The organism is Pseudomonas oryzae, assembly GCF_900104805.1.
Classification (GTDB): Bacteria; Pseudomonadota; Gammaproteobacteria; order Pseudomonadales; family Pseudomonadaceae; genus Geopseudomonas; species Geopseudomonas oryzae.
Genome location: NZ_LT629751.1, coordinates 1372911 through 1601294 on the forward strand (window position 1 = coordinate 1372911; position 228384 = coordinate 1601294).

The 228384-nt window shown below is 63.7% G+C and carries 194 protein-coding genes and 18 pseudogenes (1 of these 212 cut by a window edge); 99 read left to right on the plus strand and 113 right to left on the minus strand.

The features are described from left to right. Positions 1-146 precede the first annotated feature (146 nt). The 3 genes from BLT78_RS06225 (at position 147) to BLT78_RS06235 (ending at position 4230) form a co-directional block, all read left to right on the plus strand. Entirely contained in the window at positions 147-1205 is a 1059-nt protein-coding gene (locus BLT78_RS06225; RefSeq protein ID WP_090348157.1) for a DNA-binding protein, read from the plus strand. Between the two features lie 37 nt (positions 1206-1242). Continuing rightward, on the plus strand, positions 1243-3219 hold the full coding sequence (locus BLT78_RS06230) for a DEAD/DEAH box helicase (protein WP_090348159.1): 1977 nt from the start codon (positions 1243-1245) through the stop codon (positions 3217-3219). Between the two features lie 87 nt (positions 3220-3306). Then, positions 3307-4230 (plus strand): LysR family transcriptional regulator, encoded by a 924-nt coding sequence (locus BLT78_RS06235; RefSeq protein WP_090348161.1) that lies wholly within the window; start codon positions 3307-3309, stop codon positions 4228-4230. A gap of 108 nt (positions 4231-4338) precedes the next feature. On the opposite strand, the gene BLT78_RS06240 is transcribed toward BLT78_RS06235, so the two are convergent. The 3 genes from BLT78_RS06240 to norR all read right to left on the minus strand — a co-directional run bounded on the left by BLT78_RS06240 (position 4339) and on the right by norR (position 8798). Continuing rightward, a complete protein-coding gene (locus tag BLT78_RS06240) occupies positions 4339-6540 on the minus strand; it encodes a TonB-dependent receptor (protein WP_172830767.1) in 2202 nt (733 codons plus the stop codon). Positions 6541-6983: 443 nt separating this feature from the next. Further along, entirely contained in the window at positions 6984-7178 is a 195-nt protein-coding gene (locus tag BLT78_RS06245) for a hypothetical protein (protein ID WP_090348162.1), read from the minus strand. Between the two features lie 90 nt (positions 7179-7268). Continuing rightward, positions 7269-8798 carry a nitric oxide reductase transcriptional regulator NorR gene (norR, locus tag BLT78_RS06250; protein WP_090348164.1) on the minus strand — a complete coding sequence of 510 codons (1530 nt, stop codon included), beginning with the start codon at positions 8796-8798 and terminating at the stop codon, positions 7269-7271. Positions 8799-8935: 137 nt separating this feature from the next. Between norR and ytfE the strand changes: the two genes are divergently transcribed. Both ytfE and BLT78_RS06260 read left to right on the plus strand, forming a co-directional pair. Beyond that, complete coding sequence (gene ytfE / locus BLT78_RS06255; protein ID WP_090348166.1) at positions 8936-9613, plus strand: iron-sulfur cluster repair protein YtfE; 678 nt, start codon at positions 8936-8938, stop codon at positions 9611-9613. 117 nt (positions 9614-9730) lie between these two features. Continuing rightward, complete coding sequence (locus tag BLT78_RS06260; protein WP_090348167.1) at positions 9731-10657, plus strand: D-2-hydroxyacid dehydrogenase; 927 nt, start codon at positions 9731-9733, stop codon at positions 10655-10657. A 13-nt stretch (positions 10658-10670) separates the two neighbouring features. Here BLT78_RS06260 and BLT78_RS06265 read toward each other — a convergent pair whose 3' ends face one another. The 7 genes and pseudogenes from BLT78_RS06265 to BLT78_RS06295 form a co-directional block, all read right to left on the minus strand. After that, the gene (locus BLT78_RS06265) at positions 10671-10886 is read right to left on the minus strand and encodes a TOBE domain-containing protein (RefSeq protein ID WP_090215127.1); all 216 of its coding nucleotides are present in this window, start codon (positions 10884-10886) and stop codon (positions 10671-10673) included. Positions 10887-10929: 43 nt separating this feature from the next. After that, a pseudogene (gene ssuB / locus BLT78_RS06270) lies at positions 10930-11211 on the minus strand (aliphatic sulfonate ABC transporter ATP-binding protein); the annotation flags it as partial. Then, the gene (gene ssuC / locus BLT78_RS06275) at positions 11210-12001 is read right to left on the minus strand and encodes an aliphatic sulfonate ABC transporter permease SsuC (protein WP_090348168.1); all 792 of its coding nucleotides are present in this window, start codon (positions 11999-12001) and stop codon (positions 11210-11212) included. The gene ssuC and the pseudogene ssuB, both read right to left, overlap by 2 nt. A 104-nt stretch (positions 12002-12105) precedes the next feature. Next, a complete protein-coding gene (ssuD, locus tag BLT78_RS06280; RefSeq protein WP_090348169.1) occupies positions 12106-13254 on the minus strand; it encodes an FMNH2-dependent alkanesulfonate monooxygenase in 1149 nt (382 codons plus the stop codon). A 98-nt stretch (positions 13255-13352) separates the two neighbouring features. Further along, a complete protein-coding gene (locus BLT78_RS06285) occupies positions 13353-14315 on the minus strand; it encodes a sulfonate ABC transporter substrate-binding protein (protein ID WP_090348170.1) in 963 nt (320 codons plus the stop codon). Positions 14316-14465: 150 nt separating this feature from the next. Further along, positions 14466-15053, minus strand: coding sequence for an NADPH-dependent FMN reductase (ssuE, locus tag BLT78_RS06290; protein WP_090348171.1), 588 nt, complete (start codon positions 15051-15053; stop codon positions 14466-14468). A gap of 85 nt (positions 15054-15138) precedes the next feature. Further along, on the minus strand, positions 15139-15777 hold the full coding sequence (locus BLT78_RS06295; protein WP_090348172.1) for a peroxiredoxin: 639 nt from the start codon (positions 15775-15777) through the stop codon (positions 15139-15141). A 238-nt stretch (positions 15778-16015) separates the two neighbouring features. Here BLT78_RS06295 and BLT78_RS06300 point away from each other — a divergent pair, with 238 nt between their 5' ends. Continuing rightward, complete coding sequence (locus tag BLT78_RS06300; RefSeq protein ID WP_090348173.1) at positions 16016-17014, plus strand: sulfate ABC transporter substrate-binding protein; 999 nt, start codon at positions 16016-16018, stop codon at positions 17012-17014. Between the two features lie 245 nt (positions 17015-17259). Here the strand turns inward: BLT78_RS06300 and BLT78_RS06305 are convergent, their stop codons facing one another. From BLT78_RS06305 to BLT78_RS06315, 3 genes are all read right to left on the minus strand, one after another. Continuing rightward, positions 17260-18591, minus strand: coding sequence for an OprD family porin (locus BLT78_RS06305; RefSeq protein ID WP_090348174.1), 1332 nt, complete (start codon positions 18589-18591; stop codon positions 17260-17262). Between the two features lie 251 nt (positions 18592-18842). Further along, complete coding sequence (locus BLT78_RS06310) at positions 18843-19688, minus strand: sigma 54-interacting transcriptional regulator (RefSeq protein ID WP_157719493.1); 846 nt, start codon at positions 19686-19688, stop codon at positions 18843-18845. A gap of 77 nt (positions 19689-19765) precedes the next feature. Continuing rightward, positions 19766-20347 (minus strand): RBBP9/YdeN family alpha/beta hydrolase, encoded by a 582-nt coding sequence (locus BLT78_RS06315; protein WP_090348175.1) that lies wholly within the window; start codon positions 20345-20347, stop codon positions 19766-19768. A 260-nt stretch (positions 20348-20607) separates the two neighbouring features. On the opposite strand from BLT78_RS06315, the gene oscA reads away from it, so the two are divergent. The 6 genes from oscA to BLT78_RS06345 all read left to right on the plus strand — a co-directional run bounded on the left by oscA (position 20608) and on the right by BLT78_RS06345 (position 26941). Further along, a complete protein-coding gene (oscA, locus tag BLT78_RS06320) occupies positions 20608-20793 on the plus strand; it encodes a sulfur starvation response protein OscA (RefSeq protein WP_090348176.1) in 186 nt (61 codons plus the stop codon). Between the two features lie 204 nt (positions 20794-20997). Next, positions 20998-21993: a sulfate ABC transporter substrate-binding protein gene (locus BLT78_RS06325; RefSeq protein WP_090348177.1), complete on the plus strand. Its 996-nt coding sequence runs from the start codon at positions 20998-21000 to the stop codon at positions 21991-21993. Positions 21994-22095: 102 nt separating this feature from the next. After that, on the plus strand, positions 22096-22914 hold the full coding sequence (gene cysT / locus BLT78_RS06330) for a sulfate ABC transporter permease subunit CysT (protein WP_090348178.1): 819 nt from the start codon (positions 22096-22098) through the stop codon (positions 22912-22914). 10 nt (positions 22915-22924) lie between these two features. Then, positions 22925-23800: a sulfate ABC transporter permease subunit CysW gene (gene cysW / locus BLT78_RS06335; protein ID WP_090348179.1), complete on the plus strand. Its 876-nt coding sequence runs from the start codon at positions 22925-22927 to the stop codon at positions 23798-23800. 3 nt (positions 23801-23803) lie between these two features. Next, positions 23804-24793 carry a sulfate/molybdate ABC transporter ATP-binding protein gene (locus BLT78_RS06340; protein ID WP_090348180.1) on the plus strand — a complete coding sequence of 330 codons (990 nt, stop codon included), beginning with the start codon at positions 23804-23806 and terminating at the stop codon, positions 24791-24793. Between the two features lie 624 nt (positions 24794-25417). Beyond that, on the plus strand, positions 25418-26941 hold the full coding sequence (locus tag BLT78_RS06345; RefSeq protein WP_197673145.1) for a BCCT family transporter: 1524 nt from the start codon (positions 25418-25420) through the stop codon (positions 26939-26941). A gap of 88 nt (positions 26942-27029) precedes the next feature. On the opposite strand, the gene BLT78_RS06350 is transcribed toward BLT78_RS06345, so the two are convergent. Both BLT78_RS06350 and BLT78_RS06355 read right to left on the minus strand, forming a co-directional pair. Continuing rightward, complete coding sequence (locus BLT78_RS06350) at positions 27030-28259, minus strand: DUF3422 domain-containing protein (protein WP_090348181.1); 1230 nt, start codon at positions 28257-28259, stop codon at positions 27030-27032. A 450-nt stretch (positions 28260-28709) separates the two neighbouring features. Continuing rightward, positions 28710-29657, minus strand: coding sequence for a LysR family transcriptional regulator (locus tag BLT78_RS06355; RefSeq protein ID WP_331715148.1), 948 nt, complete (start codon positions 29655-29657; stop codon positions 28710-28712). Between the two features lie 99 nt (positions 29658-29756). On the opposite strand from BLT78_RS06355, the gene BLT78_RS06360 reads away from it, so the two are divergent. Next, positions 29757-31103: an amidohydrolase gene (locus BLT78_RS06360; RefSeq protein WP_090348183.1), complete on the plus strand. Its 1347-nt coding sequence runs from the start codon at positions 29757-29759 to the stop codon at positions 31101-31103. A 142-nt stretch (positions 31104-31245) separates the two neighbouring features. On the opposite strand, the gene BLT78_RS06365 is transcribed toward BLT78_RS06360, so the two are convergent. From BLT78_RS06365 to BLT78_RS06380, 4 genes are all read right to left on the minus strand, one after another. Continuing rightward, positions 31246-32640: an efflux transporter outer membrane subunit gene (locus BLT78_RS06365; RefSeq protein ID WP_090348184.1), complete on the minus strand. Its 1395-nt coding sequence runs from the start codon at positions 32638-32640 to the stop codon at positions 31246-31248. After that, on the minus strand, positions 32637-35825 hold the full coding sequence (locus tag BLT78_RS06370; RefSeq protein ID WP_090348185.1) for an efflux RND transporter permease subunit: 3189 nt from the start codon (positions 35823-35825) through the stop codon (positions 32637-32639). Before BLT78_RS06370 ends, BLT78_RS06365 begins: the two co-directional genes overlap by 4 nt. Positions 35826-35836: 11 nt before the next feature. Then, complete coding sequence (locus tag BLT78_RS06375; protein WP_090348186.1) at positions 35837-37075, minus strand: efflux RND transporter periplasmic adaptor subunit; 1239 nt, start codon at positions 37073-37075, stop codon at positions 35837-35839. A gap of 135 nt (positions 37076-37210) precedes the next feature. Further along, positions 37211-38125, minus strand: a complete 915-nt coding sequence (locus BLT78_RS06380; protein ID WP_090348187.1) for a LysR family transcriptional regulator — start codon at positions 38123-38125, stop codon at positions 37211-37213. A 170-nt stretch (positions 38126-38295) separates the two neighbouring features. Here BLT78_RS06380 and BLT78_RS06385 point away from each other — a divergent pair, with 170 nt between their 5' ends. Continuing rightward, positions 38296-39315 (plus strand): zinc-dependent alcohol dehydrogenase family protein, encoded by a 1020-nt coding sequence (locus BLT78_RS06385; protein ID WP_090348188.1) that lies wholly within the window; start codon positions 38296-38298, stop codon positions 39313-39315. 70 nt (positions 39316-39385) lie between these two features. On the opposite strand, the gene BLT78_RS06390 is transcribed toward BLT78_RS06385, so the two are convergent. Next, a complete protein-coding gene (locus BLT78_RS06390) occupies positions 39386-40681 on the minus strand; it encodes a tyrosine-type recombinase/integrase (protein ID WP_172830768.1) in 1296 nt (431 codons plus the stop codon). Between the two features lie 299 nt (positions 40682-40980). Here BLT78_RS06390 and BLT78_RS06395 point away from each other — a divergent pair, with 299 nt between their 5' ends. The 3 genes from BLT78_RS06395 to BLT78_RS06405 are packed head-to-tail and all read left to right on the plus strand — an operon-like array spanning position 40981 to position 44718. Then, the gene (locus BLT78_RS06395; protein ID WP_090348189.1) at positions 40981-42804 is read left to right on the plus strand and encodes a Mu transposase C-terminal domain-containing protein; all 1824 of its coding nucleotides are present in this window, start codon (positions 40981-40983) and stop codon (positions 42802-42804) included. Continuing rightward, complete coding sequence (locus tag BLT78_RS06400) at positions 42801-43661, plus strand: TniB family NTP-binding protein (RefSeq protein WP_090348190.1); 861 nt, start codon at positions 42801-42803, stop codon at positions 43659-43661. Before BLT78_RS06395 ends, BLT78_RS06400 begins: the two co-directional genes overlap by 4 nt. A gap of 16 nt (positions 43662-43677) precedes the next feature. After that, a complete protein-coding gene (locus tag BLT78_RS06405) occupies positions 43678-44718 on the plus strand; it encodes a TniQ family protein (RefSeq protein ID WP_090348191.1) in 1041 nt (346 codons plus the stop codon). Positions 44719-44892: 174 nt separating this feature from the next. Here BLT78_RS06405 and BLT78_RS06410 read toward each other — a convergent pair whose 3' ends face one another. After that, positions 44893-46158 (minus strand): site-specific integrase, encoded by a 1266-nt coding sequence (locus BLT78_RS06410; RefSeq protein WP_090348192.1) that lies wholly within the window; start codon positions 46156-46158, stop codon positions 44893-44895. A gap of 1046 nt (positions 46159-47204) precedes the next feature. On the opposite strand from BLT78_RS06410, the gene BLT78_RS06420 reads away from it, so the two are divergent. Both BLT78_RS06420 and BLT78_RS06425 read left to right on the plus strand, forming a co-directional pair. After that, entirely contained in the window at positions 47205-47477 is a 273-nt protein-coding gene (locus BLT78_RS06420; RefSeq protein ID WP_090348193.1) for an HU family DNA-binding protein, read from the plus strand. A gap of 56 nt (positions 47478-47533) precedes the next feature. Further along, positions 47534-48223 carry an NUDIX hydrolase gene (locus tag BLT78_RS06425; RefSeq protein ID WP_090348194.1) on the plus strand — a complete coding sequence of 230 codons (690 nt, stop codon included), beginning with the start codon at positions 47534-47536 and terminating at the stop codon, positions 48221-48223. A gap of 191 nt (positions 48224-48414) precedes the next feature. Here the strand turns inward: BLT78_RS06425 and BLT78_RS21575 are convergent, their stop codons facing one another. Beyond that, positions 48415-48657 (minus strand): hypothetical protein, encoded by a 243-nt coding sequence (locus BLT78_RS21575; protein ID WP_197673147.1) that lies wholly within the window; start codon positions 48655-48657, stop codon positions 48415-48417. Positions 48658-48920: 263 nt separating this feature from the next. On the opposite strand from BLT78_RS21575, the pseudogene BLT78_RS06435 reads away from it, so the two are divergent. Next, a pseudogene (locus BLT78_RS06435) lies at positions 48921-49344 on the plus strand (LexA family protein). Positions 49345-49364: 20 nt separating this feature from the next. On the opposite strand, the gene BLT78_RS06440 reads toward BLT78_RS06435, so the two are convergent. Continuing rightward, a complete protein-coding gene (locus BLT78_RS06440) occupies positions 49365-49679 on the minus strand; it encodes an HVO_A0114 family putative DNA-binding protein (RefSeq protein ID WP_197673148.1) in 315 nt (104 codons plus the stop codon). Positions 49680-49768: 89 nt separating this feature from the next. Between BLT78_RS06440 and BLT78_RS21660 the strand changes: the two are divergent. Both BLT78_RS21660 and BLT78_RS21665 read left to right on the plus strand, forming a co-directional pair. Further along, a pseudogene (locus BLT78_RS21660) lies at positions 49769-50172 on the plus strand (Y-family DNA polymerase); the annotation flags it as partial. A gap of 342 nt (positions 50173-50514) precedes the next feature. Continuing rightward, positions 50515-50760, plus strand: coding sequence for a DinB/UmuC family translesion DNA polymerase (locus BLT78_RS21665; RefSeq protein WP_231975781.1), 246 nt, complete (start codon positions 50515-50517; stop codon positions 50758-50760). A 117-nt stretch (positions 50761-50877) separates the two neighbouring features. Here BLT78_RS21665 and BLT78_RS06450 read toward each other — a convergent pair whose 3' ends face one another. Next, the gene (locus BLT78_RS06450) at positions 50878-52269 is read right to left on the minus strand and encodes a DEAD/DEAH box helicase (protein WP_090348195.1); all 1392 of its coding nucleotides are present in this window, start codon (positions 52267-52269) and stop codon (positions 50878-50880) included. Beyond that, on the minus strand, positions 52266-52856 hold the full coding sequence (locus BLT78_RS06455; RefSeq protein ID WP_090348196.1) for a hypothetical protein: 591 nt from the start codon (positions 52854-52856) through the stop codon (positions 52266-52268). The genes BLT78_RS06450 and BLT78_RS06455 overlap by 4 nt, the downstream gene beginning before the upstream one ends. A 102-nt stretch (positions 52857-52958) precedes the next feature. Here BLT78_RS06455 and BLT78_RS06460 point away from each other — a divergent pair, with 102 nt between their 5' ends. Next, positions 52959-53201: a helix-turn-helix domain-containing protein gene (locus BLT78_RS06460; protein ID WP_090348197.1), complete on the plus strand. Its 243-nt coding sequence runs from the start codon at positions 52959-52961 to the stop codon at positions 53199-53201. Here BLT78_RS06460 and BLT78_RS21860 read toward each other — a convergent pair. The 16 genes from BLT78_RS21860 to tnpB (BLT78_RS21965) form a co-directional block, all read right to left on the minus strand. Further along, complete coding sequence (locus BLT78_RS21860) at positions 53188-53547, minus strand: BPSL0761 family protein (RefSeq protein ID WP_331715149.1); 360 nt, start codon at positions 53545-53547, stop codon at positions 53188-53190. The genes BLT78_RS06460 and BLT78_RS21860 overlap by 14 nt on opposite strands. Positions 53548-53583: 36 nt before the next feature. Continuing rightward, positions 53584-53976: a globin gene (locus BLT78_RS06470; RefSeq protein ID WP_090348198.1), complete on the minus strand. Its 393-nt coding sequence runs from the start codon at positions 53974-53976 to the stop codon at positions 53584-53586. A 161-nt stretch (positions 53977-54137) separates the two neighbouring features. Further along, complete coding sequence (locus BLT78_RS21345) at positions 54138-54566, minus strand: roadblock/LC7 domain-containing protein (protein WP_157719495.1); 429 nt, start codon at positions 54564-54566, stop codon at positions 54138-54140. A 52-nt stretch (positions 54567-54618) separates the two neighbouring features. Then, positions 54619-55197, minus strand: coding sequence for a GTP-binding protein (locus BLT78_RS21350; RefSeq protein ID WP_157719496.1), 579 nt, complete (start codon positions 55195-55197; stop codon positions 54619-54621). Next, positions 55194-55877, minus strand: coding sequence for a hypothetical protein (locus BLT78_RS21355; protein ID WP_157719497.1), 684 nt, complete (start codon positions 55875-55877; stop codon positions 55194-55196). The genes BLT78_RS21350 and BLT78_RS21355 overlap by 4 nt, the downstream gene beginning before the upstream one ends. Then, entirely contained in the window at positions 55870-56247 is a 378-nt protein-coding gene (locus BLT78_RS06475; RefSeq protein WP_090348199.1) for a hypothetical protein, read from the minus strand. The genes BLT78_RS21355 and BLT78_RS06475 overlap by 8 nt, the downstream gene beginning before the upstream one ends. A gap of 239 nt (positions 56248-56486) precedes the next feature. Then, positions 56487-57803, minus strand: coding sequence for a phenylacetate--CoA ligase PaaK (paaK, locus tag BLT78_RS06480; RefSeq protein ID WP_090348200.1), 1317 nt, complete (start codon positions 57801-57803; stop codon positions 56487-56489). 296 nt (positions 57804-58099) lie between these two features. Next, positions 58100-58408, minus strand: a complete 309-nt coding sequence (locus BLT78_RS06485; protein WP_157719498.1) for an EthD family reductase — start codon at positions 58406-58408, stop codon at positions 58100-58102. Between the two features lie 13 nt (positions 58409-58421). Next, entirely contained in the window at positions 58422-59792 is a 1371-nt protein-coding gene (gene styE, locus BLT78_RS06490; protein ID WP_090348202.1) for a styrene transporter StyE, read from the minus strand. Positions 59793-59893: 101 nt separating this feature from the next. Further along, positions 59894-61384: a phenylacetaldehyde dehydrogenase StyD gene (styD, locus tag BLT78_RS06495; protein ID WP_090348203.1), complete on the minus strand. Its 1491-nt coding sequence runs from the start codon at positions 61382-61384 to the stop codon at positions 59894-59896. A 2-nt stretch (positions 61385-61386) separates the two neighbouring features. Further along, entirely contained in the window at positions 61387-61908 is a 522-nt protein-coding gene (gene styC, locus BLT78_RS06500; RefSeq protein WP_090348204.1) for a styrene-oxide isomerase StyC, read from the minus strand. Positions 61909-61989: 81 nt separating this feature from the next. Next, entirely contained in the window at positions 61990-62505 is a 516-nt protein-coding gene (gene styB / locus BLT78_RS06505) for a styrene monooxygenase NADH-dependent flavin reductase subunit StyB (RefSeq protein ID WP_090348205.1), read from the minus strand. Between the two features lie 56 nt (positions 62506-62561). Beyond that, positions 62562-63809, minus strand: coding sequence for a styrene monooxygenase subunit StyA (gene styA / locus BLT78_RS06510; protein ID WP_090348206.1), 1248 nt, complete (start codon positions 63807-63809; stop codon positions 62562-62564). Between the two features lie 203 nt (positions 63810-64012). Then, entirely contained in the window at positions 64013-64636 is a 624-nt protein-coding gene (gene styR / locus BLT78_RS06515) for a two-component system response regulator StyR (protein WP_090348207.1), read from the minus strand. Continuing rightward, positions 64633-67554, minus strand: a complete 2922-nt coding sequence (styS, locus tag BLT78_RS06520; RefSeq protein WP_090348208.1) for a two-component system sensor histidine kinase StyS — start codon at positions 67552-67554, stop codon at positions 64633-64635. The genes styR and styS overlap by 4 nt, the downstream gene beginning before the upstream one ends. Positions 67555-68055: 501 nt before the next feature. Beyond that, complete coding sequence (tnpB, locus tag BLT78_RS21965) at positions 68056-68346, minus strand: IS66 family insertion sequence element accessory protein TnpB (RefSeq protein ID WP_408003110.1); 291 nt, start codon at positions 68344-68346, stop codon at positions 68056-68058. Between tnpB (BLT78_RS21965) and BLT78_RS21670 the strand changes: the two are divergent. Then, positions 68308-68404: pseudogene (locus BLT78_RS21670) on the plus strand (IS5/IS1182 family transposase); the annotation flags it as partial. The gene tnpB (BLT78_RS21965) and the pseudogene BLT78_RS21670 overlap by 39 nt on opposite strands. Before the next feature lie 165 nt (positions 68405-68569). Here BLT78_RS21670 and BLT78_RS06530 read toward each other — a convergent pair. Beyond that, positions 68570-69469 (minus strand): LysR family transcriptional regulator, encoded by a 900-nt coding sequence (locus BLT78_RS06530; RefSeq protein WP_090348210.1) that lies wholly within the window; start codon positions 69467-69469, stop codon positions 68570-68572. Between the two features lie 153 nt (positions 69470-69622). Between BLT78_RS06530 and BLT78_RS06535 the strand changes: the two genes are divergently transcribed. From BLT78_RS06535 to BLT78_RS06545, 3 genes are all read left to right on the plus strand, one after another. Further along, entirely contained in the window at positions 69623-70327 is a 705-nt protein-coding gene (locus BLT78_RS06535; protein ID WP_090348211.1) for an SDR family NAD(P)-dependent oxidoreductase, read from the plus strand. 132 nt (positions 70328-70459) lie between these two features. Then, positions 70460-71347 carry an NAD-dependent epimerase/dehydratase family protein gene (locus BLT78_RS06540; protein WP_090348212.1) on the plus strand — a complete coding sequence of 296 codons (888 nt, stop codon included), beginning with the start codon at positions 70460-70462 and terminating at the stop codon, positions 71345-71347. 82 nt (positions 71348-71429) lie between these two features. After that, positions 71430-71783 (plus strand): putative quinol monooxygenase, encoded by a 354-nt coding sequence (locus tag BLT78_RS06545; protein ID WP_090348213.1) that lies wholly within the window; start codon positions 71430-71432, stop codon positions 71781-71783. Between the two features lie 329 nt (positions 71784-72112). On the opposite strand, the gene BLT78_RS06550 is transcribed toward BLT78_RS06545, so the two are convergent. Beyond that, the gene (locus BLT78_RS06550; protein WP_090348214.1) at positions 72113-73363 is read right to left on the minus strand and encodes an FAD-dependent monooxygenase; all 1251 of its coding nucleotides are present in this window, start codon (positions 73361-73363) and stop codon (positions 72113-72115) included. Positions 73364-73844: 481 nt separating this feature from the next. Between BLT78_RS06550 and BLT78_RS06555 the strand changes: the two are divergent. Then, positions 73845-74735: pseudogene (locus tag BLT78_RS06555) on the plus strand (IS5 family transposase). Between the two features lie 146 nt (positions 74736-74881). On the opposite strand, the pseudogene BLT78_RS21865 reads toward BLT78_RS06555, so the two are convergent. From BLT78_RS21865 to BLT78_RS06585, 6 genes and pseudogenes are all read right to left on the minus strand, one after another. Beyond that, positions 74882-75078 (minus strand): annotated as a pseudogene (locus BLT78_RS21865) (tautomerase family protein). Positions 75079-75303: 225 nt separating this feature from the next. Next, positions 75304-76224: a SphA family protein gene (locus BLT78_RS06565; protein WP_090348215.1), complete on the minus strand. Its 921-nt coding sequence runs from the start codon at positions 76222-76224 to the stop codon at positions 75304-75306. A 114-nt stretch (positions 76225-76338) separates the two neighbouring features. Next, positions 76339-77790 (minus strand): aldehyde dehydrogenase, encoded by a 1452-nt coding sequence (locus BLT78_RS06570; protein WP_090348216.1) that lies wholly within the window; start codon positions 77788-77790, stop codon positions 76339-76341. Positions 77791-77819: 29 nt separating this feature from the next. Then, complete coding sequence (locus BLT78_RS06575) at positions 77820-78965, minus strand: NAD(P)-dependent alcohol dehydrogenase (RefSeq protein ID WP_090348217.1); 1146 nt, start codon at positions 78963-78965, stop codon at positions 77820-77822. 201 nt (positions 78966-79166) lie between these two features. After that, complete coding sequence (gene salA, locus BLT78_RS06580) at positions 79167-80435, minus strand: salicylate 1-monooxygenase (protein WP_090348218.1); 1269 nt, start codon at positions 80433-80435, stop codon at positions 79167-79169. A 220-nt stretch (positions 80436-80655) separates the two neighbouring features. Beyond that, positions 80656-80853, minus strand: a complete 198-nt coding sequence (locus BLT78_RS06585; RefSeq protein WP_090348219.1) for a hypothetical protein — start codon at positions 80851-80853, stop codon at positions 80656-80658. Here BLT78_RS06585 and BLT78_RS21970 point away from each other — a divergent pair. The 5 pseudogenes from BLT78_RS21970 to BLT78_RS06600 all read left to right on the plus strand — a co-directional run. Then, a pseudogene (locus BLT78_RS21970) lies at positions 80852-80986 on the plus strand (IS5/IS1182 family transposase); the annotation flags it as partial. The gene BLT78_RS06585 and the pseudogene BLT78_RS21970 overlap by 2 nt on opposite strands. Positions 80987-80989: 3 nt before the next feature. Continuing rightward, positions 80990-81180 (plus strand): annotated as a pseudogene (locus BLT78_RS21675) (IS5/IS1182 family transposase); the annotation flags it as partial. 154 nt (positions 81181-81334) lie between these two features. After that, positions 81335-81394: pseudogene (locus BLT78_RS21975) on the plus strand (hypothetical protein); the annotation flags it as partial. Positions 81395-81408: 14 nt separating this feature from the next. After that, positions 81409-81907 (plus strand): annotated as a pseudogene (locus tag BLT78_RS06595) (IS21 family transposase); the annotation flags it as partial. After that, positions 81904-82298, plus strand: a pseudogene (locus tag BLT78_RS06600) (ATP-binding protein); the annotation flags it as partial. The pseudogenes BLT78_RS06595 and BLT78_RS06600, both read left to right, overlap by 4 nt. 32 nt (positions 82299-82330) lie before the next feature. Here the strand turns inward: BLT78_RS06600 and BLT78_RS06605 are convergent. The 3 genes from BLT78_RS06605 to BLT78_RS06615 are packed head-to-tail and all read right to left on the minus strand — an operon-like array spanning position 82331 to position 84473. Continuing rightward, positions 82331-83002, minus strand: coding sequence for an alpha/beta hydrolase (locus BLT78_RS06605; protein WP_090348220.1), 672 nt, complete (start codon positions 83000-83002; stop codon positions 82331-82333). A 2-nt stretch (positions 83003-83004) separates the two neighbouring features. Continuing rightward, positions 83005-83823 carry a dioxygenase family protein gene (locus tag BLT78_RS06610; RefSeq protein ID WP_090348221.1) on the minus strand — a complete coding sequence of 273 codons (819 nt, stop codon included), beginning with the start codon at positions 83821-83823 and terminating at the stop codon, positions 83005-83007. Between the two features lie 20 nt (positions 83824-83843). After that, on the minus strand, positions 83844-84473 hold the full coding sequence (locus tag BLT78_RS06615) for an NADPH-dependent F420 reductase (protein WP_090348222.1): 630 nt from the start codon (positions 84471-84473) through the stop codon (positions 83844-83846). Positions 84474-84579: 106 nt separating this feature from the next. Between BLT78_RS06615 and BLT78_RS06620 the strand changes: the two genes are divergently transcribed. Beyond that, positions 84580-85479 carry a LysR family transcriptional regulator gene (locus BLT78_RS06620; RefSeq protein ID WP_090348223.1) on the plus strand — a complete coding sequence of 300 codons (900 nt, stop codon included), beginning with the start codon at positions 84580-84582 and terminating at the stop codon, positions 85477-85479. 320 nt (positions 85480-85799) lie between these two features. On the opposite strand, the gene BLT78_RS06625 is transcribed toward BLT78_RS06620, so the two are convergent. The 10 genes from BLT78_RS06625 to BLT78_RS06670 form a co-directional block, all read right to left on the minus strand. After that, positions 85800-87251, minus strand: a complete 1452-nt coding sequence (locus tag BLT78_RS06625; protein WP_090348224.1) for an NAD(P)(+) transhydrogenase (Re/Si-specific) subunit beta — start codon at positions 87249-87251, stop codon at positions 85800-85802. Position 87252: 1 nt separating this feature from the next. Beyond that, complete coding sequence (locus BLT78_RS06630) at positions 87253-87573, minus strand: NAD(P) transhydrogenase subunit alpha (RefSeq protein ID WP_090348225.1); 321 nt, start codon at positions 87571-87573, stop codon at positions 87253-87255. Between the two features lie 11 nt (positions 87574-87584). Next, a complete protein-coding gene (locus BLT78_RS06635) occupies positions 87585-88757 on the minus strand; it encodes a Re/Si-specific NAD(P)(+) transhydrogenase subunit alpha (protein ID WP_090348226.1) in 1173 nt (390 codons plus the stop codon). Positions 88758-88874: 117 nt separating this feature from the next. Next, positions 88875-90530: an electron transfer flavoprotein-ubiquinone oxidoreductase gene (locus BLT78_RS06640; RefSeq protein ID WP_090348227.1), complete on the minus strand. Its 1656-nt coding sequence runs from the start codon at positions 90528-90530 to the stop codon at positions 88875-88877. 127 nt (positions 90531-90657) lie between these two features. After that, complete coding sequence (locus tag BLT78_RS06645; RefSeq protein ID WP_090348228.1) at positions 90658-91608, minus strand: electron transfer flavoprotein subunit alpha/FixB family protein; 951 nt, start codon at positions 91606-91608, stop codon at positions 90658-90660. Between the two features lies 1 nt (position 91609). Next, positions 91610-92359 carry an electron transfer flavoprotein subunit beta/FixA family protein gene (locus BLT78_RS06650; RefSeq protein WP_090348229.1) on the minus strand — a complete coding sequence of 250 codons (750 nt, stop codon included), beginning with the start codon at positions 92357-92359 and terminating at the stop codon, positions 91610-91612. A gap of 62 nt (positions 92360-92421) precedes the next feature. Then, positions 92422-93660, minus strand: a complete 1239-nt coding sequence (locus BLT78_RS06655) for a CaiB/BaiF CoA transferase family protein (RefSeq protein WP_090348230.1) — start codon at positions 93658-93660, stop codon at positions 92422-92424. A 28-nt stretch (positions 93661-93688) separates the two neighbouring features. Beyond that, the gene (locus BLT78_RS06660) at positions 93689-94891 is read right to left on the minus strand and encodes a 3-oxoadipyl-CoA thiolase (RefSeq protein ID WP_090348231.1); all 1203 of its coding nucleotides are present in this window, start codon (positions 94889-94891) and stop codon (positions 93689-93691) included. Positions 94892-94923: 32 nt separating this feature from the next. Then, positions 94924-96453 carry a 3-hydroxyacyl-CoA dehydrogenase gene (locus tag BLT78_RS06665; RefSeq protein WP_090348232.1) on the minus strand — a complete coding sequence of 510 codons (1530 nt, stop codon included), beginning with the start codon at positions 96451-96453 and terminating at the stop codon, positions 94924-94926. Positions 96454-96456: 3 nt separating this feature from the next. Continuing rightward, positions 96457-97242, minus strand: a complete 786-nt coding sequence (locus tag BLT78_RS06670; RefSeq protein WP_090348233.1) for an enoyl-CoA hydratase — start codon at positions 97240-97242, stop codon at positions 96457-96459. Positions 97243-97483: 241 nt separating this feature from the next. Between BLT78_RS06670 and BLT78_RS06675 the strand changes: the two genes are divergently transcribed. The 3 genes and pseudogenes from BLT78_RS06675 to BLT78_RS06685 all read left to right on the plus strand — a co-directional run bounded on the left by BLT78_RS06675 (position 97484) and on the right by BLT78_RS06685 (position 100974). Beyond that, the gene (locus BLT78_RS06675) at positions 97484-98350 is read left to right on the plus strand and encodes an IclR family transcriptional regulator (protein WP_090348234.1); all 867 of its coding nucleotides are present in this window, start codon (positions 97484-97486) and stop codon (positions 98348-98350) included. Between the two features lie 58 nt (positions 98351-98408). Then, the gene (locus tag BLT78_RS06680) at positions 98409-99563 is read left to right on the plus strand and encodes an acyl-CoA dehydrogenase family protein (protein ID WP_090348235.1); all 1155 of its coding nucleotides are present in this window, start codon (positions 98409-98411) and stop codon (positions 99561-99563) included. A gap of 134 nt (positions 99564-99697) precedes the next feature. Beyond that, positions 99698-100974 (plus strand): annotated as a pseudogene (locus BLT78_RS06685) (MFS transporter). Positions 100975-101249: 275 nt separating this feature from the next. Here the strand turns inward: BLT78_RS06685 and tnpB (BLT78_RS06690) are convergent. The 3 genes from tnpB (BLT78_RS06690) to BLT78_RS06700 form a co-directional block, all read right to left on the minus strand. After that, positions 101250-101471, minus strand: a complete 222-nt coding sequence (tnpB, locus tag BLT78_RS06690; protein WP_157719501.1) for an IS66 family insertion sequence element accessory protein TnpB — start codon at positions 101469-101471, stop codon at positions 101250-101252. Further along, positions 101458-101796, minus strand: a complete 339-nt coding sequence (locus BLT78_RS06695; protein ID WP_090348236.1) for a transposase — start codon at positions 101794-101796, stop codon at positions 101458-101460. The genes tnpB (BLT78_RS06690) and BLT78_RS06695 overlap by 14 nt, the downstream gene beginning before the upstream one ends. Before the next feature lie 263 nt (positions 101797-102059). Beyond that, complete coding sequence (locus BLT78_RS06700) at positions 102060-103922, minus strand: sigma-54-dependent Fis family transcriptional regulator (RefSeq protein ID WP_090348237.1); 1863 nt, start codon at positions 103920-103922, stop codon at positions 102060-102062. A 307-nt stretch (positions 103923-104229) separates the two neighbouring features. Between BLT78_RS06700 and BLT78_RS06705 the strand changes: the two genes are divergently transcribed. From BLT78_RS06705 to BLT78_RS06725, 5 genes are all read left to right on the plus strand, one after another. Beyond that, positions 104230-105030, plus strand: a complete 801-nt coding sequence (locus BLT78_RS06705; RefSeq protein ID WP_090348238.1) for an SDR family NAD(P)-dependent oxidoreductase — start codon at positions 104230-104232, stop codon at positions 105028-105030. Between the two features lie 180 nt (positions 105031-105210). Then, a complete protein-coding gene (locus BLT78_RS06710; RefSeq protein WP_090348239.1) occupies positions 105211-106881 on the plus strand; it encodes a flavin-containing monooxygenase in 1671 nt (556 codons plus the stop codon). Positions 106882-106984: 103 nt separating this feature from the next. After that, the gene (gene gabD / locus BLT78_RS06715) at positions 106985-108433 is read left to right on the plus strand and encodes an NADP-dependent succinate-semialdehyde dehydrogenase (protein WP_090348240.1); all 1449 of its coding nucleotides are present in this window, start codon (positions 106985-106987) and stop codon (positions 108431-108433) included. Positions 108434-108607: 174 nt separating this feature from the next. After that, the gene (locus BLT78_RS06720; RefSeq protein WP_090348241.1) at positions 108608-109927 is read left to right on the plus strand and encodes a carbohydrate porin; all 1320 of its coding nucleotides are present in this window, start codon (positions 108608-108610) and stop codon (positions 109925-109927) included. A 140-nt stretch (positions 109928-110067) separates the two neighbouring features. Then, on the plus strand, positions 110068-110781 hold the full coding sequence (locus BLT78_RS06725) for a dienelactone hydrolase family protein (protein ID WP_090348242.1): 714 nt from the start codon (positions 110068-110070) through the stop codon (positions 110779-110781). A 21-nt stretch (positions 110782-110802) separates the two neighbouring features. Here the strand turns inward: BLT78_RS06725 and BLT78_RS06730 are convergent. Beyond that, a pseudogene (locus tag BLT78_RS06730) lies at positions 110803-111550 on the minus strand (IS5 family transposase). 842 nt (positions 111551-112392) lie between these two features. Between BLT78_RS06730 and BLT78_RS06735 the strand changes: the two are divergent. Further along, the gene (locus tag BLT78_RS06735) at positions 112393-113451 is read left to right on the plus strand and encodes a 2,3-butanediol dehydrogenase (protein ID WP_197673165.1); all 1059 of its coding nucleotides are present in this window, start codon (positions 112393-112395) and stop codon (positions 113449-113451) included. 365 nt (positions 113452-113816) lie between these two features. On the opposite strand, the gene BLT78_RS06740 is transcribed toward BLT78_RS06735, so the two are convergent. The 3 genes from BLT78_RS06740 to BLT78_RS06750 all read right to left on the minus strand — a co-directional run bounded on the left by BLT78_RS06740 (position 113817) and on the right by BLT78_RS06750 (position 116934). Next, complete coding sequence (locus tag BLT78_RS06740; RefSeq protein ID WP_090348244.1) at positions 113817-115268, minus strand: aldehyde dehydrogenase; 1452 nt, start codon at positions 115266-115268, stop codon at positions 113817-113819. Positions 115269-115678: 410 nt separating this feature from the next. Beyond that, positions 115679-115876, minus strand: a complete 198-nt coding sequence (locus BLT78_RS06745) for a tautomerase family protein (RefSeq protein WP_090348245.1) — start codon at positions 115874-115876, stop codon at positions 115679-115681. A 110-nt stretch (positions 115877-115986) separates the two neighbouring features. Beyond that, positions 115987-116934, minus strand: a complete 948-nt coding sequence (locus BLT78_RS06750; protein WP_231975787.1) for an alpha/beta fold hydrolase — start codon at positions 116932-116934, stop codon at positions 115987-115989. A 151-nt stretch (positions 116935-117085) separates the two neighbouring features. Here BLT78_RS06750 and BLT78_RS06755 point away from each other — a divergent pair, with 151 nt between their 5' ends. After that, positions 117086-117976: a LysR family transcriptional regulator gene (locus BLT78_RS06755; protein ID WP_090348246.1), complete on the plus strand. Its 891-nt coding sequence runs from the start codon at positions 117086-117088 to the stop codon at positions 117974-117976. A 101-nt stretch (positions 117977-118077) separates the two neighbouring features. Here BLT78_RS06755 and BLT78_RS06760 read toward each other — a convergent pair whose 3' ends face one another. The 4 genes from BLT78_RS06760 to BLT78_RS06775 are packed head-to-tail and all read right to left on the minus strand — an operon-like array spanning position 118078 to position 121766. Next, positions 118078-119061: an LLM class flavin-dependent oxidoreductase gene (locus tag BLT78_RS06760; protein ID WP_090348247.1), complete on the minus strand. Its 984-nt coding sequence runs from the start codon at positions 119059-119061 to the stop codon at positions 118078-118080. Positions 119062-119114: 53 nt separating this feature from the next. Then, positions 119115-119924, minus strand: coding sequence for a sugar phosphate isomerase/epimerase family protein (locus BLT78_RS06765; RefSeq protein WP_090348248.1), 810 nt, complete (start codon positions 119922-119924; stop codon positions 119115-119117). A gap of 25 nt (positions 119925-119949) precedes the next feature. Then, complete coding sequence (locus BLT78_RS06770; protein ID WP_090348249.1) at positions 119950-120750, minus strand: sugar phosphate isomerase/epimerase family protein; 801 nt, start codon at positions 120748-120750, stop codon at positions 119950-119952. Further along, positions 120747-121766 carry an LLM class oxidoreductase gene (locus BLT78_RS06775; RefSeq protein WP_090348250.1) on the minus strand — a complete coding sequence of 340 codons (1020 nt, stop codon included), beginning with the start codon at positions 121764-121766 and terminating at the stop codon, positions 120747-120749. The genes BLT78_RS06770 and BLT78_RS06775 overlap by 4 nt, the downstream gene beginning before the upstream one ends. 135 nt (positions 121767-121901) lie before the next feature. Here BLT78_RS06775 and BLT78_RS06780 point away from each other — a divergent pair, with 135 nt between their 5' ends. Further along, positions 121902-122795, plus strand: coding sequence for a LysR family transcriptional regulator (locus BLT78_RS06780; RefSeq protein WP_090352176.1), 894 nt, complete (start codon positions 121902-121904; stop codon positions 122793-122795). 53 nt (positions 122796-122848) lie between these two features. Here BLT78_RS06780 and BLT78_RS06785 read toward each other — a convergent pair whose 3' ends face one another. From BLT78_RS06785 to nahR, 5 genes are all read right to left on the minus strand, one after another. After that, the gene (locus BLT78_RS06785) at positions 122849-124369 is read right to left on the minus strand and encodes an MFS transporter (RefSeq protein ID WP_090348251.1); all 1521 of its coding nucleotides are present in this window, start codon (positions 124367-124369) and stop codon (positions 122849-122851) included. 4 nt (positions 124370-124373) lie between these two features. Continuing rightward, complete coding sequence (locus tag BLT78_RS06790) at positions 124374-125549, minus strand: HlyD family secretion protein (protein ID WP_090348252.1); 1176 nt, start codon at positions 125547-125549, stop codon at positions 124374-124376. Between the two features lie 5 nt (positions 125550-125554). Beyond that, positions 125555-127054, minus strand: a complete 1500-nt coding sequence (locus BLT78_RS06795; protein WP_090348253.1) for an efflux transporter outer membrane subunit — start codon at positions 127052-127054, stop codon at positions 125555-125557. 76 nt (positions 127055-127130) lie between these two features. After that, positions 127131-127760: a TetR/AcrR family transcriptional regulator gene (locus BLT78_RS06800; RefSeq protein WP_090352178.1), complete on the minus strand. Its 630-nt coding sequence runs from the start codon at positions 127758-127760 to the stop codon at positions 127131-127133. A 342-nt stretch (positions 127761-128102) separates the two neighbouring features. Further along, a complete protein-coding gene (nahR, locus tag BLT78_RS06805) occupies positions 128103-129005 on the minus strand; it encodes an HTH-type transcriptional activator NahR (RefSeq protein WP_090348254.1) in 903 nt (300 codons plus the stop codon). Positions 129006-129158: 153 nt separating this feature from the next. Between nahR and salA (BLT78_RS06810) the strand changes: the two genes are divergently transcribed. The 14 genes and pseudogenes from salA (BLT78_RS06810) (at position 129159) to BLT78_RS06870 (ending at position 141964) form a co-directional block, all read left to right on the plus strand. Continuing rightward, complete coding sequence (gene salA / locus BLT78_RS06810; protein ID WP_090348255.1) at positions 129159-130451, plus strand: salicylate 1-monooxygenase; 1293 nt, start codon at positions 129159-129161, stop codon at positions 130449-130451. Between the two features lie 75 nt (positions 130452-130526). Then, a complete protein-coding gene (locus BLT78_RS06815) occupies positions 130527-131882 on the plus strand; it encodes an MFS transporter (protein ID WP_090348256.1) in 1356 nt (451 codons plus the stop codon). Between the two features lie 177 nt (positions 131883-132059). After that, positions 132060-133340: an OprD family porin gene (locus BLT78_RS06820; RefSeq protein ID WP_090348257.1), complete on the plus strand. Its 1281-nt coding sequence runs from the start codon at positions 132060-132062 to the stop codon at positions 133338-133340. A 147-nt stretch (positions 133341-133487) separates the two neighbouring features. Beyond that, positions 133488-134615 (plus strand): TRAP transporter substrate-binding protein, encoded by a 1128-nt coding sequence (locus BLT78_RS06825; protein ID WP_231975725.1) that lies wholly within the window; start codon positions 133488-133490, stop codon positions 134613-134615. Next, positions 134594-134759 (plus strand): annotated as a pseudogene (locus tag BLT78_RS21690) (formaldehyde dehydrogenase, glutathione-independent); the annotation flags it as partial. The gene BLT78_RS06825 and the pseudogene BLT78_RS21690, both read left to right, overlap by 22 nt. A 195-nt stretch (positions 134760-134954) precedes the next feature. Continuing rightward, positions 134955-135185: pseudogene (locus BLT78_RS06830) on the plus strand (salicylate 1-monooxygenase); the annotation flags it as partial. 231 nt (positions 135186-135416) lie between these two features. Continuing rightward, positions 135417-135512, plus strand: coding sequence for a hypothetical protein (locus BLT78_RS21695; RefSeq protein WP_231975789.1), 96 nt, complete (start codon positions 135417-135419; stop codon positions 135510-135512). Positions 135513-135661: 149 nt separating this feature from the next. Continuing rightward, positions 135662-136585 (plus strand): catechol 2,3-dioxygenase, encoded by a 924-nt coding sequence (locus BLT78_RS06840; RefSeq protein ID WP_090348258.1) that lies wholly within the window; start codon positions 135662-135664, stop codon positions 136583-136585. A 27-nt stretch (positions 136586-136612) separates the two neighbouring features. Further along, entirely contained in the window at positions 136613-138073 is a 1461-nt protein-coding gene (locus tag BLT78_RS06845; RefSeq protein WP_090348259.1) for a 2-hydroxymuconic semialdehyde dehydrogenase, read from the plus strand. 68 nt (positions 138074-138141) lie between these two features. Further along, on the plus strand, positions 138142-138924 hold the full coding sequence (gene dmpE / locus BLT78_RS06850) for a 2-oxopent-4-enoate hydratase (RefSeq protein ID WP_090348260.1): 783 nt from the start codon (positions 138142-138144) through the stop codon (positions 138922-138924). 14 nt (positions 138925-138938) lie between these two features. Next, a complete protein-coding gene (locus BLT78_RS06855) occupies positions 138939-139877 on the plus strand; it encodes an acetaldehyde dehydrogenase (acetylating) (protein ID WP_090348261.1) in 939 nt (312 codons plus the stop codon). Between the two features lie 11 nt (positions 139878-139888). Then, on the plus strand, positions 139889-140923 hold the full coding sequence (gene dmpG / locus BLT78_RS06860; protein ID WP_090348262.1) for a 4-hydroxy-2-oxovalerate aldolase: 1035 nt from the start codon (positions 139889-139891) through the stop codon (positions 140921-140923). After that, a complete protein-coding gene (gene dmpH, locus BLT78_RS06865; RefSeq protein ID WP_090348263.1) occupies positions 140923-141717 on the plus strand; it encodes a 2-oxo-3-hexenedioate decarboxylase in 795 nt (264 codons plus the stop codon). The genes dmpG (BLT78_RS06860) and dmpH overlap by 1 nt, the downstream gene beginning before the upstream one ends. 10 nt (positions 141718-141727) lie before the next feature. Beyond that, entirely contained in the window at positions 141728-141964 is a 237-nt protein-coding gene (locus BLT78_RS06870; RefSeq protein WP_269458072.1) for a 4-oxalocrotonate tautomerase, read from the plus strand. A 45-nt stretch (positions 141965-142009) separates the two neighbouring features. Here the strand turns inward: BLT78_RS06870 and BLT78_RS21805 are convergent. After that, positions 142010-142243, minus strand: a pseudogene (locus BLT78_RS21805) (SOS response-associated peptidase family protein); the annotation flags it as partial. Positions 142244-142380: 137 nt separating this feature from the next. Between BLT78_RS21805 and BLT78_RS06880 the strand changes: the two are divergent. Beyond that, positions 142381-143811: an IS1182 family transposase gene (locus BLT78_RS06880; RefSeq protein ID WP_090348265.1), complete on the plus strand. Its 1431-nt coding sequence runs from the start codon at positions 142381-142383 to the stop codon at positions 143809-143811. Positions 143812-144052: 241 nt separating this feature from the next. On the opposite strand, the gene BLT78_RS06885 is transcribed toward BLT78_RS06880, so the two are convergent. Further along, positions 144053-147862, minus strand: a complete 3810-nt coding sequence (locus BLT78_RS06885; protein ID WP_090348266.1) for an SIR2 family protein — start codon at positions 147860-147862, stop codon at positions 144053-144055. 278 nt (positions 147863-148140) lie between these two features. On the opposite strand from BLT78_RS06885, the gene BLT78_RS06890 reads away from it, so the two are divergent. Together BLT78_RS06890 and BLT78_RS06895 are read left to right on the plus strand one after the other, a co-directional pair. After that, positions 148141-149511 carry a transposase gene (locus BLT78_RS06890; RefSeq protein WP_090348267.1) on the plus strand — a complete coding sequence of 457 codons (1371 nt, stop codon included), beginning with the start codon at positions 148141-148143 and terminating at the stop codon, positions 149509-149511. Positions 149512-149868: 357 nt separating this feature from the next. Then, a complete protein-coding gene (locus BLT78_RS06895; RefSeq protein WP_090348268.1) occupies positions 149869-150141 on the plus strand; it encodes an HU family DNA-binding protein in 273 nt (90 codons plus the stop codon). 113 nt (positions 150142-150254) lie between these two features. On the opposite strand, the gene BLT78_RS06900 is transcribed toward BLT78_RS06895, so the two are convergent. From BLT78_RS06900 to BLT78_RS06955, 13 genes and pseudogenes are all read right to left on the minus strand, one after another. After that, positions 150255-150479 carry a 2-hydroxymuconate tautomerase gene (locus BLT78_RS06900; RefSeq protein WP_269458074.1) on the minus strand — a complete coding sequence of 75 codons (225 nt, stop codon included), beginning with the start codon at positions 150477-150479 and terminating at the stop codon, positions 150255-150257. Between the two features lie 128 nt (positions 150480-150607). Next, the gene (gene dmpG, locus BLT78_RS06905; protein WP_090348270.1) at positions 150608-151648 is read right to left on the minus strand and encodes a 4-hydroxy-2-oxovalerate aldolase; all 1041 of its coding nucleotides are present in this window, start codon (positions 151646-151648) and stop codon (positions 150608-150610) included. Positions 151649-151659: 11 nt separating this feature from the next. Next, the gene (locus BLT78_RS06910; RefSeq protein WP_090348271.1) at positions 151660-152583 is read right to left on the minus strand and encodes an acetaldehyde dehydrogenase (acetylating); all 924 of its coding nucleotides are present in this window, start codon (positions 152581-152583) and stop codon (positions 151660-151662) included. A 271-nt stretch (positions 152584-152854) separates the two neighbouring features. Continuing rightward, the gene (locus BLT78_RS06915) at positions 152855-153724 is read right to left on the minus strand and encodes an alpha/beta fold hydrolase (protein ID WP_090348272.1); all 870 of its coding nucleotides are present in this window, start codon (positions 153722-153724) and stop codon (positions 152855-152857) included. 2 nt (positions 153725-153726) lie between these two features. Then, positions 153727-153882, minus strand: a pseudogene (locus BLT78_RS21375) (aldehyde dehydrogenase family protein); the annotation flags it as partial. An 80-nt stretch (positions 153883-153962) separates the two neighbouring features. Further along, positions 153963-154886, minus strand: coding sequence for a catechol 2,3-dioxygenase (locus BLT78_RS06920; protein WP_090348273.1), 924 nt, complete (start codon positions 154884-154886; stop codon positions 153963-153965). 70 nt (positions 154887-154956) lie between these two features. Beyond that, on the minus strand, positions 154957-155271 hold the full coding sequence (locus tag BLT78_RS06925; RefSeq protein ID WP_090348274.1) for a 2Fe-2S iron-sulfur cluster-binding protein: 315 nt from the start codon (positions 155269-155271) through the stop codon (positions 154957-154959). A gap of 8 nt (positions 155272-155279) precedes the next feature. Next, complete coding sequence (locus tag BLT78_RS06930; protein WP_090348275.1) at positions 155280-156341, minus strand: NADH:ubiquinone reductase (Na(+)-transporting) subunit F; 1062 nt, start codon at positions 156339-156341, stop codon at positions 155280-155282. A gap of 10 nt (positions 156342-156351) precedes the next feature. Continuing rightward, positions 156352-156711 (minus strand): phenol hydroxylase subunit P4, encoded by a 360-nt coding sequence (locus tag BLT78_RS06935; RefSeq protein WP_090348276.1) that lies wholly within the window; start codon positions 156709-156711, stop codon positions 156352-156354. A gap of 91 nt (positions 156712-156802) precedes the next feature. Further along, positions 156803-158344: an aromatic/alkene/methane monooxygenase hydroxylase/oxygenase subunit alpha gene (locus BLT78_RS06940; protein WP_090348277.1), complete on the minus strand. Its 1542-nt coding sequence runs from the start codon at positions 158342-158344 to the stop codon at positions 156803-156805. 14 nt (positions 158345-158358) lie between these two features. Continuing rightward, entirely contained in the window at positions 158359-158628 is a 270-nt protein-coding gene (locus tag BLT78_RS06945) for an MmoB/DmpM family protein (RefSeq protein ID WP_090348278.1), read from the minus strand. A 16-nt stretch (positions 158629-158644) separates the two neighbouring features. Continuing rightward, entirely contained in the window at positions 158645-159631 is a 987-nt protein-coding gene (locus tag BLT78_RS06950) for an aromatic/alkene monooxygenase hydroxylase subunit beta (RefSeq protein WP_090348279.1), read from the minus strand. 49 nt (positions 159632-159680) lie between these two features. Next, positions 159681-159950, minus strand: coding sequence for a phenol hydroxylase subunit (locus tag BLT78_RS06955; protein ID WP_090348280.1), 270 nt, complete (start codon positions 159948-159950; stop codon positions 159681-159683). A gap of 461 nt (positions 159951-160411) precedes the next feature. Here BLT78_RS06955 and BLT78_RS06960 point away from each other — a divergent pair, with 461 nt between their 5' ends. From BLT78_RS06960 to BLT78_RS06985, 6 genes are all read left to right on the plus strand, one after another. Next, the gene (locus BLT78_RS06960) at positions 160412-162103 is read left to right on the plus strand and encodes a sigma-54-dependent Fis family transcriptional regulator (RefSeq protein ID WP_090348281.1); all 1692 of its coding nucleotides are present in this window, start codon (positions 160412-160414) and stop codon (positions 162101-162103) included. An 849-nt stretch (positions 162104-162952) separates the two neighbouring features. Then, positions 162953-163882 (plus strand): WD40/YVTN/BNR-like repeat-containing protein, encoded by a 930-nt coding sequence (locus tag BLT78_RS06965; RefSeq protein ID WP_197673149.1) that lies wholly within the window; start codon positions 162953-162955, stop codon positions 163880-163882. Positions 163883-163892: 10 nt separating this feature from the next. Next, positions 163893-166352: an efflux RND transporter permease subunit gene (locus BLT78_RS06970; RefSeq protein ID WP_090348282.1), complete on the plus strand. Its 2460-nt coding sequence runs from the start codon at positions 163893-163895 to the stop codon at positions 166350-166352. A gap of 43 nt (positions 166353-166395) precedes the next feature. Further along, the gene (locus BLT78_RS06975) at positions 166396-168279 is read left to right on the plus strand and encodes a DUF1302 family protein (protein WP_090348283.1); all 1884 of its coding nucleotides are present in this window, start codon (positions 166396-166398) and stop codon (positions 168277-168279) included. Positions 168280-168298: 19 nt separating this feature from the next. Continuing rightward, positions 168299-169615 carry a DUF1329 domain-containing protein gene (locus tag BLT78_RS06980; RefSeq protein ID WP_090348284.1) on the plus strand — a complete coding sequence of 439 codons (1317 nt, stop codon included), beginning with the start codon at positions 168299-168301 and terminating at the stop codon, positions 169613-169615. A 386-nt stretch (positions 169616-170001) separates the two neighbouring features. Then, positions 170002-170274 carry an HU family DNA-binding protein gene (locus BLT78_RS06985; protein WP_090348285.1) on the plus strand — a complete coding sequence of 91 codons (273 nt, stop codon included), beginning with the start codon at positions 170002-170004 and terminating at the stop codon, positions 170272-170274. 199 nt (positions 170275-170473) lie between these two features. Here BLT78_RS06985 and urtE read toward each other — a convergent pair whose 3' ends face one another. The 5 genes from urtE to urtA form a co-directional block, all read right to left on the minus strand. Beyond that, positions 170474-171172 carry an urea ABC transporter ATP-binding subunit UrtE gene (urtE, locus tag BLT78_RS06990; RefSeq protein WP_090348286.1) on the minus strand — a complete coding sequence of 233 codons (699 nt, stop codon included), beginning with the start codon at positions 171170-171172 and terminating at the stop codon, positions 170474-170476. An 84-nt stretch (positions 171173-171256) separates the two neighbouring features. Further along, positions 171257-172072, minus strand: coding sequence for an urea ABC transporter ATP-binding protein UrtD (urtD, locus tag BLT78_RS06995; RefSeq protein WP_231975727.1), 816 nt, complete (start codon positions 172070-172072; stop codon positions 171257-171259). Beyond that, complete coding sequence (urtC, locus tag BLT78_RS07000; RefSeq protein WP_231975729.1) at positions 172069-173175, minus strand: urea ABC transporter permease subunit UrtC; 1107 nt, start codon at positions 173173-173175, stop codon at positions 172069-172071. The genes urtD and urtC overlap by 4 nt, the downstream gene beginning before the upstream one ends. Continuing rightward, positions 173175-174743, minus strand: a complete 1569-nt coding sequence (urtB, locus tag BLT78_RS07005; protein WP_090348287.1) for an urea ABC transporter permease subunit UrtB — start codon at positions 174741-174743, stop codon at positions 173175-173177. The genes urtC and urtB overlap by 1 nt, the downstream gene beginning before the upstream one ends. Before the next feature lie 124 nt (positions 174744-174867). Then, on the minus strand, positions 174868-176136 hold the full coding sequence (urtA, locus tag BLT78_RS07010; protein ID WP_090348288.1) for an urea ABC transporter substrate-binding protein: 1269 nt from the start codon (positions 176134-176136) through the stop codon (positions 174868-174870). A gap of 283 nt (positions 176137-176419) precedes the next feature. Between urtA and BLT78_RS07015 the strand changes: the two genes are divergently transcribed. The 10 genes from BLT78_RS07015 to ureG all read left to right on the plus strand — a co-directional run bounded on the left by BLT78_RS07015 (position 176420) and on the right by ureG (position 185833). Beyond that, entirely contained in the window at positions 176420-179821 is a 3402-nt protein-coding gene (locus tag BLT78_RS07015) for a hybrid sensor histidine kinase/response regulator (RefSeq protein ID WP_231975734.1), read from the plus strand. Next, positions 179818-180489 (plus strand): response regulator transcription factor, encoded by a 672-nt coding sequence (locus BLT78_RS07020; RefSeq protein WP_090348290.1) that lies wholly within the window; start codon positions 179818-179820, stop codon positions 180487-180489. Before BLT78_RS07015 ends, BLT78_RS07020 begins: the two co-directional genes overlap by 4 nt. A gap of 26 nt (positions 180490-180515) precedes the next feature. Beyond that, entirely contained in the window at positions 180516-181355 is an 840-nt protein-coding gene (locus BLT78_RS07025) for an urease accessory protein UreD (protein ID WP_090352185.1), read from the plus strand. A 9-nt stretch (positions 181356-181364) separates the two neighbouring features. Further along, on the plus strand, positions 181365-181667 hold the full coding sequence (locus BLT78_RS07030; RefSeq protein WP_090348291.1) for an urease subunit gamma: 303 nt from the start codon (positions 181365-181367) through the stop codon (positions 181665-181667). 110 nt (positions 181668-181777) lie between these two features. Further along, the gene (locus tag BLT78_RS07035) at positions 181778-182095 is read left to right on the plus strand and encodes an urease subunit beta (RefSeq protein ID WP_090348292.1); all 318 of its coding nucleotides are present in this window, start codon (positions 181778-181780) and stop codon (positions 182093-182095) included. Further along, positions 182092-183795, plus strand: coding sequence for an urease subunit alpha (gene ureC, locus BLT78_RS07040; RefSeq protein ID WP_090348293.1), 1704 nt, complete (start codon positions 182092-182094; stop codon positions 183793-183795). Before BLT78_RS07035 ends, ureC begins: the two co-directional genes overlap by 4 nt. Positions 183796-183820: 25 nt before the next feature. Beyond that, positions 183821-184327, plus strand: coding sequence for an urease accessory protein UreE (ureE, locus tag BLT78_RS07045; protein ID WP_090352187.1), 507 nt, complete (start codon positions 183821-183823; stop codon positions 184325-184327). A 19-nt stretch (positions 184328-184346) separates the two neighbouring features. After that, a complete protein-coding gene (locus BLT78_RS07050; RefSeq protein ID WP_090348294.1) occupies positions 184347-184529 on the plus strand; it encodes a DUF6732 family protein in 183 nt (60 codons plus the stop codon). Then, complete coding sequence (locus BLT78_RS07055) at positions 184526-185200, plus strand: urease accessory protein UreF (protein WP_090348295.1); 675 nt, start codon at positions 184526-184528, stop codon at positions 185198-185200. Before BLT78_RS07050 ends, BLT78_RS07055 begins: the two co-directional genes overlap by 4 nt. Positions 185201-185209: 9 nt before the next feature. Further along, complete coding sequence (ureG, locus tag BLT78_RS07060; RefSeq protein ID WP_090348296.1) at positions 185210-185833, plus strand: urease accessory protein UreG; 624 nt, start codon at positions 185210-185212, stop codon at positions 185831-185833. Positions 185834-185901: 68 nt separating this feature from the next. On the opposite strand, the gene BLT78_RS07065 is transcribed toward ureG, so the two are convergent. Continuing rightward, complete coding sequence (locus BLT78_RS07065; RefSeq protein WP_172830823.1) at positions 185902-187197, minus strand: tyrosine-type recombinase/integrase; 1296 nt, start codon at positions 187195-187197, stop codon at positions 185902-185904. Positions 187198-187505: 308 nt separating this feature from the next. Here BLT78_RS07065 and BLT78_RS07070 point away from each other — a divergent pair. After that, a pseudogene (locus BLT78_RS07070) lies at positions 187506-187664 on the plus strand (IS5/IS1182 family transposase); the annotation flags it as partial. Between the two features lie 908 nt (positions 187665-188572). Here the strand turns inward: BLT78_RS07070 and BLT78_RS07075 are convergent. Further along, entirely contained in the window at positions 188573-189298 is a 726-nt protein-coding gene (locus tag BLT78_RS07075) for a transglutaminase-like cysteine peptidase (protein ID WP_157719503.1), read from the minus strand. A 181-nt stretch (positions 189299-189479) separates the two neighbouring features. On the opposite strand from BLT78_RS07075, the gene BLT78_RS07080 reads away from it, so the two are divergent. From BLT78_RS07080 to BLT78_RS07090, 3 genes are all read left to right on the plus strand, one after another. Continuing rightward, complete coding sequence (locus BLT78_RS07080) at positions 189480-189794, plus strand: hypothetical protein (RefSeq protein WP_090348299.1); 315 nt, start codon at positions 189480-189482, stop codon at positions 189792-189794. 204 nt (positions 189795-189998) lie between these two features. Then, on the plus strand, positions 189999-191180 hold the full coding sequence (locus BLT78_RS07085; protein WP_197673150.1) for a cation:proton antiporter: 1182 nt from the start codon (positions 189999-190001) through the stop codon (positions 191178-191180). 1 nt (position 191181) lies between these two features. Further along, the gene (locus tag BLT78_RS07090) at positions 191182-192330 is read left to right on the plus strand and encodes a YbdK family carboxylate-amine ligase (RefSeq protein WP_090348301.1); all 1149 of its coding nucleotides are present in this window, start codon (positions 191182-191184) and stop codon (positions 192328-192330) included. Here BLT78_RS07090 and BLT78_RS07095 read toward each other — a convergent pair. After that, the gene (locus BLT78_RS07095) at positions 192302-193381 is read right to left on the minus strand and encodes an FAD-dependent oxidoreductase (RefSeq protein ID WP_090348302.1); all 1080 of its coding nucleotides are present in this window, start codon (positions 193379-193381) and stop codon (positions 192302-192304) included. The genes BLT78_RS07090 and BLT78_RS07095 overlap by 29 nt on opposite strands. A 43-nt stretch (positions 193382-193424) precedes the next feature. Continuing rightward, positions 193425-194390 (minus strand): arsenosugar biosynthesis radical SAM (seleno)protein ArsS, encoded by a 966-nt coding sequence (gene arsS, locus BLT78_RS07100; RefSeq protein ID WP_090348303.1) that lies wholly within the window; start codon positions 194388-194390, stop codon positions 193425-193427. Positions 194391-194489: 99 nt separating this feature from the next. Between arsS and BLT78_RS07105 the strand changes: the two genes are divergently transcribed. From BLT78_RS07105 to phaR, 3 genes are all read left to right on the plus strand, one after another. Further along, positions 194490-195161 carry a DUF2064 domain-containing protein gene (locus BLT78_RS07105; RefSeq protein ID WP_090348304.1) on the plus strand — a complete coding sequence of 224 codons (672 nt, stop codon included), beginning with the start codon at positions 194490-194492 and terminating at the stop codon, positions 195159-195161. After that, a complete protein-coding gene (locus tag BLT78_RS07110) occupies positions 195158-195901 on the plus strand; it encodes a glycosyltransferase (protein WP_197673151.1) in 744 nt (247 codons plus the stop codon). Before BLT78_RS07105 ends, BLT78_RS07110 begins: the two co-directional genes overlap by 4 nt. Positions 195902-196066: 165 nt before the next feature. Then, positions 196067-196597, plus strand: a complete 531-nt coding sequence (gene phaR, locus BLT78_RS07115; protein WP_090348305.1) for a polyhydroxyalkanoate synthesis repressor PhaR — start codon at positions 196067-196069, stop codon at positions 196595-196597. 275 nt (positions 196598-196872) lie between these two features. Here phaR and phaP read toward each other — a convergent pair whose 3' ends face one another. After that, entirely contained in the window at positions 196873-197439 is a 567-nt protein-coding gene (gene phaP, locus BLT78_RS07120; RefSeq protein ID WP_090348306.1) for a TIGR01841 family phasin, read from the minus strand. Positions 197440-197906: 467 nt separating this feature from the next. Here phaP and phbB point away from each other — a divergent pair, with 467 nt between their 5' ends. The 5 genes from phbB to BLT78_RS07145 all read left to right on the plus strand — a co-directional run bounded on the left by phbB (position 197907) and on the right by BLT78_RS07145 (position 204708). Next, positions 197907-198656: an acetoacetyl-CoA reductase gene (phbB, locus tag BLT78_RS07125; RefSeq protein WP_090348307.1), complete on the plus strand. Its 750-nt coding sequence runs from the start codon at positions 197907-197909 to the stop codon at positions 198654-198656. An 86-nt stretch (positions 198657-198742) separates the two neighbouring features. Beyond that, complete coding sequence (locus BLT78_RS07130) at positions 198743-199921, plus strand: acetyl-CoA C-acetyltransferase (protein WP_090348308.1); 1179 nt, start codon at positions 198743-198745, stop codon at positions 199919-199921. 85 nt (positions 199922-200006) lie between these two features. Next, positions 200007-201713 (plus strand): class I poly(R)-hydroxyalkanoic acid synthase, encoded by a 1707-nt coding sequence (gene phaC, locus BLT78_RS07135; RefSeq protein ID WP_090348309.1) that lies wholly within the window; start codon positions 200007-200009, stop codon positions 201711-201713. A 390-nt stretch (positions 201714-202103) separates the two neighbouring features. After that, positions 202104-203810, plus strand: a complete 1707-nt coding sequence (phaC, locus tag BLT78_RS07140; RefSeq protein ID WP_090348310.1) for a class I poly(R)-hydroxyalkanoic acid synthase — start codon at positions 202104-202106, stop codon at positions 203808-203810. 64 nt (positions 203811-203874) lie between these two features. Continuing rightward, positions 203875-204708 carry a fumarylacetoacetate hydrolase family protein gene (locus BLT78_RS07145; RefSeq protein WP_090348311.1) on the plus strand — a complete coding sequence of 278 codons (834 nt, stop codon included), beginning with the start codon at positions 203875-203877 and terminating at the stop codon, positions 204706-204708. Between the two features lie 10 nt (positions 204709-204718). Here the strand turns inward: BLT78_RS07145 and BLT78_RS07150 are convergent, their stop codons facing one another. After that, positions 204719-205387, minus strand: coding sequence for a dienelactone hydrolase family protein (locus BLT78_RS07150; RefSeq protein WP_231975735.1), 669 nt, complete (start codon positions 205385-205387; stop codon positions 204719-204721). 206 nt (positions 205388-205593) lie between these two features. Here BLT78_RS07150 and BLT78_RS07155 point away from each other — a divergent pair, with 206 nt between their 5' ends. Beyond that, entirely contained in the window at positions 205594-206082 is a 489-nt protein-coding gene (locus BLT78_RS07155; RefSeq protein WP_172830770.1) for a CBS domain-containing protein, read from the plus strand. 40 nt (positions 206083-206122) lie between these two features. Here the strand turns inward: BLT78_RS07155 and BLT78_RS07160 are convergent, their stop codons facing one another. Genes BLT78_RS07160 through fdhF form a run of 3 tightly spaced genes read right to left on the minus strand, consistent with a single transcriptional unit; the run spans position 206123 to position 210154 of the window. Further along, the gene (locus BLT78_RS07160) at positions 206123-206962 is read right to left on the minus strand and encodes an iron-sulfur cluster-binding protein (protein WP_090348313.1); all 840 of its coding nucleotides are present in this window, start codon (positions 206960-206962) and stop codon (positions 206123-206125) included. Further along, the gene (locus BLT78_RS07165; RefSeq protein ID WP_090348314.1) at positions 206950-208002 is read right to left on the minus strand and encodes a 4Fe-4S dicluster domain-containing protein; all 1053 of its coding nucleotides are present in this window, start codon (positions 208000-208002) and stop codon (positions 206950-206952) included. Before BLT78_RS07165 ends, BLT78_RS07160 begins: the two co-directional genes overlap by 13 nt. Continuing rightward, on the minus strand, positions 207989-210154 hold the full coding sequence (gene fdhF / locus BLT78_RS07170) for a formate dehydrogenase subunit alpha (RefSeq protein WP_231975737.1): 2166 nt from the start codon (positions 210152-210154) through the stop codon (positions 207989-207991). Before fdhF ends, BLT78_RS07165 begins: the two co-directional genes overlap by 14 nt. A gap of 82 nt (positions 210155-210236) precedes the next feature. Between fdhF and fnr the strand changes: the two genes are divergently transcribed. From fnr to BLT78_RS07205, 7 genes are all read left to right on the plus strand, one after another. Next, entirely contained in the window at positions 210237-210998 is a 762-nt protein-coding gene (fnr, locus tag BLT78_RS07175; protein WP_090348316.1) for a fumarate/nitrate reduction transcriptional regulator Fnr, read from the plus strand. Between the two features lie 93 nt (positions 210999-211091). Beyond that, positions 211092-211631 carry an Hsp20/alpha crystallin family protein gene (locus BLT78_RS07180; protein WP_090348317.1) on the plus strand — a complete coding sequence of 180 codons (540 nt, stop codon included), beginning with the start codon at positions 211092-211094 and terminating at the stop codon, positions 211629-211631. 169 nt (positions 211632-211800) lie between these two features. Further along, complete coding sequence (locus BLT78_RS07185) at positions 211801-214221, plus strand: Lon protease family protein (RefSeq protein WP_197673152.1); 2421 nt, start codon at positions 211801-211803, stop codon at positions 214219-214221. A gap of 60 nt (positions 214222-214281) precedes the next feature. Next, positions 214282-215400, plus strand: coding sequence for a CapA family protein (locus BLT78_RS07190; RefSeq protein ID WP_090348319.1), 1119 nt, complete (start codon positions 214282-214284; stop codon positions 215398-215400). Beyond that, positions 215397-217115, plus strand: coding sequence for a DNA polymerase/3'-5' exonuclease PolX (gene polX / locus BLT78_RS07195; RefSeq protein WP_090348320.1), 1719 nt, complete (start codon positions 215397-215399; stop codon positions 217113-217115). Before BLT78_RS07190 ends, polX begins: the two co-directional genes overlap by 4 nt. Before the next feature lie 249 nt (positions 217116-217364). Next, positions 217365-219173, plus strand: a complete 1809-nt coding sequence (gene ftsH, locus BLT78_RS07200) for an ATP-dependent zinc metalloprotease FtsH (protein ID WP_090348321.1) — start codon at positions 217365-217367, stop codon at positions 219171-219173. Positions 219174-219361: 188 nt separating this feature from the next. Continuing rightward, positions 219362-221464: a putative bifunctional diguanylate cyclase/phosphodiesterase gene (locus BLT78_RS07205; RefSeq protein ID WP_090348322.1), complete on the plus strand. Its 2103-nt coding sequence runs from the start codon at positions 219362-219364 to the stop codon at positions 221462-221464. A gap of 24 nt (positions 221465-221488) precedes the next feature. Here BLT78_RS07205 and BLT78_RS07210 read toward each other — a convergent pair whose 3' ends face one another. The 5 genes from BLT78_RS07210 to BLT78_RS07230 form a co-directional block, all read right to left on the minus strand. Further along, positions 221489-221959 carry a potassium channel family protein gene (locus BLT78_RS07210; RefSeq protein WP_090348323.1) on the minus strand — a complete coding sequence of 157 codons (471 nt, stop codon included), beginning with the start codon at positions 221957-221959 and terminating at the stop codon, positions 221489-221491. Positions 221960-221968: 9 nt separating this feature from the next. Further along, positions 221969-223018, minus strand: coding sequence for a DUF2955 domain-containing protein (locus tag BLT78_RS07215; RefSeq protein ID WP_090348324.1), 1050 nt, complete (start codon positions 223016-223018; stop codon positions 221969-221971). Continuing rightward, positions 223008-224147, minus strand: coding sequence for an HlyD family secretion protein (locus BLT78_RS07220; protein WP_090348325.1), 1140 nt, complete (start codon positions 224145-224147; stop codon positions 223008-223010). Before BLT78_RS07220 ends, BLT78_RS07215 begins: the two co-directional genes overlap by 11 nt. Continuing rightward, complete coding sequence (locus BLT78_RS07225) at positions 224140-225669, minus strand: efflux transporter outer membrane subunit (RefSeq protein WP_090348326.1); 1530 nt, start codon at positions 225667-225669, stop codon at positions 224140-224142. The genes BLT78_RS07220 and BLT78_RS07225 overlap by 8 nt, the downstream gene beginning before the upstream one ends. A 169-nt stretch (positions 225670-225838) precedes the next feature. Next, the gene (locus BLT78_RS07230) at positions 225839-226423 is read right to left on the minus strand and encodes an NAD(P)H-dependent oxidoreductase (protein WP_090348327.1); all 585 of its coding nucleotides are present in this window, start codon (positions 226421-226423) and stop codon (positions 225839-225841) included. Between the two features lie 90 nt (positions 226424-226513). On the opposite strand from BLT78_RS07230, the gene BLT78_RS07235 reads away from it, so the two are divergent. After that, entirely contained in the window at positions 226514-226900 is a 387-nt protein-coding gene (locus tag BLT78_RS07235) for a MerR family transcriptional regulator (RefSeq protein ID WP_090348328.1), read from the plus strand. Here the strand turns inward: BLT78_RS07235 and BLT78_RS07240 are convergent. Beyond that, positions 226897-228384, minus strand: the 3' portion of a protein-coding gene (locus BLT78_RS07240) for a translocation/assembly module TamB domain-containing protein (protein ID WP_090348329.1). 2190 nt of this gene lie beyond the right edge of the window; only the last 1488 of its 3678 coding nucleotides appear in the window; its start codon lies beyond the right edge, outside the window; it ends in the stop codon at positions 226897-226899. The two genes, BLT78_RS07235 and BLT78_RS07240, sit on opposite strands and share 4 nt — an antisense overlap.

Consider the following 228384-nt stretch of genomic DNA (forward strand, 5'->3'; position numbering starts at 1 on the left):
CTTTCGGCGGACTGTTTGCGCCTTCCGATTGGATAATTCCTGATTATCTTATCAGAAGATCTGCGGATAAACGGCGTTCGTTAGCTGGATATTCAGTACGTAAATACATAGTATGTAAAACAGTACGAAATCGTCGGAGCACGACCATGGCCCGAGGCGGGATCAACAAGGCGCTGGTGCAGCAGGCACGCCGCGCGCTGCTGCAGCGCGGCGAGCACCCGAGCATCGATGCGGTACGTATCGAGCTGGGCAATACCGGCTCCAAGTCGACCATCCATCGCTATCTCAAGGAGCTGGAGGAGGCCGAAGCGGGGCAGGACAGCGCGCCCAAGGCGCTAAGCACCCGGCTGGCGGAGCTGGTCGGCGAGCTGGCGGCGCAGCTGGAGGAGGAGGCGCAGGCCGCGGTGGCCGCCGACCGCGAGGCCCTGGCGCAGGAGCGCATCGGCTATCTGCAGCGCCTGGAGCAGGCCGAGGCGCGTATCCGCCAGCTGGAAGGCGAGGGCGCCAGCCTGTCCGCAGCATTGCAGGAAACCCGCGACAGGCTGCATGCGGAACAGCAGCAGCTGCAGCAGGCGCGCATCGACGTCGCCCGCCTGCAACAGCTCGAGCTGGACCTCGGCCAGCGTCTGGTCGACCGCGACGCGCAGCTGCAGTCGCTGGAAGACAAGCACCGCCACGCCCGCGAGGCGCTTGAGCACTACCGCCAGGCCAGCCGGGAACAGCGCGAGCAGGAACAGCGCCGCCACGAGGCGCAGGTGCAGCAGCTGCAGATGGAGAACCGCCAGCTGCAGCAGAGCCTGATCGTCAGGCAGGACGAACTGACCCGCCTCAACCGCGACAACGAGCGGCTGGCCACCGAAGGCGGGCAACTGCGCCGGGAGCAGGTCGCGCAGCGCGAAGCCGTTGCCCGGCAGAGCGAGGAACTCGCCAGCCTGAACGGCCGTCTCAGCCTGGCGCTGTCGGCCCGCGAAGGGCTGCAGGCGCGCAGCGAGGCCCTGCAGGCGGAAGTGGAACGTCTGGCGCAGGCGCTGGCCGCGCAGGATCGGCAGACCGAGGCGCTGCAGGCCAGCCTGAGCGAGATGGCCGGGCATCTGAGCCGACTGCACCAGCCGCCGGCGCCGGAGGCCGCGGATCCGCCAGGCGAAGGCAGCGCAGCGCAAGCGGATGCCGCGGGCGAAAACGTCCCGGGAAACCCGATACCATGACGCCGCACCTCCCAATGGCCCGACCTGGAACAGTCGCATGCTGGCTGCGCTGAAACGCTACAAACTCCTGATCTCCGGCACTCTGGCGCGCTGCTTCCCGCGTACCACCGCCTACCTGCGCGCCGAAGGCGAGGCGGCGTTGCTGCATCGCACGCCCCGGGAGCGGTCGCAGGCGGAGCCATCGTGCCCGGCCAAGACCAGGAGCAAGCCGGCCAGCGCCGACAAGAAAGCCGCCAAGGCCAAGCCGGCCAACAGCACCAGGAAGACGGCCAGCTCACGCCGCCAATCCGGGCCGCGGGCCAGCGCCGGTATCTACGGCCCGGCACCGCTGGCGGTCGATGACGCGCAGGTCAGCGCCATGCGCGAGCGTGTCGCCCAGGCGGTGGCGGCCGGGGTGCTGCGCGCGCCCTCCGAGGAGCAGTGGGCGATGATCCTCGGCCGCCAGCCGGTCACGCGCATCTTCGCCGGCGCCGGCTCGGGCAAGTCGACCACCCTGGTGCTGCGCGTGGTGTTCATGCTCTGCCACCTGGGCATCCGCCCCGAGCGGCTGACGGTGATCTCCTTCACCAACGCCTCCTGCTCCGAGCTGCGCGAGCAGCTGAGCCGGGTGCTGGGCTTCTGGCAGTACCCCTTCGACGCCCGTCAGGCACGCGACTGCGTGCGCACCTTCCACTCGGCGATGGCCGCGCTGGCCCGCCAGCAGCTGGGCGATCCCGTGTGGTTCGAGCAGCTGGACGACAAGGGCGCCTCGGCCGACGAGCCGGACAACCCGCTGGGCGGCGGCCGTCTGCGCCTGGCCCAGCAGCGCCTGCTCAAGCAGGCCTACCAGCGTTGCTATGCCGAGGAGGCGGAGTTCGCCGGGCAGGTCCACACGATGCTCGGCCTGCCACCGCCGGGCGCCGGCAAGCGTGGCCGGGCGCCGCTGGAGGGCCTGCGCTTGGCCGGCGAGTTCGCCGCCGTGCCGCTGTTCGAGGCCTTCCATGCCCAGGCGGGGTTCATCGAGAGCATCGGCCTGCGCATCGACCAGCTGGAGCCGCAAGAGCTCGACTGCCCGCCGCGCGAGCGGCTGTTCGTCGCGGCGCTGGTGACCTTCTGGCGCCATTTCGACGCGGTGCTCAAGGAACAGGGCCTGCAGACCTTCAACGGTGCCTTCCAGCGCCTCACCCAGTTGCTGACCGAGGGCGACGAGCGGATCCCGAGCGAGCGCCTGGCCCCCTTCAGCCACCTGCTGATCGACGAGTTCCAGGACATTTCCCCGCAGATCGTCCAGTGGCTGCAGGCCGTCCACGCCAGCCTGGCGCGCCGCGGCGAGGCGGTCAGCCTGATGGCCATCGGCGACGACTGGCAGTCGATCTATGGCTGGCGGGGCAGCTCGCCCGAGCTGTTCATGGTTTTCGACCGCCACTTCCCGGGCAAGGGCCGGGCGAAACGCAGCGCGGTGCTGACCCTGGCCACCAACTATCGCAGCATCGAGCCGGTGATCCGTGCCGGCGAGGCGGTGCTGGCGGAAGTCGCGGTCAAGCAGACCAAGACCTGCCAGGCGGTCAAGGCCCCGCAGCCGGGCGATCATGGCGTGCGCCTGGTGACCGGCTTCGACCTCAAGAGCCAGCTGCCGGAGCTGCTCGCCGAGATTCGCGCGCAGTGCCAGCACGTCGCCGGCCGCCAGTCGAGCGAGCGCACGGCGGTGCTGGTGCTCAGCCGGCGCAACGAGGCCCTCAAGCAGATCCAGGGCGCGCTGGAGCGCAAGCTGCCGGTCAAGGCCATGACCATCCACCGCGCCAAGGGGCTGCAGGCCGAGGTGGCGATCATCGTCGACGACTGCGCCGCGCCCGAACCGCACCCGCTGCGCAACGCGCTGTACGCGCGCGCCGGCTGGTTCTGCAACAGCTACGACCAGGCCATGCAGGACGAGAGCCTGCGCCTGGCCTACGTGGCGATCACCCGCGGGGTGAGCCGGGTGCTGTGGTACACCCGCAAGGTCCAGGGCGCCACGCGTCTGCTGCCGCGGAGCTGACGGCGAGGCGCTTGCCGGCGGCGGCGTGCGCACCTAGAGTCGGTGGATCAGGAACCATCACCCCTTCGGTTCGGAGCCGACTGAACAATGAGCACGCGCCGCAGCGATCCCTTGGCCCAGGTCAGCGACTTCGATATCCGCCTGCTCAAGCTGTTCCGCAGTGTGGTCGAGTGCGGCGGCTTCTCGGCGGCGGAGGGTGTGCTGGGCATCGGTCGCTCGGCGATCAGCCAGCAGATGAGCGACCTCGAGCAGCGCCTCGGCCTGCGCCTGTGCCAGCGCGGGCGCGGCGGCTTCGCCCTGACAGAGGAGGGCCACGAGGTGTACCACGCCAGCCTGCGCCTGCTGGCCTCGCTGGAGAGCTTCCGCACCGAGGTCAACGGCCTGCACCGCCACCTGCGCGGCGAGCTGAACATCGGCCTCACTGACAACCTGGTCACCGTGCCGCACATGCGCGTGACCCACGCCCTGGCGCGCCTCAAGGAGCGCGGACCGGGAGTGCGCATCCAGATCCGTATGATCCCGCCGAGCGAGGTGGAGCAGGGCGTGCTCGACGGCCGCCTGCACGTCGGCGTGGTACCGCAGGCCGGCGCGCTGAGCGGGCTGGAGTACCACTTCCTCTACGAGGAGCGCTCGCAGCTGTACTGCGCGGTCGGTCATCCGCTGTACTACGCGGACGAAAACGAGCTGGACGACGAGCGCCTCAACGCCCAGGACGCCATCGCGCCGACCTTCCGCCTGCCGGCCGAGGCGCGCGCCCACTACCAGGCGCTGCGCTGCACGGCCAGCGCCTCCGACCGCGAGGGCATGGCCTTCCTGATCCTCACCGGCCGCTACATCGGCTACCTGCCCGACCACTACGCCCGCCAGTGGGTGCAGGAAGGGCGCCTGCGCGCGCTCAAGCCGGCCGCGCGCTGCTACGACATCAGCCTGGCCTGCGTGACCCGCAAGGGGCGCCGGCCGCATCTGGTGCTGGAGAGCTTTCTTCAGGCGCTGGGGGCGGGCGGCGCCTGAATGCGCTGACGGAAGAGGACAGGCTACGAGATAGCAATCGCAGCCGATGAAGGCCCCCGCTGATGAGCGGGGGCCTGCTCGGTAAAGCCGATAACAAGGAAGCTGGATTCAGAAGCGATAGTTCGCGCTCACCTCCAGGGTGCGAGGCGCGCCGGGGGTGATCAGGTCCACCGAGCCATGGGCGGAGGCGTAGTACTCCTTGTCGAAGACGTTCTTCAGGCGCAGGGCCGCATCCCATTGCGGCTCGGCGTAGAACAGCGCCGCGTCGTAGGTGGTGTAGCTGGGCATCACCACCTTGTTGTCCAGGGAGGTGAAGCGCTCGTCGACGTAGTTGGCGCCTGCGCCCACACGCCAGCCCGGGTTCAGCGAGCGCACCACCCAGAGGTTGGCGGTGTTGCGCGGGGTCAGGGTGGGGGTCTGGCCTTCGTTGGCTACGCCGTTGGTCTTGGCCGGGGACTCGGTGATCTCCGCGTCCAGGTAGGCGTAGCCGCCATAGACCTGCCACTTGTCGGTGAGCTGGCCGCTGAAGGTGGCTTCGAAGCCATCGGTGCGCTGCTCGCCGGCCAGCACCGTCAGGCTGGTCGCGGGATCGACGGCCTTTATGTTGGTGCGTTCGAGGCGGAATATCGCCGCGGTCACCGACAGGCGGCTGTCCAGCAGGTCCCACTTGGCGCCCAGCTCGTAGTTGGTGGTCTCTTCCGGCTCCAGATTTTCGATTGCCGGGCTGAGCTGGAACACTTCACCCGAGGGCTGGAAGCTGCGGCTGACCGAGACGTAGTAGGACTGCATCTGATCCGGCTGGAACACCAAACCGGCGCGCGGGCTCCAGGTCTTGTCGGTACGGTCGAGGTCGACGTTCTGCACACGCTGATCGTCGAATTCCTGGCCGTAGATGTCGTAGCGCACGCCGAGCAGCGCCTTCCACTGGGCACTCAGTTCGATCAGGTCCTGCACGTAGAAGCCGGCGGTTTCCTGATAGTTGTGGCCTTTGGCGCTCAGGGTGCTGGCGTGCTCGGGCACCGGCACCAGGGCATCGCGGTAGACCGGTACCTGGGCCACGTTGGCCTGGTTGAACACACGCTGGTACTTGTCCTGGTAACCCAGTTCCATGCCGTACAGCAGGTTGTGCTGCATGCCCGCCAGCTGGAGTTGCTGCTTCAGGTCGGTCTGGTTGAACACACCGTACTCATCGCGCGCCACGTTGCCACGGTTCAGCTTCACCAGCAGTTCGCCGTTGGCCGCGGTGACGAAGCGGTTCGCGCTGCTGTCGGCCAGGGTGTTGTTGCGGTCCAGATCGTAGTGGTAGTAGCGGGTAGTGTTGGTCAGGCTCAGATCATCGTTGATCCGGTAGTCCAGAGCGGCGGAGAGGGAGAAAACCTCGCTGCGAACGTAGTCCTGGTCCGCATCGCCGGAGCCGAAGCGCTTCTCGCGGTCGACATCGACCGGGCGATCGCCGAAGGCGGGGATGCCGAAATCGATCAGGCGCTTGTCGTAGAGGTAGGTGGCCCCGAGGTTCAGCTCCAGGTCGTCGGACAGGCGGAAGTAGGCGGAAGGTGCGATGGCCTTGCGGTCGACGTAGCCGTCGTCGCGGAAGGTGTCGCTGTCCTCGTGGGCGCCGGTGACGCGGAATGCCTTGTCGCCCTGCGGGTCGGCGCTACCGGCGTCGAACTGGGTGCGGCGCTTGCCTTCGCTGTCGAAGCTGACACCCACTTCCTGCCTGGGGTCGAAGCCGGGCTTCTTGCTCACGCTGTTGATCAGACCGCCGGAAGAGCCGCGGCCATAGAGCACGGCGGCCGGGCCTTTGATCACTTCGACCCGTTCGATGTTGGAGAGATCACGGAAATACAGGGCATCGTCGCGGATGCCGTCGATGAACTGGTCGCCAATGGCGCTGAAGCCGCGGATGGTGACCTGGTCGCGCTGACCGTCGCCGTTGGACAGGCCGACGCCGGGCACGTTCTTGAGCACGTCCTCCATGGACTGGGCGCCCTGATCCTTGATCACGCTCTCGGGCACCACGTTGACCGTCTGCGGGATGTCGCGCAATGGAGCGTCGATTTTCAGTGCGGCCTTGCTTTCGCTGGCCTTGTAGCTTTCCTGTTCATTCGCGCTGCTGATACTGGTGGCCGGAATTTCCAGAGCCGTCTGCGATTCGGCATGCAGTGCGGGGGCGACGAGCAAACCGAGCAGTGGCAGACAGGCGGGTTTGAGGCGGCGAAACGTCTCTCCGTGCTCCTTGGCATTGTTACGCGGCTTGCAAATGGCCAACCGGCTGGCCGAGATGCCGATCTGGCGGGTGGTGGTTCTCATGCGGGGTGACACTCCTTGGGGTTGTGACGGCAATCCGGCTTTTTCGAGGCGAGCGGAAGCAGGCCCCGATCGTGTATTCGGTGCTTCGGTTGCGATGGGGCTGTTCAATGGGTGGCGTCTGGAGATCGCCGCGCAGGGGGATCAGTGCTGTCGTGGCCTCGCATGCGCGAGCGAGGCAAATAGAAATTCAATTCCCTTGCTGTTGAGAATTGTTATCAATATGCAAGGGGAATGTAAAGTCCCAGTGCCCAAGATGGTCGACAGCTCACAACCGCAGGGCCGCGGGCAAGGGATGGCGCAGGTCGCGCCCAATCACGAAGGGGGCCTTGGTCTGTTGCGACGCCGGGCGGAGGAGAAGAGGGGAAGCGCACCTGAACGGCAGTCAGGTGGCGGAGGGAGGCACGCGAGACCCGCCAGAGGCGTCGCGCCTCGCGTGCAACGACTCAGGCGCCGAACTTGATGGTGCCGATGGCCACGGCGCCAACCAGATACCAGCCGACGGCCGAAGTCACGGCCAGGGCCATGCCGCCCAGCCAGATGCCCAGGGCGATCTCGTAGGCCAGCCGCCGTTCGCGGCGCGGGGCGGCCGCTCTTGGGCGATAGTCGTCGTAGTCGTCTTCGTCTCGAATTGCACGCATAGCTGTTCACTGCCGGGTGGTTCACGTTCGGGGGCGGACGGTAGACGGTTTCCGTCGGCCTGGCAATCGGTGCGGCCCGACGATGGCGGTTCAGATCAGCCCGAGGCGGCGCGCCAGCTTGCGCAGGTTGCTCGGGTCCATCTGCAGCTCGCGCGCCGCCGCCGCCCACTTGCGCCGGTGCCGGGCCAGGGCATCCTCGATCAGGCTGCGCTGGCAGCGCTCGACGGCCTGCTGCAGCGACTCGCGCACGGGCGCGGTCGCCATCGGCATGACCGCCCCGCTGGGTGGCGGAGCGCTGTCCAGGCCCAGCCAGGGCGCCTCGATGCTGAGCAGCGCGCTGCGCGAGCCGGCCTGGCTGAGCACCTTGAGCGCGGCGCGGCCGATCACGTGCTCCAGCTCGCGCACGTTGCCCGGCCAAGGGTAGGCGAGCAGCGCCCGCTCGGCATCCGGCGACAGGCGCAGGCAGCGCAGGCCCAGGCGCGTGCGGTTGAGTTCGAGGAAGTGGCCGGCCAGCACCAGCACGTCGCGGCCGCGCTCGCGCAGCGGCGGAATGTGCACCGGGTAGACCGACAGGCGGTGGTAGAGGTCGGCACGGAAGCGCCCCTCGCGGACTTCCTCCCACAGCTTGCGATTGGTGGCGGCGACCACCCGCACGTCGACATGCCGCGGCTGGTCGGTACCCAGGCGCTGGATCTCGCCGTTCTGCAGGGCGCGCAGCAGCTTGGCCTGGATCGACAGCGGCAGCTCGCCGATCTCGTCGAGGAACAGGGTGCCGCCGTTGGCCGCCTCGAAGCGCCCGGCGCGTTCCTGCGCGGCGCCGGAGAAGGCGCCCCTGGCGTGGCCGAACAGCTCGCTTTCCGCCAGGGTCTCCGGCAGCGCCGCACAGTTGACGTAGACCAGCGGCCGGCCGGCGCGCGGCGAATGGCCGTGCAGCCAGCGGGCGAACAGCTCCTTGCCGACGCCGGTCTCGCCCTGCAGCAGCACCGGCAGGTCGGAGTCGGCGACCACCGCCAGCTCGTCGAGCAACTGGCGCAGCGCCGGGCTCTCGCCGAGGATCATGCCGTCGCCCTCGGTCTCGCCGGCGCTGACCTCGCGGCGGGCCAGGCGCAGGCTGCGTACCTCGCCCTCCAGGCGGCAGATGCGCAGCGCCGCCTCGATCAGCAGGGCGTAGTGCTGCAGGCGCAACACCGCGCTGCGGTCGAAATTGCCGCGGCGCAGATCGTCGAGGGTCACCGCGCCCCACAGCTGGCCTTCCACGTACAGGCTCATGCCCATGCAGTCGTGGACCGGCAGCGGCTCCTCGGGGCAGTCCTCCAGCAAGCCGTCGTAGGGATCGGGCAGCTCGCTTTCGGCCGCGAAGCGCAGCGGCTCGCGCTGGGCAAGGATCTGCGCCAGGCGCGGGTGGCGGGCCAGGGCGAAGCTGCGGCCGAGCGCCTCGTGGGCCAGGCCCACGGCGGCCTGCGGGCGCAGGCTGTCGCCATCCAGGCGCAGCAGCACCACGGCGCTGCAGGCGAAGGCTTCGCGCAGGCAGACGACCAGGCGCTGCAGGCGCACGGCGGCGGGCAACTCGCCGGTGAGGTCGGCGAGCAGGGCATTCTGCAACGGGGTCAAATCTACCATTTCGGGTATCCAGTACCTTGAAAAGTCCGGGTAGATTGGACCTAGACGCCGCGCCAGGCCTTGATTGCCGTCAACCCGCACGCTGGCATGCGCCTTGCGATGCTCCGGTCAGCCCCATAGCCGACCTGGAGACATCCATGACCGACCAACTGCTCGACCACACCCTCGGCCACCTGGCCTGCGCCATCCCCGGCGCCACCCGGATATTCCATGACGTCCGCCTGGACTTCTGCTGCGGCGGGCAGAAGACCCTGCGCCAGGCCGCCCTGGAGCAAGGGCTGAACGCCGGCGAGATCGCCGAGCGGCTGCTGGCCCTCGCCCCGGACGACGCCGGCGAGGCCGACCTGCGCGCGCTGGATGATGATCAGCTGATCGCGCATATCCTGCAGCGCTTCCACGAGGTGCACCGCCAGCAGCTGCCCGAGCTGATCCGCCTGGCCGCGCGGGTCGAGCAGGTTCACGGCGAGCGGGCGGAATGCCCTGCGGGGCTCACCGAGCTGCTGCGCGACATGCAGCAGGAGCTGGAAAGCCACATGCAGAAGGAAGAGCAGATCCTCTTCCCGATGATCGTGCGCGGCGGCGGGCGAATGGCCGGCGCGCCGATCTCGGTGATGCGCTACGAGCACGACCAGCACGGCGAAACCCTCGGGCGCCTGGCCACGCTGACCGACGACATGCAGCCGCCGCCGGATGCCTGCAACACCTGGCGCGCCCTGTACCGCGGCCTCGACGAACTGCGCCGCGACCTGATGCAGCACATCCATCTGGAAAACAACCTGCTGTTCCCGCGGGCGCTGGGCGAGCGGGTGGGCTGACCCGCAACCGAACGGCGCCAGGGGTGGAGGGGGCAGGCCGGCGACGCTTCTGCCGTACTGCCGGGCCGCGTATAGTCCCGGCACCGCCACCCTTGCCGACCTACAGGACCACCTGCGATGGGCCCCGTGCTTCTCCTCGACTCCCGCAACCCCGAACTGCGCGCTGCTCTGGAAGCGCTGCTGCCCGAGCAGGAGCTGGTCGAACTGACCAGCGACGCCGCAGCCGCCCAGCGCTGCAGGATATGGCTGGGCGAGCCGGACCGCGTCGTCGACCTGCTGCGTCAGGGGCTGCGCCCGCAATGGCTGCAGTCGACCTGGGCGGGCTATGCGCCGCTGCTGGCGGCAGACCTGCCGCGCGACTACCGCCTCAGCCGCGCCGTCGGCGTGTTCGGCCAGCCCATCGCCGAATACCTGCTCGCCTACATGCTGGAGCGCGAGCAGCAGCTGCGGCGTCGCCGCGACAGCCAGGTCCGGCAAGAATGGGATGCGCGCATTCCCGGCAGCCTGTACGGACGCCAGGTGCTGATCGTCGGGGCCGGCGAGATCGGCCGGGAGGTGGCACGCCTGCTCGCGCCGTTCGGCATGCGCCTGAGCGGCATCGCCCATACCCCGCGACCGCTCGAGCATTTCGAGCGGGTGGTCGGCCTCGACAGCCTGCACGAGGCGGCTGCAACGGCCGACTACATCGTCAATATCCTGCCGGATACGCCGCAGACCGATGGCATCTACGATGCGGCGTTCTTCGCGGCGCTGCAGCCGACGGCAATGTTCTTCAATGTCGGACGCGGCAATGCGCTGGTGGACGACGCGCTGCTGCGCGCCCTGCGCGAGGGACGGCTGGCCAGCGCGGTGCTCGACGTGTTCCGCGAGGAACCGCTGCCCGCCGGCCATCCGTTCTGGAGCGCGCCCGGCCTGGTGGTGACCGGGCATATCGCCGGGCCGCTGGTGCCGGCCGCGCTCGCCCGGCTGTTCGTCGACAACCTGGAACGCTTCCGGGCCGGCGCGGCGCTACGCGGCGAGGTCGACTTCACCAGCCGCTACTGAGCCGCGCCACAGGTCACAGCTTGGCGATCGACACCTCGGTGGACTTGACGAAGGCGATCACCTCGCTGCCCACCGCCAGTTCCAGCTCCTTGACCGAACGGGTGGTGATCACCGAGGTGACGATGCCGGCGGCGGTCTGCACGTCGATTTCTGACAGCACGTCGCCCAGGACGATTTCCTTGATGGTGCCCTTGAACTGGTTGCGCACGTTGATGGCTTTGATGGTCATGGTCTTGCTCCTCGAGGGGTAGGGGTGATGCGGAATCGGTGGGTTACAGGGCCCAGCGCAGCTGCGTGGGCAGGGGCGATACGGGGGCGGCGGTTTCTTCCTGCGCCGGCAGGGCCAGCACGCGCTCGAGCACCCGGGCTTCCAGCGCGGCCAGTGCCGCCGAGGCGCGCGGGCGCGGGCGGGCCAGCGGAATCGGCAGGTCGAGGCCGATGCGTCCGTCCTCGATCAGGATCACCCGGTCGGCGACCGCCACCGCCTCGTTGACGTCGTGGGTCACCAGCAGCACGGTGAAGCCGTGCTGCTGCCAGAGGCGCTCGATCAGCTCATGCCGCACCTCCGTGCTGATAGGCCGGGTGCCAGCGCAGCCACAGGCGTTCGAGGCCGCGGGCGGCGACGTCGGCCAGCTTGCCGAGCACCGCGTAGAGCAGGATCGCCAGCACCACCACGTCGGTTTGCAGGAATTCGCGGGCGTTCATCGCCAGGTAGCCAATGCCGGCGTTGGCCGAGATGGTTTCCGCGACGATCAGCGTCAGCCACATGAAGCCGAGGGCGACGCGCACGCCGACCAGGATCGACGGCAGGGCGCCGGGCAGGATCACCTGGCGGAACAGGGCGAAGCCGGTGAGACCGTAGCTGCGCGCCATCTCCACCAGCCCGGCGTCGACGCTGCGGATGCCGTGGTAGGTGTTGAGGTAGATGGGGAACAGGGTGCCGAGGGCGACCAGGAAGATCTTCGCGCTCTCGTTGATGCCGAACCACAGGATCACCAGCGGGATCAGCGCCAGGTGCGGCACGTTGCGGATCATCTGCACCGAGCTGTCGAGCAGGCGTTCGCCCCAGGTCGACAGGCCGGTGACGAAGCCGAGCGCGAGGCCCAGGCCGCCGCCGATGGCGAAGCCGATACCGGCACGCCAGCCGCTGATCGCAAGGTGCTGCCAGAGTTCGCCGCTGGTCAGCAGCAGCCAGCCGGCGATGGCCACGGCGCTGGGCGCCGGCAGGATGCGGCTGGACAGCCAGCCGCTGCTGGCGGCCAGCTGCCAGACGCCGAGCAGCAGGACCGGCAGGGCCCAGGGCGCCAGGCGCAGGAGGAGTTTTTCGGTATTGCGCGTACTCATGATGGCAACTCGTGTAGGGGCGAATTCATTCGCCCTGGGTGCGTTGTGGTAGGCGAATGAATTCGCCCCTACGGCGCGCCCAAGGCGAGTGGGGGTTCGCGGCCTCAGCTCTGCGCGGCCGCCTTGGGCAGGATGTCGCTGGAGATCATCTCGCCGAACGGGCTGACGTAGCCGCGGCTCTCGGGACGCTGCGGCTGGGCGATGTCCAGGTGCGGGAACAGCAGCTCGGCGACCCGGTAGGACTCTTCCAGGTGCGGATAGCCGGAGAACACGAAGGTGTCGATGCCGAGGTCGGCGTACTCCTTGACCCGCGCCGCCACGGTCGGGCCGTCGCCGACCAGCGCGGTGCCGGCGCCGCCGCGCACCAGACCGACCCCGGCCCACAGGTTCGGCGCCACTTCCAGCCTGTCGCGCTTGCCGCCATGCAGGGCGGCCATGCGCTGCTGGCCGACCGAGTCGAAGCGCGCCAGCGAGGCCTGCGCCCTGGCGATGGTGTCGTCGTCGAGGTGGCTGATCAGCCGCTCGGCGGCGGCCCAGGCTTCGGCGTTGGTCTCGCGGACGATCACGTGCAGGCGGATGCCGAACTTCACCGTGCGGCCGTGTTTGGCGGCGCGGGCGCGCACGTCGGCGATCTTCTCGGCCACCGCCTGCGGCGGCTCGCCCCAGGTCAGGTACAGGTCGACCTGCTCGGCGGCCAGTTCGTGAGCGGCCGCCGAGGAGCCGCCGAAGTACAGCGGCGGATGCGGCTGCTGGATCGGCGGGTAGAGCAGCTTGGCGCCCTTGACCTGGATGTGCTTGCCGTCGAGATCGACGGTCTCGCCGCTCAGCACGCGTTTCCACACGCGGGTGAATTCGTCGGCGGCTTCATAGCGTTCGGCGTGGGTGAGGTGCAGGCCGTCTCCGGCCAGCTCGTCCGGATCGCCGCCGGTGACCAGGTTGAACAGCGCGCGGCCGCCCGACAGGCGGTCGAGGGTCGCCGCTTGGCGGGCGGCCACGGTCGGCGAGATGATCCCCGGGCGCAGGGCGACCAGGAACTTCAGGCGCTGGGTGGCCGGGATCAGCGAGGCGGCGACCAGCCAGGAGTCCTCGCAGGAGCGCCCGGTGGGGATCAGCACGCCGCCGTAGCCCAAGCGGTCGGCGGCCTGCGCCACCTGGGTCAGGTAGCCGTGGTCGACGGCGCGGGCGCCTTCGGCGGTGCCCAGGTAGTGGCCGTCGCCGTGGGTGGGGAGAAACCAGAAGATGTTCAGACTCATCGCAATCATCCTTCATGCGGGCGCGCGTGGGGGAGGGCTTGTCCGCGCGCGGTGATTCGGGGTGTCGAGCGGCCGCAGCGGGCCGCTCGCCGGGAACGTCAGTGCTGGGCGACCCTGGCTGGCGGGGTCCAGACCACGTCCTTGATGCTCAGGCGCCTGGGGATCAGCTTCAGGTCGGCGAAGGTGTCGGCGATCTTCTGCTGGGCGGCGACCACCTCGGGCGTCAGCGGCTGGGCGCCGTAGCCCTGGCGGGCGACTGCCTTGTGGGTGATGTCGGCCGGCAGACCGATCAAGGGGGCGACCTGGGCGGTGACCTTGGCCGGATCGGCCTTGGCCTGCTCGCCGATGGCGCGGATTTCCTCGATCAGCGCGCCGACCACCTGCGGGTGCTGCTTCGCGTAGCTGCCGCTGGCCAGGTAGAACTGGTGGTTGTCGACCAGTCCGCTGCCGTCGCGCAGGGGGCGCGCCGACAACTGCTGCTCGGCGGCGGCCTGGAAGGGGTCCCAGATCACCCAGGCATCGACGCTGCCGCGCTCGAAGGCGGCGCGGGCGTCGGCCGGCGGCAGGTATACCGGGGTGATGTCCTTGATGGACAGACCGACGTCCTCCAGGGCGCGCACCAGCAGGTAGTGCACGTTGGAGCCCTTGTTGAGGGCGACCTTCTTGCCCTTCAGCTCGGCCACGCTCTTGATGGTCGAGTCCTTGGGCACCAGGATCGCCTCGCCGGTCGGCGCCGGCGGCTCGTAGGCGACGTAGCGCAGGTCGGCACCGGCGGCCTGGGCGAACACCGGCGGGGTCTCGCCGGTCACGCCGAAGTCGACCGAGCCGACGTTGAGGCCTTCCAGCAGCTGCGGGCCGCCGGGGAACTCGGTCCACTGCACCTTGACGCCCTGTTCAGCGAGGCGCTGTTCCAGGGTGCCCTTGGCCTTGAGCAGGACCAGGGAGCCGTACTTCTGGTAGCCGATACGCAGGGTGTGCGTGTCGTCGGCGGCGAGGGCGGCGGAAGAGATCGCGGCGGCCAGCAGGGCGACCAGTCCGCGACGCAGGTAGGTAGTGCGCATGGCGCTCTCCTTGTATGCAAGTCGGTAGTGGTGGGTGCCTGCCGGTCCGTTGACGGACGAGTGAGGACTTTTACTGCCCCCTTCCCGTATGGGCGGGGCGGAAAAGAGAGGGGCTGCGCGGGAGCGCTCGCCCGGAGGGAAAGCGGTGGTTCAGACGCTCCAGCGGGCGTCGAGCAGCTGCTGTTCGAGCTGCCCTGGCTCCAGATGGCGCGGACGGCGTACCAGTGCCTGGTAGAACTGCTCCAGGGCGATTTCCAGGCGTTGCTCCAGCTCAGGAGCAAGCCACAGGCCATCGTCCTGATAGCGGGTCTGCGAGTCGTCGGCGAACACGCCCTGCAGCACTTCCTCGGCCTTCAGCGAGGCGAGTACCGGCTTGAGTGCGTAGTCCAGCGCCAGCAGGTGCGCCGGGCTGCCGGCGGTGGCCAGCGGCAGCACCACCTGGTGGGCCAGGGCACGCTCGGGCAGCAGGTCGAGCAGGGTCTTCAGCGCGCCGGAATAGGCGGCCTTGTACACCGGCGTGGCGATCAGCAGGCCGTCGGCCTGGCGCACGCGCTCGGCCAGTTCGATGACCTGCGGACTGTCGAAGCGCCCGTGGAGCAGGTCCTCGGCGGCGAAGTCGCGCACGCCGAAGCTGGCCACTTCCACGCCGCGCGCACTCAGCCAGCGCCGCGACCAGTCGAGCAGGCCGGCGGAGCGCGACTGCAGGGAAGGGCTGCCGGAAAGGGATACGACCAGCATCACTGTTTCCTTCTCGTATGAATAAAAAAGGGGCCTGTTCTGCCAAGCAGACCCCAAACCCCATGCGTGGCTTGAGGGTTGAAACTCAGCGGTTCGGCTGCGGCGTCAGGCGCAGGTAGGGCTTCACCGCGCGGTAGCCTTTCGGGAAGCGCTGCTGGATCTCCGCCTCGTCCTTGAGTGAGGGCACGATCACCACCTCGTCGCCGTCCTGCCAGTTGGCCGGGGTGGCGACCTTGTGGTGGTCGGTCAGTTGCAGCGAGTCGATCACCCGCAGGATCTCGTGGAAGTTGCGCCCGGTGCTCGCCGGGTAGGTGATGATCAGGCGCACCTTCTTGGCCGGGTCGATGATGAACAGCGAGCGCACGGTCAGGGTGTCGTTGGCGTTCGGGTGGATCAGGTCGTAGAGGTCGGACACCTTGCGGTCGGCGTCGGCGAGGATCGGGAAGTTGACCCGGGTGTCCTGGGTCTCCTCGATGTCCTCGATCCACTTCAGGTGCGAGTCCACCTGGTCGACCGACAGGGCGATGGCCTTGACGCCGCGCTGGGCGAATTCGTTCTTGAGCTTGGCGGTAAAGCCCAGTTCGGTGGTGCAAACCGGGGTGAAGTCGGCCGGGTGGGAGAACAGGATGCCCCAGCTGTCGCCGAGCCACTCGTGGAAACGGATGCGGCCGACGCTGGATTCCTGTTCGAAGTCGGGGGCGATGTCGCCGAGGCGGATGCTCATGATCATGCTCCTGGATGAGGGGATGTCCTTGGGTGGAAGCCACTATGCTCAGGATCGATCAGGTTTAAAACGAATAAATTTATATTTTCTAATTCCTTTTGGAGATATAAGGCTGGCTGCCAGATCCGGCCTTGTTTATGCATTTCAAGACTAATCAAGTAACCAAATATTCTTTTATGGAATAAATGGGCTTTTCTATAGTCCTGCTTTCCTCTGTCCAGATCCCAGGGATTGCCCGATGAAGCGACTGCTCACCTCTTCTCTGCTGGCCGCCAGCGTGGCGCTGGCCTCCGGCGCGGCTCAGGCCGCCAGCCTGCTCAACGTCTCCTACGACGTAATGCGCGACTTCTACAAGGAGTACAACGTCGCCTTCCAGAAACACTGGCAGGCCGAGGGCGGCAAGCCGCTGCAGATCCAGATGTCCCACGGCGGCTCCAGCAAGCAGGCGCGCGCGGTGATCGACGGCCTGCCGGCCGATGTGATCACCATGAACATGGCCACCGACATCAACGCCCTGCATGACCACGGCCAGCTGGTGCCGCAGGACTGGGCCGCACGCCTGCCCGACCACAGCGCACCCTTCACCTCGGCCACCGTGTTCATCGTGCGCAAGGGCAACCCCAAGGGCCTCAAGGACTGGCCGGACCTGCTCAAGGACGGCGTGCAGGTGGTGGTGCCCAACCCGAAGACCTCGGGCAACGGCCGCTACACCTACCTGTCGGCCTGGGGCTACGTGCTGAAAAACGGCGGCGACGAGGCCGCGGCGCGCGAGTTCGTCGGCAAGCTGTTCCGCCAGGCGCCGGTGCTGGATACCGGCGGCCGCGCGGCGACCACCACCTTCATGCAGAACCAGATCGGCGACGTGCTGGTGACCTTCGAGAACGAGGCGGAGATGATCGCCCGCGAGTTCGGCCGCGGCGAGTTTGAGGTGGTCTATCCGAGCGTGTCGGTGCAGGCCGAACCGCCGGTGGCGGTGGTCGACAAGGTGGTCGACAAGAAGGGTACCCGCGCCGAGGCCGAGGCCTACCTCAAGTACCTGTGGTCCGAGGAGGGCCAGCGCATCGCCGCCGCCAACTACCTGCGCCCGCGCAACCCGGCGATCCTCGAGGAGTTCGCCGACCGCTTCCCACGGGTCGAGCTGCTCGATGCGGTCAAGACCTTCGGCGAGTGGCCGCAGATCCAGAAGACCCACTTCAACGACGGTGGGGTGTTCGACCAGGCCTACGCCGCGCAGTAAGCCCAGCGCGCAACTGCAAAGTCCGGCGGGGCAACCCGGCCGGGCTTCTTGTCGTCTGGGCAGACCGCCAGGCTGCTCGGCGGCACGCCGTGATGGCGGTTCATCCCGGCAATAGGTCGTCACTCATCCTTGACGCGCCGGATGCCGGATGCCCGATGCCTGATGCGGAGTAGCACCGGCAAACGGCGAAAAGCCCGGCGGATCGTTCCGCCGGGCTGTGCCGGGTAACGGTTGCGGCTGCCGGCTTACAGCAGCGGCAGGGTGTAGCTGACGATCAGGCGGTTCTCGTCGAGGTCGGTGCTGTCATTGCCGCGCAGGCTGGCGTTGCGCCAGGAGAGGTTCAGGCCCTTGAGCGCGCCGTCCTGCAGCGTGTAGTCGAGGCGCAAGTCGCGTTCCCACTCCTTGTTCTCGCCATTGGCCGCGTCGATGTTGTCGCCGCTCAGGTAGACCACGCTGGCCTTCAGGCCCGGCGCGCCGAGCGTGGCGAAGTCGTAGCCGTAGCCGGCCAGCCAGGTACGCTCGCCGGCGTTCTGGAACTTGGCGATCTGGCGGTCGGTGATCAGGTAGCTGGAGGCGCCGTCGCCCTGGTTGAGGAAGGGGAAGTCGCTGTCGCCGTCGACCTGCTGGTAGCCCAGATCGAGGGCATGCGCGCCGAGGGTATAGGTGAACAGCGCGCTCCAGGTGCGGTTGTCGACCTCGCCGGCGTTGGTGTCTCCGGCCTTCCAGAAACCGTTGCTGCGATAGCCTTCGGCGCGGCCGGCGAAGCTGGCGTTGTTGCCGTCGGAGCTGCTGTCGAAGTAGCGCAGGTCGGTCTTCAGCGCACCGACCGGCAGCGCCCAGCTGTGCACCAGGCCGAGGAAGTGCTGCTCGTAGAAGTCCTCGAGGTTGCCGAAGTAGTACTGCGCAGTCAGATCCTTGGTCAGCTTGTAATCGCCGCCGGCGAAGTAGAACTTGTTGGTGTCGGCATCGCCACTCGCGCCGCCGATGCGCAGGCCGGTGCTGTCGGTAGAGCTGCGGCCCTTGGCGTGCTCCAGCTGGCCGGCGGTGAGGGTCAGGTCGTCGATCTCGCCGGAGGTGATCTGGCCGCCCTCGAACAGCTGCGGCAGCAGGCGACCGTCGTTGAAGGTCACCACCGGCAGCTTGGGCTGCAGGGTGCCGAGGCGCAGTTCGGTCCTGGAGACCTTGGCCTTGGCGGTCAGGCCGGCCTTGCTGTACTCGTCCACCGCGCTGCCGTCGCTCTCCAGCGGGAACAGATGACCGGGGGTGCGGTCGCGACCGGCCTTGTTATCACGGCCGCCGGAGTCCAGCCTGACGCCGAGCAGGCCGATGGCGTCCACGCCCAAGCCCACGGTGCCTTCGGTGTAGCCGGAGGCGTAGTTGAAGATGAAGCCCTGGCCCCACTCGCTGGCTTCGCTGTTGTCGTTGGTGGTGTTCTTGGCGTTGCGTTCGAAATAGAAGTTGCGCAGGCCGAGGGTGGCCTTGCCGTCTTCGATGAAACCTGCGGCGGACGCCTGCTGCACGGATGGCAGACCCACGATGCCCGCCACGATGGCCAGGGCCAGAGTGGACTTGTTCATTGCTCGATGCTCCAAAGCTTGAGTGCTGGATGAGCCGGCCGTGCGGGCGTTTCGTGGTCGAATGGGCAATCACGGGCCGACAGTCATGGAAAGTGACATGCGCATGTCGGTGTGGTGACGATATGTGAAAACGCATAACCCCAAAAAGAATATATTTTTATTTTGTTATTCTTATTTAGAATATAAAGGGCGGATCAATAAGCCGGGAAGCTGCGCCAGGGCAGGCCGCACGCCCGGCGGCGCCATTCGCGTCATGCGCCGCCCGCACCCGCCGGGGGCGCCAGCGGCAGGGCCAGATGCTCGGGCTCGATGTGCGCGGCGCACACCAGCAGGGCCTGCTGGATCACGCTCTCCAGCTCGCGGGTGTTGCCCGGCCAGGCGTAGGTCTCCAGCACCTGCTGGGCGGCGGGTGAGATCTCCGCACTCGGCAGGCCGAGACGCTGGACGTGCACGCCGAGGAAGTAGCCGGCCAGCGGCAGGATGTCCGCCGGCCTCTCGCGCAGCGGTGGCAGGAGCAACTGGCCCTGATCGAGGTAGTCGAACAGCCGCGCGTCGAACTTGCCCACCGCCACGGCACGCCGCAGTTCGATGCTGGTGGCGGCGACCAGGCGCACGTCCACCGGATTGGCCTCGCGCGCGCCGACGCGCAATACCTCGCGGGTCTCCAGGGCGCGCAGCAGCTTGTGTTGCAGCGCCAGGGTCAGGTCGCCGATCTCGTCCAGATACAGGGTGCCGCCATGGGCGGAGCCGAACCAGCCGGCGCGGCTGCTCGCCGAGCCGTTGGCGACCCCGGCAACGTGGCCGAACAGTTCGGCCTCGCCGTGCTGCGGGCTGAGACTGGCGCAGTTGAGGGCGACGAACAGCCCTGGCCGGCCACTGCTGCGGTGGATGTGGCGGGCCAGCAGCTCCTTGCCGGTGCCGGTCTCGCCGCGGATCAGCAGCGGCTGGTAGCCGGGCGCCAGGCGCTCGACCTCGTCGTGCAGTCGCTGCGAGCGCGGATCGACGAACACCAGGGCCTTGGCGCGGATGCTCAACGGGCTGCGCTCGGCGTCGGCGAAGGTCAGGATGGGCTGGTTGAGGGGGTTGTGCGGACTCATGGCAGGCTCCGGGCCGGAGCCATGCCCGGCCGTTCAGAAGGGGGCGATGTGCGCCGCGTGGCCGTTCATCTGCAGGCTCAGGCCAGGCGGCGAGCGTTCTGCTCGATCAGGTTCTGCAGGCGGTACAGGTAGGCGAACCCCTGTTCCCACTGGCAGTGACCGGACTTGACGTTGATGTGGCCGGCGCCGGGCAGCAGCACCGGTTCGGCGCCCCAGGCGCGGGCCAGCTCGAGGGCGCGGGCCGGCGAGGCGGCGGGGTCGTTGTCCGAACCGACCAACAGGCTCGGAAACGGCAGCAGTCGCTCGGGGATGGGCGCGAAGTTCCGCAGCGCCTCCGGGCAGTTGGGCCGCTCGACGTCCGCCGGCGCCACCAGCAGCGCGCCGCGCACCTTGGTCAGCAGCGCCGGCGCGGCCTGGCTGGCCCAGTGGGCGAGGGTGATGCAGCCCAGGCTGTGCGCCACCAGCACCAGACGGCCCGGCGCGGCGGCAATCTGCTGCTCGAGGCGGGCGACCCAGTCGGCGCGCCGCGGCTGCTGCCAGTCGTCCTGCTCGACCCGGCTGGCGTCGGGCAGCACGCGCTGCCAATGGCTCTGCCAGTGCTCGGCGGGCGAGCCCTGCCAGCCCGGCAGGATCAGGTAGTGAACGGCATGACGGCGCATCGGGCAGCCCTCGCAGGATGGTTGGACCCGTGCAGTCTAGGCAACGCTTGAATGCATGTTAAGGAATAAAAATTCATTTGCTTATTCCTTCTTTTGGTTTTTTCCGAGCGAGCTGCCGACTGCGACGCGGCGCCTCTTATATTTCTTAATGATCTAATAAAATTCTTAAACAATATTTTTAAGAATATTTCAGCTCTGCCTAAGATGCGCCCCAGCAGCCTCCTCGGACGAATGGAGGCCCAGACCGAAGGAGCATCAGCATGAGCGCCACCCTACGTAGCGTCGCCGGCCAGGACGAAGCCAGCCTGTTGCGCGAGATCCACAACGCCCTGCATGGCCTGCGTTTCGGCGCGGTGGAGATCACCGTGCACAACGGCCAGGTGGTCCAGATCGAGCGCAAGGAAAAGTTCCGCCTGCAACCCCCGGCCGGCAACAAGCCCGCCTGACCCCCTATCTCCCAGCCCGACTGGACCACCGGAGGGCGTGAGCATGAATCCTGACACCGACAAGAACATGAGCACGCACATGAGCACTCGAGCCTTCCGCCGCTGTTGCTGGCGAATGTGACGCCAAAAGTCGTTCCCGACCCCGTTTGCCACATTCCGCCCTTTCATCCGGCGTGCCCGTGACGCACGCCCGAGGAGCAACGCATGTCCATTCGCCGTTTCGCCCTGGCCGCCATCGCCGGCCTGTCTCTCAGCGCCGCCGTACAGGCGCAGACCCTGCTCAACGTGTCCTACGACCCGACCCGCGAGCTGTATCAGGAATACAACGCCGCCTTCAACCAGCACTGGCAGGCCCAGGGCCACGCGCCGGTGACCATCCAGCAGTCCCACGGCGGCTCGGGCAAGCAGGCCCGCGCGGTGATCGACGGCCTGCGCGCCGACGTGGTGACCCTGGCCCTGGCCGGCGACATCGACGAGCTGCACAAGCTCGGCAAGCTGATCCCCGAGGACTGGCAGAGCCGCCTGCCGCAGGCCAGCACCCCCTACACCTCGACCATCGTGTTCCTGGTGCGCAAGGGCAATCCCAAGCAGATCAGGGACTGGGACGACCTGGTCAAGCCGGGCGTCGAGGTGATCACCCCCAACCCGAAAACCTCCGGCGGCGCGCGCTGGAACTTCCTCGCCGCCTGGGCCTACGCCCAGCAGAAGTACGGCAGCGAGGCCAAGGCCCAGGCCTTCGTCGAGCAGCTGTACAAGAACGTCCCGGTGCTCGACACCGGCGCCCGCGGCTCGACCATCACCTTCGTCAACAACGACATCGGCGACGTGCTGCTGGCCTGGGAGAACGAGGCGTTCCTCGCGCTGAAGGAGGAGGGCGGCGAGAACTTCGAGATAGTCGCGCCGTCGCTGTCGATCCTCGCCGAGCCGCCGGTGGCGGTGGTCGACAAGAACGTCGACAAGAAGGGCACCCGCGAGCTGGCCACCGCCTACCTCGAGTACCTGTACAGCGAGGAGGGCCAGCGCATCGCCGCCAAGCACTTCTACCGCCCGCGCAACGAGAAGGTGGCCGCCGAGTTCGTCCGGCAGTTCCCGGCGCTGAAGCTGGTGACCATCGACAAGGACTTCGGTGGCTGGAAGGTCGCGCAGCCGAAGTTCTTCAACGATGGCGGGGTGTTCGACCAGATCTACAAGGCGCAGTGATCGCCATCCGCCGATCGAGCCCCTGTTGCCCGGCGGCACCGGGGGCTTTCGCCTGACCGCCAACCCGGAAGGCCTCCGGGCCAAGAAACTTGCGAGGAACCTATGTCCCGCCGCACTTCCCCCGTCATACCCGGCTTCGGGCTGACGCTGGGCTACACCCTGGTGTATCTCAGCCTCCTGGTGCTGATTCCCCTGGGTGCCATGTTCGTCCATGCGGCCCAGCTCACCTGGGAGCAGTTCTGGGCCATCGTCACCGCGCCGCGGGTGCTCGCTGCGCTCAAGCTGAGCTTCGGTGTGGCCCTGGCCGCCGCCTTGCTCAACGGCGTGATCGGTCTGCTGCTGGCCTGGGTGCTGGTGCGCTACCGCTTCCCCGGTCGCAAGATCATCGACGCGATGATCGACCTGCCGTTCGCCCTGCCCACCGCGGTGGCCGGCATCGCCCTGACCGCGCTCTACGCGCCCAAGGGGCTGATCGGCAGCCTGGCCGCCGAGATCGGCCTGAAGATCGCCTACACCCCGCTGGGCATCACCCTGGCGCTGACCTTCGTCACCCTGCCGTTCGTGGTGCGCACCCTGCAGCCGGTGCTGGAGGACATTCCGCGCGAGGTCGAGGAGGCCGCCGCCTGCCTCGGCGCCAAGCCGCTACAGGTGTTCCGCCACGTGCTGTTGCCGGCGCTGCTGCCGGCCTGGTTGACCGGCTTCGCCCTGGCCTTCGCCCGCGGCATCGGCGAGTACGGTTCGGTGATCTTCATCGCCGGCAACATGCCGATGAAGACCGAGATCCTGCCGCTGCTGATCATGGTCAAGCTCGACCAGTACGACTACACCGGCGCCACCGCCATCGGCGTGCTGATGCTGGTGGTGTCCTTCGTCCTGCTGCTGCTGATCAACCTGCTGCAGCGCCGCATCGAAACGCCGTGAGGAGGCTGCCATGTCATCCGTAACCGTCGCCTCCGGCGCCGCACAGGGCAACGCCGCCCGCCGCGGCCATGCGCTGGGCCGCTCCCTGCTGATCGCCGGCGCCTGGCTGGTGTTCGCCCTGTTCCTGCTGCTGCCGCTCTACGTGGTGCTCGGCGAGGCGCTCAAGCAGGGCCTGGGCACCTTCTTCACCGCGATCCTCGAGCCGGACGCCATCGCCGCGCTGAAGCTGACCCTGACCGCCGTCGGCATCGCCGTGCCGCTCAACCTGGTGTTCGGCGTGGCCGCCGCCTGGTGCGTGAGCAAGTACGAGTTCCGCGGCAAGAGCATCCTGGTCACCCTGATCGACCTGCCGTTCTCGGTGTCGCCGGTGATCGCCGGCCTGATCTACGTGCTGCTGTTCGGCGCCCAGGGCTTCTTTGGCCCGTGGCTGCAGGAGCGCGACATCCAGATCATCTTCGCCGTGCCCGGCATCGTGCTGGCCACCGTGTTCGTCACCGTGCCCTTCGTCGCCCGCGAGCTGATCCCGCTGATGCAGGAGCAGGGCACCCAGGAGGAGGAGGCCGCGCGCCTGCTCGGCGCCAACGGCTGGCAGATGTTCTGGCACGTCACCCTGCCCAACATCAAGTGGGGGCTGATCTACGGCGTGGTGCTGTGCAGCGCGCGGGCGATGGGCGAGTTCGGTGCGGTGTCGGTGGTGTCCGGGCATATCCGCGGCGTCACCAACACCCTGCCGCTGCACGTCGAGATCCTCTACAACGAGTACAACCACGTCGCTGCCTTCAGCGTCGCCAGCCTGCTGCTGGCCCTGGCGCTGTGCATCCTGCTGCTCAAGCAGTGGAGCGAAAGCCGTCTGACCCGCCTCAAGTCGAATGCTGCCGAGGAATAAGCCATGAGTATCGAGATCCGCAACGTCAGCAAGCGCTTCGGCGCCTTCCAGGCCCTCAACGACATCAACCTGGAGATCCACAGCGGCGAGCTGGTGGCGCTGCTCGGCCCGTCCGGCTGCGGCAAGACCACCCTGCTGCGCATCATCGCCGGCCTGGAGACCCCGGACGTGGGCAGCATCGCCTTCCACGGCGAGGACGTCTCCGGCCACGACGTGCGCGACCGCAACGTCGGCTTCGTGTTCCAGCACTACGCGCTGTTCCGCCACATGACGGTGTTCGACAACGTCGCCTTCGGCCTGCGCATGAAGCCCAAGCGCGAGCGGCCGAGCGAGACGCAGATCAGGGCCAAGGTCCACGAGCTGCTCGGCATGGTGCAGCTCGACTGGCTGGCCGACCGCTACCCGGAGCAGCTCTCCGGCGGCCAGCGCCAGCGCATCGCCCTGGCCCGCGCGCTGGCGGTGGAGCCGAAGATCCTCCTGCTCGACGAGCCGTTCGGTGCGCTGGACGCCAAGGTGCGCAAGGAGCTGCGCCGCTGGCTGGCGCGCCTGCACGAGGAGATCAACCTGACCTCGGTGTTCGTCACCCACGACCAGGAGGAGGCCATGGAGGTCGCCGACCGCATCGTGGTGATGAACAAGGGCGTGATCGAGCAGATCGGCGCGCCGGGCGAGGTCTACGAGCAGCCGGCCAGCGACTTCGTCTACCACTTCCTCGGCGACTCCAACCGCCTGCACCTGGGCGACGCGGGCCACATCCTGTTCCGCCCGCATGAAGTGTCGCTGTCGCGCGAGCCGCTGGCCGACCACCGGGGCGCCGAAGTGCGCGACATCCGCCCGCTCGGCGCCATCACCCGGGTGACCCTGCGGGTCGAGGGGCAGGGCGAGCCGATCGAGGCCGAGGTGGTGAAGAGCCACGCCAGCCTGGTCGGCCTGCAGCGTGGCGACCGCCTGTACTTCCGTCCGGGCACCGACGGTCTGCGCCCGGCGCCCTGACGCTCGCCCCCGTGGTCGGGCCGGGGCCTTGCGCAGCACCCTGGTCCGAGCGCGTGCGTCCCCGCCGGCGATCCCGCCCCCCGGCGGCCCGAGCGGCCGCCCACCATCCCGCCCCCGCCGGGCGCCGTCTCACGCTGCACGGCCGCCCCAGTACACCCGCCAGCCCCGTCGTCGGGGCTGAGACGCGAGGTGTCGCGATTCGGTAACGAGTCCCGCCCGCCAACCAAGTATCGTTCAAGCCCGTCGGGCAGGTGGCGCAGCCGCGCCGTGCCTGTCCGGCCGGATCGTCGCAAGCGCGCGGCCTGCCGGGCTCCGGTCACTTCCGATCGGCTCCCGGCGAGGTGCGGTCGCCGCTCGTTGCGCCTGTCGGGGCGAGCCTGTGGCGGCCGCAGCCGTTCGGTCATGCTCCGGGAGGGCAAGGCGATCCGCAGGGGAGACGGGCAGCCGCCGGCACAGGCATGACGCCGGTGAGCGAGCCCGGAGCGTGCAGGCACGCGACTCGCCTTGCGCTCCCCATGGATAAAGTGCGCGCCGCTTGCGTGGCCGCCATACAATTTGAACAACAGGGGCCCATGCATGAGAGATTTACCCATCCACCAGCAGCCGGCGGGCGGTGCAGCAGACATGTCAGACAGCAACATCCGGCTGATGGGGTTCAACGTCCATCGCGTGATCTTCCCTGTCTCGATGCTCATCGTGACGCTTCTGGTCGTGCTGGCACTGAGCAGTCCGGCGCTCTCCGGTCAGACGCTGGAAGGCATCAAGAGCTGGGTCCTGCAGAACATGGACTGGTTCATCATGATCATGGGCAACCTGGCCGTGCTGTTCTGCGTCGGCCTGGCCATTTCGCCGCTGGGGCGGATCCGCCTGGGCGGCAAGGATGCCAAGCCGGAATTCAGCACCCTGTCCTGGTTTTCGATGATGTTCGCCGCCGGTATGGGCGTCGGCCTGCTGTACTGGGGCGTGGCCGAACCGGTGGCGCAGTACACCGAGTGGTGGAAGACGCCGCTCAACGTGGCCAAGCACACCCCCGAGGCGGCCCATGCGGCCATGGGCGCCACCGTGTTCCACTGGGGCTTCCATCCCTGGGCCATCTACCTGGTCACCGCACTGGTGGTCGGTTTCTTCGCCTACAACAAGGGGCTGCCGTTCGCCCTCAGCTCCGGCCTGCAGCCGCTGATCGGCAAGGCGTCCAGAGGGGTGATCGGGCAGATGGTGGATGTGTTCACCGTGGTGCTGACGGTGTTCGGTCTGGCCGCCTCGCTGGGCCTGGGCGCCATGCAGGCCACCTCCGGGCTGGCCCATGTGATGGGCCAGCCCAACTCGTTCGGCTGGCAGCTGCTGTTCATCCTCGCGGTGACCGGGCTGGCGGGCTTCTCCCTGTGGCGCGGGCTGGATGCCGGGGTCAAGCTGCTCAGCAACCTCAACATGCTGCTCGCCCTGGCGCTGTTCGTGCTGGTGGTGGTCGGCGTCGGGGTGATGACCTTCGGTGCCGGGGTGCTGAGCACGACCCTCGACTACGCCGAGTACTTCCTGCCGCTGAGCAACTGGATCGACCGTCCCGACCAGGAATGGCTGCAGGGCTGGACGGTGTTCTACTGGGGCTGGTGGTGCTCCTGGGGGCCGCTGGTAGGCGTGTTCATCGCACGGGTCTCCCGTGGCCGGACTCTGCGCCAGATGGTGGCGATGGTGCTGTTGGCGCCGACCGTGGCGGCCGTTCTCTGGTTCACCGCCTTCGGTGGCGGGGCGATCGCCCAGGTGATCGCGGGGTCCAGCCCCCTGGCCCAGGGGCTGAACGACATCAACCTTGCCATCTTCCAGTTCCTCGAAGCCCTGCCGATGCCGGCGATCACCTCGGGGCTGGTGGTCGTGCTGCTGGTGATCTTCATGGTCACCTCGGTCGACTCCGGAACCCTGGTGGTGGACAACCTGGCCGCCGGTGGCGATCCGGATACCTCCCGCGTGCAGCGCGTGCTCTGGCTGGTGATGATCGCCCTGGTGACCATCACCCTGTTCGTGATCGGCGGTGACACCGCGCTGAAGAGCATCCAGGCTGGCACGGTCGTCATGGGGCTGCCGTTCATGGCGCTGATGCTGCTGCTGATGATCGGCTTCCTCAAGGGTGTGTGCCAGGAAGCGCGCAGCTGATTCCGTTGCCGGATCCGTGCTCTGGCCAAAGCGGGCAGCCCGCTTGGCCAGAGCAGGATCGGTCGATTCGCCCGGGGGTTGCCTCTCCTCAGTGACGCTTGGCTCTTCGGATGTTCAGGAGGATGCCACCCAGGATCAGCAGCGCGAGCGGGGCAAGGCCGATGATGGCGGTCTTCGCGGGTATTTCCACGCCGAGGCTGTACAGGCCGGCATACAGCAGCTTGAACAGGCTCAGCAGGTAGTAGCTGATGGCGATGATGGACAGGCCTTCCACCGCCTTCTGGATCTTGATCTGGGTATCGGCACGGGCGCTGAGGCTGCTGAGGATCTCCGCATTCTGCTCCTCCATCTCGACCTGCACACGGGCCTGCAGCAAGTCGCCGAGGTTGGCCACGCTCCGGCCAAGACGCTCCAGGCGCTGGTCGGTGGCGGCGCAGTAGCGCACCGTAGGCCGGAAACGCCGCTCGATGAACACCCCCAGGCGCTGGCAGTCGCCGGTGCGGGACTCGCGCAGCTCGTTGATCCGCTCGGAGACGATCTTCGCGTAGGCCTCGGTCGCGCTGAAGCGTTGGCGGGTACGCGCGGTCATGCGCACGATGTGCGCGGAGAGCGCGGAGATGTCGGCCGACAAGTCCTTGGCGCTGCTGCTGCCCTCGGCGTTGAGGTCCGATAGCCGAGTAAGCTCCCGCTCGTACTCTCTGAGCTCAAGGCTAACCTTCTGGGCCACCGGCAGGGCCAGGGAGGCCATCATCCGGTAGGTTTCGATCTCGAACAGGCGGCGGATCATGCGTCCCAGCCGATAAGCGTTGAGGCATCGGTTGACCAGCAGGAGGCGGTTGATACCGTCCTCGGCGAGACGGAAGTCCGACCAGACGACCGCATCGCCGCCACCTATGTCGGAGCCCGCCGGATCCTTGAAGCCATAGTGGGCGGTGTCGCCAGCCCAGTGCTCGTGCGCCACGACCAGCACCTGATCGGCGTTGATCAGCAGATGCCGGTAGTCGGCGATCAGCGTCTCGAGCGCCGGCGGTGGCGGCGGCCAGTTGGCATCGCCAGCCTGCCTCGGCACCATCAGTGTGAGCGTGAAGAACTCCGTGTGGCGCTCCCACTTGAGGGTGGAATCGCCAAGGCGCATCAGCGCCTGCGAGTCGTTGGTCGCCAGCATGGTGTCGGCGGCCAGATTCAGGCGCTGCACCAGTGCATCGCAGACATGCTCGGTATCGGCGAAGGCGTAGTGGTAGACGTGGGCCGGCTCGCGGAAGTAGATGGATGGCCGGGAATGCAGTTCGTTGTGCAGGGCTTGTCGAAGAGGATGCATGTGGGCTTGCTGCGCTGGAGGGTTGTTCGGGGGACGTCAGTTGCTCACCTACGGGTCACCTCCTGCCCACGCTGGCGGTGCCGCTGGACACGGCGTGAGGCTGATTGAATGGTGGTACGGCTTCTGGTCTTTTTTCAACGATCAAGAGCGTTTTTTTAGACTTTCTACTTTCAAGAAAGCGCGGCTCCCGGCGTGGAAGTTCGACCAGGCCGGGGGCATGCGCCAACTCCGAGGCATGACATGAAGCCCGGCGGGGCACCTCGTTGAAGGTGCCGTAGGCGTCGGGCTGGCAGCTGCTGTTCGTGCGGGTGGTGGTCGGCTTCCTCAAGGGCGTGTGCCAGGAAGCGCGCAGCTGATTCGGCTGGCCGATCCCCGACTCTGCTCCTGACGCGCCGGAGCCGGGGACCGGCACGCTTTGCCCAGCAGGGCATGCCCGCGGGCGAACCACGCTCAATCGCCGCCGGCCGGATCCTCCGCGCACTCCTTGAAGTACGCGTGCACGAAGCGGCGAAAGAGCGTCAGCGCCGGCGACTCGCTGCGACCGGCGAGACTGACCAGCGCATACTGCCCGGTGCGTTCGACATGTGGCTGCACCCGCAGCTCATGCAGCCGGCCATCCGCCAGATGTGCGCGGGCGCTGGCGAAGATGCCGAAGAAGACCGCATCCGTGGCCTCGACGACCTCGAGCACGCTGCTCACATCCTCGCAACTGATCGTCATCAAGCGCTCGGGATGGGCGTCGGTACCCAGCTCGGTGACCAGGTTGCGGGCGATTTCGTCGCTCAGCGGCATGGACGCCACGGGGTACGCGCGCAATGCCTGCAGATCGGCCTGGGCAGGTTCGCGCAAGGGATGCCCGGCGCGGCAGACGAAACCGCCGCGCAGCGGCGGCAGCAGCTCGACCTGCAGATCGTCCGAGACGGCCAGGGCCCGGTGGTCGATGACGATGATGTCCACCGCCTCCTCGCGCAGGGACTGCAGCAGCCGGTTCACCGCACCGCGGGCCACCTTGACCCTGACGCGCGGATGCGCGGTCGCCATGTGGCGCAGGAACGGCGTCATCAGGATCGCGGCCGGCGTCGGCCCCAGACCGAGGCTGAGGTCGCCGAGCTGGCCGCTTTCCAGCTGCCTGATGCCGCGCTGCAATTCGGCGGCCTCGAACAGCATCCGCCGGGCATGGTCGACCACCTGTCGGCCATGGGCAGTGAGGATGTTGCGCTTGCCCAGGCGGTCGATCAGGCGCACCCCCAGCTCCTGCTCCAGGGCCTGCAGGCTGCGACTCAGCGCCGGCTGGGTCAGGCAGAGCGCATCGGCTGCCTTGCGGAACGACTGATGCTCGGCGAGCGCCACCAGGTGGCGAAGGTGATTGAGGTTCAAAGGATTACACCATGTAATCAAAATAATGAAAATTTAACATTAGACGCATCGTAAAGCGCTTTGTATGGTTAATCCAGCTGGCCACCGGGCCAGCATGATCGAGTGCTTCGGAGCAGAAAAATGACAAGAAAAAATCTGCAGCTCGCCGCCATCGGGCTGGCAACGAGCAGCATGTGGTTGAGCCTTGCCGCACCCGCCCAGGCCATCGAGGCGAGTGTGCTGACCAGTATCCAGTCCCGTGTCGGCGCCATCGAAAGCAAGATGATCGGCTGGCAGCGCGACATCCACCAGCATCCGGAGCTGTCCAACCAGGAGCATCGCACCGCCAGGCTGGTCGCCGATCACCTGCGCAGCCTGGGTCTCAAGGTCAGCACCGGTGTCGGTGGCACCGGCGTGGTCGGCATCCTCGAAGGCGGCAGGCCGGGCAGGGTGGTTGCCTTGCGCGCGGACATGGACGCCCTGCCGATCAAGGAGCTGACCGACCTGCCGTTCGCCTCCAAGGCCAAGGGCATGCACATGGGCAAGGAGGTGGATGTCATGCACGCCTGCGGGCATGACGGGCACACCGCCATCCTGATGGCGACCGCCGAAGTGCTGGCGGGCATGCGCGAGCAGATTCCGGGCACCGTCAAGTTCATCTTCCAGCCCGCGGAGGAAGGTCACTCCGAGGAGCCGCACGACGAGCATGCGCACATCGGCGCACAGGCGATGATCGACGCCGGCGTGCTGGAGAACCCGAAGGTCGACGCCATCTTCGGCCTGCATCTGATTCCGGCCTTCCCGACCGGCACGGTCGCCTATCGCCCCGGCCCGATCCTGGCCTCCGGCGACGCCTTTGCCCTGAAGGTCACGGGCAAGCAGACCCACGGCGGTTTCCCGTGGAACGGCATCGACCCCATCGTGAGTTCCGCACAGATCATCATGGGCATGCAGACCATCGTCAGCCGCCAGCTCAACCTGTCGCGCGAGCCGGCGGTCATTTCGATCGGCTCGATCCACGGCGGCAACCGGGAAAACATCATCCCGGAAAGCGTCGAGATGCTCGGCACCGTTCGCACCTTCGATGACGGCATGCGCGACGAAACGCTCAAGCGCATGCAGGTCACCGCCGAGTCCATCGCCCAGGCCAGCGGCGCCAAGGCCGAGATCAAGTTCCTCAAGCCGGCCTATGCCACCACCGTCAACGATGCCAGCCTGACCGAGCGTATGGCCCCGACCCTGCGCCAGGTCACCGGCGGCCAGGCGGTGATCGCGCCCAAGCTCAGCGCCTCCGAAGACTTCTCGGCCTATCAGAAGCAGGTGCCGGGCCTGTTCTTCTTCCTCGGCTCGACCGACCCGAAGCAGGACCCGAAAACCGCCGCGCCCAACCATTCGCCCTATTTCAAGATCGATGAAGCCGCGCTGGCCGTCGGTGCGCGCAGCATGGTGGCGTTGGCGCTGGACTACCTGAACTCGCCCAATCCTTGAGGCGCGGACGCCTGACCGCGCGAGTCGTGGCAGGCGTTCTGCGGAGCGCTCAGGCGGTTGTTGTGGCGCAGGGCGGCCAGCAGGTGGCAGCGAGGCATGACATGAAGCCCGGCGGGCTCCCCCGACCGGGCTTTGTCGTTCATCAGCTACTCGGCTGCCAGCCCCCGCCAAGCGCCTTGTAGATACCGACGATGCCGCGATACAGCTCGACCTCGCCCTGGGCCTGGGCATCCTCGGCGGCCAGCCGTTCGCGCTCGGCGTCGAGCAGCACCAGGAAGTCCACCACACCCTCGCGGTAGCGGATCGCCGCCTGCTCGGCGGCGGCGCGGCTGGCCTCCGCCTGGCGTACCAGCGACAGCAGACGCTGCTGGCGCTTGCCGTAGTCGCTGAAGGCGTTCGCGGTTTCCTCGAGGGCCAGCAATACCTGCTGCTCGTACTGCGCCAGCGCGCCGTCGGCCTCGGCCTCGGCGCCGCGCAGACGGGCACGCACGCTGCCGAAGTCGAAGGCCGCCCAGCTGAGCGTCGGCGCCACGCCCCAGGCGCGCGCATCTGCGGCGCCCAGCTGCGAGCCGCGCCCGGCGGTGAAGCCGAGGAAGCCCGCCAGGCTCACCCGCGGGAACAGGTCGGCGGTGGCCACCCCGACATTGGCGGTGGCGGCCGCCAGCTGGCGTTCGGCCACGCGGATGTCGGGACGGCGGCGCAGCAGCTCGGCGGGATCGCCGATCGGCAGGGCCTTGGCGATCACCGGCAGCGGCTTGGGCGCCAGATCCACGTTCAACTGCTCCGGCCGCTGGCCGAGCAGGGTGGCGATGCGATGGCGGGCACGCGCGGCCTCGGCCTGCAGCTGCGGCAGGCTGGCCTCGGTGGCGGCCAGACGGGCGTCGCTGCGCAGCACGTCCAGTTCGCTGCCGACGCCGGCATCGCGCAGCTGCTCGATCAGGTCACGCGACTCCTGCTGATTGTGCAGGTTGGCGCGGGCGATGCGCTCGCGCAGCTGGGCGCCGCGCAGGTTGCCGTAGGCATCGACCAGCTCGGCGATCAGGCTGACCTGCAGCTGGTACAGCGCCGCCTCGGCGGCCTCGCTCTGCGCCGCGCTGGCCTCGATCTGCCGCTGGATGCGGCCGAACAGGTCGAGCTCCCAGGCCATGTCCAGGCCGAGGTCGTAGCGCTCGACCTGCACCCGCTGCTCGCCGAAGCCGGGCTGCTGGGACTTGCCGAAGTCGCCGCTGGCGCGGCTGGTGACGGTCGGCAGTCGGTCGTTGGCCGCATCGTCGCGCAGCGCGCGGGCCGCCTGGAAACGGGCGAAGGCCACGCGCAGTTCGCGGTTGCCGTCCAGCGCCTGCGCCACCAGCTGGCTCAGGGTCGGGTCGTCGAACTGCCGCCACCAGGTCGTCTCGAAACGACTGCGATCGTAGCCAGCGGCTTCCAGGCTGCCCAGCTGCGCCGGCGCGGGGGCCGGCGCCTGGTAGTCCGGGCCGACGGCGCAGGCGGAGAGGGCCAGGGCCAGCAGGGCCGGGGCGAATGCCTTGTGGATCATGCGTGAGCTTCCTTCAGTTGCGGTGCGCGGGCAGCCTTGCGCGCTTCGCGCCGCTCCACCACGCCGCGGATCAGCACGTAGAACACCGGGGTCAGCAAGAGGCCGAAGAAGGTCACCCCGATCATCCCGGAGAACACCGCCACGCCCATGGCATGGCGCATCTCGGCGCCGGCGCCGGAGGACAGCACCAGCGGCACCACGCCCATGATGAAGGCGATGGAGGTCATCAGGATCGGGCGCAGACGCAGGCGGCAGGCTTCCAGCACGGCGGCGACGCGATCCATGCCGGCCTCCTGCAGCTCCTTGGCGAACTCGACGATGAGGATGGCGTTCTTGCAGGCCAGGCCGACCAGCACGATCAGACCGATCTGGGTGAAGATGTTGTTGTCGCCGCCGCTCAGGATCACCCCGGCGATGGCCGAGACCAGCACGGTCGGCACGATCAGGATCACCGCCAGCGGCAGGCTCCAGCTCTCGTACTGGGCGGCCAGCACCAGGAAAGCCAGCAGCACGCAGAGCGGGAAGATGAACACCGCGGTGTTGCCGGCGAGGATCTGCTGGTAGGTCAGATCGGTCCACTCGTAGCTCATGCCGTTGGGCAGTTCGGCCGCGAGCAGCCGGGCGATGGCGGCCTCGGCCTGGCCCGAGCTGTAGCCGGGGGCGGCCGCGCCGTTGAGTTCGGCGGTGATGAAGCCGTTGTAGTGCATCACCCGGTCGGGGCCTGCGCTGTCTTGCACCTTGACGAAGGTGGACAGCGGGATCATCTCGCCACGGTCGTTGCGCACCTTGAGCTGGCCGATCTGCTCGGGCTCGAGGCGGAACTGCTGGTCGGCCTGGACGTTGACCTGGTAGGTGCGGCCGAAGCGGTTGAAGTCGTTGGCGTACAGCGAACCCAGGTACACCTGCAGGGTGTCGAAGATGTCGCTGATCGCCACGCCGTGGGTCTTGGCCTTCTCGCGGTCGATGGCGGCATCGACCTGCGGCACGTTGACCTGGTAGCTGGTGAACACCGACATCGGGTTCAGCTCCGGCAGCTGGCGCGCCTTGGCGATGATGTTCTGGGTCTGCCGGTACAGCTCCTCGTAACCGAGGCCGCCGCGATCCTCCAGCTGCAGGCGGAAGCCGCCGATGGTGCCGAGGCCCATCACCGGCGGCGGCGGGAAGATGGCGATGTAGGCGTCCTGGATACCGGCGAACTGCCTGTTCAGCTCGGCGGCGATGGCGCCGGCGGACATCGACGGATCCTTGCGCTCGTCGAACGGCTTGAGCGGGGTGAACACGATGCCGCTGTTCGGGCTGTTGGTGAAGCCGTTGATCGATAGGCCCGGGAAGGCCACGGTGTCCGCCACGCCGGGGTGCTGGCCGGCGATGTCCGACATGCGCTTGATCACCGCCTCGGTGCGGTCGAGGGTGGCGGCATCCGGCAGCTGGGCGAAGGCGATCAGGTACTGCTTGTCCTGCGGCGGCACGAAGCCGGTCGGAGTGCTCGAGAAGCCGAGGTAGCCGAGGCCGAGCAGGCCGCCGTAGATCAGCATGGCGATCGAGCTGCCGCGTAGCACGCGACGCACGCTGCCGACGTAGCCGTGACTGGCGCGCTCGAACAGACGGTTGAACGGGGCGAACAGCCAGCCGCCGAGCAGGCGGTCGAGCAGGCGCGAGAAGCGGTCCCTGGGCGTGTGGTGGTCCTTGAGCAGCACGGCGGCCAGGGCCGGGGAGAGGGTCAGCGAGTTGAATGCCGAGATCACCGTGGAGATGGCGATGGTCAGCGCGAACTGCTGGTAGAACTGCCCGGTCAGGCCGGAGATGAACGCGGTCGGCACGAACACCGCGCACAGCACCAGGGCGGTGGCGATGATCGGCCCGGTGACTTCCTTCATGGCCTGGCGGGTCGCCTCGACCGGCGACTTGCCCAGACCGATGTTGCGCTCGACGTTCTCCACCACGACGATGGCGTCGTCGACCACGATGCCGATGGCCAGCACCAGGCCGAACAGTGACAGGGCGTTGAGCGAGAAGCCCAGCAGGTGCATCACCGCGAAGGTGCCGATCAGCGACACCGGCACCGCCGCCAGCGGGATGATCGAGGCGCGCCAGGTCTGCAGGAACAGGATCACCACCAGCACCACCAGCACCACGGCTTCGAGCAGGGTGTGCACCACCGCCTCGATCGAGCCACGGACGAAGATGGTCGGGTCGTAGACGATCTGGTAGTCCACGCCCTGCGGGAAGTTCCGCTTCAGCTCGGCCATGCGCTGACGCACCGCGTCGGAGATCGCGATGGCATTGGAGCCGGGACGCTGGAACACCGGGATGGCCACCGCCGGCTGGTTGTTCAGCAGCGAGCGCAGGGCGTACTGGCTCGAACCCAGTTCGACGCGGGCGATGTCCTTCAGGCGGGTGATTTCGCCCTGCGCGCCGACATGCACGACGATGTTCTCGAACTCCTCCTCGCTGACCAGGCGGCCCTGCGCGTTGATCGACAGCTGGAAGCTGTTGCCGCCCGCCACCGGCGGGGCGCCGAGCGCGCCGGCCGCCACCTGGCGGTTCTGCTCGCGGATGGCGGCGACCACGTCGCTGGCGGTGAGGTTGCGCGAGGCGACCTTGTTCGGGTCGAGCCAGACGCGCAGCGAGTAGTCGCCCATGCCGAACAGCTGCACGTCGCCCACGCCGTCCAACCGCGCCAGCTCGTCCTTGACGTTGAGCGCGGCGTAGTTGGACAGGTAGAGCATGTCGTAGCGGTTATCCGGCGAGGTCAGGTGCACCACCATGGTCAGGTCGGGAGAGGCCTTGTCCACGGTCACGCCGAGGCGCTGCACTTCGGTCGGCAGGGTCGGCATGCTGCGGGTGACGCGGTTCTGCACCTGCACCTGGGCGTTGTCCAGGTCGGTGCCGAGGGCGAAGGTGACGGTCAGGCTGAGCTTGCCGTCGTTGGTCGACTGCGAGGACATGTAGAGCATGCCCTCGACGCCGACGATGGCCTGCTCCAGCGGCGCGGCCACGGTCTCGCCGATCACCTTGGGGTTGGCGCCGGGGAAGTTGGCGCGCACCACCACGGTGGGCGGCACCACTTCCGGGTACTCGCTGATCGGCAGCTGGAACAGCGAGATGCCGCCGCCGATGAGGATCAGCAGCGACAGCACCGCGGCGAAGATCGGCCGCTGGATGAAGAATTGCGAGAAGTTCATGGCGCTCTACCTCAGCTGCGCGGCACGCGGCTGCCGTTGTCGGTCTGTCTGGCGACTTGCGGGTGCCCGGCGCCGGCGGCCTGGCGCAGGCGATCCAGTTCGGCCAGGGTCTGCTCGTCGGCCATGGGCACGCTCTGCGGTTCGACCTGGGCGCCGGGGTGGGCGCGCTGCAGGCCGTTGACGACGATCTGCTCGCCCCTGGCCAGGCCCTGGCGGACCACGCGCAGCCCGTGCAGCTTCGGCCCCAGCTCGACGGCGCGGTATTCCACGGCGTTGCCTGCGCCGAGCACCAGGACGAACTTCTTGCCCAGATCGGTGCCGACCGCCTCGTCCTTGATCAGCGTGGCCGCGTAGCTGCTGCTGGCGACCAGTTTCAGGCGGGCGTACAGGCCGGGGGTGAAGCGGCCGTCACGGTTGTCGAACACGGCGCGGCCGCGGATGGTGCCGGTACGCGGGTTGACCTGGTTGTCGAGGAAGTCCAGACGGCCCGCGTGGGGATGGCCGCTCTCGCTGGACAGGCCGAGATACACCAGGTTGCCGCCGCGGGCATCGGTGCCGGCCTGGCGGGCCTGCTCGAGGTACTCGAGGTAGACGCGCTCGTCGGCATCGAAGTAGGCGTAGGCCCGATCGGTGGACACCAGCGAGGTCAGCAGCGTCTGCCCGCCACTGACCAGGTTGCCGGCGGTGACCTCGACGCGGCTGACGCGGCCGTCGATGGGTGCGGTCACCCGGGTGAAACCGAGGTCGAGCCGGGCCTTCTCCAGCTCGGCCTGGATCGCGGCGGCCGCCGCCTGCGCCTCGGTTGCCGCGCTTGCGCGAGCCTCGGCCTGCTCGGCGGAGATGGCGTTGCTCTGGCGCAGGCGCTCGCCGCGACGGGCCTCGCTGGCGGCGCGGGTCTGGTTGGCGCGCGCCTGCTGCAACTGGGCCTGCAGGCGCTTGACCTCGGCCTCGAACGGGCGCGGATCGATCTGGAACAGCAGGTCGCCTTTCTTCACCAGGCTGCCTTCGACGAAGGCCACGCGGTCGACATAGCCGGACACCCGCGGGCGGACCTCGACCGACTCCGGCGCCTCCAGGCGGCCGGTGAACTCGTGCCAGTCGTTGACCGGCTGTTCGATGACGGCGGCAACGCTGACCTGGGCCGGCGCCGCTGCCTGCTGATGATCCGCAGCCTTGCCGCAGGCGCCGAGCGCCAGCAGGGCGGCCAGGGCCAGAGGCCGGTGCAGGGTCAGGGGGATGGAATAGGCCATGGGGGACTCCGCCGCTCGCAATTGTGGATTGGGGCGAAGTCTGCGGCGTGGACTCCCCATCGACGAATCGAATGGGGCGAAAGCGATTATCAGCGGCAGTGATGATGGTGGGGCGGCGGGGCTCTGGGACGCGGCTTACAGGCTGTCGGGATCGCCACAGAACATCTGGATGCGCGAGCGCAGCCAGCGCTCGGCCGGGTCGTGGTCCTGGGCGGCGCGCCAGGCCATGTGCAGCTCGAAGGGGCCGCTGTCGAGCGGCAGCGGCTCGGCGCGCAGGCCGCCGGCGGCGGTCAGCGCGGCGGCGGTGTAGTCGGGCACGGTGGCGACGATGTCGGTGCCGGCGAGCAGCGCGGTCAGGCCGTTGAACTGCGGCACGGCGAGCACCACCCGGCGCTGGCGGCCGAGCTTGGCCAGTTCGTCGTCGATGTAGCCGCCCAGATCGCCGGCGAAGGACACCAGCGCATGCGGACGGGCACAGAACTCGTCGAGGCCGAGCGCCCCCGGCACGCTATCGGCGCGCAGCAGGCGCGGCCAGGTGCGGCGCAGCACCTTGCGCTTGGCATTGGCCGGCAGCTCCTCGGTGTAGGCGACGCCCACCGAGATCTCGCCGGAGGCCAGGTGGCCGGTTATCTGCAGGTAGTTGGTGCGGCGGATCACCAGCACCACGCCGGGCGCCTCGGCGCGCAGGCGCTTGATCAGCGGCGGCAGCAGGCCGAACTCGACGTCGTCCGACAGGCCGATGCGGAACACCGCGGTGCTGGTCGCCGGGTCGAAGTCGGCGGCGCGGCTGACTGCGGTGGAGATGGCGTCCAGCGCCGGGGTGAGCAGGGCGAAGATCTCCTGCGCCCGCGCGGTCGGCTCCATCTGCCGGCCGCTGCGCACGAACAGCGGGTCGTCGAACAGGCCGCGCAGGCGGGACAGCGAGGCGCTGATCGCCGGCTGGCCGAGGAACAGCTTTTCCGCCGCCCGGGTCACGCTGCGCTCGTGCATCAGCGTCTCGAAGACGATCAGCAGGTTGAGATCGACGCGGCGCAGGTCATTGCGATTCATGCTGAAACCATTCCTTGTGGGGCTGCATCAGGCTAATACCGCCCTCGCCAATATGCGAGCGGTGCGCTTCCATCAGTGCCGGACATGGTGACTATCGTCCGCATGCAGGTGGTATCGGCGGGCAAGCCCGGCTAAAGTCCCGGCCATGAGGGTTGCAGGCGAGGTAGGCGATGTCCCGCATCATCCGTTTTCACCAGTTCGGCGCAGCCGAGGTACTCAAGATCGAGGAGCGACCGTGCCCACGTCCGGCCGCCGGCGAGGTGCTGGTGCGTGTCGAGGCGATCGGCGTCAGCTGGTACGACGTGCTCTGGCGGCAGAACCTGGCCAGCACGCCGGCGCAACTGCCGGCCGGTCTCGGCCACGAGTTGGCCGGCGTGGTGCTGGAGGTGGGCGAGGGCGTCGACGACCTGGCGGTCGGCGACCGGGTCGCCAGCTTCCCCGCGCACAGCGCCAACCACTACCCGGGCTATGCCGATGAAGTGGTGCTGCCGCACCAGGCGCTGCACCGTTACCCGCCGCAGCTCAGCGCTCTGGAGGCCTGCGGCCACTACCTGCCGGCGCTGACCGGCTGGTTCGGCCTGGTCGAGCTGGCCGCCCTGGTGCCGGGCGAAAGCGTGCTGGTCACCGACGCCAGCCAGTGCTGGGGGCCGACCATCGTGCAACTGGCCAAGGCCCTCGGCGCCCGGGTGATCGCCGCCACCGAGCTGGGCGAGGACCGCGACTACCTGCGCGAGCTGGGCGCCGATCAGGTGATCCTCACCGAGGAACAGGATCTGGTCACCCGCATCAACCAGCTGACCGAGGGTCGCGGCGTCGAAGTGGTGATGGACGCCCTCGGCGGCCCGCAGATGAGCCTGCTCGGCGATGCCCTGGCGCCGCGTGGCCGCCTGGTGCTGTACGGCCTGCTGGGGGGCAACGAGACCCACTTTCCCGCCTGCGCCGCGTTCCAGAAGAACATCCGCTTCTTCGTCCACTGCATCGGCAACTTCACCGGCAAGGAGGAACTGGGCATCCCCCAGGACCGCGCCGCCGTGGCCCGCGCCCTGCAGGACATCGACCGGCTGACCGTCGCTGGCCAGCTGCGCCCGCAGATCAGCCGGGTGTTGCCCTTCGAGCAGGTCGTCGAGGCCCACCGCTTCATGGAAACCTGTCCGCCGCGCGGCCGGGTGGTGCTGCAGGTGGGGGCATGAGGCGCGACTGAGCGCGCTTCCATGCCGCACTGACCCCGGGCCAGGCAGCGCCGACCCGGCGCAACGGTCGTCAATCCTTGATGCGCAGGTTCTTCACCGAATGTGCGCGCTGCTCGTCCAGCGAGTTGTAGTAGGTGTTCTGCGTGGTGCTCAGGCTGTTGTGGCGCAGGTCGGCCTGCAGGTCCTTCATGTCGCGGTGCGGGGCATCGAAGGTGGCCGAGGTATGCCGCAGCCAGTGCAGCGAGGCCGAGCGCAGGTGGTCGACCTCGTCGTTGCTCCAGCCTTCGTCCACCATGCGCTCGAGCGCGCGATCGAACACCTGCTGCAGCAGCAGGCGCAGGTGGCGGTCGGACAGCCCGGCGCGGCCCTGGAGGGTGGCGAGCAGGGGATGGGTTTCCTGGGGCGAGGGCAGGGCAGGCAGGCCCAGATGGCGGCGATAGCGGGTCAGGTAGAGGTTGATGTAGTCGTCGCGCACACTGATCTTGGCCGCCTTATTGCCCTTGCCGACCACGTGGAACCACCAGTTGCCGGTGGTATCGCGGCGGAAGTCGCCCATGGTCGGCTCCCAGTTGTCGCGGCCGACCAGGTCGGACACCCGCAGGTACATGGCGAACAGGGTGGCGAGGATGAACAGCGTGCGCTCGTGAACCTCGGGCTCCTCGTCGGCCATGCGTTCGGCGGTCTCGATCACGTAGCCCCATTGCAGCTGGGTCAGCGAGCGGCCGGAGACGTCCAGGGTGTTGCGCTGCTTGTAGATGGATTTCTGCTTGACCGCACGGAACGGATTGACCTCGGTGAGGCCTTCGTCGATGGCGTGCTGGAAGAAGCTGCCGCAGACAGCAAACACCTGCGCCACCGAGCCCTGGGACATCCGGTAGGGACGGCTTTCCACATCGGGGGCTGCCGGTCCGGCCAGCGCGCGGTTGCGCTTGGGCAGGGTCATGCTGAAGGGCCGCCAGGCCTCGTTGACCGCGTAGGTGTCGGATTCGAGCTTCTTGCGGCCACCGATGCGCACGAAGCGCGAACGGACCATCGGGCCGACCCAGTCCTTGGGCGGGCGCAGGCAGAACTCCATGAAGGCCTCGGCGTCGCGGCGGCGCAGATCGAGCAGCGGCTTGCGGGCGATCAGCAAGGCCCACAGCAGCAGGCGCTCGACATGGGTGCGGTAGGAATTGAAGGTCGGCTCATTGCCGGCGTAGGACTTCAGGAAACCGCGAACCGCCTGGTAACCCTCGGCGGCCTGCAGTTCGCGCGGGAAACTGGCGAGGTAGTCGCGCACGATCGGCAGTTCCGCGCTGAGCTGCTGGAAGTTCAGCTCGAGAAAGCGGCTGTAGGTCTCGAACAACGGAAACGGGACGGTGGACATGCGGACCTTGTGGGCGGAAGACTGTGAGTTGATCGGTGCCGGAGCGCGCGTCGTCACCAGCGGTACGTTGAACCATTATATGCAATATCCGGGTCTGGCCGTTATCGGATATTGCATTCGTAGAGGGACGTTGTGGCGCCTGACAATAAAAAGCACTAATTTCTTTTGTGAAAAAACAATAACTTAGCGCATATCCAGTCTAAAAAGGATACTAAATTTGCGCAAATCCTACCTGCGGTCTACTTTTTAGACAGGCAGCGCGAAGGCTTGATTATGCAGCTTAAAATTGGAGCTGAGTTATGGTCAAGGAACTTGAGCCCGGAGAGGTGGTGGTCGCAAAGGGAAGGCTCGCCACGATCCAGCAAGTATTCAGCCCAAAAAACATAAGGGTCATAATCAATTCTTCTGGCGCTGCACTGATGGTTTCGCTGTGCGATATAGAGAGAATTGACAAAGATTATGTAAGTGGCGCCAAAGTGCAAGGTGAATTGAGTCTGGATGCCAATGACTATAGTCCTGAGCAGTTGTCGCTTTTTGCTGAGCGTTACGATGCAGTTAAAAGATGGCGGGGCGGAGAACTTTCAACTAGCGAAATCAGTGCTGCGCTGGGCATATCCAAAAGTTATTTTTTTCGATTAGCCAGGATGTTTGATGAGGACCTTGGCCCGCTATGCATGGCTCTCAGGCAGAGGGGGAGGAAGGCGGGCGTAACCAAGTTGGACGAAAACATCGAAGTAATAATTATCGATGCGATCAAAAAAAACTACAAATCAAGAGCTTCCAGTTACAGCAAGGTATGGTTAGAGGTTGATGTCACCTGCAAGGAAAAAGGTTTGCGTTCACCCTGCAAAGACACCGTTCTGCGACGCGTAAAGTCTATCCTCTCGGAGAAGGAACGAGCCAAGATTAAATATGGAAAAGATGCTGCTGCGCAAAAGTACTCGGCTCGTGCAGGCAAAAAGAACATCTTAAGACCTCTAGAATGGGTGCAGATGGATCACACTCTAGTAGACATAATACTTCTGGCGGATGATCGCATCAATGTCATTGGACGGCCTTGGTGGACAGTTGTAATAGATTTGAGAACAAGGGTTATCCTTGGGTACTACCTTAGCCTTCATGTGCCGTCTGCCATTTCGGTTGCAAGTGCCTTAAGTCACAGCATTTTACCAAAAACCGAGTTTGCTAAAAGATTGGGATTGGAACCAGAAGATTACCCTTTCCATGGCAAGCCTGATGTAGCGCATATGGATAACGCTGCTGAATTCACAAGCCCAAAGTTTAAATCCGGCTGCACGTCTTTTGGGATAGATCCGGTGTATAGACCGATTGGCAAGAAGCATTATGGCGGCCATGTCGAACGCCTGATCGGAACTATTATGACGACAAAAGTACATTTTTTGAAAGGTACTACAATGTCGAATGCTGTGGCGCGCAGAGGAATTGATAGTGAAAATGACGCTACTATGACTTTTTCAGATTTCGTTCGATGGTTTGCGCGAGAGGTTGTTGTCTATCACTCAACAGTGCATTCCGAACTAAAAATTAGCCCGAGACAAGCATGGAACGATTACTTTGCACCCAACGGCGGCGTTCCCTATCCGCCGAAAATCTCTAATCCAGATAAACTAAGGCTCTACTTTATGCCGGAGGAAACTCGAAAAATAAATCCCGAAGGCATCAATCTTCATGGCGAAACCTATTGGGATCCTGTGTTGGCACCATTTGTTGGTACGCCGAATGCTGTTGTGAAATACGACCCATTCAATCTGAACGAGATTTGGGTAAAGTTAAATGGAGAATTTTGCTCTATTCGCCTGTCTGACTTGACGCGTCATGCCTCAAGTTATGAAGAGTATAGAGCAAGCAAATTTCATCGACAGGCAATTCGGGCAGGATCAATTGATAATCCTGGAGGGCTTAAGGCGTACAGGGAAAAGCAAGAAATCGAAAAAGAAAGCGCCACTCTAACAAGAAATGAAAGGCGCCGACATGCGGCGGAAAACGCTTACCACGAAGCCTACCCGGCTTCAGTCAAAGACACTTCAGCGATAACTGCTGAGGCATCGAGACCTGACTATACGGTTCGTCCTAAAAAATTTGGTACGGAGGATCAGGAATGAGCTTCGAGCACGTCAGGCCAGATATGCGCAAGTATCTGTCTGCTGATATTGATACGCGCATCAGTGTCATGCACCAGGAGCTATGGGTTGACAACAATTCTAGCGAAGCTGTTTTTCGCATAATGAACAATATCGCGGATGTCCCAAATAGGATGAACGCCCCTGCGCTACTTGTGGTAGGGCCGGGCGGTTCTGGGAAGACTGCGATTATATCGAGGATCCCAAAGCGCGTAAAAAATAGCAACGGATTATTGATGATATCCATGGCTGAAACGCCCGAGATAAAAGTTAAAAAAAGCTTGAGGGTTGAGCTCGCGCTGGCCCTCGGCCTGCCTCTAAGTTCGAGCTCGAGATCGATATCCGGATCAGAAATACCCAACGAAATCAGAGAAGTTATTAAATTAAGAAAAATTTGGGGCGTGGTTGTCGACGAATTTCATGATGCGCTTTTGAGGCCCAAGCAGGAACAGCGTGTCAATATGTCGATACTCAAGAAATTGCTAGGAGCAGAATATGGATTGAAGTTATTCTGCTTTGGCACAGTGAGTGCACGGAATGCGCTGCAGTCCAACGATGAATTTAAAAGAAGATTCCATGAGGTTACGCTTGGAGATTGGACTGAGGACGAGGCATTCCGGGCATTTCTGTTAGAGGTTGAGGAGTCGCTTCCTTTGCAAAAACCCTCAAATCTGTATTCTGAGGAGATGGTGAAATCCATTTTGTCCATTGCATATGGGCGAATGGACAAGACGCTTGAGTTAATTCGTAGCGCTGCGTGTTACGCAGTTAAACTAGGGGCTGAGCAGATTAACTTAGAAATGTTGCACCGTGCTGCTAAGAATCCTTGGGGCTACTAAGGGCCTGGCCATTTCTATGATTAAGTTTCGCGGACTTCCTAGGCCAGTTTACGATGAAACATTTACATCTTGGATCTCAAGATGCGGGAATGCTAAGCATTCTAGATTGCCCAGCCTTTTGGATGTGCGGGTAAGCGAAAGTATTAGTGGCGGCCGTTTTTCCCATGAGGATCCTGACTTTGATTTTGAGTCCGCATATGTCTTGTCTGCAGTCAGGTTGATTGGTGTAGATTTAGCCAGAATTAAATGTGGATTCTCGCCAAACACAAAATGGGTTCTCCCATGGCACCAGAGAAAGCATTACTGTCCTGATTGTCTGATTGAAGATATCCGTGATGGAAGAAACCCATCTTGGAGAAAGTCATGGTGCTATGCATTCAGTAGTCACTGTCAATTCCATAAGAGGCAACTAGTAGAGTTTTCCGGCAAATTATCTGTTGATAAGGCATGGGATGCCTTTGTGGAATATGTAAACTTTAATAACACATCTTCAGAGACAAGCTCTAAGTGGGCCTCAGTTGCGCCGACAAAGCTTCGCTACTTGCTGCATCTTAAATCTCTTCGTCTCGCTGGGGTTGGTCCGTCATCATGCTGTAAAAAAGATAATATCTTGAGCACTTTTGATTGCTTTAAGATTCTGACTCAGATATTTCTTCAAGCGCGCACTACTCGAACCCCGCCAGGGGCTGCTAGGCATCTTTTCTTTAGTGGTCGGCTTACAATTAATAGATCAATTTTCGGTTATCCTGATGTGCTGGAGATTGGCGCATTAGAAACCAACGCTCACGAGCGCATGTGCGGAGTAATTTTGTCTGGATTTATATTATCATTCTACAGCAAGAAAGATCTAGAGCTTGCTGGAGGTATATATTCATATACTGGATATCATTTCCCGGAAGACAAGTATCGCTTGGGATTTCTGGCTTTTGATCTCGCCTCGCAGCAGGACTATTTGTATGTGAAGTCTTTGTTTGACAAAATTCCATCGTCGATTTTGAATGACATCAAGCGATTTATTGAGGGGATTGATGCAGCGAACTTGCGAAGGTTCTGCTAGATACTATCTGATCTCCTAAATGCACCATGACTTCCCAGGACTGCACACTTAGAGAAATGGGCAGTTTGATTGGGGCGGAAGCAATGTTCATAAACTGATCACAATCTGTACGTGCAAGGAGTTTGCTGCGCGACGAGTTTACTCTTCACGCAGCATTATTGCCTCTCACAGTCCTCATCTTTTAATAGGTAAATGTTTCGCCGAGTTGACACGTGGCTCGTCAGGAAAGTTGTAGTAAGTGCTCTGTGTAGTATTCATGCTGTTATGGCGCAAGTCAGCCTGTAGTTCCTTGACATCGCGATGTTGGGCATCGAATTTGGCCGATGTGTGGCGAAGCCAGTACAATGAAGCTGAGCGTAATTGGTCAACTTCGTCGTTGCTAAAACCCTCCTTGAGCATACGCGCCAATGAACGATTGAATACTTCCTGTAGTAGTCCTTGAATGGCGCGATCCGTGAGGCCGGAGCGGCCGGAGAGGGTGGTGAGCAAGGGATGCATCTCGTGGGGAGATGGTAGCGGCGGCAGGCCAAGATGACGGCGATAGCGAGTCAGATATGCTTCAACATACTCATCGCGCACGCTGATTTCCGTTGGCTTGTTACACTTGTCGAGCACATGAAACCACCAATTCCCAGAGGCATCATTACGGAAATCCCCCATGGTTGGCTGCCAGTTATCATGCCCGGCCAGGTCAGACACCCGTAAGTACATGCAGAATATGGTCGCCAGAATAAATAGCGTTCGTTCATGCTTAGGATTTTCGTCAGCCATCTGTTCAGCAGTCTTTAGTACGTAGCTCCATTGCAGTGGGGTAAGCGATCGGCCGGCAACATCCACGAAGGGTGTTTGTTTATAGACTTCCTTCTGTTTTATCTTGCGGAACGGATTAACGTCACAACTGCCCTTGTCTATAGCATTCTGGAAAAAGCTGCTGCACACGGCAAAAACTTGGGCCACTGAGGCTTTTGACATCTGATAGGGTCGACTATTCCGATCGGTGAAACTGATTAGCGATCGTTCACGCTTTGGAACGTTAATAGTGAACGGGCGCCAGTCGATGTTGAATATATATGCACCTTCCTTTCTGATGAAGCGTGTCATTTTAGTCGGACTGACCCAGTCCCGCGGTGGATTAAGGCAAAAATCCATGAACGACTCGGCGTCCTGGCGACGCATCTTAAACAGCGGTTTACGGGCGATTAGCAATGTCCACAGAAGCATCCGCTCAACTTGAGTGCGGTACGAGTTGAAGGTTGCTCCGTTGTTGGCGTAAAGTTTTAGGAAACTACGCACTGCCAAATATCCATCTACAGCTTTAAGATCGGCGGGGAAAGCTAGCACGTAATCGCGCACCAGCTTATGCTCTTTTACGAGCTCCTGGAAGTCCAGTTGTAGGAATTGCTTGTAAGTATTGAAAAGAGGGAGTGGATTATCTTTCATCTGGTGGCTCCCGAACAGTTGCCAGTGTTTCCCAATGGACTCAGTTCAATTTAACGGAACTTGACCACTATCTAGTTACCTATTAACACTACACATAGTAGATCAATTATAGGGCAGTGCTCTTCGAGGCTCTAATTGGAGCGGCGATAGACTACCGATGGCGGCGATTTCGACTCGCGACTCAGCTCCTGAAAAGCGGCCAGGCAGTCGTCAACTGCCTCGCGGAATGCGGCCTGCAGTTCATTCGACGTCTCGCCTTCGTAGCTGATCAGCGTGTGAATGAAGAGCATTTTGCCAAGCAGGCAGCTGTCCTCGGTGCTGACTTCGATAGAGCCGTAATACCCCCTGTATTGCAGAACATCGCTTACGGAGTCCCTTGGGCGTTCGGGGCGTTACTGGATCGCTCCTGCAATATAGGGTTTCGTTGCACGGCAGACTGATGGTGGCTTGCCGGCACTGTCGATATGGGGTTTCGCTACACACTCGTGGCGTGAGCAACCTCCGGCTCCCCTCTGTAATATGTGGTTCTGCTGCACGTCAGAGTGCCTCGCCGGTGATACAGGGTTTCCGCATGTTCACGGCCTAGGGTCATGCCGCCTATCCGGCAATTTGAGGTTTCGTTGCATGGTTCGTCATTTAGCCGTCGGGTCGTTCTGATCCAGCGGCGGCGCGATCATGCCTCCATATTGTCGAGCCCAAGCCCCCTCTCCCTGGCGGCGAACGGTGCAGCACTCCAATATATTGGCGGGCGCTGGCGACCTTTGGTCTGCCGGCGGCGTTCTGCGGCGGCGAACTCTATATGCGACGCGGCTTCCGGCAGCCTTCTGCGGTGGTCAGCTCCATATTGTCAAGCACAGGCGCCTTCATCGGCTTCGTTGCACGACCCGGCCGGACAAGTAGCTGGAAAGGGTGCCTCAGTTACTAAGTCAGGCCTCGCAGGCCGACACCAATGAGGTCGTGCCTGGGCCAGGCTCCAGCGGGTGACCAAGCCTGTGGTTGCCCGCACTGGTTATACTCGTGGGCCACCCTTCAACCTGGACCGAAGCATGAACAAATCCGAACTGATCGCCGCCATCGCTGCATCCGCTGACCTCCCGAAGACCACGGCGACCGCTGCCCTGGATGCTTTCACGGCCGCCATCACCAACGCCCTCCAGCAGGGGGAGAACGTCACACTGGTTGGCTTCGGCACCTTCGAGGTGAAGCAGCGTGCCGCGCGTGAGGGCCGCAACCCGCAGACCGGCGCCGCCCTTCAGATCGCTGCGGCCAAGCTGCCGGGCTTCAAGCCAGGCAAAAGCCTGAAAGACGCCCTCAACTGATCGAAGCGGGGCGCCCTGTTTCTTCTTGCTCATGTCGATCCAGGAGGGAGCGACCCATGCCGATCTTTCATCCCCAGCCCGATGACGAGGGCAAGCCTGTAGCCATCAAGTATCCGAGCACGCCGACGGGGATCGAGGCCTGGGCTGCCCCAGCCGCTATCGCCACGGTTGTGCCCGATGGCCCGGTGCCGACCGAGTTGAACGGCGTTGCCCTGACTCCCTGGGCGAACTACCCGCGCACCGATGAGGGTTGGGCTTACCTGGATGGGATCAATGAAGACCTCGACGAGCCGCCGATGGAGGCCTCCGGCAAGAAGCCGGCCGCCGGCGCCGTCATCCTGGAACCCGATGGGCGCGTCTGGGTGGTGCATCCGACCAACCAGTTCGGGGGCTACCAGGCCACCTTCCCGAAGGGCCGCGTCTATGCAGGCCTGAGCCTGCAAGGCGCGGAGCTCCGCGAGTGCTGGGAGGAAACCGGTCTCCAGGTGCGCATCACCGGATGGCTGGGAGACTTCGAGCGCACGACCACCCGCTCCCGGCTCTACCTGGCCAAACGTGTGGGCGGCACCCCTGCGGCGATGGGTTGGGAAAGCCAGGCCGTCAGTCTGGTGCCGCTGTCGAAGCTGGGTGCGATGTTGAATGGGGCGGCCGATAAGCCTGTGCTCGAGCGGCTGATGCAGGTCGTGGCCACGCGGCCGAAGCTCTGCCCGGAAGATGGCGAGGTGATCCGGCACAGCGGCAAGTGAGGATCTGGATGTGTTCGGCGTTGCGGTTGCCGCCGTGCGACGGTTTGGTATCAGAGAGAAGGCCTTTATCCCTGCCCGAAACGCGCGTCTGGAATCCGCCTCATGCGTCCAGCCCTTCCATTATTCAGCCAGAATAATTTCTGAAATCCCTTGGCCATCGGCATTGTTTCATCGCTGAACGCATCAGCAACCTAACGCATCACTACGGGCCACCGCCCGTGTATCGACTCGCATCCAAGCGGCGGCAATGAGGTCACCACGTAGATTCGTCGCTCATCACCGGCGGCCACCAGCAGCCCCTCGATGGCCTGGCCTTCCTCTAGGTCGAACCAGTGCGAAACTCCTGCCGGGTCCTTCTCCATGAACCGCTCTGCGGCGATCCGCACGTCCTGCGGGTGGAAGCGTGCCCACTTGCCCGCGCTGATCGAGTCCACCCGCGCCCATCCGGTGGCCGGCAGGTGGCCCTCCTGCTCCTTGCGCCGTCCTCAGGGCTGCCACTCCACAGAACCGTCAGCCTGCAGCACTGGCAGAGTGGCTTTCGGGTTGGGGAAGTAGACCTTCACCGGCTTGCCGCTCTCCGTATAGCGGCCTGCTACCTCGACACCTCCGCACATTTTGCACCTCCCATCGCAGCCTGGTTGCCGCATTGGCGGCACTGAAATACTGCATATAAACACAGCACTTAGAGCCTGCAATCATGAGTCTGACACTGCTTGGCCCGCTCCGCGCGTCCGTTCAGCAGGTGCCCCTGTTCTCGAATCCGGTCGCCGCCGGCTTCCCTTCGCCGGCCGAGGACCACATCGAAGCCACGCTGTCCCTGGACGAGCTGTGCATCCGCCACCCGGCCGCGACCTACCTGCTCCGCGCCGCCGGCGACAGCATGCAGGGCGCCGGGATCTTCGACGGCGACATGCTGGTGGTGGACCGCTCCATCGAACCGCGCCGGCATGATTGTGGTGGCCACCGTCCGCGGCGACTTCACCTGCAAGCGCTTGGAACGCGATGGCGATGACCCTGTCCTGCGCGCAGAGAACCCGCGCTACCCAGACATCCGTCTCGCCGCCAGCGAGGAGCTGGAGGTGTTCGGGGTGGTAGTGGCTGCGGTGAGGCGGTTTCTGTAGGCGCCTCACCGTCAGAATGCTCAGCTACTCACGGTGAAATCCAGATGAACGACGTCATATGGAAAAACCACCCCCTCTTCTCGGCGCTCTAGGATGCCGGCATTCAGCAGTGCATGGACATCGCCATGAACGGTCTTCAGATCCTTTCTGACCAAGCGCGAAATCGCACGCAGCGACATGGCTTCCTGCCCGGCTAGTGCGCGGAGCAGCTCCCAGCGGCGCGGCGACAGCACCTTCCAGAGAAGCTCCACGGAGGCGAACGAAATGAAGTCGCCCAGGTTCTCGCCGTGCAACGCTGCGCTCATCCGCGCCTTGGCATCGTCGACGTGAGACACCCCAATCTTTACTGTTCTCATCGTTACCCTCATCGCTCAACTCTTGGCAGTCATGTTGGCAAATTTGCCAACCACATGGGGTGTTGGTTATGAGGCCAACGACGGCTCTGTCGCCCACCTTCGCCCTGGTCGACTGCAACTTCTACGTCAGCTGCGAACGTCTGTTCCGGCCGGACCTGCGCGGCCTGCCGGTGGTGGTGCTCAGCAACAACGATGGCTGTGTAGTGAGCCGCAGCAACGAAGCCAAGGCACTGGGCATCGCCATGGGCCAACCCTACTTTCAGCTGCGCGACCTGGTGGAGCATCACGAGCTGATCGTCTTCAGCTCCAACTACGCCCTCTACGGCAACCTCTCGGCGCGGGTGATGTGCGTGCTCCGCGACCAGACCCCCGCATGGAGGTCTACAGCATCGACGAGGCCTTCCTAGATATCACCGGCCTGCAGGAGCCTCTGTCGGTCTACGGCCAGAGAGTGAAGTCCGAGGTACAGCGACTGACCGGCATCCCGGTGGGCGTCGGCATCGCGCCGACCAAGGCCCTCGCCAAGCTGGCTAACTGGTGTGCCAAGAAACACACTCGCAGCGGCGTGGTCGACCTCTCCGATCCGGCACGCCAGGAGAGACTGCTGCGCCTGGCCCCGGTCGGCGAGGTATGGGGGATCGGCCGCAAGCTGTCCGCCAAGCTCGAAGCCATGAACGTGAAAACCGCATGGGATCTCGCCCAGCAGGACCCTGCATTTATCCGGAAGGCCTTCAGCATCGTCGTCGAGAAAACCGTGCGCGAGCTGCGCGGCGAGAGCTGCCTTGCCCTGGGCGAGAGTGCCGAGCCGAAGAAGATGATCGCCTGCAGCCGCTCGTTCTCCGAGCGGATCACCGACCTCGAGGCGCTATGCGAGGCGGTGACTAGCTACACCAGCCGCGCAGCGGAGAAACTGCGTGCCCAGGGCGACTACTGCCGGCTGTTGCAGGTCTACATCCACACTGGGTTCTTCAACCCCAGCGAACCGAGGATAAGGTACAAAGTGGGCTGGGCGGGCTACACCAGGCATCACCTCCCTGGTGAGTTGCGCCGACTGAGCTAGTTACGCCGCATGACCTGAACATCGAGCATCTCACAGAATCATCTGTTTTGTTGGACGAGTCTGCTCAGGCAAATCTCGGCCAGCCTCACCCCACAGGGGCTGACAACTGTTCGACCTTCAGAAACAAGCCAACAGCAACTGCCGGTAGTGTTGCGAAAAGCTGATCTGATGGCTCGGCTCGGCAACAAAATCACCCAGCGAGTAGGCGCCCGCCGTACCAGCCCCAGGAGGCTGCCCAGCTTCACCACTACTGCGACCATCGGCCTCGCTGCCAGCGCCCATCCCATCAGCCATCGAGCCAGATGGGGCGGCTAGCATCTGCACCTGGCTCAGCACCGCCAGGTCATCCGGCAGATCATCGGCAATACGCTCGGCAAAGCTCCGCAGCGTGGGCTCTGCCAGCAGGAACAGCCAGGCTTGGTCATCGGGCTCGCCCATGCGCCGCAGTACCCGTCCCAGCACCTGTCGGTAGTGCAGCTCGGTACGGATGCGGCTGAGGTAGCAGCACAACTGCAGACGGGGGATGTCCGTACCTTCGCTGATCATCCCTACGGCAACGATCCAGCGACAGTCACTGTGCCTGAACGCATTGATCACCTGCTGGGCATCCGGAGTCCGGTTGGTCACGACCTGGCAACCTTCCCCCATGGCTTCCAGAACCTGGGCAATCTGCTGGGCGTGCTCGATATCGGTGGCGACTACCAGGCCGGCCGCATCCGGCTTGATCTGGCGAAGCTCATCCAGCTTGTCGCATCCCAGACCGAGCAGTTGATCGATCACCTCGTCATGGCGCAGCAGTTCTTCGTAGGTGACGGGGGACTCTCCCAATAGCTTAGCGATGCTGGGGAACAGCCTGACGGTACTCTCGGTCTCCAGCTCTTCCGTGAGCTTCACCTTCTGATTGTCGAGGAGAACGATGCGGGGCGAGCGGCACACCCCATCGGCTATGGCCTCCCTCAGGCCATAGCGGAAGTCACAGATCAGGTGCCCCTCGGGTGACGAGTAGCGGGCCAGGGCAATCGCTCGATCGTCCGAGCGCCATGGCGTTCCGGACAGCGCTAGGGTGAAGGTGGCACGATCCTGAATCCGTTGCAGGATCTGCTGCCCCCAGGCGTTGCTCAGCAACGGATCATGGCCGGCGCAGTGGTGGATCTCATCGAAGACGACGAATACGCGGTAGTCGTCGAGGAGCCGCCAGAATCCCTCGTCCCGGTAATCCATAGCCTGATAGGTGTACGCGGCCCCCACCGCGCCGAGCAGGCCGTCAAGACGCTTGCCGAGTACCGCCGCAAAGGTCGAGCGGAAGCCCTCGACGACCTGGCACGATGGCGCGAAGCAGAGCACCAGATCGACCCTGTCTTGCTCCAGCAGGCGGCAGGCCAGCTCTGCCGCCATGCGCGTCTTGCCGGCGGCCGGCGTTGCCTGGCAGAAGAAGTGCGACGTGGAAAGGAAGTGCTCCAGCGCCGTGTCGATGCAGCGGCGCTGCCAGTCTCGCAAGGAAGAGATCATCGCGCCGAGGCAAGCGTCTTGAGCGTCTTCTCGACGGCGCGGAGGTGGCCCAGCAGGCGCGAGCTGCGGTCTCTCGCCTCCAGGTACTCGTCTTCGACCTTGTCGCGGAGATGTGGCATTTCGTCGAGGAGCTGCTTGTATCGTTCCGCCTCGCCCATCGCAGACAGGAAGTCCAGCCTGATCTCCTTGAGGAGCGTTTCCAGATGCTGCTCCGCATCGGATGAAGGGTTGGGGTGCATGACGTCCTGTTTGGCTACTGGCGGCTCCTGCTCTGTCTCACACGCAGTCTTGAGGCTGTTCTCGAATCCACTGTCGACCAGCTCCAGTAGCAGATGCTTCGGGAATGGTTGCAGGTGGTAGACCTGCCCTCGAACGCGGCGCTCTTCATCCTGCACGAGCCAACCTACCCGTAGCATGCGGCGAATCTGGTCATACACGTATCGGCGCACATCACCGAGACGAAAGGTCATGCCTACCAGGCGCTTGGCATAGGCATCCCGCAGGTCACGGGTCGTGAACTGCGGGCGCCCCTCTTCCTGAAGCAGCTCATACAGCCGCCTGTCGAAGATGAACGAGGCAGATTTCATGCGGGCATCCGGTGGGTTATAGCGAAAAATGAGGATTATAGTCCGTGGCTTGTGCGTCCGCAAACGCAGGATAGTGCCGCCTCAAGTGGAGTTGAGGCGGTCATGGATCAGTTGGCGAAAGCGTTGGGGGTACGCATCCGGACGCAGAGAAAGGCCTGCGGGCTTTCTCAGGATGCACTCGCGCTGGCCTGCAGCATCGACCGCAGCTATTTGGGGCGCATCGAGCGTGGCGAGGTGAACATCACCGTCGAGAAGCTGTACCGCATCGCCAGCATGCTGAGCTGCGATCCAGCTTCCCTCCTGCCTCCTGAGACGGATTTACACAGCCCGACTAGTCGATGGTAGAGCTTAGGAACGGCTCCGTAAGGCTGTCCTCTCTCCGCTCTTCCACTTTCCCGGCAAGCAGCACTTCATTGGCAGTCGGGTAATGGCGCAACAGGCGACGTGCCTCATTGCGTACAGCCTCTGGCAGTGCCTGATCACGAGACAGGCTGACCAGAAATTCTCGGGTCTGAATGATTGCGCGGGTGCGCTCTGTCGGCATCGTCATACCTTTCTCCTTACACTCCGGCGCCACTATGTTGCCCAACCCGCCCGCACCCGTCAGCAGCTTGTAGATCATCGTGGCGAATACCCAGCTCTCGGCCACGTTGTTGAGCACTTCCAGCGACAGCTCTTCACGGTCAGTCATCGCATCGAGCACCATATTCGGGCACAGACTAACAGATCAGTAGTACGACTTGATCAGGTTGATGCCCTTGTCCAGCACCTCCCGCCAAGCTGCAATATCTTCACCGGTTACCTCTGTATCGTGTTGCTTGACGGCTAGCAGCAACGACTCCAGCCACAGGTCATAGAGTTCTGGGCGAATATCGAGATCTCTGCGGGAGTGGCTCTGTCCGAGGGCAAGAAGCTTGGTGTCGGGCATACCGCGGGCGTAGAGTACCAGATTGAGAATGCCGACGCGCAGCAGATGTTTCTGTACGGCCATGTCGGTTTTGACGAATTTATCGTGGATCTCAGGTGAGCTGGCTAGAAAATGCTGATAAAAAGTATCAAAGAAGCTTGAGCTGGCGCAGCAGCGTCCATAGCTTTGCATCACACGATTAATGGTGATCATGTTTTACCTTTTCAGTTGCGCGGGTTCGTTTTTGGAGCTAGAGCTTGTGTCTTGGCATGGTAAATGTCATGCCCGAGCGGTTAATTGCTCATCGTGCCGGCTTGTATGCGGCGAGCTCAGGCGTTCACATTTGATGGTGGGCTTTATGATATCCTGCGACATTAAGCTTTATTAACAATGAGGTTGTCAGGCGTGATGGTTGTCTTGATCTCATGAATCGTCGCCCTAACGCCGACCAGCACAACCCCCAAAGGCGCCGTCGCCCCAATCATCATAACTAACTGCGGGTGACTACCATGAAGGCGGACATTAACAACTTGCAATCTGCCAGCCTCAAATGTCTGCAGTTCAAGATTTTCTCCGGCAGAGGAAGGCCCGGCATTGTGCACAGCTTCCACTATTGCCTCTCCGATAGAGAAAAGCGAACCACTCAATGACGCCATTTTGCCTACCTGGCTTTCAGTCAGTCCCAGTGAGCAGATATTGAATCCATCCAATGTGGCCAGCACTACAAAACGTAGATTAGGTATACGCTTGGCCATTTTTTCGAGGTGCGGATGGAATTTTCTCCCAAGTGATAGGTGGTCCAACTAATAATCCTTTTTGTTGTTTGTCATTTCAATTGATATGCGGTGCGCGGGATTATAGTGGCCCAGTTTTGGTCGCTGGCGAGCTAAGCGCCATAGTGATCGTTTGAATGACGTCGGTCGGCTTTCTAGGGTCTGCAATCATTACGGGAGCAAAGTTGTTATATTTCGCGATGAGCTCCCGGAACGACTCTAGAACAGGCTCTGTGTGTTCGGGGTTGACTCGAGTCACTGCGATTGACAAGTTGGAGATGGCTCCGCGGCATGCCAATATCTCCAACCAGTCTCGGCACTCTGAGAGTCCGGTACTTCGCTCGCCAAACACCCATAGCACTACTGCCGAGCTGCGCGAAAGAAACAAATCCCAGATCGCTTCGAACCGATTCTGTCCAGGAATACCGATCAAAGAAACCCTTTTGCCTTCTGGGAAATGCCATTCGCCGTAGTCGAAGCCTACCGTAGTAGTATGCTTGCTCGGCACATCGGCAAGCATCTTGGTCGAGGCAACATCTGTGTTTACTACTGGAATATCTGAGACTGACCGTAGGGCGGTTGTTTTGCCAACGCCAAAAGGACCAGCGAACACGATCGAATGCTCGATCGGATTTCCGAGCACTATCTGAGGTTGGTTCATGTGAATTTCCGTATCATGCGTTTGAGAAGATATATAGGGTTATTGGGTTCCTTGTTTTCATGGTGGATCTCAGGCGGTATGCTGGTCGGTGGCAAATTTTTAATTGTCTCCTGTGGCATCTCTCGAACCTCTAGGATTCCGGCATTTTCAGCGTCTTTGAGCAGCTTTTCTAAACGCTCAGGATGCCCCACAAGCTGCCGTGCTGAGTCTAAGTCCATCCAGTTTTCAAGAAGCCTTGAGCAGGCCATGGTCAATTGCATGCAAGCTGTCGGCGAGAGCCCTTCAGAGTAGCTGGATATGTTTGGCCAGCGAGCTAATTTTATTCTTCGATTGATTGGTGGTCCGGTTCTTTCCTTTCTTAATAAGCATGAGTCAATCCATCTGAACAATAAAGCTGTATTGAGTGGAACCTTAAAGAAAGTCCAGCTTGGGTTGTGGTGGTGTGTGATTGAGGGTGCAAGAATGACTTTGTGGGTCGTTATATTCTCAACTTGTGTCAGTTCAAATTGATCCGGCAGGGTGCCATCGACAACCCACCAAGATGCATGATGCGGATCGTCACACCAAGTCCAGGATTCAGGTCTGGCGCTCAGTGCTGCCTTGAATACATGAACTAATCGTGAGTCGCGATGTGGTGACCACACGTTAAAGCGGTCAGGCTGTTTAGGTGTTTTATTCACGAGCTGTTTCTATGCTTGCAATCATCTTTGGTAGTGCGACCGAGATGAGCACGCCTAAGTTTACTTTCTTTGCGCTCATTACAATCCCTTGCAGTATGTCGTCACCATGGCGAACGACCATTGCCAAGTGGTCGTCCGCCAAGTCAATCAAGTAGTAGCGATTGAGTTCTGGAAATCCAGAGTCGGACAGAGTACCCGCAAGCGACCTTGTTACTTCAGTGAAAAGTGCTACGGCTGCAGGCTGCGGGCTGAGCTCCGCCAGTGCAAGGCCAGTCGAAAAGTCCCATATTGATGTAATGAGAAGGCTATCTTTTAGTACGCTCTTTAGCTCAATGATCGCAGCTTCTAATTTCTCGATGTTGATGTTCATGTTATTCCTTTCAAAGGATTTTTATTAAATAGTGGCAAAAAAATCACGTACCTTTTGAGGCAGGCGATCCCTGAAAAAGCCTGCCAAGCCAAGGTGGCGTGCGCGACGCAAGAAGCCAAAAAAACGCGAAAACATTTCATGCCGCACTTATCAAAAATGTTTTTCTCTATTCGTCTGGATGAATTTTGGATAATTCTATTAATGAGCGCTTGCCTGACTCTAAAAAACGATCTCTTACTTCAGGCTCGATTGCGCTTGTCATAGACGTGACAGGCTTTGCCCTCTGATCGCCTTAAGGAGTAGCTAGGGCGCAGCACGATATGTGCACTAATGCCAACAAACACCTTGATGTGCTTACCCAATTCGGTGCATATGGCCTGCTGCTGTTGCTTGCTTAGCTCTTCGTGTTCGCGCCTTAGCTCCACGTGGACTTCTATGCCGTCCAGGTTGCCGTTGCAAAACAGGTGGATCTCATAGTTCTCGGAAAACTGTTTGATCTTTAGTACTTGCTCCTCGATCTGGGTCGGAAAAACATTCACTCCGCGGATGATGAGCATGTCGTCGCTACGACCGGTAATTTTGTCTATGCGTCGCATCGGTCGCGCGGTTCCTGGTAGGAGGCGAGTCAGGTCGCGAGTACGGTAGCGGATCATTGGCAGTGCTTCCTTGGATAGTGAGGTGAAGACCAACTCGCCGTATTCGCCGTCGGGCAGCACTTTGCCAGTCGTGGGGTCGATGATCTCGGGGTAAAAATGGTCTTCCCAGATGGTCGGACCATCCTTGGTTTCAGCGCACTCCATGGCTACACCAGGCCCCATGATTTCCGACAAGCCATAGATGTCTAGTGCGGTGATCCCCATGCGCTCCTCAATGGCGCGGCGGAGCTCAGCTGTCCATGGCTCTGCGCCAAAGATACCCAAGCGCAAAGGTAGTTCTAGCGGGTCTATGCCTTGGCGTTCGAGCTCGTCAGCTATGTTCAGCATGTATGATGGGGTGACCATGATGATGTCAGGCTTGAAGTCGCGGATCAGTTGGACCTGCTTTTCAGTCTGACCACCGGACATGGGAATCACGGTACAGCCCAATCGCTCGGCGCCGTAGTGTGCACCCAAGCCACCGGTGAACAGGCCATAACCGTAGGAAACATGAACCTTGTCGCCCCTACGTCCGCCGGCAGCGCTAATGGAACGGGCCACCAGATTAGCCCATGTATCGATGTCTCTCTGGGTGTAACCGACCACGGTGGGTTTGCCGGTGGTGCCGCTGGAGGCATGCAGTCTCACGATCTCCTGCATAGGTACGGCGAACATGCCGTAGGGGTAGTTGTCGCGCAGGTCGGCTTTGGTGGTGAATGGGAACTTCGCCAGGTCCTCTAAAGACTTCAGGTCTTCGGGGTGCACGCCCAACTCATCGAATCGCTGGCGGTACAACGGCACGTTGTCATAGGCCTGCTTCAGGCTCCAGCGCATGCGGTTCAGTTGGTGCTGGCGCAACTGGTCGATGCTAGCGGTCGCCATTTGGTCAAAAAACGCCTCTGTAGAGGTGATCGCATTCATGGTTGCACTCGAATTGTTGTTGTGATGGCTGCCTACTGTTGGCAGGGCGAAGACCCCATTGCACTCTCGAATCAAGTTTTCTCTATTAATAGCGTGCTGTCATGGCCGGCGCGAACATACAAGGACGGCATGGAGAAGACTGCTGCTGCGTTATTCAAGATAACCCTGAACACTGGCAACTCAGCACATGTATCTTCTCCGCCCGTGGGTGCTCGTGCAGAATCTACTTATTTAACGAACTTCTGATCGGGGCCAGGCAGACCCTGTCCGCGAAGATCGAAAGCTCACTTCTTGGTTTAGCTTTGACAGGGCAACTCGTGAACTGCAAAAGCAATGAGATTTGCACCCAGGGGTGAATAGTTGGGGATGTCTTTCGCCAAAGCCAGTCCAGCATTGGATTGTAGCGCCGCCTGCATTGCCATCTGATCGGCAAACAGCGCCTCAAAGATCACAAACCAACTGCTAGCTGGATCGTCTATCCGGCCGTAGCTTGCCGCGACCAGCCCGGGTAGCGCTTTCAAGCTCGGCAGGTGGCGACTTTCGTAATAGTCTATGAATGCTTGGGGATCGTCCGGCTGAGGGTACATCACGACCAGCTTGTACATGGCAACCTCCGGGTCAGAAACGATGGGTGTAGGAGAAGACGAGATTATCCTGGGAGTGGCTATTACGGATTGGGGCCGGAGCGTTGGGCAGAGAGCGGTTATAGGTGGTCTTTTCGAAGGCATGGTCGTAGGCCACGTCGATGCTGCCGTACCCCAAGTCGTAAGATACCCCGGCCGAGGCGTGCCGGGTCGGAGTGACCGGCAAGGCGGCGAACAGGAGATTGTTATCGGCAACTTCTGAACCTTCCCGGTAACCGGCGCGTAGTGTCCAATTGCTGATCCGATAGCTGGTTCCTAGCGATACAATGGTTTGGTTGCGGTAGTTCTGTGGCAGCTTGAGATTGAGGTCTGCCCCGTTATCGCTGACGAAGGTCACGCTGATATCCTCCATCACGTCGCGCCAGAATACCTGGGAAATGTCGGCGGTAATTAGCCAGCGATCAGTGATCAAGTGGGCGATCCCTGCACTGAGCACTGCTGGCATCTGGATGTCGCGAACCTTGATCTTTCCTGCCAGTGGGATCTGACCAACGATTCCGTCCACTGCGGTCACGGTGGCGTCGCCTTCCAAGTCGTCCATCTGGCTGGCGAAGCTGTAGGCCAAGCCGACGTTGGTGGTAGGTGAAGCTTTCCACAAGAGCCCCAGGCGACCGCCATAGCCCCAGGCATCGGCACCACTGGCCAGGGGCTCGTCGCGACTGAAGCTGATGTGCGCACCGTCCAACGAGGGCAGCCCCCCCAGCACCGGCAGCAGGCTGCCGCTGACCCGGCCAGAGCCGATCAGCGAGCCGACCTGGTTGGCAGCGAACATCATGTCGAGGTTCATCCCCATCCACATGGCATCCAAGCTGCCGCCGACGGTGATTTTGTCGGTGACATCAAAACTGAGCGCCAGCGGGATGTTCAGCACCAATAGCCGGCTGCTGCTATCGAGCTTCGTGCGCGTGCCAGAGCTACCTTCGGAGAGGAAACTGTCATTTCCATACTCGGTGCCCAAGCCTCCTTGGGCGAACGCGCCGATGCCAAGCGCCCAACGTTCGTCTCGGTAGCTGTAGGCGATCTGGGGGGCGTAGTAGGGGCCACGGTTGTTGGATTTGTCGTGGCTTTTGGCAGTCTCACCGGTATCCAGGTTCCGGGTGCTGATGTCCGCCTTGATTAGGTCGAAGCCGGCGCTGAGCTGGCTACCCGGGGCGGCAAAGGACAGGGTGGCTGGGTTGCTCATGATGCCGGCGGTGCCAGTGTCGAACGCCATGGCAGTGCCGCCCATGGCACGGGATACGGGGCCGTAGCCTTCCAGACGGAGCACATCGGTGGCACCGGCCAGTTGACAGAGGGCGAGCAGCGGCAGGCAGCTCGCGACTTGAACAGGAAGAATGGCTTTCATTGTTTTTCTCGTCTGATTGTTTTTGTTCTTGGGGCGCTCACGCGCCAGACGTAACGCAAGGGTTGAGGCATGGGCCGCAGCAGTGCCGCGACCCGCACCGGTCAGTAGGCGATTACAAGCGAGCGGGTCTCCGTGTAGTGCTCGATAGCTGCCGCGCCATGCTCGCGGCCGAGGCCGGAGTCCTTGAAGCCACCGAACGGCAGGTTGGGATCGATCATGTTGTGGGTGTTGATCCACACCGTGCCGGCTTCCAGGTCGTCGCCAATACGCAGTGCGGCGGATAGGTCGTTGGTCCAGACGCTCGCGCCCAGGCCGTACACTGAACGGTTAGCCTCGCCGATGACCTCATCAATGTCGGAGAACGGCGTAGCCACGAGCACCGGGCCGAACACTTCCTGGGTTAGCAGGCGGATGTCATTCTTGGATCGATTAGCGAACACTGTCGGCTTGACGAAATAGCCCTGCGCTAGCGGTGCCTCCAGACCGCCACAGAGAAGCTCGGCACCGTCTTCCAGGCCACTGCGAATGTGCTTGAGAACATTCTCGTGATGCTTTTTCGAGACCATGGGCCCCATCTGCACACCTTCGTCCAGTCCAGAGCCGAGCACGATGCTTTCCCCTATACGTCCAAGACGTTCGAGCACATCGTCGTAGATGCTTGCATGCACGTAGAGGCGCGAGCCGGCAGTGCATACCTGACCGTGGTTGAAGAAGATCGCTGCGGCGGCGCCTTCGGCAGCCTTCTGCGGGTCGCAGTCGGGCAGGACGATCACCGGGCTCTTGCCACCCAGTTCCAGTGATACCGGCTTCAGGCTCTGGCCGCAGGCCGCGCCGATGATCCGCCCAACCTCAGTGGAACCGGTGAAAGCGACCTTGTTTACGCGCGGATGACGTACCAAGGCATCGCCCGCCGTCTCTCCGCGCCCGGTAATCACGTTCAGCGCGCCGGCGGGCAGCCCGGCCTCCAAGGCCAGTTCGCCCAGGCGCAGGGCGGTCAGCGGGGTTTCCTCGGCAGGTTTGAGTACCACGGTGTTGCCACAGGCCAGTGCCGGGGCGATCTTCCACACAGCCATCAGCAACGGGAAGTTCCAGGGAATGATCGCGCCGACCACCCCGACTGGAACGCGGCGGGTCGATGCCTGTACACGCACATCTGGCGGCAGTGGCAGGGAAACGTCCAGGGTATTGCCGCTGATCTTGGTTGCCCAGCCAGCCATGTAGCGCAACCATTGGGCGCTGGCACCGACCTCCAGAAGCCGCGAGTAGGCCAAGAGTTTGCCGTTGTTCAACGTCTCCAGCCGGGCTAACTCATCGGCATTGGCTTCAAGAAGATCGGCCAAGCGCAGCAGGATCGCTTCACGCCGGACTGGAGCCATTCGCCGCCAGGCTGCAGAGCGGAAGGTTTCGGCAGCGCTCTCCACTGCGAGGTTCACGTCATCAGCACTGGCGTCCGGCACGTTGGTCAGCGGATGCCCAGTGGCCGGGTTGAATACAGTCAGCGAGGCGCCGGAGCGGGCGTCTGTCCGGTTACCGTGGATGAGCATCTGGCTCGGCAGGGTGGTTTTAGGGCTTTGAGTCGCAATGCTAGTCATCGTCAGATTCCTTGTTGTTCCGTCATGGTGTGCCCGCTGGATTTGGCGGCGCTGGGTGATTTCAACGCCTGATAACCGATCACGGCCAAGGCGCCGAGCGCGAGAACACCGAACAGGTAGGCGGGGGCCAAGGCAAGGAAGCTGTAGATATCTCCGGGGCCGAACTGGTTGGCGCCAAAGGTCAGGCCGCGGTTGAGCGAAAAATTTGAAAAGAAGTAGAAGCCGACGTTGGACCAGCCATCCAGGATAATGATCCAGCCAAGCAAGCGACTGGTCTTTTCGGCGAGGCCGAGGCTAGGCAGGACGAAGGCAACGGCAATCACCATCATGCCGTTCAGTGCGGGGCCGGAGTGGGCGCGAGCCCAGCCCTCCGGCGTGCCTGGCACACTGAATTCGAGGATGTAGCCGGGGACTATTTCGAAACCGCCGACCAGGTGCATCCACAGGCCAACCCCAAACAGCAGGGTACAGAAGATCATCAGGATGCCGTGACCGGCCATCTTGCGTTCGAAGGCATTGAGCATGGTTATCTCCTTGTTCCCGCGAGGCAGCGGCAATGATGGCGCTGAACCGGGAGTTCTTGTTGTATGGGAGTTTTGCTGGGGTCAACCTAGCGGCACAGGGTTGCCGTGATAGCGACTGGCGAAGAACAACAGCGGCTTTGGTGACTGCAAACTTGGGCGGCCGCAGGCGGTAACCCGTGCGATGAACAGGGTGTGGTCGTGGACCGTCACGCTTTTCTCAACTTCGCACTCTAACCAAGCCAGCGCGCCCTGCAGGGTCGGCAACTCCTCCTGCACGACGAAAGCCGGGGGCTGGCACTCGTCTGGCACGCGCTTGCTGAAGTAAGCGGAGAATGCCTGCTGGTCCTCGCCGAGGATGCTGACGCCGTAGCGACCACTCTGGCTAATCAGGTCATGCATGCGCCCGGGCTTGAGCGACACCATAACGGTAGGCGGGTCCAGGCTTAAGGAGGTGAAACTGTTCACGGTCATGCCGTGCACCTTGCATTCTTCGGTCTCGGCACTGATCACGGCAATGCCGGTGGCGAAGAGGGCGACCGACTGCCGAAAGCAGGTCGGATCGACATAGACGGAAACCGCGAGCTCTTGAGTGTTCATGTCATTCACCTTCAATTCGGGGGGACGCTGGCCCCGCGGGCCAGCGGCAGGGCCGGTCAGGCGGCGACGTCGGGTGCAAATTTGTTGCACCAGTTGCCGATGCGTTCAGGACTCGAGAAGTAGTCCCACTGGCGCTCGGGGTAGTTGAAGTTGTCTGTGAACTCGTCAGCCATCTCACGGCTCTGGCTGAGCACCTGGAGGAACTGCACAAATGCTGGCGGCAGTTGCGACAGGGCTGTGAGAGTGAAATTTGTCCAGCGGGTAGCGCAGGTCACTCGATCCTGCCGGCGCCGCTCCAGGTGTTCACAGAAGCGCTGGTCGTAGACCGACTGAGCGACAATCTCCTCGCCAAGAACCCAGGCTGCATAGGAGGCCATGTTGGCACCCTGACCGAGGACCGGGTCAACGGTGGCCTGTACGTCGCCCAGGCCGATGATGGTGCGACCATTCCTTAGCTGGGCATGGCCATTGCGATATACCGGCACCACGCCGCCCTGGAGGATATCCAGCGAGCCGTTAGCGAGGTCGAACTCATCCGGGTCAATGCGCTCGGCGACAGACGGATGGTGTTTGCGGAGCTTATCCAGCAAGAGGGAGAGGAAAGCTTGGGGATCGTCGTCATATTTGGTGTTCGCGAGAATCTCCAAATCTCCGCCGATGTGGTTTTCCAGCACCAGCGCGGTGACCATACCGTTGAAAGACAGGGTGGGGATCTCGATCAGCTCGCCTTGACCGGGTGAGAAGGACATGGTCACGGCGCGGATCTGAGACTCCTTGATGCCCTTGAACAGGCCGACACAAAGGGCGCGCTGCGGCTTCTCGAATGGAGAGTTCTCGGGCTGCTTGTCGAACAGCTGGCCGAGGGCGAACTTGCCGGTGCAAACCACCAGAAGATCGTACTGCTCGGATAGTGCCTCGAGGTCATCAGCGGTGACCGTGTCGTAGCTGAACTTGCCGCCGCGAGCCTCGAGAGCACGCATCAGCATCGGCAGGTACATACGGTAATCTACTGCGCGGCTCGGCTCCTTGAGGTCGCCGTAGAACTGCATGGGCTGCGGGGTACCAACGTAGTAGTAGTGGCCGAAGTAGCCATATTGGTCGGACGGCCATTCGTTGACGCCCAAGGCCTCCTCGCGCTGGACGGTAACCGCGTGATGAGCAACGGTGTTGAGCAGGCGAAGGTCGCTGTAATCGTCCGGCTTCCGGTCGGTGTAGACAGTGACGTCGATGTCATGCTGGCGCAGGTAAAGGCCCAGATGCAGCCCGGCGGCTCCAGCACCCACGATACCGATACGCTTTTTCATGATGTACTCCTTATTTTTGTTGTTGATGACTGACAGCTCCAAGGTAATCAGTCACCCGCAACTAAGGAATAAACCATGGTTTAGATCGGGCTCAGGCGTAGTGAGTGGTTCGTAAATTATTGATTTTAAAGTGGTTATCGTAATTTTTTACCGGCCGGAAAAACACTCCCATGTGTTCCGGCTCGCATGAGGGGCAGGTCGTCTCATTTGATGCGGGCTGATTCGTAATGGTCAACCAGGCGAACCAGCTCGGCAAGCGAGCGTACGTTCAGCTTTTGCATAATGTTGTGCCGGTGGACCTTGGCGGTGACCTCGGCGATACCCAGCTCGCCAGCGATCTGCTTGTTCATCAGGCCCCGGACGGTCAGACGAAGCACTTGACGTTCGCGCTCAGTCAACGGGGCAAAACGGCTTTCCAGGCTGTTCCGCTCGGCACGTGCCTGGCGTCGCGCGATGTCTATCTGCAGGCCTTGGTTAATGGCGTCGAGCAGAGCCTTCTCCTCAAACGGCTTGGGCAGGAACTCGAAGGCGCCGGCCTTTATCGCCCGCACTGTCATGGGAATGTCGCCGTGTGCAGTGATAAAGACGATGGGAATGTCGTCGCTCATCGTGGCGAGTTGCTGCTGCAACTCCATTCCGGTCATTCCCGGCATGCGCATGTCTAGCACCAGGCAGCCAGGACCCTCTTGACGAGGGTGCTCGAGGAATGCCTGGGCGCTGTCAAATGTTCGCACTTCAAGCCCAGTCGAGCGCAGCAAGTTGCTGAGGGCTTCACGCATGGAGGGATCGTCGTCGACTACAAACACGGTAGGCTTGAGCGGCTTCATGGCTGAACTCCGCAGGCGGCCGGGAGCGAAATCTGGAACAAGCTGCCGGAACTGTTGCCGTCTGAGGGCAGCAGGCGCAGCTGCCCTCCATGCGCTTCGAGGATGGTCCGACAAATCGTCAGCCCCATTCCCAACCCCTGGCTCTTGGTGGTGTAGAAGGGCTCGAAGACGCGCTCACGTTGCGCCTCGGCGACCCCAATGCCGTTGTCGCCAACCAGCAAGAACAGATTGCTGCTGTCTGGGCATAGGCCGACTTTGAGGCTCAGCAATGGTGCTTCCGGGCGAGCAGTCTGGATCGCCTCGATGGCGTTGAGCAGGAGGTTGAGCACAACCTGCTGCAGTTGCACCCGGTCGGCCAGTACTGCAGGAAGTCCAGAAGGAAGTTCAGTCTCCAAAGCAATACCCTGCATCAGCAGGGTTTCTCGCACGTAGCCCAGCACGTCGCTTCCCAAAGCAGCCAGATCCAATGGTTCCTGGTGCACTTCGCCGCGGCGTAGAAATTTTCGAATCCGCAGCGCCACATCGGCTGCACGCTGGCTATCGCGAATGATGCCGCCAACGCAGGACACCGCTTCCTCGTGATTGGGTGGGACGCTCTCTAGCCAGCGCCTGCAGGCATGGCTGTTGGCAATGATGGCCGTGAGCGGCTGGTTGATCTCATGGGTTATGGAGGCGACCAACTCGCCCATGGCAGTCATGCGCATTACCCGCGCCAGTTCGCTACGTGCCTGCTCCAGGGAGTATTCTGCCCGCTTGCGCTCATCGATGTCCTCAACTACGCCAATCAGCAAAGGCGGTGTGTCGCCGCTTTCTGGTATCACTGAAACGCTGGAGCGCGTCCACAGGCTGCGCCCATTCTTATGCAGGAATCGCTTTTGGTGGTGATAGGTCTTCAGTCGGCCGTCGAGGAGTTGCTGCAGGCGCAGGCCAGTGATTTCGCGGTCATCGGGGTGGGTGATATCTAATACCTGGCGGCCGACCAACTCCTCCTGACTATAACCAAGCATGCGACAAAACGCCGGATTGGCGGAGACAAAATGCCACTCGAGGTCAACCACTGCGATGCCGACGGCGGAGTTCTCGTGGATCGCCCGCCAGCGCCGTTCGGATTTCCGCTCTGCCTCGAGGCTGCGCTGCAGGGCCTGGCGACTGGAGATGAGCTCGCGGATCAGCTCGACCAGGTCGGCGTTGTGGGTTTCCAGCTCCTGCTGAAGGGCAAGGCGGGCGCGACGGGTCATCACCAGGTTGCGCACCCGGCTGAGCAGTTCTGGAATGAAGAACGGCTTGGTCACATAGTCCTGCACCAGTTCGGCCAGCAGGGTCATGCGTAGCTCTTCGTCGGCACGAGCCGAGAGCACCAGCACCGGGATCTGCATCAGCCCGGGCTCCTCGCGCATCCGTCGCACCAGTTGCTCGCCGCTAAGCTCCGGCATCATCAGGTCGGTAATGACCAGGTCCGGCGGGGGTGTTTGCCGCATCAGCGCCAGCCCTTCTTGACCATCTGCTGCGCAGGTGACCTCAAATTCGCAAGCAAGCGAGCGGGCAATCAAATGACGCATTTCCGCGTGGTCTTCCACCAGCAGCACATGCGGCCTGTCGGCTTCTGCCTGGCTGTGGGGGTGTTGCGGTATTGGATTGCTGCCATGCGACGAGGACAGCGCCGGAGTCGGCGTCTTGGTAGAGGTAAGTTGCCGGCGAACTTGGGCTTGGCTGGGCGCATGCAGTGGCATCTCCAGCTGGAATAGTGCGCCGCCACCGGGGGCATCACTGACAGTAACGGTGCCTCCGTGTAGCTCGACGAATTCTCGGGCGATCGCCAGGCCCAGTCCGCTGCCGGTCCGAGGACCACCGTAATCCTCCAGTCCCTGCTGGAACCGATCGAAGATTCGCTCGCGCAGGTCGGCGCGAATACCCGGGCCGCTGTCGCGCACGCTGAGTAGCCAGCGATCCTTACCTGCGCGCTCCACGCTGCAACTGATGCGTCCTCCATCGGGCGTGGCGTGGAAGGCGTTTGCCAACAAATTGAACACCACTTGGCCAATCTTCTCGCCATCGACCTCCGCCTTCAGCGGCTCCTGGGTCAGCACGACGCAGGCGATACGTCGCTGCCGGGCGTGCGCCTCGAAATGAGAGACCACCTCCGAAAGTAGCGCAGTGACATCCAGCCGCTCGTAAGCAAGTTGCATCTTGCCCGCGTCGACTTTAGCCAAATCGAGTAGTTCGTTAACTAGGCGCAATAGAGTTACTGCGTTGCGTCGGACGCTGGCCAGATCGTTACGCTGGCGGCTGGACAGCTCATTGCTTGCCAGCATTTCGTCCACCGGACCGAGAATCAGCGACAGCGGCGTGCGAAGCTCGTGGCTCAGGTTGGAAAAGAAACGGTTTTTCTGTGCATCCAGCTCACGGATCTGCTCCACCAGGCGCTCTAGCTCGGTGTTCTTGCGGGCTATCTCCTGCTCATATTTCTTCTTGCTGGTGATGTTCCGCCCTTCGGCGAGTAGGAAAGCCACCTCGCCCGAACTGTCGCGGACCGGAGTTAGGGAATAATCGGTGATGATCGTGCGCTCGCCGCTGGCTTCGCCGTAGACTTCCAGATCGCAGCGAATGAACTCACCTGCGGCAGCACGCTCGACGAGTTGTCGCTGCAGGCTCTGGCTCTCCTGTGACAGAGCAAACCAGCGGGCCTCCCAAAAGGGAGTGCCACGAATGTCTTCGATGCGCAGCCCGGCACCTTCAAGAGCGGGGAGATTGATTTCGAGGATGGTGCCGTCGGGATCCAGCAGCCCGGCAAAGTGATACATCCGGTCAAGGATGATCCGGGCCATTTTCTCGCTCTGGCTCTGCGCATCGTCGTCCTGACTGAAGGTCACATTGCCGACACTCAAGGCCGTTTTGGGGGGTGATTTCATGTCAGTCATCAGTTCGATTTCTCTCGATTTTGTTGTTATATGGGGAGGCTAGCTAGGTTCTATGCTAGAAGTCCAGACAGCTGGAACCGGCCCGGGGTATGGAGGCACACATGGCAGGGCACTACGAACTCCCTTGAGGCTCCTCAGGAGCTGATCACGGATCTGGTTTCCTCTGACATAAGATGGGGCGGCCCAGCAGTGATGACCGACTGGAAGTCCGGGCCAGGGCCACCGGTGATCGTCTGCAAAATTTCGGCGGCGGGGGCTGGGCTCACCCACGTATCCATTGATGATGCATCCCGACGAGCCTTCACTCGCCTGCACTCGGACCAGTAGTGCTGAGGAGCTTGCCGGACTCTGCTTCAGGGCTTGCGCTACTACCTCGTGGGTATCCGTTTTCGGCAAGTAATGACAGATCATGGCGCCTGCCACCTTGCCAGAGCACTCCAGCGGAATATGCTGACGCTTGGGGCGGCAGGCATATCCACACGAAACCCTATACAGCACGCATCAAAGGTAAGTCAGAGCGCTGCACTCAGAAATAGCGAGTATCCGTTGGCGCAGGCCAGCTGCCGTTTGCCATGCGCAGTGCCGCCACCAGTTGGGCAGACTGGTCTCCCGCTGGATTGAGCAAAAGTCCGGCCAGACGCCGTTGATATCCCACTGCAGCAGCTTCGGGCGCGTGCCGGCGTAGTTGCGAAACAGGTAGATGCTGCCGTCGCAGGGCGATCGACCTAGCGCCTGCTGGATGCACAGGGATAGGCCATTGATGTCTCGAATGCCCAGGCACTTCTGGATCAGGTTCGCATCCCCGGAAAGCAAGGCCGACCTCACAAGCGCTGCCGATGGTTACTCGGCGTTCGGAGCGTTACTGGATCGCTCCTGCAATACAGGGTTTCGTTGCACGACAGGCTGACGGTAGCTTGCCGGCGCTATCGATATGGGGTTTCGCTGCACACTTGTGGCGCGAGCAACCTCCGGCTGCCCTCTGTAATATGTGGCCCTTGGGCAAGCAATTCGCTCTTTACCAGTCTTTGCTGAGCTCGATCAACTGGTCGACCACATAACGGACCTTGGGTCTCAGGTGCGAGGTCTTCGGCCATAGTGCGTAGATGTCCACCGGATCCGGTTCCAGTTCGGCCAGCACCTCCACCAGTCGTCCGTCAGTTATGTGCTGGCGGAACAGGTAGAGCGGCATCTGGCACAAGCCCAGACCGGCCAGGGTGGCGTCGATCATGGCGGCGCCATCGCTGAACTGGTGGGTGGAGGGCGGGGCAAAGCGGATGTTCTGGCCCTCGCTGCAAAGGCGCCAGGACAAGGGCAATCCACGCCTGAAGCCAACGATGCAGTCATGCCGCTCCAGGCTGTGTAGCCCGTCGGGATAGCCCTGTCTCGCAAGGTATTCGGGAGAGCCGCAGATGACCCAGCGCTGGCTTGCCAACTTGCGCGCCACCAGATTGCTCTGGTCGCCGATTTCCCCGAAGCGGATCATCAGGTCGACACCTTCCTCGATGGGATCGATCAGGTGATCGCTGAAGGAGAGGCTCAACTTCAGACGCGGAAACTGTTTGGCCAGTGACAGCAGCATCGGCATGATCACCTGCCGACCGAAGGCCACCGGCATGTCCACGCGCAAGCGGCCGGCTGGCTCGTTGGCCCTAGGGCCGAGGCTGTCTTCGGCGCCCTTGATTTCATCCAGTGCCGCCGCGCAGGCGGCGAAATAGGCCTCGCCGTCGGCGGAGAGGCGAATGCGCCGGGTCGTGCGGTGGAACAACTGGGTTCCCAGCCGTTCCTCCAGCCTGGAGATTGCCTTGCCCACCGCCGACTTGGAGACGCCAAGATGCTCTGCGGCCTCGGTGAAACTGGAGGAGCGGGCGGCGGTGACGAAGGTGATGACTCCGTTCAGCGATTCGATCTGCATCATTCGGCTTTCTTATGTTGACTTATTTTCTACTCAGTTAAGAGTTTTTGCCTGTTTATCTGAATCTTTGTCGACTATAGCATGATCCCCCATCTGGATTGGCGCCTTGGAACAAGGGCCACCATTCGATAGCCCCACCTACCACCGGAGTCATCAATGACCACTGCAGACAAGCAGAAGCACGCCCTGATCCTTGGCGCATCGCGAGGCCTCGGCCTCGGGCTGGTTCAGAAATACCTGGAGCAAGGCTGGAAAGTCTTGGCGACCGAGCGTGCTCCGGGGCCGGACACTCATCTGGGACAACTGGCCGAGAAATTCTCTCAGGCACTGCGTGTGGAGCAGCTCGACATCAATGACCAGAAGCAGATCGAACAGCTTGCCGAGAAGCTGAAAGGTGCCACTTTCGATCTGCTGTTTGTGGTCGCCGGTGTGAGCGACGATCCGCAGCAGCTGTCCAGCCAGATCAGCAACGACGAGTTTGCCCACCTGATGCTGACCAATGCCCTCAGCCCCATGCGAGCGCTCGAAGCCTTCAGTGCCAATGTTCCGGCCGAGGGGGTCGTGGCCGTCATGTCTTCCGCCCTGGGTAGCGTCAGCACCAACACTGAAGGTGGCTACGAGTCCTATCGGGCCAGCAAGGCCGCACTGAACTCGCTGCTGCGCAGTTTCAGCGCGCGCAAGAAGGATGAGCGGACCTACATTGCCATGATGCCGGGCTGGGTACGCACTGACATGGGAGGCCCAGACGCTCCCGTCGAGATCGAGGACAGCACCGATGGCATGGCCAAGGCCATTGCCGCACGCCAGGGTAACGCTGGCGTGTTCTTCATCGACTTCCAGGGCAACGAAATCGCCTGGTGATGGCTATGGTGGCGGGCATTTCCCGCCCGCCTCTGCAAGGACGTTGTCCGGAAACGATCCGCCAAGTATGCTCGCGTGCCTACTTGGCCCGGCATGAAGAAACGCGGTCTAAATGTCCGGCAGGGTGAATACATGAAGGTCTTTGTCACTGGCGTCACGGGCTACATCGGCGGTTCCGTTGCAATGCGACTGCTTGAGGCGGGACATTCGGTGCGTGGCCTGGCACGAAATGAGGGACAGTTCGACGCCCTGCGCGCCCTCGGTATCGAGCCCGTACATGGCAGTCTCGACGATACTCAACTGCTGATGCGTGAGGCGCGAGCCGCTGACGCCGTCATCAATGCAGCCAGCAGCGATCACCGTGGCGCGGTGGAGTCGCTGCTCGCGGCGCTCGCCGGGAGCAGCAAGGCGCTTCTGCACACCAGCGGCTCCAGCGTTGTGGGGGATGCGGCAGCAGGCACCCGGCTCAATGGCAAGGTCTACGACGAGCGTACGCCCCTTGATGTCATGCCGGAGAAGTCCGCACGCCACGCTCTGGATACTCTCGTCTGCCAAACCGAGGGCGTGCGGGGCATCGTACTGTGCAACAGCCTAATCTATGGCCGGGGCAGAGGCTTGCAGCGGGACAGCGTGCAGGTTCCGGCTCTGGTCAGCCAGGCGCAGGAAAGCGGTGTGGTCCGGACGGTCGGGCCGGGCCTCAATCGCTGGTCGACCATTCATGTCGAGGACATGAGCGACCTTTACCTGCTGACGCTTGAGCAGGCGAAGGGGAGGGGATTCTATTTCGTCGAGAACGGCGAATCGTCCTTTGCCGAGATAGCCCAGTCTATCGCCCGGCGCCTCGGCATTTCTCGTATCGAGCAATGGACCGAAGCGGAAGCGACCAGCTACTGGGGGCTCAACAAAGCGCGCTATTCGCTCGGCTCAAACAGCCGCGTGCACGCCACTCGTGCGCGCGAGGAAATGGGCTGGAAGCCCCGTCACCAGTCGGTCATCCAATGGATTGTAGAAAACCTCTGACCGGCGCCGCCTGAATCCCGTTTCAATAAATGCGCCGCGCCACGGGACCTGAATCATTCACCACGGACAACGAAGGCAAACTATGAGCGATGTAATCGTCAATATTTTCAATCTGAGCCTCGAGCCTCAAAACTTCCCGGCCTTTGAGTCGCTGGTCTCGGAGATCGTTGAAGCCACCCGCCAAGAACCTGGCACCTTGACCTACGAGTACAGCGTGAGTAGCGACCAGCGTTCGGTTCACATCATCGAACGCTATCACTCCGAAGGGTTGGTCTCGCATATCGACCAGACCTTCGCCCTTTTTTCAAAGCGCTTCCTTGACCTGGTTACGGTCACCGGCCTGGTTGTCTATGGCAACCCGGACGCCAAGGCACGTAAACGCCTAGATGAATTCGGTGCGATCTATATGACCCCGTTCGACGGCTTCACTCGCTGAGTGATGCGGGGCAGGGCGGACACTACCTGGCTTGTTGAAGCAGATTTTTTCTAGCCTCGATCAAGGCTCGTCACTGAGCATCAATCGGGGGCATTTGCAAAGCCGCAGGGTTGTTGCTGTGGGAGCCTCAATTCTGCGGGTTTGCTTCTCCTCCTCAAGGCCTCCAGCGCGAAACGTCAAGAGGGCTTAGACCATCAAGACCCAGGATGGTGAAGATTTCCACGACGCGCTTCCCGGTTGATCGCAATGCTGCTCCGCTTAGGTGAGCAGCATTGCACCACAGGTCTTCTACGGTAAATTACATCCAGATGTGACGTAGAAAGCCCGCATCACAACCAGGTTCCGCCCTGGCGTTCATCCGGCTCGTTGAGATCGCTAGCGTCGAAGCCGTGGATCCAATCGAGGTGATGCAGCATGGCATCATGTGAGGCAAGACGTGCATCGCGCCGATCCCTCTCTTCACCCGGTGGCAAGTGCAACATATCGCCAGTGGTCACGGACGCATACACAACCTTGCGCGCCCGGCCACGACGCAGTCGCTCGTAACGTTCAAAGGTTTCTGCAATCGACGCGGAACCCGCAGCGGCAATGCAGTCAGCAAGGACCACGGCATCCTCGATCGACTGGTTGGCACCCTGTCCATGGTGCGGTACTAGGGAATGTGCGGCATCACCGAGCAGCGTTACCCGACCTTTGCTCCAGCGGCCAAGGGTCATACGATAAACCATTCCCCACCGCTGATTGACTGTCTTCAATGTGTTCGAAGCGATCATCTCGACGAGAGCAGGATGCCAGTCCTTGAAGAGGCGTAGCTGTTCGCCGTCGTCTGTAGGCGCGGTCGACTGTTTTAGTGGCCAGGTCGTCGGAGTGCGTTCTACGAGAAAGAAATTGATGTCTCCTTTCCTGTCTCCGCCGATCGGGTAGTGAAGACAGTGGCCGGACTCACCCATCCAGAATTGAATGGCGGTCGGATCAGGCATGCTCGGTAGTTTATCGATTGGAACAATCCCACGAAAAGCTGTGTACCCCGCGTATATGTAATCCTCATAGCCGAGCATCAAATTCCGTACGGTGGAACGCACTCCGTCAGCACCGATTACTATATCAGCTTCCGCTTTGCTGCCATCCTTGAAATGTAGCACTACCTGTTCGCCAGTATCATCGATATTTACTAGGCGTTTATTCAGGTGGATGCGTTCCATACCCACCTTGGTGGAGAGAATCCTTTGCAACTCGGCCCGGTGGATGCCGAGATAGGGGCCGCCGAAAAGGTCTCGATACGCCTGCCCCCCGGCGTGCCTGCCGATTTCACGGCCAGTTTTTCCGTCCCGGTAGATCAAAGCAGAAATTTCAAACGCAGCCTCGTCGAACTCCTCGCCCAAACCCCAGTGGTTGTAATAAAAACGCGTGGCATTGGCGGATAATGCGACCGCGGCACCAACCTCACGCAATTCCTCCGCTTGCTCGTATATATCAACGTCGATACCGTGGTGGCGCATCGCAATCGCAAAGGTCAAGCCACCGATACCGCCGCCGACCACAGCAATGCGGCGTATTTTATTGGTTTCTTTTTCATTCATAATTATTATCTCTTTATTATTAGGGGTTGGCGAAAATTTAGATGGTGCGAATGGCCTCATGCTGAGGCATTTAACAAGGGGCGGTGAGTTGCAGCGTCTCATGCCGTGGCGTGAGAGCCCGCTCTGACCACACTCCTATTAATGATGCCTTGGGTTAAAAATAGAGAAGGCTGTTATATAAGTAAATAAGCGAAGTTGTATAACCTTCATCACCGGCATGAATATTGGGGGGGGTATGCAACTGCATGAGTCAAGGCCGATCTAAAACTGTCCCACCTGGCTAACCTTGCGGCCTTGTCGAGGCTGCTCATGTTGACCCAGGAGCAAGCAGTGGAGTTCAGGGTATTGGCCCGTTAGGGAGGGTCTGAAAAACACTTCCCAATCTGGTGAAATAGCCCAGCAGCCCCTCTGGAGCCCCTAGCTGTCCTTCGCCGATGCAGAGTACGCTGGCAAGCGCAAATAGACCCGCCGTGAGCGCTTCCTGATCCAGATGGATCAGGTCGTGCCGTGGCAGGCGTTGATGGCGCTGATCGAGTCGCACTACCCGAGAGGCGAAGGTGGGCGTCCGGCCTACCCGCTGGCTGCCATGCTGCGTGTGCACCTCATGCAGAAATGGTTCGGCTACTGCCGGCGATGGAGGAAGCCCGATATGAGGTGACGATCCTGCGCCATTTCGCCGGACTGCACCTGGATCGGATTCCGGACGAGACCACCATCCTCAATTTCCGCCGCCTGCTGGAGAAGCACGAACTGGCTAGCCAGATCCTGGAAGTCATCAGCGGCTACCTGGGGGAGCGCGGCCTGCTGTTGCGCCAGGACAGCATCGTCGACGCGATCATCATCCATGCGCCCAGTTCGACCAAGAACAAGGATGGCAAGCGTGATCTGGAGATGCACCAGAGCAAGAAGGGCAACCAGTACTACTTCGGCATGAAGGCACACACCGGCGTTGACGACGACTCGGGGCTGGTACACAGCGTGATCGGCACAGCAGCCAACGTCGCTGACGTCACTCAGGTCGACAAATTGCTGCACGGCGAAGAGTCGTATGTCTGCGCGGACGCCGGCTACACCGGGGTCGAAAAGCGCCCCGAGCATGAAGGCCGCGAGGTTATCTGGTCAGTTGCTGCTCGCCTACTTATAAGCTACTCGGCAAGCACAGCCTGCTCGGCCGCATGATTCGCCAGATCGAGAAGGCCAAGGCCCAGACGCGAGCCAAGGTTGAACATCCGTTCCGGGTGATCTCGGCTACACCAAGGTGCGTTTCCGTGGGTTGGCGAAGAACACGGCCCAACTGGTCACCCTGTTTGCCCTGTCGAACCTCTGGATGATGCGGAAACGACTGCTGATGGCAGGCGAGGTGCGTCCGTGATGTGGGCAGCAGCCCACATGGTGCCAGTGAAGGGCAAGGAATAGGGTCGGAAACGCTGAAATAGCCCGCGTTTGACATAAGAGAACTTCGTTTTTCGGCCTGCTGGGCAGAGCGAGGGCAAAGGTCAGGGCTATTTCAGACCTTCATTAGGTCTTCTTTGGATCTTCGCCGTACAGCTTGCCTGCACCGGCCCAATCCGATGGCGCCACGTCTTCAAATATTACGTAGATGTAGTGGCGTCGGTGCCGGTGTTTTTCACGATGCTTTGGGCGATTTCAGCCGCGACAGCTTCCTTCGCGGCGTGGTCTTTCCCTTCGAACCAACTGACTCGTACAGTAGGCATGGGGTGATCCTCTATTCACGTGGGGTAGAGCGCGATCTGGGCCGATCTTGCGGTCAGTCCGGGCTCTGCCACTCAGTGCAGCGGAGCAGCGAAGAGAGAATAGGAGAGATCTAGAAGGCGATAAACACGCTGCAAATCGCCGGCATGTAGAGGTTATTTCGTCAATCGGCGTGCATATACCGCTGTCATTAAAGGCCTATTGCTGGGCCCTTAATGCCTGCCGTGTTAAAGCGGAATGGTCAGCTTCAGCCAGTAGGCATCACCTTCCGCTCGGTTACGCACGGCCTTTTCCTGTTGCCATTTGGCAGTGACAAACCAGCCGCTGGCGTCGCTGTACTTGATCGAAGGGCCAATGGCGAATGCGCGGCCTTTGTTGTCGTCCACGGTGTCGCCGTTCTGGTTGTCATCGGTGACCTGGCGATAGATATAGCCGCCAACCCCCACCACCCAACCGTTACCAAAACCCCAACCGGTCGAGTAATCGGCATGGGCTTCCTGGCCTGAGCGGTAGTCGGTGTCCGGATTACGGAAGTTGAAGTCATACATCAACTTCACGTCCAGGTTGAGTCCGTCAGGGTCGACATAGGAAAGCGCCACAATCGGCTCTACCGCCCAATAATTGCGGCCGATATTGGCCAGATCACCGCGGTCATATCGACCGGTGGGGGCGAAAATATCCACCGCGTAGATGGCATGCAGCTTGTCGCTGTAGTGATAGCCGAGGGCCGGGCCGAAAATGATGTCGCCCATGCCTTTGCGACGCTGATGCTGGTCGTTGACCTCAACCTTGAGATCCACCAAGGGCACATTGAGGTGAAAGGCCAAATCGCCGTTCAGCACCTTTTGTTCGGTCACCCAGATTAGCCTTGGTGCCACCACTGCGGCATCCAGATCAAAGTGGGCGACGGCATCATGGCCTCTGTTGTCACGCAGGCTGTCGGCGCTGTAATGCTGGGCGAATACCTGGGCATAGAAACCGGGCGGCGGCATGGCGCCGGTCATGTAGTTTTCCGCACCCATGGGGTACGAGGAGCCGCCGCCTTCTGTGGCCTGGGCGACAGGCAGCACGATAGCGGCAACGGTGCCTGTCAGCAGGCGAGACAGGGGATAGGAACGGGCACGCAATACAGATGGACGAATGTTCATAGGCACCACTTTTTGTTGTAGTCGGTGACGTTTAAACGTCGCCGGTGCAATGCCGGCGCCCGGGGCAATCAGGCGTGGTTCCAGGCCGACAGAGCGTCGGCCTGGTGCGCAGGCTTAGAACGGGTACGGTTGGTCGGACGGCTCCACCGTGACCCACTTGACCTCGGTGAACTCCTCGATCACGGCGCTGCCGTCGAAACGGCCATAGCCGCTCTTCTTCATGCCGCCATAGGGCGCCTGGGGCTCGTTCTGCACGGTCGCACCGTTGATATGCACGCAGCCGGCATCCAGGCGTGCGGCCAGTTGCAGAGCCTTGGTGACGTCGGCACTGAAGATCGAGGAAGATAGGCCATAGGCTGTGTCATTGGCCACAGCCAGCGCCTCTTCGGCGTCTTTGACGCGCACGATGGTGGTCACCGGGCCAAAGGTTTCTTCGTCGTAAATGGCCATGCTGCGCGTCACGCGGTCGACCAGCGTCGGCGCCATCAACGCGCTCTCGGCCAAACCGCCGGCAACGATCTGGGCACCCTTGCCGATGGCGTCGTTTAGCAGTTGGTTGATCCGCTGTACCGAGCCTTGAGCGATCATCGGGCCAATCACGCAAGCTGGGGATTCGCTGGGCAGGTTGGTTTCCAGTGCGGCGACGCGCGCCGAGAATCGCGCCACGAAGTCATCAGCGACACGTTCGTCGACCACAAAACGCTCGGTCGACATGCAGATTTGCCCCTGATATAGAAACGCACCGAACACGGCCGCATTCACTGCGCCGTCGATATCGGCGTCGTCCAGAACGATAAAGGGCGCCTTGCCACCCAGCTCCAGCAGGCAGCGTTTGAGGTGGCTTGCACAGGTTTGCGCAATCATGCGGCCGACCTTGGTGGAGCCGGTGAAGTTGACCCGGCGCACGCTGTCATGAGCAACCAGCGCTTCGGTCACTGCAGCCGCATCGGCCGGTGCGCTGATCAGGAAATTCAGAGCGCCGGGCGGCAGACCGGCTTCGTAGAATGCCTCGGCCAACAACGCGTGAGTACGCGGGCTGTTTTCCGAGCCTTTGAAAATCACGGTATTGCCACAGGCCAACGGATAGGCGATGGCGCGGGCGCCGAGAATTACTGGGCCGTTCCACGGCACGATGCTGAGCACGGTGCCGACAGGTTGGCGCAAGGTCATCGACAACGCGCCGGGTTTGTCGGTAGGGATGGTTTCACCCTTGATCTGCGTGGTCATGGCCGCAGCCTCGCGCAGCAAGCCCGCAGATGCGCCGATGTTGAACTGTGCCCAGAGCTGGGATGCTCCAATTTCTTCAGCCATCACGCAGCAGAACTCAGCCATTTTCGCTTCCAACGCGTCAGCGGCGGCCAGCAGAATGCGACGGCGCTCTGTCGGCCCGGTGACTGACCAGGTGCGAAAGGCTTGTGCTGAAGACTCTGCAGCGCACAGGGCATCCTGCACACTGCATGCTGCACCCACGCTAACGGTCTTGCCGCTGACAGGGTCAATTCGTTGAAAAGTTTTGCCGTCGGAAGCATCACGTTTGTGGTTGTCGATGGTGATTTGAACGGTCATCGAATGTTCCTCGTATTGGAGCGCGTCGGTCAGGCTTGATCGAAAGAAGGCATCAGCAGGATCGGCTTGATCGTTATGCCGCTCTCGCTGTCAGCCATGGCCTGATTGATTTCGGCGAACTGGTAGAAGTGGCAGAGCTTGTCGAAGGGAAAGCGCCCTTGCAGGTAGAGGTCGACCAGCTTGGGAATAAAGGCGTTGGACACCACATCACCCTGGACGATGCCCATGATGCGTTTGCCCGGAATCATCACATCATTGATGTTGAACGACACTTCGGTACCCATCTTGGTCGCACCGACGATGCCGCAGGTACCCAGGATGGTGATCGAGTCGATGGCCTGACGTAGCACTTCGGCACGACCAGAACATTCGAGGCTGTAGTTGGCGCCGCCACCGGTAATGGCGTGAACCCGCTGCACCGGATCTTCTTCGCGGCTGTTGATGACGTGGGTCGCGCCCAGCTTTAGTGCCAGCTCCAGGCGGCTGGGAGTGACGTCGACAGCGATAATAGTGGTAGCGCCAGCAACCCTGGCCGCCATCACCGCTGCTAGGCCTACGGCGCCTGCACCAAAGGCCACAAAGCTTGAACCCGCTTCAACCTTGAGGGCGTTGAGCACCGAGCCTGCACCGGTCTGGATGCCGCAACCCAGTGGGCCAAGCAGCTCCAACGGCGCTTCTTTCGGCACCTTGACCACATTGCGCTCGTTGGCCATGGCGTAGGTGGAGAACGAGGATTGGCCGAAGAAGTGATCGTGGATCGGATGGTCGCCGCCGCAACTGCAACTGGACGTGCTGCCATCGATGCGACCGCCACCGAAGTTCAGCGGATGCATATGGGAACAGTGGGCGGGATGGCCGGTTTCGCAGGGCAAGCACAGCCCGCAGGACATATAGGTCATCACCACATGGTCGCCGGGTGCGACGGTGGTGACCGCCGAACCTACGGCTTCGACGACTCCAGAACCTTCATGGCCCAGGATTATGGGCAAAGGTGTCGGGAATAGCTGGTCGCGGACCACCATATCGGTATGGCACACTCCGGTAGCGACCACGCGCACGCGGACTTCGCTAGGGGCAGGGGCGCCCAGTGTGGCGTTTTCAATTTGCAGCGGTGCACCGGCTTCACGGAGAACTGCAACCTGAATTTGCAGAGGTTGAACGTTGGGCTGGGACATGTTTGTTCCTCAGATAATGGGCTCTTGCACGCTATGCGTTGCCTAGCTCAAGCCTGCAGCGCACGTGGTCGCTTGCTGCGCTGAGTGGCTTGCTCGCTGTGGGCAGGGCGCAGTTGAAAGTCGAAAGTCATCAATGGTTGAAGGGCAGGGACAGGGACAGGGTAGCCCTGCTTTGGCAGTACGGTTTACTCGGGGTGAGGCTTACCAGCCCAGTCGGGTTCGGGCTGCTTGCAGGTCTGCTTGCATATCGTGGTTCCACAGCCAGTCGAATCGAGCGGCCAGGGTTTGCCCCAGCAGGGTCTCGTCATCGGTGACCACGGGGTCTCGGAGCTCATAGAGTTCTCCGGCCTCCCATGAGGTGCGCTGTACGCGGCAGGCGCGGGGGCGGCGAATGGCGTCATAGGCGTTGAGCATCGTGGCAGGAGTAGAGCTGAGCACCTGCGGGTCGCTGAGCAGGCGCGCGAGTAGCCAGGCATCTTCAAGCCCCTGGCCAGCGCCGGCGCCTTGGTGCGGCAACATCGCGTGAGCAGCATCGCCAATCAGCGCCACATGGCCGTGCACGTAACCGGGAAGTTCTTCTAGGTCGTGTAGGGCCCAGAGGGTAGGGTTCGGGATGGACTCCAGTAGCACACGAGCGGCATCGCCCCAATCGGCAAAGGCTTCGAGCATTTCCGCTTGTGATGCATTGCGCACCCATGGCGAATCGCTAGGCCAAGCCGGCGTGCTGTGGCTGCGGTCGGAAACAAAGGCGACGACGTTGATAAGACGACCTTGTTTGACCGGGAAGGCCAGGATGTGGGCATCCAGCCCCAGGTACATCTGCGGCACGTTGACCAGGTGCTCATCCAGGCTGTGCTCGCGGTAGGCCGCGCGCAGCTGCTGGCTGTCGATCATGCCGCGGTAGGCGCAGGTACCGCTGAAGCGCGGCGAGGCCAGTGGCTGACCCAGGCCCTGGAGTACATGGTCGCGAATGGAGGATTTGATGCCATCGGCGGCGATCAGAATGTCGCACTGGTGGCTGCTGCCGTCGGCAAAGAAAACCTCTGCCTGATTGCCGTCCTGCTCAACACGAACGGCGCGTTTGCCGAACTGAGCAATGCCCTCGGGCAGTTGACTGGCCAGTACATCGAGGAAGTCGGCACGGTGTACCGAGGACTGGCCAACGCCTTGGGCAATACTGGCGCCGAGGTAGCTGGCGTCCTCGCCTTTGCGCCACTCGAACCAGATGTCTTGCCAGGGAGCAGGGGTGCGGTCGGCCACTCGTTGATAGGGTTCACCGATACCCAGGCCGCTGATGGCTTGAACGGCGTTGGCGCCGAAGGAAACACCGGCACCCACTTCACCGAAAGCCGGTGCGGCTTCGAACAGCTGAACCTGAAGGTGGGCATGACGGCAAAGATCTAGAGCCAGTGCAACGCCGGCGATACCGCCACCGACAATGCCAATACGCAAAGCAGAAGACAGGTGCATAGCAAGGAACTCATGGTTTTATTTTTTTAGTACCTTCAATATCTGGCTCGTTTGCAGGCAGCGTAAATACCGCAAAGCCAATATTGAATATGCTGTTTGTGAATATTGCTACGAGTGGTTCAGTCGCGCAGTTGGTGATTGTTGTGGCTGTGCAAGGCCAGTGAAAGGGGCCTGCGAACAGCCGCGAAAGCCCTTTGTTTGAGGGGCTCGTGGCCGAGTATCAGTGGTTTTTTTGCGCGCTCGATGCGGAGAACAACTCCAACATCAGTTGCTGAATCCAGCGGTTGGCTGGGTCCTTGTTGAATTTGGCGTGCCAGAACAGATTGATGGCAATTTCCGGCAGAGGCATAGGGAAGGTCTGAAAAACACTTCCCAATCTGGTGAAATAGCCCAGCCGCCCCTCTGGAGCCCCTTGCATGAAGCAGCTGTCCTTCGCCGGTGCCGAGTACGCTGGCAAGCGCAAACAGACCCGCCGTGAGCGCTTCCTGATCGAGATGGATCAGGTCGTGCCGTGGCAGGCGTTGATGGCGCTGATCGAGCCGCACTACCCGATTCGCCATATCGAGAAGGCCAAGGCCCAGATGCGAGCCAAGGTTGAACATCCGTTCCGGGTGATCTCGGCTACACCAAGGTGCGTTTCCGTGGGTTGGCGAAGAACACGGCCCAACTGGTCACCCTGTTTGCCCTGTCGAACCTCTGGATGATGCGAAAACGACTGCTGATGGCAGGCGAGGTGCGTCCGTGATGTGGGCAGCAGCCCACAGGGTGCCCGTGAAGGGCAAGGAATAGGGGTTGGAAGCGCTGAAATAGCCCGCGTTTGACATAAGAGACCTTCGTTTTTCGGCCTGCTGGGCAGAGCGAGGGCAAAAGGCAGGGCTATTTCAGACCTTCCTTAGGGGCGCAGCATTCGGCAGATCGCCACGACGCTGGGCGTGTCACGCAATACCGTCCGGCGCTAGCTCAAGGAGCCCTAGTTCCGCGTTGCTCAGCGCTGTTCGACAACATGAAGACGGTCGTCCCGGAGCGCGACGCCTATGGCGACGGTAGCCACCGCTTCCACCTCGGCCTGCTCCAGATGGCCGACGGTCTGGGCTTTCGCATCCGCCTGTGCTGCCCGTACCGGGCACGCACCAAGGGCAAGGTCGAGCGCTTCACCCCCCCACCTGCGTGAGAGCTTCTACAAAACCTTGCACAGCCGGGTTAACTCCGCGGGTCTGCTGGTGGCTTGCGGGACGGCCAATCGACTGGTTGGCGACTGACTGGTCGAAGTGGCCAATGTGCGTGTGCACGTTACGCTCGGTGAACGTCCGATTGACCGCTGGCGTTGGGAGCGGGGCCTGCTGCCATCCTTGCCGCAGGCCCCACGGCAGGAGTGGGTACCGTTGCTGGGCGACTGACCACGGCTCGTACCGCATGAGTCCTTGCAGCATCCTCTGTCGGTCTACGAGTCGATCCGGGAGGCCTGCGCATGAACCTGCAACACCAGCGCATCGCCGAACTGTGCCAGGCCCCCAATCTCGAGCGCATCGCCGATCACTACCCGGTGCTGGCCCAGCAGGCAGGGAGGAGTTCAGCTTCGGTGACTTCCTGGAGCAACTGCTGCGGACCGAGCAGAGCTTTCGCCAGCAACGCAGCCGCAAGCTGCTGACGCGAATGGCCTGTTTACCGGCGATCAAGATGCCGGAGGAGTACGACTTCGGCTTCAGTCCCGGCGTGCCCAAGACACTGCTGCATGAGTTGGCAGGGTTGGCGTTCGTCGAGCGTACCGAGAACATCGTGCGGATCGCCCCCTCGGGTGTCGCCAATGCGCATCTGGCCATTGCTCTGGGCTATAGGGCGACGCAGAGCGGCATCATGATCCGTTTATCGATCATGGTTCTCTCTCCTGCGGTGGATTAGTCAAGCTTCAGAAGTGGTCGCAACCACTGGGCGAAATCGCTGACTTCTTCACTGATGACTTCGTGGCCCATTTCATAAATGTGGGTCTGATGCGGGACCCCCAAGCGTTCCAGCCATGCATCTGCCTGCTCGGCCCAGCTCAGCGGGAGTTTGTCGTCATGCTTCCCGTGAGCAACGAAGGCGGACAAGGAGCGCAACGCTTCCCGAGGGGCAATGTGTGGCTCCAGCTCCGGCAGTATCCGACCGCTGAGCAAGCCGAAGCCCGCTACACAGTTGGGGGCGCTCAGTCCGACACTGGAGCTGAGGATGCCGCCCTGGCTGAAGCCGGCGATGACCGTCGGCATCTGGGGTTGCGACTGGATGAAGCTCAGTAACCGATTACGGCTTGCCTCCGCTTGATCTGCCTGGATTACCGGCCCTGTACTGGTGAAGTTGACCTGGAACCAGGCAAAGCCTTGCGGGGCGATCTGCAGTGGCGCACGCAGCAAAATTAGATCTAGTGCAGGTGGAAGGAAGCGTGCGAGCCCAGCAAGGTTGCTTTCGTTGCCGCCTACCCCGTGGAGCAGTAGCAGGCGCGCGCGAGGGACATCAGAATTGGTCGCGCGTCGGTAGTACAGGCCGGATTGCGGTTCATGCTGCAATTCAGAGAACGCGATGTTTTGAGTCATAGCTATATCGTCTCGTGTGTGAATGGCTGTTGGGACGGGGTGCTGAGCAGGTAGCTGTCCATCGCCAGCACGCCGTAGGCTACGCCCCCCTCTAGCACCTCCAGTTCATAGTCACTGCCGGCGGCACCAAGGGCTACGAACAGCGGTAGAAAGTGCTCGTCGCTAGGATGCGCTCGTTCGGCTTCCGGGGCGTTCTGCCGATAGTCGAGCAGTGTCTGCAGATCGCCCTTTCGCAATGCCTCGGCAGTCCAGTCGGCAAAGCGCGTCACATAGTCCGACGCAGGCCCGTGCTGGCCACGGAATTCGTAGAGATTGTGAGTCAGGCTTCCCGAGCAGATGATCAGTACACCGGCTTCCCGCAAGGGTTGCATGGCCTGTCCGAAGCGCCAGGCCCCTGCCGGGTCGAGCGGGAACGGAAGGGAAACCTGAACGACTGGAATATCAGCTGCTGGCACCAGGTGGAGCAGGGGAACCCAGGCCCCATGGTCGAGTCCCCGGCGGGGATCGGTGATTGCCGGGAAGCCTGCATCGCTCAGCAGTCCGCGGATCCGCTCCGCCAGATCCGGGTTTCCAGGCGCCGGATAGCTGAGCCTGTACAAGGCCTCCGGAAAACCGCCAAAGTCGTGAATGGTCTCCGGCGCGGCACTGCTGCTGATGCGCACACTGCCTCGGGTCATCCAGTGCGGGGATACCACCAGGATCGCCGTCGGACGCGACAAGTCGCGCCCCAGTTCGGCCAAGCGCGCTCCGGCAAGGCCGGGGTCAAGGGCGAAGGTCGGGGCGCCGTGGGAGACGAACAGTACGGGGTAAGCGTGATACATGCTGTTGGCTCCGGTTGCAGTTACTTGTGAATCCAGGTGGGAGCGATGGATGTGCCCATCCCAGCCCCATAACCCAGGTAGATGTTCAGGCCCGCGAGTGGCTCGAGGTAGCGCGCGTTGGTCAGACCGCCGGCATCGATAACGTCGAAGCCAAGGCTCTGGGCCAGGGAAACGGCAGTCTGCTTCGCGCGCTCGCTGTTGCTGGCGACGAGCACACTGCTGCGCTGACCGTTGGCGAAAATCGGGCCATCGGCCAGCACCTGGGCGAACAGGGTGTTGAATGCCTTGACCAGCTGAATATTGGGGAATGCCTTGGCGATCTCTTCGGCTGCACTGCTACTGTGGCCGATGGTCAGACCCATGTAGTCCGGGGTTAGCGGGTTAGTGATGTCGATCACCACCTTGCCGCTGAGATCGCCCAGGCTACGCATCGCCTCGATGGCGTCGGTATAGGCGGTAGCGACTATGACTACCTCGCTGTCTCCCAGGGCCTGTGCAGCAGGGTAGGCCTCGACCTGAGGGTATTGGTTGGCAAGCGCCTGCGCCTTACTGAGGTCGCGCCCCGTAATGCGGACCTTGTGCCCCGCCCGGGACAGTTGACGGGCGAAGGCGGAACCCATGTTGCCACTGCCGATAAGCGTAATGTTCATGCCAGCCTCTTGAGGAGTTCGCTGAAAGGTGGGCTCAGTTTATAGGTTCATCGGTCGAGATAAAGGTGGTTGAATGTGACTTATAGTTCCGATTAGTGAGACAAATATGGATCGCGCACTGGAAATGCAGGTGTTCTGCACGGTCGTTGAAAAAGGCAGCTTCATCGCTGCGGTAGAGCCGTTGAATATGTCCAAGGCGGCGGTCTCGCGACACGTCAATGCGCTGGAGGCGCGTCTTGGTGCCCGCCTTCTGCATCGCACCACACGCCGGCTTTCTCTGACCGAAGAAGGGCGGGCTTTCTACCATCAGGCACGAGAAGTGCTCGGCTTGATGGAGCAGGCCGAGAGTTCGGTGTCCTCCGGTTCACTGGTGCCCAGCGGCCTGTTGCGCGTCAACGCGCCGGTCAGCTTTGGGGTGCAGCACCTGGCGCCGCTGTGGGCGGGCTTCATGAATGCATACCCGAAGATTGAACTGGATATCACCCTGAATGATCGGGTTGTGGACCTTGTAGATGAAGGGTTTGATATGGCGGTGCGCATCGCCCGCCTGGAAAGCTCATCGCTCGTCGGGCGACGCCTTGCTGCCACGCGAATGCGCCTTTGCGCTGCGCCAGCTTACCTGGCCAGGCATGCACCACTGTCGAGCCCGGCTGATCTCGCCGCCCATAAAGTGATTGCCTACAGCAATTTCGCGACCCGCAATGAATGGAGTTTCACAGGTCCGCATGGTGAGACTCGCGTGCAGACGCGCCCTGCGGTGCGTTGCAACAACGGTGACACCTGTCGAGCGATTGCCCTCGATGGTGGCGGGATCTTGTTGCAGCCCAGCTTCATGATTCACGATGACCTGCGTCGGGGGAGGTTGGTCGAAATTCTCCCGGAGTATCGCTCTGTCGAACTCGGCATCTATGCGGTATACCCTTCACGCAAGCAACTGGCGCCGAAGGTCCGAGCACTCATCAACTATCTGGCGGAGCGTTTTAGCGCGACCAGCTGGGGCGATTGACAGGGTCGGACGCCTTGGCTAAGGGTTTCCAGGGCGTCTGATGATAGGCGCTGCATTGTGGAAGTGTGCGAGTACCTGGGGCGGTAGGTGGGCTAATCACGGCGAAGAGGCGCGATGCAGACTCGGACTCCAGAGGGCTGAAGGGGGGCCTTCATCGGCTTCAAGCTGCCTGCAAGGAGCGCAGGCAAATCTTGGTCATCAAGGAAAGCCACTTCTCGAATCATAGGTGCTGATTCAGTCACAACTCCAGGTTGTCGGTACACGCAAAAAAGCCGGCGCAGCCCAAAGACGGCACCGGCTCGGCTGTCCGACACAACGGTTCAGTCCACCGCCTTGAGCATGTCCTCGATGACCTTCTTGGCGTCGCCGAACACCATCATCGACTTGTCCATGTAGAACAGTTCGTTGTCCAGGCCCGCGTAACCGCTGGCCATCGAGCGCTTGTTGACGATCACGGTGCGCGCCTTGTACGCCTCGAGGATCGGCATGCCGGCAATCGGCGAGTGCGGGTCGGTCTTCGCCGCCGGGTTGACCACGTCGTTGGCGCCAAGCACCAGCACCACGTCGGTCTGGGCGAACTCGGCGTTGATGTCGTCCATCTCGAACACCTGCTCGTAGGGCACCTCGGCCTCGGCGAGCAGCACGTTCATGTGCCCCGGCATGCGCCCGGCTACCGGGTGGATGGCGTACTTCACGGTGATGCCGCGGTGGGTCAGCTTCTCGGTCAGCTCCATCAGCGCGTGCTGGGCGCGGGCCACCGCCAGGCCGTAGCCGGGGACGATGATCACGCTGTCGGCGTTGCCGAGCATGAACGCGGCGTCGTCGGCCGAGCCGCTCTTCACCGGGCGCTGCTCCTGGCTGCCGGCCGCGGCGCTGGCGCCGGCTTCGGCGCCGAAGCCACCGAGGATGACGTTGAAGAACGAGCGGTTCATCGCCTTGCACATGATGTAGGAGAGGATCGCACCCGAGGAACCGACCAGGCTACCGGCGACGATCAGCATCGAGTTGTTCAGCGAGAAGCCGATGCCGGCCGCTGCCCAGCCCGAGTAGCTGTTGAGCATCGACACCACCACCGGCATGTCGGCGCCGCCGATGGGGATGATGATCAGCACGCCGATCACGAAGGCCAGCGCCACCAGCAGGGCGAAGGCCGCCAGGTTGCCGGTGAAGGTGAACGCCAGGCCGAGACCGAGGATCGCCAGGCCGAAGGCCAGGTTGAGCCAGTGCTGGCCGGCGAAGGTCACCGGGGCGCCCTGGAACAGGCGGAACTTCTTGCCAAATACAGAGCCGCCGGCCAGCTTGCCGAAGGCGATCACCGAACCGGAGAAGGTGATCGCGCCGATGGCCGCACCGAGGAACAGCTCCAGGCGGTTGCCGGCCGGGATCGCGTCACCCAGCTGCGCGACGATGCCCAGCGACTGCGGCTCGACCACCGCGGCGACGGCGATGAACACCGCGGCCAGGCCGATCATGCTGTGCATGAAGGCGACCAGTTCGGGCATCTTGGTCATTTCCACGCGCTTGGCCATCAGGGTGCCGGCCGTGCCGCCCACCAGCAGGCCGAGCAGCACGTAGCCGATGCCGGCGCCTTCGCCCATCTGCGCGCCGAGCTTGTAGATCAGGCCGACGGTGGTGACGATGGCGAGGCCCATGCCGAGCATGCCGAACAGGTTGCCGCGCCGCGAACTGGTCGGGTGCGAGAGGCCCTTGAGTGCCTGGATGAAGCAGATGGAGGCGACCAGGTAGAGGGCGGTGATCAGGTTCATGCTCATCTCAGTGCCCCTGTGCCTGCGCCTTCGGCGCCTTGTCTTTCTTCTTGAACATTTCCAGCATGCGCCGGGTGACCAGGAAGCCGCCGAACACGTTGACCGCGGCCAGCGCCACGGCCAGGGTGCCCATGGTCTTGCCCAGGCCGGTTTCGGTCAGCGCGGCGGCCAGCATGGCGCCGACGATGACGATGGCGGAAATCGCGTTGGTCACCGCCATCAGCGGGGTGTGCAGCGCGGGGGTGACGTTCCAGACCACGTGGTAGCCAACGTAGATCGCCAGCACGAAGATGATCAGGTTGTAGAGACCGTCGGAGATCGGGTCCATGGCGGTTGTCCTTAGGCAGTTGCTTGGGAGGGCGGGGCGACGGCAGCCACGGGGGCGGAAGCGCCGGCATTGCTTCGCACGAGCTGGCCGTCCGTGCACATCAGGCAGGCAGCGACGATGTCGTCTTCGCGATTGAGGTGGAACTTGCCTTCGCCGTCGATGAGCAGCTTGAGGAAGTCCAGCAGGTTGCGCGCGTACAGCGCCGAGGCGTCCGCCGGCACCAGCGCCGGCAGGTTGCCGTGGCCGACCAGGGTCACGCCGTGCTTGACTACCACCCGGTCGACCTCGGTCAGCGGGCAGTTGCCGCCCTGCGCGGCGGCCAGGTCGATGACCACCGAGCCCGGCTTCATCGCCGCCACCGTGGCTTCATGCAGCAGGGTCGGCGCCTTGCGCCCGGGGATCAGCGCGGTGGTGATGACGATGTCGGCCTGTTTGGCCTTTTCGTGCACCGCCTTGGCCTGGCGCTCCATCCACGACGCCGGCATCGGCCGGGCGTAGCCGCCGACGCCCTGGGCACACTCGCGCTCCTCGTCGGTCTCGAACGGCACGTCGACGAATTTGGCGCCGAGCGACTCGATCTGCTCCTTGACCGCCGGACGCACGTCCGAGGCCTCGATCACCGCGCCGAGGCGCTTGGCGGTGGCGATGGCCTGCAGGCCGGCGACGCCAGCGCCGAGCACCAGCACGCGGGCGGCCTTCACCGTACCGGCGGCGGTCATCAGCATCGGCATGAAGCGCGGGTAGTGGTTGGCGGCCAGCATCACCGCCTTGTAGCCGGCGATATTGGCCTGGGACGAAAGCACGTCGAGGCTCTGCGCGCGCGAGGTGCGCGGCGCGGCCTCGAGGGCGAAGGCGGTGATGCCGTGCTCGGTCATGCGCGCCAGGTTGGCGTTGTCGAACGGGTTGAGCATGCCGACCAGCACGGCGCCGGGCTGCATCAGGGCCAGTTCGGCGGCGTCGGGGGCGGCGACCTTGAGCACCAGGCCGGCGCCGAAGGCTTCGGCGGCCGAACCGATGCGCGCGCCGGCGGCGACATAGGCGTCGTCGGGCAGGCTGGCGCGCAGGCCGGCGCAGGCCTGGACGACGACCTGGTGGCCCTGGCCGACGAGTTTCTTCACCGTTTCCGGCGTGGCGGCCACGCGGGTTTCCCCGGCGTGGGTTTCGAGGGGGACTCCAACCTGCATTTCGTTTCCTCAAGCTAGGTCAACAAGCGCGCCCGCCTGGCAGTTGACAAGGCGCGCGCAGCAAAGAACTCCCGCGCCGCGAAGGCATGGAAGGGTCGGGCTGGGAAGGGGGCTACATCACATGTTGGGATAGGTCGGTCCGCCGGTGCCTTCCGGCGTTACCCAAGTGATGTTCTGCGCCGGGTCCTTGATATCGCAGGTCTTGCAGTGCACGCAGTTCTGCGCGTTGATCTGGAACTTCTTCTCGCCGCTTTCCAGGGTGACGATCTCGTACACCCCGGCCGGGCAGTAGCGCTGCGCTGGCTCGTCGTACAGCGGCAGGTTCTTCACCAACGGGATGCTCGGATCGGCCAGCTTCAGATGGCAGGGCTGGTCTTCCTCGTGGTTGGTGTTGGAGAGGAACACCGAGGACAGTTTGTCGAAGCTGAGCTTGCCGTCCGGTTTGGGGTAGTCGATCTTCGCGCACGCGGCAGCCGGCTTGAGGGTGGCGTGGTCCGGCTGGTTGTCGCGCAGGGTCAGCGGGATCTTGCCGCTGAACAGGTTCTGGTCGACGAAGTTGAACGCCCCGCCGAGCACCGCGCCGAACTTGTGGATCGCTGCGCCGAAGTTGCGGCTGCGGAACAGCTCGTCGTACAGCCAGCTGTCCTCGAAGGCCTTGACGTAGTTGTTCAGCTCGTCGCCGCTCTCGCTGCCGGCGCCCAGCGCCTCGACGATGGCCTCGGCGGCCAGCATGCCGGACTTCATCGCGGTGTGGCTGCCCTTGATCTTGGCGAAGTTGAGGGTGCCTAGGTCGCAGCCGATCAGCGCGCCGCCGGGGAACACCATCTTCGGCAGCGAGTTGAGGCCGCCCTTGCAGATGGCGCGGGCGCCGTAGCTGATGCGCTTGCCGCCTTCCAGATACTGCTTGATCACCGGGTGGTGCTTGTAGCGCTGGAACTCATCGAACGGCGACAGGTAGGGGTTGCTGTAGGACAGGTCGACGATCAGGCCCACCACCACCTGGTGGTTCTCCAGGTGGTAGAGGAAGGAGCCGCCGGGGTTCTCGTCGTTCAGCGGCCAGCCGGCGGTGTGCACCACCAGGCCCTGCTCGTGCTTGGCCGGGTCGATCTCCCACAGCTCCTTGATGCCGATGCCGTAGTGCTGGGCGTCGGCCTGGGCGTCGAGCTTGTATTTGCTGATCAGCTGCTTGCCGATATGGCCGCGGCAGCCCTCGGCGAACAGGGTGTACTTGGCGCGCAGTTCCATGCCCGGGGTGTACAGGCCGTCCTTGGGCTTGCCTGCGTGGTCGACGCCGAGATCGCCGGTGACGATGCCGCGTACCACGCCCTGCTCGTCGATCAGCGCTTCCTGGGCGGCGAAGCCCGGGTAGATCTCGACGCCGAGATTCTCGGCCTGCTGGGCCAGCCAGCGACACAGGTTGCCGAGGGAGATGATGTAGTTGCCTTCGTTGTGCATGGTCTTGGGCACAGCGAAGTCGGGGATCTTGGTGGCGGCGTTGCCACTCTTCAGCAGATAGATATCGTCGCGCTTGACCGGGGTATTCAGCGGGGCGCCGAGGGCCTGCCAGTCGGGGAACAGCTCATTGAGCGCGCGCGGCTCGAATACCGCCCCGGAGAGGATATGGGCGCCGACTTCGGAGCCTTTCTCCACCACGCAGACGCTGAGCTCCTGGCCGGCTTCGGCGGCCTTTTGCTTCAGGCGGCAGGAGGCGGAGAGCCCGGCGGGGCCGGCTCCGACGATGACGACGTCGAATTCCATGTATTCGCGTTGCATTTCTTATCCTCAATCACTCTTCGCGGAAACTCGCGGACAAAAAATGGGCAATGCGAGTTGCCCATGCCCTGAGAACCCTTTGCCTGTACCAAGGGCAAAAACGGCTGCTTGCGCAGCGTGGTGTGGATCAGCCGAGCAGACTGCTCAATTCCGGCACCGCCACGAACAGGTCGGCGACCAGGCCGTAGTCGGCGACCTGGAAGATCGGCGCTTCCTCGTCCTTGTTGATCGCCACGATCACCTTGGAGTCCTTCATGCCGGCCAGGTGCTGGATGGCGCCGGAGATGCCGACGGCCACATACAGCTGCGGCGCGACGATCTTGCCGGTCTGGCCGACCTGCATGTCGTTGGGCACGAAGCCGGCATCCACCGCCGCGCGCGAGGCGCCCACCGCGGCGCCGAGCTTGTCGGCCAGGCCGTAGAGCAGGGCGAAGTTGTCGCCGTTCTGCATGCCGCGACCGCCGGACACCACCACCTTGGCGCCGGTCAGCTCGGGGCGCTCGGACTTGGCCAGCTCCTCGCCGACGAAGCTGGACACGCCGGCATCGCAGGCGGCGCCGACGGTCTCGATGGAAGCGCTGCCGACCTCGGTGGCCACGGCGTCGAAGCCGGTGCTGCGTACGGTGATCACCTTGACCGCCGCGCTGGACTGCACGGTGGCGATGGCGTTGCCGGCATAGATCGGCCGCTGGAAGGTGTCGGCGCCGATGACCTTGGTGATCTCGGAGATCTGCTCGACATCGAGCAGGGCGGCCACGCGCGGCAACACGTTCTTGCCGTTGCTGGTGGCCGGGGCCAGCACGTGGCTGTAGGCACCACGGGCTCCCTGCTCTGGAACCAGTTGCACGATCAGCGGCGCCAGGTTTTCCGGCAGCTGATGGGCGAAGGCGGCGCTGTCGGCGACCAACACCTTGGCCACGCCGGCGACCTGGGAGGCGGCTTCGGCCACCGCGCCGCAGTTGGAGCCGGCGACCAGCAGGTGGACGTCGCCACCGATCTGTTGGGCGGCAGCCACGGTGTTGAGGGTGGCGGCGGCCAGGGCACTGTTGTTGTGTTCAGCGATTACCAGGATTGCCATCTCAGATCACCTTCGCTTCGTTCTTCAGTTTCTCGACCAGTTCGGCCACCGACTTGACCTTGATCCCGGCGCTGCGCGCGGCCGGTGCCTCGACCTTGAGGGTCTTCAGCGTCGAGGTGGTGGACACGCCCAGAGCGTCCGGAGTCAGCACGTCGAGCGGCTTTTTCTTGGCCTTCATGATGTTCGGCAGCGAGGCGTAGCGCGGCTCGTTGAGGCGCAGGTCGGTGGTGACGATGGCCGGCAGGTTGAGGGAAACGGTCTGCAGGCCGCCGTCGATCTCGCGGGTGACGTTGACCTTGTCGCCGGTGACCTCGACCTTGGATGCGAAGGTGCCCTGGGCGAAGCCGGTCAGCGCGGCGAGCATCTGCCCGGTCTGGTTGTTGTCGCTGTCGATGGCCTGCTTGCCGAGGATGACCAGCTGCGGCTGCTCCTTGTCGACCACGGCTTTCAATAGCTTGGCGACGGCCAGCGAGCCCAGCTCCTCGTTGCTCTCGACCAGCACGGCACGGTCGGCGCCGAGGGCCAGGGCGGTGCGCAGCTGCTCCTGGGCGGTGGCCGGGCCGATGGACACCACGACGATTTCGCTGGCGATGCCCTTCTCCTTCAAGCGCACGGCTTCTTCCACGGCGATCTCGCAGAAGGGGTTCATGGACATTTTCACGTTGGCGAGGTCAACGCCGGAGTTGTCCGCCTTGACGCGGACCTTGACGTTGTAATCGACCACGCGTTTGATGGCGACGAGGGTTTTCATGGCAGCCTCCAGAAAGGAAAGAGGGCCGGAGCGGCAAAGGCGGCTCCGGCGCAAGAGCAGCGTCAGAGATCGCCGAGTTGCTCGATGACACCTTGGGCCTTGAGCTCGGCAAGGCGGACGTCATCCAGCCCGAGACGGCGCTTGAGCACGTCATCGGTGTGCTCACCGAGTTGCGGTGCCGGACGCTGGTACTCCACCGGGGTGTCGGACAGTTTGACCGGGCTACCGACCATGCGGAATCCGGGGTTCAGAGCATGGGGAATGTCGACCAGCATGTCGCGGGCCAGCACCTGCGGCTCGTCCAGGGCCCGGCCGATGTCATTGATCACACCGACCGGCACCTTGACCGCATGGATTCTGGTAACCCAGTTGTCGGCCGTATCACTCAGAAAGTGTTCGGCCAGCTTCTCGACGAGCACCACACGGTTACGCACTCGATCAGCGTTCTTGGTGAACCTCAAGTCCTGGGGCAGTTCCGGCAAGCAGATAGCCTCGCACAACGCGACAAACTGGCTGTCGTTGCCGCAGGCGATGATGAAATCCCTATCGCTTGCGGAGAACACCTGGTACGGCACGATATTGACGTGGGCGTTGCCCAGTCGGCCGGGCGAGCGCCCGGTGCTGAGGTAGTTCTGGCTCTGGTTGCCGAGCATCGCCACCTGCACGTCCAGCAGCGCCATGTCGCAATGCTGGCCACGTCCGGTTTTCTCGCGCGCAAGTAACGCGGCCTGGATGGCTATGACGGAATACAGGCCGGTCATCACGTCCGACACTGCGACACCCACTTTCTGCGGGCCGGCCCCGGGCACGCCATCTTTCTCGCCGGTGATGCTCATCAGGCCGCCCATGCCCTGGATGATGAAGTCGTAGCCGGGCTCTTCCGCACGCGGGCCCGTCAGCCCGAAGCCGGTGATGGAGCAGTACACCAGGCGCGGATTGAGCTTCGCCAGGTTCTCGTAGTCCAGCCCGTACTTGGCCAGCGAACCGGCCTTGTAGTTCTCGATCAGCACATCGCATTCGCAAGCCAGGGCACGTACCAGCGCCTGGCCTTCGGGAGTCGCTAGGTTCAATGCCACCGACAGCTTGTTGCGGTTGGTCGATTGGTAATAGGAAGCTTCGGGACTGTCCGCGCCATCCGCGGTCTTCATGAAGGGCGGACCCCAGCCGCGGGTGTCGTCGCCCACGCCAGGCCGCTCGATCTTGATCACTTCCGCTCCCAGATCCGCCAGCACTTGGCCGCACCAGGGGCCGGCTAGTACGCGGCTGAGGTCGAGTACGCGATATCCGCTTAATGCACCCATTTTTATCTCACCTTCTTTAGCTGCGCAGTCACACGCGCTCGATGACCATCGCCAGCCCTTGGCCGACTCCGATGCACAAACTCACCACAGCGTAACGCTGGCCGCTGCGCTGCAACTGTCGCGCAGCGCTCAGCGCCAGGCGCGCGCCGGACGCTCCCAGCGGGTGGCCCACAGCAATGGCTCCGCCGTTGGGGTTGACCCGCGGATCGTCGAAGGCCACCCCTAGAGCGCTCAGGCAGCCGAGCACCTGGGAGGCGAAGGCCTCGTTGATCTCGATGATGCCCATATCCGCCAGGCCGAGCCCGGCCCGGGCCAAGGCCTTGTTGATTGCCTCCACCGGACCGACGCCCATGATGCGCGGCTCCACACCCACCGCTGCGGCCGACAGCACGCGCGCCATAGGCACCAGGCCATAACGCTCACCCGCTGCTGCGGACCCGATCAGCAGCGCGGCAGCGCCGTCGTTCACGCCCGAGGCGTTGCCGGCGGTGACCACGCCGCCCTCGGACAGCGGCTTCAGGCGTGCCAGGGCCGCCTCGTCGGACTCCGGCCGCGGATGTTCGTCCTGCTCGACCACGTTCGGCGGGGTCTTGCGTCCGGTGGAAACGCTCACCGGGACGATCTCGTCGTTGAAGAAGCCGGCTTGGCGAGCGGCCTCGTAACGCGCCTGGGAAGCGGCGGCGAAGCGGTCGGCTTGCTCGCGGCTGATGCCGTACTCACGGGCCACGTTGTCGCCGGTCTGCGGCATGCTGTCGTTGCCGAAGGCGGCGACGATCTTCGGATTCGGGAAGCGAGCGCCGATGGTGCTGTCGAACACCGTGAGGTCGCGGCTGTAGGCCGTCTCGGCCTTGGCCATCACGAAGGGCGCGCGCGACATGCTTTCCACGCCGCCGGCCACGAACAGCTCGCCCTCACCGCAGGTCACCGCCCGCGCCGCGTCGATGATCGCCGCCAGGCCGCTGGCGCACAGGCGGTTGACCGTCTGCCCAGGCACCGTCACCGGCAGGCCCGCGAGCAGTGCGGCATGGCGCGCCACGTTGCGGCTGTCCTCGCCGGCCTGGTTGGTGTTGCCGAGGAGCACGTCCTCGATGGCATCGCCCGGCACGCCGTGGCGGTCCAGCAGTTCGCGGATCACATGCGCGGCCAGGTCGTCCGGACGCACCGGCGCCAGGGCGCCGCCATGTCGTCCGAAGGGCGTGCGCAGGCCGGCGTACAGGAAAGCATTGAGCATCGAAGGCTCCTCGTTAAAGTGAAAGTGAAGACTCAACCCAGCGCCGGTTCGGCATGGCGCAGCGATAGGCCGAGGGCGGCCCGGCGGCGCAGCCAGGGCCCCGGGCGGTAGCGGGCGTCGCCGGTCAGCGCGGTCATCCGATCGAGAATCAGCAGGAGGCGCGCGGCGCCGACACTGTCGCCCCAGGCCAGCGGTCCCTGCGGATAACCCAGGCCACGGCGTACGCCTTCGTCGAGATCGTCCACGCTGGCGATGCGTTGCTGCACGATGTCACCGGCCAGGTTGACGATCATCGCCAGCATGCGCTGGGCGATGAAGCCGACGCTGTCGTTGATCACGGTGACCCCGACGCCGTCGCCGGCCAGAAGCGCATGGGCCGCAGCGCGCATCGCCGGAGAGGTCGCCGGGGACTGCATCAGGCAGCGGTGGCGCATCGGGTCGAGCAGCAGGTCGATGCACAGCGTCCGCGCCGGATCGGTGGCGAAGCGGGAGCAAGCGCTGGTCGCGTCGATGCCGTAGGGCGCCAGCAGGCATAGCGCCTCGCGCGATGGCGTGGTGCCCTGCTCAATGCGCGCGCCGAGCTGCTCCAGCAAACCGGTCAGTCGTTCGCGGTCGGTGTCGTTTTCGGCGCCGATCCACACCGGCGGCAACGTTTCCACCGTCGGCACCGCCTGCGGCGCCGGCGGATCGATCATCTGCCCGTCCTGATAGCGGTAGAAGCCACGACCCACCTTGCGCCCCACATGGCCGGCCTCGAGCATCAGCCGGGTCAGCGGCGAGGGACGGTAGCGCGGCTCCTGGTAGAACTGGTTGTAGATCGACTCGATCACCGGATGCGACACGTCCAGCGCGGTCAGGTCGAACAGCTCCAGCGGGCCCATGCGGAAGCCCAGGCCCTCGCGCAGGACGCGGTCGATATCTGCCGGCTCGGCAACGCCTTCCCGGAGAATCTGCAGCGCCTCGGTGCTGTAGGCGCGGCCGGCGTGGTTGATGATGAATCCGGGGGTGTCCTTGGCGCGGATGCCGCGATGGCCCATGCGCGCCGCCAGCGCCTGCAGGCAATCGCCCACCTGCGCGTCGGTGGCCAGGCCGTCGATCACCTCGACCACCTTCATCAGCGGTACCGGGTTGAAGAAGTGGAAGCCGGCCACCCGTTCGGGGTGGCGGCAGCCACGCGCGATGCTGGTGACCGAGAACGACGAAGTGTTGGTGGCCAGGATGCAATCCGCGGAGACCACGGCCTCCAGCTCGCCGAGCAACGCCTGCTTGGCATCCAGGCGCTCGACGATGGCCTCGACCACCAGTTGTGTATCAGCCAGTTCTTGCAAGGTGCCGGCCACCTGCAGGCGCCCCAGAGTGGCCTCGACATCGGCGCCGCTGAGCTTGCCCTTGTCTGCCAGCTTGCCGAGGGTGCGCGCCAGGTTGTCACGGGCGACCTGCGCTGCGCCTTCGCGGGCATCGAAGAGTTTCACCTGGATGCCGGCCTGCGCGGCGATCTGGGCGATACCGCTGCCCATCACACCGGTACCAACGATGGCCATGCGATCGATAATACGAGTCATGTCTCACTCCCCCTGGAAGTTGGCTTTGCGCTTTTCGAGGAAGGCTGCGGCACCCTCCTTCTGGTCACGGGAGTCGAACAGCAACTGGAAGGCTTTGCGCTCCAACGCCAGAGCACTGTCCAGCGGCAGATCAGCACCGGCCAACATCACCTCCTTGATCTGCGCCACCGCCAGCGGCGGTAGCGCGGCGATCTCCGCGGCCAACTCCAGGGCGCGCGGCAGGGCGTGCTCGTCGCTCACCACTTCGCTGACCATGCCCATGGCCAGGGCTTCCGGCGCCTTGACCAGGCAGCCAGTCAGGGCGATACGCATGGCCTGGAACTTGCCCACCGCGCGGATCAGGCGCTGGGTGCCGCCAGCGCCGGGCATCAGACCCAGCTTGACCTCTGGCTGGCCGAGGCGGGCCGACTCGCCGGCGACGATGATGTCGCAATGCATGGCCAGCTCGCAGCCGCCGCCCAGGGCGAAGCCGTTCACCGCTGCGATCACCGGTTTCGGGCAGCGGCTGATGGCCTCCCACAGGTACTCGGTGTGCCGGCGGTACATTTCGATGGGGCTGGCCTGGGCGAACTCGCGGACATCAGCGCCAGCTACGAAGCACTTTTCGCCACCGGTAAGGACGATCGCCCGTACCTGCGGCTCGATGGCCAAGGCCCGGAAATGCTCGGCCAGTTGCTGACGCACATGGCTGTTGAGGGCGTTCATCGCCTCGGGGCGACTGATCCGTACAACGGCCACACCGTTTTCCTGGAGAGTCGCCACCACCTGTTTGGCTTGCTCTGAGTTCATGACGTCTAAAACCTCGCCTTTGTTTCGCTGTGCGAAATCGCATTTCGAATATAGGCAAATCATAGTGACAGGTTGGCGTCTGTGTAAACGCCCATTGATCAAAAACCTCTTAAAACCCAGTAAAATCGGGCCATTCAAATCGGAATGTTCTCCGGTTGCCCTTTGTACAGATATCCACTACAATTTCGCTGTACGAAACTGAATTTTATTTTCTTGATTTTTTGGAGCCGAGGGTTCTACCATGCGCCACAACAGGACGGATTCGCAGGCATCCGCATCGACTGATCACGAGACTGAACTGGAGCTGCTTGAGAAGGGGCTTCTCGATCCGGTGTCAGCCCTGAGTGAAGAGGAAAATAGCGGCCAGTTCGTTACCGCGCTGGCGCGGGGGCTGGAGTTGCTGCGTTGCTTCAGCCCGCGTGAAAACGTGCTCGGCAATCAGGACCTGGCCAGAAAGACCGGCCTGCCTAAGCCGACGGTGACAAGGCTTACCAACACCTTGATGCGGCTGGGCTGCCTGAAGCGCGAAATTCATTCGGGTAAGTACCAGCTGGATGTGGGAGTGCTGGGCTTCGGCTATTCGATGCTCTCGAATTTGTCGATTCGCTCCGTAGCACACCCACTGATGGAGGAACTGGCGAATCACGCTCAGGCTGCGGTTGCCATGGCTGCCCGTGATCGACTGCAGATGGTTTATCTGGATGTGGTGCAAGGCGAGGGGAACATGACCATGCGCCGACAGATCGGCAGCTACCTGCCGCTGGCTCAGAGCTCGGTGGGCCGGGCGTGCCTGGCGGCGATGCCAGAGAGCGAACGGGAGTTTCTGATCGATCACATCCGCCAGCGTGATCTGGAGCAATGGCCGTCCATCCGCAAGGGGCTGGACCGCGCCTTCAGGGACTACGCCGACTACGGCTACTGCCTGTCTATCGGCGAATGGCATCGCGACGTCAATTCCGTCGCCGTGCCCTTGCTACATCCGCAGTACGGGCTGCTGGCCTTCAACTGCGGAGGACCGAGCTTCCAACTGACACGGGATAGGCTCGAGGACGACATCGGGCCCCGCCTGATCAACATGGTTAACAACATTGGCGCTGCCGCTCGCTGATCCTCGGGTGACAGTGCCTCACCAGCCGGGCCCACGTGTGGGCCCTTGAGGAGAGCACATGATCCGTGACCCAGAAACCCTGCAGCTTCTGTTGGATTCGATCCACCAGTTCGTCGACGAAGCGTTGATCCCTCGCGAAAACGAAGTTGCAGAGACCGACGCCATCCCGCAGGACATCATCGAGCAGATGCGTGAGATGGGCCTGTTCGGTCTGACCATCCCGGAAGAGTTCGGCGGCCTGGGCGTCACCATGGAAGAAGAGGTGAACATCGCCTTCGAACTCGGCCGCACCTCCCCCGCATTCCGCTCCTACATCGGCACCAACAATGGCATCGGCTCCATCGGCATCCTGCTCGACGGCACCCCTGAGCAGAAGGACCGCTACCTGCCGAAGCTGGCGGCCGGCGAGTGCCTCAGCTCCTTCTGCCTGACCGAGCCGGACTCGGGTTCCGACGCCGCCTCACTGAAGACCACCGCAGTGCGCGACGGCGACTTCTACGTCATCAACGGCACTAAGCGCTTCATCACCAACGCTCCGCACGCAGGCATTTTCACTGTGATGGCCCGCACCAACCCGGAGATCAAAGGCGCTGGTGGCATTAGCTCGTTCATCGTCGAAGCCGGCACGCTGGGTGTCACCATCGGCAAGCGCGACCACAAGATGGGCCAGAAGGGTGCCCACACCGCCGACGTGATCTTCGAGAACGTGCGCGTTCCGGCCGCCAACCTGATTGGCGGCAAGGAAGGGGTGGGATTCAAGACCGCCATGAAGGTGCTGGACAAGGGCCGCCTGCACATCGCCGCGCTGTCGGTCGGCGCCGCCGAACGCATGCTCGCAGACACGCTGCAGTACGCCATCGAGCGCAAGCAGTTCGGCCAGCCCATCGCCGAGTTCCAGCTGATCCAAGGCATGCTGGCCGACAGTAAGGCTGAGATATACGCCGCCCGCTGCATGGTGCTGGACGCTGCACGCAAGCGCGACGAGGGCCTGAACGTCAGCACCGAAGCCTCCTGCGCCAAGATGTTCGCCACCGAGATGTGCGGCCGCGTAGCCGATCGTGGAGTGCAGATTCATGGCGGCGCAGGCTACATCAGCGAATACGCCATTGAGCGCTTCTACCGAGACGTGCGCCTGTTCCGCCTGTACGAGGGTACGACCCAGATCCAGCAGGTGATCATCGCCCGCAACATGATCCGCGAAGCTCAGCGCTAGCCCTACCCGGGCGTCCGTGCCTTCGGCAATCGCTCGGTGGAATGGACGTATCGGGCGCGCGTCCGGGGGGGGCCACCAACGGGGGGGAATCACCTTCCCCGTTTCGCTAGAACAACAAAAAGGTTTCGTTCGTTATGAGCACCACAACTACCATTCAAACAGGCGTGGCAATACCCAAAAGCAACATCTGGGTCATTGTCTTCGTCTTCTGCTTCCTCGGGCTGCTGATCGATGGCGCCGACCTGATGTTGTTGTCCTACTCCTCACTAGCCTGAAGGCCGAGTTCGGCCTGACCAACGTCGAGGCGGGCGCGCTGGGTAGCTTCACCCTCGCCGGTATGGCCATCGGCGGCATCTACGGTGGCTGGGCATGCGACCGCTTCGGCCGCGTGAAGACCGTGGTCTGGACCATCGCCCTGTTCTCCCTCGGCACCGCCGCGCTGGGCATGACCCAGAGCTACTGGCAGTTCGCCTTCTTCCGTTTCGTCTCCTCCCTGGGCCTGGGCGCGCTGTATGTTGCCTGCAACACCCTGATGGCCGAGTACGTACCGACCAGGTACCGCACCACCGTGTTGGGCACCCTGCAGGCCGGCTGGTCCGTGGGCTACATCGTAGCCACCCTGCTCGCCGGCTGGCTGCTGCCGACTTACGGCTGGCGCTACCTGTTCTACGTCGCCATCATCCCGGTCGTTCTGGCCATCTCGATGCAGCGTCTGGTGCCGGAGCCGGAAGCCTGGGTCAAGGCCAAGGCCGAGCGCGCCAATAAGCTGGTTGAAGACGTGAAGGAAAACGCCATGCAGAAGGGCGAAAGCGCCTACAAGATGATCTTTGGCGACCCGTCGGCCCGCCGTATGTTCATCCTCTGGTGCTTGACCGCGGGTTTCCTGCAGTTCGGTTACTACGGCGTGAACAACTGGCTGCCGGCGTACCTGCAGACCGAAATGAACATGAACTTCAAGTCCATGACCGCCTACCTGGTGGGTACCTACACCGCGATGATCCTCGGCAAGATCCTCGCCGGCCTGGCCGCCGACCGCTTCGGTCGCCGCGCTGTGTACGCCTTCGGTGCCATCGGTACCGCGGTGTTCCTGCCGATCATCGTGCTGTACCACAGCCCCGAGCACATCCTGTGGATGCTGGTGGTCTTCGGCTTCCTGTACGGCATCCCCTACGGTGTGAACGCCACCTACATGACCGAGAGCTTCCAGGCCAAGTACCGCGGCACCGCCGTCGGTGGCGCCTACAACATCGGTCGTATCGGTGCGGCCATCGCCCCGGCCACCATCGGCTTCCTGGCCACAGAGGGCTCCATCGGCCTCGGCTTCCTGGTCATGGGCGCGGCCTACTTCATCTGCGGCGTGATTCCTGCCCTGTTGATCCGTGACAAGCAGTTCGACCCGCAGAAGCAGTAAGCGACACGGGGCGTTCTCCCCGCGAGGGCGGCCCCTGCCGCACGAAAACACCCCGTCGGGCGCAAGGCCCGCGGGGTGTTTTTGAGCGGAGCCAGCCCGGTAGGGCTTTGGAGAGCGCTGCGTTCGTATCAATTGCGCAGCAGGCACCACCGCAGGACTCACTATAAAAGACGGATTTCGGCGCCGGCGCCGACCTGCTGCCAAGGCAGTCCGACCACCAGTGCCTGAAGTTGCTCGGCATTCAGCTCCAGTTGTACACCCGGCCAGTTGCCGGGTCACACAAAGCGTCCCTGGTTCAGCCGGCGCGAGGCCAGCCAGACACCGAAGCCATCATGCACCAGCACTTTCATGCGGTTGGCTCGCTTGTTGGCGAACAGATACGCGCAGTGCGACTGCGCTGCGCCGAAGACCGCCACCACCCTGGCCAGCGCCGTTTTCGTTCCGGCACGCATGTCCATAGGCTCGCTGGCCAGCCAGATGCGTTCAATGCGGATCATTGCAGGAGCTCACGCATGAACCGGGCGCAGTCATCGGCATCTGCCGCCGGCAGTACAAGGCCAGGGTCGTGCGACGATGGGGAATCTCGATGCGAATCTCTGCCTCCCTGGAAACCACTGATCGAGCGGGCGACTCCAGCGTCACCGGGGGAAATGCGGGCAGTGTTTCGGTCGACGGTTGGCAGGCCGCCAGCCTTCGCCATTGATGAACCACATTGGTGTTGATGCCGTGGCTCAGGGACACGCTGGCAATCTTGTTGCCGGGCAGGCTGCACTCCTGCACGACTTGCGCCTTGAAGGCCTTGGAATAAGAACGATGCTGCATGATTTCCCGCGTGGAAGCCTTGAGATGGTGTCCACGATAAATAGGTGGACACCATCTCTTAACTTTGCGGGTTCAATCCAGATGGGATGCCCGGACGGTTACGGTAGTTCCGCACATACGCATTGTGCGGGGGTGGCAGGTAACTGCCATTCCTATCGCGACCGTACATGACACCATTCGAGGGCTTCACTCGCTGAGCGAAGCCGTTGCAGCACCTGGGAGAAGGGTTACCTGTTGTCTCCCGGGCGCTGCAGGCGCTCGAATCAGCCGTATGAGCCCTTTCCTGGCATCTTGATGCCATGCTGATTGACTCGACGGTAGAGTGTTGCGCGTGAGATACCCAGGTCTTGCGCGGCCAGTACCGGCTTCCAGCGATTGCGAACCAGAGCGTCGATCAGGATCTGTCGCTCTGGGCTTCCGCTGGTGGCCTCCGGGGCGAGCGAGGGGGCCGACACGTCCATGGACGTAGGCAAATCGCTGACGCTGATCATGGGCCCGCTGCTGATGGCGCAGGCATACCGCAGAACGTGGTGAAGCTGGCGAACATTGCCCGGCCACGCATAGTTGAGAAGCATCTCCAGTGCTGCCTCGCTTAATCCGTAGTGTATTCCCGTGCGCTCAGCCTCTTCCTTGAGCAATTTGGTGATCAAAGTAAGCTTGTCACTGCGTTCGCGAAGGGGGGGCAGGTCGAATCGTGCTCCATTCAGGCGGAAATAGAGGTCTTCGCGGAAGGTGCCAGCTGCTACCAGAGTGGCCAGATCGCGGTGGGTTGCACAGACGACTTGAATGTCAACGGATTCCCTGCGAGCAGAGCCAAGGGGGGCAACCTCGCCTTCGCTTAGCACTCTCAGCAGCCGGGTCTGCAGCGAAAGGGGCATGTCCCCTATCTCATCCAGGAACAGCGTGCCGCCGTCAGCCTGTTGCAGCAGGCCTCGCATGCCTTTGTTGGATGCGCCAGTGAAGGCACCTGCGTTATAGCCAAAGAGCTCGCTTTCGATCAGCCCCTCGGGAATCGCGGCACAGTTGATCGCCACGAAGGGTTTGTTCCGTCGCAGGCTGGCATCGTGCAACTGGCGAGCGAAGTAGTCCTTGCCGACACCTGTTTCCCCGTGGAGTAGCACCGGCAAGCCACGATCCTTCACTCGAACCGCCAGATGCAGCGCCTGCGCCATTCGGGGGTCGATATCTTGTCGGCCGGGTACACTGACGGTCGTCAACCGGCGTGGCCCTTTCAGGCGTACATGCAGGTCGAGGAGCGGGAGGTGGTGCAGGCTGTCATCGCTGGCGGAGGGAAGGCGAACCGCGGTGAACGCTTCGCTGATTGTTCGCGGAAGAGTTCCGTGCTGCCGCTGGAGCAAGCGTTTGGCCGACGGATTCAATGCTTTTATGACTCCGTCACTGTCCCAGGCAAGCAAGAACTCGGGCTGGCTATCGACGTAACCCGGTAGAGCGTGTCCTCGCAACACCCAGAGATCCTGAGTGCTGTACATGAAGAACGCATTCTCTATCTCCTTCGCGCTCTGCAACACCATTTCATGAATCAGGTGTTGGCTGCGCCTATCATCCGGTGCCCCCATGGCCGAGGCGTCGATGACCGCGATCAGCTCGCCTGAGGGAGAGAAAATGGGCGCGGCTGAGCAGGTGATGCCAATGAAGGCGGCCCGAAAGTGTTCATTTTTGTGCACAGTCACCGGCTGCTGGTTGATCAATACCGAGCAAACCCCTGTCGTGCCTTCTTCGCTTTCTGACCAGCACGTGCCGAGATCCATACCGGAGCGGCGGTATTCACCTCGGATGCATGTCTCTACGCGCATGTCGATGGTGCATCCTTGAGTATCCGTCAGCATGACGCAGTAGTCGGAACCGCTGACGCGACCGTGTAATCTGGACACTCCATCTCCCGCGATACGTAGGAATTCCTCCACGCGTTGACGATGCTCTTGCAGTTGATAGGCCTCAACAATTCGAGGCCCCTGAAGTGAGCCTGGGTCAAGGTGGTAGTCCCGCAGTGATCGCTGCCAGGAGTCGACGATTATGCCTGGTACGGGCAGCGTTGGAGCCCTGTCGGCAGTACGCAACACACGGCTCACGTGGTCTACATGAGCCCTTGAATAGCTAGAGGGCATAGAGGCCTCCGCAGGTCGATTCTAATTTTTGTATTTCTCATTAGACGCTGGTTGCCGTGGCGGGTCTAGGGTTATCCATCGGAACGACAGCACTGAGACATAACATCTCAGGATTCGCAGGCTGGTGAAGTAGGCGAGAACCATAATGTCTTATGGGTGTGCTTGATGCTGACTGGGCATCTATTGAAAAAATTCTTGAATATCAAGTACTTGAATAATTTTTTTGGTCTTGGCATTCGGCTTGCATTTGTCGGAGCAGCGTCCCGTTTGTGGTGAACGCATCTCAAACAACAAGAAGAGACATGACATGAGCCAAAGTACTTCTCTCGATTTTTCCCTTGCCGGCAAGATCGCTCTGGTGACCGGAGCTGGTCGTGGAATCGGCCAGGGGATTGCGTTGAGCTTGGCTAACGCCGGTGCTGATGTGGCGGTCGCTGATTACGACTGGAGCATCGCTGAGGAAGCTGCCGCCAAGATCCGTGCGCTGGGTCGTCGCTCAGTAGCCCTGCAGGTCGACGTAAGTGATCCCGAAAGCGTTAACAGCATGATGGCCCAAGTTAAGTATCAACTGGGTCGCCTCAACGTGGCGGTCAACAACGCCGGCGTCGTCAGCATCGGCAAGGTTGCCGAGCTGCCTGTGAGCGAGTGGGATCGCATCATGAACATCAATGCCCGCGGCGTGTTCCTGTGCTGCCAGGCGGAGGTGCGGATGATGCTCGAACAAAAGGCTGGCCGCATCATCAACATCGCTTCCATTGCCGGGAAGGTGGGGTTCCCCGATCTGGCCCACTACAGTGCCTCTAAGTTCGCCGTGATTGGTTTCACCAACGCCTTCGCCAAGGAGGTAGCGCGTGATGGCATCACGGTCAATGCCCTGTGCCCCGGTGTCGTCGGTACGGGCATGTGGCGTGGTGAGGAAGGTCTGTCTGCACGTTGGAGTCAACCTGGTGAGACCGAGGAGCAATCCTGGGAGCGTCACCAGTCCACCTTGCTGCCGCAGGGGGAGGCTCAAACGGTCGAAGACATGGGGCAACTGGCGGTCTACCTCGCCTGTGCGCCTCATGTAACAGGCCAGGCCATTGCCGTGGATGGCGGCTTTTCGCTGTAAGCCGAACTGGCCGCCCTGAGTAACCAGCGATGGCTCGAACTTCAGCTGAATAGCTGAAGAACCTCAATCGAAATAAGCAATCTCTCGTAGTGACAACGAGGGAAAGGCACATTCTGCCTCGAATTCCTGCCGACGCGTGTTGGCAGGAAGCTCTGGGTGGCAATCAATCAGGAGAGAACAATGACAACTTCCGTTCTGGCAAAGCGCTCCCTCGGCAGCGACATTATCAACTACGACGCGATCATTATTGGCGCGGGCTTAGGTGGTATCTACATGCTGAAAAAGCTGCGTGATGAGCTGGGCCTGAAAGTGCGAGCTTTCGATAAGGCCTCCGGCGTGGGCGGTACTTGGTTCTGGAACCGTTATCCGGGCGCGCTCTCCGACAGCGAGTCGTTCGTCTACTGCTTCTCGTGGGATCGCGAGCTGTGCCAGGAGTGGAACATCACCACGCGCTACCTGACCCAGCCGCAAATCCTCTCCTACATTAACCACGTGGTCGATCGCCACGACCTGCGCAAGGATATCCAACTGGAGACCGCCATGACCTCCGCGGTCTTTGATGAGGAAAGCAGCCGCTGGCTGGTGAGCACCGACGATGGCCGCCACTACAGCGCCAAGTACCTGGTAACGGCCCTGGGTCTGCTGTCGGCGACCAACATCCCGAACATCAAAGGCATCGACCAGTTCAAGGGGCAGAAGTATCACACCGCCAACTGGCCGGAAAACGCAGTCCTTGAAGGCAAGCGTGTGGGTGTCATCGGCACAGGCTCGACGGGCACCCAAGTGATCACTGCGATTGCGCCGGTGGTGGGACACCTCACCGTCTTCCAGCGTTCGGCCCAGTACACGGTGCCGGTGGGTAATGGCCCGTTGAGCCGTGAGCGCGTCGACTACATCAAGCACAACTACGACGCGATCTGGAACCAGGTCAGAGGGTCCCGTCTGGCATTTGGCTTTGAAGAAAGCACAGTGCCGACCATGAGCGTCTCTGCCAAAGAGCGCGAGCAAATCTTCCAGCGCGCGTGGGACATCGGTGGTGGCTTCCGCTTCATGTTCGAGACCTTCAACGACATCGCAATAGAAGAGCAAGCCAACATCGCGGCGCAGGATTTCATTCGCGCGAAGATCGCCGAGATCGTCAAAGATCCCGATACCGCTCGCAAACTTCAGCCGCGCGACCTGTATGCCAAGCGGCCGCTATGCGATAGCGGTTACTACGCTACGTTCAACCGCGAAAATGTTTCGCTGGTGGATGTGAAGGCCAACCCCATCGAAGAAATCACCAGCAAGGGGATTCGCACCTCCGACGGCGTGGAGCACGAGCTGGACGTGCTGATCTTCGCGACCGGTTTCGACGCTGTCGACGGCAACTACAAGCGAATCGACATCCGTGGTCGTGATGACCTGAGCATCAAGGATCATTGGAAGGATGGCCCTTCCAGCTACCTGGCAGTGGCCACCTCTAACTTCCCCAACATGTTCATGATCCTCGGACCGAACGGCCCTTTCACGAACCTGCCGCCGACCATTGAGGCGGAGGTGGAGTGGGTTTCCGATCTCATCGGCTTCATGGAGGAGAACGAACTGGCTAGCGTGGAGACCACTGCGGACAAGGAGCAGGAGTGGAGTGACACCTGCCGCGGGATCGCCGATCAGACGCTCTTCACCAAGGCCGATTCGTGGATCTTCGGGGCGAACATCCCCGGCAAAGCCAACTCCGTCTACTTCTACATGGGTGGTTTGTGCGCCTTCAGGGATATCCTTGACTCGGTCAAGCGTGAAAACTACCGCCTCTTCAAGTTCAAAGCGCTCGAGTCCTCCGGCAAATACGCGCAGCAAGACCGGCACTGAGCAGCCGAGCCTATCGTGATTGTCGGCCTGCTGGCTTACACGTTGGATAAGTCAGTACGGCCGACAGTAGTTGGACGTCTGTAGAACTATTGGAGAGCAAGCAGTGGAACTGAAAAAACCGGATCTGTTTCGCGAGCGCGCGTACATCGATGGCGAGTGGTGCCTCGCAGACAGCGGGGTCACGATCACAGTCGTCAATCCAGCGAACAATGCCACTGTCGGCCATGTTCCGCGGATGGGCCAGGCTGAAACACGCCGTGCCGTCGAGGCGGCCGAGCGAGCACTGCCGGCCTGGCGTGAGCTTTCGGCGAAGGAGCGGTCTGCGAAGCTCCGCCGCTGGTATGAGCTGATCATCGAAAACCAGCTCGATCTGGCCCGCATCATGACGCTGGAGCAGGGTAAGCCCTTGTCGGAGGCTCAGGGTGAGATCGTGTTCGGGGCCTCTTACATCGAGTGGTATGCCGAAGAAGCGAAGCGTATCTATGGCGATATTATTCCGGGGCAAGTTGATCGGCGACTGGTTGTGCTCAAGCAGCCGATTGGTGTGTGCGCCGCGATCACTCCGTGGAATTTCCCCTCCGCGATGATCACTCGCAAAGCGGGCCCGGCCCTGGCTGCAGGGTGCACCATGGTCATCAAGCCGGCCTCGCAAACGCCTTTCTCCGCACTGGCTCTGGTTGATCTGGCTGAGCGTGCAGGGATTCCGCGTGGTGTCCTGTCTGTCGTGACGGGAGCCGCCGCGGAGATTGCCGACGAGCTGACGGCTAATCCGGCTGTGCGCAAGATTTCGTTCACCGGATCGACCGAGATTGGTCGCGAGCTCATGGCAAAGTGCTCTCACGACATCAAGAAGGTCTCCCTCGAACTCGGCGGTAATGCGCCCTTTATCGTTTTCGAGGATGCCGACCTGGATGCCGCTGTGGAGGGGGCTATCGCCTCCAAATTCCGTAACGCTGGCCAAACCTGTGTCTGCACGAATCGACTGTATGTCCACGACGCTGTGTATGACGCCTTTGTCGACAAACTCGCTGTTGCCGTGGGGAGCCTGAACGCTGGCGATGGTTTTGTCGAGGGGGTCACCCTGGGGCCGCTTATCGACGGCCAGGCGGTGGCCAAAGTTCAAGAGCACATCAAAGACGCCCTGGACAAGGGCGCTCGTGTTCTGAAGGGCGGGGTGGCGCATTCCTTGGGAGGCAACTTCTTCGAACCGACAGTTCTGGTGGATGTTCCGGACACTGCTCGTGTTTCCAAAGAGGAGACTTTTGGCCCTCTTGCTCCGGTATTCAGGTTCTCCGATGACGCCGATGTCCTCAGCAAGGCCAACGACACAGAGTACGGTCTAGCAGCGTATTTCTACACGTCGAATCTGAGTAGAGCGTTCCGGGTAGGTGAGAGCTTGGAGTACGGCATCGTCGGAGTGAACACGGGAATCATCAGCTCCGAGGCTGCTCCATTTGGCGGGATCAAGGCTTCTGGCATTGGTCGTGAGGGATCCAAATACGGGATCGAGGATTACTTGGAGATCAAGTACCTGTGCTTGGCAGGAATCTGACTGATCTGGGTGCCTGATCTGATGCCTTATTTGGTTTCGACGCCAAATGAGGCTCTTCTAATCGAAACCTATTGGACTGCGTTGCAACCCCTTTCGAAATTGCAGAGCTGCCAAAATGGCAGCTCTGCGGGGGAGTGCTGAGTCGCGAAATAATAAAAACAAGGAATAACCTGCATGAAAATGAAATTGCTTTTGCCTTTTGCTTTTTGGATCCTTGCATGTACCTCCAACGCTACCTCCGCCTCTCAATGGGGTTTTGGTGATTGGGGGGGCGTGAGAAATGAGCTTCTGGAGAATGGTTATGACTTCACCGTTGGTTATACCGGTGAAACCGCAACCAACCTGCATGGCGGTTTCAATCACGATAAAACTGCGCGCTACACTGATCAATGGGCGTTGGGCGCCCATCTGGATCTGCAGAAGATCCTTGGCTGGAATGCTGCCGACTTCCAACTGATGATAACCGAACGGAGCGGGAATAACCTGTCAAACGATCGTATCGCGGATCCTCGAACCGGCCAGCTAAGTTCAGTGCAGGAAGTTTGGGGGCGCGGCCAAACATGGCGTCTCACCCAAATGTGGTACCGCCAGAAACTCTTCGATGACAAGCTGGACGTAAAGCTCGGGCGCATGGGTATCCAGGAGGACTTCAACAGCTTCCCCTGTGATTTCCAGAGCCTTGCATTTTGCAGCTCACCAATTGGCAACGTGGCAGGTGATGTCTGGTTCAGCTGGCCGGTGAGCCAGTGGGGCATGCGGATCAAGTACAACGTTGTGCCCGACTTGGCTTTGCAGGTTGGTGCTTTCGAGATGAACCCTTCGTATCTGGAGACCGGCAACGGATTCAAGCTCAGCGGCAGCGGTTCTAAAGGGATGTTGTTGCCGGTCGAAGCGGTCTGGAGTCCCAAGGTTGGCGGCCAGAAACTACCGGGTGAGTATCGCTTGGGCTACTTCTACAGCAGTGCAAGTGCCAACGACGTCTACGAGGACGTCAACGGGGATCCGCAAGGCTTCACAGGAGAAGCGTTCAAATCGCATGGCAGCAAGCATGGGTGGTGGGTGATTGCGCAGCAACAATTAACCGCACACAACGGTGATGCTAGCCGCGGCCTGAGCATCTTCGCGAGCCTCACGTTACTTGATCAGGCTACTAGCTTTATTGATAGGTACCAGCAACTTGGTCTTGTGTATAAAGGTTTTTTCGACTCTAGGCCAAAAGACGACATTGGGTTCGGTGTGGCTCGTCTGCACGTGAACGACGACGTTACCAAGCGCCAGCAACAACTCAACGAGGTCAGTGGCATTGAAGGTTACGATGATCCTCGCTTCGTGCCCGTTCAGCGCAGTGAGTATAATATGGAGTTGTACTATGGTGTCCATATGACCAATTGGCTGACTGTTCGCCCCAACCTTCAATATGTCCGCAGTCCAGGTGGTGTTGACGAGGTCGACAACGCCCTGGTCGCAGGCCTGAAGATCCAGGCCAGTTTCTGAGCGAGCAGTTGACTCGCTACCACAACGCAAATGTTTTGCAATTTCGGCAAAATGGGTCTTGGGCAATGACACTTAGATGATGCGGAATATGCTTGCAAGCCGCTGTGTCACGTGGGCAGTTTTCTACTTGGGAGAACGATATGAAAGTGAGTACTGGAATCACCGTCACCTTCAAGCGACCGGACGGTCAGGAGCTTCAAGGATACCTTGCGACGCCGTCGCATACAGAGGGAGCTCCGGCTATTGTTGTGATCCAAGAGTGGTGGGGACTCAATGACCAGATCAAGGGAGTGGCTGATCGCTTAGCTCACTTGGGCTACCTAGCGCTTGTACCTGATCTGTACCGAGGCAAATCCACGGTCGAGGCAGAAGAGGCTCACCATCTCATGGAGGGCCTCGACTTTGGCGATGCAGCCGCACAAGACATCAAGGGGGCGGTTCAGTACCTGCTGCAGAAGACGCCGAAGGTGGCTGTTACCGGATTTTGCATGGGTGGCGCTCTGACGCTGCTGAGCCTTGTTCATAATCCAGAGGTAGCGGCCGCGGTGGCCTGGTATGGATTCCCGCCCCTCGAATACATCGACGCATCTGTCATCCGGGCACCGGTGATGGGGCATTGGGCTACCCAAGACGCTTTCTTCCCACTGGCCAAGGTCGATGAGCTTGAGCAGAAGCTTCAAGTGGCCGGTGTGAAAACGGAATTTCATCGGTACCTTGCTCACCACGGCTTTGCCAATGAGAACGCAGTCGGGCCCGGACGTATCGAGGCGACCCAGTACGATCCAGCCTGGTCGCAACTGGCTTGGGATCGGACGCTGACCTTCTTTGGACGTACCCTCTGGCCTGCATCCTGAGTTCTAGGGGCTGTTGACGTTTCACATGGATAGCCATAGGACCCCGCAGGCCATGGCTATCATGCTCTCGTAACTTCGCTTCAGCTTGTCGTATCGGAACGCCACGGCCCAGTAGTGCTTCAGCCGCACAAAGGCGTTCTCGACCAGATGCCTGTAGCGATACAGCCCCCTGTCCAAGTCGGCATTGCCCCTGATCGAGTTGCGCTTTCTGGGGATCACCGGTCGGGCGCCCTGCGTCTCGATCTGTTCGCTGATGCACTCACTGTCATAGCCCTTGTCCGACACGATCACCTCGGCAGACGGCAGCTGCGCTATCAGCTGGGGAGCTGCCGTGCAGTCGTTGATGTCGCCTCCGGTGATCTCGAAAGCCACAGGCAAACCATGCGCATCGACCGCCAGGTAGATCTTGCTCGTATGGCCGGCGCGGCTTTTGCCGATCGCCTCAGACTTACCGCTGGCAGCACCAGCACTGTGCTGATGGGCCTTTACATAGGTACCGTCGATGAATGCCCACTCAAAGTCAGGCTCCTCGAGCAATGCGTTGAACACGTTGAGCCACTTGCTGGCCGTCGACCAAGGGTTGAATCGTTTGTAGACAGAGTTCCAGCACCCAAAGGCGCTGGACAGGTCTCTCCAGGGGCAGCCCACGCGCATCCGTTAGAGCATTCCCTCAAACGTCATCCGCAGATCTGGCTTGTGGTAAATCGCTTGCTGAAGCTGAATTTCTCCAGCTTCGACCAAGCTCGTCACTGAGCATCAATCGGGGCATTGCAAACCCGCAGGGTTATTGGTGGAGGAACCTCAATTCTGCGGGTTTGCTCTTATTCCTCAAGGCCCCTGCCGCGAAACGTCAACAGCCCCAGAAAGAAGTTTCCACTTCGTGACAATTGAGGTCCATCGTAAAGATACATGTGAGACATAATGCCTCAGAATTCTCAGGTAAGTTTTAGTGGTGAGAGACCGAATGTCTTACGGCGAGAATTCGGCGGGGAGGTTGTGATGATGAATAATCATTAAAAATCAAATAGTTATGAATATTTTGATGGATTGGCATTCCTCTTGCTTGTATCGAAATTGCGCCCAGCTGGTGGTGGCGCATCAAAAACAACAAGAGGTATGGCATGAGCAAAAGTACTTCTCTCGATTTTTCCCTTGTCGGTAGCATCGCCCTGATGTCCGGAGCCTGTCGTGGCATCGACAGGGCGGTTGCGTTGAGCCATTCCAACGTCGGAGCTGATGTCGCAGACTAGGGTCGAGGCATCGTTGAGGAAGCTGCCGCCAAGATCCGTGCTCTGGAATGTCGCGAATCAGTAGTCCTGCAGGTCGACGTCAGTGACCCCGGAAGCGGTTAAAGCATGATGGCCATAGTTAAGTATCAACTGGGTCATTCTTGTGCTGCCAGGCAGGCGAGCATGGTGCTTGAGCAAAAAATGGCCGCATCATGCAACTCGTCAGGTCAGTACCTGTGATAGCGTGCTATCGCTTTAATGCTGCAACTTCCTCAGGCCAGGAAAGACGATATACCAGATCTCAAACAAGAAGAACAACATCACCGCGTGAAGCGGGTGTGAGGATTAGCAGATGACAAATCAGAACTTGACCACAAGAACCATGCGGGCAGCGGTTTGGCATGGCCGCCATGATATTCGGGTACAAGATGTTCCCCTTCCGGCAGATCCGGCCCCAGGGTGGGTTCAGGTGCGGGTCAGCTGGTGTGGTATTTGTGGCTCTGACTTACATGAGTATGTGGCTGGCCCAGTATTCATTCCTGTCGATGCTCCTCATCCTGTAACCGGCCTGAGCGGGAAATGCATTCTTGGGCATGAGTTCTCTGGCGAGATCGTTAAAGTAGGTGTAGGGGTAGATGGTTACTCGATAGGCGATGTTGTCACCGCTGATGCCTGCCAGCATTGCGGCGAGTGCTTTTACTGCCTCCAGGGACAATACAATCTTTGTGACAGCATTGCTTTTACTGGACTTATGAACGACGGCGCATTTGCCCCGCTAGTCAATGTCCCGGCCAATGTTCTGTATCGGTTGCCGGCAGGCTTTCCCGAAGAGGCAGGGGCGCTTATCGAACCTCTCTCTGTCGGGATGCATGCGGTCAAGCAAGCGGGCGATCTAGCAGGGCTTAGCGTAGTTGTTGTAGGCGCTGGCACTATTGGTCTTTGCACCATCATGTGCGCAAAAGCTGCGGGAGCATCGCAAATCATAGCGCTGGAAATGTCGTCGGCCCGCAAGGAAAAAGCGCTCGAAGTCGGCGCCACCCGTGTACTCGACCCCAAAGAGTGCGATGTACTTACCGAGGTTCGTGCACTGACGTCCGGCCGCGGCGCAGATGTTAGTTTCGAATGTGTCGGCAATAAGAACACAGCGAAGCTGGCCATCGACACCGTACGCAAAGCAGGAACCTGCGTGCTCGTAGGCGTTTTCGAAGAAGCAAGTCAGTTCAACTTCTTCGAAGTCGTTGCTACCGAAAAGAAACTAGTCGGCGCGCTGGCGTATAGAGGCGAGTTCGCGGACGTGATCGACTTGATTTCTTCCGGACACATTGATGTGTCACCACTTATCACTGGCCGTATCGGGCTTGAAGATATTGTGTCGCTCGGATTTGATCAGCTGGTCAATAACAAAGATCAGAATGTGAAGATTATCGTTCAGCCTGCATAGGTATATAACTGACTCAGCCTGTTCCCCTCTGGGAAGCAGGCTGAGTGCCAAGGAAGGTCTGAAACATCCCCGATTTCCACGGGTTTCCATGGCATCTGATGAGCAAGTTGGGAAGGGGGGCTGCAGTGTGAGCACCAAGGTGTTTTATAACGGGATGAGGTGGTTCGGATCAGTCTTGTAACTTTCTGTCGATCGAGTCCAAGCATCGCAGATCGCTTTGATCGGAGTGCACCATCGTAGAGCCTTCAGATGCTTGACAAAGTTGCATGCCGTGAAGAATGTCTGCACATGAGCCCATCCATCGCGCGGACTGGCCGTCTGCGCGATGGGGGCAAGACCAGTGCGCGCGAGCACCGGCCGCTCGTTCAGAATGGATAGGTCTGATGGGCAGGCTCGACGGTCACCCATTTGACCTCGGTGAACTCCTCGATCACCGCGCTACCATCGAAGCGACCGTAACCACTGTGTTTCATGCCGCCATACGGGGCCTGAGCCTCGTTCTGTACAGTTGCGCCATTGATATGGACGCAACCTGCGTCCAGACGACTGGCCAGTTCGAGCGCGCGCGTCACGTCGGCACTGAAGATCGATGACGACAGCCCGTAAGCGGTGTCATTGGCGACCTCCAGGGCCTGCTCGGCGCCCTTGACGCGAACGACGGTCGTCACCGGGCCGAAGGTTTCCTCGTCGTAGATGGCCATGTCTCGGCGGACATGGTCGACCAGGGTCGGCCCCATCAGAGCGTTTTCGGCCAGGCCGCCGGCAACGATCTTCGCGCCTTTGCCGATAGCATCATCGAGCAGCTGATTGATCCGCTGCACCGAGCCCTGGGAGATCATCGGGCCAACCACACAAGCCGGGGTGGAGGTCGGGTTACCCACCTCCAGCTGAGCGATTCGCTCGGCAAACTTGCTGACGAAGTCATCTGCTACGGTTTCGTCGACCACAAAGCGCTCGGTCGACATACAGATCTGGCCCTGGTAGAGGAAGGCGCCGAATACCGCTGCGTTCACAGCGCCATCGATATCGGCGTCGTCCAGAACGAGAAATGGAGCCTTGCCGCCCAGCTCCAGCAAGCAACGCTTGAGATGGCTGGCACAGGTTTCGGCGATCATGCGGCCGACCTTAGTGGAGCCGGTGAAATTGACGCGGCGCACGGTATTGTGGGCGACCAGCGTGTCAGTTACTGCTGCGGCGTCTTCGGGCGCGGTGATGAGGAAGTTCAGCACGCCCTCGGGCAGCCCCGCCTCGATGAAAGCATCGGCCAGCAGGGCATGGGTGCGCGGACTGCTTTCCGAGCCCTTGAAGATCACGGTATTGCCGCAGGCCAGCGGATAGGCGATGGCGCGTGCGCCGAGAATCACCGGACCGTTCCACGGCACGATGCTCAGGACGGTGCCCACCGGCTGGCGAAGGGTCATCGATAGTGCCCCGGGCTTGTCGGTCGGGATGGTCTCGCCTTTGATCTGCGTGGTCAGTGCCGCTGCTTCCCGCAGCAGATTCGCCGATGCGCCGACGTTGAATTGGGCCCAGAGCTGCGAAGCACCGATTTCCTCGGCCATGACCAGGCAGAATTCCGCCATTTTGGCTTCCAGTGCGTCGGCTGCAGCAAGCAGCAGGCGGCGCCGCTCGGTCGGTCCGGTCTTCGACCATTTGCGGAACGCGCGCTCGGATGAGTCGGCGACACGTAGAGCATCCTCCACGCTGCAGGCCGCGCCTTCGCTGATCGTCAGTCCGCTAAGCGGGTCGACACGCTGATACAGTTTTCCGCTTGAAGCATTGTGTTTCTTGTTGTCGATTACGAGTTGAACAGTCATCAATCTTACCTTGAAAGATGTCAGTGATCGTCAGGTGGGGGGCTGACGGCACACGAAGGATTGGTTTGATCAGGGCGTGGCTGTGTGTGCATGCAGTGTTTCGAACAACCGCTGCAGAGCAGCGCCCTCCCGCTTCTGGATAAGGTTCGCATCGCTGAATCATCGAGCTTTGCGACCGTGAGCAATGCCTTCTGAGTGATATCGGCTCCGCGGATGGCAATCCATGGTCTTGGCAGGCAGGAGCCGAGATCGTCAACCTCATACCGCCAAGCAAGGGATGAGGCAGCCGAAGATCAAAAGGCTGCGCAAGAGAAAGGAGCTCCCGGCATCGCTGCCGATATCGGGCAGCCTTGGCGATTCAGCCGCACCACCGAATGACCGGCGTTCGCTACGGAGCCGAAGATGGCCATTCAGGAGTCCTTGTCGGGACCGCCGAACAGTTTTCCCGCCCCCGCCCAATCACTGGGGGCGATATCTTCGAAGATGACATAGATGTAGTTCGGATCAGTGCCAGTGTTCTTCACGATGCTTTCGGTGATCTCGGCAGCTACCGCCTGTTTGGCAGCATGGTCCTTGCCTTCAAACCAGCTCACTCGTACAACGGGCATAATGGCTTCCTCTGAGAACATGAGTAAGGGGCATTGCGGTAATCGCTTTGCCCAAGTGCAACCCGGCTTCCAGAGCCGGACGTTCGACCGGAGGTCGGATCGAATTCCGCTCAGCGCATCAGGAACCCATGCAGGTCTGAACTGAATTTCAACGGGTTCTTCAAGGCCAGGAAGTGGTCCCCATGATCGGCTTTCGAGTACACGAACAGCGAAGCGTCGGGAATGACTGAGGCCATCCAGCGCTGACTGTGAAGCCAGTCGCTGTACTCGCCCGAGAAAATCGCAGTCGGTGCGTCGATCTTGCTGCGGATGACGTCGCGCCAATCATTGGTCGCATGATCGAACAGCACCTGACCGGTATAGCTCATGTCATCGATGATGATGGACTGGGCGAACGCCAAGGCATTTGCGTAGTACGGCGAATCCATATGCGTTGCGTGCTCCAGAACCCTGGTGCCGGAAATCAGCATGTTGACCGGCTTCATCTGGGTATACGAGGCAATCATGCGCTCCGGGGATGAAGTGAAAGCTCCGGCGTCCAGGCGCTCCTGTTCAGTCCAGTCCGCGTGGCAGTAGATCGAGGGGGCCTGATCGATAAAAGCCAGCTTGCGAACGCCCTGGGTACCGAACAGGTCGATATAAGCCCACAACACCGAGGCGCCCATGGACCATCCACAGTAATGTGCCGTGTCCAGATGCAGATGCTCGGCGAACTCCTTGAGATCCATGGCAAACCGTGAAATCCGGGTGCCGAACGACACACGCTGGGACAGCCCCTGATTGCGGACATCCAGGACATGGACGCGGTAATGCCGACTCAGCAGAGCCATCAGGTAGACGTACAGCGCCCCGTTAGCCGACCAGCCGGGGATGAACACCAGGGGATCACCTTCACCGGCCACCCAGTAGGCGAGCTCCACGTCATCGCTGGTGCGAAAGCGGCCGATCTGCAGTCCGCCGAAATCCGACAGTCGCGTCGGTTGGCCCTCAATGGCTCGCGGGAAGGTGAAATCCGCCCCCAGCACGGCAAGTGCCGAGACGGGTGCAGTGTGCTCGATCGTTCTCAAGTCTGGTACCGGTGTGGACGCAAATGGCGGCGTATTCAAGCCGATCACCCAAGCTCCTGCTCGAATGTCGGCTCATTCAATACTTGAAATCAAAAGGGATAAATATACAAAATGAAACGACATTCAAAACGAGTTGTTTGCAATGGACCGACTGGCCAGCATGAATGCCTTCGTAAAGGCGGCGGAGTTGGGATCCTTCAGCGCCGCGGCGGAAGTGCTGCAGATTTCGTCGCAACTGGTGGGCAAGCATGTCCATCATCTGGAGCAACGCCTCGGTATGCGGCTGCTGAACCGCACCACGCGGCGCCAGAGTCTCACCGATTTCGGACGCTCATTTTATGAGCGCGCAAAAATCATCCTCGCCGAAGTGGAGCATGCCGAAAACCTCGCTGCGGAGGCTCAGGCGTCACCCAGTGGGCGCTTGCGCATCAACGCTCCGGTCAGCTTCGGCATGCAGCAGTTGGCAGTGCACCTGCCCGAGTACATGAAGGCGTTCCCAGAGGTCAGTGTCGAGCTGACGTTGTCCAATCGCGCTGTGGATTTGATCGACGAAGGCTACGATGCGGTATTCAGGGTCGGCCAACTGGCCGACAGTGGGCTAATCGCCAGGCCTCTCGCTCCCTACAGACTCGTGCTCTGCGCCGCGCCGGACTATCTGGCGGCTCATGGCCCTTTGAATACGCCATGGGACTTGCAGGCACATGAGTGCCTGGGTTTCGCGCACACGGAGTTGCGCACGCAGTGGACCTTCGACGGTCCAGACGGGCGGATCGTGGTGGCTGTCTCAGGGCGGCTGATGGTCGATCATGGAGAGCCGCTGCTGTGCGCCGCATTGGCGGGGCTGGGAATCTTGCTTCAGCCCCTCGAGCTGGTTCGCAAGCACCTGGCGACGGGCGAGCTGGTTGCGCTGCTGCCGGACTATCAGGTGCCGACTCGGCCCTTGCACATTCTCTATGCCCCGGATCGCCGCATCACTCCGAAACTGCGCAGCTTCCTTGACTTCGCCATAGCCACCTTCGGCCCGGAGGCGTAGCGGCCGTCCCTGGCCAATGCCGTTGTTTGGCGACTGCCGCATATCGGAAGGAGCAGCCGGCCCCGGTGGCCGGGCTGTCGCAGCGGCATCCAGGGCCAGCGCTATTCGAGCAGATCCTCGATGGATTCGGCCGCCAGCTGATACGAGCGGCAACGCGCGGTGGGGGTGTAGATCCTGGCGTCGATCATCAGTTCGTTCGCGCCCGTGGTGGCAATGAACTCACGCAGCCAGGCCCCAACTTCGCGCTTATCCCCGATGGCGGTGCAAGCCATCGCCTGCGCCAGTCCCTGCAATTCGCAGTTGGACAGGCGCGCCATGTAGCCATCCTCTGGCTGCGGCAACGGCCCCGGCACACCGTTGTGCAGGTTATTCACCCAATGGCGATGCGAGCTGGCGATGTACTCCGCTTCGTCGTGGGTCTCGGCGGCGATGACGTTCACCCCGGCGATCACGTAAGGCTGCTGCAGATGCTCGCTGGGCCGGAAGTTGGTCCGGTAATGGGCGATCGCCTGCATCAGGAAACGCGGAGCGAAATGCGAAGCGAAGGCGTAGGGCAGACCGAGCTTCGCCGCGAGATCGGCACCTTGCAGGCTGGAGCCAAGAATCCACACCGGCACATCATGGCGGCCGGGTAAGCCCCGTGCCTCCTGTCGGCCGTTGTTGGCCAGGTAGTCCATCAGTTGCGTGACGTCGGTAGCGAAGTCGCGCTCCGAGGCGTCGCCGCGCATCGCCCGGATGCTCGGGCCGGCAGATCCCGGTGCGCGTCCGACGCCCAGATCGATGCGTCCCGGGAACAGGGTCTCCAGCGTGGCGAACTGTTCCGCGATGACCAGCGGTGAATGGTTGGGCAGCATGATCCCGCCAGCGCCGACCCGCAGTGTCGATGTCGCCGCCGCCAGGTGCTGAATGATCAGGGTCGTGGCGGCCGAGCCGATACCCGACAGGTCGTGGTGCTCCGCCACCCAGTAGCGCCGGTAGCCATGTTTTTCCACGTGGCGGGCGAGCAGGGCGGCCTCTTCGAGCGAATGGGCCAGCCCTTTGCCTTCGCCGATCATCATGAGGTCGAGTACAGAGAGTGCGGTCATGGGGTCTCCATTTTTCAAGGATTGAACAAGGGGATGAAGGGGCCGCTCGACGCTCATTGCCCGCCGGCGAGCGGAGCCCACTGAGGGTGACGGCTCAGGCGCTCCTGCATCTCGCGGATGGTCGCCAGGGAGCGTTGCAGCTTCAGATAGACGTCCCCACAGTAGTCCCAGCCCAGCAGCCCGATGCGGCCGCGGTAGCCCATGCGCGACAGCGCGGCGAGCAAAGCGAAGTTGTCCAGTTCGCCGCGGTCTGGGGGTTCCATTGTGGCCACGCCGCCCCAGCCCAGCGGTGAAAGCGCTGAGCCGGACGTGGTCACCTGCATCAGCCAGGGCTGCATGGCGCGCAGACGACCCTCGAGGTCGCCTTCCTCGCTGGCATACCAGTGGTAGCCATTGAAGGTGGCCCCCAGCTGCGGGTGATCGAAGTGCTGGCAGATGGCGACGACCTGCGAAGTGGTTTCCGTAACGTGATGGCGGTGCGGGTACAGCGCCAGACGCAGGCCACGCCGCTCGACAATCGGCAACAGCCCTTCGATCACCCGCAGGATCGCCGACTCGCCATTGAGCGAGGACTGCACGGCGAGCTCGATCAGCTCCACGCCTTCGACGGACTCGACGATCCGTCGCAGCACGGCGTCGTTGCGCCCCTCGTGCAGAACCAGGTAAAGCGCCGCGATGTCCAGTCCGTGCTCGGCCCTGACGCTGGGCAGCAGCGACAGATCGGTCAACGGCTGCCCACCCCATGCCGCAACCGTGATCGCGTCGTAGCCGATCTCCGCGAGCATTTCGCACTGCGAACGGAAGCTGTAGACGCCCATCGAGGTGTAGAAGAAGGAATCCAGCGCGTGAATCGGTAGTTTCATGGAAAGGCTCTCTCGCGCTTTGGGGTCAGTACGCCAGCTGGTCCATCACCGCCCAGTGGGGGTGCTGCAACAGGCGATGTTCCATGGACCTGAAGGAGGTCAGCGAGCGACGCAGGTTGCCGTAGACGTCGCCCCCCATGCTTTCCCAGCCGAGGAAGGCGTAGCGGCCCTGATAACCACGCCGCGTCAGTGCGCCAAGCAGCACGAAGTTGTCCATCTCCCCCTCGTCCAGGGGTTCGATGGTGGCGGCTCCTCCCCAGCCCAGCGGCGACAGGCGGCAACCGGCGATGTTTACCTGCCTGAGCCAGGGCCAGAGCGCGTCCAGGCGCTGCTCGAGCGCTTTCTCCTGGGTTGCGTACCAGTGGTAGCCGTTGAACACGATGCCCAGGCGTGGATGGTCGAATTCCTCGCATAGGGCGACGGCCTCGGAGGTGGTCTGCATGCCGTAGCGTACGTGCGGGTAGAGCGCCAGCTCGATGTTCCGCCGCTCGCAGATCGGCAGCAGCCGATCGAGCATCCGGCGATCGGCATCAGTGACAGACTCACCGGAATGCAGGGCCAGCTCGATGGAACCGCACCCCTCGACGCTCTCGAACAGTCGAACCAGGCGCGACTCCAGGCCCTGGCGGTAGATCGCGTAGATGGCCCCGACGTCCAGTCCCCAGCGCTCCTTGACCCGTGGCAGCTCGGCCAGCTCCTGGCTCCACCAGGACACCGTCAGCCCCTGGTAGCCAAGCTCGGTCAGCATTTCGCACTGTGCTGCCAGGGGATAGGTACCCAGGCGGGTCTGGAAAATGAAGTCCATAGCATGTACGGCGTGCTTCATGCCGCGCCCTCCACGGCAGTGTCGGCCGGGGAGACCGGCTTGCCGATGGGGAAGTGCGGCAGCACGTACTCACCCAGCTCGTCGATGACCTCTGCGGCAGGCCTGCGCTGCGGCTTGAAGTTCAGCGCAACGTGGCAGACGCCCTGATCCTGCTGGCGCCGCCACAGGTCGATGAGCGTATTACGCCCGGCCCGCATCACGCGCCCCGGCTGCAGCGGCAGGTTCGGATCGCGGTCCAGGTCGAAGAAGGTGCCGTAGCCATAGGGCTTGAAGGGCATGCCGGTGCAGGCGACGCGCCATTGGTTGACGATCTCCGGAATGCGTGCCGGGTCGGTCAGGTACCAGAGCACGCCGTCGGTGTGCCTGGCGATCCACTCCATGTTCTGCCCGGCCATGCCGACCACCAGGGTCGGCAGCCTAGCCGCACGGGGCTTGGGAAGCAGGTCGAGGCTGCCGTCGAGCTGCCCGTAGAACAGCGAGGAATGCATGGGCCATGTTTGCTCCGTGGCTGCCCGCAGCATGGCCAGCGCATCGCGGAAGCGATCTGCGCGGTCGTCAAAATTGCTGCCGAAGGCCGGATATTCGCGGGCGCGGTCACCGGTGGCCAGGCCGAGAATGAAGCGGCCGCCCAGCAGCTGGTCGACGCTGGTCGCCTGCTTGGCGACGATCAGCGGATCGCGCAACGGCAGCACGATGCCTGCGGTGCCGATGGCGATGTGCTTTGTCACCGCAGCCAGGTAGCCGGCGTAGACCAGAGGATCCAGAAGCTGACCGAGGTCGCCGAAGTTTGGGTCGTAGAACGGGACATCGCGTAGCCAGATCGCCGAAAAGCCCGCCTCGTCGACCTTTCGCGCCATGTTCTGGTGGTCAGCGAGTGTCGGCCAGGGGGTGTCGGGGTAGCTCTCGAGCGGTGCGATGAAGCCGAAGGTCAGTTGCCCCGGCTGAAAGATCCGGGCATAGCCGCGGTGCTCTGCGAGTTCCGGCGGCAGCACGGTGAGTGGGCGTGTGGAGTTCATGGTTGCCTCGTTTCGATACCGTCGGCCTGCATATCCAGGTCACGGGAAGCGCGACTATAGGGGGCACACCTTGAAAGAAAAATAAGCTAAAGTTCCGGTCTTTTCGGAATCCAAGGAATTAATATGAGCTCCCGGATGGACCATCTCGGCGCCCTTGGCGCCTTCGTCCAGGCCGCCGAAACGCGCAGCTTCACCGAGGCGGGCAGGCGCCTGGGGGTGTCCTCCTCAGCCATCGGCAAGGCGGTGGCGCGCCTGGAGGAGCGACTGGGCGTCAGGCTCTTCCACCGCTCCACGCGGGCCATTACGCTGACGGCCGAGGGCTCGCTGTTCCTGCAGCGTTGCCACCGTGTCTTCGCCGAGCTGGAGGTTGCCGAGCGCGAGCTGACGCAGGCGGCCGGCAAGCCGCAAGGCAAGCTGCGCATCAGCCTTCCGCAGTTAGGTGTGCGCCTGATGCCTCATCTGATCGCCTTCCAGCAGGCGTATCCCGCCATCGAACTGGAGCTGGACTTCAGCGACCGGCTGGTGAACGTGATCGAGGAGGGCTTCGACGCCGTCATGCGCATAGGTGAGGTACAGGACTCGCGTCTGGTCATGCGGGCGCTGAGCGGCTTCGGCCATCGGCTGGTAGCCGCGCCGTCCTACCTTGCCCAGCACGGCATGCCTTCGCATCCGCTCGAGCTCTCGACCCACGCTTGCCTGCACTATCGCTACCCCACGAGCGGCAAGCTCGATCCCTGGCCACTCGTGGAACGGGGCGAGCCGCTGCACCTTGATCTGCCCCAGACCGCGGTCACCAATGCCATCGACCCCTTGCTGGCAATGGCCGAGGCAGGGCAGGGGATAGCCTGCCTGCCGGACTTCGTCGTCGCAGACGCGATCGCCAAGGGAGTTCTGCTCGCACTTCTGGCCCCTTACGTCGAGGATCGCCGCACGCTCAGTATCCTCTGGCCATCCAGTCGTCAGCCCCTGCCGAAGATAAAGGCGTTCGTCAATTTCATCGCTGAGCGTCTGGCGACGCCCATGGCCTGATGGCAGTGGCCGCGCATCCGGATCGGATCCGGCTGCGCGTCATTTTCCCGAGGTTAGCGGAAGACCTGCTGCCAGAGCATGAATGCCAGGGACAGGCTGGCGACCCAGATCACGACCCAGAAGTATTCGATGCTGGCCAGCAGCGAGGCTTGCTGGCTGATCTGCTGCCCCAGCTGGGTCATGGCCATCTTGGCGGCAACGCCACCTTCGTGAACCAGCGACAGGTATTGGGTCAGGTGCTGTTGCTGGGCGGAGAACACGGGGTCGCCCTGCGTGAGCCTGACGTTGAGCGAGTTGTACTGCACGGTGCTGCGCCACTGGATGAGCAGCGTAGCAACGCAAGTGCCCAGGGCTGAGGCGATTTCCCGCAGCATGTTCTTGACCTGAAGCGCATGGGAAAAGAGCTTGTCCTCATGCATCACGTCGCGGAAGCCCTGCATGGCGGTGGTGGCCAGAACCAGCATGGTGAAGCTGCCGTTGAGCAGCAGCGCCGGCAGGACGTGCTCCCAGAGATTGGCCTCGGGCGTGACGGAGGAAAGCAGCCAGCCATATATCCCCAGCCCCAGGAAGCCCAGGACGTAGAACTTCTTCGGCGCCGGGTAGCGCGGCAGGACGCGCAGCATGATCAGCCAGGTGACCACGGCCCCGGCCAGCCCCAGCGACTGGAAGTGCCCGATGGTTTCCCAGGAATAGCCCAAGCCCGCCTGGAGAAAAGTCGGCAGGATGTAGTTGTTGGCGCCGAGGATTATGTAACTGAAGGAGAACAGCGAGATACCGAGCACGAAACGCGGCTTCCAGAGCTCTCGGACCTTGAGTAGCGGCGTCTCGTGCCGGTGCTCCGCGTGAAAGTAGGTATAGAAGGCGAACGCCGCCAGGCCTACGAATCCGAGGAGTATGTCGGTATCGTTGTAGAAGTCGTAGTAGGACCGTTGCAGAACGTACAGCAGGAAAAACGAGGCAAGCCCCAGCAACAGTATCCGCGCCGGGCTGCTCCGACTCCATTCCTCTTCCGGATGCGGATCCTTCGGCAGGCACCTGAAAGCGAGCACCGCCGTCAGCGAGGTGGCCGATATCAGCACCCAGAACATGGCCTGCCAAGTGTCTTCGCTGACCGCGATCGAGGCCAACAGCGGGGCCGCGGCCGATCCGCCGGCGAGGCCGGTGGCGAAGACCTTGACCCCAACGAAGCGTCCCGGACCTGCGGGCATGTGCTGGACAAGGACCCGAGCGGTGGACATGAAGGCGGCGCCGCCCAGCGCCATCACCACCCGCCCCAGGGTGAAAGTGGTCAGATCACTGCTCATGCTGCAGATCAGCGAGCCGAGGATGTGCACGGCGATGGAACCGAGCACGTAATGGCGCCAGCCCAGACGCTCGATCAGCCAGTGCTGCTTGGCGATGACCACCACCGCCAGGCAGGCGTATACGGCGGCCACGAAACTGTACTCCTCGGGGCTGGCATCGATTTCTCCGCGGATGGGCGCGGAGGCGAACGTCACCATGCCAACCTGCAGGAATTCGACCAGGCAGAGCAGGAAGATGGTGGACAGCAGGGCAGCATGCTTTTTGTACATTCACTCACCTGCCCGCCACGGAGGCGCCACCTTCGTTCGCCCGGATGATCGATTCGACGAGGGCGTCGGCATCCTGCATCTCATGGTCGAATGCCTGCGTACTGTAGGCCGAGTTGGAAGACACGTCTGAGCTGCTCATGTCGCCGCGGCGGTCCCGGGTATCCACCGACACGTGCATGGACAAGCCGATGCGCAGGGGGTGTTTCGCGACCTCCGAGGCATCCAGTGCGATCCTGACCGGCACCCGCTGGGTCACCTTGATCCAGTTGCCCGTCGCGTTCTGCGCCGGGAGCAGGGCGAAGGCGCTGCCGGTACCGGCGTCAAGGCCGACGATCTTGCCGTGGTAGACGGTGTCTGGACCGTAGACGTCCGAGGTCAGGGTCACCGGCTGGCCGATCCGCAGATGTTCAAGCTGCGATTCCTTGAAGTTCGCGTTGACCCACAGCGTGTCCAGCGGTACCACGGACATGAGTGCTACCCCGGGGTTGATGCGCTGGCCGACCTGCACGTCGCGCTTGGTCACCGTTCCGGCGACCGGCGCGACAATCGACGTCCGCATCATGGCGATGTACGCATCGCGCAGATTGCTAGCGGCAGTTACCACATCGGGGTGCGTGCGCAGCTGTGTGCCATCGACCATGGCATGCCGCTGGGCCAGCGACTGTTGGCTGGCCTCCAGGGCAGCGCGGGCATTCTTAACGATGGTTTCCGAGTGCCGGATCTCCTCCTTGGAGATCGCACCGCTGGCGGACAGCTGCTGACGGCGCGCGAGGTCGCTGGTGGCCTTGGCCAGGTCGTTCTGCCGCTGGGTGACTTCCGCGCTCAACTGCTCGACCTGCAGGTACTGGGTTCTTGCCAGGCGAGTGGCGCGGGCCAGGGCTGCCTGGGCGCGCTCGAAGTTGACCTTCGCGTCCACCGGATTCAGCCGGATCAGGGTGTTGCCGACGCCCACGTGATCAGTGGTGTCGGCCTCGATGGCGATCACGGTGCCACTGATCTGCGAGGTGACCTGCACCACATTGCCCTGCACGTAGGCATCTTCGGTCGTTTCACTGTCGCTCCCCCAGAAATGCCACCCGGCCAGTCCTCCGAGCAGGATGGCAGTCGCGGCGGCAGCGACCAGGGGCTTCGGTGCGGGGCGAGGGGCGATCAGGGATTGCGCGGCTTGGGGTGCTGACATGCTCTTCACTCGATGATGTCCGATATGGTGGCGAGGCGTTCACTCGTCGGCTGGGGTCGATAGCCGCCGCCAAGGGCTCGGCTCAGATTGGCTTGCAGGGACAGGCCGCGGGCCTGCAACGTCACCAGCGATCGGCGCTCGCCGTAGACGGCGGTCTGGCTGACCAGCACCTGGATGTAGGAGGCCAGGCCCGCGCCATAGCGCTGGTTGACCAGCTCGTAGGCGTCAGTGGCGGTCTGTACGGCGAGCTCCTGCTGCCGGATGCGCTCCTGCAGCCAGCGGATCGAGGACAGCTGGTCGGCAATGTCGTGCAGGGCTTCGACCAGGGTTTGGTTGTAGTTCTCGACAGCCAGGTCATAGGTGGCGTTCTGGGCGGACAGGTTCGCGCGCAATCGCCCGCCCTCGAAGATCGGCAGGCTGATCGCCGGGCCGAACCCGAGCGTGTGGCTGGCACCCCGGGCGAAGGTGTCCAGGCCCATGCTCTGCAGGCCGATGAAGGAGGTCAGGTTGACGTTGGGATAGAACTGCGCCTTGGCGACATTGATGTCCTGGCTGGCGGCCTCCACCCGCCAGCGCTGCGCCACCACGTCCGGACGATGACCGAGCAGGTCAGCGGGGAGATTGCCCGGGATGCTGAGATCGGAGGACGGTTTGAGTTGCGGAGGCTGGATGCTGCGCCCGCGGTCGGGCCCCTTGCCGACCAAGGCCGCCAGGCGGTTGCGACCGAGTTCCAGGGCTTCCTTGAGGGCGATGATCCGCGCGCGAGATGCAGTGATGCTCGCTTCGGACTGCTTGATGTCGATCTGGCTGTCCAGTTCCGCGGCAAAGCGCTGCCGGGTAAGCGCGTGGATGCGCTCCTGTTGCTCGAGCATCTGCTGCTCGACAGCCAGTTGGTCATAGGTCGCCTGCAGGTCGATATAGGCCTGGACAATGCTGGACGACAGCACCAGACGAGCGGTGTACTGGTCGACCTCGGCGGCCCTGCGGCGGCCCACCGCGGCTTCTACGGCCGCCTTGTTCCTGCTCCAGAAATCCAGCTCGTAGCTGCCATTGAGCATGCCCTGGCCGATGTTCTGCCAAGTGCCCGCCACGGCGGCCGGTGCGGTGCCATCGGCGCTGTAGCGTTGCCGGATGACCGACAGGGAGCCATCCACCTCTGGCATGAGGCGCGACTCCTGGAGCCCCTGCGAGGCTTCCGCCTGGCGCACGCGGGCGGCTGCCGCGCGCAGGCTGGGTGCGTTTTCCAGCGCCTCGGCAATCAAGGTGTCCAGCTGTGCGTCCGCGAACCCCGACCACCAATCGGCCTGCGGCCAGTTGGCGGGCGAAACCGTGATGCCCTCCAGGGCCTGGACAGCCTCGAGATCATCCGGATTGACCAGGCTCGACTTCGGCTGCAGGTCGCTGAACGAGCAGCCGGCAACCAGCAGCGCGCCCAGAATGGGGGCGGAAAGGCGGAAGGCGCACCGCCTTCCGGAGACATCCGGGCGCGCGGGAGACTCACTCATCTATAGATACCATTAGTGTCTATTTGGGCCGAAAAAAGAGACCGCACGGCCTCTTCGATTATTCCTTGCGGCTTGCTCAGGCGCTGCGCAGCCCCTTGACGATCAGCCCGACGGTTACTTCCAGTTCGTCGGTAGAGCGCAGATTCCCGGTGAGCAGGTGCAGCCAGGAGATTCCCGTCAGCAGCGTGATGGCCGCCTCGATGGCCGGCCCTTCGCGAATTTCCTGACGATCCAAGGCCCGCTGAAGGATCTTGTGCATGACCTGCTGCCGGCGCGGCAGGAACGACAAGCGGAACTCCTCAAGCGCATCGGGAGAAAGCTGCAGCTCGGTAATGAAGCTGCGAAGCACTTCCCCTGAACGGGAGGTGTCCCACCAGTTCCACAGTGCGTACAGGTGTTCGCGCAAATCCTGCTCCAAGCAGCCATTGTCGGGCGTCTTGAGGGAGGCTTCGCCGGTACGCTCGTATACGTCGCGGATCAGGGCGGCTTTGTTCTTCCACCAGCGGTAGATGGTCGGCTTGCTCGACGCCGCCCGGGCCACCACGGCATCCAGGGTGAATCCAGCGTAGCCGCGCTCTTCGAGTATCTCGGCGGCGGCCGTGAGAATCGCATTGGTGGTCTCTTCGCTGCGCACGGCGCCAACGGAAAGCCGGCTGCGCGACTTCGGTTTGCCTTCTGGTGCAGAAGTGTTGTGACGCCTGGTCATGTCAACCTCGATCATCGCGAGCGGTCGTACTCGAGTTCGGCGCCGATGCTGGTGCAGGTGCCCGAACAGGGCTAACGAAACTTTCAGTATTTATAATCAGCGAATCCCCACTGTGTCAATCGAGCTTAAGCTCGCATAGGGTGCGTCTTGTTGGCGGCGTTGATACGACCGGAAAGCGCCATGTAGCGTTGCACTCTCACGCTGATGTTGTTCCAGCGGCGGCTGATGACAATCAGTGACACCATCTCGGGCGCTCTACAAGAGCTGCCCGCCGTTGCCAATCCGGGGCAAGCTGGCTGCGCAAGATCACTGCCGCCCGCATCGCTAAGGCCGGATTGTCACTCAATCCGAAAACAGCTCGAACATCAGCTGTCGCAACCAGCGGTTGGCCGGGTCTTTGTGGTACTTCGCGTGCCAGAACATGTTGATGGCGATTTCCGGCAGGGCCACGGGGAGGGGCAGGGTGGTCAGGCCGAAGGGCTCCACGCAGCAGTCGGCGAAGCGCTCGGGTACGGTGGCGAGCAGCTCGGTGCGCTGGAGGATATGGCCTACGGCGACGAAGTGCGGCACCTCCAGGCGGATGTCGCGTCGGATGCCGGCCCGCGTCATGTGGGTGTCCACTTCGCCGTGGCCGGTGCTGGCGGCGATGACGCGCACATGGCCGTAGGCGCAGAAGCGCTCCAGGGTCAGGGGCTCGCGGGTGGCCGGATGATCCTTGCGGCACAGGCACACGTAGCGGTTGTGGAACAGCCGGCGCTGGAAGAACCCGGCCTGCAGGTTGGGCAGCAGGCCTACGGCCAGGTCCACGGTGCCGTCCTGCAGGGCCTGCACCAGGCTCACCGAGCTGTCGCGCACGGTGCTGATCACGCAGCGGGGCGCCTGGCGCGTGAGGGCATCCATCAGCCGCGGCATGAAATAGATTTCGCCGATGTCGGTCATGGCCAGGGTGAAGGTGCGCTCGCTGGTCAGCGGATCGAAGCGTTCCTGGTGATGCAGGGCTTCGCGCAGGGTGTGCAACGCCTGGGCGACGGGCTCGGCCAGCTGCGCAGCGTAGGGCGTGGGCTCCATACCCTGGTAGGTGCGCACGAAGAGGTCGTCCTGCAGCGCGGTGCGCAGGCGCTTCAGGGCGTTGCTCACGGCAGGCTGGGTCAGGCCCAGGCTCTCCGCGGCGGTGGAGACGCGTCGATCCACCAGCAACTGGTTGAACACCACCAGCAGGTTCAAATCCAGGTCACGCAGTTCCATGGAGCCTCGCTCGGGTCATCGCCGACGCCCCGCCGGGCTGGCAGGAGCATTCACAATGCTAATAGTTTGTATGGTGTTTGGTGCATTTATCAATAGTGCTGACTTCGCCATGATCGGTCGTACCCAAACAACAAAACCATGACGGGTATCAGCATGAACAACAACAAACCTGCCTTGCGCATCGGTATCGTCGGCGGCGGCATTTCCGGCGTCGGCCTGGCACTGGATCTGTGCCGCCATTCCCATCTCCAGGTACAGCTGTTCGAGTCCGCGCCGGCGTTCGGCGAGGTGGGTGCCGGCGTGTCCTTCGGCCCCAACGCGGTGCGCGCCATCGCCGGCTTGGGCTTGGGAGAGGCCTATCTGCAGGTCGCCGACCGTACGCCGGAGCCCTGGCAGGACGTGTGGTTCGAGTGGCGCCGCGGTAGCGATGCCGGCTACCTGGGGGCCAGCATCGCTCCCGGCGTGGGCCAGTCCTCGGTGCACCGGGCGGACTTCCTCGACGCGCTGGTCACCCACCTGCCCGAAGGTATCGCCCAATTCAGCAAGCGCGCCACCCAGGTCGAGCAGCAGGGCGACGAGGTGCGGGTACTGTTCACCGACGGCACGGATTACCGCTGTGACCTGCTGATCGGCGCCGACGGCATCAAGTCCGCGCTGCGCAGCCATGTGCTGGAAGGCCAGGGGGGGGCGCCGCAGGCGCCGCGCTACACCGGGACCCGCGCCTATCGCGGGATGATCGACAGCCAGCGCCTGCGCGAAGCCTATCAGGCCCACGGCATCGACGAGCACCTGGTGGACGTGCCGCAGATGTATCTGGGACTCGACGGCCATATTCTGACCTTCCCGGTGAAGCACGGTCGCATCATCAACGTGGTGGCCTTCATCTCCGACCGCAGCCAGCCGGAGCCGACCTGGCCCGCGGATGCCCCCTGGGTGAGCGAGACGAGCCAGCGCGAGATGCTCGACGCCTTCACCGGCTGGGGCGACGCCGCGCGCGTCCTGCTGGAGTGCATCCCAGCGCCAACTCTCTGGGCACTGCACGACTTGGCGGAGCTGCCGGGCTACGTGCACGGTCGGGTCGCCCTGATCGGCGACGCCGCCCACGCCATGTTGCCGCACCAAGGCGCCGGCGCCGGCCAGGGGCTGGAGGACGCCTACTTCCTCGCCCGCCTGCTGGGCGATGTGAGAGCCGATGCCAGCAACCTCGCCCAGCTGCTCGAAGCCTACGACGCCCTGCGCCGCCCCCGCGCCTGCCGCGTGCAGCGAACTTCCTGGGAGGCCGGCGAACTGTACGAACTGCGCGACCCGGTCGTCGGTGCGAACGAGCAGGCGCTGGGGGATGTCCTGGCGACCCGCTTCGACTGGTTGTGGAACCACGATCTCGATGCCGACCTGGACGCGGCCTGTGCGCGTCTGGGTTGGGAAGCCATGAGCGCCTGCGCCTGAGGCGACGGCTGCCCATTCCGGGGGCGCACCAGACGGCGTCCCCGGCTCAATAACAATGACAAGAAGAGCCATACCATGCGTACGATCGATGCAGGAGCCCTGCTGGACGGGGCGCGCTTCAATGCCTTTCACATGCGTGTACTGTTCTGGTGCGCGCTGATTATCATTTTCGACGGTTACGATCTGGTCATCTACGGTGTGGTGTTACCTGCGCTGATGAAGGACTGGGGGTTGACCGCACTGGAGGCTGGCCTACTGGGCAGCTGCGCGCTGGTGGGGATGATGCTGGGGGCGCTGTTCTTCGGCCCCCTGTCGGACCGCATCGGGCGGCGCAAGACCATCATGACCTGCGTGATCCTGTTCAGCGGCTTCACCGTCATCAACGGCTTCGCGCGCAGCCCCGAGGAATTCGCCCTGTGCCGCTTTCTCGCCGGACTCGGCATCGGCGGGGTGATGCCCAACGTTGTGTCGCTGATGAACGAATACGCGCCGAAGAAGCTGCGCAGCACCCTGGTGGCGATCATGTTCAGTGGCTACTCCGTTGGCGGGATGCTCTCCGCCGGGCTGGGCATGCTGTTGATGCCGAGCTGGGGCTGGCAAGCGGTGTTCTTCGTCGCGGTGATTCCGCTGCTGGTGCTGCCGCTGCTGGTACGCCAGTTGCCTGAGTCGCTGAACTTCCTGTTGCGTCAGGGGCAGGTGGAGCGTGCCCAGGGACTGCTGCGCCGGGCGGTGCCGGACTACCAGCCACGCTCGGGAGACCAGTTGAGTCTCGCCACGGGCAAGGCCGCCAAGGGCTCGATCCCGCAACTGTTCCAGGAAGGCCGCCTGCTCAACACCCTCATGCTCTGGCTGGCGTTCTTCTGCTGCCTGCTGATGATCTACGCCCTGAGCTCCTGGCTGCCCAAGCTGATGAATGCGGCCGGCTACGGGTTGAACTCCAGCCTGGCCTTCCTGCTGGTGCTCAACTTCGGGGCCATCTTCGGTGCCGTCGGTGGTGGCTGGCTGGCGGATCGCATCGGTCTCGGACGGGTGCTGCTGGGCTTCTTCGTCGGCGGCGCGCTCTCGCTCAGCCTGCTGGCGCTGAAGTCGCCGCTGCCGGTGCTGTACCTGCTGATCGGCATCGCCGGCGCCTGCACCATCGGCACGCAGATCCTCGCCAATGCCTGCACGGTGCAGTTCTACCCCGCGCACATCCGCTCCACGGGGCTGGGCTGGGCCATGGGCATCGGCCGCATCGGCGCCATCATCGGTCCGATGCTTGGCGGTGCCCTGCATGCGGCGTCGATGCCGCTGCAAGTCAGCTTCCTTGCCTTCGCGGCGCCGGGCGTGGTGGGTGCGATCGCCATCGGGGTATTCCTCTGGCACCAGCCGGGCCGGCTGCCACGCCCTGAGGTGATGGCCGCGAAGCCGGTGGAATCGACCACGGCCTGACCTTCATCTCCTCGCCGGGCGGGCCTTTCGGCAACGGCAGGCCCGCTCTCTGCCAGTTCGTTCCGTTGCTACCGTCTTGCCGGTCGTGAGGTTGGCAGGACGGCAACTCACACCCTCCGCGCCTTCCTCCGACGAGAGGCAGCGGGGCATCCAAAAACATAAGAACAAGAGAAAACCATGATCCAGCAGCCGAAAACGCAGCGCCTCGCGCTCGCCATCGCCATCGCCATCGCCTTGACTTCTCCAGTGACTGCCCTGGCCGCCGACGCCGGCTTCCTCGAGGACTCGACCGCCACCCTGAGCGCGCGCAACTACTACTTCAGCCGCGACTTCCGCGACGTGCCTGCCGCCGCCCAGTCCAGGCAGGAGGAGTGGGCCCAGGGCTTCATCCTCAACTTCAAGTCCGGCTACACCCCGGGCCCGGTCGGCTTTGGCGTCGATGCCATCGGACTCTTGGGCATCAAGCTGGACGGCAGTGCGGACCGCGCCGGCGCACTGGGCACCGGCCTGATGCCGCGCCACACCGATGGCGAGCCGGCCGACGAGTACAGCCGTGCCGGGGCGGCGCTCAAGATCCGGGTGTCGAAAACCGAGCTGAAGGTCGGCGAGCTGCAACCCAATCTGCCGGTGCTTACCTTCTCCGACATCCGCCTGCTGCCGCCGTCCTACACCGGGGCGAGCGTCGTCTCCCAGGAGTTCTCCGGGCTGACCCTGCAGGGCGGCCAGATGCGAGCCATGAGCCATCGCGACGAGGCCGGTGATGACGCGATGTCGCCGTGGATCGGCCGCCGAGCGGTGCTGGCGGTGAGCAGCGACCGCTTCAACTACGCTGGCGCCGACTACGCGTTCAACCAGAACCGCACCAGCGTCGGCGCCTGGTACGCACAGCTGGAGGACGTCTACAACCAGCGCTTTTTCAGCCTCAAGCACAGCGAGCCGCTCGGCGCCTGGACCCTCGGCGCCAATCTCGGCTACTTCGACTCCAGCGAGGACGGCGACCAGCTGGCCGGCGCCATCGACAACCAGACCTTCTACGGCATGCTGTCGGCCAAGCGCGGTGGGCACACCTTCCAGGTCGGCTACCAGACCTTGTCCGGCGACCACGGTATGGTGCGCATCTTCGGCAACGTGACGCCGCTGGCCAACGAGCTGCCGACCTTCGACTTCGCCTCCACCGACGAGCGCTCTTGGCAGGCGCGCTACGACTACGACTTCGCCGCCTTGGGCATCCCGGGTCTGGTCAGCACCGTGCGCTACGTGAAGGGCGACAACGTCGACACCGGGCGCAACTTCGAGGGAGAGGACTGGGAGCGCGACTTGGACCTGGGCTACACCGTGCAGAGTGGGCCGCTGAAGAACGTCAGCGTGCGCGTGCGTAATGCGGTCGCGCGCTCCAACTACCGCCCCAGCATCGACGAGAATCGCCTGATCATCAGCTATAACCTGGCGCTGTTCTGATTTAAATCCAGTCCAGGGGCCTACTGCGTTCCACGGGGCTTGCCCGCCATTAGGCGGGCTTTTTTTAAAAATCCCTATATGTCAGGTGGAGTCTGGCTGTGGCATATTTTTTTATAAAATCAATAATAACAATTGGGGGTGGTTGTGTTGGATAAGGCTGAATTTATTGGTGCGCATGAATTTGGGGTGTCGACCGGATGGATGGGTTCTGAAATTTTGCGCATGATTCTTTTATTTATATTGTTGGTCTTCAGCTTCGCGGCTACGGCCTCTAGTGGAGAGAAGGACTCCATTATTCTCAAGATCCACCACTTTATGCCACACGACTCGTTTACTCAGCGCGAATTTCTTCAGCCATGGGCGGATAAGATCACACGAGAGTCCGGTGGTCGAATACGGTTTCACTTTTTCCCAGAGATGCAGCTCGGCGGCAAACCTACTCAGCTGATCGACCAAACACGAAGCGGAACCGCCGACGTTGTCTGGGCCTTACCAGGGTACAGCAGTGGAGCCTATCCACTGACGGGTGTATTTGAACTGCCGTTCATGAACCAGTCAGCCGAGGCGAGCAGTCAAGCGCTATGGGATTTCTTGGAGAAGAACGGCCAGCGGGAATACCAAGGTATAAAACTATTAGCCACCCATATTACCGACAGCGCGGTACTGCATACCCGCAAGCATCCGATCCGGACCATTGCCGACTTCGCTGCACTCCGAATTCGGACGTCCAACGCGGTCCAGAGTAGAATGATTAGCCTGTTTGGTGGACAGCCGCAAATCATACCAATCAATCAGCTCCCTGCTGCGCTGGCTCGCGGTTTAGTCGACGGAGCCGTAGTGCCTTGGGATGTTGCTACCTCAGTCAAGCTGCAGGAGCGGGTTAAGTTTCACTCGGAAACAGCTCCAGAAATGCCAAAGTTGATGTATTCGGCGTTGGTGCTGGCTATGAGTAAGGCTCGCTATGATAGCCTTCCTGCCGACCTCCAGCAGATCATCGACGCCAACAGCGGACGCACGCTTTCGGGGTATGCAGGACGCCTATGGGATACTTATGGAACGGATGCGGGGCATCGACTTGCATATGAGAAAAATAACGATGTCCTGGTCCTGGATACCCAAGAGCAGAATCGGTGGATGGAGCTCGCTCGCAGTCTAGACGGAGACTGGGTAAGTGAGGCCGGGAAGCAGGGATACGCCAACGGCATAGGGTTGCTCAAAGAGGCTCGCCAGATGGTCGAAAAGTACAACTCCGTCACACCGGCCAGCCCCCGGTGATGAAGTACAACCGCCAACTGATGCAGGCGATCATGTGGGATCGCCTGAACATCGCCGACATCGTCGGCGTGCAGGTGAATCGGCCTCGACGAGGCGCCCAAGTGCTACGGCGAATTCGACGCGTCGATCCACCAGCAACTGGTTGAACACCACCAGCAGCTTCAACTCCAGATCACGCAGTTCCATGGAACCTCGCTTGGGTCATCGCCAAAGCTCCGCCGGGCCGGCAGGAACATTCACAATTCTAATAGTCTGTATGGTGTTTGGTGTATTTATCAATAGTGCTGGCTTCGCCATGATCGGTCATACCCAAACAACAAAACCATCACGGGTACCAGCATGAACAACAAACCTGCCTTGCCCATCGGCATCATCGGCGTCAGCCTGCCACTGGATCTGTGCCGCCATTCCCATCTCCAGGTACAGCTGTTCGAGTCCGCGCCGGCGTTCGGCGAGGTGGGTGCCGGCGTGTCCTTCGGCCCCAACGCGGTGCGCGCCATCGCTGGCTTAGGTCTAGGCGAGGCCTATCTGCAGGTCGCCGACCGTACGCCGGAGCCCAGGCGGGACGTGTGACGCCGGCGTACCGAAGAAATTCGTCATCGACCCGCGCCGCATCTTCAGCACCGCTTGAGCAAGTGCTTCGATCCATTTCTTGTAACGAGTTCAGTTGCGCGCCATTCAAGAGCGGTGAGAGGTGCGCACAAACGCCGAGGGTTATGGATGAACAGTATTCTCGAGATTACCGAGCAATGCAGTGGTATCCGCTTTCAGTGCCCAGGTGATCATCATGTGTTGCATGCCATGGAGCGAAGAGGGCGGCGTTGTCTGCCGGTTGGCTGTCGTAGCGGCGGCTCAAGGTGCGCGTGTTGCACGGTGAATATCGCTGCGGGCCAATGAGCAGCCGTCATGCCCCGGCCGCTGCGCGCGCCGCCAGGGAGGTGCTGGCCTGCCGGCTGTATCCGCTGAGCGACCTCGTGATTGAGAGCCGCGCCCCGAAGCAGCCAACCAGTTTTTAAACAACAACGATAAATACAAGAGGTGCCGAAATGAAAAAAGGCGTGATGCGTCCCGGACACATCCAGCTGCGCGTCCTGGACATGGCCCAGGCCCTGGAGCACTACGTCGAGCTGCTCGGCCTGATCGAGGTCGACCGCGACGAGTGCGGCCGCGTCTACCTTAAGGGCTGGACCGAGGTCGACAAGTTCTCCGTGGTGCTGCGCGAGGCCGACGAGGCCGGTATGGACTTCATGGCCTTCAAGGTGCTCGACGAGGCCACCCTCGGCCGCCTGACCGAGGAGCTGGTGGCCTTCGGCTGCGCGGTGGATAGCATCCCGGCCGGCGAGCTGAAGGGCTGCGGCCGGCGTATCCGCTTCAGCGCGCCGACCGGCCACCGCTTCGAGCTGTTCGCCGAGAAAGAGCAGACCGGCAAGTGGGGGCTCTCCGAGGTCAACCCGGAAGCCTGGCCGCGCGGTCTCAAGGGTATCAAGGCGACCCGCTTCGACCACGCCCTGCTCTACGGCGACGAGCTGCCGGAAACCCTGCGCCTATTCACTGAGGTGCTCGGCTTCGATCTGGCCGAGCAGGTGGTCGACCCGCACGGCACGCGCATCGCCCAGTTCCTCACCTGCAGCATGAAGGCCCACGACGTGGCGTTCATCCAGCACTCCGAGAAGGGCAAGTTCCACCACGCCTCGTTCTTCCTCGAGACCTGGGACGACGTGCTGCGCGCCGCTGACCTGATCAGCATGACCAACACCTCGATCGACATCGGCCCGACCCGCCACGGCCTGACCCACGGCAAGACCATCTACTTCTTCGATCCCTCGGGCAACCGCAACGAGGTGTTCTGCGGTGGCGACTACCACTACCCGGACCACCCGCCGGTGACCTGGACCGCCGCCGAACTGGGCAAGGCGATCTTCTACCACGACCGCGAGCTCAACGAGCGCTTCCTCACCGTCCTGACCTGATTGCCCCTGCCTAACGAGATTGCATCCATGAAAGAGATCAAACACTTCATCAACGGCGAATACGTCGGTTCCGCCAGCGGCAAGCTGTTCGACAACGTCAACCCGGCCAACGGCCAGGTGATCGCCAAGATCCACGAGGCCGGCGAGGCCGAGGTCGACGCCGCGGTCAAGGCCGCGCGCGCCGCCCTGAAGGGCCCGTGGGGCCGTATGACCGTGGCCGAGCGCACCGAGATCCTCCACCGCGTCGCCGCCGGCATCACCGCGCGCTTCGACGAGTTCCTCGAGGCCGAGTGTCTGGACACCGGCAAGCCGAAATCCCTCGCCTCGCACATCGACATCCCGCGCGGCGCAGCCAACTTCTCGGTGTTCGCCGATCTGGTCAAGAACGTGCCCACCGAGGCCTTCGAGATGGCCACCCCGGACGGCACCGGCGCGCTCAACTACGGCGTGCGCCGTCCCAAGGGCGTGATCGGCGTGATCAGCCCGTGGAACCTGCCGCTGCTGCTGATGACCTGGAAGGTCGGCCCGGCGCTGGCCTGCGGCAACACCGTGGTGGTCAAGCCCTCCGAGGAAACCCCCACCACCACCGCCCTGCTCGGCGAGGTGATGAACGCCGCCGGCGTGCCGGCCGGCGTGTACAACGTGGTGCACGGCTTCGGCGGCAACTCGGCCGGCGCCTTCCTCACCGCCCACCCGGACGTCGACGCCATCACCTTCACCGGCGAGACCGGCACCGGCGAGACCATCATGCGTGCCGCCGCCAAGGGCGTGCGCCAGGTGTCGCTGGAGCTGGGCGGCAAGAACGCCGGCATCGTGTTCGCCGACTGCGACATGGACAAGGCCATCGAGGGCACCCTGCGCTCGGCCTTCGCCAACTGCGGCCAGGTGTGCCTGGGCACCGAGCGCGTGTACGTCGAGCGGTCGATCTTCGACGAGTTCGTCGCCCGCCTGAAGGCCGGCGCCGAGGCGCTGAAGATCGGCGAGCCCAACGACCCGAGCGCCAACTTCGGATCCTTGGTCAGCCACAAGCACCGCGAGAAGGTGCTCTCCTACTACCAGAAGGCGGTGGACGACGGCGCCACCGTGGTCACCGGTGGTGGCGTGCCGGAGATGCCGGCGCACCTGGCCGGCGGCGCCTGGGTACAGCCGACCATCTGGACCGGCCTGGCCGACGATTCGGCGGTGGTCACCGAGGAAATCTTCGGCCCGTGCTGCCACATCCGTCCGTTCGACACTGAAGAGGAAGCCATCGAGCTGGCCAACAGCCTGCCCTACGGCCTGGCCTCGGCGATCTGGACCGAGAACAGCTCGCGGGCGCACCGCGTCGCCGGGCAGATCGAGGCCGGCATCGTCTGGGTCAACAGCTGGTTCCTGCGCGACCTGCGCACCGCCTTCGGCGGCGCCAAGCAGTCGGGCATCGGCCGCGAAGGCGGGGTGCACTCGCTGGAGTTCTACACCGAGCTGAAGAACATCTGCGTCAAGCTCTGAGCTAGCCGTCCCAAGCCCGTAATCCGGCGGCGTCCCCCGGGGGATGTCGCCCAACAGGAAGAATTTGCATGAACCAAGAATTGATCCAGCAGCTCGGCGACGAGCTCTACCAGGCCATGCTGAGCCGCAAAACCGTGGCGCCGCTGACCAGCCGCTACGACCTGTCGATCGACGATGCCTACCAGATTTCCCTGCGCATGCTCGAGCGCCGCCTGGCCGCCGGCGAGCGCATCATCGGCAAGAAGATCGGCCTGACCAGCAAGGCCGTGCAGACCATGCTCGGCGTCAACCAGCCGGACTTCGGCTACCTGACCGATGCCATGGTGTTCAGCAGCGGCGCGGTGATGCCGATCAGCGAGCGACTGATCCAGCCCAAGGCCGAGGGCGAGATCGCCTTCATCCTCAAGAAGGACCTGATGGGCCCCGGCATCACCAACGCCGACGTGCTGGCCGCCACCGAGTGCGTGATCCCCTGCTTCGAGGTGGTCGACTCGCGCATCCAGGACTGGAAGATCAAGATCCAGGACACCGTGGCCGACAACGCCTCCTGCGGCCTGTTCATCCTCGGCGACCAGGCCGTCTCGCCGCGCCAGGTCGACCTGGTCACCTGCGGCATGGTGGTGGAGAAGAACGGCCAGCAGATCAGCACCGGCGCCGGCGCCGCCGCGCTGGGCTCACCGGTCAACTGCGTGGCCTGGCTGGCCAACACCCTCGGCCACTTCGGCATCGGCCTGAAGGCCGGCGAAGTGATCCTCTCCGGCTCGCTGGTGCCGCTGGAGCCGGTCAAGGCCGGCGACTGCATGCGCGTCGACATCGGCGGCATCGGCAGCGCCAGCGTGCGCTTCGTCTGACCGGGAGCCTGAACATGAACAAGAAACTCAAAGTCGCCATCATCGGCTCCGGCAACATCGGCACCGACCTGATGATCAAGATCCTGCGCAACGGCAAGCACCTGGAAATGGGTGCCATGGTCGGCATCGACCCGGCCTCCGACGGGCTGGCCCGTGCCGAACGCATGGGCGTAGCCACCACCCATGAGGGCGTCGAAGGTCTGACCCGCATGGAGGTGTTCAAAGACATCGACTTCGTCTTCGACGCCACCAGCGCCGGCGCCCACGTCAAGAACGACGCCTTCCTGCGCTCGCTCAAGCCGAACATCCGCCTGATCGACCTGACTCCGGCGGCCATCGGCCCGTACTGCGTGCCGGTGGTCAACCTGGAAGAGCACCTGGATGCGCTGAACGTCAACATGGTCACCTGCGGCGGCCAGGCGACCATCCCGATGGTCGCCGCGGTATCGCGCGTGGCCAAGGTGCACTACGCCGAGATCGTCGCCTCGATCGCCAGCAAGTCGGCCGGCCCGGGCACCCGCGCCAATATCGACGAGTTCACCGAGACCACCACCCAGGCCATCGAGGTGATCGGCGGCGCCGCCAAGGGCAAGGCGATCATCGTCATGAACCCGGCCGAGCCGCCGCTGATCATGCGCGACACCGTGTTCGTGCTGTCCGAAGCGGTCGACCAGGCCAAGGTGGAAGCCTCGGTCGAGGAAATGGCCCAGGCCGTGCAGGCCTACGTGCCGGGCTATCGCCTCAAGCAGAAGGTGCAGTTCGACGTGATCCCCGAGGACAAGCCGCTGACCATCCCCGGCCATGGCCAGTTCTCCGGCCTGAAGACCTCGGTGTTCCTCGAAGTCGAAGGCGCCGCCCACTACCTGCCGGCCTATGCCGGCAACCTCGACATCATGACCTCCGCCGCGCTGGCTACCGCCGAGCGCATGGCGCTGTCGATGATCAACGGCTGAGGAGACGCGCGATGACCTTCAATCCCGGCAAGAAACTTTATATCTCCGACGTCACCCTGCGCGACGGCAGCCACGCCGTGCGCCACCAGTACTCGATCCAGAACGTGCAGGACATCGCCCGTGCCCTGGACGAGGCCAAGGTCGACGCCATCGAAGTCACCCACGGTGACGGCCTGCAGGGTTCCTCCTTCAACTACGGCTTCGGCGCCCACACCGACCTGGAGTGGATCGAGGCCGCCGCCGACGTGATCCAGCATGCGCGGATCACCGTGCTGCTGCTGCCCGGCATCGGCACCGTCCATGATCTGAAAGCCGCCTACGACGCCGGCGCCCGTTCGGTGCGCGTGGCCACCCACTGCACCGAAGCGGACGTGTCGAAGCAGCACATCGAGTACGCCCGTTCGCTCGGCATGGACACCGTCGGCTTCCTGATGATGAGCCACATGATCCCCGCCGAGCAGCTGGCCGCTCAGGGCAAGCTGATGGAGAGCTACGGCGCGCAGTGCATCTACATGGCCGACTCCGGCGGCGCGATGAACATGCAGGACATCCGCGATCGCATGCGCGCCTTCAAGGCGGTGCTGAATGCCGAGACCCAGACCGGCATGCACGCCCACCACAACCTGTCGCTCGGCGTGGCCAACTCGATCACCGCGGTGGAAGAGGGCTGCGATCGCATCGACGCCAGTCTCGCCGGTATGGGCGCCGGCGCCGGCAACGCGCCGCTGGAAGTGTTCATCGCCGCCGCCGAGCGCATGGGCTGGAACCACGGCACCGACCTCTATCGCCTGATGGACGCCGCCGACGACCTGGTGCGTCCGCTGCAGGACCGTCCGGTGCGCGTCGACCGCGAAACTCTCGGCCTCGGCTACGCCGGCGTGTATTCGAGCTTCCTGCGCCACGCCGAAGTGGCCGCCGAGAAGTACGGCCTGAAGACCCTAGATATCCTCGTCGAACTGGGCCGTCGGCGCATGGTCGGCGGCCAGGAAGACATGATCGTTGATGTGGCGCTGGACCTGCTGGCCGCCCGTAAGGAGCACAACTGATGAACCGTACCCTGACCCGCGAGCAAGTGCTGGCCCTCGCCGAGCACGTCGAAGGCGCCGAGCTGAATGTCCACGACATCAGCAAGGTGACCAACGACTACCCGCAGATGACCTTTGCCGACGCCTACGACATCCAGTGGGAAATCCGTCGCCGCAAGGAAGCGCGCGGCAACAAGACCGTCGGCCTGAAGATGGGCCTGACCTCCTGGGCGAAGATGGCGCAGATGGGCGTGGAAACGCCGATCTACGGCTTCCTGTCCGACTACTTCAGCGTGCCGGATGGCGGCACCATCGACTGCTCGAAGCTGATTCACCCGAAGATCGAGGCGGAAATCTCCGTGGTCACCAAGGCGCCGCTGCGTGGCCCAGGCTGCCACATCGGCGACGTGATCGCCGCCGTCGACTACGTGATCCCCACCGTGGAAGTGATCGACTCGCGCTACGAGAACTTCAAGTTCGACCTGATCAGCGTGGTGGCCGACAACGCCTCGTCGACCCGCTACATCACCGGCGGCCAGATGGCCAACCTCGAGGACGTCGACCTGCGCACCCTCGGCGTGGTGATGGAGAAGAACGGCGAAGTGGTGGAAGTCGGCGCCGGCGCCGCGGTGCTCGGCCATCCGCTGTCCAGCGTGGCCATGCTGGCCAACCTGCTGGCCGAGCGCGGCGAGCACATTCCGGCCGGCACCTTCATCATGACCGGCGGCATCACCGCCGCGGTGTCGGTGCAGCCGGGCGACAACGTCACCGTGCGCTATCAGGGTCTGGGCAGCGTTTCCGCCCGCTTCGTCTGAGTCACCCCTTTTGCCCCGGCCATCGGCCGGGGCCTTTTTAGCGAGGAACCTTCACATGCCGATTGCCCATGTCCACATCATGGAAGGCCGCAGCGACGAGCAAAAGGAAGCGATGATCCGCGAGGTCAGCGAAGCGCTGGCGCGCACCCTCGACTCGCCGCTCGACCGCGTGCGCGTACTGATCACCGAGGTACCCAAGAGCCACTGGGGCATCGCCGGCGAGCCGGCGAGCAAGGTGCGCCGTTAACTCCTGAATCTCCCGTCCGCTGCAAGGCAGGTGGCCGATGGCGGGGAAGAGCAGAAGCGCGCCACCGCGCAGACGAAAGTAGTACGGCTGCCTGTGCTTTGGGATAGCCGGGGCTGGCTTCCACTCATAGCAGCCATCCGCCGGCACCAACGCCCGGCCTGTCTTCCAAGCAGACCTCCAGAACGCTCCCGTCGCCACCACCTCCTCCCTAGCATTGATCGCTGGCGGGCGAGGGCCGGCCGCCGGCCAGAAAGTAACGATAACGGATTTTATCGTCACATTTTTCCTGAGGTCGCGAGAGCGCTGCGTCCAGTCGCTGAATCATGAGCAAGATGGCCTCTTTCGGCCCAGACTGTGTAAAAACGTTGGCATCGACCTTGCTGTGATTTGATGGATTCAAATCAGCGGGGACGCCAATGAAGCGTTTTATTCAGGGAGAGCACCGAGGCCAAAGCGTGCTGCTTCCCGAAAGCCTGGATGACTACGTGGCGGACACCAACCCGGTGCGGGTGGTCGATGTTTTCGTCGATGAACTCGACCTTGGCCAGTTGGGTTTCGACGGTGTCGTCCCGGCGGAAACCGGCAGGCCTGCCTACCATCCTGCCGACCTGCTGAAGATCTACATCTACGGCTACCTCAATCGCATCCAGTCCAGTCGCCGTCTTGAACGCGAGGCTCAGCGCAACGTTGAGTTGATGTGGCTGATCGGACGTTTGATGCCGGACTTCAAGACCATCGCTAACTTCCGCAAGGATAACGGCAAGGCAATCCGCGGCGTCTGTCGGCAGTTCGTGGTGCTGTGCCAGCAGCTTGGCCTGTTCTCGGAAGCGCTGGTGGCCATCGATGGCAGCAAGTTCAAGGCGGTCAACAACCGCGACCGCAACTTCACCAGCGCCAAGCTGCAGCGGCGAATGGAGGAGATCGAGTCCAGCATCAACCGCTACCTGACGGCACTGGATACCGCTGATCGCCAGGAACCTGCCGTGGCGCAGGTCAAAGCCGAACGCCTCCACGACAAGATCGCGACCTTGAAAACTAAGCTGCAGGAGCTCAAGGAAATCGAGGTTCGGCTCAACGAAACACCGGATAAACAGATCTCCCTGACCGATCCCGATGCCCGCTCAATGAAGACCCGGGGTAGCGGCGTGGTCGGCTACAACGTGCAGGCGGCGGTCGACACGACGCACCACTTGGTCGTGACCCACGAGGTCACGAACGATGGAGCTGATCGAGACCAGCTAAGTACCATGGCCAAGCAGGCGCGAGAGGCCATGGGCGTCAAGAAACTCTCGGCGGTCGCCGACAGAGGGTATTTCAAAGGTGAAGAAATCCTGGCGTGCCATGAGGCTGGAATCACCGTTTTCGTGCCCAAGGCGCTGACCTCGGGAGCTACAGCGGCGGGTCGCTTCGGCAAAGGTGATTTCATCTATGACGCAGCAAAGAACGAGTACCGATGCCCTGCTGGACAAAGCCTGATCTGGCGATACTCAAGCGTCGAGAAAGGGCTGAAGCTGCACCGTTACTGGAGCTCGCACTGCCAAGGTTGTGCGTTGAAAGAGCACTGTACGCCTAGCTCAGAGCGCCGAGTGAGCCGCTGGGAGCATGAGGCAGTGCTCGAGGCGATGCAGAGTCGCCTGGATCAAGCGCCCGAGATGATGCGGATCCGCCGTCAGACGGTCGAGCACCCGTTCGGCACGCTGAAGTCTTGGATGGGTGCCACCCATTTCCTCACCAGGACGCTCGAACGGGTGAGTACCGAGATGAGCCTGCATGTGCTCGCCTACAATCTCAAACGTGTGTTGCGCTTGCTGGGCAGCGATGCCTTGATGGCACCGATGAAGGCCTGAGGCCTGTTTTGCGACTCTTGCCGCCCTCCAGCAGGCGCGCCGAAGCCGAAAGTGCCATAACAACCAAAATCACCGAATGCGCCTGATTGGGCCTCCGAGGGCCTCCTGGGCACTGAGAAAATCCCCGGAAGTTGATGGCCATCGCTTGCTGCGTTTTTACACGGTCTGGGCCAAGAGCGGTCATCGAGTGCGTATGAAACCCGGGGCGATTCACAGGGTTGTCGGTCATGAAGACCGATATCTAGCTTCGCTCAACGAGATCGATAAGGCGCAAATAACGTGGATCTGATGTCAGGTCAGGTTCGGTTTCCGCAATCAGTGCTAGCACCTTAGGTAACTCGTACGGCGGACGGGTGAGGACCTGAGGTGTAGCTCTGTTCATCAAATCCAGCGTCGCTTCAGGGAATTGAGCGGTTATCGGCTTTTCATCACTGATCTCTCGGGTGAACCGGTAGAACGGATGGTCATTTGTCTCCACTGGCACCAAGAACTTCTTCACCGCTTCGTAGACGGCCGGGAAGCTATCGCCGGTGTCATCAAGCAGGCCGATCCACGCCCTCATCGATGCAGAGGTCCTGTATCGGCGTTCTCTCGGCCAGTCCTCGTTGATTAAGGGGATGACGTGTTTGGCCCAGCCGCTCTCGTTTTTCTGTCCAACCTGGCCCAACCAGGAAATGAACCGGTTCCGAGTATCGTCAGACATCGCTCGAAAGATCGAGCGCATTTCGCCTCGTGAAAGGCCGCTCGGTTCATTCGGGTGAAACATCCGCAAGAAGCCTAGCCATTGGGCGGCTACCGCTGAGAGGTTGCGATCCCAAGAAAATCCTTCGACCCACGGGAAGAGGTCCAGCAGGAGCGGTTTGATGATCTCTGTCAACGGCTGTGAAGGCACTTGCTCGCTATGAAGAAACCCGTTCCATGCTGGTTCCGAAGCTGGATGCTCGAACGCCAACATTGGAGTAAGGCGTTTCTGAGTCCAGCCGGGATCTACAAACATGAGCCAGTTCAGATTTCTGCTCGCTATCGACACGGCATGATCCGAACCCTCACCTGGTGCCGCAAAGAGGCGTTCGACACGAGACTTGATGTGCTCTGGGATTAGTGAATAGGCCTCCTGTTTCTCTCCGGGCACTGCATGAAAAAGGGCGTCAGCACACATTCCGATTGGGCCGTTGATCGCATGGGAAAATGTGCGCCGGGACCGTTGAATGACTTTTCCACCTTGGCGGACTTCGCCTAGACCGCTTTTAGCTGCCTCTACTCCTCCGCTCAGGATGCCATCTACGATGTAATCGTAGACTGCCAAGCCGAGATCATAATCAAACTCAAGGAACGCAACCAAGTTCTGTCTGAGCCATCTGCCAAAGGTATGGCCAAGTTTGGCGATAACCACATGTGGAAGTCGCGCTACTCGGTTCAGGAATACCCGTCTCAGCCTAGGCGTGATGTCTGCGGGAAGTTCATTGATCATGGACGACCAGAACGCCTCAGGGTAGTCTCCCGCCCTTCCTGCAATCGTCAGCGCAGACAACGCCTTTCGCGGATTGGCTTTCACCAAACCAGTGAAGGGCCGCTTCTCGGTGAAGCTGCCGAATTCGCGCTTAAGATCTCCTTTCGCCTTGGAGATTACCTCATTCACAGGGAGATCCATAAGCTCGTCGGGCGTCTCGTCCGTACCGACCCAGCCCCCTTGTGAGCCCCCTTTGCTCACCGCCGCGACCGCCAAACCGTCGCTCCATCCAGGAATGCCTCTGATCATCTCAGCAAGCTTTTCACTGCGATCTGCCGTCAGCTCACAACCCTGTAGTTCGAGATACCGAGCGTATCTGGCGGCGAACTTATCCCGCAACCAATGAAACTCCTCGTCAGGCCAGTGGGAAAGCTGATCGGGGCCCGTCAAGATGCGGTCGGCGAGTTGATTCCGGCTCTCCTGAGAGAACTCCCTCCATCGGTCCACCAATAGGAAAAGAAGCTCTCGGACCACGTCGACGCTCCAGAATGTCTCCTGATCTAAAGACAAAACTTCTTTGGCTACATGGTCGGCCTCGAAGGCATCTACTTTGCTGTACGCATACAGCTTGAGTTTCCGGAAGAAGAAACGTTCTGTCGCAGGCCAGGTCATTGCGTGTGCATTCGCAAGTTCTGGCCACTTGGCAGCCATTCGGTCAAAAAGTTGGACGAACCAAGTCACGATCTCCCCGGGGTTCGAGATGTGTTCTCTGCCATCGACCTCGCGGTCGGGATAGCAGGTCGGTTTCTGGAAGTAGACAGCCTCGATATCCTCCAGGAGCCCTGAGGCTACGTTTAGCTGTTCCTCTAGGATGCCAAATACGTATTGCAACTGATCGTCGGGGACATCTAAATCTTCGTTGTGTCGTTCAAGGATCATGACTTCGAACTGGCCTAGCTCGCCGAGATAAATTTTCTCCCAGGGTACGCACGGCGGCCTGGATTGCCCCAAGCCATACGGTAGTTTGATCTCCAATCTCGGCGTTGCAACCCTCCGGAACTCTCGTAGGACACTAGCCGTCCAACCCTCTGCATTGATCCGGCTCTTCAAGTCGAACCAGTCGCCATTCCACTGACGATTGCGAGGGTCTCGATGATATTCGAGGATCAAGTTCCAGATATGACGGGCACGCTCATGGAGAGTCTTCGAATGCTCCATTTGCCACTCGATTTGTTGTAGCAGTCGCGGATGCAGTCCGTTCTGCCGAATGGCCCACCAGGCCAGCACGGGGCTGTCGATGGACTTGCTAGCCCAAGTAGTGAGATGCCAGAGCCTTTTCGGAAGCGCCTCGAAGCCGACGGCTTGTTGTCCACCCAACCGATGAAACTCATGTGGATTATCGTCTTCATCGCGCCAGACAAGGAGATTTTCATTGCTGACACCCTGCCTGCGATCATCCTCAGAGATATCCACCATATCGTCATCGAGTCCATAAGCGGCCCCGGGATCGAAGACCTCTGCATCGTCGCCATAACCGCGGCTTTCTTTGGCTGACCGGACATTCGCGTCCATGACACACACCCATTCCGGATGAGGTGCCGGATCAGCCTCCGAGAACAATCTCGCCCCCTGCACTGTACGAAGGACATGAGCAACTTGGCCACGCTCATGAGGGGCCAGATCTTTCGGGTCCTGCTGGCTTTTAGCGATTATGGATGCACGCCACCTGCGCGGATCATCGGCCCGATCTGCCCAAGCCTCCATGCTCCTCCATAATTCCGGATGATCGGAATAGGCTATGGCTGTGACACCTCGGTCACGCCACTTGGCTTCAATCTCCTCAGGAAGCCCACGGTCAAAGGCATAAAGTCTAGACCGGTCATACTGGCCGTCATGGTTAAGGCCCTGAAGAAGATATTTGACTGGTGGGTCTTCTGCCTTATAGCCGACTAAAACGACGGTATATCGTTCGAGCAGATGCCTGATGAAGTTGGTGGCCCATCCTTCTGAGAGGTAGGCACGTCCGAAGTCCGCGCTGCTCAGCACGTAGGGATGACTTTCAGAGGCTACTTCTACCAGCCGCCCGTGTAGATACGTGACCCCCTCTATCTTCGATCCGAAGTTCAGGTCGGGGAAAGCAGGCGGCACGTGCCGGACCAGCTTCTTTTCCTCCTGCCCTACCTCGAACAATCGGTCGAAGTTCGTCGTGACAATCTGCGGCACGCCGCTCTGGCTCGAAGAAATCCGCTTGATCAGACCGTGCTCACGTCCAAAATCTTTAATTTTCAGGGGAGCGCTCAGCCGCTCTGTGACCAGAGCGTTAACTTCATCCTTGCCATATTCGAGGTGGAGGAGGTTGAAGATTTGGTCGAGTGGGACATTCGCTGCAGATTGATCGTCCAGCCATGGCAGAAACGCAGCCATGATTTCTGAATCGGCTGGCGGGTCAAAGAAGTCTATGACGTACTGAGTGAGGCCGACAAAGGTCGGCATTCCAGATGGCAACGAAACTCCGGCTCCGCACAGAAACACGACGCGACCAGCATCACAGCGCTCCAGGAGGATATCCGGTATGGAGGGACCATCGGGATGGAATCTCATGCAAGTAGCTCTCGTCCATGGCCATTATCTGACCCCGAAGTGTATCAGCAAGCACAAATTGGACTTGAGCACTCTACTCACTGAGGCTGGTCGCTGGTGGCTTGCTCGAGACGTCGTAGGTGACGCGGGGCGAGTCGCCAGCGGGCGGCTCAGACGTGGCTGACGGTCGTGCGGGGATATTGGCGAGAGGCAGTTATGGGTCGATTCTGTTGAAAAAGTAGCTGTTTCCCTATGCCGTCGGCAGAATTGCTCTGTCAGCGAGCGCGGGGGCGAACAGCATGATGGGACAGTTACCGGGAGGGCAGCAGCGTCTGTTCTACTCGTTCAATCTGGAAGATCACGTCCCGGCCCAACACCTCCTGCGCAGCATCGACCAGTGCCTGGATCTCAGTGACCTGCGCGCCTACCTGGCGGATTTCTATAGCCCCATCGGGCGCCCCTCGATTGACCCGGAATTGATGGTGCGCATGCTGGTCGTCGGCTACTGCTATGGCATCCGTTCCGAGCGGCGATTGTGCGAAGAGGTGCATCTAAATCTGGCCTATCGCTGGTTCTGCCGGCTGGGCCTGGAAGACGAAGTACCCAATCACTCGACCTTCTCAAAGAATCGCCACGGCCGTTTCCGTGACAGCGACTTGTTCCGCTGGTTGTTCAATGAGGTGCTGCGACGCTGCATGGCGGCCGGCCTGGTCAAGGGTGAAGGTTTCGCCGTCGACGCCAGCATCATCAAGGCGGATGCCAGCCGGCAACGTGGGGTGGCGGGAGATGAAGTCGATTGGCGTGATCCAGCGCTCAGCAACCGCGCCGTGCGCGAGTACCTCGAAGCCCTTGATGAAGAGGCGCTGGCTGAAGCTCTTCCCAAGAAAATTTCGCTCACCGATCCGCAGTCCCGTTGGACAGCAGCGCCAGGCGGCCCGGCTTACTTTGCCTACTCCACGAATTACCTGATCGACACTGAGCACGGAGTGATCATGGATGTGGAAGCTACCCCGGCGCACCGTACCGCCGAAGTTGATTCGACCAGGACGATGGTCGAGCGTGTAGAGGCGCAGTTCGAGCTCACGCCAGAGCGCCTCATTGGCGATACCGCTTATGGCACTGCCCCGATGCTGGCCTGGATGGTCGAAGAGAAGGGCATCGAGCCGCACGTGCCGGTGTGGGACAAGACCGAGCGCAAGGACGACAGCCTCTCCAGTAACGACTTCCACTGGAATCAGGAGGCCAATGAATACCGCTGCCCAGCCGGCAAACCGCTACGCAGTGAGTGGCGCGCCTTCACCCAGAAAAGGTCGCGGGTGACCAAGGCCAACACCATCATCTACCGCTCCAGCCAAACCGACTGCGCCACATGTCCGCTGAAAGCGAAGTGCTGCCCCAACACACCGAACCGGAAGATGGTCCGCAGCATCCATGAGGCTGCCCGCGACGTAGCTCGACGCATCGCCAAGACACCGGAATACCTCGTCTCTCGCTGCGAACGGAAGAAGGTGGAAATGCTTTTCGCCCACCTCAAACGGATAATGAAACTCGACCGTTTACGACTGCGTGGCCTGACGGGTGCGACTGACGAATTCACCTTGGCCGCGACCGTGCAAAACCTGCGACGCATGGCCAAGCTCCTGCCTCACGGACCACCGATCACGGGATAGGTACGCCTGCGGCGAGCAGAAACCCTCGAATTAACCCTCAAACCTGAGCAAGGACGCTCAGTGAAACGCCGAAAGGCAACTTGAAGTGGCTTACAGCCACTTCGACAGCAGGCACACCTGGCCGGCTGGCTGCCGATGAAGCTACTTTTTCAACAGAATCGGCCGGTTGCAGCCGTCCGTGACCGGTAGCCTTCGACCCAAAGCGCTGTCACTGTTGTCGCTTGAAAGGGGGCTAAGCCGTCCCGTGCCGGCTGGCACCCAGGAGGCTGCGCCTGAGCCAGCTTCCGGAAGCTGATCAGGTCTGTGGCTACCCTCGCTGGTTATACTCGTGGTCCACACTTCAATCTGGACCGAAGCATGAACAAATCCGAACTGATCGCCGCCATCGCGGCATCCGCTGACCTGCCGAAGACCACGGCGACCGCTGCCTTGGACGCGTTCATGGCCGCGATCACCGGCGCCCTGCAGCAGGGCGAGAGCGTCACCCTAGTAGGCTTCGGCACCTTCGAGGTGAAGCGGCGGGCCGCACGTGAAGGCCGAAACCCCCAGACCGGGGCGACAGTGCAGATCGCCGCCGCCAAGGTGCCGGGCTTCAAGCCGGGCAAGGGCCTGAAAGGCGCCCTTAACTGATCGAAGCGGGGCGATTCTCTCGGACGACATCACGAGCACCTGATCAGAGGTACCCCTAAATGTGTAGCGCCTGGCAGGCACCACTGCGTCAGGCGCCGTCAACGAGTTCGCGGCTAGCGGCGCGTCGAGCTGGCCAGCTCACCGCCAATGCCGAAGTGCCCCTTCGGCATCTCGTTGATCATCACACGCACATTGGTGATAGGAGCACCCAGTGAGCGCGAGATTGCTTCGCTGACTTCACGGATCATCGTTTCCTTTTGCTCCCCGCTGCGGCCTTCGAGGATATGGATCTGGACAATCGGCATGTAATGATTCCTCGGTAAGAAAGCCCCGGCCAGAGGCAGGGGCGAAAGGGGCGCTCAGACGAGGCGGGTGGTTAAGCTGCTGGTCATGATGACGGTACCGGTCGGGTGGTGCTCACCGTGTTCGGCCAGGGCCAGCACCTGTTCGCTGGTCAGGGTACGGTTCATGCAGTCACCTTCTGGGTCTGGCGGGCCTTGGCCATGTCGAGGGCCAGGTCTTCGATCATGTCCTCCTGACCACCGACGGTACCGCGGCGGCCGAGTTCTACGAGGATGTCGCGGGCCGGCACGCCGTACTTCTTCTCGGCGCGCTGGGCGAACAGCAGGAACGAGCTGTACACGCCGGCGTAGCCCAGGGTCAGGGCATCGCGGTCGACGCGGATCGGCTGGTCCATCAGCGGCACCACCAGGTCCTCGGCAACGTCCATGATCTTGTACAGGTCGATGCCGGTTTCGGCGCCCATGCGCGCCAGTACGGCGCACAGCACTTCCAGCGGGGTGTTGCCGGCGCCGGCGCCGAGGCCTGCCACCGAGCCGTCGATGCGCACCGCACCGGCCTCGATGGCGGCCAGCGAGTTGGCGATGGCCATGCCCATGTTGTGGTGGCCGTGGAAGCCGACCTGGGTGGCCGGGTTCAGTTCGGCGCGCAGCAGGCCGATCTTCTCGCTGACTTCGTCGGGCAGCATGTAGCCGGCCGAGTCGGTGCAGTAGATGCAGTTGGCACCGTAGCTTTCCATCAGGCGGGCCTGCTCGAGGATCTTCTCGGCGCTGGCCATGTGGCCCATCATCAGGAAGCCGAAGGTGTCGACGCCCATCTTGGCGGCCATGCCGATGTGTTGCTCGGAGACGTCGGCCTCGGTGCAGTGGGTGGCGACGCGGATGGTCGACACGCCGCAGTCCACCGCCATCTTCAGGTGGTCGACGGTGCCGATGCCCGGCAGCAGCAGGGCGGAGACCTTGGCCTGCTTGAGCTGCGGGATCACCGCGCTCAGGTATTCCTCGTCGCTGTGCGCCGGGAAGCCGTAGTTGATCGAGCGACCGCCGAGGCCGTCGCCGTGGGTGATCTCGATCAGCGGCATGCCGGCGGCGTCGAGGCCCTTGGCCACGGCAACCATCTGCTCGAGGCTGATCTGGTGGCGCTTGGCGTGCATGCCGTCGCGCAGGCTCATGTCGTGCAGGGTGACTTGCTTGCCTTGCAGATTCATCGTGTCTCTCCTCAGGCCAGGGCTGCTTCGCGGCGCGGCAGGGCGATGGTGCCGGCGGCGATTTCCTCGGCGAACATCTCGGCGGTGCGCAGACCGGCGGCGGTCATGATGTCCAGGTTGCCGGCGTACTTGGGCAGGTAGTCGCCCAGGCCCTCGACCTCCATGAAGATCGACACGCGGTTGCCGTCGAACACCGGGCCGTTCTTCAGGCGGTAGCCCGGCACGTACTTCTGCACCTCGGCGAGCATGGCGTGCACCGACGCGGTGATGGCGTCGCGGTCCGGCTCGCTCTCGGTCAGGCAGTGGATGGTGTCGCGCATCATCAGCGGCGGCTCGGCCGGGTTGATGACGATGATCGCCTTGCCTTCCTTGGCGCCGCCGACCTTCTCGATGGCGCCGGCGGTGGTGCGGGTGAACTCGTCGATGTTCTTGCGGGTGCCCGGGCCGACCGAACGCGACGACACGGTGGCGACGATCTCGCCGTAGATCACCGGCTGCACGCGCGATACCGCGGCGACCATCGGGATGGTGGCCTGGCCGCCGCAGGTGACCATGTTGACGTTCATTTCCAGCTTGCCGACGTGTTCCTTGAGGTTCACCGGCGGCACGCAGAACGGGCCGATGGCGGCCGGGGTCAGGTCGATCATCAGCACGCCCAGCTCGTTGAGCTTGCGGCTGTTCTCGGCGTGGGCGTAGGCCGAGGTGGCGTCGAAGGCGACGCGGATGTCGTCGTCGATAACGTGCGGCAGCAGGCCGTCGACGCCCTCGGCGGTGGTCTTCAGGCCGAATTCGCGGGCGCGCTTGAGGCCGTCGGACTCGGGGTCGATGCCGACCATCCATACCGGCTCGATCCACTCCGAGCGCAGCATCTTCATCACCAGGTCGGTGCCGATGTTGCCCGGGCCGATGATCGCCGCTTTCAGTTTCTTGCTCATGGGAATGTTCCCTTTATTGTTCTGGTCAGACGAAGCGCACGCTGGCGCTGCCGATGTCGACGCGCTGAAGTCGCCGGCACCAGCGGCACCAGGGAGCCGAAGTGGCCGGGGGTGTGCTCGCCGGACGCCATGCGGCGCTCGAGCATGTGCAGGGAGATCTGTTATGCGTCGTAGATGGACAGATCAAAACGGCTGGTCAACGGCTCCATGGCTTCGCGGTTCAGCATGGCGAGGTAGAGCTCATCACCGAGCCGCTGGATCAGCTCCTGGTTCATGCGCGGTTATGCTGTTGAGCAGCAGCAGCCGCGTCGGCCTCGGCGAGGAAGTCCTCGACCAGACGCGCGAAACGGCCGGCATGTTCAATCTGGGTCCAGTGACCGCACTGGCCGAAGACGTGTAGCTGGCTGCGTGGCAGCCACTGGGCGAGGGTCAGCGAAGCTTCCAGCGGGATAATGCGGTCCTCGCGGCCGTGGATAACCAGGGCCTCGTGGGGCAGGGCGCGGATGTCGGCCTCGTCGCTGGCCAGGTCGTCAACGCCTTTCTGGCGCGGCGCCGGGAACATGGCAGCGAACGACTCCTGGAAGCCCGGACGGATGCTGGCCTGGTAGCGCAGCTCGGCCAGCTCATCGTTGACCAGGTTGCGGTCGTAGGCGAACAGGTCGAGCAGCTCGCGCATGTTGGCCAGCGACGGGGTGTATCCCCAGGCGGTGTCCAGGCCCGCGGTGATCGGGAAGGACACACCGACGCTGCCCATCAGCACCAGCCGGCGCACGCGCTCGGGATGGCGGATGGCCAGCGCCAGCGCCAGGCCGCCGCCAAACGAGTTGCCGACGATGTCGGCCTGGGCGATACCGAGGGCGTCGAGCACGCCGATGGCATGTTCTACCCAGCGCTGCTGGCTGTACTGCGCATCGGCCGGACGCTCGCTGTAGCCGAAACCGAGCATGTCCGGGGCGATTACCCGACGGTGCTGCGCCAGCAGCGGGATGATCCCGCGCCAGTTGGCCCAGGCGGTCACGCCGGGGCCCGAGCCGTGGATGAGCAGGACCGGCGCACCTTCGCCTTGGTCATGCAGGTTGGTGCGGTAGCCGGCGGCAACGATCTCGCGGCCGATTTCCGGGCTTGTTACGAGTTGGGTCATGACTACCTCAGAGTTTTGACGCAGATGTTCTTCAGCTCGGTGTAGAGCGCCAGCGAGTGCACCCCGCCTTCGCGGCCGATGCCCGACCTCTTGGCGCCGCCGAAGGCGGTGCGCAGGTCGCGCATGAACCAGCTGGTGCCCCAGACTATGCTGACCTCGAGCTGCCCGAGCTGACGTATTCGCTGTTGATGAAGTGCTTGATCTCTTTTATGAGCACACTCTCGTTAGACCGTGGCAGTCAGGTCAAAACGGTGAGGAAGCGCTCGTTGAGCTGGCGGTCGTGGTAGAAGATCGCCTTGCCCAGTTGGTCAGTGGTCCAGGTCACCGGTGGGTGATCCGAGTAGTGGTAGTCACCGCCGCAGAACACCTCGTTACGGTTGCCGGACGGGTCGAAGAAGTAGATGGTCTTGCCGTGTGTCAGGCCGTGACGGGTTGGGCCGATGTCGATGGAGGTATCTGTCATCGAGATCAAGTCGGCGGCGCGCAGCACGCCGTCCCACGTCTCCAAGAAGAACGAGACATGGTGCAGCTTGCCCTTCTCAGCGTGCTGGATGAACGCCACGTCATGAGCCTTCATGCTGCAAGTGAAAAACTGGGCGATGCGGTTGCCGTGCGGGTCTACCACCTGCTCGGCCAGATCGAAGCCGAGCACCTCGGTGAACAGGCGCAGGGTTTCCGGCAGCTCGTCGCCATACATGAGCGCATGATCGAAGCGCATCGCCCGCATGCCCTTGAGGCCACGCGGCCAGGCTTCCGGGTTGATCTCGGCGAGCCCCCACTTGCCAGTCTGCTCCTTCTCGGCGAACAGCTCGAAGCGGTGGCCGGACGGTGCGCTGAAGCGGATACGGCGGCCACAGCCCTTCAGCTCACCGGCAGGGATACTCTCCACCGGGCAGCCGAATGCCACGAGATCCTCGGTCAACTGCCCGAGGGCGGCTTCGTTGATAACCTTGAAACCCATGAAGTCCATGCCGGCCTCATCGGCTTCGCGCAGTACCAGCGAGAATTTGTCGACCTCGCTCCACGCCTTGAGGTAGACGCGGCCGCTCTCGTCGCGGTCGACCTCGATCAGGCCCAGAAGCTCGACGTAGTGTTCCAAGGCCTTGGCCATGTCCAGTACGCGCACTTGGATGTGGCCGGGGCGCATTACACCTTTGTTCATCTCGACACCTCTGTTGTCTTTTTTGTTGGGTCTAAAACATCATGGATCCGACTTCGGATCCTGGACTTTGCTAGCCCGGATTGCTCCCGGAAACGACTGTTTCCGGATGGCGCTCTATAGCCAGGTCGCTACGTGGGTAGAGTCGGCAGGCCAGCACCCGGCCCTGCGCGCGGATTTCTGGCGGTACGTGTCGAGCGCTCATGCGGCCGCAGTCGAACTCACCGCGGACCACCCGCACCAGGCACAACCCACATCCGCCGCCGCGGCAACCGACCGGCACGCAGTGATGGTGCTGCTGCTCCATGGCCGCCAGCACCGACTGCTCTGTATCGCACTCGAAATGGCTACCGCTGCATACTTCGGTGACATGAAAGGACTGTCCCATGGCTCACCTCAGATGCGCTTGAACAGCGCGGAACGGGTGCTATCGGCATTGCCGTCGGCGGCAGTGAAGAAACGCTCCATGAAGATGTCGCGCTCGAATAGCCTGCCCTGCATCAACGTGGTAATGGCTGCGTCGATCATCGGCGGCGGGCCGCACAGGTAGGCCTTGTGTCCGCTGAAGCGGCCGTCGAAATGCGCCTTGGCAGCGTCGTGGACAAAGCCCTTGAAGCCCTTCCAGTTGTCGTCCTCGGCCGCCTGGTTGAGCGCTGGCACATAGGTGAAATTGGCGTGTTCGGCGGCCAGGTGCTCGAACAGCTCGTGGTTGTACAGCTCAGCGACATTGCGCGCGCCCTGGAACAGAGTGATCTGACGGGTGTCGCCGCGTGCCAGCAGGTCGAGGATCATCGACTGCGGGCTGGATAGCCCTGAACCGCCGGCGATGAAGATCAGGTCGCCGGCCTGAGAGTCGCGCACGAAGAACTGGCCGTAGGGGCCGGACAGCTTCGCCGTGTCACCCACCTTGAGCTGCTGGTGGATGAAGCTGGTGGCCGCGCCGCCCTCAATCAGACGGATGTGCAGCTCCACCTCGTCGGCCTTGCTCGGCGGATTGGCCAGCGAGAAGGCGCGGCTGCCATCGATACCGGGCAGCTCGAGGTTGACGTACTGGCCGGCCTGGAAGGCCATCGGCCGGTCGAGCTTTAGGTGCAGCCCCTTGATGGTCGGAGACAAGTCGACGATGGCACTGACCGTGGCCGTGAAGTCGTCCACCGGGTGACCGGCGAAGTCCGGATCTACATCAATTTCAGCCTCGATGGTCACGTCACTCTGCACGGTGGCGCAGCACGCCAGCACCTTGCCCTCGTCGCGCTCGACGTCCATCAGGGCGAAGGGCGAGGCAGCGCCGATCTCGACCTCGCCGTCGAGTACCTGGACCTTGCAGGTGGCACAGGTGCCATGGCCACAGGCGAAGGGCAGCCAGACGCCCTGGCGCAGGGCGGCCTGCAAGATGGTCTGGCCGTCCTCGACCGCGATCACGTCGCCGGTCGGTTCGATGGTGACTTGGTAGCTCATGGCAAAACCCTCAGCTGCAGGAACCGGCAATACCGTTCAGACCGGGTGTATCAAGACGCAGCATGTCCTTATGGCGCAGCCCGTTGGCTTCCAGGCTGGTGGCGAGGTCGGGCTGGAACGGTTCGTCGTTCAGGTACCAGATGGCGCTGCTCAGATCGGCGCGGGCGCTGTCGGGGTGGGCGGCGATGGCCGGCCGCAGTACCTGCTCGATGAGCTCGGCGAAGGTTTGCGCCGGCGCCACCAGCAGGGCGAAGGGCGCGCAGTACATCAGGTGGCGGTCCCAGCTGACGTAGAGCAGTTGCTGGCCGTGGAAGTTTTCCTGCAGGTCTAGCGGGCGGAAGCTGTATTCGCCGATGGATTTGACGGTCATTTCGTGTCCCTCTTTTCTCTTGTTCTTGGAGGCAGGAATAGGGCGTTTGGAGGAGAACATGCGGGGTGGTTGGCCACCCCGCAGCGTTGCGTCAGCCGGCCTTGGGCAGCTTATCGGCGGCGGGTTTCTCGCCTTTCCACTCCTGCCAGCGGCGGTGATCCCGCGAGCCGAGATACTCGAAGTTGTCCTCGCCGATGTTGATGTTGTAGTAGTCGCGCACCACCGACTCGATGTCGGCGCCACCGCAGTTGCCTTGGTATATCTGGTGCGTCGGCATCCAGGCCTGCACGTACTTCTCCGGCTCGTTCTTGAAGATGTCGCAGCAGCCATCCGAACAGAAGTGGTAGCGCTCGCCCTCGTGCACATGGCTGCGATGGCTGAGGCGTGTCGGATCGCCCGGCTCGGTGAAGATGGCCGGGATCTGGCACACCTGGCACAGTTGCGGCAGGGTGTTGTTGTAGAAGCGCTCGCCCTTTTCCTGCTGCTCGCGCCAGAAGGTGAAACGCGCGCGGTAGTACTTGTCGAAGGTTTCCGGGTACTTGGCCGACAGCCAGTCCATCTCCTCGTCGCTGGGCATCCAGGTATGGAAGTTGGTCGCCTGGCTGTACTGGTAGAGGGCGGCCCAGATCTGGTGGGTGATATGTTGCTTCGCCTCCGGGCACTGCTCGACGTACTTGGGGGGACGGATGCCGTAGCGGGCCAAATCCTTGAACAGTGCGCCGCCAGCTTGCTCGAAGTACACCTCCCAGGCCTCGGCCCAGGACATCACCTTATTCGGCAGCATGTAGTCCATCATCATGCCGACCAGACTCAGCAGGCGGTTGCCGCGCCAGAACCACTTGTCGATCCAGCCCTGGACAATTGGCAAGTTGTCCTCATGCTGCTCGAGGATGAATTTGATCACCTCGAGGCCTAGGGTCATGTGCCGCGCCTCATCGGACTGGGCCGAAAAGCCGAAGGTGACTGTGGCCATGTCGCCGTTGTAGGCCGCGCCGGACATGAACGGCACGAACAGCAGGTTGGTCAGCACGTACTCGAAAGAGAACGAGATCGCAGTGAGGAACTCGAAGGGCCCCGCAGCGCGTGCGTCGTCGAAGAACGACTTGGGCACTGAGAGGTACCACACGCGGTCGTGCATGTGAGAGAAGTCATGCAGGCCGTCGAAGTGCTTGTTGTAGTGACTCATCGCGTGCACTTGGGTCTGCACGTGACGCAGTTCGTCGATCGCCTGCATCTGGCAGGCGACGCGTGCTCCGCTGCCGCTGAAGTGCCGACCGACCCGGGCAAAGCCCTGGTATGCCCCGTACTCACAGGGGCTGATGCCGCTGATGAATAGTTTCAGCGCGTTGACATAGCGCGCGTCGGAGATGCTCTGCTGACCATTGTTCTGGGCGAAGGCGTCGAGGATCGCGTAGAGCTTCTTCTCCTTCTCCGCCTGGTACTTCCAATAGGCGTCCATGGTCAAGCGGAAGGGGTCCTCCCACTTGTCCCAGTCGGTGATCTTGATGCCCTCGAACTGTTCGAAGGGGAAGATGTCCTCTTTCTTCTGGTAGCTGGGCTCCCAGTCGAGGTCGCGGGTCAGATAGCGGTACTTGTCTTTCAGGCCGAGCTTTTTCTTGTTGTTGGTGGTCATCTCGCGGCTCCCAATCAGTTTTTCCACTCGAGGACGAAACGCTCCTCGTCTTCATCGACGTTGCCGCCGATGGTGATTACATCCACCAGCATCTCCTGGACGTCCCAGGTGCGACCGAACTTCTCCTCCATGGTGTCGCGGCGGATCTCCAGACGGTTTTCCGCCTCGATGCGGATCAGCGCCGGCTGATGCAGCACCTTGGCCTGAGGGTTGTCCTCGACGATGCCTTCCACCAGGTAGCGGGCGTTGTCGTTGTCCTGCAGGACGATAAAAACCAGTGACATGTCTGCGTACCTTCAGTCAGTTGAACAGGCCGAGTTTCTTCAAGCGTGCAGCGAAGTCCTGCTGCACGCCCGCCAAGGCTTCATGGCCAGGGCCAACCTTGGCCAGCGGTGCCAGCGCCTCAATGACGCGCCCCTGCCAGTGATCAATCCAGGCTTCGATCTGCTCCCGGTTCTCGGTGCGCTCGGCGGTCACGGTCTTGACCATGGCGTCGACCCAGCGAGTGGTTTCGGCGTACCAATTGCGCATGAACTCGGTGAGCATGCCGACGTCGCCGGCGCCTTCTGCGCTCAGGGTCTCGTCGAGCTTTTGATAGATAAGTGGGAACAACAGTCCGTCGCTGACCAGGTTCTGTAGCAGGCTCAGCTCAAACCAGTCCTTGACTACTAGGCTGTCCTCGACCAGGCGGCGCAGGCCCTGCCACTCCGGGGCGTGCATCCACTGCTGCTTGGCAGCGTCGAGGGATTCGCCGGTGCCACCGTCGAGCATCAAGCCTATGCGCGACAGGTACTGGGCGATGCCCAGACGGTCCATGGCATGGAACATATGCTGTTGAGTGACTGTGGTAGCGAAACCGTCGGCGGCGATGCTGCTGTTGTTCATGTTGGCGCCCAACTCTGCGTGGCGCAGAGGGAGCAGCAGGCGGGCTACGCGCTCGCGCTGCTCGTTACTCAGGCGGCCCAGCAGGTCGCGTTTCTCGCAGAAGGCGAAGTCGTGCTCAGTGGTTTCCTGCATACGTGCACGGGTCTGCACATAGGCGCCGTAGTAGAACTGGCGCGGATCGACGACCGCATACCAGTCGTTCATGCGGATGCAGGTACGGGTTGGATCGTTGAGAAGCTTGTCTGGCTGCCACTGCGGACGGTAGTGGAAGTTGACCTTGGGCTCGAGGTCGAAGCTGGCTTCCTGATAGCGGCTGGCGGGCTTATCACCGAAGCGACGGCGAGTGTGGCTGAAGGTTTGGCGGATAGGTTCCACCGCGTGCGTTTTGATTTCAATGTTCATGTCGACCGTACCGTGTTGTTTTTGTGTGCGGTTGCGCGTTGCAGGCCTGTCAGTTCGTGGTCTTAGGCATTCGGCGGCCAGCGTCGCCAAAGCGCCACTTGACCATGTCCTCGTCCACCGCTGCGGCCATCTCGGCATCCATGAACACCACGTTGTTGTGGCTACAGAACGACACAAAGGCCTCATGCGGCAGCACCAACTCGACGAACAGGTCGGGGTAGCCAATGGCGAAGTCAAACTCCACGAACTTGGCTTCGGGCTCGCTGCGGACGCGGACGTAGCGTTTGAGCTGCTCAAAGTTATTGTCCGATGCAGTCATCTCGGTATCTCCAGGTTGCGCTGCTTGCCTGGAGCAATAGAGCAACAGCTGTGCCAGGGTCTCGGCGGGTGGTTTGGATTTTTTATAAGCTGTTGATGAAAAAGGATTTTTTGTTTTATCGGCGGCTAAGATCGGCCGTTTTTCAGAGCTGTTTGGTCCTTGGCGGGCGGCCAGGGCGGGGTGGGGCTTTGATCATTTGGAGAATCAACCGATGTGCTTGTGCAAATGCACAGGTGAAGATGTCGACCCAGGCGGGGAGGGCTTGTGCAAGGCCTGGATTGGCGACTGATGTGATGATTGAGCAGCTCCACAAGCCCTGGGGGGGGCGCCCTGCTCGATTGGTTGTTTTTTTTTGCGTTACAGGCTTCTATGTCGCGCTCTGCCGCTAGAGCCGTGTCCCGTCGTAGCTCCACGGGGCGCCGGGAGCCCCCCATCACAACTACTCTCAGGGGATATGCCTAATGACCAAGAAGAACAATCAACAGCTGCCATACCCTGATGTTCATGACCTGAGTGATCTGATCCATTTCCTTAGCGAGGAAGGCAAGATCTGGTTAGGCGAACAGCGAATGTTGCTGATGCCGCTCTCGTCGCTAGCCAACTTCCGCCGCGAGATCATTAATCTGCTTGGTGTCGAGCGTGCCAAGGGGTTCTTCCTGCGCCTGGGTTATCAGTCCGGTCTTAAGGATGCCGAGCTGACGCGCAAGCTCAGACCTAACAGCAGCGAGCTGGACAACTTTCTTGCCGGTCCGCAGCTGCATATGCTCAAAGGCATGGCTCGTACGCCCGTTGTTAACGCTGACATCGACATCGAAACGGGCCGCTTTTATGTCGAGGCAGAATGGATTGACTCATTCGAGGTAGATATCTGCCAGACTGAACTGGGCCTGATGGAGCAGCCGGTTTGCTGGACGCTACTCGGCTACGCCTGCGGCTATTCTTCGTCTTTCATGGGCCGCGAGATCATCTACAAGGAGGTCAGCTGTCGCGGCTGTGGCGACGACAAGTGCAGGGTGGTCGGTAAGAGAGCCGAAGACTGGGAGGATGCTGCCGAGTTTAGGGCTTATTTCAAAAGCGATCCGGTGATTGACGAGCTCTACGAGCTACAGTCGCAGATCACCTGCCTTCGCAGCCGTCTACAGAGTCAGGATGGCCAGTACTACGGTATCGGTCAGTCCCAGGCCTACCAGCGGGTCTGCCAGATAATCGACAAGGCGGCGCGCGGCAAAGTGTCTGTGCTGCTGCTCGGTGAGACCGGAGTCGGCAAGGAGGTCATTGCGCGTAGTGTGCACCTGCGCAGCGCGCGTGCTGATCAGCCATTCGTGCCGGTGAACTGCGCAGCGATTCCGCCAGACCTGATCGAGGCGGAGCTGTTCGGTGTCGAGAAAGGTGCCTATACCGGCGCCATACAGTCGCGCCCCGGGCGCTTCGAGCGTGCCCATGGCGGCACTATCTTCCTCGACGAGGTTATCGAGCTTACCCCGCGCGCCCAGGCCACACTGCTGCGCGTGCTACAGGAGGGTGAGCTGGAGAGGGTCGGCGGCTATCACGCACGAAAGATAGACGTACGGGTAATAGCCGCGACCAACGAGGATCTCGCTGAGGCGGTGCAGGCTGGGCGTTTCCGCGCTGACCTGTTCTACCGTCTCAATGTGTTCCCGGTGCAGATACCGCCGCTGCGTGAGCGCCGTGAGGACATCCCATTGCTGGTCGAACACTTTCTCAAGAAGTTCCACGACGAGTACGGCAAGAAGACCCTTGGCCTGTCCGACCGCGCCATCGAGGCCTGCCAGCAGTATGCCTGGCCGGGCAACATCCGCGAGCTGGAAAACGTCATTGAGCGCGGGGTGATCCTTACCGACAGCAACGAGAGCATCAGCGTCGAGGCGCTGTTCCCCGGTCTGGAGCTGAAGAGGCAGAGAATAGGCGTCCGTCGTTTGTCCAGCGCTGGTGATCTGGTTCAGCGCAGTCAATGGCTCTCCGAGATCCTCGCAGAGGGCGTCAGTCTTGAGGAGGTAGAGGCTGCTCTGATGCGCGAGGCCATGGAGCGCAGCAGCCAGAACGTGTCGGGCGCCGCGCGTCTCCTTGGCATGACCCGCGCAGCCCTGGCCTACAGGCTGAAGAAGATTGGCTTCGAGTTTCAAGAGGAGTAGCGATGTAGGAGCTCGATCTCGATAGCACTACCCGAGCCGCCAGTACCACTGCCTCAGCCGCAGTTGAGACTGACCAGCAAGATTTCACTTGGGCCTGTGAAAGCCTTGTGTATCCGCCGGCTGTAATGCTCTCGTCCGGTCAGGATGCCGATTCTCGCTACCTCATGGCTTTGCTGGAGCAGATCACTCGTCACAGTAGCGAAGGTCGTCCGCGCAAGCGCTGCTGATATGTACTGGCGACAAAGGGCTATGGCTGCCAGAGCCTACGCCAGTACTTCGACCGATACGGCGTTCAGCCGGTCATCCCAGATGCATTTCAAGCCTCGGCCAGGTTTGGCTAGCGACGGCTAGACGAGCTCCAGTGCTGAAAGCGCAATGATATTGAGCGGCTATAACAGCTGGCTCAATGGAAAGCACCGTCTACGCCCCCGCTATGAGGTGCTGGCCAGCAGCGTCGAGGCTATGGTCATGCAGGCGGGCATCCAGAAATGCCTGCGTGCGGGCTTTAAGACAAATACCTAGGCCCTGCGCCGGATGTTTTAGCATTTGGACAAGCCCCCGCGCGACTTTACCAGTTGCTTAAGTGCAGGCCCTTCCCGATAGCGGCGGGAAGTAATCGCGCACTCATCGAAATTATAAAAATCATTACATATCAATACTTTAGCTGATAGATGGGGTGCCGTGCGAGGTTTGGCACAGCGGTTGCTATAGGTCATCCAACTGCTTCTCAACAAAAACAAGACAGTAGTGGTGACCCTGATGCTCCGCTTTCCCGCGTCAGCGCACGGCCGTAGCGGCCTGCGCCCACAATCCCTGCGTGTACTGCGCAGTCTCTCCGTTCTACTCGCCTTGCCTGCGGCCCTAACCGGTTGCGAGGCAGCCCTGGATCTGGCCGGCGTCGAACAGCAGAGCCAACAGGCCAGCCAGCGCACAGACTTCTACCAGGCCATGGCCGGCAACCCGCGGGTGACCCTGCTGGCCGGCAACGACGGCGTACTGCTCGCCAGCGCCGACCAGGGTTCGAACTGGCAGCGCCGGCAGATCGCCAGCGGCGCCAGCATCATCGACCTCGACGCCTGCGGTGACGGCAGCTTCATCGCCCTCGGCTTCGACAACCGCCTGTGGCACAGCCGCGACGACGGTCTCAGTTGGCAGTCCCTCGAGCTGCCGACCCAGGAACAGATGATGACCTCTACCTGTGCCCCGGACGGCAGTTGGTGGGTGGCCGGCAGCTACAGCACCCTGCTGAGCAGCAGCGACCAAGGCGATAACTGGGAGGAGAACAGCCTGGACGAGGACGCCACGCTGACTACCCTGCAGTTCCTCGACGCGCAGCAGGCGGTAATCACCGGCGAGTTCGGCCTGGTGTTCACCAGTGGTGACGGTGGCACCAGCTGGCAGCAGGCCGGCAGCCTGCCGGACGAGTTCTATCCGCACGCCAGCCACTTCGCCAGCCTGGAGGAGGGCTGGGTCGGCGGCCTCAACGGCTTCATCTACCACACCACCGATGGCGGCGAGAGCTGGCAGCGCCAAGCCACCCCGTTGGCCGCGCCGATTTTCAACTTCAGTGCCAACCGTGACGGTCTGTTCGCCATCGGCGATCACAGCAGCGTGCTGCGCCTGGCCGGCGAGCGCTGGGAAACCCTGCCGACCCCCAACGCGCCGGTTTACCTGCGTGCCGCCAGCAGTAGCAACGACCATCGTCTGACCGTCGCCGGCGGCCGCGGCTTACTGCTCAATCTCGATACCCGTCCGGCCCTGGCCGCCCAGGCTGAGTGAGGCTCCGACCATGTCCATGCATCATTTCACCCACGTATTTCATCTGGTTAAGGTCTGGCTGTTCCGCCACCCGCGCACGGTACTGGCGATCATTGCCGCGCTGACCATCTTCTTCGCCCTGCGCATCCCGGCACTCAAGGTCTACACCGACTTTGGCGACCTGCTGCCCCAAGAGCACCCGTATATCCAGCTGCACAACAGCATCAAGGACACCTTCGGCGGTGCCAACGTGCTGGTAATCGGCGTCGAGTTCAAGGATGGCGACCTGTTCAGCAACGAGAACCTGGCCACCCTCGACCGTGTCACCCAGGGTGTCGACAGCCTGCCTGGGGTCAACCATAACCAGGTCAGCAGCCTTACCCACCGCAACTCGCGCAAGATCTGGCTGACCGAGGTCGGCAGCATCAACTCCGAGTCCTACTACCAGGCCGAATTCGGCCCGCTCGATGACGCCCAGCTAGCGGCGATGAAGGCCGACGTGGTGGCCAACCCACGGGTTTACGGCCCTCTGGTATCGCCTGACCTCAAGGTGGCGCTGGTCAAGGCGCAGCTGATCGAGGGCCAACTCGACTACGAGAAGACCTTCACCCAGCTGCAGGCCTTGCGCCAGGCGGAAACCCGCGACGGTGTGACTCTGTACGCCACCGGCCAGCCGGTGCTGGTCGGCTGGGCCTACACCTACATGGAGCAGATCCTGCAGATCTTTGTGTTCACTGTGCTGGCCATGCTGGCGCTGCTGGTGTTCCACTTCCGCAAGGCATACGGCGTGCTGATCCCGCTGGGTGGGGTGATGATCTCGACCATCTGGGGGCTGGGCATCATCAGTCTGCTCGGCTACAACCTCGACCCGCTGGGCCTGGTGATCCCCTTCCTGATCGCTGCCCGCGCCATGAGCCACGGCGTGCAGCTGGTCGAGCGCTACTACGCTGAGGTACGCGAACTCGGCGACGGTCAGCTGGCCGCGCGCGCCACTTTCGACAGTCTGTTCCGCCCCGGTACCCTGGGCATCGCTTCGGACGCCATTGGCCTGGCGCTGATCGCCATCGGCTCTATCGCTCTCAATACCAAGCTGGGCATATATGCCTCGCTGTGGGCGACCACGGTGATCTTCTCGGTGCTGATCGGTGTGCCGCTACTGCTGTCGATCCTGCCGCAGCCGAAAAATCCGGAGATCAAGGAAACTTTCCTGCGCCACATCGGCGCCAGCTGCGCTGCCACCGTGTCGCGTCCCGGCGCCGCCAGCAAGCTGCTGTGGCTGGCGGCCGCGGCCATCCTAGCCGGCCTTTGGGCCTCCTCGCTGGTGAAGATCGGTGACTCCGAGCCCGGCTCGCCGATCCTCTATCCAGAACACGACTACAACGTGTCGTCCAAGGCTATCAACGAGCGCTTTCCCGGCTCCGAGGAGCTGTACATCATCGCCGAGCACGCCGAGAAGGGCGGCATCAAACGCCCGGAAGTGCTGCAGGCGCTGCAGTCGCTGCAGTCGCACATGCTCGCCGACCCCGCGGTGGGCGGCAGCAAGGGCCTGCCGGACCTGATCAAGCAGGTCAACCGGCTGATGCACAACGACGACCCGCGCTGGTTCCAGATCCCCCACGACGCCGATTACGTCGGCGGGCTGATGTTCACCTACATGGCCTCCAGCCCGATCCCCGGCGCCCTAGACGAGTTCAACGACACCGACGACCGCATCGCCAACCTGGTCTTCTACTACAAGGACCGCCAGGGCGAGACCATCCGCCGCGCCATGCACATGGCCAAGCAGTGGATCGCCGAGCACGGCGAGGAGGTTCCGGGCCTGACCATCCGCCTGGCCGGCGGCACCCTCGGCGTCGCCGCGTCGATGAACGAGTCGGCGTTCGAAACCAATTTGGTGGTGCTGCCGCTGGTGTTCCTGCTGATTTTCGCCTTCGTCATGGTGTTCTACACCAGTTGGCATGCCGGCCTGATGATGCTGATGGCCATGCTGTTCGCCACCGTACTGACCTACGCCTACATGGGCCTGGCTGGGATGAGCATCGACATCAACACGGTGCCGGTGATCGCAGTGGGCATCGGCGTTGGCATCGACTACTCAATCTACATGATGGACCGCATCCGCGAGGAGATGGTCAAGAGCGGCAACCTGTCCCACGCCGTGCACCGTGCCATCGCCACCACTGGCATGGCGATCAGCTTCACCGCGCTGACCCTGATGGCCGGCATCGTCATGTGGGTGCTGCTCTCCGACCTGCGCTTCCAGGCCGACGCCGCCATGCTGCTGTGCGTGATGATCGTGATCAACGGCATCGCCGCCATGCTGCTGGTGCCCGCCTGGGTGCTGGTGTTCAAGCCGCGCTTCATCACCGACGCCTACGTCGACGAAGACGGCATCATCCACGCCGACCACGACCAGCCTGCCGAATCCCTGCCGGCGGCCCAGACCAGGGCCGACGACGGGTTGCCGTACGGGGTTGCTCGCTCGGCCTGAGGCCGGGCGAGCTGTCCTGCTCATGACCGTTAGAGGAACTGCCATGCAGAAAAGAACAACAAGACAGCTGCGCAACCTGGGGCTCGCCGTATTCGGTGGTGCCAGCCTGAGTCTTACTCCCTTGGCCATGGCGGTGGCCGAGGAAACCCGCATCACTGGTTTCTACGAGAACGCCACCTACGTGCGCGACACGGCCGGCCTGTCGAAATTCCGCAACACCGTACAGGTCAATGCCGACCGCCAGCTGGAAGATCGTGGAGGGCTGAGCAACATAAAGCTCCACGGGACCTTCCGCGGCACCTACGACGGTGTCTACGACCTCAACTCCAGCGAGTACGGCAGTGGCGCGGGGGGCGCCATCCAGCTTGAAGACACCGGCAGCCTCAATCCGGCGGCTTCTGTGCCGCATGGCGGCGGCCTGAAACTGCCGAATACCTTCGACGTGGCCAATAATCCCAACGAGGGGATGATCGTCCTTGGTGAAAACTTGCACCGGACCAGTGGTGGGGTGGGATTCGGCGTGCCGGTGCGGCCGTGCGACAAGGATAGCCGTGGCTGCATCGACGACTACCTCGACGCCAGTACCAACGACCTGCGCTTTCCCGAGTTCAACGAGCGCCTGGACTTCATCCGCGAGCTGTACATGGACTTCGACCACGACCTGCCCAACGGTGACATGGTCAGCTGGCGGGTCGGTAAGCAGCAGGTGATCTGGGGCCGTACCGACCTGTTCCGCGTGCTCGACGTGATCAACCCGATCGACTACTCGCGCAACAACATCTACGACGAGCTGGAAGACATCCGCATCCCAATGTGGATCGCCAAGGCCGACTGGCGCATGGGTGCCGGCGAGGTGTTCGACGACCTCAACTTGTCGTTCGTGTGGAACTTTGACAAGTTCCGTCCACACAACCTTGGCCAGTGCGGTACGCCCAACTCGATCCTCGATGCGTCTTGTTTCTTTCGTGGCATGAACAACCTGTGGGAGAACGGCGGCACCGTCTCCAACTTCGCCTTTGGTGATACTGCCACCGACTTCGGGCCTGGGCAGATTGGTATCCGCAAGGCGCACATGCCGTCGTGGAGCCTGTCCAACACCCAGTTCGGCATCAAGCTGGAAGGGGTTTACGGTGACCTTGGGTTCTCGCTGAATGCGCTGACCTATCGCTCGCAGTTGCCCTCGCTGCGCGGCGGAATCCCGGCGCAGAACGGCTTCACTGGCGAGACAGGCGTGTGGCCAAGCCTGATCGCCTTCGACATCCACTTCCCGCGGGTAAATCTGATCGGCGGCTCGATGGACTATTACTCCCAGGCCATCGACACCGTGTTCCGCTTCGAGCTGGCGCACACTGATGGTGAGGAGTTCGCCAACACCCTGCAGACGCGACTGTTCTCCGAGTCCGACGTGACCCGCTACGTGATCGGCGCCGACAAGAACGTGTTCATCCCCTTCCTCAACCCAGGGCGCGCCTTCCTGATCTCCGGCCAGCTGTTCGGCCAGCACATCCACGAGCACCAGGAGGAGAAGCGTGCGCTAGGCAAGGTCGGCATGCCGGATTGGGAAGAGAACTGGATCGCCACCCTGCTGTTCAAGGGCTGGTGGATGAACGACCGCCTCAGCCCGCAGCTGCTCGCCGCCCATGACTTCCGGGCCAAGGCCACCGCCATCGCACCGAGCGTCGAGTACCTGTTCAGCGACAACCTGCGCATCATCGCCGGCGCCAACGTCAAGGTCGGCCGCGGCGCCCGCGAGTACGACGACTGCCGCAGCTGCAACCCCTGGGATCCGTTCACCAGCGCTGGCCAGCCGGCCGGCTACAGCGTGGGCCTCGGCGGCTACGAGCCACTCGGTCGCTTCCGCGCCGGCCCGATAGGCATGGCGCAAAAAGAAGACGAACTCCAGCTCACCATGCGCTACAGCTTCTGATCACACGAGGAACGGACAAATGCATAACAACAACATCTTCCGCCTGACCGCCCTGAGCCTCGCTCTGGTCGCCGGCCTCGCTCTGGCCGCCGACGAGTCGGTGATCGAGAAATCCTTCTTCCCCTACAAGAGCGAGATGCCGAAGGCTGCCGGCCTGAGCGTCGGCATGACCATCAACAAAGGCAACGTCGCCCAGTTCAAGGACATCATCGATCCGGCCTTCTACAGCTTCATCGAGAAGGGCTGGGCGGAGATCAAGGTCGGTGAGACCACTTCCTTCGACCTGCACCCGAACTACGTGAAGGCCACCCGCGACCATATGGACAACGTCAAGCTCGGTGCTCAGACGGGCGAGATCAGCGGTGCCGTGGCCGGCCGGCCGTTCCCGCAGGAGCCGGATGCCAACGATCCGCGCGCCGGCGAGAAACTGGCTTGGAACTTCAAGTACGGTTACAACTGGGGCGACAGCGCGGCGGTCTACCCGTTCTACTGGAAGTTCCGTGACATGGACTCGGGCAAGGTCGAGCGCACCATCAAGTTCAACTTCCACTTCCTCAATTTCACCCGCCGAGTGAACCAGGAGCCGATGCCGGCGATTACTCCCAACCCCTCGCAGCTGTTCCGCGGCATCTACGTCAACGTCCTCGAGCCGCACGACGTGCGCAATACTCAGCTGTTGATCCACCGCGCCGAGGACGATCTCAAGCGCGACAACTCCTGGCTGTATCTCGGCTTCCAGCGCCGCGTGCGCCGCCTGGCCACCGGTCAGGTGACCGACGCCTTCCTCGGCTCGGACCTGATGATTGAGGACTTCGAGGGCTACAACGGGCGCATTTCCGACATGAAGTGGACCTACAAGGGTACCCGTTTCATGCTCATGCCCTTCTATAACCACAATGACCTGCAGCTGGACAACGAAACCCATCAGGACAGCGACGGTTACAAGGTGGTGGCCTTCGGTGGCCAGGGCGGCTGCTTCCCCAATATCACCTGGCAGCTGCGCAAGGTCTACGAGGTGGAGTCCGCCCCGGTGGATGCCAGCCACCCGCTGGCCAAGCGTGTGCACTACATGGATGCACAGACGTTCACCGTGCCGCGCACCATCTCCTATGACCGCAAGGGCACGCTGTGGAAGACTTTCACCATCGGCCAGGCCCACCCTGACCATCACCTGCCGGTCAACAAGGGCAGCGGGGTGTCAATCGACGACAGCTTCAGCATGATCGACGTGCAGGCTATGCACTGTACCTCCGGCCAGTTCAAGGGCGTTGTCGATGCCAAGCTCAGCCCGCCGGAGATGTTCAGCGTCCAGCACATGCGAGCCACGGGCAACTGAGTTCTTCCTGAAACTCCACAGCATGAGGCCGGCAAATGCCGGCCTCGTCTTTTTCGAAGCTTTAGAAAGATAGTCCGCCTCGGCGGTCTGATTGGTTAGTTCGCTTTGCCAACCTCAGGGCTTGATCTTGGTTCATCTCAATTAGATGAACCAGCTTTGTGTCGAGCGGCCCCTTCTGCCAGAAAAAGCTAGGCGAGCCCTCTGTAGTGGTCTACTGATCCCGCCCTGTCAGCGCGGTAGTCTCCGGGTATTTCGGCGGTTTCATTGGCCAGATTCGATGCGGACATGGTCGAGAGCTGGCGCCGGGCCTGAAGCCCTATGCCGCTGCAAGAGTGCAGGCTGTCATGGCTATACTCAGCACCCGACTACCCTTATGGAATACATCCATGAACAAAACCGAGCTCATCGGAGCCATCGCCCAATCCGTCGACCTGCCAATGACCACCGCTGCCGCTGCACTGGATGCCTTCACCTCTGCCATAACCGGTGCCCTGCAGGAGGGCGATAGTGTCACCCTGGTCGGTTTCGGTACCTTCGAGGTCAAGCAGCGTGCCGCTCGCGAAGGCCGCAACCCGCAGACCGGTGCGGCTGTGCAGATCGCCGCGGCCAAGGTTCCGGGGTTCAAGCCGGGCAAGAACCTCAAGGCAACCCTGAACTGATCCGTTCCGACCCGTAGCAGCCCATGGGTGTGGCGCCAGGGATTGCCGGGTAGCCGAAACTCGACAATGCTCCCCCCGACGCAACACCCGCTGCAGCGGCACGCCACAAGCGTGCCGTTTTTCTTTGCGGTGCGCAAAAAGCCGCCGAAGCAGGTTCATGACAGCCGCTCCAGCATTGCGCGGAAGCCCGCCACAGGGCTCAGATCGCCACCAGCCCGCGCACCCCGTCGGCTTCCATGGTTTCGCCGCGGCCCTGCTGAATGATCTCGCCGCGCGACATGACCAGGTACTGGTCGGCTAGTTCGGCGGTGAAGTCGTAGAACTGCTCGACCAGCAGGATGGCCATGTCACCGCGCTCGGCGAGCTTCTTGATCACTGCTCCGATCTCCTTGATCACCGAGGGCTGGATACCCTCGGTGGGCTCGTCGAGGATCAGCAGACGCGGGCGGCTGGCCAGGGCGCGACCGATGGCCAACTGTTGCTGCTGGCCGCCGGAGAGGTCGCCGCCGCGGCGATGCTTCATCTCGTGCAGCACTGGGAACAGTTCGTAGATCGACTCGGGCACCGCCCTGGCCTCGCTAGCCGGGAAGCGGGAGAGGCCCATCAGCAGGTTTTCCTCGACGGTCAGGCGGCCGAAGATGTCGCGGCCCTGCGGCACGTAGGCGATGCCGGCCTGCACGCGCTGGTGCGGCTTGTGCCCGGTGATGTCGGCGTCCTCCCAGCACACCTGGCCGTCCTTGGCCGGGATCAGGCCCATCAGGCATTTGAGCAGGGTGGTCTTGCCCACCCCGTTGCGGCCGAGCAGGCAGGTGACCTCGCCGATTCGCGCGTCGAACGACAGGCCGCGCAGGATGTGGCTGCCGCCGTAGTACTGGTGGAGTTGCTGGACTTGCAGCATGGGTTGTCCTCTTGCAGGGGGACGCTGGAGCGTCCCCGGCTGGGTTGCCACGCTGGAGCGTGGGAACCATCAAATCCTGCGGGGCTAGCGCCCCAGATACACCTCGATCACCCGCTCGTTGGCCTGCACCTGCTCCAGCGAGCCTTCGGCCAGCACGTGGCCCTGATGCAGCACGGTGACGTGGTCGGCGATGGCGCCGACGAAGCCCATGTCGTGCTCGACCACCATCAGCGAGTGCTTGCGCGCCAGCGACTTGAACAGCTCGGCGGTGAACTCGGTCTCGGCGTCGGTCATCCCGGCCACCGGCTCGTCGAGCAGCAGCAGGTGCGGCTCCTGCATCAGCAGCATGCCGATCTCGAGGAACTGCTTCTGGCCGTGGGAGAGCAGGCCGGCGGGGCGCTGGCGCGAGCCTTCCAGGCGGATGGTGGCGAGCACCTCGTCAATGCGGTCGCGCTGCTCGCCGGACAGGCGCGCGCGCAGGCTGGCCAGCACCGACTTGTCGGTCTTCTGCGCCAGTTCGAGGTTCTCGAACACCGACAGCGCTTCGAACACCGTCGGCTTCTGGAACTTGCGACCGATGCCGGCCTGGGCGATCTGCACCTCGCTCATCCCGGTCAGGTCGAGCTGCTCGCCGAACCAGGCCTCGCCGCTGTCCGGGCGGGTCTTGCCGGTGATCACGTCCATCATGGTGGTCTTGCCGGCGCCGTTGGGGCCGATGATGCAGCGCAGCTCGCCGACGCCGATGTACAGGTTGAGGTCGGTCAGCGCCTTGAAGCCGTCGAAGCTGACGTTGATCCCCTCGAGGGTGAGGATGGTGCCGTGGCGCACGTTGACGCCCTTGCCGACGATATGGCCGGTGTCCAGCGGCAGGTCGGCCTGGTGGGTGGTGGCGGCATTCATTGCTCTTTCTCCTTGCGCAGCAGGCCGATCACGCCCCTAGGCAGGTACAGGGTGGCGACGATGAACAGGGCCCCGAGGAAGAACAGCCAGTATTCGGGGAAGGCCACGGTGAACCAGCTCTTCATGCCGTTGACCAGGCCGGCGCCGAGCAGCGGTCCGATCAGCGTGCCGCGCCCGCCGAGGGCCACCCAGATGGCCGCTTCGATGGAGTTGGTCGGCGACATCTCGCTGGGGTTGATGATGCCGACCAGCGGCACGTAGAGCGCCCCGGCCAGGCCGCACAGCACGGCGCTGAGCACCCAGATGAACAGCTTGTAGCCGCGCGGGTCGTAGCCGCAGAACATCAGGCGGTTCTCGGCGTCGCGCAGGGCGGTGAGCACCCGGCCGAACTTGCTGCGCGCCAGGCGCAGGCCGAGGTACAGGCTGCCGGCCAGCAGCGCGACGATGCACAGGAACAGCACGGCGCGGGTGCCGGTGGCGGTGATGTCGAAGCCGAGGATGCTCTTGAAGCTGGTGAAGCCGTTGTTGCCGCCGAAGCCCGTCTCGTTGCGGAAGAACAGCAGCATGCCGGCGAAGGTCAGCGCCTGGGTCATGATCGAGAAGTACACGCCCTTGATCCGCGAGCGGAAGGCGAAGAAGCCGAACACCAGGGCCAGCAGGCCGGGCACCAGCACCACCAGGCACAGGGTCCAGAGGAAGCTCGAGGTGCCGTACCAGTACCAGGGCAGCTCGGTCCACGACAGGAAGGTCATGAACGCCGGCAGGCCGTCGCCTGCGCTTTCGCGCATCAGGTACATGCCCATGGCGTAGCCGCCGAGGGCGAAGAACAGGCCGTGGCCGAGCGACAGCAGCCCCGCGTAGCCCCACACCAGGTCGAGGGCCAGGGCGACCACCGCGTAGCAGAGGATCTTGCCGACCAGGGTCAGGGTGTAGGCCGAGACGTGCAGGGCGCTGTCCGCCGGCAGCAGGTGCAGCAGCGGCAGGGCGACCAGCACGGCGAGCACCGCCAGGCCGAGGCCAAGGGCCGCACGCGGGCCGAGCTTGCTGGCGGCACGCGCCAGCAGGCTCTGGTTGAGAGGCGAGGGGTTGAGAGGCATGTTCATCAGTCGATCACCCGGCCCTTGAGGGCGAACAGGCCCTGCGGACGCTTCTGGATGAAGAGGATGATCAGCGCGAGGATGAGGATCTTGCCCAGCACGGCGCCGATCTGCGGTTCGAGGAGCTTGTTGGCGATGCCCAGGCCCGAGGCGGCCATCACGCTGCCGGCCAGCTGGCCGACGCCGCCGAGCACCACCACCAGGAAGGAGTCGATGATGTAGCTCTGGCCGAGGTCGGGGCCGACATTGCCGATCTGGCTCAGCGCCACGCCGCCGAGGCCGGCGATGCCGGAGCCGAGGCCGAAGGCCAGCATGTCCACCCGGCCGGTCGGCACGCCGCAGCAGGCGGCCATGTTGCGGTTCTGGGTGACCGCGCGCACGTTGAGGCCCAGGCGGGTGCGGTTGAGCAGCAGCCAGGTCAAAACCACCACGCACAGGGCGAAGCCGATGATCGCCAGGCGGCTGTAGGGCAGCACCAGGTTGGGCAGCACCTGCAGGCCGCCGGACAGCCAGGACGGGTTGGCCACCTCGACGTTCTGCGCGCCGAACAGCACGCGCACCAGCTGGATCAGGATCAGACTGATGCCCCAGGTGGCCAGCAGGGTTTCCAGCGGGCGGCCGTACAGGTGGCGGATCACCGTGCGCTCCAGCGCCATGCCGATGGCGGCGGTGACCAGGAAGGCCACCGGCAGGGCGGCCAGCGGGTAGAGGTCGAGGTAGCCGGGGGCGAGCTTCTGGAAGGCGAGCTGCACCATGTAGGTGGTGTAGGCGCCGAGCATCAGCATCTCGCCGTGGGCCATGTTGATCACCCCGAGCAGGCCGAAGGTGATAGCCAGGCCGAGGGCGGCCAGCAGCAGGATCGAGCCGAGCGACAGGCCGCTGAACGCCTGGCCGAGCAGTTCGCCGACCAGCAGGCGGCGTTCCACCTGGCTCAGGCTGGTTTGCGCGGCCTTGCGTACCCGGGCGTCGCTTTCCGCGCCGTCGAGCAGGGCCTCGAGGCGAGTGCGCGCCAGCGGCTCGCCGCTCTCGCCGAGCAGGCGCACGGCACGCAGGCGCAGCGCCGGGTCGCTGTCGGCCAGTTGCAGGTTGGCCAGCGCCAGGGTCAGGGCATCGCGCACACTTTCGTTGGCTTCGGCGGCCAGGCGGGCGTCGAGCAGGGCGGCTTGCGCCGGCTTGGCGCTCTTCTGCAGTTGCTGCGCGGCAGACAGGCGCACCGAGGCATCGCTGTCGAGCAGCTGGTGGCTGGCTTGGGCGCTGGCGAGCAGGCCGCGCAGGCGGTTGTTCAGGCGCAGTTTCTTCGGCGTGCCGGCTGGAGCGGCGTCGCCATCGGCGGCGACAAAGGCGCCGTCGCGCTCGATGAACGGGGTCTTGTCGGCATCGCCGGCCAGGCGGCCCTGCTGCAGGGCGTCGAGCAGCGGCAGGCGGACGGGATCGGGCGCAGCGGCCCAGGCTTCGAGCAGCTGGGCCTGACGTGCCGGGCTGGCTGCGACGAAATCGGCGGCGTCGCCGGCGTGGCTGGCCAGCGGCAGCAATAGCGCCAGTGACAGCAGCATTCGGTAGAGGAGGGTAAGCATGGGCAAATCCTTGGGTGTGCAGCGGTAGCTCCCTCTTCCCTGAGTGGAAGAGGCTGGGGATAGGGCGCGACGCTCGCACCCTCTCCCCCGGCCCCTCTCCCGCGCGCAGGAGAGGGGAGCTTCGTCAGTTGCCCTTCACTGCGTAGTCCGGCTTCTTGTCGTTACCGGGGATGAACGGGCTCCACGGCTGAGCACGCAGCGGGCCTTCGGTCTGCCAGACCACCGAGAACTGGCCGTCCTCCTGAACCTCGCCGATCATCACCGGCTTGTGCAGGTGGTGGTTGGTCTTGTCCATGGTCAGGGTGTAGCCGGACGGCGCCTCGAACGACTGGCCGGCCAGCGCCTCGCGGACCTTGTCGACCTCGGTGGTGCCGGTCTTCTCGACCGCCTGCGCCCACATGTGGATGCCGACGTAGGTGGCCTCCATCGGGTCGTTGGTCACCGCCTTGTCGGCGCCCGGCAGGTTCTTCGCCTTGGCGTAGGCCTGCCACTTGTTGACGAACGCGCTGTTGGCCGGGTTCTCCAGCGACTGGAAGTAGTTCCAGGCGGCCAGGTGGCCGACCAGTGGTTTGGTGTCGATGCCGCGCAGTTCCTCCTCGCCGACCGAGAAGGCCACCACCGGTACGTCGGTGGCTTCGATGCCCTGGCTGGCCAGTTCCTTGTAGAAGGGCACGTTGGAGTCGCCGTTGACGGTGGAGATCACCGCGGTCTTGCCGCCGGCGGAGAACTTCTTGATGTTGGCGACGATGGTCTGGTAATCGCTGTGGCCGAACGGGGTGTAGACCTCCTCGATGTCCTTGTCGGCCACGCCCTTGGACTTCAGGTAGGCGCGCAGGATCTTGTTGGTGGTGCGCGGGTAGACGTAGTCGGTACCGAGCAGGAAGAAGCGCTGGGCGCTGCCGCCGTCCTCGCTCATCAGGTACTCGACCGCCGGGATGGCCTGCTGGTTCGGCGCGGCGCCGGTGTAGAACACGTTCGGCGACATCTCCTCGCCCTCGTACTGCACCGGATAGAACAGCAGGCCGTTGAGCTCCTCGAACACCGGCAGCACCGACTTGCGCGACACCGAGGTCCAGCAGCCGAACACCACGTCGACCTTGTCCTGGGTCAGCAACTGGCGGGCCTTCTCGGCGAACAGCGGCCAGTTGGAGGCCGGGTCGACCACCACCGGCTCCAGCTGCTTGCCGTTGACCCCGCCCTTGGCGTTGATCTCCTCGATGGTCATCAGCGCCATGTCCTTGAGCGAGGTCTCGGAGATGGCCATGGTCCCGGACAGCGAGTGGAGGATGCCGACCTTGATGGTCTCGGCGGCCTGCACGGTGAAGGGGAACAGGCCGCTGAGGACCAGGGCGCTGGCGGCGAAGGCGGTCTTGAGCAGGGGACGGCGTTTCATGCGGTGAATCTCCCGTTGTCGTTGATGGGAGCAAGCATGGCCGCGTCGCCTGGCCGGGCGTTATACGCAGCATGACGTAAACGCCTACGTCATCTGACGTATCCAGTTGCTGCGCTGTGCTGGTGCATCCTCTGCACCCATGAAGAGATCCTGGTGCGCAAAACATTCGTTCCGGCCGTTACGGCCCGCAGCAGAAGGCCTGCAGCTCGCGCAGCAAGGCCCTGTAACGGGGCGTGGCGCGCTCCTTGCATGTGCACGGCGTCATTCACAGGAAGATCCCGCCGTGCACGCCAACGGACCCCAGCGCATCGTCAACATCCGCCGCGACTACAACGGCTGGGTCGCCGACGAGACGCGGGAAGACTACGCCCTGCGCTACACACCCAAGTCGTTTCGCAAATGGTCGGAGGGGCGCATCGCCAACACCGCCCTCGGCACCTTGTCGTTCCTGGTGTTGGAGGCGATCGGCGCCACCCTGGTGCTCAACTACGGCTTCACCAACAGCCTGTTGGCGATCCTCGCCATGAGTCTGGTGATATTCCTCACCGGCCTGCCGATCAGCTACTACGCCGCGCGCCACGGCATCGACATGGACCTGCTGACCCGTGCCGCCGGCTTCGGCTACATCGGCTCGACCATCACCTCGCTGATCTACGCCAGCTTCACCTTCCTGTTCTTCGCCCTCGAGGCGGCGGTGATGGCAGTGGCGCTGCAGATGTACTTCACCATACCGCTGGGCCTGGCCTACGTGGTCAGCGCCCTGGTGGTAATCCCGCTGGCGATGTACGGCATCACCCGGATCAGCCGCCTGCAGGCCTGGACCCAGCCGCTCTGGCTGATCCTGCTGCTGCTGCCTTTTGCCGCCGTGCTGCTAGGCAATCCGGGGTTGCCCGGAGAACTGATGGAATTCGTCGGCAAGCGTGCTGACAACGGCTTCGATCTGGTGTCCTTTGGCCTGGCCTGCACCCTGGTGCTGGCGCTGGTCACGCAGATCGGCGAGCAGGTCGACTACCTGCGCTTTCTGCCCGCACAAACCCGCGCCAACCGCGGGCGCTGGTGGGCGGCACTGCTGCTGGCCGGTCCCGGCTGGATCGTTCCCGGTGCGCTGAAGATGCTGGGCGGCGCGCTGCTGGCAGTGCTCGCCCTGCAGCATGACGTGAGCCCGGAGCATGCCGCCGAGCCGGCGCAGTTGTACCGGGTGGCCTATCAGTACGTGTTCGCCGACCCGCGCTGGGCGATGGCCGCGATGGTGCTGCTGGTGGTGGTGTCGCAGGTGAAGATCAACGTCACCAACGCCTACGCCGGTTCGCTGGCCTGGTCGAACTTCTTCGCACGCATCACCCACAGCCATCCGGGGCGGGTGGTCTGGCTGGTGTTCAACGTCGGCATCGCCCTGATGCTCATGGTGCTGGGCGTGGTCGAGGCCATCGAACAGGTGCTCGGCCTGTACGCCAACGTCGCGATCGCCTGGATCGGCGCGATGGTCGCCGATCTGGTGATCAACAAGCCGCTCGGCCTGTCGCCGCGGCTGATCGAGTTCAAGCGCGCCTACCTGCACGACATCAACCCGGTGGGTGTCGGTGCCATGCTGCTCGCCTCGCTGCTGTCGATCATCGCCTATGCCGGGGCGTTCGGCGTGGAGGCCCAGGCGCTGGCGCCGGTCATCGCCCTGGGCACCGCGCTGCTCGCTGCACCTCTGCTGGCCTGGTTCACCAAGGGGCGCTACTACATCGCCCGTGCGCACCAGAGCGAACTGCTGCTGCCCCACAATCAGCAGGGCAAGGTCGAGTGCGGGGTGTGCGGCAACGCCTACGAGGAACCGGACATGGCCTGGTGCCCGGCCTACGGCGCGCCAATCTGCTCGTTGTGCTGCTCGCTGGACGCCCGTTGCGGCGACCAGTGCAAGCCGCGGGTGCCGCTGCTCGAGCGTTTCGAGGCCGGACTCGCTCGCCTGCTGCCTGGCGTCGCCGTGCCGCGCCTGCACACCCGCCTGCTGCACTACCTGCTGGTGTTCGGCCTGATGATCGTGCTCACCGCCGGCGCCATGGCGCTGGTCTACGGCCAGGTTTCCCACGGTCTCGAGCAGAACCCGGCCGATGCGGCCAGGACCCTGCAGCAGGGTTTCCTCAAGGCCTTCCTGATCCTCGCCCTGTTCGTCGGCGTACTGGCCTGGTGGGTGGTGCTCAACCGCGAGAGTCGGCGGGTGGCGCTGGAGGAGTCGAACCGCCAGACCCGCCTGCTGATCCAGGAAATCGACGCGCACCGAGAAACCGACGCCCAGCTGCAGAAGGCCAAGGAAGCCGCTGAGGCGGCCAGTGCAGCGAAGAGTCGTTACGTCACCGGTCTGTCCCACGAGCTGCGTACACCGCTCAACAGCATCCTCGGCTACACGCAGATCCTGCGGCGTGACACAGGCCTCGGCGAGCGCCACCAGGATGCCCTGGCCACCATCCACCGCAGCGGCGACCACCTGCTGTCACTGATCGATGGCCTGCTCGACGTGGCACGTATCGAGGCCGGCAAGCTCAACCTGGAACCCTGCGAGATCGACTTCGCCGAGTTCGTCGATCAGTTGGCCAAGATGTGCGCCCTGCAGGCCGGCGAAAAGGGCCTGGCCTTCCACCTTGAGCGTGCTGGACACATGCCGGCTGTGGTGCGCGGCGACGAAAAGCGTCTGCGCCAGATCCTCATCAACCTGCTCGGCAATGCGGTGCGCTATACCGAGCACGGCAGCGTCACCCTGCGAGTCGGCTACCTGCGCCAGACCGCGACCTTCGAGATCCTCGACACCGGCATCGGCATGCACGCCGAGCAGCTCGAGCGGCTGTTCCAGCCCTTCGAGCGCGGCGACCCGACGCGTGAGGATCATGGTCTGGGGCTCGGCCTGACCATCGCCCGCATGCTCAGCGTCCTAATGGGCGGCGAGCTGACGGTAAGCAGCGAGCCGGGGCAGGGCACCCGATTCCAGTTGCGCCTGTATCTGCCGGCGGTGCGCGTGCCGCAGGCGCTGCTGGCCGAGGAACACGACATCGTCGGCTACCGCGGCCCGCGCCGGCGCATCCTGGTGGTCGACGACCATGTGGAGCACCGCAAGGTGCTGGCCGGCCTGCTCGAACCGCTGGGTTTCGAGATCGCCATGGCCGCCAGCGGCCAGGAGGCGCTCAGCCAGGTGTCGCTGCTCAATCCCGACCTGATCCTCATGGACCTGTCCATGCCGCAGATGGATGGCTGGCAGACCAGCCGGCTGATCCGCCAGTCGGTCGGCTCGCAGGCGCCGATCATCGTGGTGTCGGCCAACGCCTTCGCCGACGAGGGCGAGCGGCGCCTCGACCCCGCCTGCAACGACTACCTGGCCAAGCCGGTGCACGGCCCGGCGCTGCTGGAGAAGATCCGCCAGCACCTGGGTCTCGACTGGTTGCGCCGCGAGTCTGCCGCGCCTGCGCCGCCCAGGGAGCTGGATCTGCCGGCGCAGGCGCTGGCCGAGCTGGGCGAGCTGGCTGCGCTAGGCTACGTGCGTGGGGTGATCGAGCGCCTCGACTGCCTGGAGCGCGAGGAGCCGGACTGCGCGGCGGTGATCGAGCGTCTGCGCGGCCTGGCACGACGCTTCCAGCTCGACGAACTGGCGCGCTGCCTGGCCCAGGCCACGCCGCGTGCCGCGCAACCCCCGATGGAGTCTTCGCAATGAATCTTGTCGAGCGTGCCGATCAGAGCATCGTGCTGATCGTCGACGACCTGCCGGACAACCTGGCGCTGCTGTCCGATGCTCTCGAACAGGCCGGGCACATGGTGTTGGTGGCGCTGGACGGCAGCACCGCGCTGGAGCGCATGCAGCGTCTCAAGCCCGACATCGTCCTGCTCGACGCGCTGATGCCGGGCATCGACGGCTTCGAGACCTGCCGGAGGATCAAGGCGCACGCCGAATTCGAGGACGTGCCGGTGCTGTTCATGACTGCACTGACCGAAAGCGAGCACGTGCTCGAGGGCTTCGCCGCCGGTGGGGTCGACTACGTGACCAAGCCGATCCATCCCGAGCAGGTGCTGGCCCGCATCGCCTCCCACCTGCGCACCGCCCGCTCGCTGCGTGAGGCCCGCGAGGCCTCGCAGCAGGCAGCGGCGCCGGGCGTCGAGGAAGTGCGTGCGGCGCTGGCCCGCCGCTACCAGCTGACCGGCCGCGAGGTGGAGGTGCTGGAGTGGGTGGCCTGCGGCAAGACCAACCGCGACATCGGCGAGATCCTCGGCCTCAGCCCGCGAACGGTGAACAAGCACCTGGAGCACGTCTACGTGAAGCTCGGCGTGGAAACCCGCACCGCCGCCGCCTCGGTGGTGATGGCGCTCGGAGGCTCGCGCGCATGAGCAGCCTGAGCGAAGCTGCGCTGGCCATGCCGCTCGGCAGCAGCACCACCCGTTTCGCCCCGGCCGACGACGGCTGGCGTGCGCATCTGGCCCTGCGCTTCGAGCGCCGCGCCACCCGCAGCGAACTGGTCGGCCGCCGCCATTACGGCCCACTCACCGTGCAGCGCCCCTTTTACCCGGAGGGCGAGCCGGCGCATATTTATCTGCTGCACCCGCCGGGTGGTGTGGTCGGCGGCGACCGCCTGCATCTGCAGGTGCAGCTGGAGGAGGGCAGCCATGCGCTGCTGACCATGCCTGGCGCCACCAAGTTCTACCGCAGCGCCGGCCCTACCTCGCTGCTGGAGCAGCACTTTCAGGTGGCCGCCGGTGCCACCCTGGAATGGCTGCCGCAGGACAGCATCCTGTTCCCCGGCGCCAAGATGCGCCTGCACACCCGCTTCCAGCTCGAACCGGGCGCCCGGCTGATGGCCTGGGAAACCCTGTGTCTCGGCCGTCCGGTAATGGGCGAAACCTTCGACCACGGCCGCCTCGATAGCCTGCTGGTGGTCGAACTGGGCGGCGAGCCGCTGCTGCACGAGCGCCTGCGCCTGGATGGCGGCTCGCTTGCCAAGGTCGGCGGCCTGCCGCTGCTGGCCACCTTCTGCATCGCCCCGGCGACCGAAACCCTGCTGGAGCAGGCCCGCGAGGAACTCGCCGGCCTGCCGCACCCGGTCGGGGCGACCCTGCTCGATGAACACCTGCTGGTCATCCGTCTGCTCGACGACGACAACCAGCGTCTGCAATCCACCCTGCAGCGCCTGTGGCAGCGCCTGCGCCCGGCTGTGATTGGCCGTGCCCCCTGTCCGCCGCGCATCTGGGCCACCTGAGGGACCGACATGGAACTGACCCCCCGCGAGAAAGACAAGCTGCTGCTGTTCACTGCGGCGCTGCTGGCCGAGCGCCGGCTGGCCCGTGGCCTGAAACTCAACTATCCCGAGGCCATCGCCCTGATCAGTGCCGCGGTGATGGAAGGCGCCCGCGACGGCCGCACCGTCGCCGAGCTGATGGAATCCGGCCGCCAGGTGCTGAACCGCGACCAGGTGATGGAAGGCGTGCCGGAGATGATTCCCGACGTACAGGTCGAGGCGACCTTCCCGGACGGCAGCAAGCTGGTGACGGTACACAACCCGATCATTTGAGCCAGAGGCATTCATAGGCTGGGTAACGGCACAGCCTTACCCGGCGTTGGCGGGGGCTAATCGCTAGCGCGAACTACCCACCTGCGCCGTTGTGGATTCAGGAGAGAACCATGATTCCCGGAGAAATCCAGGTCGCCGACGGCGACATCGAGCTGAACGAGGGCCGCGAGCGGGTGACGCTGACGGTGGCCAACTACGGGGACCGCCCGGTGCAGGTCGGCTCGCACTACCACTTCTACGAGGTCAACCCGGCGTTGGTGTTCGATCGCCATGAAGCGCGCGGATTCCGCCTCGACATCGCCGCAGGAACCGCGGTGCGCTTCGAGCCGGGCCAGGCGCGTACCGTCACCCTGGTGGCGCTGGCCGGAAAGCGCGAGGTTTACGGTTTCCGTGGTGAGGTGATGGGCAAACTGGAGGGCAACCCATGAGCCGCATTTCCCGGCAAGCCTATGCCGACATGTTCGGCCCCACCGTCGGCGACCGGGTGCGTCTGGCCGACACCGAGCTGTGGGTGCACGTCGAGCACGACTACACCCTCTACGGCGAGGAAGTGAAGTTCGGCGGCGGCAAGGTGATCCGCGACGGCATGGGTCAGGGCCAGATGCTGGCCGCTGACTGCGTCGATCTGGTGCTGACCAACGCGCTGATCATCGACCACTGGGGCATCGTCAAGGCCGACATCGGCGTGAAGAGCGGGCGCATCGTCGCCATCGGCAAGGCCGGCAATCCGGACATCCAGCCCGGCGTGACCATCCCGGTCGGCCCGGCTACCGAGGTGATCGCCGCCGAAGGCAAGATCGTCACCGCTGGCGGCATCGACGCCCACATCCACTTCATCTGCCCGCAGCAGTGCGAGGAGGCGCTGACCTCCGGCGTCACCACCATGCTCGGCGGCGGCACCGGGCCGGCCACCGGCACCAACGCCACCACTTGTACCCCCGGACCCTGGTACATCGCACGTATGCTCCAGGTTGCCGACAGCCTGCCGGTCAACATCGGCCTGCTCGGCAAGGGCAACGTCTCGCGCCCCGAGGCGCTGCGCGAGCAGATCGCCGCCGGGGCCATCGGCCTCAAACTGCACGAGGACTGGGGCTCCACCCCGGCGGCCATCGACTGCTGCCTCGGCGTGGCCGAGGAAACCGACACCCAGGTGGCGATCCACACCGACACCCTCAACGAGTCCGGCTTCGTCGAGGACACCCTGAAGGCCATCGGCGACCGCACCATCCACACCTTCCACACCGAAGGTGCCGGCGGCGGTCACGCGCCGGACATCATCACCGCCTGCAGCCACGCCAACGTGCTGCCGTCGTCGACCAACCCGACGCTGCCCTACACCATCAACACGGTGGACGAGCACCTCGACATGCTGATGGTCTGCCACCACCTCGACCCGAGCATCGCCGAGGACGTAGCCTTCGCAGAATCGCGCATCCGCCGCGAAACCATCGCCGCCGAGGACATCCTCCACGATATCGGCGCCTTCTCCATGACTTCGTCGGATTCGCAGGCGATGGGCCGGGTAGGGGAAGTGGTGCTGCGCACCTGGCAGGTGGCGCACAAGATGAAGCTGCAGCGCGGCCCGCTGGCCCAGGATTCGGCCTACAGCGACAACTTCCGGGTCAAGCGCTACATCGCCAAGTACACCATCAACCCGGCGATCAGCCACGGCATCGCCCACGAAGTCGGCTCCATCGAGCTGGGCAAGCTGGCCGATCTGGTGCTGTGGTCGCCGGCGTTCTTCGGCGTCAAGCCTGCGCTGGTGCTCAAGGGCGGCATGATCGCCACCGCGCCGATGGGCGACATCAACGCCTCGATCCCGACCCCGCAGCCGGTGCACTACCGGCCGATGTTCGGCTCGTTCGGCGCTGCACGGCATGCCACGCGGATGACCTTTCTGTCGCAGGCCGCCATCGCCGCCGGCGTACCGCAGCAGCTCAATCTCGCCAGCCTGATCGGCGAGGTGCGCGGCTGCCGCAGTGTGCGCAAGACCGACATGATCCACAACGGCCTCCTGCCGCAGATCGAAGTCGATTCGCAGACCTACCAGGTACGCGCCGATGGCGAGCTGCTGGTATGCGAGCCGGCCGAATCGCTGCCGATGGCGCAGCGCTATTTCTTGTTTTAAGAGCCCTCTTCTGACCGGGATGACCATGATCCGACTTACCAGACGCCTGGACGCAGGCACCCCGAGCGCCAGCCTGACCCTGCCCATCGACAGCCGCATCAAGAGCCGGCTGCGCGTCACCCTCGATGACGGCCGCGACGCCGGCCTGTTCCTCGAGCGCGGCCAGCTGCTGCGCGGCGGCCAGCTGTTGGGCGATGACGAGGGCAGCATCGTGGTGCAGGTGCTGGCGGCCAACGAGACAGTCTCCACCATGTGCACCGACGACGCGCTCGCGCTGGCGCGTGCCTGCTACCACCTGGGCAACCGCCACGTTCCCCTGCAGATCGAAGCCGGATTCGTGCGTTACCAGCACGATCACGTACTCGACGACATGCTGCGCGGCTTCGGCCTCGAAGTGCAGGTCGAACAGGCGCCCTTCGAGCCGGAAGCCGGGGCCTACCAGAGCGGTGCGGGCCACTCGCACAGCCACGCCCATGATCACAGCCATGACGCGCACCCCTTCGTGCGCGCCCCCGGCCACCACCATCACTGATTGCCTCGGAGAGAACCCGATGAAAAAGCTCCTGCCCCTTGCCCTGCTGCTGAGCGCCGGCCCGGCCTTCGCCCACGTTGGCCACCAGCACACCAACGAGCACGGCTTCCTGCACTGGCTGCTCGGCAGCGATCAGGTGATCCTCGCTCTCGGCGTTGCCCTGGCCGTAGGTGTCGCCGCCTGGCTGCGACCGCGCTGGTGATGAACGACCTCAAGCTGCTGCGCCTGCTGCAACTGGCCAGCTCCAGCCTGCCGGTGGGTGGCTACACCTACTCGCAGGGCCTGGAGTGGGCGGTGGAGGCCGGCTGGCTGCACGGGGCCGACGGCTTCGCCGACTGGCAACGCGCCCAGATCGAGGAGACGTTGGTGCACCTCGACTGGCCGCTGCTGGCGCGCCTGTACGCCGCCTGCGCAGCCGACGATGCCGCGGCCTTCCGCCGCTGGAACCAGCTGCTGCTGGCCAGCCGTGAAACCCGCGAGTTGCGCGCCGAGGAGAGCCAGCGCGGCCAGGCTTTCGCCCGCCTGCTTGCCGGTTGGCAACTCGGCCAGCACAGCGACTGGCGGGAAAGCATCGCTCTGACCCAGCTCGGCGGCATGGCCTGGCTGGCCGTGCAATGGCAGATCCCGTTGCCGTCGCTGGCGCTCGGCTATGGCTGGAGCTGGCTGGAAGGTGCGGTGATGGCCGGCGTCAAGCTGGTGCCCTTCGGCCAGCAGATGGCGCAGAGCCTGCTGCGCGATCTCTCCAGTGAGCTGCCCGCTGCGCTGCAGCGCGCCCTTGAAGTGGCCGACGACGACATCGGCGCCGGTCTGCCCCTGCAGGCCATCGCCTCGGCCTGCCACGAAACCCAGTATTCCCGACTGTTCCGTTCCTGAGGAAATCCCATGCAAGACTACAAGCAACCCCTGCGCGTCGGTGTCGGCGGCCCGGTCGGCTCCGGCAAGACCGCGCTGCTCGAAGCCCTGTGCAAGGCCATGCGCGACCACTACCAGATCGCCGTGGTCACCAACGACATCTACACCAAGGAAGACCAGCGCATCCTCACCGAGGCCGGCGCGCTGGAGCCCGAGCGCATCGTCGGCGTGGAAACCGGTGGCTGCCCGCACACCGCGATCCGCGAGGACGCCTCGATGAACTTGGCCGCCGTGGAAGACCTGGCGCGCAAGTTCGGCAATCTGGAAGTGATCTTCGTGGAGAGCGGTGGCGACAACCTGTCCGCCACCTTCAGCCCGGAGCTGGCCGACCTCACCATCTACGTCATCGACGTGGCCGAGGGTGAGAAGATCCCGCGCAAGGGCGGCCCCGGTATCACCAAGTCCGACTTCCTGGTGATCAACAAGATCGACCTCGCGCCCTACGTCGGCGCCTCGCTGGAAGTGATGGAGAGCGACACCAACCGCATGCGCCCGCAGCGCCCCTGGGCCTTCACCAACCTGAAGACCGGCCACGGCCTGCAGACGCTGATCGACTTCATCGTCGAGCGGGGGATGCTCAATCCGATCCGCTGAGCCTTTTCGATATGTCTGGGATGGCCACGTCATCTCTCACGTTTTGAAGGTGACTAGCCTCTGAGGCTTTAATCCTTGATCCGCAAGCGTTTGACCGAATGTGCACGCTGCTCGTCGAGCGAGTTGTAGTAGGTGTTCTGCGTGGTGCTCAGGCTGTTGTGGCGCAGATCGGCCTGCAGGTCCTTCATGTCCCGATGGGGGGCATCGAAGGTGGCCGAGGTATGCCGCAGCCAGTGCAGCGAGGCGGAGCGCAAGTGATCGACCTCGTCGTTACTCCAGCCTTCCTCGACCATCCGCGCCAGGGAGCGGTCGAAAACCTGCTGCAGCAGCAAGCGCAGGTGACGGTCGGACAGCCCGGCGCGGCCCGTGAGGGTGGAGAGGAGGGGATGCGTCTCTTGGGGCGAGGGCAGGGCAGGCAGCCCCAGATGACGGCGGTAGCGGATCAGGTAGGTCTGGATGTAGTCGTCGCGCACGCTGATCTTGGCCGCCTTGTTGCCCTTGCCGACCACGTGGAACCACCAGTTGCCGGTGGTATCGCGGCGAAAATCGCCCATCGTCGGCTCCCAGTTGTCGCGGCCCACCAGGTCGGACACCCGCAGGTACATGGCGAACAGGGTCGCAAGGATGAACAGCGTGCGCTCGTGGACCTCGGGATCCTCGTCCGCCATCTGTTCGGCGGTCTCGATCGCGTAGTTCCATTGCAGCTGGGTCAGCGAGCGTCCGGAGACGTCCAGGGTGTTACGCTGCTTGTAGATCGACTTCTGCTTGACCGCGCGGAACGGATTGATTTCGGTGAGGCCTTCGTCGATAGCGTGCTGGAAAAAGCTGCCACACACGGCGAAGACCTGGGCTACCGAGCCCTGGGACATCCGGTAAGGGCGGTTCTCGGCATCCTGGGCCGCGGGGTCGGCCAGTGCGCGGTTGCGCTTGGGCACGGTCATGCTGAAGGGCCGCCAGGTCTCGTTGACCGCGTAGGTGTCGGAGTCGAGCTTCTTGCGTCCACCGATGCGTACGAAGCGCGAGCGGACGACCGGACCGATCCAGTCCTTGGGCGGGCGTAGGCAGAACTCCATGAAAGCTTCGGCATCGCGGCGGCGCAGCTCGAGCAGCGGCTTGCGTGCGATCATCAAGGCCCACAGCAGCAGGCGCTCGACATGGGTGCGGTAGGAATTGAAGGTCGGCTCATTGCCGGCGTAGGACTTCAGGAATCCGCGTACCGCCTGGTAACCCTCGATGGCCTGCAGTTCCGATGAGAAGCTGAGAAGGTAGTCGCGCACAGGCGGCAATTCCTCGCTGAGCTGCTGGAAATTGAGTTCCAGGAAGCGGTCATGGGTATCGAACAGCGGTGACGGTACGGCTGGCATGGTGGATTTTCTGTCCCTGATAGGATTGGCGATGCAAAGCGCAGGCAGGCTGCGCTGCGGGGGCTGCAAGCATTATATACAATATCCGGGTCTGGTGATTATCGGATATTGCATATGCCTGCATAGAGCCCTATCAGCACAAGCACGTTAACCAGCCATCCACTTTTCAACATGCGCCCCGATTTCAGTGAACGCAATGTAGCCGCTCTATGGCTTCACTTCGTGGGGCAACCTCGATGACAGGCCCTTTCTCCTTTGTCGAGCACACTTTGACTTAATAGCCGCCAGTCCCTCTGGTGCCCTCTTGCATGAAGCAGCGGTCCTTCGCCGATGCCGAGTACGCCGGCAAGCGCAAACAGACCCGCCGTGAGCGCTTCCTGACCGAGATGGATCAGGTCGTGCCGTGGCAGGCGCTGATGGCGCTGATCGAACGGTGCTACCCGAGAGGCGAAGGTGGGCGACCGGCCACCCGCTGGCTACCATGCGAGGGGGAAGCCCCCGGCAAATGCCCGTAGGGGGCAGGAAACTGAGTCCAAGGGGATGAAATAACCCGATTTTGGCCTGCCGATCAGGGTGGGCGCGAATGGTGAGGGCTATTTCAGACCTTCCCTAGATGGTGCGTGCTTTGCCGTCTACCCGAGGATGGCCGTTCCTTCGTGTACCACCTGCCGCTGGACGATCATCCAAGCGTGCAAAGCGGTGGCTATGGATTTGGCTTTCTCCTGGTGCATTCACTTGTGAACTAGATTGGAGTTGAGTCCGTTGCTCAAGACCACGCCAGCACAGAGGCTCCGGCCTGGGCGCACTCATCGACGACCTGGGCTTGAAAGATTTCGGATGGGAGAGGCTCTGGCCTAGCACAGGAGATCCTCCAGAAGCGGCTTGAAATGGCGTCCACCAAAATAGGTTGGCACCATGCCGCTACCTAGAGGGATCGGGTAAATGTGTTGCCCGTACGGTACGGTGAGTCTCCTTTTTTGGCATGCAACGGCCGTATTTACGAGACTGAGAAATGATGGAGCGGTGCCTACATAGCTGATTTATAAGGATTATTTTTAATCAGGATTTTCATCCTTCTTGTCAGGAGCCATAGGTTAGTCTCCTTTTTAGGCATGAAACGACCGTACTTACGAGGCTGAAAAATGAAGGCTCGGTGCCTACATAGCTGATTTATAAGGATTATTTTTAATCAGGTTTTTTATCTTTTTTTATCAGGAGCCACAGACGTCCCCTGATGTCCTCCCACTGGAAAGCTCGGCACTACATTGTTCGCATAATGAAGATTATGTTAAATACAATGCAGCCTTGGAATTGCCCGCAAGCACCTCTTCCGCCGCCGCTCCTGTCATCGCTGCATCTCGTGGCAATCACACGATCAGCTCGCCGGTTTCGCATGCGGCGCTGCGGCGATCATCAGTTCGCCCGCTCTGCTGACGTTGCGCGCTTCCCTGCTGACCCTGACCTGTAGCTGATGCCAGTCAGGCAGCAGCTTGGCATTGCCGGCCATGACCAGGCGATGGTGATCGAACCGGTACAGGTGGTCGGTATCGAAGGCGAACTGCATGACCAGGTCGTGGCGCTGGGCCAGCGGTTCGATCTCCTCGCGCAGATTGTCCAGCACCAGCGGCAATTCGCCGTTGTCCGGCCAGTAGCCGAGGACCATGTGCGCCTGCCCGCCGGACGTCATGTTGGTGTAGACCAGCCGCAGGCTCTGCTCGGGAAAACCGAGCAGGCGCAAGGTGAAGTACTTGGCCAGGGCGAAATCCTCGCAGTCACCGGCGCCCATCTCGAGCAGCTCCAGCGGCGTGGCCCAGTAATCGAACTGCCCCCACAGCTTCTGGTCCTCGACGTAACGCGCCCGGTGATTGAAGAACCGGTTGACCACCTCGAGCTTTTCGACATCGCTCAGCGTCAATGCCTGGGTGATCAGCTCCTGCCACGCCTCCAGCTGGGCGGAGACCGACTCGTGGCGATGGGACTGCACGGAATGCGCCGCGACCTTGGCCGGCCCCAGGAGCAAGCCGCTGCCGAACAGCAACCCGGCAAGCACATGGCCGCGGCGACTCTGCAGCAGCGCACCCAGGAAATTCGACTTTTTCACACAGGCCCCCTCAGAAGCTGACGAGCGGCTCCCTGCCCTGAAACCAAGAGATCCCGGCACCTTTAGCCCAAGAAACACGCCCGGGCAAGGTACGTCCGTCAGCTCGTCTCCGGCCACTCGCCATGCGGCGCCCCAACAGGACTAGTCTAGATAATGTCAACTCGCATTGGAGGATGACACCATGAAAGCCACACTTTACCTGGCAGCCCTGGCCACCCTGCTGGCCGGTGGGACTGCCATCTCGGTCCAGGCCGACGAGGAGCGGCTGATGCTGGCCGAAAGCGGAAGCGATCGCGTGATGGAGTATCACCTGCAGCGGGAAGCCCTCGCCAATCAGCGAGGCCGCGAAGACTCGGGTGATCGTTACGTGCAGATGATCCGCGAACAGCCGACGGCTGCCGGCCCCATGACCGAGGAACAGTCCGAGTCGATGGACAGACCCAAGCCTGCCTACAAATCGCCCATCCAGCGCGACAGAGAAATGTACGGCAAGTGAGCCTGCCCCCCCCCCTCCGGGCACAGTGAAGTGCCCCCAGGGGAGGCCCGGATAGCGCCGTCACCATTCACCCGCTCATCCACTCGGCCGCCAGCTCGTGAGCCTGCGCGCCTGTCTCGGATTGCGGCTGGGCAGGCGATCACGGCTGCGCAGAACGCCCCGTATCCGGGTCTATGCCGAAAGGGAGATTGTCCAGTGCCTGACTTGAGCATTCTGCTTGGGGAAATGGCCTGGCCGCTGGCGATCCTGATCGCCTGGCTGGCGGGCGAGCTCGGTTATTGCTGGGCACGTCTGCCGCGCATCAGCCTCTATGGCCTGAGCGGATTTCTCCTGGCGGCGCCCCAGGTCGGTCTGCTGCCGAGCACCAATGACACCCCCGGCATCCTGCTGCTGGCTCACGTGGCCTTCGGCCTGATCCTGTTCGAGGCCGGCTATCGCTTCAACCTGCGCTGGCTGCAGGCCAATCCCTGGCTCGGCGTGACCTGCCTGGCGGAGGCCGGACTGACCTTTGCCGCGGTGTACCTGCTGGCCCTGCTGTTCGGCACCGCCCCCCTCACCGCCCTGCTCCTCGCCTCGCTGTCCATGGCGACTTCGCCGGCCACGGTGGTGCGGGTCATCAACGAACAGGGCGGCTCCGGACAGGTGACCGAGCGCCTCCTGCACCTCTCGGCCATCAACTGCGTGCTGGCCGTGCTGGTGTTCAAGACCGTGGTCGGTCTGGTCGTATTCAGGACTTCGGGCGATCTCCGGGATGCCTTGGCCACCAGCCTGTATCTTATGCTGGCCTCGACCGCGCTGGGCGCACTGCCGGGGGTGGTCATGCCCGCGCTCCTGCGCCGCCTGGGGCATGCGACCCGCGACGCCACCCTGGCCTTCGCCATCGCGGTGATGGTCCTGGTGGCCCTGGCGCATGCCCTGAAGCTGTCGCCGGTACTGGCTGCGCTCACGTTCGGACTGGTCGCCCGCCACCGGCGCGTCGTGATGAGCCAGACCCAGCGCAACTTCGGCCCGCTGGGCGATCTTCTCGCCGTGCTGCTGTTCGTGTTCATCGCTTCGGCGCTGGACTGGCGGCTGGTGATGGCCGGTGCGGCGCTGGGCCTTGCGCTGGTCGTGGTGCGCGCGCTGGCAAAGCTGGTCGGGGTGCTGCTGTTCGCCCGCCTGAGCGGCATTTCCCTGCACAAGGGCCTCCTGCTCGGCATCGCCCTCGGGCCCTTTTCCGCCTTCGTGATCCTGGTCCTCGAGCAGACCCGCCACCTCGGGGTGAACCTGTTCGATCTGCTCGCGCCGCTGGCCTCCGCCGCACTCGTGCTGGAGCTGCTCGGTCCGCTGCTGACCCAGCGGGCCCTTCTCCTCGCCCACGAGCTGGCCGACGAGGGGGAGCCCTGACATGCCGCTGGAAGACTTCAAGACCTCGGCGCCGCTGAGCCTGGGCGTCGAGCTGGAGCTGCAACTGGTCAGCCTCAGCGACTTCGACCTGATCGCCGCCAGCCCCGATATGCTCGCCCTGCTGGCACGCCAGGTGTTTCCCGGCAATGTCACCCCCGAGGTGACGGAAAGCATGCTCGAGGTGTCCACCGACGTGCATCTCGAACATGCCCGCCTGCTGGCGCAGTTGCAGCGGATCCGCGATGCCCTGGTGCATGCCGGCGACCGGCTCAACGTCGGCATCTGCGGCGGCGGCACCCATCCGTTCCAGTTCTGGTCGGAGCAACGCATCTACCCCAAGCCCCGCTATCGCGAGGCCTCGGCCCTCTATGGCTACCTGATCCAGCAGTTCACCGTATTCGGCCTGCATGTGCACGTCGGCTGTAGCAGCGGCGACGAGGCCCTCTACCTGCTGCACGCGCTCAACCGCTACGTGCCGCACTTCATCGCCCTGTCGGCCTCCTCGCCCTTCGTCCAGCGTCAGGACACGCTGTTCAGTTCGGCGCGCCTGAACTCGGTGTCCGCCTTCCCCCTGAGCGGCCGGGCGCCCTTCCTGCTCGACTGGGAGACCTTCGCCGGCCAGTACTTCGCCAAGATGGAGCTCACCGGCATAGTGCGCAGCATGAAGGACTTCTACTGGGACATCCGCCCCAAGCCGGAGTACGGCACCATCGAGCTGCGGGTCTGTGACACCCCGCTGTCCGTGGAGCGGGCGGCCGCCCTCGCCTGCTACCTGCAGGCGCTGTGCCTGCATCTTCTCGAGCGATGCGACGAGCCGCCACGGGAGGACGACTACCTGGTCTACACCTACAACCGCTTCCAGGCCTGCCGCTTCGGCCTCGACGGCACCCTGGTCGATCCGCGCAGCCACGAGCTGCTGTCGCTGCGCGAGGATATCCTCGCCACCTTGCGCCTGCTGCAGCCGCAGGGCGACGCCCTCGCCTGCCTAGCCGCCTTCGACCACGTGCAGCGCATCGTCAGCGAGGGCAACGATGCGAGTCTGCTGCGGCACGAATTCCAGCTGCGCGGCAGCGCCGAGGGCATGGTCGACGCCGCGCTCGCTCGGTTCCGCGACAGCGGGCCTAGCCACCAGCCGAGTGCAGGCGCATGAAGCGTCGGTCGAGGAAATCCTTCCAGCGCCCGAGCAGCGCACCTTCGGCGGTCAGCCCCGCCCAGCTCATCAGCGCGCCACCCCGGCCGTCGGCCAGCAGGGCCAGGGCGTGGCGCTGCGGGTGATAGGTCTGCAGCGACCGACCGGCGAGCGCCTGGGCCAGGTTGTTCGCCAGCACCGGCCCCTGGCGGACCGCGTAGACCCCGCTGTGCGGTGTGGCGGCCAGACTCGCGCAATCGCCGGCGGCAAGGATCTGCGGATGGGAAACGCTCTGCAGGGTACCGTCGATGGCGACGAAGCCATGTGCATCCACCGCCAGCCCGGAATCGACCAGCCACGGCAGCGGGCGGGCGCCGCTCGCCAGGATCAGCCGCCCACCCCGCCACACTGTCCGACCGCCAGCCTCGAGGGCGTCGCCGCGGATCCGCTCGACTGCGCAGTGCTCGAGCACTCGGACGCCGGCGGCCTGCAGATGCCCAAGGGCCCTGCTGCGCAGGGCCGGCGGATGCGCGCCGAGCAGCCGGACAGCGCTGCACAGCGTCAGCGCCGGCACCTGCGCGGCCATGGCCAGGGCCAGCTCGACGCCGGCGGCGCCGCCTCCGAGAATCGCCAGGGGCGCCGGCCGGGCTCGCCATTCCGTCCAGCGCGCGACGAAGCCGGCGAACGGCTTGACCGGCAGCACTTCCATGGCGCCGCCTTCCCGCGCAGGCATGGGCGGCTCCGCGCCAGGATTGAGCGACAGCCAGCGGGCCCGGCATGCCGTGCCGCCGGCCAGCGACAGCGTCCGCGTATCGGCTTCGAGAGCAGTCACAGAATCCCCCAGCCAGTCGATGCCCGCCGCGGCGCACAGCGGTCGCAGCGCGATGCGGCACTGCTCGAGGGCGTAGCGGCCGGCCAGCAACCCCGGCAGCATGCCGGAGTACCAGGCGTATGGCTCGGGGCTGACCAGGGCGATGCGCCCGCGCGGGCGGCGCCCGCCAGCCCAGCGCCGCAGCACGCCGAGGTGGGCGTGCCCCGCGCCGACCAGCAGCACATCGAACTCAGCCGTCATCCGTCCGCCTCCCGGCGCACGCCAGTCGCGACATCGCGCATAGTCAGTGCTTGAGCGCGCCGCCGCAGCTGGAGCCCTGCCCGGCGGTACAGGAGAAACAGTGATCGCGCGTGACGATGGGATTGCCTTCGAGGACGACGCGCAGCAGGTCGCGCAGGTGCGCGCGCTCCCGCCCGATCAGTTCGAGCGGCAGGCCGAGCATCTGGTTGAAATCGCAGTCGTACAGATAGCCCTGCCAGTCGACGCTGACCAGCGAACGGCACATCACCGCCTCGAGGTTTTCGGGCCGGTAGCTGTCCCGCAGCAACTGCATGTAGGCGGCGAACTGGCCACGGCTGACCAGGGTGCTGCCGAAGCGGGCGATGGGTTGATTGGTGATGGCCAGCAGGTGGTCGAACACGATGCCGAATTCCGCCGCCAGATGCGCCTTGTAGTCGGTCTCCAGCGCCGACTGCGGCGGCGGCAGATTCGGCCCCTGGGGGTTGTACACCAGGTTGAGCACCAGGCCGCTGCCGGCCCGGCCGTAGCCCAGCGCATTGAGCTGACGCAGGGCGGCGATGCTGCGCGCGAACACCCCCTCGCCACGCTGGCGGTCGACGTTCTCGCGGGCGTAACAGGGCAGCGAGGCGGTCACCTCCACCCCCTCGGTGGCGAGGAACTCGGCCAGATCGGCGAAACCTGGCTCCTCGAGGATGGTCAGGTTGCAGCGGTCGATCACCCGCAGCCCGGTGCGCCGCGCGTGACGCACCAGCTCGCGAAAGCGCGGGTGCATCTCGGGCGCACCGCCGGTGAGATCGAGTGTGCGCACCGGCCGGGCGTCGATCACTGCGTACAGAACGGCGAGGGTTGCGTCGCTCATGCTCTCGCGGCGCGTCGGCCCGGCGTTGACGTGGCAGTGCAGGCAACGCTGGTTGCAGCGGTAGGTCAGGTTGACCTGCAGGGCCTCCACACGGCCGCGGCGAATGGCCGGGAAGTCGAGGGCATCGAGCAGCGGCAGGGTGTCGCGCATGACAGCCTCCTCTACGGCGGATGACGGCGAAAGGCGAATGAGCGCCCCATACTCCACTATAGGTTCCCCGTGCCCAGCCCTCCTCTGCGAGCTCCCTGCATGTACAACGCCGATGCGCCCCCGCCCACCCTGATCCTGATGTGCAAGCGTCCGGGCCCCGGCCATGGCAAGCAGCGCCTGGCTGCCGGCCTGGGCACCGTGCCGGCGCAGCTGATCGCCGAGCGGATGCTGGACTGCGCCGTGGAAGACCTGGCGCACTGGCCGGGGCCGCGGGTGATCGCCCCGGATACGGTGGCGGACTGTGGCTGGGCCGGCAGACTGTTGCCTGGCTGTGCATATCCGCCACAGTGCGACGGCAACCTTGGCGAGCGGCTGAATGCCCTGGACCGCGACCTGCGCGAGGCGGGCCACCGCACTCTGGTGTTCATCGGCAGCGACGCGCCGGCGCTGAACGCCGGTGACTACCGCCGCGTGCGCGAGACGCTGAGCGAAGTCGACACCGTGCTGCTCGCCGCCCGCGATGGCGGCGTGGTGCTGATGGCCTCCAACCGGCCATGGCCGGAGCTTGCCGCCCTGCCGTGGAGCACGGCGCAGCTCGGCCAGGCGCTGACCGCCGCCTGCGGGGACGCCGGGCACTCCGTCGCGGTCTGCGGAGAGTCCTTCGATGTCGACGAGCGCGACGATCTCGCTCCTCTGCGCGCCGCGCTGGCGACCGATCCGCGCCCGGCCCGCAGACGGCTGCTGGCAACGCTGGATGCGCTCGGGCAATGAACTCCGCCAACGGCGTCAGCGTGATCATCCCCTGCCTGGGCGACGAGGCCAGCCTGGCACACCTGCTCGACCAGTTGCGCCAGGCGGCCGTGGCGGATGGCCGGCCGCTGCAGATCATCGTGGTCGACGCCGCCCGCAGCGCGGCTTGTCGCACGCTGTGCCATCGCCATGCGGCCCTGTGGTGGCCGGCGCTGCCCTGCCGTGGCACGCAGCTGCGCGAGGGAGCGGCGCAGGCCGTGCACCGGATCCTCTGGTTCCTGCATGCCGACGCCCGGCTCGAGGGCCAGCCGCTGGCCGCCCTGCACCGCGCCATCGACGACGGCGCGGTGGGCGGCTACTTCGCCTTCCGCTTCGCCGACCGCAACGCCTGGCAGGCGCGCCTGCTGGAAGTCGGGGTGGACTGGCGCACGCGCATCGGTGTGCCCTACGGCGACCAGGGACTGTTCGCCCGCCGCGACGCCTATCTCGCCGCCGGCCAGCACGCGCCCTGGCCGCTGTTCGAGGAAGTGCCGCTGGTGCAGGGCCTGCGTGCGCTCGGCGAGTTTCGCCGGATCGCGCGGGGGCTATTGGTCAACCCGCGACGCTGGCAGCGCGACGGCTGGTGGCGGCGTTCGCTGCGCAACCGCCTGCTGGCCCTGGGCTTCACGCTCGGCCTCGCGCCGCAGCGCCTGGCCCGTCTGTACGCCGGTGACAAGCCGACGAGCGTCGCGCCCAGGCGCAAGCCCAGGCGGCACAGCTGAGGCCGCGAGCTTCACCCGCGCGGCTCCAGCCGCTCCGCCAGAGCAGCAGCGAATCCGACGACCCGCGCTCGGCGGCCGGAGCTTGACGCGGGCAGGACATCCTTGCATGCGCTCTTTTTGGGGTAACATGCGGTAATCCCCTCCGCCCCGACGAGAGTTCGCAGCATGCCCGATTCCGGCCGCAAGAATGCCCGCCTGATCAAGAAGTACGCCAACCGCCGGCTCTACGACACCCAGACCAGCTCGCACATCACCCTGCAGGACATCCGTCAGCTGGTGATCCAGGAAGAGCCCTTCCAGGTGGTGGATGCCAAGAGCGGTGAGGATCTGACCCGCAGCATCCTGCTGCAGATCATTCAGGAAGCCGAGAGCGACGGCGAGCCGATCTTCTCCACCGACATGCTCAAGGGGATCATCCGTTTCTACGGCCCCTTCCAGGGCATGCTCGGCAACTATCTGGAGAAGAGCATCCAGGCGGTGCTGGATATCCAGGCCAAGACCGGCCAGCAGTCCTCCCAGGCATGGAGCGACTTCATGCGCAGCCAGCTGCCGGTGATGCAGGACCTGATGGGCCAGTACGTCGAGCAGTCCAAGCAGCTTTACCTGAACACGCAGAACCTGTTCGGCATGTTCCCCGGTTTTCCGGGCGCGACTGGACGCAACGACAAAGACAAGAAGGATGACGACAAGGCCTGAGCCGGGTCGTCCTGGAGCATGAAGCACCAAATCCGTGCAGCGCCCGCCAGTGCGGGAGCTGCACGTCGATCTGATCGGGGCTGAGCATCCGTCGACAGGATGTCCGCTGCTGGGCACCGGCAGCGGCCGCCAGCCCGCAGGCTTCGGCAGCCGTCCCTCGCTGGGCGTGGCGCATCGGCTGCCGACCCGCTACTGCCGGATCACAGCCTGGCCGTTGCCCCCCCCCGCACCCTTCCCGCTTTTCCTTCAGTTACAGCGACTTACTTGCGAGCGCCTTACTTGCGAGCACCGGCAGCCTTGGTGGCTTCGCGAGTGGCCTGACCGGCAGCGCTGGCGGCGGCGGCGATGCCGTTCTCAGCGATCTCGGCGGCCTGCTTGGCGGTCTTCTGCGCGGTTTCCAGCACGTTGCCAGCGGTCTCCACGGCCGACTTCAGCACGGCCACAGCGGACTCCGAGCCAGCTGGCGCATTCTTTGCAATCTCTTCGACAAGCTCCTGCACCTGCTGGGTGTTGCGGGCAGCCTGACGCTCGCCGAGCTTGGCGATGTCGGCCTGGACGCTGGAGACCAGATCGTAGACCTGACGACCGAACTCCATCACGCGCTCGGCCTGGTGGGCCGGATGGGCGATGGTGCCGAGCACCGAGGTGAAGGTCTGCGGGTCGCGGGCGGCGAGCAGCTTGCTGGCGTTGGCGAAGTTCTCCTCGCTGACGCTGCGCAGGGTGCTGATTTGCAGATGGCTGAACTGCTCGAAACCCTTGAGGACCTTGCTGTTCAGTTGCTGCAGCAGTTCGAGGTTGGCTTTCTGGGTGGCTTGCAGTTTTTCCGAATCGAAGAAGGACATGGATGAGTCTCCAGAAAATTAGAAAGGCCGAAAAACCACGTTGAGGTGCATCGGCGCACCGTCCTGCGATTGCATTCTTGGTGATTGCAGCCAAAACCGCAAGCAATTTTTTGTGCGCCGCACAAAAAGATCCTCAACCACTCACGGACAGCTCAGGAGGCCGCAAATACCGAGGAATCAAGGACAGCCACTTAGCCATATCCGAGTTATGTGTCTATCATGTGACACGCAAGCGTTCTTTCCGGCATATGCCAGGATCGAATTTTTGCAGAGCAGCAGGAGATAAGCCCATACCAGCGAGAGCCCGGACGCTTTTCGTCAAAAAAACGCAATCATGCCGAAGCAAGGTAGGTACGTCGGGCCTACACCAATCAGCCTGAAAGCCAGGGAACCCAATCGGACCGCATGGTCCGCCCTCCCCGGCGATGTTGTTTAGCTTTCTCTTACGTCTAACGGAGTGACTGAGCATGACCAACAACAACAAGCGCATTGCACTGGTAACTGGCGGCATGGGTGGTATCGGCACGGCTATCAGCCAGCGCCTGTACCGGGACGGTTTCATCGTGGTGGTCGGCTGCAGCACCCAATCCACGCGCAAGGACAGCTGGCTGGAGCAGCAGCGCCAGGAAGGCTACGAGTTCCACAGCATGGCCTGCGACATCACCGACTGGGACGACGTGGTGCGCGCCTTCGCCGATGTCCGCGAGGAGATCGGCGAGGTCGACGTGCTGGTCAACAACGCCGGCATCACCCGCGACACCACGTTCAAGAAAATGACCCCGCAGGACTGGAGCGCGGTGATTTCCACCAACCTCAACGGCCTGTTCAACACCACCAAGCAGGTCATCGATCCGATGCTCGCGCAGGGCTGGGGCCGCGTCATCAATATCTCCTCTGTGAATGGCCAGCGTGGCCAGTTCGGTCAGACCAACTATTCGGCCGCCAAGGCCGGCATCCATGGTTTCACCATGGCGCTGGCCCGCGAAGTTGCCGGCAAGGGCATCACCGTCAACACCATCTCCCCCGGCTACATCCGCACCGAGATGACCGCGGCGATCCGTGAAGACGTACTGGAGAAGATCATTTCCGGCATTCCGGTCGGCCGCATGGGCCAGCCGGAGGAAATCGCCTCCATGGTCTCCTGGCTGGCCTCCAACGAGGGCGCCTACGCCACCGGCGCCGACTTCTCGGTCAACGGCGGCCTGAACATGGCCTGACCGGGCCCTGATCGCTCCTTCGCGACCGTCCGGCCCACTCCGCCGGGCGGCCGCCTCTTCCCAGTCTTTCCAGCAGAGGTTTGTCCATGAACGATGTCGTCATTGTCGCCGCCACCCGTACCGCCATCGGCTCCTTCCAGGGTGCCCTGAGCGGCATCTCCGCCCCCGACCTCGGCGCCGCCGTGATCCGCCAGGTGCTCGAGCAGAGCGGCGTCCAGCCGCAGGATATCGACGAGGTGATCCTCGGCCAGGTGCTCACCGCAGGCTCCGGGCAGAACCCCGCCCGCCAGGCCGCGATCAAGGCCGGCCTGCCCCACGAGGTGCCGGCGCTGACCCTCAACAAGGTCTGCGGCTCCGGCCTCAAGGCCGTGCAACTGGCCGTGCAGGCCATCCGCTGCGGCGACGCCGAGCTGATCATCGCCGGCGGCCAGGAGAACATGAGCCTGTCGCCCTACGTGCTGCCCAAGGCGCGCACCGGCCTGCGCATGGGCCACGCCCAGCTGCAGGACAGCATGATCCAGGACGGCCTGTGGGATGCCTTCAACGACTACCACATGGGCATCACCGCCGAGAATCTGGCCAAGCGCTTCGAGATCACTCGCGAGGAGCAGGACGCCTTCGCCGCCGCCTCCCAGCAGAAGGCCGCCGCGGCCATCGAGGCCGGCACCTTCAAGGACGAGATCACCCCGATCCTGATCCCGCAGCGCAAGGGCGATCCTCTGGTGTTCGCCACCGACGAGCAGCCGCGCGGCGACACCACCTACGACAGCCTGGCCAAGCTCAAGCCGGCGTTCAGCAAGGACGGCAGCGTCACCGCCGGCAACGCTTCCAGCATCAACGACGGCGCCGCCGTGGTGCTGCTGGCCAGCGCGAAGAAGGCCGCCGAGCTGGGCCTGCCGGTACTGGCCAAGGTCAAGGCCTACGCCAGCTCCGGCGTCGACCCGGCGATCATGGGCATCGGCCCGGTGTCGGCCACCCGCCTGTGCCTGGAGAAGGCCGGCTGGAGCCTCGCCGACCTCGATCGCGTCGAAGCCAACGAGGCCTTCGCCGTGCAGGCGCTGAGCGTCAACAAGGAGCTGGGCTGGGATACCAGCAAGGTCAACGTCAACGGCGGCGCCATCGCCCTCGGCCACCCGATCGGCGCCTCCGGCTGCCGCATCCTGGTCACCCTGCTGCACGAACTGCAGCGCAGCAACCTGAGCAAGGGCCTGACCACCCTGTGCATCGGCGGCGGCCAGGGCGTGGCCCTGGCAATCGAACGCTGATATGGTCTGAACGCCCCCTGCATCGCAACGATGCGGGGGCGTTGCCAGTCGGATACCAGCAGCCTCTTGATAGCGGATACCTGTGATGGACAACTCACCGCCCTTCTCGGCCTTCTTCTCGGCCAACCTGCCCTTCGTCGCCCGTGCCGCTCTCGAACAGCTGCGCATCTGGGTTCGTCACAATCCTTGGTTCCAGGGCAAGAACACCGATAGCTGGTTCCAGGTCGACGGCGCCGTCCTCGACCGTCTGCAGGCGGAATACGGTGGCGAGTGGGCCCAGCTCGGCATGCAGATGCTGACCCAGCAGCCGTTCGCCTTCACCGACCCGCGCTTTGCCGGCAGCGCCTGGAGCCAGCCGATGTTCGGCTCGCTGGCCGCGCTGTACCTGCTCAACTCGCGCTTCCTGATGCGCCTGATCGACGAGCTGCCGATCGAGTCCGGCAAGATGCGGCAGCGCCTGGTGTTCCTGGTCGAGCAACTGATCGCCGCCGGCGCGCCGAGCAACTACCTGAACAGCAACCCGGAAGCCCTCGAGCGGGCGGTGCAGACCGGCGGAGCCAGCCTGTTCAGCGGCCTGCTGCACCTGGCCAGCGACCTCAAGGAAGGCAAGCTGCGCCAGTGCGACAGCGGCGCCTTCGAGGTGGGTGTCAACCTGGCCAACACGCCCGGCCAGGTGGTCTACCAGAATCCGATCTTCCAGCTGATCCAGTACACGCCGCAGAGCGACACCCAGTACCAGCGCCCGCTGCTGATCGTGCCGCCGGCGATCAACAAGTTCTACATCCTCGACCTGCAGCCGGAGAGCTCGCTGGTGCGCTACGCCCTGGAACAGGGCCATCCGGTGTTCCTGGTGTCCTGGCGCAACGCCGACGAGAGCATCGCCACCGCGACCTGGGACGACTACGTCGAGCAGGGCATCCTCGAGGCGATCAGGATCACCCAGGCGATCAGCGGCCAGGAGCAGCTCAACCTGCTCGGCTACTGCGTCGGCGGTACCCTGCTGGCCTGCGGCCTCGGCGTGCTGGCCGCGCGCGGGCAGCAGCCGGCGGCGAGCCTGACCCTGCTGGTCACCCTGCTCGACTTCGAGGACACCGGGGTACTCAACGTGTTCGTCGACGAGGAAATCGTCCGCTACCGCGAGCGCACCATCGGCGGCGAAGGCGGCAACTTCGGCCTGTTCCGCGGCGAGGACATGGGCAACACCTTTTCCCTGCTGCGCCCCAACGAGCTGTGGTGGAACTACGGCGTCGAGAAGTACCTGAAGGGCCAGAAGCCGCGCTCGCTGGACCTCTTGTACTGGAACAACGACCACACCCACCTGCCCGGCCCGATGTACTGCTGGTACATGCGCCATTCCTACCTGCAGAACGACCTGAAGAGCGGCCGCCTGCAGCTGTGCGGTGAAACCCTCGACCTGTCCAGGCTGGACATGCCGGCCTACCTGGTCGGCACCCGCGAGGACCACATCGTACCGTGGCGCGGCGCCTTCGCGAGTACCCGCCTGCTCAAGGGGCCGACCCGCTTCGTCCTCGGCGCCTCCGGGCACATCGCCGGAGTCATCAACCCGCCGGCGAAGAAGAAGCGCAGCTACTGGACCAGCGAGGCGCTGCCGGCCGATCCGGACCAGTGGTTCGCGGGGGCCAGCGAGCATCCCGGCAGCTGGTGGGGCGACTGGAGCGAGTGGCTGGCGAAGACCGCCGGCGAGCGCGTGCCGGCAATCACCAGCCTGGGCTCGAGCGACTTCCCTGTACTCGAGGCCGCCCCCGGCAGCTACGTCCTGCAACGCGACTGACCGCCGCCTGCCCGGCCCGCGCCCAGCGGGCCGGGCAGCGCCTCGCCCCATCCCCGCCCATCCCGCCCTTTCCTTCGCGCCTTCTGCCGCCCTGCTCCTGAGCGCGGCCCGCGCAACCATCTCCCGCCCCCACGCCCGACGCGCTCGCCACTGGCCGGCGGTTTTTCTCTGAACGTCTACCGGTGCGAAACTGCGCGATTCGCCGACAGCACTGTCATGCAATGAGAAACGCCTGTCGCTGGATGATAAGCATGTGCACCCGGCACCCCCTAGATTGCCTGCCTGCCAGGGCACCGCGCGACATCGCGGCGCACTGGGCCACTGCCGTTGGCCGCGAGGCGAATGCAGAGCCCAGTGGCAGAACATGCCTTTCAGATGCGGGTAAAAACAATGAACAACGCACCGCCCTTCTCGGCCTTCTTCTCGGCCAACCTGCCTTTCGTCGTCCGTGCCGCCCTGGAGCCGCTGCGCTTCTGGGTACGCCAGAATCCCTGGTTCCAGGGGCAGGACACCGACGCCTGGTTCGCAGTCGACAGCGAGGCGCTCAACGCCTTGCAGAGCGAATACAACGGCGAATGGGCCCGGCTCGGCATGCAGATGCTGACCCAGCAGCCGTTCGCCTTCAGCGACGCGCGCTTTGCCGGCAATGCCTGGAACCAGCCGCTGTTCGGTGCGCTGGCCGCGCTCTACCTGCTCAACTCGCGCTTCCTGATGCGCCTGATCGACCTGCTGCCGATCGACTCGGCCAGGCTGCGCAAGCGCCTGGCGTTCCTGGTCGAGCAACTGGTCGCCGCCGGCGCGCCGAGCAACTACCTGGGCAGCAACCCGGAAGCTCTCGAGCGGGCGGTGCAGACCGGCGGAGCCAGCCTGTTCAGCGGCCTGCTGCACCTGGCCAGCGACCTCAAGGAAGGCAAGCTGCGCCAGTGCGACAGCGCGGCCTTCGAGGTGGGCGTCAACCTGGCCAACACCCCCGGCCAGGTGGTCTACCAGAACCCGCTGTTCCAGCTGATCCAGTACGCGCCGCAGAGCGAAACCCAGTACCAGCGCCCGCTGCTGCTGGTGCCGCCGGCGATCAACAAGTTCTACATCCTCGACCTGCAGCCGGAGAGCTCGCTGGTGCGCCATGCCCTCGAGCAGGGCCATCCGGTGTACCTGATGTCCTGGCGCAACGTCGATCAGGACATGGCCACCACCACCTGGGACGACTACGTCGAACAGGGCATCCTCGAGGCGATCCGCGTCACCCAGGCGATCAGCGGCGAGCAGCAGCTGAACATGCTCGGCTACTGCGTCGGCGGCACCCTGCTGGCCTGTGGCCTCGGCGTACTGGCCGCGCGCGGAAAGAAGCCGGCCGCCAGCCTGACCCTGCTGGTCACCCTGCTCGACTTCGCCGACACCGGGCTGCTCAGCGTGTTCATCGACGAACAGATCGTCCGCTACCGCGAGCGCACCATCGGCGGCGAAGGCGGCAAGTACGGCCTGTTCCGCGGCGAGGAGATGGGCAACACCTTCTCCCTGCTGCGGCCCAACGAGCTGTGGTGGAACTACGGCGTCGAGAAGTACCTCAAGGGCCAGAAGCCGCGCGCGCTGGACCTGTTGTATTGGAACAACGACCACACCCACCTGCCCGGCGCCATGTACTGCTGGTACCTGCGCCACACCTACCTGCAGAACGAGCTGAAGAGCGGCACCCTCGAGGTCTGCGGCGAAATCCTCGACCTCGGCCGGCTCGACATGCCGACCTACTTGGTCGGCGCCCGCGAGGACCACATCGTGCCGTGGCGCAGTGCCTTCACCAGCGGCCGCCTGCTCAAGGGACCAAGCCGCTTCGTGCTCGGCGCCTCCGGGCACATCGCCGGCATCATCAATCCTGCTTCAAAGAACAAGCGCAGCTACTGGACCAGCGAGACGCCGGCGACCGATCCCGAGCAGTGGCTGGCAAGCGCCACCGAGCAGCCCGGCAGCTGGTGGGTCGACTGGAGCAACTGGCTGGGCCAGCACGCCGGCAAGCGCGGCAAGCCGGCGGCCAGCCTCGGTTCGGCCGACTATCCGCCGCTCGAAGCCGCCCCCGGCCACTACGTGCTGGAGCGCGGCTGATCGCGGCAGCCCGGCCCGCCTGGTGCGGGCCGGAATCTGCGATCCACGACAGGAGAGCTTTCCCATGCGCTACGTGCATTTCCTCCACCAGGGCCGCCCCACCCTGGGTGTGCGCCGCGGCGAAGCCGTGCAGATCCTCGGCGAGGAACCACTGGAGTCGCTGTTGGCGCGCGGCGTCGACCTGCTGGAATACGCCAGCGCTTCCACGGGCCCGCTGGTGCGGGTAGCCGAGGACGCCTGGCTGCCGCTGATGCGACAACCGCCGAAGATCGTCTGCGTCGGCCTCAACTATGCCGACCACACCCGCGAGACCGACTTCGCCCAGCCGGACTACCCCACCTTCTTCGCCCGCTTCGCCTCCAGCCTCACCGCGCACAACCGGCCGCTGGTGCGCCCGCGCCTGTCCGACTCGCTCGACTACGAGGGCGAGATGGCCGTGGTGCTGAAGAGCGGCGGCCGGCACATCCGCCGGGAGGACGCCCTGCAGCATGTCGCCGGCTATGCGCTGTTCAACGAGGCCTCGGTGCGCGACTACCAGTTCAGGTCGACGCAGTGGACGGTGGGCAAGAACTTCGACGCCACCGGCGCCTTCGGCCCGGAGCTGGTCACCGCCGACGAGCTGCCGGAAGGCGGCAAGGGCCTGCACATCGAGACGCGCCTGAACGGCGAGGTGGTGCAGGCGGCCAATACCCGCGACATGCTCTTCGACGTCGCCACCCTGATCGCCACGCTCAGCGAGGCTATGACCCTGCAGGCCGGCGACGTGATCGTCAGCGGCACACCGGCCGGCGTCGGCTTCGCCCGCGAGCCCCGGCTGTACCTCAAGGCCGGCGACCGGGTCGAGGTGCACATCGAGGGCATCGGCACGCTGAGCAACCCGGTGGTCGACGAGGCCTGAGCCCCGCGGCTCAGACCAGACGCAGGTAGCGCAGGAACCACTCGCCCGCCAGTTCGGCGACCACCAGCAGCTTGCCCGGCTCCTCGAACAGGTGGGTGGCGCCGGGCACCACCTCCAGGCGCTTGATGCCGGTCAGCCGGGTCAGGCTGTCGCGGTTGAGGGCGAGCACCTCATCGTCCTCGCCGCCGACGATCAGCAGGGTCGGTGCGCGCACATGCTCCAGCGCATCGCCGGCCAGGTCGCTGCGCCCGCCACGCGACACCACCGCGGCCACCGCATGCTGGCGCTGCGCCGCGCAGATCAGCGCCGCTGCGGCGCCGGTGCTGGCGCCGAACAGACCGACGATCAGCTCCTGCAGGCGCTCGTCCTGCTGCAGCCAGTCGACCACCCCGGCCAGGCGGCGGGCAAGCAGAGGGATGTCGAAGCGGAACTCGCGGGTGATCTCGTCCACCTGCTGCTCCTCCATGGTCAGCAGGTCGAGCAGCAGGGTGCCCAGGCCGAGGTCATTGAAGTAGCGCGCCACCTGCTGGTTGCGCGGACTGAAGCGGCTGCTGCCACTGCCGTGGGCGAATACCACCAGGCCCTCGGCGCCCTCCGGCAGGGCCAGATCGCCATGCACGTCGGCATCGTCGAGATTGAGGATCAGGCTGCGCTGCGGCGGCATTTTCGGAGCGATCATGGCGGCATCTCCCCCTATCGTCTCCTCTCAGCTTAGCTCGCGTCGCGACCGGCGGCGGCCGTGCGTCTGACGACCGACGCCGCCGGCATGTCCTGCGGGTCTAGAATCAGCAGATGTCTCCCTGCTCATCCGGAGGATGAGGCGTCGGTCCTGCGGCCCGCGTATCCCGGAACTGCCTGCGCAGCCGCTCAGCGAGGAGCATGCAGATGAACGTCAGCGAAGTGATGCACACGCCGGTCCAGTGCTGTCACCCCGGCGACAGCCTGGAAATGGCGGCGCAGATGATGGCGCAGAACGATTGCGGCGCAATTGCCGTGGTCGACGAAACCAACCATGCGATCGGCATCGTCACCGACCGCGATATCGCCCTGGTGGCCGCCCAGCGGCACCAGCCCCTGTGGGAACTCAAGGCCGGCGAACTGTCCGGCCAGCACGACCTCTATACCTGCCACGACGACACCGACGTGCACGAGGCGCTGCACATGATGGCGGACAAGAAGGTGCGCCGCCTGCCGGTGATCGGAGCCGACGGCGAGCTGCACGGCATGGTCGCCATGTCGGACATTCTCCACCGCCTGAGCATGAGCGGCGTCACCGCGCGCAACGCCCCCGAGGACTGGCGGGAAGCCCTGGAAGCCTTCAACCACATCACCTCGCCCAGCCTGCCGATGGTCATGCCCGACATGGGCATGTGACCGCGCCCCGGCGGCCCGCGCTCACGGGCCGCCGGAGGCTTCAGCAGACCTCGTGCGCACCCGGCGTACCGCGTCCGTTGCCGGCGGCGAGCAGCTCCAGGTAGTTGTCGTAGCGATAGGTCGGTCCGTCGACGCAGGCATAGCTGTCGGCGATATAGCAGTGCCCGCAGAGTCCCACCGCGCAGTGCATGCGCCGCTCCACCGACAGCCACAGGCTGTCCGCCGTCACGCCACGCGCGAGGCAGCCCTGGGCGATGGCGTGCATGAATGCCTCCGGCCCGCAGCAGAGCACCGCCTGCGGCAGCTCCTCGGCGAACAGGCGGTCGAGCTGCGCCAGGGGCGAGCCACGCAGTTCCGCCGGGCCGCCCTGGTCGAGCGTCTCGATCAGCGGCAGCGCCTGCCGCCAGCGCACCCGCTCGCGGCCGAGCACCTGCGCCTCGGCGCTGCGCGCGCCATAGAGCACACGCAGGTGCGGCGACGCCGGATGGCGCAGGGCCTCCTCGATCAACCCGGCCAGCGGCGCCAGGCCGCAACCGCCGGCCACCACCAGCACCCGCCGCGAACCGAGGAACAGCGGCCAGCCCTTGCCATAGGGGCCGCGATAGCCCAGCAGGGCGCCGGGCTGCAGTTCGAACAGGCGCGCGGTCAGCTTGCCGGTGCGCCGCACCAGCGCGGTGAACTCGCCGGCGCCGTTCGGCGGGCTGACATAGGTGAACGGCGCCTCGCCCTGGCCGGGGATGCCGAGCATGAAGAACTGCCCGGGAATCACCACCCGGTCGCCGGCCTGGGGCTGGTCGATGCGCAGGGTCAGGTTACGCGAGTCCAGGCCGTCGTCGTAGCAATCCACCAGGCGCAGCACGCGCGGAGTCAGCTCGAGCATGGTTTGCCTACCTTGTGCATGACCGCATGCACGCCGATGCCGCCGGGGCAGACCTGATCGCAACGCCCGCAACCGACGCAGCCATAGCGGCCGAACTCCTCGCGAAAGCCCTCGCCGAACTTGTGCTGCCAGAAGCGCTGCACGCGCTGGCCGGCCAGCGCCGCCGGATTGTGGCCGCTGGCTTCCTTCTGGAAGCCCTCGTACAGGCAGGAATCCCACACCCGCTCTTGGACCACGGCGCCGCCCGGCTGCCGGCGCTCGAGCGGTGCGAAGCAGGAGCAGGTCGGGCATACCGTGGTGCAGCCGGAGCAGACCAGGCAGCGCAGGCCGAGGCTTTCCCAGGTCGCGTCGCTGACCCGACCGGCGTTGATCGCGGCGACACCGGCCTGCAGCCAATGCCCGTCGCCCTGCTCGCGCGCCACCCGCTGGCGGTTGCCGTCGCGCTCGGCTGCCCAATCGCAGTCCGCCTCCGCCAGCGCGAGCCCCAGCAAAGCGGCCGCACCGGCCGGCGAGCCGGTCAGCAGCAGCCAGTCGCCGCCCTCGCGCGGCAGCAGGACCAGATCGGCACTGCCCGCGCGTACCGTCGGCCCGCTGTCGACGCTGGTGCAGAAGCCGTGGCTGCAGCTGTGCCGGCAGTCGATGCCGACCAGCAGGGTCGCGCCGCGGCGGGCCTGGTAGTGCGGGTCGGCTGCGAAGAACTGGTCCTGGTAGGCGATCGCGGTGAGATCGCAGGCATGCAGGCCGAACAGCACCTGCGCCGGCACCTGCGGCAGGCAGGCGACGAAGCACTGGCCATCGAAACGGAACACCGCCTCGCGCTCGGCGAAGAAGAACGCCTTGGCGGAAAACGGTGGCGGATCGACCTGCGCCACGAACAGCGTGGCATCCGCCGCCGCCACGGCCTGCCAGTGACGACCGCCCTGACCGTCCTCGCGGACCTCGTACAGGGTGCGCTCGCCGGCCAGATGCGCGCGCAGGCGCTCGACACTGTCCAGCGCGTAGCAGACAGGCTGGAACTCCAGCGCTTCAACCTTGAACATCGTCACCCTCCTCGGCCAGCTCGCCCGGCGCACGCGGCGCCACCCCGAGGGGCAGCGGCTCGATGGCCACCGCGCAGGCCTTGAGTTCCGGCATCTTGCTCTGCGGATCCTGGGCGCTGTTGGTGAGGATGTTGCAGGGCGCCTCGCGGAAGTGATACGGCATCGACAGGGTGCCGGGCGGCACGTCGTCGCTGACCTGCGCGCGGGTTTCCAGGCAGCCGCGCCGCGAGCGCAGGCGCACGCCCTGGCCATCGCGCAGGCCGAGGCTCGCCGCGTCCTGCGGGTGGATGAACAGCAGGCCGGCCGGGGTTTCCCGCTCCAGCAGCGGCGACTTGCGGGTCATCGAGCCGCCGCCGTAGTGGAAGTGCAGGCGCTGCGTGGTGAAGAAGAACGGATACTCGGCGTCCGGGCACTCGTCCGGATCGACCTGCGATACCGGCAGCAGCCGGCCCTTGCCGCGCGGAAAGCCCTGCGTGTGCAGCAGCGGCGAGCCCTGCGGGTGGTCGGCGTCGCACGGCCAGTGCAGGCCGTGGTGGGCATCCAGCACCGGGTAGCTCATGGCCGAGAAGATCGGCGTCAGGCTGGTCATTTCCGCGAAGATGGCCTCGGCATCCGCCCAGTTCATCCCGGCGTAGCCCATGCGCCCGGCCAGGTCGGCGAGGATCTGCCAGTCGGTGCGCGCCTCGCCGGGCGGGCTGACCGCGCGGCGGATACGCTGCACCCGGCGTTCGCAGTTGGTGAAGGTGCCGTCCTTCTCGGCGAACGAGGCCGCCGGCAGCACCACGTCCGCGAGCCTGGCGGTCTCGGTCAGCACCAGCTCGACCACCACCAGGAAGTCCAGTGCACGCAGGGCCCGCTCGACATGATGCTGGTCCGGATCGGTCAGCACCGGCTCCTCGCCCATGATCATCAGCGCCCGGAAGTCGCCGGACAGCGCCGCGCCGGTCATGCCCAGCGAGGTCAGGCCGGGCATCCGCGGCATCGGCACGCCCCAGGCCTTGGTGAACTTGTCCTGCACCTCGCCGCTGATGGCTTCCTGATAGCCGGGATAGACGTTGGGCAGGCAGCCCATGTCGCAGGCGCCCTGCACGTTGTTCTGCCCGCGCAGCGGGTTGATCCCGGCGCCGGGATGGCCCACCTGGCCGCACACCAGGGCCAGGTTGGAAACCGCCACCACGTTGTTGGTGCCGCTCTGGAACTGGGTGATGCCCATGCCATAGGCGATGAAGGCGGCGCTGGCCTGGCTGACCTCGTAGGCCAGCTGCTGCAGCACGGCCACCGGCACGCCGGTCTGCGCGCTGGTCAGCTCCGGGGTGAGTCCGGCTACATGCTCGCGCAGCGCCTCGAGGTTCTCGCAGCGCTCGCGCAGGAACTGCAGGTTTTCCCAGCCGTTGGCGAAGATGATGTGCAGCAGGCCGTTGAGCAGGGCGATGTTGCTGCCCAGGCGCAACTGCACATGCAGGTCGGCCAGGCGGGCCAGGCGGGTCTTTCGCGGATCGACCACCACCAGCCGCGCCCCGCGCGCCTGGGCGCGCAGGATGCGCGCGCCGATCATCGCGTGATTCTCGGTGGCGTCGGCGCCGATCAGCAGGATCAGGTCGGCACGGTCGATGTCGGCGATACTGGCGCTCATCGCCCCTGAGCCGAGGGTCAGTGACAGGCCGGCCACCGACGGGCTGTGACAGATGCGCGCGCAATGGTCGATGTTGTTGGTGCCGAGCACCGCGCGGGCGAATTTCTGTGCCGCGTAGTTGTCCTCGTTGGTCGCCCGCGCGCAGCTGATCACCCCCACCGCGCGCGGTCCGCCCTCGGCCAGCGCATCGCGGAAGGCGCCGGCCACCCGCTCCAGCGCTTCGTCCCAGCTGGCGGGACGGAAGCCTGCGCCCTCGCGGATCAGCGGCTGGGTCAGACGGTCGGCGGGGTCGATGGCGAAGCTGGTCGACCAGCCCTTGCTGCACAGCTGGCCCTGGCTGACCGGATGGCCCGGCTGCGGCTCGACGCCGACCACCCGGTTGCCCTCGACCCGCAAGCCGATGCCGCAACCCACGCCACAGAACGTGCACACGCTGGGAATCACCTGCATCGCGCTGCTCCTGCCCGTCAGGTCGATCCTTCCACGGTAGAACGCCCCGTCGTCGGCGAACTTGATCATGATCAGGAACTTGCAAAGTTCGCCGATGACCTAGACTGGAAGGCAGTTGCAACTGCGTGCCAGCAGTGGGGGCATCTTTTTTATGCTTTCAAACACGGGCCAGCCCGTATCCGGCCGTTGCACCCGGGAGCAGATCAGCTGCCGCGAGTGCAAGGTACGGGCGCACTGCTTCCCGCTCAACCTGCATGACGGCGAACTGCAGCAGCTGGATGGCATCATCCAGCGCGCCCGCCCGCTGCAGCGGGGCGAATACCTGTTCAGCGCCGGCGAGCCGCTCCGCCAGCTCCATGCGGTGCGCGCCGGCACGCTGAAGACTTACCTGCTGAGCAGCGAGGGCGAGGAGCAGATCACCGGCTTCCATCTGCCCGGCGAGATGCTCGGCCTCGACGGCCTCGGCACCAACAGCCACCTGAGCTTCGCCGTCGCCCTGGAAACCTGCATGGTCTGCGCCATACCGCTGGCGCGCCTGGAGGAGCTGGCCGGCAGCATGCCGCGCCTGCGCACCGAACTGCTGCGGGTGATGAGCCAGGCCATCCATGCCGACCACGAGCAGATGCGCCTGACCCGCAAGCCGGCGGAGGAGCGCCTGGCAGCCTTTCTCCTCGAACTCTCGCAACGCTTTCGCGCCCGCGGCTATTCCGCGCACAACTTCATCCTGCCGATGAGCCGCTGCGAAATCGCCAACTACCTGGGCCTGACCAGCGAAACGGTCAGCCGCCTGCTCACCCGCTACCGCGACCGGGGGCTGGTGGAGATCAGCGGCCGCGAGGTCTGCCTCAGGGACATGCACCGCCTCCGCCAGCTGTGCGGGCTGCAGTCAGCCGAGCTGGTCGAGGACGAGTGAGGCGGCAGGCGCTTGATCAAAGTCAAAGCGTACCGGCCACCCCCGATCGAAAGTCAAGCAAAGTCCATATCGGACCACTAGGGAGGAGCCACCATGGCTGAGAACGAAAACAAGCCCCAGGAGCAGAGCGAAGAGAAGTCCACCAAGCAGAGTCCGCTCTCCTCCGCCATGCGCCCGCTGGAGAACCTGCGCCACCAGGTCGACAAGCTGTTCGAGGACTTCGACCGTGGCTGGCGTCTGCCCTCGCTGTCGCGCAGCCTCGACATCGAGCCGTTCTGGCGCCGTGAGCTGAGCTTCACCGGCATGCCGGCGGTGGACATCGTCGAGAAGGACGACGCCTTCGAGATCAGCGCCGAACTGCCGGGCATGGACGAGAAGAACATCGAGGTCAAACTGAGCAACGGCAACCTGACCATCAAGGGCGAGAAGAAGGATGAGCGCGAGGAGAAGAAGAAGGACTACTACCTTTCCGAGCGTCACTACGGCTCTTTCCAGCGCACCTTCGCCCTGCCGGAAGGCGTGGACCCGGAGAAGATCGAAGCCCACTTCGCCAAGGGCGTTCTGACCCTGCACCTGCCGAAGAAACCCGAAGCCAGGCAGACGGAAAAGACCATCGCGATCAAGAGCAGCTGATCGACTCCCGCAGCGCCCCGCCCCGTGCGGGGCCACTGCTGCTTCAGATCGCGGGCAAGGCGGTCATCCGCAACCACCGGGCTGAATGGCCCATCCGGCCCGGCGAACGGCCGCAGGTGATCTTTAATGTATGGAGACGCCGCGCAGCCCCAGGCAGAGGAGGCCGACCTTGCCGAGCCAGCACGAACTGAGCAGCCAGCAGCTCTACCACGCCTGCGACGCCAAGGAGCTGAGCTTCGACAGCACCAGCGACCTGCCCGACTTCGAGGCCAGCCTCGGCCAGGAGCGGGCCATCGGCGCCCTGCACGTCGGGGTCGGCATCCGCCACGACGGCTACAACCTCTACGTGATGGGCTCGCCGGGACTGGGCAAGCACGCCATCGTCCGCCAGCTGCTCGGCCAGCAGGCCGCCGCGGTCGAGCCGCCCAGCGACTGGTGCTACGTCAACAATTTCCGCACGCCGCACAAGCCCTGCGTGCTGCGCCTGCCCGCCGGCACCGCCTGCGGCCTGCAGGCCGACATGCGCGCGCTGGTGCGCAGCCTGCTCACCGCCCTGCCGGCGGCCTTCGACAGCGACGAGTACCGCAACGCCATGCAGAACCTCAAGGACCGCTTCAAGGCCCGCGAGGAGGAGCTGTTCGGCACGGTCGACAGCCAGGCGCGTGCCGCCGGCATCATCCTGCTGCGCACTCCGGCCGGTTTCACCCTGGCCCCGCTCAAGGACGGCGAGGTACTCGACGCCGAAGCCTTCGACAAGCTGCCGGACGCAGAGAAGCAGGACATCGAGGAGCGCAGCGAGCGTATCCGCCAGGTGCTGCGCCAGACGCTGCAGCAGGCCGCCACCGCCAGCCGCGAGCACGACCAGGCAGTGGAGTGGCTCAACGAGGCAGTCACCCACGCCACCGTGGAGCGCCAGTTCATCGACCTGGAGGCGCGCTACGCGCACCTGCCCGGGGTGTCCGCCTTCCTCGCCGAGGTGAAACGCGACATCGGCACCAAGGGCTCCGAGCTGTTCAGCGCCGCCCCGGCGGAAAAGCTCTTCGATCGCCAGCGGGTGACCCCGTTCAACCGCTATCTGGTCAACGTGCTGGTCGACAACCGCGACAGCCAGGGCGCGCCGCTGGTCTACGAGGACTACCCGAGCTATCAGAACCTGGTCGGGCGCATCGAGCACCAGGCGCAGATGGGCACCCTGCACACCGACTTCACCCTGATCAAGGGCGGCGCCCTGCATCGGGCCAATGGCGGCTACCTGCTGCTGGATGCACGCAAGCTGCTGACCCAGCCGTTCGCCTGGGAGGCGCTCAAGCGCGCGCTGCAGGGCCGCGAGCTGCGCATCCAGTCGCTGGAGCAGGTTCTCAGCCTGGCCAGCACCATCTCCCTGGAGCCCGACCCCATCCCGCTGGACGTCAAGGTGGTGCTGATCGGCGATCGCCTGCTCTACTACCTCCTGACCCAGTACGATCCCGACTTTCCGCTGCTGTTCAAGATCGAGGCGGACTTCGCCGAAGACCTGCCGCGCAGCGCGGAGAACACCCAGCTGTATGCCCGGCTGATCGCCACCCTGCAGCGCCGCGAACAGCTGCGCCCGCTGCAGGGTGGCGCGGTGGCGCGGCTGATCGAACAGGCGGCGCGGCGGGCGGAAGATGGCGAGAAGCTGTCGCTGCACATGCAGGACCTGATCGACCTGATGCGCGAGGCGGACTACTGGGCCGGCCAGCAGCAGCGCCCGCTGGTGCGCCGCGAGGATGTCGAACGCGCGGTGCGCGAGCGCGTGCACCGCGCCGACCAGATCCGCGAGCGCATGCTCGAGGCGGCGCTGCGCGACCTGCGCCACATCGAGACCGACGGCCAGTGCCTGGCACAGATCAACGGCCTGGCCGTGCTGCAGCTCGGCGCCCATGCCTTCGGCCACCCGGCGCGGATCACCGCGACCGCGCGCCTGGGCGACGGCAAGCTGATCGACATCGAGCGCGAGGTGGAGCTGGGCGGCGCGCTGCACTCCAAGGGCGTGCTGATCCTTTCCGCCTTCCTGGCCAGCCGCTTCGGTGGCCGCGCGCCGCTGTCGTTCGCCGCCAGCCTGGTGTTCGAGCAGTCCTACGGCGGTGTGGACGGCGACAGCGCCTCGACCGCCGAACTGTGCGTGCTGCAGTCGGCGCTGGCGCAACTGCCGCTGCGTCAGGACCTGGCGCTCACCGGCTCGGTAGACCAGCATGGCCGCGTCCAGGTGATCGGCGGGGTCAACGAGAAGATCGAGGGATTCTTCGACCTCTGCGCCGCCCGCGGCCTGAGCGGCCGCCAGGGGGTGATCATCCCCCGGGGCAACGTCAAGCACCTGATGCTGCGCCAGGAGGTGGTGGACGCCGTGGCCGCAGGCCGCTTCCACGTCTACGCCATCGCCCACGTCGACCAGGCCATGGAGCTGCTCACCGGCCTGACGGCCGGCAGCGCCGATGACCAGGGACAGTATCCGGCGGGCACGGTCAACGGCGCGCTGCAGCAGCGCCTGCACGAACTGAGCGAACTGCGGCAGCGGTTCGCTCATCCCGATCGGGACGGACCTGCCGGCAACGGGCAGGCCGCAAAATGAACGGAAGGAGCGCTTTCACTGACACTGCGGCGGATTGACCGGCGCAAGGCAGGTGTTCCCATGGCCAGCGAGCAGAGCCCGCTCAGCCTGTTCCTTCTCGGTGACGTCATGCCGGGCCGCGGCATCGACCAGATCCTTCCCTACCCCGGCGATCCGCGCATCTACGAGGACTACGTGCACGACGCCCGCGACTACGTGGCGCTGGCCGAACAGCGCTGCGGGCCCATCGCCCACCCGGTGGATTTCGCCTACGTATGGGGCGATGCCCTCGCCGAGCTGCAGCGCAGGCACCCGCAGGTGCGCCTGGTCAACCTGGAAACCGCAGTGACCCGTCACGGCCGGCCGGAGCCCAAGGGCATCAACTACCGCATGACCCCGGAGAACTTCCCCTTCCTGCGCGCGGCGGGGATCAACTGCTGCACGCTGGCCAACAACCACGTGCTGGACTGGGGCGAGATCGGCCTGCGCGATACCCTCGACACCCTCACCGCGCACGGCATGCCCTGGGCCGGCGCCGGACTCGACCGCACCGCCGCCGAGGCGCCGGCCATCCTGCCGCTAGACGGCGGACGGCGCCTGCTGGTATTCGCCTTCGGCCTGCCGGACAGCGGCATCCCCACCTGGTGGGCGGCCGGCCCGCACCAGGCCGGGGTGGCCCGCCTGGACGACCTGTCGCCGCGCAGCCTGGGCCATGTGGTCGAGCTGATCCGCGCCGCCCGGCAGAGCGGCGATCGCGTGCTGGTATCGCTGCACTGGGGCGACAACTGGGCCTTCGCGGTACCCGGCGAGCAGCGTGCCTTCGCCCATGGGCTGATCGAGCAGGCCGGCGTCGACCTGGTACACGGCCACTCCTCGCACCACATCAAGGGCATCGAGGTGCATCGCGGGCGACTGATCCTCTACGGCTGTGGCGACCGCCTCAACGACTACGAGGGCATCGAGGGCCACACCGCCTTCCGCGGCGAACTCGGCCTGCTGTATTTCGTCCATCTGCACGACGACGGCCGCCTGCAGGCGCTGGAGATGGTGCCGACCCGCCTCGAGCGCCTGCGCATCAACCTCGCCCAGGGCGTCGACCGCCGCTGGCTGTACGACACCCTGGCGCGCGAGTGTGCGGTGCTGGGCTGCAGCGTACAGGCCAGGGACGGCGGCGCCTTCGCCCTGGGCTGGCGGGCATGAGCGTCAGCAACGCCGAGATCGCTGCGGTATTCGAGGAAATCGCCGACATCCTCGAACTGGAAGGCGCCAACCCGTTCCGCATCCGCGCCTATCGCAACGGCGCGCGAGTGGTGCAGGCCTTCGCCCCGGACATCGCCATGTTGCTCGCCAGCGGCCAGACGCTGCCCAAGCTGCCGGGCATCGGCGACGACCTCGCGGCGAAGATCGCCGAGATCGCGGCCAGCGGCCAGTGCGCCCTGCTGCAGCGTCTGCGCGGCGAGGTTCCGAGCGGCCTGCGCGAGCTGCTCAAGGTCGCCGGCCTCGGCCCGAAACGCGTCGCCCGGCTGTGGCACGAGCTGGGCATCCAGACCCCCGCCGAGCTGCACCAAGCCGCCCGCAGCGGACGCATCCGCACCCTGCACGGTTTCGGCGAGCACACCGAGGAGCGTCTGCTGCAGGCAGTCGATCAGCTCCTGCACACCCCGCAGCGCCGCCTGCTCGCCCATGTCGCGCCCATCGCCGAGCGCCTGCTGGCCATGCTGCGCGAAGTGCCGGGGGTGCTGGAGGTCGCCACCGCCCGCAGCTACCGCCGTGGCCGCGATACCGTGGGCGATCTGGATATCCTGGTCAGCGCGCGCAGCGGCAGCCCGGTGATCCCTCGCTTCACCGGCGACGCCGAGGTGGAAACCGTGCTGGCCGCCGGCACCACCCGTGCCAGCGTGCTGCTGCGCTCGGGTCTGCAGGTCGACCTGCGCCTGCTTGCCGCCGCGTCCTGGGGCGCCGGGCTGGTGTACCTGACCGGCAGCAAGGCGCACAACATCGAGCTGCGGCGCATGGCCCAGGAACGGGGACTGAAGATCAGCGAATACGGTGTGTATCACGGTCAGCAGCGCATCGCCGGCTCCAGCGAGGAGTCGGTGTATCAGGCCCTCGGCCTGCCGTGGATTCCCCCCGAATTGCGCGAGGCGCGCGGCGAAATCGCCGCTGCGCTGGCCGGCACCTTGCCGCGACTGGTGCAGCGCCGCGACCTGCGCGGCGACCTGCATGCCCATACCCGGGCCAGCGACGGACGCAACAGCCTGGCGGAGATGGCCGCGGCCGCCCAGGCCGCCGGCCTGGAATACCTGGCGATCACCGACCACTCCCGCCACCTGGCCATCACCCACGGACTGGACGCCGACGCCCTCGCCCGGCAGATCGACGAGATCGACGCCCTCAACGAGCGCCTGAACGGCATCACCCTGCTCAAGGGCATCGAGGTGGACATCCTCGAGGACGGCAGCCTCGACCTGCCGGACAGCATCCTCGGCCGTCTCGACCTGGTGGTCGGCGCCGTGCACAGTTCCTTCAACCTCGGCAAGCAGCAGCAAACCCGCCGCCTGCTGCGCGCCCTGGAGCACCAGCACTTCAGTATCCTCGCCCATCCTGGCGGGCGCCTGCTCGGCGAGCGACCGCCGATCAACTACGACTTCGCCGCCCTGCTCGCAGCGGCCCGCCAGCGCGGCTGCGCCCTCGAGCTCAACGCCCAGCCGGAACGCCTCGACCTCGACGACCTGCACTGCCGCGAGGCCCGCGAAGCCGGCGTGCCCATCGCCATCAGCTCCGACGCGCACAGCACCCTCGACTTCGTCTGGCTGCGCTTCGGTGTCGGCCAGGCCCGGCGCGGCTGGCTGGAAGCGCGGGACGTGCTCAATACGCGACCGCTGGCCGAGCTGCGCCGCATGCTCGGACGCTGATCGCCGCCGTCGGCCCTGCGTCACGCCGCCACGCCGCGGTATAGCAGCCCCCACCCCTTCCCGCTGATTACTAGGCCGATCGGCGGTGTAGCGTAAAATTCCATTTCCAAATTTCATTATGTTAAATAGCGAATACATATTCTTGCGCCTTCAGGCACATTCCAGACAGCGGGCCTTGCTTTCCGGCAAGCCTTCCCGGGCCTTGAGGGTCTATCCTGCACAGGCCGAACAAGCGCTTTGGGGTGATGCATGGACAAGAAGTTTCAATGGAACGCCTGGTACTTCCTGTTGGCCTTCAGCTTCCTGCTGATGTTCCAAGGCTGGTGGGCCGAGCGCCAGGCGGTCGAGCCGATCGCCTACAGCGAGTTTCTCAAGCTGCTCAACGAGGGCAAGCTGAGCGAGTTGAGCATCAACAACCAGCAGATCAGCGGCAAACTGCTGGAGCCGATCAACAATCGCAGCAGTTTCGTCACCAACCGCGTGGACCCTGCCCTGGCCGAGGAACTGGCCGCCTCCGGGGCCAAGTTCAGTGCGGTCCGGGAGAACACCGCCCTCTCCAACCTGCTGTCCTGGCTGCTGCCGCTGGTGCTGATCTTCGCCTTCTGGAGCTTCCTGTTCCGCCGCCTGACCGACAAGCAGGGTCTCGGCGGGCTGGTCAGCGTCGGCAAGTCCAAGGCCAAGGTGTACGTCGAGCGCGACACCGGGGTGACCTTCGAGGACGTGGCCGGCATCGACGAGGCCAAGGCCGAGTTGGAGGAGATCGTCTCCTTCCTCAAGGACCAGCCCCGCTACAGCCGCCTCGGAGCGCGGATTCCCAAGGGCATCCTGCTGGTAGGCCCGCCCGGCACCGGCAAGACCCTGGTGGCCAAGGCGGTGGCCGGCGAGGCCGGCGTGCCGTTCTTCTCCATCTCCGGCTCGGAATTCGTCGAGATGTTCGTCGGCGTCGGCGCCGCACGGGTGCGCGACCTGTTCGAGCAGGCGCGCAAGGCGGCGCCGTGCATCATCTTCATCGACGAGCTGGACGCGCTCGGCAAGGCGCGTGGCGTCGGCGCTTTCGGCGGCAACGACGAGAAGGAGCAGACCCTCAACCAGCTGCTCGCCGAGCTGGACGGCTTCGACCCGCGCGAAGGCGTGGTGCTGCTGGCCGCCACCAACCGCCCGGAGATCCTCGACCCGGCGCTGATGCGCGCCGGCCGCTTCGACCGCCAGATCGTCGTCGACCGCCCCGACCGCAAGGGCCGGGTGGCCATCCTCAAGGTGCACATCAAACGCATCCAGGCCGCCGCCGACGTCGATCTCGACCAGATCGCCGGCATCACCCCCGGCTTCACCGGCGCGGACCTCGCCAACCTGATCAACGAGGCGGCGATCCTCGCCACCCGCCGCGGCGCCGAGCGGGTGGCCATGGACGACTTCACCCGTGCCGTGGAGCGCATCGTCGCCGGCACCGAGCGCAAGGGCCGCCTGCTGCTGCCCCACGAGCGCGAGGTGGTGGCCTACCACGAGATGGGCCACGCCCTGGTCGCCAGCACCCTCCCCGGCATGGATCCGGTGCACAAGGTGTCCATCATACCGCGCTCGATCGGCGCGCTCGGCTACACCCTGCAGCGGCCGACCGACGACCGCTTCCTGATCACCTTCAACGAGCTGAAGAACCGCATGGTGGTCCTGCTCGCCGGGCGCGCCTCGGAGCAGCTGGTGTTCGGCGAGATCTCCACCGGCGCCGCCGACGACCTGGCCAAGGTCACCGACATCGCCCGGCAGATCGTCACCCGCTTCGGCATGAGCGGCGATCTCGGCCAGGCGGTGCTCGAGCGGCAGAGCAACAGCTTCCTCGGCGAGAACATGATCGCCATGCGCGAGAAGGACTACTCCGAGCAGACCGCCCGCGAGGTCGACCTGGCCGTGCGCCAGCTGATCGACAAGGCCTATCGGCGCGCCGGCGAGATCCTCCAGGAGCGCCGCGCCGAGCTGGACGAAGGCGCGCGCCTGCTGCTGGAGCGCGAAACCATCACCCCCGATGAGTTCCCCCCCCTGCGCCCGAGCGCGCAAGGCTGATAAAATCGCCCGATCCGGGAGTTCCGGTCCGACATTGCGGTCCAATCCGGCATGTCGGGCATCGCACCAAGGGCCCACATCCCTGCTGAATGGCAGCGGGCAGCCGACCAGCCACGGCTGCCCGCGCGGCAGCGCCCGCCCCCGACAACTGGCTGGCATCCATACTTTTCCACTGGAGCCTCTTGCTCATGAGCCAGCCCGCTCGCCCGCTGCGCCTGCTGCTGATCGAGGATGACGAGCGCGAATTCCTGATCATCCGCGGCCTGCTGCGCGAGGCGGGCATCACGCACTACGAGCTGGACTGGGTCAACAGCTTCGCCCAAGGCCTCGCGGCGCTGGACAATCCCGTCCACGACCTGTTCCTGATCGATTACCGGCTGGGCGATGACTCGGGCCTCGAACTGCTGCGCCATGCCTGCGCGCGGCAACTGCCGCAGCCGCTGATCCTGCTCAGCCGCGCCGAGGACGGCGACCTGGGCAGCCAGGCCATCGCCATCGGCGCCGCCGATCACCTGATCAAGGGCGAATTCGACGGGCGCCAGCTCGGTCGCAGCATTCGCTACGCCCTCGAGCGTGCCCGCGGCAGCGGCGAGCCGCGCGGCAGCAACAACCGCGCGACCCTGCTGCAGCGCTGCCTGGAGGCCAGCTACAACGGCGTGGTCATCGCCGATGCGCAATCCCCCGACTATCCGGTCATCTACGTCAACCCGGCGTTCGAGCGCATCACCGGCTATTCGCCGAGCGAGGTGATCGGCCGCAACGTGCGCTTCCTGCAGGGCCGGGAAACCCAGCAGCCCGGGCTCGACGCCATCCGCCGCAGCCTGGCCAGACAGCGTGAGGCCCACGTGGTGCTGCGCAACTTCCGCAAGGACGGCAGCGCCTTCTGGAACGACCTGTACATCGCCCCGGTGCCGGACGAGCGCGGCGTGGTCACCCACTACATCGGCGTGCAGAACGACATCTCCGAGCGCAAGCGCTTCGAGTCGGAGCTGGCCTACAACGCCAGCCACGATGTGCTCACCGGCCTGCCCAATCGCTCGCTGCTGGAGGACCGCCTGCAGCAGGGCTGCCAAATCGCCCGCCGCTACAGCCGCGAGCTGGCAGTGATGCTGATCGACCTGGACGGCTTCAAGCCGATCAACGACACCCTCGGCCACGCGGTCGGCGACAAGGTACTGGTCGAGGTGGCGCAGCGCATGAACGAGGAGATCCGCCCCGGCGACACCCTCGCCCGCCTCGGCGGCGACGAGTTCGTCGTCCTGCTGCCCGATCTCGCCCACGGCGAGGACGCGCTGCTGGTGGCCGAGCGCCTGATCCGCAGCATCGCCCGCCCCTACCGCTTCAACGAGCTGGAGCTGCACGTCACCGCCAGCATCGGCATCACCCTGAGCGACGGCGACATCGAGCAGCCGATGAAGCTGATCCAAGAGGCCGACCTGGCCATGTACCAGGCCAAGCAGCACGGCCGCAACAACTACCAGTGGTACACCGAGCACCTCAACCAGGAAGTCAGCGAACGCATGACCCTGCGCAACGAGCTGCAGAAGACCATCGGCAGCATGAGCTTCGAGCTGCACTACCAGCCGCAGGTGGATGCGCGGCGCAACGCAGTGATCGGCAGCGAGGCCCTGCTGCGCTGGCGGCATCCCGAGCGCGGGATGATCTCGCCGATGCGCTTCATCCCGGTGGCCGAGGACACCGGGCAGATCATCCCGATCAGCCAGTGGGTGCTGGACACCGCCTGCCGGCACAACCGCGAGCTGCTCGACCGCCAGCTGGTCCACGGACCGATCTCGGTGAACATCTCGGCGGTGCACTTCCTGCGCAGCAACTTCGTCGAGACCGTGCAGCGAGCCCTGGAGGAAAGCGGCCTGCCCGCCCCCCTGCTGGAGCTGGAGATCACCGAAAGCGTGCTGCTCAAGGACGCCGAGCGGGCGATCCGCCTGCTGCACGAGCTGAAGGAGCTGGGCGTCGGCCTCGCCCTCGACGACTTCGGCACCGGCTACTCCAGCCTCAGCTACCTGAAGGACCTGCCGATCGACAAGGTGAAGATCGACCGCTCGTTCATCCAGGACCTGATCCGCGACCCGCGCGATGCCGCGATCACCCAGGGCATCATCTCCATGGCCCACCACCTGGATCTGCTGGTGGTCGCCGAAGGCGTGGAGACCCCCGAGCAGGCCGAATTCCTCACCCGCAGCCAGTGCGACGTGTTCCAGGGCCACCTGTACTCGCGGCCGATGCCGTTCACCGATCTGGAGCACTACCTGCAGGAGCGGCAGCGGCGCTGAGCCGCCGGCCGCAGCAGCCCGCCGTCAGTCGCCGCCGCCCTGCCCCTGGGCGCGCAGGCGGACGAGGTTGTCCTTGATGACCTCGCGCACCGCCGCGGTCATCACCCCAGTGGAGATACCCAGCATCAGCACGCCGTTGCCGGCCTCCAGCGCGCCGAGCAGACGCCAGCGGTCGGAGAGCACGATATCGCCATAGCCCAGGGTGGCGAAGGTCACCCCCGAGTAGTACAGCGAGGTGGCGAACTCGTCGAACTCGCCGAGCAGCATGAACAGCCCGGCCCACAGGGCGATCTGCACGAAGTAGCCGAGCATCATCAGCAGCATCACCAGACTCAGCACGAGGAAATCCTGCGACAGCCGGCGGTCGCCAGCCTCGCCCGGCCCCGTGCGGGCGTGATAGCGCACGTAGTAGCGCAGGCAAAGCACCACGATGTAGGCCTCCATGACCAGGCAGAGCAGCATCGCGGGCAGGCCGACCAGCAGGTTGAGCAGCATGGGATCTCCTCAGCAACCCGCCTGCCGCGGACGGCGGTGCAGGCGGTATCGGTCGAGCAGGTAGACCATCAGCCAGGCGTACAGGCTGATGGCGACGAACAGCCCCATGCGCAGGGCGAAGGCGCTGTAGACATCCTGGCCGTTGGCGCTGTCCTGCACCGACAGGCCGAGCAGGATGATCATGGTCACCAGGCTGTTCAGCCAGAAGCCGGGGCTCTGCCGGGTCGGGCTGATGGCGTAGAGCTTGCGCGCCACCAGCAGACCGAACAGCAGCATCCACAGGAAGAACATCCACAGGTGCACGAACAGGCCCAGGGCCCACCAGAACAGGATCGCCAGCAGGCCGCCGAGCAGGGTCGAACCGAGCAGCTCGCGGGCGGCATCGCGCGCGGTGGCGCTGCAGCTCTGCTGGCCGAGGCCGACCGCCTTGAGGATGATCGCCATGTAGCCGGACGGATCGATCAGCGCCAGCAACCAGGTCGGCAGCACCACCAGCGCGGCGCGCAGCGCCACCCAGTTCGCCTCCTCGGGCGGCAGGAACGGCTGCGGCGGCTGGGCCCGCGCGCCGGCGGGCTCGGGAAACAGCCAGTGGCTGACCGGCAGGATCAGCACGGCGAGCAGCAGGCCCTGCGCCAGCGCACCGATGACCAGCAGCGCCAGGGCGAAATCGGCGGTGCCGGCGGCGGAAATCATGGTCAGGCCGATCACCAGGAAGGTGGTGACCAGGTTGTTACCGCCGCTCAGGCCGTGGCGGAAGGCCAGGAACAGGCACAGCCCGACCAGCAGCACGCCACTGACGGCGGCATGACGCAGCAAGGGAATCAGCAGCAGGCCGCTGCCGGTGGTGAGCAGCACCACCAGGGTCAGCCCCAGCCCGGCCTTGAGCGTCAACGGACGCTCGAGCCTGACCAGCAGGAACAGGGCGAACAGCGGGGCCACGAAGGGCAGCGGCAGCCCCAGGGCGTAACTCGCCGCCAGACACAGCGCGGAGCCGCAGACCAGGCGCAGCGCGCGCCGGGCGCGCGGATCCGGCCAGCCACCCGCCGGCTCAATAGGCATAGGACAGCCAGCTCATCAGATGGATGAACAGGCGACCGAGCAGGTTGAGCGGATTGCCCTCGCTGGGGAAGGCCATGACGTCGGCCTGCCCGCCCACGCGGATCCCGCGCAACTTCGCCAGCCGGCTCACCTCGCCGGGAGCGAATTCGACGATCACCGGGAAGCGCTGCGCCGGACGCAGCCAGTCGCGGCTGTTCTCCACCTGCGGCAGGGTCCCGGGGGGCGTGCTCGGCCCGACGCTGACGCCGAAGCCGACGCTGCGCACCCTGCCGGCGAACACCTCGCCGGGCAGCACGTCCAGGACGATGGCGACCGGGGTTTCCGGCTCGACCCGAGCGAGGTTGTTCTCGGTCATTTCCGCAGCGATCCACACGTCCTGGATGGTGATCAGCGTCATCACCGGATTGCCCGCCGCGGCGAAATGGCCGACGTCGGTGCGCAGGTCGGTGACCATGCCGGCCGACAGCGCGCGCACCCGGGTGTTGGCCAGGTCCAGCTCGGCCTTCTCCACCGCGGCGGCGGCACTGCGCAGCAGGGCGTTCTGCTCGTCGCTGCCGCCCTGCTGTTCGCGCGCCCGCTGCACCTCGGCCCGCGCCGCGGCGACCTGGCTGATGGCCTGCACGTGGGTGGCGCGCGACACCTCCAGGCGGCGCAGGGAAATGGTGCCCGGATCCTCGCGGTACAGGCGTTCCAGGCGGTCGCGGTCCTGCTGCGACTTGAGCTCGTTGGCCTCGGCGGCGCGCAGGGAGGCCAGCGCCGAGTCGATGCCGGCGGTGCTGGCGGCGATCTGCCGGCGGGTCGACTCGAGATCGGCGCGCGCCCGCTCGACGGCGATCTGGTACTGGCCTGGATCCACCTCGAACAGCACCTCGCCGGCCTCGACCATCTGGTTGTCGCGCACCAGCACCCGGGTCACCCGCCCGGACACCTCCGCGGCCACCGGCACCACGAAGGCCTGCACCCGCGCCTGTTGCGTGTAGGGGGTGAGGCGGTCGGCCAGCAGATACCAGAGCAGGCTCAGGGCGATCACCCCGATCACCCACTTCACCCCCCGGTTCACCGGGTCGGCGGGCGGCCGGGGCGCCGGAGCCGTCGCGGCCGGCGGGGCGGGCTGCGCATCGTCAGTCATCGTCATGCTCCTTCGGAGGCTCGGCGGCAGCCGGCGCATCCAGCAGGTCGCCCCAGTCGGTGCGTTGCTGCATCTGCGCGCGGCTGGCCTGGTCGATCTGCACCGGGGTGCCCTGCCAGCCACCGCCCAGCGCCTTGTACAGGGCGATCAGGCTGCTGAGCGCATCGTTGCGGGTCACCAGGTAGTTGTCCTGCTGCACGAGCAGCGCGCGCTGGGCATCCAGCACGCGCTGGAAGTCGGCGTAGCCCTCGCGGTACTGGGCGCTGGCCAGGGTCAGCGAGCGCTCGGCGGAGATCGCCGCCTCACCGAGGATGCGCTCGCGCTCCAGCGCCTTGCTCAGGCCACGGGCGGCATCGTCGGCCTCGCGCGCGGCCTGGCGCACGCTGGCGCGGTAGACCTCGATCAGCTGCTGCAGGCGCGCGTCCTGCACGCGCACGTTGTTGCTGATCCGCCCGTAGTCGAGGATGTTCCAGCGCAGGCTCGGCCCGGCGACCCGGTCGAGGGTGTCGGGCGCGCCGTCCAGCGAGCTGGTGGACCAGACGATGCTGCCCAGCAGGCTCAGCGAGGGATAGAGATCGCTCCTGGCCACGCCGATCAGCGCCGACTGGGCGGCGACGTCGAGTTCGGCGGCGCGGATGTCCGGCCGCCGCCGCAGCAGCTCGGCCGGCACATCCTGCAGCACGGCGCGGTCGACCAGCGGAATCAGCCCTTCGCGCGCGGCCAGCTCCGTCAGCGGCCCGGGCGGCCGGCCGATCAGCACGGCCAGGGCATTGCGCAGCCGCGCCACCTGATCCTCGAATGCCGGCAGGCTGCTCAGGGTGCCCAGGTACTGGGTCTTGGCCTGCTGCAAGTCCAGCTCGTCGCTCTCGCCACTGGCGAACAGCCGCTCGGTGATCTGGTAGCTGCGCTTCTGCTGCTCGGCGTTGGCCCGCGCGACGCGCAGGCGCGCCTCGGTGGTACGCAGGGCGAAATAGGTCTCGGCCACCTGGGCGCGCAGCAGCACCAGCACGTCCTGATAGTTGGCTTCGGCGGCGAAGTAGGCGGCATCGGCCGACTCGATGGCGCGGCTGAAGCGCCCCCAGAAGTCCAGCTCCCAGCCGATGTCGACGCCCAGGCTGTGCTGCCAGAACTGGCTGTCCTGCGGGTTGCGCCCGCCGGACTGGTCGCGCTCCAGATAGAGGCTGTCGGCGCTCGCCTGCTGCAGCTGCGGATAGCGCCCGCTCCGGGCGATGCCCAGCTGGGCGCGGGCCTCCATCACCCGCAGGCCGGCGATCCTCAGGTTGGTGTTGTGGCTGTCGGCCTCGGCGATCAGGCGGTCGAGCACGGGATCGTCGAACACCCGCCACCACTCACGGATATCGGGCTGGGCGACCTGCCGACTGGCCTGTTCGATGGCCGGGCTGCGCCACGCCTCCAGCCACGCCTCGCCGGGCGGCTGGAAATCCGGCCCCAGCCGCACGCAGCCGCTCAGGCCCGCCAGGCCGAGCAGGAGCAGGCGGCCAGGACGCAGACGCTCCGACATCGCGCGCGCCTGCGAACGTCAGAACGCTGAGGATCCGGGGTGCCGGGTAACGACCTGCGCAAACGGGAAGATGGCCACCATCGTCTCTCTCCTTGAAGGGCGCGGCGAGGATATGTGCTGGATGAATCCAGCATAGTCGAGCGCCACCCGGTGGACCCCGCCGTGGCTCTCATCCGGCGGCCCGACGTCCGAAGCTGGCCGCCTTGCGTGTCCAGACCGCCCGCTGCTGTGGCGTAGCCCCGCGGATCGGGCCGAAGCTGGTCACTTGCACCGGCCGGATGCCGCTGAACTCGAGGATAGTGCGCTTCATCTGCTGGTGGCCGGGCATGCGGAACCCCCAGCGGTAGTACCAGGGCGGCGTGTCCATGGTGACCAGCAGGTGCGCGGAGCGTCCGGCCAGCAGGCGATCCCAGAACGTCGAGTCGCGCCGATAGCTGAAGGCGAAACCGGGCAGGAAGACGCGATCGATGAAGCCCTTGAGCAACGCCGGCATCGCCCCCCACCAGGTGGGGTAGACGAATACCAGGTGCTCGGCCCAGAGGATGTCCTGCTGGGCCCTGAGCAGATCCTCCTCGAGCGGCTGCACCTTCCGGTAGCCCTCGTGCAGGATCGGGTCGAAACGCAGGTCGCCCAGTCGCAACTGGCGCACCGTGCAGCCGGCTTCGCTCGCGCCGGCGCGGTAGGCCTCAGCCAGATGGGAACAGAAACTGTCGCCGGCCGGGTGGCCGAGGATGAGGAGGACTCTCTTGCTCATGCGGTCGCTTGCCTGTGCTGCCGGAATAAGCTGGGCAGGGTAAAGTCGGCCCCTTGCGGCAGAGTCAAGCACTCCAGGGAGATCAGCAGCATGTACATCGGCAGGGCCGCCGAGTTATCCGGCACCACGGTCAAGACCATTCGGCATTACGAACAGCTCGGCCTGCTACCGCCGCCCCGGCGCCAGGGCAAGTACCGGATCTACGATCAGGCCGGCATCGACACCCTGCGCTTCATCAAGTGCGCCCAGCAGCTGGGCTTCAGGCTGAAGGAGCTGCGGGAGATCCTCGGCGATACCCCGGCTCCGGACTTTCCCTGGGAACTGGCGCAGCAGGCGATAGCGCGCAAGAAGCAGCAGCTGGCCAGCCGGATCGCGGAGCTGCAGACGCTCCATCGGGGCCTGGAGGAGTTCGAGCACGGAATCGCCGACGCCCGGGCGGAGTGCCCGCTGCATGCGGGCCAGCCCCTCGGCGACTAGAAGTCCTTCTTGTAGAAGATGTCCAGCGAGCTGGCCAGGCCGCTGGCGGCCTCCAGGTAGAGCTTCTTGCTCAGCTCGTAGCGCAGGGCGAACACGTTGCCGGTCTCGAACACGCCGACGCCGTAGCGCAGGCTCAGGCGGTCCGACAGGTAGCCGCTGGCCACCACGCTGCTGTCGCTGCCGTTGCCTTCGCTGTCGAGCAGAAAATCCTTGATGCCCAGGCGCTCGGCCAGGGCGCCGGCGACCTGCCCGCCACCGGCCAGGCCGAGGGCCAGGGCGGCCTGGCTGACCATGTTCTGTTCGCCGCTGGTGCCCGGAGCGCGGCCGAGCACCAGGTAGGACAGCGCCTGCTCCTGGCTCATCGCCGGCTCGGAGAACACCTCGCTGAGCGGCGCGTCGGCACGTCCGGTCAGGCGCAGGCCGGCGGTGACCTCGTCGACGGTGCGGATCGCCTCGATGTCCAGCAGCGGCTGGTCGATGGGCCCGGCGAAGATCAGCCGGGCGCGGCGCAGGGTCAGGCGCTGGCCGTAGGCGCGGTAGCGGCCGTTCTCCAGTTGCAGGGAGCCGCTGCTGTCGAGGTTGTCGCGGATGCGCAGGCGGCCCTTGAGATCGGCGGTGAGGCCGAAGCCAGAGAAGCGCAGGCGGTCGTCGCCGAGCAGCAGGCGCAGGTTCATCTTCAGCCCCGGCATGCCCGGCTCGCGCGGCTGCTCGCCGACGATCTGCGTATCCCCCGAAACCGTCACCGCCTGGGCCGGCAACTCGCGCACCTTGATCTGGCCACGGGGAATGGCCAGCTGGCCACCCAGTTCGAGCTGTCGCCCGCGCAGGCCGAGTTCGAGGTCCGGCTCGACCTCGACCTTGGCATAGGGCTCGACCTGCACCGGCAGACGGCTGCCGCGCACCTTGAGGTCCATGCGTGGTTCGCCGCTCCAGTCCAGGCTGCCCGTCAGGCTGCCCTGCCCCTGCTCGCCACTGCGCCAGCGGCCATCGAGCTGGGCCTGCTGGCCGGCGATGGTCATGCCCAGCTGCAACGCCTCGAAGCTCAGCGGCAGTTCGCCACCGGCGACGTGGCCGTCGCGCAGCGCCAGACGGCCATCGACCACCGGCGCCAGCAGGCTGCCCGACAGCCGTCCATCACCGTCGAGACGCCCGTCGAGGCGCTCGACCTGCGGCACGAACGCCCGGGCCAGCGCCAGGTCGAGCCCTGCGATGCGGAAGCTGCCGGACAGCGGCCGGCCCGCCGCCAGCGGGTCGATGTTGGCCTGCAGCGCCAGGGTGCCGAGCCCCGGGCCGGCCAGCAGCAGTTCGCTGTCGACGCGCCTGGGCTGCAGGCGGCTGGTCAGGCGCAGGCTCTCGTAGGGAATTTCCTGCCAGGCACCGTTGGCGTTGGCCGGGTCGCGCAGGCGCAGGCGCCCGCTGCCGGCATCCAGACGGATTTCGCCTCGTGGCCCGGCGGCGGGCAGATCGACGCGCAGGTCGCCGTT

Excerpts from the sequence above, each read along its gene's own strand:
- urtC (WP_231975729.1), bottom strand. The coding sequence starts at position 173,175 with ATGAACATGCCTCTCAACCCCTCGCCTCTCAACCAGAGCCTGCTGGCG.
- dmpG (WP_090348262.1), top strand. The coding sequence starts at position 139,889 with ATGACCTTCAATCCCGGCAAGAAACTTTATATCTCCGACGTCACCCTG.
- BLT78_RS06655 (WP_090348230.1), bottom strand. The coding sequence starts at position 93,660 with ATGGGTGCATTAAGCGGATATCGCGTACTCGACCTCAGCCGCGTACTA.
- salA (WP_090348255.1), top strand. The coding sequence starts at position 129,159 with ATGAACAACAACAAACCTGCCTTGCGCATCGGTATCGTCGGCGGCGGC.
- cysW (WP_090348179.1), top strand. The coding sequence starts at position 22,925 with ATGTCATCCGTAACCGTCGCCTCCGGCGCCGCACAGGGCAACGCCGCC.
- phaP (WP_090348306.1), bottom strand. The coding sequence starts at position 197,439 with ATGTCCTTCTTCGATTCGGAAAAACTGCAAGCCACCCAGAAAGCCAAC.
- ureG (WP_090348296.1), top strand. The coding sequence starts at position 185,210 with ATGCAAGACTACAAGCAACCCCTGCGCGTCGGTGTCGGCGGCCCGGTC.
- BLT78_RS06935 (WP_090348276.1), bottom strand. The coding sequence starts at position 156,711 with ATGACCGTCAAATCCATCGGCGAATACAGCTTCCGCCCGCTAGACCTG.
- BLT78_RS06675 (WP_090348234.1), top strand. The coding sequence starts at position 97,484 with ATGCGCCACAACAGGACGGATTCGCAGGCATCCGCATCGACTGATCAC.
- BLT78_RS06310 (WP_157719493.1), bottom strand. The coding sequence starts at position 19,688 with ATGAGTCCGCACAACCCCCTCAACCAGCCCATCCTGACCTTCGCCGAC.
- BLT78_RS06315 (WP_090348175.1), bottom strand. The coding sequence starts at position 20,347 with ATGCGCCGTCATGCCGTTCACTACCTGATCCTGCCGGGCTGGCAGGGC.
- BLT78_RS06680 (WP_090348235.1), top strand. The coding sequence starts at position 98,409 with ATGATCCGTGACCCAGAAACCCTGCAGCTTCTGTTGGATTCGATCCAC.
- BLT78_RS06450 (WP_090348195.1), bottom strand. The coding sequence starts at position 52,269 with ATGATCTCTTCCTTGCGAGACTGGCAGCGCCGCTGCATCGACACGGCG.
- BLT78_RS06625 (WP_090348224.1), bottom strand. The coding sequence starts at position 87,251 with ATGAGCATGAACCTGATCACCGCCCTCTACCTGGTCGCCTCCATCTGC.
- BLT78_RS06855 (WP_090348261.1), top strand. The coding sequence starts at position 138,939 with ATGAACAAGAAACTCAAAGTCGCCATCATCGGCTCCGGCAACATCGGC.
- BLT78_RS06395 (WP_090348189.1), top strand. The coding sequence starts at position 40,981 with ATGGTCAAGGAACTTGAGCCCGGAGAGGTGGTGGTCGCAAAGGGAAGG.
- BLT78_RS06785 (WP_090348251.1), bottom strand. The coding sequence starts at position 124,369 with ATGTACAAAAAGCATGCTGCCCTGCTGTCCACCATCTTCCTGCTCTGC.
- BLT78_RS06885 (WP_090348266.1), bottom strand. The coding sequence starts at position 147,862 with ATGAGATTCCATCCCGATGGTCCCTCCATACCGGATATCCTCCTGGAG.
- BLT78_RS06570 (WP_090348216.1), bottom strand. The coding sequence starts at position 77,790 with ATGACCGTTCAAATCACCATCGACAACCACAAACGTGATGCTTCCGAC.
- BLT78_RS07220 (WP_090348325.1), bottom strand. The coding sequence starts at position 224,147 with ATGACTGACGATGCGCAGCCCGCCCCGCCGGCCGCGACGGCTCCGGCG.
- BLT78_RS06295 (WP_090348172.1), bottom strand. The coding sequence starts at position 15,777 with ATGAGCATCCGCCTCGGCGACATCGCCCCCGACTTCGAACAGGAATCC.
- BLT78_RS06980 (WP_090348284.1), top strand. The coding sequence starts at position 168,299 with ATGCATAACAACAACATCTTCCGCCTGACCGCCCTGAGCCTCGCTCTG.
- BLT78_RS06400 (WP_090348190.1), top strand. The coding sequence starts at position 42,801 with ATGAGCTTCGAGCACGTCAGGCCAGATATGCGCAAGTATCTGTCTGCT.
- urtD (WP_231975727.1), bottom strand. The coding sequence starts at position 172,072 with ATGAATGCCGCCACCACCCACCAGGCCGACCTGCCGCTGGACACCGGC.
- BLT78_RS07145 (WP_090348311.1), top strand. The coding sequence starts at position 203,875 with ATGCGCTACGTGCATTTCCTCCACCAGGGCCGCCCCACCCTGGGTGTG.
- ureC (WP_090348293.1), top strand. The coding sequence starts at position 182,092 with ATGAGCCGCATTTCCCGGCAAGCCTATGCCGACATGTTCGGCCCCACC.
- BLT78_RS06565 (WP_090348215.1), bottom strand. The coding sequence starts at position 76,224 with ATGAACATTCGTCCATCTGTATTGCGTGCCCGTTCCTATCCCCTGTCT.
- phbB (WP_090348307.1), top strand. The coding sequence starts at position 197,907 with ATGACCAACAACAACAAGCGCATTGCACTGGTAACTGGCGGCATGGGT.
- BLT78_RS06350 (WP_090348181.1), bottom strand. The coding sequence starts at position 28,259 with ATGCATCCTCTTCGACAAGCCCTGCACAACGAACTGCATTCCCGGCCA.
- polX (WP_090348320.1), top strand. The coding sequence starts at position 215,397 with ATGAGCGTCAGCAACGCCGAGATCGCTGCGGTATTCGAGGAAATCGCC.
- BLT78_RS07230 (WP_090348327.1), bottom strand. The coding sequence starts at position 226,423 with ATGAGCAAGAGAGTCCTCCTCATCCTCGGCCACCCGGCCGGCGACAGT.
- styC (WP_090348204.1), bottom strand. The coding sequence starts at position 61,908 with ATGCTCAATGCCTTCGAACGCAAGATGGCCGGTCACGGCATCCTGATG.
- oscA (WP_090348176.1), top strand. The coding sequence starts at position 20,608 with ATGAGCGCCACCCTACGTAGCGTCGCCGGCCAGGACGAAGCCAGCCTG.
- BLT78_RS06485 (WP_157719498.1), bottom strand. The coding sequence starts at position 58,408 with ATGTACAAGCTGGTCGTGATGTACCCTCAGCCGGACGATCCCCAAGCA.
- arsS (WP_090348303.1), bottom strand. The coding sequence starts at position 194,390 with ATGCGCGACACCCTGCCGCTGCTCGATGCCCTCGACTTCCCGGCCATT.
- dmpH (WP_090348263.1), top strand. The coding sequence starts at position 140,923 with ATGAACCGTACCCTGACCCGCGAGCAAGTGCTGGCCCTCGCCGAGCAC.
- BLT78_RS06630 (WP_090348225.1), bottom strand. The coding sequence starts at position 87,573 with ATGGACCCGATCTCCGACGGTCTCTACAACCTGATCATCTTCGTGCTG.
- BLT78_RS06585 (WP_090348219.1), bottom strand. The coding sequence starts at position 80,853 with ATGCAAGGGGCTCCAGAGGGGCGGCTGGGCTATTTCACCAGATTGGGA.
- BLT78_RS06975 (WP_090348283.1), top strand. The coding sequence starts at position 166,396 with ATGCAGAAAAGAACAACAAGACAGCTGCGCAACCTGGGGCTCGCCGTA.
- BLT78_RS06285 (WP_090348170.1), bottom strand. The coding sequence starts at position 14,315 with ATGCGCACTACCTACCTGCGTCGCGGACTGGTCGCCCTGCTGGCCGCC.
- ftsH (WP_090348321.1), top strand. The coding sequence starts at position 217,365 with ATGGACAAGAAGTTTCAATGGAACGCCTGGTACTTCCTGTTGGCCTTC.
- BLT78_RS06670 (WP_090348233.1), bottom strand. The coding sequence starts at position 97,242 with ATGAACTCAGAGCAAGCCAAACAGGTGGTGGCGACTCTCCAGGAAAAC.
- BLT78_RS06880 (WP_090348265.1), top strand. The coding sequence starts at position 142,381 with ATGAAGCGTTTTATTCAGGGAGAGCACCGAGGCCAAAGCGTGCTGCTT.
- BLT78_RS21665 (WP_231975781.1), top strand. The coding sequence starts at position 50,515 with ATGATCGCCTGCAGCCGCTCGTTCTCCGAGCGGATCACCGACCTCGAG.
- BLT78_RS06840 (WP_090348258.1), top strand. The coding sequence starts at position 135,662 with ATGAAAAAAGGCGTGATGCGTCCCGGACACATCCAGCTGCGCGTCCTG.
- BLT78_RS06545 (WP_090348213.1), top strand. The coding sequence starts at position 71,430 with ATGAGCGATGTAATCGTCAATATTTTCAATCTGAGCCTCGAGCCTCAA.
- BLT78_RS07020 (WP_090348290.1), top strand. The coding sequence starts at position 179,818 with ATGAATCTTGTCGAGCGTGCCGATCAGAGCATCGTGCTGATCGTCGAC.
- BLT78_RS06910 (WP_090348271.1), bottom strand. The coding sequence starts at position 152,583 with ATGAGCAAGAAACTGAAAGCGGCGATCATCGGCCCGGGCAACATCGGC.
- BLT78_RS07205 (WP_090348322.1), top strand. The coding sequence starts at position 219,362 with ATGAGCCAGCCCGCTCGCCCGCTGCGCCTGCTGCTGATCGAGGATGAC.
- styA (WP_090348206.1), bottom strand. The coding sequence starts at position 63,809 with ATGAAAAAGCGTATCGGTATCGTGGGTGCTGGAGCCGCCGGGCTGCAT.
- ureE (WP_090352187.1), top strand. The coding sequence starts at position 183,821 with ATGATCCGACTTACCAGACGCCTGGACGCAGGCACCCCGAGCGCCAGC.
- BLT78_RS06665 (WP_090348232.1), bottom strand. The coding sequence starts at position 96,453 with ATGACTCGTATTATCGATCGCATGGCCATCGTTGGTACCGGTGTGATG.
- BLT78_RS06775 (WP_090348250.1), bottom strand. The coding sequence starts at position 121,766 with ATGAACTCCACACGCCCACTCACCGTGCTGCCGCCGGAACTCGCAGAG.
- BLT78_RS06230 (WP_090348159.1), top strand. The coding sequence starts at position 1,243 with ATGCTGGCTGCGCTGAAACGCTACAAACTCCTGATCTCCGGCACTCTG.
- BLT78_RS06575 (WP_090348217.1), bottom strand. The coding sequence starts at position 78,965 with ATGTCCCAGCCCAACGTTCAACCTCTGCAAATTCAGGTTGCAGTTCTC.
- fdhF (WP_231975737.1), bottom strand. The coding sequence starts at position 210,154 with ATGATCAAGTTCGCCGACGACGGGGCGTTCTACCGTGGAAGGATCGAC.
- BLT78_RS06700 (WP_090348237.1), bottom strand. The coding sequence starts at position 103,922 with ATGCCCTCTAGCTATTCAAGGGCTCATGTAGACCACGTGAGCCGTGTG.
- BLT78_RS06530 (WP_090348210.1), bottom strand. The coding sequence starts at position 69,469 with ATGATGCAGATCGAATCGCTGAACGGAGTCATCACCTTCGTCACCGCC.
- BLT78_RS06635 (WP_090348226.1), bottom strand. The coding sequence starts at position 88,757 with ATGCAGGTTGGAGTCCCCCTCGAAACCCACGCCGGGGAAACCCGCGTG.
- BLT78_RS07110 (WP_197673151.1), top strand. The coding sequence starts at position 195,158 with ATGAACTCCGCCAACGGCGTCAGCGTGATCATCCCCTGCCTGGGCGAC.
- styS (WP_090348208.1), bottom strand. The coding sequence starts at position 67,554 with ATGACTGACATGAAATCACCCCCCAAAACGGCCTTGAGTGTCGGCAAT.
- BLT78_RS06970 (WP_090348282.1), top strand. The coding sequence starts at position 163,893 with ATGTCCATGCATCATTTCACCCACGTATTTCATCTGGTTAAGGTCTGG.
- BLT78_RS06950 (WP_090348279.1), bottom strand. The coding sequence starts at position 159,631 with ATGAACATTGAAATCAAAACGCACGCGGTGGAACCTATCCGCCAAACC.
- BLT78_RS06535 (WP_090348211.1), top strand. The coding sequence starts at position 69,623 with ATGACCACTGCAGACAAGCAGAAGCACGCCCTGATCCTTGGCGCATCG.
- BLT78_RS06890 (WP_090348267.1), top strand. The coding sequence starts at position 148,141 with ATGATGGGACAGTTACCGGGAGGGCAGCAGCGTCTGTTCTACTCGTTC.
- BLT78_RS21350 (WP_157719496.1), bottom strand. The coding sequence starts at position 55,197 with ATGAACCAACCTCAGATAGTGCTCGGAAATCCGATCGAGCATTCGATC.
- tnpB (WP_157719501.1), bottom strand. The coding sequence starts at position 101,471 with ATGATCCGCATTGAACGCATCTGGCTGGCCAGCGAGCCTATGGACATG.
- BLT78_RS06610 (WP_090348221.1), bottom strand. The coding sequence starts at position 83,823 with ATGTATCACGCTTACCCCGTACTGTTCGTCTCCCACGGCGCCCCGACC.
- BLT78_RS06325 (WP_090348177.1), top strand. The coding sequence starts at position 20,998 with ATGTCCATTCGCCGTTTCGCCCTGGCCGCCATCGCCGGCCTGTCTCTC.
- BLT78_RS06605 (WP_090348220.1), bottom strand. The coding sequence starts at position 83,002 with ATGACTCAAAACATCGCGTTCTCTGAATTGCAGCATGAACCGCAATCC.
- BLT78_RS06780 (WP_090352176.1), top strand. The coding sequence starts at position 121,902 with ATGGACCATCTCGGCGCCCTTGGCGCCTTCGTCCAGGCCGCCGAAACG.
- BLT78_RS06235 (WP_090348161.1), top strand. The coding sequence starts at position 3,307 with ATGAGCACGCGCCGCAGCGATCCCTTGGCCCAGGTCAGCGACTTCGAT.
- BLT78_RS06370 (WP_090348185.1), bottom strand. The coding sequence starts at position 35,825 with ATGAACTTCTCGCAATTCTTCATCCAGCGGCCGATCTTCGCCGCGGTG.
- BLT78_RS06985 (WP_090348285.1), top strand. The coding sequence starts at position 170,002 with ATGAACAAAACCGAGCTCATCGGAGCCATCGCCCAATCCGTCGACCTG.
- BLT78_RS06710 (WP_090348239.1), top strand. The coding sequence starts at position 105,211 with ATGACAACTTCCGTTCTGGCAAAGCGCTCCCTCGGCAGCGACATTATC.
- cysT (WP_090348178.1), top strand. The coding sequence starts at position 22,096 with ATGTCCCGCCGCACTTCCCCCGTCATACCCGGCTTCGGGCTGACGCTG.
- BLT78_RS07025 (WP_090352185.1), top strand. The coding sequence starts at position 180,516 with ATGCCGCTCGGCAGCAGCACCACCCGTTTCGCCCCGGCCGACGACGGC.
- BLT78_RS06790 (WP_090348252.1), bottom strand. The coding sequence starts at position 125,549 with ATGTCAGCACCCCAAGCCGCGCAATCCCTGATCGCCCCTCGCCCCGCA.
- BLT78_RS06405 (WP_090348191.1), top strand. The coding sequence starts at position 43,678 with ATGATTAAGTTTCGCGGACTTCCTAGGCCAGTTTACGATGAAACATTT.
- BLT78_RS06660 (WP_090348231.1), bottom strand. The coding sequence starts at position 94,891 with ATGCTCAATGCTTTCCTGTACGCCGGCCTGCGCACGCCCTTCGGACGA.
- BLT78_RS06375 (WP_090348186.1), bottom strand. The coding sequence starts at position 37,075 with ATGGCCTATTCCATCCCCCTGACCCTGCACCGGCCTCTGGCCCTGGCC.
- BLT78_RS06260 (WP_090348167.1), top strand. The coding sequence starts at position 9,731 with ATGGGCCCCGTGCTTCTCCTCGACTCCCGCAACCCCGAACTGCGCGCT.
- BLT78_RS06645 (WP_090348228.1), bottom strand. The coding sequence starts at position 91,608 with ATGGCAATCCTGGTAATCGCTGAACACAACAACAGTGCCCTGGCCGCC.
- ssuC (WP_090348168.1), bottom strand. The coding sequence starts at position 12,001 with ATGAGTACGCGCAATACCGAAAAACTCCTCCTGCGCCTGGCGCCCTGG.
- BLT78_RS06760 (WP_090348247.1), bottom strand. The coding sequence starts at position 119,061 with ATGACCGCACTCTCTGTACTCGACCTCATGATGATCGGCGAAGGCAAA.
- BLT78_RS06800 (WP_090352178.1), bottom strand. The coding sequence starts at position 127,760 with ATGACCAGGCGTCACAACACTTCTGCACCAGAAGGCAAACCGAAGTCG.
- ytfE (WP_090348166.1), top strand. The coding sequence starts at position 8,936 with ATGACCGACCAACTGCTCGACCACACCCTCGGCCACCTGGCCTGCGCC.
- BLT78_RS06340 (WP_090348180.1), top strand. The coding sequence starts at position 23,804 with ATGAGTATCGAGATCCGCAACGTCAGCAAGCGCTTCGGCGCCTTCCAG.
- styB (WP_090348205.1), bottom strand. The coding sequence starts at position 62,505 with ATGAACACTCAAGAGCTCGCGGTTTCCGTCTATGTCGATCCGACCTGC.
- BLT78_RS06240 (WP_172830767.1), bottom strand. The coding sequence starts at position 6,540 with ATGAGAACCACCACCCGCCAGATCGGCATCTCGGCCAGCCGGTTGGCC.
- BLT78_RS06455 (WP_090348196.1), bottom strand. The coding sequence starts at position 52,856 with ATGAAATCTGCCTCGTTCATCTTCGACAGGCGGCTGTATGAGCTGCTT.
- BLT78_RS07095 (WP_090348302.1), bottom strand. The coding sequence starts at position 193,381 with ATGACGGCTGAGTTCGATGTGCTGCTGGTCGGCGCGGGGCACGCCCAC.
- BLT78_RS06815 (WP_090348256.1), top strand. The coding sequence starts at position 130,527 with ATGCGTACGATCGATGCAGGAGCCCTGCTGGACGGGGCGCGCTTCAAT.
- BLT78_RS06735 (WP_197673165.1), top strand. The coding sequence starts at position 112,393 with ATGCGGGCAGCGGTTTGGCATGGCCGCCATGATATTCGGGTACAAGAT.
- BLT78_RS06745 (WP_090348245.1), bottom strand. The coding sequence starts at position 115,876 with ATGCCCGTTGTACGAGTGAGCTGGTTTGAAGGCAAGGACCATGCTGCC.
- BLT78_RS07130 (WP_090348308.1), top strand. The coding sequence starts at position 198,743 with ATGAACGATGTCGTCATTGTCGCCGCCACCCGTACCGCCATCGGCTCC.
- BLT78_RS06475 (WP_090348199.1), bottom strand. The coding sequence starts at position 56,247 with ATGAACATCAACATCGAGAAATTAGAAGCTGCGATCATTGAGCTAAAG.
- BLT78_RS07210 (WP_090348323.1), bottom strand. The coding sequence starts at position 221,959 with ATGCTGCTCAACCTGCTGGTCGGCCTGCCCGCGATGCTGCTCTGCCTG.
- BLT78_RS06305 (WP_090348174.1), bottom strand. The coding sequence starts at position 18,591 with ATGAACAAGTCCACTCTGGCCCTGGCCATCGTGGCGGGCATCGTGGGT.
- nahR (WP_090348254.1), bottom strand. The coding sequence starts at position 129,005 with ATGGAACTGCGTGACCTGGATTTGAACCTGCTGGTGGTGTTCAACCAG.
- BLT78_RS07235 (WP_090348328.1), top strand. The coding sequence starts at position 226,514 with ATGTACATCGGCAGGGCCGCCGAGTTATCCGGCACCACGGTCAAGACC.
- BLT78_RS07160 (WP_090348313.1), bottom strand. The coding sequence starts at position 206,962 with ATGCTCGAGCTGACTCCGCGCGTGCTGCGCCTGGTGGATTGCTACGAC.
- BLT78_RS06460 (WP_090348197.1), top strand. The coding sequence starts at position 52,959 with ATGGATCAGTTGGCGAAAGCGTTGGGGGTACGCATCCGGACGCAGAGA.
- BLT78_RS06550 (WP_090348214.1), bottom strand. The coding sequence starts at position 73,363 with ATGAATGAAAAAGAAACCAATAAAATACGCCGCATTGCTGTGGTCGGC.
- BLT78_RS07190 (WP_090348319.1), top strand. The coding sequence starts at position 214,282 with ATGGCCAGCGAGCAGAGCCCGCTCAGCCTGTTCCTTCTCGGTGACGTC.
- phaR (WP_090348305.1), top strand. The coding sequence starts at position 196,067 with ATGCCCGATTCCGGCCGCAAGAATGCCCGCCTGATCAAGAAGTACGCC.
- BLT78_RS06795 (WP_090348253.1), bottom strand. The coding sequence starts at position 127,054 with ATGAGTGAGTCTCCCGCGCGCCCGGATGTCTCCGGAAGGCGGTGCGCC.
- BLT78_RS07035 (WP_090348292.1), top strand. The coding sequence starts at position 181,778 with ATGATTCCCGGAGAAATCCAGGTCGCCGACGGCGACATCGAGCTGAAC.
- phaC (WP_090348309.1), top strand. The coding sequence starts at position 200,007 with ATGGACAACTCACCGCCCTTCTCGGCCTTCTTCTCGGCCAACCTGCCC.
- BLT78_RS06915 (WP_090348272.1), bottom strand. The coding sequence starts at position 153,724 with ATGACCCAACTCGTAACAAGCCCGGAAATCGGCCGCGAGATCGTTGCC.
- BLT78_RS06725 (WP_090348242.1), top strand. The coding sequence starts at position 110,068 with ATGAAAGTGAGTACTGGAATCACCGTCACCTTCAAGCGACCGGACGGT.
- BLT78_RS07030 (WP_090348291.1), top strand. The coding sequence starts at position 181,365 with ATGGAACTGACCCCCCGCGAGAAAGACAAGCTGCTGCTGTTCACTGCG.
- BLT78_RS06380 (WP_090348187.1), bottom strand. The coding sequence starts at position 38,125 with ATGAATCGCAATGACCTGCGCCGCGTCGATCTCAACCTGCTGATCGTC.
- phaC (WP_090348310.1), top strand. The coding sequence starts at position 202,104 with ATGAACAACGCACCGCCCTTCTCGGCCTTCTTCTCGGCCAACCTGCCT.
- BLT78_RS06425 (WP_090348194.1), top strand. The coding sequence starts at position 47,534 with ATGCCGATCTTTCATCCCCAGCCCGATGACGAGGGCAAGCCTGTAGCC.
- BLT78_RS07225 (WP_090348326.1), bottom strand. The coding sequence starts at position 225,669 with ATGTCGGAGCGTCTGCGTCCTGGCCGCCTGCTCCTGCTCGGCCTGGCG.
- BLT78_RS06755 (WP_090348246.1), top strand. The coding sequence starts at position 117,086 with ATGGACCGACTGGCCAGCATGAATGCCTTCGTAAAGGCGGCGGAGTTG.
- BLT78_RS06765 (WP_090348248.1), bottom strand. The coding sequence starts at position 119,924 with ATGAAACTACCGATTCACGCGCTGGATTCCTTCTTCTACACCTCGATG.
- BLT78_RS06895 (WP_090348268.1), top strand. The coding sequence starts at position 149,869 with ATGAACAAATCCGAACTGATCGCCGCCATCGCGGCATCCGCTGACCTG.
- BLT78_RS06300 (WP_090348173.1), top strand. The coding sequence starts at position 16,016 with ATGAAGCGACTGCTCACCTCTTCTCTGCTGGCCGCCAGCGTGGCGCTG.
- BLT78_RS06620 (WP_090348223.1), top strand. The coding sequence starts at position 84,580 with ATGGATCGCGCACTGGAAATGCAGGTGTTCTGCACGGTCGTTGAAAAA.
- BLT78_RS06940 (WP_090348277.1), bottom strand. The coding sequence starts at position 158,344 with ATGACCACCAACAACAAGAAAAAGCTCGGCCTGAAAGACAAGTACCGC.
- BLT78_RS07150 (WP_231975735.1), bottom strand. The coding sequence starts at position 205,387 with ATGATCGCTCCGAAAATGCCGCCGCAGCGCAGCCTGATCCTCAATCTC.
- BLT78_RS06820 (WP_090348257.1), top strand. The coding sequence starts at position 132,060 with ATGATCCAGCAGCCGAAAACGCAGCGCCTCGCGCTCGCCATCGCCATC.
- BLT78_RS06930 (WP_090348275.1), bottom strand. The coding sequence starts at position 156,341 with ATGAGCTACCAAGTCACCATCGAACCGACCGGCGACGTGATCGCGGTC.
- BLT78_RS06265 (WP_090215127.1), bottom strand. The coding sequence starts at position 10,886 with ATGACCATCAAAGCCATCAACGTGCGCAACCAGTTCAAGGGCACCATC.
- BLT78_RS06410 (WP_090348192.1), bottom strand. The coding sequence starts at position 46,158 with ATGAAAGATAATCCACTCCCTCTTTTCAATACTTACAAGCAATTCCTA.
- BLT78_RS06955 (WP_090348280.1), bottom strand. The coding sequence starts at position 159,950 with ATGACTGCATCGGACAATAACTTTGAGCAGCTCAAACGCTACGTCCGC.
- BLT78_RS06945 (WP_090348278.1), bottom strand. The coding sequence starts at position 158,628 with ATGTCACTGGTTTTTATCGTCCTGCAGGACAACGACAACGCCCGCTAC.
- paaK (WP_090348200.1), bottom strand. The coding sequence starts at position 57,803 with ATGAATGCGATCACCTCTACAGAGGCGTTTTTTGACCAAATGGCGACC.
- BLT78_RS06960 (WP_090348281.1), top strand. The coding sequence starts at position 160,412 with ATGACCAAGAAGAACAATCAACAGCTGCCATACCCTGATGTTCATGAC.
- BLT78_RS07080 (WP_090348299.1), top strand. The coding sequence starts at position 189,480 with ATGAAAGCCACACTTTACCTGGCAGCCCTGGCCACCCTGCTGGCCGGT.
- BLT78_RS07165 (WP_090348314.1), bottom strand. The coding sequence starts at position 208,002 with ATGTTCAAGGTTGAAGCGCTGGAGTTCCAGCCTGTCTGCTACGCGCTG.
- BLT78_RS06720 (WP_090348241.1), top strand. The coding sequence starts at position 108,608 with ATGAAAATGAAATTGCTTTTGCCTTTTGCTTTTTGGATCCTTGCATGT.
- BLT78_RS06770 (WP_090348249.1), bottom strand. The coding sequence starts at position 120,750 with ATGAAGCACGCCGTACATGCTATGGACTTCATTTTCCAGACCCGCCTG.
- BLT78_RS06640 (WP_090348227.1), bottom strand. The coding sequence starts at position 90,530 with ATGCAACGCGAATACATGGAATTCGACGTCGTCATCGTCGGAGCCGGC.
- BLT78_RS06845 (WP_090348259.1), top strand. The coding sequence starts at position 136,613 with ATGAAAGAGATCAAACACTTCATCAACGGCGAATACGTCGGTTCCGCC.
- BLT78_RS06695 (WP_090348236.1), bottom strand. The coding sequence starts at position 101,796 with ATGCAGCATCGTTCTTATTCCAAGGCCTTCAAGGCGCAAGTCGTGCAG.
- ssuD (WP_090348169.1), bottom strand. The coding sequence starts at position 13,254 with ATGAGTCTGAACATCTTCTGGTTTCTCCCCACCCACGGCGACGGCCAC.
- BLT78_RS07065 (WP_172830823.1), bottom strand. The coding sequence starts at position 187,197 with ATGCCAGCCGTACCGTCACCGCTGTTCGATACCCATGACCGCTTCCTG.
- salA (WP_090348218.1), bottom strand. The coding sequence starts at position 80,435 with ATGCACCTGTCTTCTGCTTTGCGTATTGGCATTGTCGGTGGCGGTATC.
- BLT78_RS06225 (WP_090348157.1), top strand. The coding sequence starts at position 147 with ATGGCCCGAGGCGGGATCAACAAGGCGCTGGTGCAGCAGGCACGCCGC.
- BLT78_RS07180 (WP_090348317.1), top strand. The coding sequence starts at position 211,092 with ATGGCTGAGAACGAAAACAAGCCCCAGGAGCAGAGCGAAGAGAAGTCC.
- styE (WP_090348202.1), bottom strand. The coding sequence starts at position 59,792 with ATGAAAGCCATTCTTCCTGTTCAAGTCGCGAGCTGCCTGCCGCTGCTC.
- norR (WP_090348164.1), bottom strand. The coding sequence starts at position 8,798 with ATGGTAGATTTGACCCCGTTGCAGAATGCCCTGCTCGCCGACCTCACC.
- urtE (WP_090348286.1), bottom strand. The coding sequence starts at position 171,172 with ATGCTGCAAGTCCAGCAACTCCACCAGTACTACGGCGGCAGCCACATC.
- BLT78_RS06365 (WP_090348184.1), bottom strand. The coding sequence starts at position 32,640 with ATGATCCACAAGGCATTCGCCCCGGCCCTGCTGGCCCTGGCCCTCTCC.
- BLT78_RS07090 (WP_090348301.1), top strand. The coding sequence starts at position 191,182 with ATGCCGCTGGAAGACTTCAAGACCTCGGCGCCGCTGAGCCTGGGCGTC.
- BLT78_RS06615 (WP_090348222.1), bottom strand. The coding sequence starts at position 84,473 with ATGAACATTACGCTTATCGGCAGTGGCAACATGGGTTCCGCCTTCGCC.
- BLT78_RS06245 (WP_090348162.1), bottom strand. The coding sequence starts at position 7,178 with ATGCGTGCAATTCGAGACGAAGACGACTACGACGACTATCGCCCAAGA.
- ssuE (WP_090348171.1), bottom strand. The coding sequence starts at position 15,053 with ATGCTGGTCGTATCCCTTTCCGGCAGCCCTTCCCTGCAGTCGCGCTCC.
- BLT78_RS06385 (WP_090348188.1), top strand. The coding sequence starts at position 38,296 with ATGTCCCGCATCATCCGTTTTCACCAGTTCGGCGCAGCCGAGGTACTC.
- styD (WP_090348203.1), bottom strand. The coding sequence starts at position 61,384 with ATGACTAGCATTGCGACTCAAAGCCCTAAAACCACCCTGCCGAGCCAG.
- BLT78_RS06360 (WP_090348183.1), top strand. The coding sequence starts at position 29,757 with ATGACAAGAAAAAATCTGCAGCTCGCCGCCATCGGGCTGGCAACGAGC.
- dmpG (WP_090348270.1), bottom strand. The coding sequence starts at position 151,648 with ATGAATCTGCAAGGCAAGCAAGTCACCCTGCACGACATGAGCCTGCGC.
- styR (WP_090348207.1), bottom strand. The coding sequence starts at position 64,636 with ATGAAGCCGCTCAAGCCTACCGTGTTTGTAGTCGACGACGATCCCTCC.
- urtA (WP_090348288.1), bottom strand. The coding sequence starts at position 176,136 with ATGAAACGCCGTCCCCTGCTCAAGACCGCCTTCGCCGCCAGCGCCCTG.
- BLT78_RS06650 (WP_090348229.1), bottom strand. The coding sequence starts at position 92,359 with ATGAAAACCCTCGTCGCCATCAAACGCGTGGTCGATTACAACGTCAAG.
- BLT78_RS06345 (WP_197673145.1), top strand. The coding sequence starts at position 25,418 with ATGTCAGACAGCAACATCCGGCTGATGGGGTTCAACGTCCATCGCGTG.
- BLT78_RS06920 (WP_090348273.1), bottom strand. The coding sequence starts at position 154,886 with ATGAACAAAGGTGTAATGCGCCCCGGCCACATCCAAGTGCGCGTACTG.
- BLT78_RS06470 (WP_090348198.1), bottom strand. The coding sequence starts at position 53,976 with ATGATCACCATTAATCGTGTGATGCAAAGCTATGGACGCTGCTGCGCC.
- fnr (WP_090348316.1), top strand. The coding sequence starts at position 210,237 with ATGCTTTCAAACACGGGCCAGCCCGTATCCGGCCGTTGCACCCGGGAG.
- BLT78_RS06705 (WP_090348238.1), top strand. The coding sequence starts at position 104,230 with ATGAGCCAAAGTACTTCTCTCGATTTTTCCCTTGCCGGCAAGATCGCT.
- BLT78_RS06420 (WP_090348193.1), top strand. The coding sequence starts at position 47,205 with ATGAACAAATCCGAACTGATCGCCGCCATCGCTGCATCCGCTGACCTC.
- BLT78_RS07105 (WP_090348304.1), top strand. The coding sequence starts at position 194,490 with ATGTACAACGCCGATGCGCCCCCGCCCACCCTGATCCTGATGTGCAAG.
- BLT78_RS07215 (WP_090348324.1), bottom strand. The coding sequence starts at position 223,018 with ATGCCTATTGAGCCGGCGGGTGGCTGGCCGGATCCGCGCGCCCGGCGC.
- BLT78_RS06740 (WP_090348244.1), bottom strand. The coding sequence starts at position 115,268 with ATGACTGTTCAACTCGTAATCGACAACAAGAAACACAATGCTTCAAGC.
- urtB (WP_090348287.1), bottom strand. The coding sequence starts at position 174,743 with ATGCTTACCCTCCTCTACCGAATGCTGCTGTCACTGGCGCTATTGCTG.
- BLT78_RS06540 (WP_090348212.1), top strand. The coding sequence starts at position 70,460 with ATGAAGGTCTTTGTCACTGGCGTCACGGGCTACATCGGCGGTTCCGTT.
- BLT78_RS21860 (WP_331715149.1), bottom strand. The coding sequence starts at position 53,547 with ATGACTGACCGTGAAGAGCTGTCGCTGGAAGTGCTCAACAACGTGGCC.
- BLT78_RS21695 (WP_231975789.1), top strand. The coding sequence starts at position 135,417 with ATGGAGCGAAGAGGGCGGCGTTGTCTGCCGGTTGGCTGTCGTAGCGGC.
- BLT78_RS06390 (WP_172830768.1), bottom strand. The coding sequence starts at position 40,681 with ATGTCCACCGTCCCGTTTCCGTTGTTCGAGACCTACAGCCGCTTTCTC.
- BLT78_RS07050 (WP_090348294.1), top strand. The coding sequence starts at position 184,347 with ATGAAAAAGCTCCTGCCCCTTGCCCTGCTGCTGAGCGCCGGCCCGGCC.
- dmpE (WP_090348260.1), top strand. The coding sequence starts at position 138,142 with ATGAACCAAGAATTGATCCAGCAGCTCGGCGACGAGCTCTACCAGGCC.
- BLT78_RS07155 (WP_172830770.1), top strand. The coding sequence starts at position 205,594 with ATGAACGTCAGCGAAGTGATGCACACGCCGGTCCAGTGCTGTCACCCC.
- BLT78_RS06925 (WP_090348274.1), bottom strand. The coding sequence starts at position 155,271 with ATGGGACAGTCCTTTCATGTCACCGAAGTATGCAGCGGTAGCCATTTC.